General features: G+C 44.5%; 173 protein-coding genes and 1 other RNA gene (1 of these 174 only partly in view). 59 read left to right on the plus strand and 115 right to left on the minus strand.

What is annotated here, in order from left to right; genetic code table 11:
• From dnaE to rpsB, 16 genes are all read right to left on the minus strand, one after another.
• Window positions 1-3,206, minus strand: partial view of a DNA polymerase III subunit alpha gene (gene dnaE / locus D5I41_RS18670; protein ID WP_119011094.1) — the 5' portion only. Its footprint begins 274 nt before the window's first position; the window shows 3,206 of its 3,480 coding nt (coding positions 1-3,206); its start codon is at window positions 3,204-3,206; the stop codon falls past the left edge of the window.
• A gap of 85 nt (window positions 3,207-3,291) precedes the next feature.
• Window positions 3,292-3,909: a ribonuclease HII gene (gene rnhB, locus D5I41_RS18675; protein WP_119011095.1), complete on the minus strand. Its 618-nt coding sequence runs from the start codon at window positions 3,907-3,909 to the stop codon at window positions 3,292-3,294.
• A gap of 1 nt (window position 3,910) precedes the next feature.
• Window positions 3,911-5,053: a lipid-A-disaccharide synthase gene (gene lpxB / locus D5I41_RS18680; protein WP_119011096.1), complete on the minus strand. Its 1,143-nt coding sequence runs from the start codon at window positions 5,051-5,053 to the stop codon at window positions 3,911-3,913.
• A 90-nt stretch (window positions 5,054-5,143) separates the two neighbouring features.
• Window positions 5,144-5,935: an acyl-ACP--UDP-N-acetylglucosamine O-acyltransferase gene (gene lpxA, locus D5I41_RS18685; RefSeq protein WP_119011097.1), complete on the minus strand. Its 792-nt coding sequence runs from the start codon at window positions 5,933-5,935 to the stop codon at window positions 5,144-5,146.
• A 1-nt stretch (window position 5,936) separates the two neighbouring features.
• Window positions 5,937-6,368, minus strand: a complete 432-nt coding sequence (gene fabZ / locus D5I41_RS18690; protein WP_186811078.1) for a 3-hydroxyacyl-ACP dehydratase FabZ — start codon at window positions 6,366-6,368, stop codon at window positions 5,937-5,939.
• A 107-nt stretch (window positions 6,369-6,475) separates the two neighbouring features.
• Window positions 6,476-7,495: a UDP-3-O-(3-hydroxymyristoyl)glucosamine N-acyltransferase gene (gene lpxD / locus D5I41_RS18695; RefSeq protein WP_119011099.1), complete on the minus strand. Its 1,020-nt coding sequence runs from the start codon at window positions 7,493-7,495 to the stop codon at window positions 6,476-6,478.
• 6 nt (window positions 7,496-7,501) lie between these two features.
• Window positions 7,502-8,011, minus strand: coding sequence for an OmpH family outer membrane protein (locus D5I41_RS18700; RefSeq protein ID WP_119011100.1), 510 nt, complete (start codon window positions 8,009-8,011; stop codon window positions 7,502-7,504).
• Window positions 8,012-8,028: 17 nt separating this feature from the next.
• On the minus strand, window positions 8,029-10,467 hold the full coding sequence (gene bamA, locus D5I41_RS18705) for an outer membrane protein assembly factor BamA (RefSeq protein WP_119011101.1): 2,439 nt from the start codon (window positions 10,465-10,467) through the stop codon (window positions 8,029-8,031).
• Between the two features lie 46 nt (window positions 10,468-10,513).
• Entirely contained in the window at window positions 10,514-11,869 is a 1,356-nt protein-coding gene (rseP, locus tag D5I41_RS18710) for a sigma E protease regulator RseP (RefSeq protein ID WP_119011102.1), read from the minus strand.
• Window positions 11,870-11,880: 11 nt separating this feature from the next.
• Window positions 11,881-13,077 carry a 1-deoxy-D-xylulose-5-phosphate reductoisomerase gene (gene ispC / locus D5I41_RS18715; protein ID WP_119011103.1) on the minus strand — a complete coding sequence of 399 codons (1,197 nt, stop codon included), beginning with the start codon at window positions 13,075-13,077 and terminating at the stop codon, window positions 11,881-11,883.
• A gap of 24 nt (window positions 13,078-13,101) precedes the next feature.
• Window positions 13,102-13,947, minus strand: a complete 846-nt coding sequence (locus tag D5I41_RS18720; RefSeq protein ID WP_065599041.1) for a phosphatidate cytidylyltransferase — start codon at window positions 13,945-13,947, stop codon at window positions 13,102-13,104.
• 10 nt (window positions 13,948-13,957) lie between these two features.
• Window positions 13,958-14,713 (minus strand): undecaprenyl pyrophosphate synthase, encoded by a 756-nt coding sequence (gene uppS / locus D5I41_RS18725; RefSeq protein ID WP_119011104.1) that lies wholly within the window; start codon window positions 14,711-14,713, stop codon window positions 13,958-13,960.
• Window positions 14,714-14,812: 99 nt separating this feature from the next.
• Entirely contained in the window at window positions 14,813-15,370 is a 558-nt protein-coding gene (frr, locus tag D5I41_RS18730) for a ribosome recycling factor (protein WP_017032657.1), read from the minus strand.
• 57 nt (window positions 15,371-15,427) lie between these two features.
• Window positions 15,428-16,159: a UMP kinase gene (gene pyrH / locus D5I41_RS18735; RefSeq protein WP_017029203.1), complete on the minus strand. Its 732-nt coding sequence runs from the start codon at window positions 16,157-16,159 to the stop codon at window positions 15,428-15,430.
• 224 nt (window positions 16,160-16,383) lie between these two features.
• Entirely contained in the window at window positions 16,384-17,226 is an 843-nt protein-coding gene (gene tsf / locus D5I41_RS18740; protein WP_119011105.1) for a translation elongation factor Ts, read from the minus strand.
• Between the two features lie 131 nt (window positions 17,227-17,357).
• Window positions 17,358-18,089, minus strand: coding sequence for a 30S ribosomal protein S2 (gene rpsB / locus D5I41_RS18745; RefSeq protein WP_119011106.1), 732 nt, complete (start codon window positions 18,087-18,089; stop codon window positions 17,358-17,360).
• A gap of 348 nt (window positions 18,090-18,437) precedes the next feature.
• Between rpsB and map the strand changes: the two genes are divergently transcribed.
• Entirely contained in the window at window positions 18,438-19,316 is an 879-nt protein-coding gene (map, locus tag D5I41_RS18750; protein ID WP_119011548.1) for a type I methionyl aminopeptidase, read from the plus strand.
• A gap of 622 nt (window positions 19,317-19,938) precedes the next feature.
• Here map and D5I41_RS18755 read toward each other — a convergent pair.
• Window positions 19,939-23,070 (minus strand): HD domain-containing phosphohydrolase, encoded by a 3,132-nt coding sequence (locus D5I41_RS18755; RefSeq protein ID WP_119011107.1) that lies wholly within the window; start codon window positions 23,068-23,070, stop codon window positions 19,939-19,941.
• 192 nt (window positions 23,071-23,262) lie between these two features.
• On the opposite strand from D5I41_RS18755, the gene glnD reads away from it, so the two are divergent.
• Both glnD and D5I41_RS18765 read left to right on the plus strand, forming a co-directional pair.
• A complete protein-coding gene (gene glnD / locus D5I41_RS18760; protein ID WP_119011108.1) occupies window positions 23,263-25,896 on the plus strand; it encodes a bifunctional uridylyltransferase/uridylyl-removing protein GlnD in 2,634 nt (877 codons plus the stop codon).
• A 140-nt stretch (window positions 25,897-26,036) separates the two neighbouring features.
• Window positions 26,037-26,420 (plus strand): DUF3461 family protein, encoded by a 384-nt coding sequence (locus D5I41_RS18765; RefSeq protein ID WP_026012768.1) that lies wholly within the window; start codon window positions 26,037-26,039, stop codon window positions 26,418-26,420.
• A 66-nt stretch (window positions 26,421-26,486) separates the two neighbouring features.
• Here D5I41_RS18765 and truC read toward each other — a convergent pair whose 3' ends face one another.
• Entirely contained in the window at window positions 26,487-27,227 is a 741-nt protein-coding gene (truC, locus tag D5I41_RS18770) for a tRNA pseudouridine(65) synthase TruC (protein WP_186811076.1), read from the minus strand.
• Window positions 27,218-27,535 carry a YqcC family protein gene (locus D5I41_RS18775; protein WP_119011110.1) on the minus strand — a complete coding sequence of 106 codons (318 nt, stop codon included), beginning with the start codon at window positions 27,533-27,535 and terminating at the stop codon, window positions 27,218-27,220. The genes truC and D5I41_RS18775 overlap by 10 nt, the downstream gene beginning before the upstream one ends.
• Window positions 27,536-27,616: 81 nt before the next feature.
• Here D5I41_RS18775 and D5I41_RS18780 point away from each other — a divergent pair, with 81 nt between their 5' ends.
• Complete coding sequence (locus D5I41_RS18780) at window positions 27,617-28,660, plus strand: DUF3549 family protein (RefSeq protein ID WP_119011111.1); 1,044 nt, start codon at window positions 27,617-27,619, stop codon at window positions 28,658-28,660.
• A complete protein-coding gene (locus tag D5I41_RS18785) occupies window positions 28,661-28,957 on the plus strand; it encodes a DUF3301 domain-containing protein (RefSeq protein ID WP_119011112.1) in 297 nt (98 codons plus the stop codon).
• Here D5I41_RS18785 and D5I41_RS18790 read toward each other — a convergent pair.
• Window positions 28,954-29,406: a GNAT family N-acetyltransferase gene (locus D5I41_RS18790; protein ID WP_119011113.1), complete on the minus strand. Its 453-nt coding sequence runs from the start codon at window positions 29,404-29,406 to the stop codon at window positions 28,954-28,956. The two genes, D5I41_RS18785 and D5I41_RS18790, sit on opposite strands and share 4 nt — an antisense overlap.
• A gap of 88 nt (window positions 29,407-29,494) precedes the next feature.
• On the opposite strand from D5I41_RS18790, the gene D5I41_RS18795 reads away from it, so the two are divergent.
• Complete coding sequence (locus D5I41_RS18795) at window positions 29,495-29,773, plus strand: hypothetical protein (RefSeq protein WP_119011114.1); 279 nt, start codon at window positions 29,495-29,497, stop codon at window positions 29,771-29,773.
• Window positions 29,773-30,225: a YaiI/YqxD family protein gene (locus D5I41_RS18800; protein WP_119011115.1), complete on the plus strand. Its 453-nt coding sequence runs from the start codon at window positions 29,773-29,775 to the stop codon at window positions 30,223-30,225. The genes D5I41_RS18795 and D5I41_RS18800 overlap by 1 nt, the downstream gene beginning before the upstream one ends.
• Window positions 30,226-30,310: 85 nt before the next feature.
• On the opposite strand, the gene D5I41_RS18805 is transcribed toward D5I41_RS18800, so the two are convergent.
• The 3 genes from D5I41_RS18805 to D5I41_RS18815 all read right to left on the minus strand — a co-directional run bounded on the left by D5I41_RS18805 (window position 30,311) and on the right by D5I41_RS18815 (window position 33,786).
• The gene (locus D5I41_RS18805; protein ID WP_119011116.1) at window positions 30,311-31,123 is read right to left on the minus strand and encodes a HoxN/HupN/NixA family nickel/cobalt transporter; all 813 of its coding nucleotides are present in this window, start codon (window positions 31,121-31,123) and stop codon (window positions 30,311-30,313) included.
• A 2-nt stretch (window positions 31,124-31,125) separates the two neighbouring features.
• The gene (locus D5I41_RS18810) at window positions 31,126-31,821 is read right to left on the minus strand and encodes a DUF1007 family protein (protein ID WP_162892865.1); all 696 of its coding nucleotides are present in this window, start codon (window positions 31,819-31,821) and stop codon (window positions 31,126-31,128) included.
• Window positions 31,822-32,169: 348 nt separating this feature from the next.
• On the minus strand, window positions 32,170-33,786 hold the full coding sequence (locus D5I41_RS18815) for an NAD(P)/FAD-dependent oxidoreductase (RefSeq protein ID WP_119011117.1): 1,617 nt from the start codon (window positions 33,784-33,786) through the stop codon (window positions 32,170-32,172).
• A 302-nt stretch (window positions 33,787-34,088) separates the two neighbouring features.
• Between D5I41_RS18815 and fdxA the strand changes: the two genes are divergently transcribed.
• Window positions 34,089-34,412, plus strand: a complete 324-nt coding sequence (gene fdxA / locus D5I41_RS18820; RefSeq protein ID WP_119011118.1) for a ferredoxin FdxA — start codon at window positions 34,089-34,091, stop codon at window positions 34,410-34,412.
• Between the two features lie 17 nt (window positions 34,413-34,429).
• On the opposite strand, the gene D5I41_RS18825 is transcribed toward fdxA, so the two are convergent.
• From D5I41_RS18825 to syd, 3 genes are read right to left on the minus strand one after another with little or no spacing between them, the layout of a single operon-like run.
• Window positions 34,430-35,164 carry an RNA methyltransferase gene (locus D5I41_RS18825; protein ID WP_119011119.1) on the minus strand — a complete coding sequence of 245 codons (735 nt, stop codon included), beginning with the start codon at window positions 35,162-35,164 and terminating at the stop codon, window positions 34,430-34,432.
• Window positions 35,165-35,209: 45 nt separating this feature from the next.
• Window positions 35,210-35,986, minus strand: a complete 777-nt coding sequence (locus tag D5I41_RS18830) for a Zn-ribbon-containing protein (RefSeq protein WP_119011120.1) — start codon at window positions 35,984-35,986, stop codon at window positions 35,210-35,212.
• Between the two features lies 1 nt (window position 35,987).
• The gene (gene syd / locus D5I41_RS18835; RefSeq protein ID WP_119011550.1) at window positions 35,988-36,533 is read right to left on the minus strand and encodes a SecY-interacting protein; all 546 of its coding nucleotides are present in this window, start codon (window positions 36,531-36,533) and stop codon (window positions 35,988-35,990) included.
• An 86-nt stretch (window positions 36,534-36,619) separates the two neighbouring features.
• Here syd and queF point away from each other — a divergent pair, with 86 nt between their 5' ends.
• From queF to xni, 4 genes are all read left to right on the plus strand, one after another.
• On the plus strand, window positions 36,620-37,474 hold the full coding sequence (gene queF / locus D5I41_RS18840) for an NADPH-dependent 7-cyano-7-deazaguanine reductase QueF (RefSeq protein WP_119011121.1): 855 nt from the start codon (window positions 36,620-36,622) through the stop codon (window positions 37,472-37,474).
• A complete protein-coding gene (locus tag D5I41_RS18845) occupies window positions 37,475-39,787 on the plus strand; it encodes a tetratricopeptide repeat protein (RefSeq protein ID WP_119011122.1) in 2,313 nt (770 codons plus the stop codon).
• A 357-nt stretch (window positions 39,788-40,144) separates the two neighbouring features.
• Entirely contained in the window at window positions 40,145-41,506 is a 1,362-nt protein-coding gene (gene ppnN / locus D5I41_RS18850; protein WP_119011123.1) for a nucleotide 5'-monophosphate nucleosidase PpnN, read from the plus strand.
• A gap of 118 nt (window positions 41,507-41,624) precedes the next feature.
• Window positions 41,625-42,395, plus strand: a complete 771-nt coding sequence (gene xni, locus D5I41_RS18855; RefSeq protein ID WP_119011124.1) for a flap endonuclease Xni — start codon at window positions 41,625-41,627, stop codon at window positions 42,393-42,395.
• 55 nt (window positions 42,396-42,450) lie between these two features.
• On the opposite strand, the gene rlmM is transcribed toward xni, so the two are convergent.
• From rlmM to thiI, 3 genes are all read right to left on the minus strand, one after another.
• The gene (gene rlmM / locus D5I41_RS18860; protein ID WP_119011125.1) at window positions 42,451-43,539 is read right to left on the minus strand and encodes a 23S rRNA (cytidine(2498)-2'-O)-methyltransferase RlmM; all 1,089 of its coding nucleotides are present in this window, start codon (window positions 43,537-43,539) and stop codon (window positions 42,451-42,453) included.
• Between the two features lie 21 nt (window positions 43,540-43,560).
• Window positions 43,561-44,514 carry a transcriptional regulator GcvA gene (locus D5I41_RS18865; RefSeq protein WP_017028255.1) on the minus strand — a complete coding sequence of 318 codons (954 nt, stop codon included), beginning with the start codon at window positions 44,512-44,514 and terminating at the stop codon, window positions 43,561-43,563.
• 335 nt (window positions 44,515-44,849) lie between these two features.
• On the minus strand, window positions 44,850-46,298 hold the full coding sequence (gene thiI, locus D5I41_RS18870) for a tRNA uracil 4-sulfurtransferase ThiI (protein ID WP_119011126.1): 1,449 nt from the start codon (window positions 46,296-46,298) through the stop codon (window positions 44,850-44,852).
• A 261-nt stretch (window positions 46,299-46,559) separates the two neighbouring features.
• Here thiI and xseB point away from each other — a divergent pair, with 261 nt between their 5' ends.
• The 3 genes from xseB to dxs are packed head-to-tail and all read left to right on the plus strand — an operon-like array spanning window position 46,560 to window position 49,586.
• Entirely contained in the window at window positions 46,560-46,814 is a 255-nt protein-coding gene (gene xseB / locus D5I41_RS18875) for an exodeoxyribonuclease VII small subunit (RefSeq protein ID WP_119011127.1), read from the plus strand.
• Window positions 46,801-47,694, plus strand: a complete 894-nt coding sequence (gene ispA, locus D5I41_RS18880; protein WP_119011128.1) for a (2E,6E)-farnesyl diphosphate synthase — start codon at window positions 46,801-46,803, stop codon at window positions 47,692-47,694. Before xseB ends, ispA begins: the two co-directional genes overlap by 14 nt.
• 26 nt (window positions 47,695-47,720) lie before the next feature.
• Window positions 47,721-49,586 (plus strand): 1-deoxy-D-xylulose-5-phosphate synthase, encoded by a 1,866-nt coding sequence (gene dxs / locus D5I41_RS18885; protein ID WP_119011129.1) that lies wholly within the window; start codon window positions 47,721-47,723, stop codon window positions 49,584-49,586.
• A gap of 65 nt (window positions 49,587-49,651) precedes the next feature.
• Here the strand turns inward: dxs and pgpA are convergent, their stop codons facing one another.
• From pgpA to D5I41_RS18955, 14 genes are all read right to left on the minus strand, one after another.
• The gene (pgpA, locus tag D5I41_RS18890) at window positions 49,652-50,155 is read right to left on the minus strand and encodes a phosphatidylglycerophosphatase A (RefSeq protein ID WP_119011130.1); all 504 of its coding nucleotides are present in this window, start codon (window positions 50,153-50,155) and stop codon (window positions 49,652-49,654) included.
• A gap of 32 nt (window positions 50,156-50,187) precedes the next feature.
• Complete coding sequence (gene thiL, locus D5I41_RS18895; protein ID WP_119011131.1) at window positions 50,188-51,156, minus strand: thiamine-phosphate kinase; 969 nt, start codon at window positions 51,154-51,156, stop codon at window positions 50,188-50,190.
• A 97-nt stretch (window positions 51,157-51,253) separates the two neighbouring features.
• Window positions 51,254-51,724: a transcription antitermination factor NusB gene (gene nusB / locus D5I41_RS18900; protein ID WP_017028262.1), complete on the minus strand. Its 471-nt coding sequence runs from the start codon at window positions 51,722-51,724 to the stop codon at window positions 51,254-51,256.
• Entirely contained in the window at window positions 51,724-52,194 is a 471-nt protein-coding gene (gene ribH / locus D5I41_RS18905) for a 6,7-dimethyl-8-ribityllumazine synthase (RefSeq protein ID WP_017028263.1), read from the minus strand. Before ribH ends, nusB begins: the two co-directional genes overlap by 1 nt.
• A 138-nt stretch (window positions 52,195-52,332) precedes the next feature.
• On the minus strand, window positions 52,333-53,442 hold the full coding sequence (gene ribBA, locus D5I41_RS18910) for a bifunctional 3,4-dihydroxy-2-butanone-4-phosphate synthase/GTP cyclohydrolase II (RefSeq protein ID WP_017028264.1): 1,110 nt from the start codon (window positions 53,440-53,442) through the stop codon (window positions 52,333-52,335).
• Between the two features lie 45 nt (window positions 53,443-53,487).
• Entirely contained in the window at window positions 53,488-54,144 is a 657-nt protein-coding gene (locus tag D5I41_RS18915; RefSeq protein WP_119011132.1) for a riboflavin synthase, read from the minus strand.
• A 13-nt stretch (window positions 54,145-54,157) separates the two neighbouring features.
• Window positions 54,158-55,255, minus strand: coding sequence for a bifunctional diaminohydroxyphosphoribosylaminopyrimidine deaminase/5-amino-6-(5-phosphoribosylamino)uracil reductase RibD (gene ribD, locus D5I41_RS18920; RefSeq protein WP_119011133.1), 1,098 nt, complete (start codon window positions 55,253-55,255; stop codon window positions 54,158-54,160).
• Between the two features lie 36 nt (window positions 55,256-55,291).
• Window positions 55,292-55,741: a transcriptional regulator NrdR gene (gene nrdR, locus D5I41_RS18925; protein WP_017028267.1), complete on the minus strand. Its 450-nt coding sequence runs from the start codon at window positions 55,739-55,741 to the stop codon at window positions 55,292-55,294.
• A gap of 236 nt (window positions 55,742-55,977) precedes the next feature.
• Window positions 55,978-57,228, minus strand: coding sequence for a glutamate-5-semialdehyde dehydrogenase (locus D5I41_RS18930; protein ID WP_119011134.1), 1,251 nt, complete (start codon window positions 57,226-57,228; stop codon window positions 55,978-55,980).
• Window positions 57,229-57,256: 28 nt separating this feature from the next.
• Window positions 57,257-58,366 carry a glutamate 5-kinase gene (proB, locus tag D5I41_RS18935; RefSeq protein ID WP_119011135.1) on the minus strand — a complete coding sequence of 370 codons (1,110 nt, stop codon included), beginning with the start codon at window positions 58,364-58,366 and terminating at the stop codon, window positions 57,257-57,259.
• A 112-nt stretch (window positions 58,367-58,478) separates the two neighbouring features.
• Window positions 58,479-58,868 carry a sigma factor-binding protein Crl gene (crl, locus tag D5I41_RS18940; protein ID WP_119011136.1) on the minus strand — a complete coding sequence of 130 codons (390 nt, stop codon included), beginning with the start codon at window positions 58,866-58,868 and terminating at the stop codon, window positions 58,479-58,481.
• 110 nt (window positions 58,869-58,978) lie between these two features.
• Window positions 58,979-60,217, minus strand: coding sequence for an esterase FrsA (gene frsA, locus D5I41_RS18945; RefSeq protein ID WP_119011137.1), 1,239 nt, complete (start codon window positions 60,215-60,217; stop codon window positions 58,979-58,981).
• A gap of 116 nt (window positions 60,218-60,333) precedes the next feature.
• A complete protein-coding gene (gene gpt, locus D5I41_RS18950; RefSeq protein ID WP_017028272.1) occupies window positions 60,334-60,798 on the minus strand; it encodes a xanthine phosphoribosyltransferase in 465 nt (154 codons plus the stop codon).
• Between the two features lie 27 nt (window positions 60,799-60,825).
• Entirely contained in the window at window positions 60,826-62,118 is a 1,293-nt protein-coding gene (locus D5I41_RS18955; RefSeq protein WP_119011138.1) for an NCS2 family permease, read from the minus strand.
• Between the two features lie 944 nt (window positions 62,119-63,062).
• Between D5I41_RS18955 and D5I41_RS18960 the strand changes: the two genes are divergently transcribed.
• The gene (locus D5I41_RS18960) at window positions 63,063-64,535 is read left to right on the plus strand and encodes an aminoacyl-histidine dipeptidase (protein ID WP_119011139.1); all 1,473 of its coding nucleotides are present in this window, start codon (window positions 63,063-63,065) and stop codon (window positions 64,533-64,535) included.
• 66 nt (window positions 64,536-64,601) lie between these two features.
• On the opposite strand, the gene D5I41_RS18965 is transcribed toward D5I41_RS18960, so the two are convergent.
• Both D5I41_RS18965 and purL read right to left on the minus strand, forming a co-directional pair.
• Window positions 64,602-65,138 carry a DUF3332 family protein gene (locus tag D5I41_RS18965; protein ID WP_119011140.1) on the minus strand — a complete coding sequence of 179 codons (537 nt, stop codon included), beginning with the start codon at window positions 65,136-65,138 and terminating at the stop codon, window positions 64,602-64,604.
• Window positions 65,139-65,465: 327 nt separating this feature from the next.
• Window positions 65,466-69,359, minus strand: coding sequence for a phosphoribosylformylglycinamidine synthase (gene purL / locus D5I41_RS18970; RefSeq protein WP_119011141.1), 3,894 nt, complete (start codon window positions 69,357-69,359; stop codon window positions 65,466-65,468).
• Between the two features lie 328 nt (window positions 69,360-69,687).
• On the opposite strand from purL, the gene mltF reads away from it, so the two are divergent.
• Both mltF and D5I41_RS21535 read left to right on the plus strand, forming a co-directional pair.
• Window positions 69,688-71,181 (plus strand): membrane-bound lytic murein transglycosylase MltF, encoded by a 1,494-nt coding sequence (gene mltF / locus D5I41_RS18975; RefSeq protein WP_119011142.1) that lies wholly within the window; start codon window positions 69,688-69,690, stop codon window positions 71,179-71,181.
• Window positions 71,182-71,354: 173 nt separating this feature from the next.
• Entirely contained in the window at window positions 71,355-71,489 is a 135-nt protein-coding gene (locus D5I41_RS21535; RefSeq protein ID WP_257744107.1) for a hypothetical protein, read from the plus strand.
• Between the two features lie 45 nt (window positions 71,490-71,534).
• On the opposite strand, the gene tadA is transcribed toward D5I41_RS21535, so the two are convergent.
• Both tadA and D5I41_RS18985 read right to left on the minus strand, forming a co-directional pair.
• Complete coding sequence (tadA, locus tag D5I41_RS18980) at window positions 71,535-72,065, minus strand: tRNA adenosine(34) deaminase TadA (protein WP_119011143.1); 531 nt, start codon at window positions 72,063-72,065, stop codon at window positions 71,535-71,537.
• A 15-nt stretch (window positions 72,066-72,080) separates the two neighbouring features.
• Entirely contained in the window at window positions 72,081-72,971 is an 891-nt protein-coding gene (locus tag D5I41_RS18985; protein ID WP_119011144.1) for a LysR substrate-binding domain-containing protein, read from the minus strand.
• 118 nt (window positions 72,972-73,089) lie between these two features.
• On the opposite strand from D5I41_RS18985, the gene D5I41_RS18990 reads away from it, so the two are divergent.
• Window positions 73,090-74,220, plus strand: a complete 1,131-nt coding sequence (locus tag D5I41_RS18990) for an S-(hydroxymethyl)glutathione dehydrogenase/class III alcohol dehydrogenase (RefSeq protein WP_119011145.1) — start codon at window positions 73,090-73,092, stop codon at window positions 74,218-74,220.
• 63 nt (window positions 74,221-74,283) lie between these two features.
• Window positions 74,284-75,120, plus strand: coding sequence for an S-formylglutathione hydrolase (gene fghA / locus D5I41_RS18995; RefSeq protein ID WP_119011146.1), 837 nt, complete (start codon window positions 74,284-74,286; stop codon window positions 75,118-75,120).
• A gap of 65 nt (window positions 75,121-75,185) precedes the next feature.
• Here the strand turns inward: fghA and D5I41_RS19000 are convergent, their stop codons facing one another.
• From D5I41_RS19000 to grpE, 8 genes are all read right to left on the minus strand, one after another.
• Window positions 75,186-76,742: an AbgT family transporter gene (locus D5I41_RS19000; protein WP_119011147.1), complete on the minus strand. Its 1,557-nt coding sequence runs from the start codon at window positions 76,740-76,742 to the stop codon at window positions 75,186-75,188.
• Window positions 76,743-77,037: 295 nt separating this feature from the next.
• Window positions 77,038-77,388: a hypothetical protein gene (locus tag D5I41_RS19005; RefSeq protein WP_119011148.1), complete on the minus strand. Its 351-nt coding sequence runs from the start codon at window positions 77,386-77,388 to the stop codon at window positions 77,038-77,040.
• A gap of 28 nt (window positions 77,389-77,416) precedes the next feature.
• The gene (locus D5I41_RS19010) at window positions 77,417-78,316 is read right to left on the minus strand and encodes a hypothetical protein (protein ID WP_235868950.1); all 900 of its coding nucleotides are present in this window, start codon (window positions 78,314-78,316) and stop codon (window positions 77,417-77,419) included.
• Window positions 78,297-78,863 (minus strand): hypothetical protein, encoded by a 567-nt coding sequence (locus D5I41_RS19015; protein ID WP_119011149.1) that lies wholly within the window; start codon window positions 78,861-78,863, stop codon window positions 78,297-78,299. Before D5I41_RS19015 ends, D5I41_RS19010 begins: the two co-directional genes overlap by 20 nt.
• Window positions 78,857-79,363, minus strand: a complete 507-nt coding sequence (locus D5I41_RS19020; protein WP_119011150.1) for a hypothetical protein — start codon at window positions 79,361-79,363, stop codon at window positions 78,857-78,859. The genes D5I41_RS19015 and D5I41_RS19020 overlap by 7 nt, the downstream gene beginning before the upstream one ends.
• A 159-nt stretch (window positions 79,364-79,522) precedes the next feature.
• A complete protein-coding gene (dnaJ, locus tag D5I41_RS19025) occupies window positions 79,523-80,665 on the minus strand; it encodes a molecular chaperone DnaJ (protein ID WP_119011151.1) in 1,143 nt (380 codons plus the stop codon).
• A 266-nt stretch (window positions 80,666-80,931) separates the two neighbouring features.
• The gene (gene dnaK, locus D5I41_RS19030) at window positions 80,932-82,848 is read right to left on the minus strand and encodes a molecular chaperone DnaK (protein WP_119011152.1); all 1,917 of its coding nucleotides are present in this window, start codon (window positions 82,846-82,848) and stop codon (window positions 80,932-80,934) included.
• 229 nt (window positions 82,849-83,077) lie between these two features.
• A complete protein-coding gene (grpE, locus tag D5I41_RS19035; protein WP_119011153.1) occupies window positions 83,078-83,704 on the minus strand; it encodes a nucleotide exchange factor GrpE in 627 nt (208 codons plus the stop codon).
• A 150-nt stretch (window positions 83,705-83,854) separates the two neighbouring features.
• Here grpE and nadK point away from each other — a divergent pair, with 150 nt between their 5' ends.
• The 3 genes from nadK (at window position 83,855) to D5I41_RS19050 (ending at window position 87,035) form a co-directional block, all read left to right on the plus strand.
• Window positions 83,855-84,739, plus strand: coding sequence for an NAD(+) kinase (gene nadK, locus D5I41_RS19040; protein WP_119011154.1), 885 nt, complete (start codon window positions 83,855-83,857; stop codon window positions 84,737-84,739).
• Window positions 84,740-84,843: 104 nt separating this feature from the next.
• A complete protein-coding gene (gene recN / locus D5I41_RS19045) occupies window positions 84,844-86,505 on the plus strand; it encodes a DNA repair protein RecN (RefSeq protein WP_119011155.1) in 1,662 nt (553 codons plus the stop codon).
• Window positions 86,506-86,675: 170 nt separating this feature from the next.
• Window positions 86,676-87,035 carry an outer membrane protein assembly factor BamE gene (locus D5I41_RS19050; protein WP_119011156.1) on the plus strand — a complete coding sequence of 120 codons (360 nt, stop codon included), beginning with the start codon at window positions 86,676-86,678 and terminating at the stop codon, window positions 87,033-87,035.
• A 68-nt stretch (window positions 87,036-87,103) separates the two neighbouring features.
• Here D5I41_RS19050 and D5I41_RS19055 read toward each other — a convergent pair whose 3' ends face one another.
• Entirely contained in the window at window positions 87,104-87,412 is a 309-nt protein-coding gene (locus D5I41_RS19055) for an RnfH family protein (protein ID WP_119011157.1), read from the minus strand.
• Complete coding sequence (locus D5I41_RS19060) at window positions 87,402-87,845, minus strand: SRPBCC family protein (RefSeq protein ID WP_119011158.1); 444 nt, start codon at window positions 87,843-87,845, stop codon at window positions 87,402-87,404. The genes D5I41_RS19055 and D5I41_RS19060 overlap by 11 nt, the downstream gene beginning before the upstream one ends.
• Window positions 87,846-87,947: 102 nt before the next feature.
• Between D5I41_RS19060 and smpB the strand changes: the two genes are divergently transcribed.
• From smpB to D5I41_RS19090, 6 genes are all read left to right on the plus strand, one after another.
• The gene (smpB, locus tag D5I41_RS19065) at window positions 87,948-88,433 is read left to right on the plus strand and encodes an SsrA-binding protein SmpB (RefSeq protein WP_119011159.1); all 486 of its coding nucleotides are present in this window, start codon (window positions 87,948-87,950) and stop codon (window positions 88,431-88,433) included.
• Window positions 88,434-88,499: 66 nt separating this feature from the next.
• Window positions 88,500-88,866: a transfer-messenger RNA gene (gene ssrA / locus D5I41_RS19070) on the plus strand.
• A 96-nt stretch (window positions 88,867-88,962) separates the two neighbouring features.
• Window positions 88,963-90,246: a site-specific integrase gene (locus D5I41_RS19075; RefSeq protein ID WP_119011160.1), complete on the plus strand. Its 1,284-nt coding sequence runs from the start codon at window positions 88,963-88,965 to the stop codon at window positions 90,244-90,246.
• Window positions 90,247-90,510: 264 nt separating this feature from the next.
• Window positions 90,511-91,671, plus strand: a complete 1,161-nt coding sequence (locus D5I41_RS19080; RefSeq protein WP_119011161.1) for a site-specific integrase — start codon at window positions 90,511-90,513, stop codon at window positions 91,669-91,671.
• Window positions 91,672-91,737: 66 nt separating this feature from the next.
• Window positions 91,738-92,784, plus strand: a complete 1,047-nt coding sequence (locus tag D5I41_RS19085; RefSeq protein WP_119011162.1) for an AAA family ATPase — start codon at window positions 91,738-91,740, stop codon at window positions 92,782-92,784.
• Window positions 92,785-94,918: 2,134 nt separating this feature from the next.
• A complete protein-coding gene (locus D5I41_RS19090; protein WP_147094830.1) occupies window positions 94,919-96,286 on the plus strand; it encodes a ParB N-terminal domain-containing protein in 1,368 nt (455 codons plus the stop codon).
• 618 nt (window positions 96,287-96,904) lie between these two features.
• Here D5I41_RS19090 and D5I41_RS19095 read toward each other — a convergent pair.
• Both D5I41_RS19095 and D5I41_RS19100 read right to left on the minus strand, forming a co-directional pair.
• Complete coding sequence (locus D5I41_RS19095) at window positions 96,905-98,323, minus strand: hypothetical protein (RefSeq protein WP_147094831.1); 1,419 nt, start codon at window positions 98,321-98,323, stop codon at window positions 96,905-96,907.
• A gap of 332 nt (window positions 98,324-98,655) precedes the next feature.
• On the minus strand, window positions 98,656-99,402 hold the full coding sequence (locus D5I41_RS19100; protein ID WP_119011165.1) for a metallophosphoesterase: 747 nt from the start codon (window positions 99,400-99,402) through the stop codon (window positions 98,656-98,658).
• A 157-nt stretch (window positions 99,403-99,559) separates the two neighbouring features.
• On the opposite strand from D5I41_RS19100, the gene D5I41_RS19105 reads away from it, so the two are divergent.
• From D5I41_RS19105 to D5I41_RS19130, 6 genes are all read left to right on the plus strand, one after another.
• Window positions 99,560-99,898: a DUF2384 domain-containing protein gene (locus D5I41_RS19105; RefSeq protein ID WP_119011166.1), complete on the plus strand. Its 339-nt coding sequence runs from the start codon at window positions 99,560-99,562 to the stop codon at window positions 99,896-99,898.
• The gene (locus D5I41_RS19110) at window positions 99,895-100,716 is read left to right on the plus strand and encodes a hypothetical protein (RefSeq protein WP_119011167.1); all 822 of its coding nucleotides are present in this window, start codon (window positions 99,895-99,897) and stop codon (window positions 100,714-100,716) included. Before D5I41_RS19105 ends, D5I41_RS19110 begins: the two co-directional genes overlap by 4 nt.
• A 332-nt stretch (window positions 100,717-101,048) precedes the next feature.
• A complete protein-coding gene (locus D5I41_RS19115; RefSeq protein ID WP_119011168.1) occupies window positions 101,049-101,783 on the plus strand; it encodes a hypothetical protein in 735 nt (244 codons plus the stop codon).
• Window positions 101,784-102,332: 549 nt separating this feature from the next.
• The gene (locus D5I41_RS19120) at window positions 102,333-102,674 is read left to right on the plus strand and encodes a hypothetical protein (RefSeq protein WP_119011169.1); all 342 of its coding nucleotides are present in this window, start codon (window positions 102,333-102,335) and stop codon (window positions 102,672-102,674) included.
• Between the two features lie 170 nt (window positions 102,675-102,844).
• The gene (locus D5I41_RS19125; RefSeq protein ID WP_119011170.1) at window positions 102,845-103,786 is read left to right on the plus strand and encodes a hypothetical protein; all 942 of its coding nucleotides are present in this window, start codon (window positions 102,845-102,847) and stop codon (window positions 103,784-103,786) included.
• 536 nt (window positions 103,787-104,322) lie between these two features.
• Window positions 104,323-105,528 carry an integrase domain-containing protein gene (locus D5I41_RS19130; protein ID WP_119011171.1) on the plus strand — a complete coding sequence of 402 codons (1,206 nt, stop codon included), beginning with the start codon at window positions 104,323-104,325 and terminating at the stop codon, window positions 105,526-105,528.
• 142 nt (window positions 105,529-105,670) lie between these two features.
• Here the strand turns inward: D5I41_RS19130 and D5I41_RS19135 are convergent, their stop codons facing one another.
• From D5I41_RS19135 to D5I41_RS19155, 5 genes are read right to left on the minus strand one after another with little or no spacing between them, the layout of a single operon-like run.
• On the minus strand, window positions 105,671-106,957 hold the full coding sequence (locus D5I41_RS19135) for an LlaJI family restriction endonuclease (RefSeq protein WP_119011172.1): 1,287 nt from the start codon (window positions 106,955-106,957) through the stop codon (window positions 105,671-105,673).
• Window positions 106,944-108,899, minus strand: coding sequence for an AAA family ATPase (locus tag D5I41_RS19140; RefSeq protein ID WP_119011173.1), 1,956 nt, complete (start codon window positions 108,897-108,899; stop codon window positions 106,944-106,946). The genes D5I41_RS19135 and D5I41_RS19140 overlap by 14 nt, the downstream gene beginning before the upstream one ends.
• A gap of 54 nt (window positions 108,900-108,953) precedes the next feature.
• Window positions 108,954-109,877 (minus strand): helix-turn-helix domain-containing protein, encoded by a 924-nt coding sequence (locus tag D5I41_RS19145; protein WP_119011174.1) that lies wholly within the window; start codon window positions 109,875-109,877, stop codon window positions 108,954-108,956.
• On the minus strand, window positions 109,877-111,469 hold the full coding sequence (locus D5I41_RS19150; protein WP_119011175.1) for an ATP-binding protein: 1,593 nt from the start codon (window positions 111,467-111,469) through the stop codon (window positions 109,877-109,879). The genes D5I41_RS19145 and D5I41_RS19150 overlap by 1 nt, the downstream gene beginning before the upstream one ends.
• Entirely contained in the window at window positions 111,466-113,316 is a 1,851-nt protein-coding gene (locus D5I41_RS19155; RefSeq protein WP_119011176.1) for a DEAD/DEAH box helicase, read from the minus strand. The genes D5I41_RS19150 and D5I41_RS19155 overlap by 4 nt, the downstream gene beginning before the upstream one ends.
• Before the next feature lie 114 nt (window positions 113,317-113,430).
• Here D5I41_RS19155 and D5I41_RS19160 point away from each other — a divergent pair, with 114 nt between their 5' ends.
• Window positions 113,431-114,750 (plus strand): DNA cytosine methyltransferase, encoded by a 1,320-nt coding sequence (locus D5I41_RS19160; protein ID WP_235868952.1) that lies wholly within the window; start codon window positions 113,431-113,433, stop codon window positions 114,748-114,750.
• A 43-nt stretch (window positions 114,751-114,793) separates the two neighbouring features.
• On the opposite strand, the gene D5I41_RS19165 is transcribed toward D5I41_RS19160, so the two are convergent.
• Window positions 114,794-115,726, minus strand: a complete 933-nt coding sequence (locus D5I41_RS19165; RefSeq protein ID WP_235868953.1) for a hypothetical protein — start codon at window positions 115,724-115,726, stop codon at window positions 114,794-114,796.
• A 103-nt stretch (window positions 115,727-115,829) separates the two neighbouring features.
• On the minus strand, window positions 115,830-116,282 hold the full coding sequence (locus D5I41_RS19170) for a DNA-binding protein (RefSeq protein ID WP_119011178.1): 453 nt from the start codon (window positions 116,280-116,282) through the stop codon (window positions 115,830-115,832).
• A 260-nt stretch (window positions 116,283-116,542) separates the two neighbouring features.
• Here D5I41_RS19170 and D5I41_RS19175 point away from each other — a divergent pair, with 260 nt between their 5' ends.
• The 3 genes from D5I41_RS19175 to D5I41_RS19185 all read left to right on the plus strand — a co-directional run bounded on the left by D5I41_RS19175 (window position 116,543) and on the right by D5I41_RS19185 (window position 119,588).
• Window positions 116,543-116,791 carry a helix-turn-helix transcriptional regulator gene (locus D5I41_RS19175; RefSeq protein WP_119011179.1) on the plus strand — a complete coding sequence of 83 codons (249 nt, stop codon included), beginning with the start codon at window positions 116,543-116,545 and terminating at the stop codon, window positions 116,789-116,791.
• Window positions 116,792-116,795: 4 nt separating this feature from the next.
• A complete protein-coding gene (locus D5I41_RS19180) occupies window positions 116,796-118,004 on the plus strand; it encodes a tyrosine-type recombinase/integrase (RefSeq protein WP_162892866.1) in 1,209 nt (402 codons plus the stop codon).
• A 570-nt stretch (window positions 118,005-118,574) separates the two neighbouring features.
• On the plus strand, window positions 118,575-119,588 hold the full coding sequence (locus D5I41_RS19185) for an integrase domain-containing protein (RefSeq protein ID WP_119011181.1): 1,014 nt from the start codon (window positions 118,575-118,577) through the stop codon (window positions 119,586-119,588).
• Window positions 119,589-119,662: 74 nt separating this feature from the next.
• Here D5I41_RS19185 and D5I41_RS19190 read toward each other — a convergent pair whose 3' ends face one another.
• Window positions 119,663-119,992, minus strand: coding sequence for a hypothetical protein (locus D5I41_RS19190; RefSeq protein WP_119011182.1), 330 nt, complete (start codon window positions 119,990-119,992; stop codon window positions 119,663-119,665).
• Between the two features lie 301 nt (window positions 119,993-120,293).
• On the opposite strand from D5I41_RS19190, the gene D5I41_RS19195 reads away from it, so the two are divergent.
• The 7 genes from D5I41_RS19195 (at window position 120,294) to D5I41_RS19225 (ending at window position 128,996) form a co-directional block, all read left to right on the plus strand.
• A complete protein-coding gene (locus D5I41_RS19195; RefSeq protein ID WP_119011183.1) occupies window positions 120,294-120,584 on the plus strand; it encodes a hypothetical protein in 291 nt (96 codons plus the stop codon).
• Between the two features lie 451 nt (window positions 120,585-121,035).
• Window positions 121,036-121,872, plus strand: coding sequence for a hypothetical protein (locus D5I41_RS19200; protein WP_119011184.1), 837 nt, complete (start codon window positions 121,036-121,038; stop codon window positions 121,870-121,872).
• A gap of 703 nt (window positions 121,873-122,575) precedes the next feature.
• Complete coding sequence (locus D5I41_RS19205) at window positions 122,576-122,797, plus strand: hypothetical protein (RefSeq protein ID WP_119011185.1); 222 nt, start codon at window positions 122,576-122,578, stop codon at window positions 122,795-122,797.
• Window positions 122,798-123,162: 365 nt separating this feature from the next.
• A complete protein-coding gene (locus D5I41_RS19210; RefSeq protein ID WP_119011186.1) occupies window positions 123,163-124,206 on the plus strand; it encodes a polysaccharide lyase family 7 protein in 1,044 nt (347 codons plus the stop codon).
• 347 nt (window positions 124,207-124,553) lie between these two features.
• Window positions 124,554-125,315 (plus strand): 2-dehydro-3-deoxy-D-gluconate 5-dehydrogenase KduD, encoded by a 762-nt coding sequence (gene kduD / locus D5I41_RS19215; RefSeq protein ID WP_119011187.1) that lies wholly within the window; start codon window positions 124,554-124,556, stop codon window positions 125,313-125,315.
• Window positions 125,316-125,561: 246 nt separating this feature from the next.
• Window positions 125,562-126,977 (plus strand): glucuronate isomerase, encoded by a 1,416-nt coding sequence (gene uxaC, locus D5I41_RS19220; protein WP_119011188.1) that lies wholly within the window; start codon window positions 125,562-125,564, stop codon window positions 126,975-126,977.
• 18 nt (window positions 126,978-126,995) lie between these two features.
• Window positions 126,996-128,996, plus strand: coding sequence for a heparinase II/III domain-containing protein (locus tag D5I41_RS19225; RefSeq protein WP_119011189.1), 2,001 nt, complete (start codon window positions 126,996-126,998; stop codon window positions 128,994-128,996).
• Window positions 128,997-129,051: 55 nt separating this feature from the next.
• On the opposite strand, the gene D5I41_RS19230 is transcribed toward D5I41_RS19225, so the two are convergent.
• The 4 genes from D5I41_RS19230 to D5I41_RS19245 all read right to left on the minus strand — a co-directional run bounded on the left by D5I41_RS19230 (window position 129,052) and on the right by D5I41_RS19245 (window position 132,237).
• A complete protein-coding gene (locus D5I41_RS19230; RefSeq protein WP_119011190.1) occupies window positions 129,052-129,909 on the minus strand; it encodes an amino acid ABC transporter ATP-binding protein in 858 nt (285 codons plus the stop codon).
• Complete coding sequence (locus D5I41_RS19235; RefSeq protein WP_119011191.1) at window positions 129,902-130,567, minus strand: amino acid ABC transporter permease; 666 nt, start codon at window positions 130,565-130,567, stop codon at window positions 129,902-129,904. Before D5I41_RS19235 ends, D5I41_RS19230 begins: the two co-directional genes overlap by 8 nt.
• A gap of 23 nt (window positions 130,568-130,590) precedes the next feature.
• Entirely contained in the window at window positions 130,591-131,232 is a 642-nt protein-coding gene (locus tag D5I41_RS19240) for an amino acid ABC transporter permease (RefSeq protein WP_119011192.1), read from the minus strand.
• 141 nt (window positions 131,233-131,373) lie between these two features.
• A complete protein-coding gene (locus D5I41_RS19245; protein WP_119011193.1) occupies window positions 131,374-132,237 on the minus strand; it encodes a transporter substrate-binding domain-containing protein in 864 nt (287 codons plus the stop codon).
• Window positions 132,238-132,429: 192 nt separating this feature from the next.
• On the opposite strand from D5I41_RS19245, the gene pdxR reads away from it, so the two are divergent.
• Window positions 132,430-133,920: a MocR-like pyridoxine biosynthesis transcription factor PdxR gene (pdxR, locus tag D5I41_RS19250; protein WP_119011194.1), complete on the plus strand. Its 1,491-nt coding sequence runs from the start codon at window positions 132,430-132,432 to the stop codon at window positions 133,918-133,920.
• 80 nt (window positions 133,921-134,000) lie between these two features.
• Here pdxR and D5I41_RS19255 read toward each other — a convergent pair whose 3' ends face one another.
• Window positions 134,001-135,314, minus strand: a complete 1,314-nt coding sequence (locus D5I41_RS19255; RefSeq protein WP_119011195.1) for an aspartate aminotransferase family protein — start codon at window positions 135,312-135,314, stop codon at window positions 134,001-134,003.
• Window positions 135,315-135,533: 219 nt separating this feature from the next.
• Here D5I41_RS19255 and D5I41_RS19260 point away from each other — a divergent pair, with 219 nt between their 5' ends.
• Both D5I41_RS19260 and D5I41_RS19265 read left to right on the plus strand, forming a co-directional pair.
• Window positions 135,534-136,238 carry a TSUP family transporter gene (locus tag D5I41_RS19260; RefSeq protein ID WP_119011196.1) on the plus strand — a complete coding sequence of 235 codons (705 nt, stop codon included), beginning with the start codon at window positions 135,534-135,536 and terminating at the stop codon, window positions 136,236-136,238.
• A gap of 13 nt (window positions 136,239-136,251) precedes the next feature.
• Window positions 136,252-137,004, plus strand: coding sequence for an SDR family NAD(P)-dependent oxidoreductase (locus D5I41_RS19265; RefSeq protein ID WP_119011197.1), 753 nt, complete (start codon window positions 136,252-136,254; stop codon window positions 137,002-137,004).
• Window positions 137,005-137,297: 293 nt separating this feature from the next.
• Here D5I41_RS19265 and D5I41_RS19270 read toward each other — a convergent pair whose 3' ends face one another.
• Window positions 137,298-138,212, minus strand: coding sequence for a LysR family transcriptional regulator (locus tag D5I41_RS19270; RefSeq protein ID WP_119011198.1), 915 nt, complete (start codon window positions 138,210-138,212; stop codon window positions 137,298-137,300).
• Window positions 138,213-138,399: 187 nt separating this feature from the next.
• On the opposite strand from D5I41_RS19270, the gene D5I41_RS19275 reads away from it, so the two are divergent.
• From D5I41_RS19275 to D5I41_RS19285, 3 genes are read left to right on the plus strand one after another with little or no spacing between them, the layout of a single operon-like run.
• Entirely contained in the window at window positions 138,400-140,178 is a 1,779-nt protein-coding gene (locus D5I41_RS19275; RefSeq protein WP_119011199.1) for a sodium:solute symporter family transporter, read from the plus strand.
• A 56-nt stretch (window positions 140,179-140,234) separates the two neighbouring features.
• On the plus strand, window positions 140,235-140,786 hold the full coding sequence (locus D5I41_RS19280; protein ID WP_119011200.1) for an acyltransferase: 552 nt from the start codon (window positions 140,235-140,237) through the stop codon (window positions 140,784-140,786).
• A 1-nt stretch (window position 140,787) separates the two neighbouring features.
• Window positions 140,788-143,007 carry a heparinase II/III domain-containing protein gene (locus D5I41_RS19285; RefSeq protein WP_119011201.1) on the plus strand — a complete coding sequence of 740 codons (2,220 nt, stop codon included), beginning with the start codon at window positions 140,788-140,790 and terminating at the stop codon, window positions 143,005-143,007.
• A gap of 291 nt (window positions 143,008-143,298) precedes the next feature.
• Here D5I41_RS19285 and D5I41_RS19290 read toward each other — a convergent pair whose 3' ends face one another.
• The 7 genes from D5I41_RS19290 to D5I41_RS19320 all read right to left on the minus strand — a co-directional run bounded on the left by D5I41_RS19290 (window position 143,299) and on the right by D5I41_RS19320 (window position 149,894).
• Window positions 143,299-144,387 carry a polysaccharide lyase family 7 protein gene (locus D5I41_RS19290; protein WP_119011202.1) on the minus strand — a complete coding sequence of 363 codons (1,089 nt, stop codon included), beginning with the start codon at window positions 144,385-144,387 and terminating at the stop codon, window positions 143,299-143,301.
• Between the two features lie 239 nt (window positions 144,388-144,626).
• Complete coding sequence (locus D5I41_RS19295; RefSeq protein ID WP_119011203.1) at window positions 144,627-146,117, minus strand: tripartite tricarboxylate transporter permease; 1,491 nt, start codon at window positions 146,115-146,117, stop codon at window positions 144,627-144,629.
• Between the two features lie 9 nt (window positions 146,118-146,126).
• Complete coding sequence (locus D5I41_RS19300) at window positions 146,127-146,573, minus strand: tripartite tricarboxylate transporter TctB family protein (protein ID WP_119011204.1); 447 nt, start codon at window positions 146,571-146,573, stop codon at window positions 146,127-146,129.
• Between the two features lie 66 nt (window positions 146,574-146,639).
• Entirely contained in the window at window positions 146,640-147,566 is a 927-nt protein-coding gene (locus tag D5I41_RS19305; RefSeq protein WP_119011205.1) for a tripartite tricarboxylate transporter substrate binding protein, read from the minus strand.
• A gap of 26 nt (window positions 147,567-147,592) precedes the next feature.
• Window positions 147,593-148,066: a hypothetical protein gene (locus tag D5I41_RS19310; RefSeq protein WP_119011206.1), complete on the minus strand. Its 474-nt coding sequence runs from the start codon at window positions 148,064-148,066 to the stop codon at window positions 147,593-147,595.
• A gap of 346 nt (window positions 148,067-148,412) precedes the next feature.
• Window positions 148,413-149,474, minus strand: coding sequence for an ACR3 family arsenite efflux transporter (gene arsB, locus D5I41_RS19315; protein WP_119011207.1), 1,062 nt, complete (start codon window positions 149,472-149,474; stop codon window positions 148,413-148,415).
• An 84-nt stretch (window positions 149,475-149,558) separates the two neighbouring features.
• Entirely contained in the window at window positions 149,559-149,894 is a 336-nt protein-coding gene (locus D5I41_RS19320) for an ArsR/SmtB family transcription factor (RefSeq protein ID WP_119011208.1), read from the minus strand.
• Window positions 149,895-150,131: 237 nt separating this feature from the next.
• Between D5I41_RS19320 and D5I41_RS19325 the strand changes: the two genes are divergently transcribed.
• Window positions 150,132-151,061, plus strand: a complete 930-nt coding sequence (locus D5I41_RS19325) for a LysR family transcriptional regulator (protein WP_119011209.1) — start codon at window positions 150,132-150,134, stop codon at window positions 151,059-151,061.
• A gap of 64 nt (window positions 151,062-151,125) precedes the next feature.
• On the opposite strand, the gene focA is transcribed toward D5I41_RS19325, so the two are convergent.
• From focA to guaB, 8 genes are all read right to left on the minus strand, one after another.
• Window positions 151,126-152,601 (minus strand): formate transporter FocA, encoded by a 1,476-nt coding sequence (gene focA, locus D5I41_RS19330; protein WP_119011210.1) that lies wholly within the window; start codon window positions 152,599-152,601, stop codon window positions 151,126-151,128.
• A gap of 258 nt (window positions 152,602-152,859) precedes the next feature.
• On the minus strand, window positions 152,860-153,465 hold the full coding sequence (locus D5I41_RS19335; protein WP_119011211.1) for a CDP-alcohol phosphatidyltransferase family protein: 606 nt from the start codon (window positions 153,463-153,465) through the stop codon (window positions 152,860-152,862).
• Complete coding sequence (locus tag D5I41_RS19340; RefSeq protein ID WP_119011212.1) at window positions 153,458-154,105, minus strand: ATP-binding cassette domain-containing protein; 648 nt, start codon at window positions 154,103-154,105, stop codon at window positions 153,458-153,460. The genes D5I41_RS19335 and D5I41_RS19340 overlap by 8 nt, the downstream gene beginning before the upstream one ends.
• Entirely contained in the window at window positions 154,071-155,780 is a 1,710-nt protein-coding gene (locus D5I41_RS19345) for an ABC transporter permease (protein ID WP_119011213.1), read from the minus strand. The genes D5I41_RS19340 and D5I41_RS19345 overlap by 35 nt, the downstream gene beginning before the upstream one ends.
• A gap of 6 nt (window positions 155,781-155,786) precedes the next feature.
• Window positions 155,787-156,932: an ABC transporter substrate-binding protein gene (locus D5I41_RS19350; RefSeq protein ID WP_119011214.1), complete on the minus strand. Its 1,146-nt coding sequence runs from the start codon at window positions 156,930-156,932 to the stop codon at window positions 155,787-155,789.
• Between the two features lie 294 nt (window positions 156,933-157,226).
• Window positions 157,227-157,748, minus strand: a complete 522-nt coding sequence (locus D5I41_RS19355) for a DUF2058 domain-containing protein (RefSeq protein WP_119011215.1) — start codon at window positions 157,746-157,748, stop codon at window positions 157,227-157,229.
• Window positions 157,749-157,893: 145 nt separating this feature from the next.
• Entirely contained in the window at window positions 157,894-159,471 is a 1,578-nt protein-coding gene (guaA, locus tag D5I41_RS19360) for a glutamine-hydrolyzing GMP synthase (RefSeq protein ID WP_119011216.1), read from the minus strand.
• 202 nt (window positions 159,472-159,673) lie between these two features.
• Window positions 159,674-161,137: an IMP dehydrogenase gene (gene guaB, locus D5I41_RS19365; protein ID WP_119011217.1), complete on the minus strand. Its 1,464-nt coding sequence runs from the start codon at window positions 161,135-161,137 to the stop codon at window positions 159,674-159,676.
• Between the two features lie 207 nt (window positions 161,138-161,344).
• Between guaB and xseA the strand changes: the two genes are divergently transcribed.
• The gene (gene xseA, locus D5I41_RS19370; protein ID WP_162892867.1) at window positions 161,345-162,694 is read left to right on the plus strand and encodes an exodeoxyribonuclease VII large subunit; all 1,350 of its coding nucleotides are present in this window, start codon (window positions 161,345-161,347) and stop codon (window positions 162,692-162,694) included.
• Here the strand turns inward: xseA and D5I41_RS19375 are convergent.
• The 20 genes from D5I41_RS19375 to trmJ all read right to left on the minus strand — a co-directional run bounded on the left by D5I41_RS19375 (window position 162,691) and on the right by trmJ (window position 180,624).
• Window positions 162,691-162,918: a zinc ribbon domain-containing protein gene (locus D5I41_RS19375; RefSeq protein WP_119011218.1), complete on the minus strand. Its 228-nt coding sequence runs from the start codon at window positions 162,916-162,918 to the stop codon at window positions 162,691-162,693. The genes xseA and D5I41_RS19375 overlap by 4 nt on opposite strands.
• A 377-nt stretch (window positions 162,919-163,295) precedes the next feature.
• Entirely contained in the window at window positions 163,296-164,783 is a 1,488-nt protein-coding gene (gene der, locus D5I41_RS19380; RefSeq protein WP_119011219.1) for a ribosome biogenesis GTPase Der, read from the minus strand.
• A gap of 161 nt (window positions 164,784-164,944) precedes the next feature.
• Window positions 164,945-166,105 carry an outer membrane protein assembly factor BamB gene (bamB, locus tag D5I41_RS19385; protein WP_119011220.1) on the minus strand — a complete coding sequence of 387 codons (1,161 nt, stop codon included), beginning with the start codon at window positions 166,103-166,105 and terminating at the stop codon, window positions 164,945-164,947.
• Window positions 166,106-166,116: 11 nt separating this feature from the next.
• Window positions 166,117-166,731, minus strand: coding sequence for a YfgM family protein (locus tag D5I41_RS19390; RefSeq protein WP_119011221.1), 615 nt, complete (start codon window positions 166,729-166,731; stop codon window positions 166,117-166,119).
• An 11-nt stretch (window positions 166,732-166,742) separates the two neighbouring features.
• Window positions 166,743-168,011, minus strand: coding sequence for a histidine--tRNA ligase (hisS, locus tag D5I41_RS19395; RefSeq protein WP_119011222.1), 1,269 nt, complete (start codon window positions 168,009-168,011; stop codon window positions 166,743-166,745).
• 41 nt (window positions 168,012-168,052) lie between these two features.
• A complete protein-coding gene (gene ispG / locus D5I41_RS19400; protein ID WP_119011223.1) occupies window positions 168,053-169,174 on the minus strand; it encodes a flavodoxin-dependent (E)-4-hydroxy-3-methylbut-2-enyl-diphosphate synthase in 1,122 nt (373 codons plus the stop codon).
• Window positions 169,175-169,176: 2 nt separating this feature from the next.
• Window positions 169,177-170,106, minus strand: a complete 930-nt coding sequence (locus D5I41_RS19405) for a RodZ domain-containing protein (protein ID WP_119011224.1) — start codon at window positions 170,104-170,106, stop codon at window positions 169,177-169,179.
• 48 nt (window positions 170,107-170,154) lie between these two features.
• A complete protein-coding gene (pilW, locus tag D5I41_RS19410) occupies window positions 170,155-170,829 on the minus strand; it encodes a type IV pilus biogenesis/stability protein PilW (RefSeq protein WP_119011225.1) in 675 nt (224 codons plus the stop codon).
• A 62-nt stretch (window positions 170,830-170,891) separates the two neighbouring features.
• Entirely contained in the window at window positions 170,892-172,007 is a 1,116-nt protein-coding gene (gene rlmN, locus D5I41_RS19415) for a dual-specificity RNA methyltransferase RlmN (protein WP_119011226.1), read from the minus strand.
• Between the two features lie 158 nt (window positions 172,008-172,165).
• Window positions 172,166-172,594: a nucleoside-diphosphate kinase gene (gene ndk, locus D5I41_RS19420; RefSeq protein WP_119011227.1), complete on the minus strand. Its 429-nt coding sequence runs from the start codon at window positions 172,592-172,594 to the stop codon at window positions 172,166-172,168.
• A 91-nt stretch (window positions 172,595-172,685) separates the two neighbouring features.
• Window positions 172,686-173,972 carry an aminopeptidase PepB gene (gene pepB / locus D5I41_RS19425; protein WP_119011228.1) on the minus strand — a complete coding sequence of 429 codons (1,287 nt, stop codon included), beginning with the start codon at window positions 173,970-173,972 and terminating at the stop codon, window positions 172,686-172,688.
• A 248-nt stretch (window positions 173,973-174,220) separates the two neighbouring features.
• Complete coding sequence (iscX, locus tag D5I41_RS19430) at window positions 174,221-174,415, minus strand: Fe-S cluster assembly protein IscX (RefSeq protein WP_017028346.1); 195 nt, start codon at window positions 174,413-174,415, stop codon at window positions 174,221-174,223.
• A 26-nt stretch (window positions 174,416-174,441) separates the two neighbouring features.
• Window positions 174,442-174,780: an ISC system 2Fe-2S type ferredoxin gene (gene fdx / locus D5I41_RS19435; protein ID WP_119011229.1), complete on the minus strand. Its 339-nt coding sequence runs from the start codon at window positions 174,778-174,780 to the stop codon at window positions 174,442-174,444.
• Window positions 174,781-174,792: 12 nt separating this feature from the next.
• On the minus strand, window positions 174,793-176,643 hold the full coding sequence (gene hscA / locus D5I41_RS19440) for a Fe-S protein assembly chaperone HscA (protein WP_119011230.1): 1,851 nt from the start codon (window positions 176,641-176,643) through the stop codon (window positions 174,793-174,795).
• 22 nt (window positions 176,644-176,665) lie between these two features.
• Entirely contained in the window at window positions 176,666-177,181 is a 516-nt protein-coding gene (gene hscB, locus D5I41_RS19445) for a co-chaperone HscB (RefSeq protein ID WP_119011231.1), read from the minus strand.
• 68 nt (window positions 177,182-177,249) lie between these two features.
• Window positions 177,250-177,573, minus strand: coding sequence for an iron-sulfur cluster assembly protein IscA (iscA, locus tag D5I41_RS19450; protein ID WP_119011232.1), 324 nt, complete (start codon window positions 177,571-177,573; stop codon window positions 177,250-177,252).
• Between the two features lie 45 nt (window positions 177,574-177,618).
• Window positions 177,619-178,002, minus strand: coding sequence for a Fe-S cluster assembly scaffold IscU (iscU, locus tag D5I41_RS19455; RefSeq protein ID WP_017028351.1), 384 nt, complete (start codon window positions 178,000-178,002; stop codon window positions 177,619-177,621).
• A gap of 33 nt (window positions 178,003-178,035) precedes the next feature.
• Window positions 178,036-179,250 (minus strand): IscS subfamily cysteine desulfurase, encoded by a 1,215-nt coding sequence (locus tag D5I41_RS19460; RefSeq protein WP_119011233.1) that lies wholly within the window; start codon window positions 179,248-179,250, stop codon window positions 178,036-178,038.
• Window positions 179,251-179,277: 27 nt separating this feature from the next.
• Complete coding sequence (iscR, locus tag D5I41_RS19465; protein ID WP_017028353.1) at window positions 179,278-179,781, minus strand: Fe-S cluster assembly transcriptional regulator IscR; 504 nt, start codon at window positions 179,779-179,781, stop codon at window positions 179,278-179,280.
• Window positions 179,782-179,895: 114 nt separating this feature from the next.
• Window positions 179,896-180,624 carry a tRNA (cytosine(32)/uridine(32)-2'-O)-methyltransferase TrmJ gene (gene trmJ, locus D5I41_RS19470; RefSeq protein WP_119011234.1) on the minus strand — a complete coding sequence of 243 codons (729 nt, stop codon included), beginning with the start codon at window positions 180,622-180,624 and terminating at the stop codon, window positions 179,896-179,898.
• Between the two features lie 157 nt (window positions 180,625-180,781).
• On the opposite strand from trmJ, the gene suhB reads away from it, so the two are divergent.
• On the plus strand, window positions 180,782-181,585 hold the full coding sequence (gene suhB, locus D5I41_RS19475; protein WP_017028355.1) for an inositol-1-monophosphatase: 804 nt from the start codon (window positions 180,782-180,784) through the stop codon (window positions 181,583-181,585).
• A gap of 85 nt (window positions 181,586-181,670) precedes the next feature.
• Here the strand turns inward: suhB and glmM are convergent, their stop codons facing one another.
• From glmM to rlmE, 4 genes are all read right to left on the minus strand, one after another.
• The gene (gene glmM / locus D5I41_RS19480) at window positions 181,671-183,008 is read right to left on the minus strand and encodes a phosphoglucosamine mutase (protein ID WP_119011235.1); all 1,338 of its coding nucleotides are present in this window, start codon (window positions 183,006-183,008) and stop codon (window positions 181,671-181,673) included.
• A gap of 16 nt (window positions 183,009-183,024) precedes the next feature.
• Window positions 183,025-183,855 carry a dihydropteroate synthase gene (gene folP / locus D5I41_RS19485; RefSeq protein ID WP_119011236.1) on the minus strand — a complete coding sequence of 277 codons (831 nt, stop codon included), beginning with the start codon at window positions 183,853-183,855 and terminating at the stop codon, window positions 183,025-183,027.
• 94 nt (window positions 183,856-183,949) lie between these two features.
• Complete coding sequence (gene ftsH, locus D5I41_RS19490) at window positions 183,950-185,878, minus strand: ATP-dependent zinc metalloprotease FtsH (protein ID WP_119011237.1); 1,929 nt, start codon at window positions 185,876-185,878, stop codon at window positions 183,950-183,952.
• Between the two features lie 98 nt (window positions 185,879-185,976).
• Window positions 185,977-186,606, minus strand: coding sequence for a 23S rRNA (uridine(2552)-2'-O)-methyltransferase RlmE (gene rlmE / locus D5I41_RS19495; RefSeq protein WP_017028359.1), 630 nt, complete (start codon window positions 186,604-186,606; stop codon window positions 185,977-185,979).
• Window positions 186,607-186,737: 131 nt separating this feature from the next.
• Between rlmE and yhbY the strand changes: the two genes are divergently transcribed.
• Complete coding sequence (gene yhbY / locus D5I41_RS19500) at window positions 186,738-187,034, plus strand: ribosome assembly RNA-binding protein YhbY (RefSeq protein WP_119011238.1); 297 nt, start codon at window positions 186,738-186,740, stop codon at window positions 187,032-187,034.
• 72 nt (window positions 187,035-187,106) lie between these two features.
• Here the strand turns inward: yhbY and greA are convergent, their stop codons facing one another.
• Complete coding sequence (gene greA, locus D5I41_RS19505) at window positions 187,107-187,580, minus strand: transcription elongation factor GreA (RefSeq protein ID WP_119011239.1); 474 nt, start codon at window positions 187,578-187,580, stop codon at window positions 187,107-187,109.
• A 509-nt stretch (window positions 187,581-188,089) separates the two neighbouring features.
• On the opposite strand from greA, the gene D5I41_RS19510 reads away from it, so the two are divergent.
• Together D5I41_RS19510 and dacB are read left to right on the plus strand one after the other, a co-directional pair.
• On the plus strand, window positions 188,090-189,127 hold the full coding sequence (locus D5I41_RS19510) for a porin (RefSeq protein ID WP_119011240.1): 1,038 nt from the start codon (window positions 188,090-188,092) through the stop codon (window positions 189,125-189,127).
• Between the two features lie 100 nt (window positions 189,128-189,227).
• A complete protein-coding gene (dacB, locus tag D5I41_RS19515) occupies window positions 189,228-190,598 on the plus strand; it encodes a serine-type D-Ala-D-Ala carboxypeptidase (protein ID WP_119011241.1) in 1,371 nt (456 codons plus the stop codon).
• Window positions 190,599-190,663: 65 nt separating this feature from the next.
• On the opposite strand, the gene D5I41_RS19520 is transcribed toward dacB, so the two are convergent.
• A complete protein-coding gene (locus tag D5I41_RS19520) occupies window positions 190,664-191,509 on the minus strand; it encodes a magnesium transporter (RefSeq protein ID WP_017032744.1) in 846 nt (281 codons plus the stop codon).
• 399 nt (window positions 191,510-191,908) lie between these two features.
• Complete coding sequence (tyrS, locus tag D5I41_RS19525) at window positions 191,909-193,096, minus strand: tyrosine--tRNA ligase (RefSeq protein WP_119011242.1); 1,188 nt, start codon at window positions 193,094-193,096, stop codon at window positions 191,909-191,911.
• A 126-nt stretch (window positions 193,097-193,222) separates the two neighbouring features.
• Here tyrS and shyC point away from each other — a divergent pair, with 126 nt between their 5' ends.
• Complete coding sequence (shyC, locus tag D5I41_RS19530; RefSeq protein WP_119011243.1) at window positions 193,223-194,518, plus strand: peptidoglycan DD-endopeptidase ShyC; 1,296 nt, start codon at window positions 193,223-193,225, stop codon at window positions 194,516-194,518.
• Window positions 194,519-194,833: the final 315 nt, after the last annotated feature.

Here is a 194,833-nt window from a genome sequence, read left to right on the forward strand (position 1 = left end):
ACCTCGCGCGCCGTCATTTTAAGGCCACCATTGAAATCATCAAAGCTGACCTGTCCAGAAACCACTACAATTCTATCTTTTTCTACCAATTCTGCATACTTTTCTAACACATCTGAGAAAAGCATCACCTCCATTCGGCCAGAACGGTCATCAAGAGAAAGAATACCGATACGTGTTCCTCGCTTAGTCGTCATGACTTTAGCCGCAATAACAAGACCCGCTAGGGTAACCGATTGGTCTCGCCTTGTAGGAGTCGCATTGTTCAATCGACAACTGGTGTATTTAGCCAGTTCACGAAGGTACAGATTAATCGGGTGGCCCGTTAGGTACAAGCCAAGGGTTTCGCGCTCCCCTTCTAGCCATACCTTCTCTGGCCACTCAGGAACTTGAGCGTACGCCTGCTCTACATCTGAGTGGGTGTCAGTTAATACACCAAACATGTCACTCTGACCAAAGGCCTCAGCCTGATGGTATTGGCCTGCGGCTTTCACTGCGGCATCCACCGAAGCCATCATAGCGGCTCGGTGTGGGCCTAAGCGGTCAAGTGCACCAGCCTGTATCAGCTTTTCAATAACGCGCTTATTACACTTTTTAAGATCGATGCGAGCACAAAAGTCGAACAGGTCTTTAAAGTGCCCATCTTTATTTCGTGCTTCGATGATACTCTCAATAGGGCCTTCACCCACCCCTTTGATAGCACCGATACCATACACAATTGCACCAGTCTCATCGACATTGAAGCGATAAAGGCCTGAGTTCACATCTGGCGGAAGCAGCTTAAGCCCCATGCGAAGACATTCATCCACTAGTCCAACAACCTTTTCGGTGTTATCCATATCAGCGGTCATTACCGCGGCCATGAATTCTGCCGGATAATGCGTCTTCAGCCACAGAGTCTGATAAGAAACCAAAGCGTAAGCCGCTGAGTGCGATTTGTTGAAACCGTAGCCTGCAAACTTCTCTACCAAGTCGAAGATCTTCATCGACAACTCGCCATCGACGCCGTTGTTCTCCGCACCCTCTTTAAAGATGGAGCGTTGTTTTTCCATTTCCTCCGGTTTTTTCTTACCCATCGCACGGCGAAGCATATCAGCCCCACCTAGCGTATAGCCTGACAGGATCTGAGCGATCTGCATGACCTGCTCTTGATAGAGAATGATGCCGTAGGTCGGGTCTAGCGTCTCTTTCAGTGACTCATGCTGCCAAGTTTCATCTGGGTAAGAGATGGCCTCACGACCGTGCTTACGGTCGATAAAGTTATCTACCATACCCGATTGCAGCGGGCCAGGGCGGAACAAGGCTACCAATGCAATAATATCTTCGAAACAGTCCGGCTGAAGACGCTTGATAAGGTCTTTCATACCTCGGGATTCCAACTGGAATACTGCCGTAGTTTCAGAGTTCTGTAGTAGTCTAAACGAAGCTGGATCGTCTAGTGGAATGGACTCGATGCGAATGGGTTGTTGACCGCTTTTTTCCAAGCGCGGATTCACTAACCCCAAAGCCCAGTCGATGATGGTTAGCGTACGCAAGCCTAAGAAGTCAAATTTGACCAAGCCTGCGGTTTCTACATCGTTCTTATCAAACTGAGTAACAGGAAATTGTCCCTCAGCATCCGCGTAGATAGGCGCAAAATCTGTAATCGTGGTGGGAGAGATAACCACACCACCGGCGTGTTTACCTGCGTTACGTGTGCAGCCCTCAAGGATGCGACACATATCGATAAGGTCTTTAACCTCCTCATCCGCTTCGTACAATTCCCCCATTTGCGGCTCAGCATCAAATGCTTTCGCCAGAGTCATACCAGGGTCTGGCGGTACTAGCTTAGAAATTCGGTCGACAAAGCCGTATGGGTGACCCAATACACGACCTACATCGCGGATAACCGCTTTTGCTGCCATGGTACCAAAGGTGATAATCTGCGAAACCGCATCACGCCCATAGAGCTCCGCTACGTGGTCAATAACCTGGTCACGCTTATCCATGCAGAAGTCGATATCGAAGTCGGGCATAGAGACACGTTCAGGGTTCAAGAATCGCTCAAACAGCAGGTCATATTCTAGCGGGTCAAGGTCAGTGATCTTGAGTGCGTAAGCCACTAATGAGCCGGCACCTGAACCACGCCCTGGCCCCACTGGAATGTCATTATCCTTAGACCACTGGATAAACTCCATTACGATCAAGAAATAACCGGGGAAGCCCATCTGGTTAACAACTTCAAGCTCAATCTGCAAGCGCTCATCATATTCAGGTCGCTTTTGCTGCCTAATAGCAGGATCAGGGAATAGAAACTCTAGACGCTCTTCAAGGCCTTCTTGGGATTTGTGCACCAAGAAGTCTTCAATGGTCAAATCACCCGTTGGAAAGTTCGGTAGAAAATACTCTCCAAGGCGCACGGTAACATTACAGCGCTTAGCGATCTCAACACTGTTGTGCAACGCTTCTGGGATATCAGAGAAGAGCTCACACATCTCCTCTTCAGTACGCAGGTATTGCTGAGCACTGTAATTTTTAGGGCGACGAGGGTCTTCTAAGGTGTAACCGTCATGGATAGCCACACGTATTTCATGGGCATCAAACTGGTCTTGGTTCACAAAGACCACTTCATTGGTTGCCACGACAGGCAACTGAGTTTGCTCTGCACACTCAAGCGCAAAGTGGAGATAGCTCTCCTCATCAACGCGACCTGTTCGCGTCAATTCTAAATAAAATCGATCTGGAAAATGTTGCTGATAAAACGCGACACATTGCGCTGCAAGGTCATGATTGCCTTTGAGTAAGGCTTTACCTACCTCGCCACTCTTGCCACCAGAAAGGACGATTAAGCCTTCATTTAGCTCAGCAAGCCACGCCTTATCAATGACGGGCTGATGTTGAACGTGTCCTCTAAGGTACGCCTTTGAGATCAACAAGGTCAGGTTTTTGTAGCCTTGATTGTTGGCAGCAAGAACCGTTAGACGAGTCAGTTCATCACCAAACTCGTCCGATTGCATTGTGAAGTCAGCACCGATAATGGGCTTAACACCAGAGCCGTGAGCGGTGTTATAGAATTTCACCAAGCCACAAAGGTTAGTGAAATCGGTAAGCGCCATTGCAGGCATGCCTATCTCAGCTACCTTTTTTACCAAAGGTGGCACTTTAGACAAGCCATCCACCATGGAGTAGTCACTGTGGACGCGTAAATGTATAAACCTAGGCTCTGTCATAATTACTCTGTTGTTCCGTTAGTTCATTAATCTCTATTTGGGAGAAGGAATTCAAATTCTAGGATTAAGTTGTTTCGAGTTGGGATTATTCTAAGCCCAGCGCTCGTTTAACGGGTTTAAAACTCTTTCTATGCTCTGCAATCACGCCATGTTGTTCGATGGCTTCAAAGTGCGCTTTGGTTGGGTAGCCTTTGTGTTTTGCAAAACCAAATTCTGGGTGTTTTTTATCAAGCTCGATCATTTCTTCATCGCGCACCACCTTAGCAATGATAGAGGCGGCACTTATCTGTGCAACCCTCAAATCACCCTTAACTACCGCTAATCCAGGCATAGCCAAATCAGGCACTCTATTGCCATCAATCAAGGCGAAATCAGGCTGTACTGAAAGACCTTCAATGGCTCTGGTCATTGCTAACATAGTCGCATGTAGAATATTAAGTTGGTCTATTTCTTCTGGAGAGCAACGCCCCACAGACCAAGCCAATGCCTTTTCTTTGATCTCAGGAAAAAGCGCTTGTCGTTTCTTCTCTGATAATGCCTTTGAATCGGTTAACCCTTCGATGGGGTTATTGGGATCTAAGATCACTGCAGCGGTAACCACATCACCTACTAATGGACCACGTCCTACTTCATCCACGCCAGCAAATAAGGTATACCCTGCTGGGTATTCAAATGGGGGGAATTCTACTTTTGCTTTAGCCATATTACTTGCCTATCAAATTCAATACTGCGTTGGCTGCCTGCTTGTCGGCATCACGCTTGATCCAAGAGTGCATCTCTGAGAATTTATCTGTCATGTAAGTTGTATCGCCATCGATAATATTTTGCATGGCCTCGAAGATATTTTGAGGATGACACTCTTCCATGATCAACTCTTTGAGCAACTCTTCATCAGCAAGGAGGTTAGGCAAGCTGTAGTATTTATTCAGCATCATACGCTTGGCGATAAAGCCACTAAGCTTATTGACTTTATAAGCGGTGACCATTGGTCGATTGACCAACATACCCTCAAGTACCGCTGTACCACAAGCGAGCAAGATATAGTCGGCCGCGGCCATAATATTGCGCGCTGAATTCTCTTCTATGATTTGAAAGTCGAGTTCAGGTGCCGTTTGTTGCCAAGCCTCTTCAAATTGCGCTCGTCTTGCTGGGTTCACAGCAGAAACAATAAAGCCGATATCAGGGTACTTCTCTTGCAGCAATTTACAGCCGCCAATGAAGTCTTCTGCCATCAGTTTGATCTCGCCGCGACGACTGCCTGGTAATACCGCTATCCAGCGCTTGTCTTGCTCTAAACCAAAACGCTCGCGAGCCTCTGATTTACTCGAATGCAAAGGAATGGCGTCGGCAAGTGTATGCCCAACAAACTCACAAGCCACGTTGTATTTATCGTAGAAGGCCTTCTCAAAAGGTAAGAATGCTAAGACTAGGTCTGTCGCTGCATCGATCTTGAAGATACGCTTTGGTCGCCATGCCCATACCGATGGGCTGACGTAATGCACGGTTTTAAGGCCGGCATTTTTTAGCTCGAGCTCAAGACGCAGATTAAAATCAGGGGCGTCGATGCCGATAAATACATCCGGTTGCCATTCTTTAAAGAACTTAGCCACTTCTTTCTTAATGTGCAGAATGCGACGCAATCGACCTAATACCTCAACCAAGCCCATGACTGAAAGCTCTTCCATATCAAACAGAGAGCGACACCCCAAGGCTTGCATCTTAGGCCCAGCGATACCGACAAATTCTGCATCAGGGTAGCGTTGCTGGATCCCTTTAATAAGACCCTCGCCAAGAGTGTCTCCAGACAACTCTCCGACAACAACACCGATACGCAATGGTCGACTCATACTAGGCTCTCCTGAGGTATTTCCTGAAATATACAAACAAAAAGACCGCCCATTACAGCGATCTTTTAGAGGGTCAACTAAACACTGAAATCAGCGAATGATGCCACGATTAACATCATTATTTAGATAGTCCATAAACTGCTTAACCGCTGGGTATTCCTCAGCTGATTTGGCAATCTCTTCTTTGGCTTCATCTAAGGTTAGACCTGAGCGATACAGTGTTTTGAACGCACGACGCACAGCTAGAATATCTTGCTTCTCAAAGCCGCGACGCTTCATGCCCTCAGAGTTGATACCGATTGGGCTACAGTGGTTGCCCTGTGCCATTACAAATGGCGGGATATCTTGAGCTACGGTTGAGCCACCACCAACAAAGGCATGCGCACCTAGCGTACAGAACTGATGTACCGGAACCAAGGCGGTCAAGATAACATAATCTTGAACCTTCACGTGACCAGCAAGAGTCGCATTGTTACCCAAGATAACGTTGTCACCAATCACACAGTCATGTGCAATGTGTGCGTTGACACAAAATAGGTTATCACTACCTACTTGAGTAATGCCTTTATCCTGAATCGTGCCGCGATGCATTTGCACACTTTCACGAATCACATTGCGATCACCAACAATAAGTTGCGTGGCTTCGCCTTGATATTTCTTATCTTGGTTTTCTTCACCCAAAATAGCAAAAGAGAACACGCGGTTTCCATTACCAATCTTGGTCAAACCTTTAATTACGACATGAGACATAATCTCGTTGTCTTCACCAATCTCTACATCGCCACTGATGTATGTAAACGGGCCTACCGTTGTGTTGGCACCAATTTTTACATTACCTTCAATAACTGCAGTAGGGTGAATTTTTGCAGTAGGATCAATCATATTAGAATTCTCGACGAGCACATTTCAGTTCTGCAGAACAAACAACCTCACCATCGACTTTAGCAACACCGTTGAACATCGCGATACCACGACGATTTTTCAACAGTTCTACTTCGATGATCATTTGGTCACCAGGGCTAACAGGTTTACGGAACTTCGCTTGGTCAACACTAGCAAAGTAGTACAATTCATTTTCTTTTGGTTCACCAAAGGTCTTGAACGCAAGTAGGCCAGTTGCTTGAGCCATCGCTTCTAGGATAAGAACCCCTGGAAAAACAGGTAGTTGAGGAAAGTGACCTTGGAACTGAGGTTCGTTAAAGCTCACGTTTTTCAAACCAATCAGGTACTTACCTTCTTCAAAATCGGTTACTCGATCAAGCAGTAGAAACGGGTAACGGTGTGGAAGAAGTGATTGGATCTCCATTATATCCATGGTCTTTTTTTCAGAAGTCAAAGTTCAGTTCCTTTAATGTAACGCTTTAATTTATTTGAGAATTATAGACTAAAAAGACCTGCTTATTGCAGGCCTTAATGCTAACTTTATTCGCCAAGCCTTTTTTCAATCTCGCCGAGGCGATTCAGCATGTCTTCTAGCCTATTTAGGCGAGCAACAGATTTGCGCCACTCCCTATTAGGTTGTGCCGGCATACCAGAGGAGTATACCCCTTTCTCAGTGATACTCTTAAGGATCATAGCTCGACCTGAGATCATTGTCCCGTCTGCTATTTCCAAGTGTCCCGAGATGGCTGCACCGCCACCAATAATACAATATTTGCCGATATGGGTACTACCACCAACGACAGTACCGCCAGCAATGCAAGAACCGTAATCGATACGCACGTTGTGACCAATCTGAAGTTGGTTATCCAGAATCACATTACTTTCAATAATGGTGTCATCTAGGGCACCTCTATCAACGGTAGTGCTTGCACCAATTTCGACTCGATCGCCGATTTTTACCGAACCAACTTGTGGGATCTTAATCCACTCGCCACGTTCGTTTGCATAACCAAAGCCATCAGCACCAATTACAGAGCTTGAGTGGAACACACAACGCTCACCTACTTCAACGTGATGGTAGATAGTTGCGTTCGCCCACATCCAAGTGCCTGCGCCGATTTTAGCATTTTTGCCAACATAGGCGCCTGCGCCAATGCAGACGTTGTCACCAAGAACTGCACCCGATTCTACAGTAGCATTTGGGCCCACTGAAACGTTGCTTCCTAAGGTTACGTCATCTGCAATAAATGCCGACGCAGAAATCCCTACAGCAGGTACTTCAGCGTTATTCAATGCTTGAGCCACCTTGGCATACGCCACATAAGGGTCGGCAACAACAAGAACATTACCAGCGCAATGCTCTCGTTCGCTTTCTTTAACCATGACCACTGACGCTTTACACTCTGGCAGTTGCTTCTTGTAGCGAGGATTAGACAGGAAGGTCATTTGCCCCTCTACTGCTTTATCCATCGCTGCCACAGAAGAAATCGTAGCATCTGGGTCACCATACAGTGTGCCACCCGTGATTTGTTCAAGTTGTTTTAGCGTCAGTTTTGTCATAGTCGATTACTTAAGCTCGTCGATTACTTTTTGAGAAAGGTCCAGTTCAGGTTTAGCGTATTGTAGAGCTTGTGCATCTACAACCATATCAATACCTTCACGCTCGGCAACTACACCGATTGCATCTTGGATAACTTTAAATAGTTTTTGTTTCTCTTGAGCTTCACGACGCTTGCCGTCACGCTCTAGAGCTTGACCTTTAAGCTTGTATTCAGCCTCAAGACCAGCGATTTCGATTTGCAGCTTACGAACACCGTCATCACCAAGCAATTCGCCATCGCGACGTGCCTGATCCATTTTGCTCTTAATCTTTCCTTCAATTTCTTTTAGCTCAGCCGACTTGTCTTTGAACTCATCTTGAAGAGTTCTAAGAACAGCCTCACGCTGAGGAAGCTCTTGAAAGATCTGAGCGGTATTCACGTATGCAACCTTCTGCGCAGCTTCTGCCGCGTGCGCTGCCAAAGATGTAGTGAGTACTACAAGGCTCAGGCCTGCTGCTTTAATTAGTTTTTTCAAAGTTTTTTCCTCAAAGTTTAGAAGGTTCTACCAATTGTAAAGGTGAAGACCTCTTTATCGTCACCCTCATAAATTTCTATAGGTGTTGCCAACGAGAAGACCAATGGTCCCATCGGAGACATCCACTGCATTGCAGCACCAACGGAAGCACGGAATGCAAACGGGTCTGAGTAGTCGTAGTAGTATTTAGAGCCCGGTAGGTTCTCATCAATAGCTACATCAGTAAACTCGGTATCCCACACGCTTGCAATATCAAAGAAGACACTGGTACGAAGCTGGTTGCGGAACTCATCGCCCGCAAATGGCGTCGGTACAATCAACTCGATACTACCCAACATGGTTGCGTTACCACCCGCCGATTCATCTGTTGCTGAGTAACATGGGTTGTTACCACCACCATTGCCTGAACAACCTGTTGGGTCGTTGTACACGGCTTTTGGACCCGCTGAGTTGGAGCCAAAACCACGCAGCGTGGTAAAGCCGCCGGCATAGAAGTTCTCATAGAATGGGAACAGATTGTCGTTACCGTCAGTCTTGCCATAGCCATTACCATAACCTAAGCGGCCACGTAGCAGTAGTGCAAAGGTTTGCTTCTGGTTTAGTGGGAAGTACTGTCTCGCATCATACTGAACTTTAAAGTACTGGGCATCAGAACCAGGAACCGTCATCTTACCCGTCAGGCGTTGGTGGTTACCTGAAGTTGGGAAAATACCACGGTTTAGATTATTACGCGTCCATGTCAGAGAAACATCAAAATCGTCTGTATCTAACGTATTATTGAGTGGATCGTAGTTATCACCTTGAGATTGAAGGAATTTTTCAATCTGAACGTATGGGTCAAGGTTGGACAAACTGTTGTGCGTATAGCCAAGGCCTACCTCGAAGAAGTTCAATTCATCAAATGGGAAACCCCAAGTCAAAGAACCACCGTAACTTTCGTTGGTATAGTCGACGATACCTGCTTCCGAGGCTTCAAATTTGTTGTAGAAGATCTTACCACCCAGACTCACACCATCAAGGTTCCAGTATGGGTCACGGTACTCCAAGCTAATATTTTGTTGGTAGTCGTTCGTCATTGCGTTGATACCAACGCGGTTACCTGTACCTAAGAAGTTGTCTTGTTGAAGACCAAGCTGGAAGCTAATACCTGATTCAGTACCGTAGCCAACACCAAAGTTAACACTGCCTGAGTTCGCTTCTTTCACAGAGTACACCACGTCCACTTGGTCAGCAGTACCTGGTACTCGAACGGTCTGAACATCAACGGTTTCAAAGAAGCCCAAACGGTTCAAACGAGTCTTACCTGTTTCTAGGTTTCTCGAGTTCAGCCAGCTGCCTTCCATTTGACGCATCTCGCGACGTAGTACTTCGTCTTTGGTGATGTTGTTACCCACAAAACGAATGTCGCGAACATAAATACGGTTACCCGCTTCTACATTCACTACTAGAGATACGGTGTTATTCTCGTCATCAAATTCTGGGATGGTGCGCACGTTAGGATAAGCGTAACCAGCTTCACCTAGCACTCGCTTAATTGACTCTTCCATTCCAGTCACAGCGCCGCCACTATAGACATCGCCTTTCTCAAATGGGTTCATCACTTCAAATTCTTCGCGCTTACCGATCAGCTCACCACGGACCTCGACGTCTTCAACCTTGTACTGCTCACCCTCATCTAAGAATAGAGTGATGTATACCCCTTTCTTATCCGGCGAGATAGCAACCTGGCTAGAGTCGACCTTAAACTTCAGGTAGCCCTGATCCAGATAGTAAGATTTCAGCGCTTCCAGGTCACCGGCTAGCACTTGCTTCTGGTATTTATCGTCCGCCATGAAGTTCCACCATGGCACGTTAACATTTAGGTTAAAGCGCGATAAAAGATCACTGTCTGAATAGACGGTATTACCGATGAAGTTAATCTGTTGGATCTTGGCTGAAACGCCCTCAGAGAAGACAAATTTCAAGTCAGCACGGTTACGAGGAAGAGGCGTTACAACCGCTTGTACAGACGCGTTGTATTTACCCACGCTGTAGTAAAAATCCTCAAGCCCCTTCTCTATAGTACTCAATGCAGTGCGGTCTAACGCCTCACCCACTTGAACACCTGATGAATTTAGGTTTTGTTGTAGCTGCTCTTCTTCAATGGCCTTGTTGCCAGAGAATGAAACACTCGCAATAGTAGGGCGTTCTGTAACTCGAACCACCAACACATTGCCATCGCGCAACACCTTTACATCTTCATAGTTGCCAGAACGGTATAAAGATTTAATGATATCCGATACATCCTTTGAGCCGACATCATCGCCAACACGAACAGGCATCTCCAATAGTGCAGCACCTAATGCAACGCGCTGCAAACCTTCGATTCTTATATCTTCAACTACAAAATTTTCTGCACCGTGAACAGCACTACTTCCAAGTAGTAACGCGGTAAGCAGGATACGTTTTAGCGACATATCGATTTCTAACTTCCTATAAAAATACGCTGTTTGTCCCGTTGGACTACAGTCGCATAAAATCGTTTAAAATTGCGATAGACATCAGTGCAAACACAATTGCGCCACCGACGCGGTACCCCATTTCTTGAATTTTCTCTGGTACCGGGCGACGAATCACCGCTTCGACCGCAAAAAACAACAGATGCCCGCCATCCAATATAGGCAGTGGCACCAAGTTGATTATCCCTAGGTTAATACTTATTAAGGCTAAAAAGCCAAGAAAATAAGCTATACCATAATCTGCTGTCGCTCCAGCTCCCTTGGCTATAGATATTGGGCCACTCAGGTTGTTCAACCCTACGTCACCCACGACTAATTTTTTCAACATGCTTAGCGTTAGAGAGATCACCTGCTTAGTTTTCTCAATCGCTTTACCGACAGACTCTACAGGACCAAACCTCAGGTCAAATCGATACTCTTCAGGCCATTCACCCACTTCAGGTGATACGCCAGCGAAGCCCATATCTCCCTCTCGGGTTTCTCGTACACCTGGTGTAAGAGTGATGGGTACTGTCATACCATCGCGATTAACCTCTAACTGCAATGGTAGGCCGGGATTATCGCGGATCATAGAAGCAAAGTCTTGCCACTCGCTCACAGAGTTATCATTCACTGATAAAACCGTGTCCCCAACCTTAAGGCCCGCTTCCTCGGCTGCTCCGCCCTCTTGAACGTGAGCAAACGTTAGGAAAATCTCAGGAGAATACGGCCTAAAGCCTAACGTGCCCATGGCGGACTCTTTCTCTGGATTGAAGTTCCAACCGTTAAGGTCAACAACCAAAGTCTGTTCTTGGCCAACTTCCTCTGGCGAAGTCACTGTTACCGTCATTTGATCATCGCCAATGCGCGAAATCAAACGCATGTTAACTGATTCCCAGTCCGCGGTTTTGACGCCATCGATGGACTTAAGTTCCATGCCTTGCTGAATTCCAGCCTGAGCAACAATAGAATTGGGAGTTACCTCACCAATTACAGGCTTAACTGCTGGAATACCAATCAGGAATACTAGCCAATAGGCCAAGACAGCAAAAAGGAAATTAGCAACAGGTCCCGCTGCAACAATGGCGCTTCGCTGCCATAGCTTCTTTTTATCAAAGGCTTGATTTTGTTCATGCTCTGCAACGTCTTCTACGCGCCCATCAAGCATCTTGACGTAGCCACCGAGTGGAATCACAGAAATAGAATACTCGGTTCCCGTCTTACCTATCTTTTTCCAGATAGATTTACCAAAACCGATAGAAAATTTATGAACCTTAACCCCACATTTACGGGCAACCCAAAAATGGCCATATTCATGAACTGCGACCAAAATGCCCAGCGCAACAATAAATGAAGCAAAATTCCATAATATGGAGGTCATTACGTCTATCCTTAACCCAGTTGCTCGCGAGCGAGAATGCGCGCCATTCTATCTAGCTCTATCAAGCTTTCCAAGCTATCCAATTGGTTGGCTTGCTCAGTTGCACAAACCTTGTTCATTACAGCACTATTTACTCGCGCAATATCAGTAAATGCTATCTTGTGTTGCAAAAACGCGTCCACTGCGACTTCATTTGCCGCATTCAACGCCGTTGTCGCGTGTTGCCCACTATAACAAGCTTCAATTGCCAGTTCCAAGCACGGATATCTCGCAAAATCGGGTTTGATAAAGGTCAGCTCTCCCATCTCAGTGAAGTCTAGGGGCTTAACACCCGCTTCTACGCGCTGTGGATAAGAAAGCGTCAAGGCTATTGGCGTACACATATCAGGCTCGCCCATCTGTGCAAGTGTCGAGCCGTCGGTGTACTGCACCATTGAATGAATCACAGATTGAGGATGAATAACCACTTGCAGGTGATCTTTATTGGCATTAAACAACCAGCGAGCCTCTATATATTCTAGGCCTTTATTCATCATGCTGGCAGAATCTACAGAGATCTTTGGGCCCATAGACCAGTTAGGATGGGCTATAGCTTGCTCTGGAGTTACCGAGGATAAGCTATCTATATCACTGTAGCGAAATGGTCCACCCGATCCTGTTAATAAGATCTTATGCACACCGGCATCATCAAGAGCGCAGTGACCCAAGTTAGTTTGAATGCTCTGAGGTAGACATTGAAAGATAGCGTTGTGTTCACTGTCCACAGGCATAAGCTCAGCGCCATGCTCTTTCACCGCATCCACAAATAGCTGACCGGACATTACCAGCGCTTCTTTATTGGCCAATAGCACTCGCTTGCCTGCCTTCACTGCCGCCATTGTAGACAACAGGCCCGCAGCGCCCACAATTGCCGCCATAACCATATCAACTTCAGGTAGCGAGGCAATATGGCAAAGCCCTTCTTCTCCCGCTAGAACCTCGGTTTTACAGCCAGCTGCTGCTAACTCTTTTTGTAAGATTAAAGCGGCCGCTTTATCCGCCATTGCGACATATTTAGGCCGCCATTGTTGGCACAGGGTAAACATTTGAGCATGGTTACTACCCGCACCAAGAGCAAACACACGGTATCGCAATGGGTTCTGCGCGATAACCTTAAGGGTGCTGCTACCGATTGAACCTGTAGCACCTAGAATAGTGATGTTTTTCATGCTAATTGACCAAACAAGTGCCGTTTACTGCAACATGAAATAAAGAACGGTAAATACCGGAAATGCTGCGGTTAGGCTATCGATGCGATCTAATACGCCACCATGACCTGGAATGATATTACTGCTGTCTTTGATACCAGCGACACGCTTAAACATACTCTCAACAAGATCACCCAATACCGAAATAACGACAGTGACAAGGGTCAGTAGCATCATTAACCAAGGAGTAGAAAACTCTAGACCAAACCAAATCGTCAGTCCCCAGCCAATCAACATAGCAACGATAATGCCGCCAATCAGTCCCTCTATCGTCTTATTCGGGCTCACGCTTGGTGCCATTTTGTGCTTGCCAAACTTACGGCCAGCAAAGTAAGCACCGCTGTCTGCAGCCCATACCAGAGCACACACATACATAACCAGCTTAGCACCGTAGTAAAAATCGGTGTCAATATCGATGGCACGCAGTGCTGCGATACTCCAAAAGAAAGGCACTAAGGTCAGTACGCCAAACACGAAACGCAGTAAGTGGGAGTCCTTCCAAGAAGCGGTATATTTAGGATGAGTAATGGCCAGAACACTAGCGATAAGCCACCAAATAGCACCGCCCACTACGACAACAAGTAATGCACCGGTCAATTCGGATAGTTTGAGCACGCTCTCTGGGATAAACAGAAAAGGGATAAGAAAAGAGGCAAAAAGCAGTACCATTTTTTGAGCTCGAGTGCCCATTTCTACAAACTGGGTCCACTCCCACAATCCGAGTAGGGTGATAAAACCAAGCATGAGCATAAAGCCCGATAGCGGCAACATGAAAACCCCAAGGATGACTAGAGGGGCTAGAATCAGTGCCGTAATAATGCGTTGCTTCAAGGCGACTTCCTTATTTATTGTCCATTAGTGCTTTGATCTGATCTCCAGTACAGCCAAATCGACGCTCGCGATTGACATACCAAGAGATAGCTTCGGCTAGGCCGTCTTCGTCAAAGTCTGGCCAGTGCTTTTCGCAGAAGTAAAACTCTGCATAAGCCACTTGCCATAGTAAAAAGTTACTTAGGCGCGATTCACCGCTAGTACGAATCAAGAGATCGACCTCAGGTAAATCCGCTAGGCACACTTCTTGTGAAATCAGTTGCTCTGTAATATCCGCTGGCTGAATCTCACCGCGCAATGCCTTCTCAGCAATACGTTTGGTGGCCTGTGTGATATCCCATTTACCACCATAGTTGGCAGCAACGTTAATCACTAAACCTGCATTATCTTGCGTCAGCTCTTCAGCTTCCGCTATTTTTTTCTGTAAACGAGAGTTGAAGCCACTTTTGTCACCAATAATCCTCAGTTTAAGATCGTTTTTATGCAAACGCTTCACTTCAGTGGTTAACAAAGTAATAAACAGTTCCATTAGAAGACTGACTTCTTCTTCTGGACGGCGCCAATTCTCACTGCTAAATGCGAACAAGGTTATTGACTTAACGCCAAGCTTTGCAGCGGCAGTTATGGTTTTTCTAACTGCACTCACTCCTTTCTTGTGGCCATAAACTCTTGGCTTGCCACGTAATTTTGCCCAGCGTCCGTTACCATCCATGATGATAGCGATGTGCTGAGGAAGAGCACTTGATGTTACAGGTATGTCAGACATAAAAGGATTAGGTACATTTAACAGGAGGGAGATAATAGCAGAAAAAAACGCTGCACTGTAGGGTGCAGCGTTTGAGCAGTTAATCGATAACCAGTTTAATTAAACTTCCATCAATTCTTTTTCTTTTGATGCTAGAACATCATCAACGTTCTTAACGGCAACATCAGTTAGCTTTTGAATCTCGTCTTGAGCTTTACGATCTTCGTCTTCAGAGATCTCTTTGTCTTTTAGAAGAGATTTAAAGTCGCTGTTTGCGTCACGACGGATGTTACGAATAGCGACGCGAGCGCCTTCAGCTTCACCACGAACGATCTTAACTAGGTCTTTACGACGCTCTTCTGTCAACGGTGGAAGTGGCACACGAATAACCGTACCCGCAGACATTGGGTTTAGACCTAGGTCAGATTGCATGATTGCTTTCTCAACCTTAGGTGCAAGCTCTCTGTCAAATACAGTGATTGCTAGAGTACGCGCATCTTCAGCAACAACGTTTGCTACTTGGTTAAGAGGCGTTGGAGCACCGTAATACTCAACTGAAAGACCAGATAGAAGGCTTGGGTGAGCACGGCCTGTACGCACCTTTGAAAGAGTGTTCTTTAGCGCTTCAACGCTTTTTTCCATGCGCTGTTGCGCGTCTTGTTTGATTTCGTTAATCACGATTTCACCTTTGAAATTGTCGGGGTCTAATGACCTACCTAAGTTGTGCTTGGGCGATTACTCGGCGTTGCTGATAAGAGTGCCTTCAGCTTCACCCATCACCACGCGACGTAGTGCGCCTGGCTTGTTCATATTAAATACGCGAATTGGCATGTTGTGGTCGCGTGCCAATGTGAACGCAGCTAGATCCATAACCTTAAGCTCTTTATCTAGTACTTCATTGTACGATAACTTGCTGTAAAGTTCAGCGTCTGGGTTCGTTGCAGGGTCAGCATTGTATACGCCGTCAACTTTTGTTGCTTTTAGTACTAGATCCGCTTCGATCTCGATACCACGAAGACAAGCAGCAGAGTCCGTTGTGAAGAATGGGTTACCCGTTCCTGCAGAGAAGATCACTACGCGACCTTGACGAAGTTCGCGGATAGCGTCAGCCCAGTTGTAATCGTCACACACACCTTTTAGTTGAATCGCTGACATTACGCGAGCATTCACGTATGCACGGTGCAATGCATCACGCATTGCTAGGCCATTCATCACTGTTGCTAGCATACCCATATGGTCGCCTACAACGCGGTTCATGCCAGCTTCTGCAAGACCAGCACCGCGGAACAAGTTGCCACCGCCGATAACCACACCTACTTCTACACCTAGCTCAACCAACTCTTTTACTTCTTGAGCCATACGCTCAAGGATAGTTGGGTCGATACCAAAGCCTTCTTCGCCTTGAAGAGCCTCACCACTCAGTTTTAACAGGATACGCTGATATGCTGGTTTAGGGTTTGTAGTCATGAAGTATACCTTCTAAAGAGTTATCGATTAACAGTTGAGGATGGAGACTCAGCTATCAGCTATCAGCTATCAGCTATCAGCTATCAGCTATCAGCTATCAGCTATCAGCTATCAGCTATCAGCCAATTATAAGTCACTATTCTCAACGGCTAAACTTAAGTATTTATTCGTAAAAAGACCGTAGCAATTGCCACGGTCTTTTTGGTATTCACTAAGGCTAATGATTAACCTTTTTGAACTGCAGCTACTTCATCAGCAAAGCTCATTTCTGCCGCTTTTTCGATGCCTTCACCAACTTCTAGACGAACAAAGTCAGTTACTTCTGCGCCACGCTCTTTAAGAACTTCACCAACAGATTTCTTTGGTTCCATTACGAACGCTTGACCAGTTAGAGAGATTTCGCCAGTGAATTTCTTCATACGGCCAACAACCATCTTCTCTGCGATCTCAGCAGGTTTGCCTTCGTTCATAGCGATTTCAACTTGAACCGCTTTTTCTTTCTCAACTACTTCAGCAGGTACGTCTGAAGGGTTAAGGAAGTCTGGACGAGAAGCAGCAACGTGCATAGCAACGTGCTTAAGTACTTCTGCGTCGCCAGAACCAGCAACAACAACACCGATTTTCTCACCGTGACGGTAAGAAGCGATTTCAGCACCTTCAACGTACTGTACGCGACGGATGTTGATGTTTTCACCGATTTTAGCAACTAGTGCAATACGAACTTCTTCGAATTGTGCTTGTAGCTCTTCAACAGAAGCTTTTGATGCTAGAGCAGCGTCAGCTACTTCGTTAGCAAATGCAGTGAAGTTTGCATCTTTAGCAACGAAGTCAGTTTGGCAGTTAACTTCAAGAAGAACAGCAACGCCGTTTGCATCTTTAACAATGATCGCGCCTTCAGCAGCTACGTTGCCTGCTTTCTTAGCAGCTTTAGCAGCGCCAGATTTACGCATGTTTTCAATTGCTAGATCGATGTCACCGTCAGTAGCAGTAAGAGCTTTCTTACAGTCCATCATACCTGCGCCAGTGCGGTCGCGCAGTTCTTTTACTAGAGCAGCAGTTACAGCCATTCTCTAATCCTCAAGTTGATTCAAAAGGTAAAATTCAGGGGCCTAAATTGGGGCCCCTGATGCATACTAGCACTTAGTTTATCTGCTGTTCGGTTTCCCGGCAAACAACTAAGTGTGACTTGGAGCTGCTATTACTCAGCTTCTTCTACGAAACCGTCTTTGTCAGCAGCAGTAGCAACGTCTTTGTTACGACCTTCAGTCACAGATAGTGCTGCAGCGTTTAGGTAAAGTTGTACCGCGCGGATTGCATCGTCGTTACCAGGGATGATGTAATCAACACCGTCTGGGTCAGAGTTAGTATCTACAACAGCGTATACAGGGATACCTAGGTTGTTCGCTTCTTTAACTGCGATGTGCTCGTGATCAGCGTCGATTACGAATAGAGCGTCTGGTAGGCCGCCCATATCTTTGATACCACCAAGAGATTTCTCTAGCTTCTCCATTTCGCGAGTACGCATTAGAGCTTCTTTCTTAGTTAGTTTCTCAAAAGTACCGTCTTGAGCTTGAGATTCAAGTTCTTTTAGACGCTTGATAGACTGACGAACAGTTTTGTAGTTTGTTAGCATACCGCCTAACCAGCGGTTGTTAACGTAGAATTGGTTGCTTGCGATAGCAGCTTCTTTAACAGCTTCAGATGCAGCGCGTTTAGTACCAACGAAAAGAACTTTACCTTTTTTCTCGCCAACTTTAGCAAGCTCAGTTAGAGCTTCGTTGAACATAGGAACAGTTTTTTCTAGGTTGATGATATGAACTTTGTTACGAGCACCAAAGATGAATGGCTTCATTTTTGGGTTCCAGTAACGAGTCTGGTGACCGAAGTGAACACCAGCTTTAAGCATATCGCGCATTGATACAGTTGCCATTTTAAAATCCTCTAAATTGGGGTTAGGCCTCCACATTCCCCATGGTCTCGACTCCCTCTGTTTGCAATCGCAAACTGGAGCACCCCGAAACATGTGACGAAATGTGTGTGATTTAAGTAAATTAAGTTAGTGACATAGAAAACCACCTCGCCCTATACAAAATAGGAAGACAATGGAATCTATCTCGGCGCGGTTTATACCATATTTTCGGGCTCGATTACCAGAAATATCACGTTTATTTCACTTAAGAGACGAAACGCGTCCCTACTTGAGTTTTATTTTCATTTGCGAGTGTGGCCAGTGTTGTTAGAATAAAGGCAATTGAAGCAAGAGTTAACTGAGTACAGCATGTCGATAAAAATCAAAACTGAAGCAGAGATCGAAAAAATGCGCGTTGCCGGCAAATTAGCAGCCGACGTTTTAGAGATGATAGCCCCGCACGTAAAAGAAGGGGTATCTACTGAAGAACTGAACAAAATCTGTCACGAATTTACCCTAGAAAACGGTGCGTATTCTGCTCCGCTTGATTATCACGGGTTCCCTAAATCTATCTGTACTTCAATCAACCATATCGTATGTCATGGTATTCCAGCAGCAGAAGACGCGGTGGGCAGCAATGGCCAAAAGAAACCGGCTGTACTGAAAAGCGGAGACATTGTTAACATCGATATTACGGTGATTATTCCTGACGACGAAAACGCCGACCTTAGCACCCGTCCTCAAGGCTACCACGGTGATACCTCTAAGATGTTCTTGATTGGCGATGTAAGCCCAAATGACAAGCGTCTTTGTATGGTGGCTCAAGAAGCGCTTTATTTGGGTATGAAACAGGTTAAGCCTGGCGCAACGGTAGGCGAAATCGGTACGGTTATCGAAAAGTACATCAAAGAGAACAACAAAAAGAACCCTCGCAACAAGTTCTCTATTGTTAAAGATTTCTGTGGTCACGGTATTGGCAATGAGTTCCACGAAGAGCCACAGGTGGTGCACTACAAGAACTTCGACCGCCGCGTATTAAAAGAAGGTATGTGTTTTACCATCGAACCAATGATTAACGCTGGCAAGTTCGGCTGTACTATCGATGCTAATGATGATTGGACTGTGTATACGGGCGACGGAAAAAACTCAGCTCAGTGGGAACACACTATCGTGGTAACTAAAGATGGTTGTGAAGTGCTGACCCTTCGTAACGAAGAATCCATCCCTCGATTGATGGTGAACAGTTAAGAGAAATAAGCCAGCGTAACGCTGGCTTTTTTGTGCTTGGGGAAAACCCAAACCAACCTTTGCGAAAGAGATTATCCCTGCCCATCTGATGGCTTAAAGCCTGACTTTCATACACAAGTATTGATAGTCGATCTAAATGTGCTCTAACAGAGTGTATGCCTTATTAGATCACTACTTTGATGTTCATGGATGTTCATGGCTGTTCATGCGATTAATAGACGTCGTCCCCGTGGGCTTTTCCGGGCTGGCGTACCAGTCGAAACAGATGCCCGATAAAAGCACTCGGGCATGACAGATACCCTAAAGTCCGAATAGTGATCAAGAGACATGCTTAAAGCTATCAGGTTTCAGTTCAATTGCCGACTAACAGGCATTCCCGAGTTCTTTTCTGGGCCGGCATTCCGCTGGGCCGGCATTCCGCTGGGCCGGCATTCCGGTCGGGTATCTAAAACGCACAAGCCATAGATTGCCGATAAGAGACTTCGACAATGACGCGTTTTCCTAACCTAGCAGGATGATGCAAAGTGCTCGTTCCAAATCATCGAGTGCATTTATCTAGGCTTTCTCAGCGTGTGGGAATGTCACTTTGTACCCCACGCATTAACGCTGTCAGCCCTAACTCTTAAACCCAATACTCCTCAATATCAACATCATCAATCTGCTCAGGTTCTAGGTACTGCTTAGCGTACTCAAGATACGCTCCACTGCTCAAGAACAGTCGATATGTCTCTTTGTCTAGATGCTCATCTTGCACCATGAATTTCATAATTCTCAAAGACTCACTGAGGCTCTTAGCGCTCTTATAGGGTCTATCTGCGGCGGTCAGCGCTTCAAATACATCCGCCAACGCCATTATACGTTCTGGAATGCTCAACTCTTCTCCCTTCAATTGTCTTGGATAGCCTGTACCCTTCATGGTTTCATGGTGAGTTGAGGCGTATCGAGGCACCTTAGATAGATCATCAGGGAAAGGCATGCGTTCCAGCATTTTTATAGTACTGATAATATGCTCATTGATCTTAAATCGATCTTCTGCGGTTAACGTGCCTTTGCGAATGGTTAGATTGTATACCTCGCCCCTATTCGCTAGGTACTCAGGCACCTCCATCTTTATTTCAAAGCTCGGATCATACTCAATCTTCGATGGATGTTGGTAGAGATGTTCAGCTTTATCTGCCAGCAAGGACTCAAGGGCAGGAGTCACTGAGCTAATACCTCGAGACTCCAGACGTCGCTGCTCTTCTGGTGATAAACCTAACTGATCATCTAAATAGCGAGTCCAGGTGCGTTTCGCAATCTGTTCAATTCGCTCTACCGCCTCATCATCCATGAATTCGCCACCCACATTGGCATTGGCAACTTCAGCAAACTCTTGTTTTAACAACTCAATGTCCGCTTGTAGAGCGCTATCCCGCTCAGGGCGTAATGTTGGAGCCTGCTGCTGATAAAAAGCAATGATCTGATCTCTAATCATTACCTCAAATCGAGTGCGAACCTCATGGATACGATTGTAATTCGCCTCAAGCTTTGAGCCCTTATCAACAATATGCTCAGGGGTAGTGATCTTGCCACAATCATGCAGCCATGCGGCAATCCTAAACTCGCGCCTTTGCGCATCGCTTTCAAAACCGAACTCAGCAAAGGAACCCTCATTCGATTTTTCTGCCTGTTCAACCAGCATAATGGCTAGCTCTGGCACTCGATTACAGTGTCCGGCTGTATATGGAGATTTGTCATCGATGGCCTGAGCAATGAGCTTGATAAAGGAATCAACAAACTCCTGTTGTTGCTTTTCATAGACCGAAAGCTCATTCGCTGTAGTCTCAATCGATCGTGAGAGTTGATAGATCTCTTTTATCCTAGATGACACACCATTCACATCTGAATAGCGACGCTCTCGCACCTTTTTTGTCTCTTCAATTAAGGCATGAATAGGACTCACAATTGGCTTTGAGAATACTCGAGATAGTGGGATAAGTAGGGTTAACAGTGCTGCAGAGCCTAAAGTAGACGCAACAACATTTCTCAATGCAGCGTCCAATAAAGATTCAGATGGTACCGTAATGCTAAAATATTCAGTACCGCGTTCAAATAGGTCAATTTGTTCTATGTAAGTGAAATAACTCTCTCCATCCACATCGAACGTCAGTAACTGATCGCGCAGACTTTCATTCTTAGTGGCATCAATTAAGAATTCATACGGAACAACACCACTTGGGCTGTCTTTAGAAAACCACTTGGTCTCGAGAAAACGAATCTCTTCTGGTGTAAAGCTAGCGATAGCTTGATTTATGATGTCACCCACCTGGGGGTCAATATTCTCAATCGCCAAATGAAAGGTATTGGTTGAATGAAGATCTTGCTTCGCGTCGATAAGGTTGACCGTCAATTCGTTAAAGAAATGCTGCTCTATGGTGCTCTTAAGAATTACATTTAGATCCATAACCGCATCAAGATCGCCACTATAAAGCGACAGCAATCCAGCATAAAGATCATCTAGCTCAACGATTTGAACTTCAGGGTGGCTCGCCCTTATCTCTTCAATGATTGACCAGCCTTTCAAAATACCCAGTTTTTTCCCAAGCAGTTGATCAAGTCCGCCATAGCCGTTTCCTGAAGTGGCTAATCCAAAATCAAATCTAGCTAAGGGAACACTCAACGCCCCAAAAGATCTATTTGTGGCATTGTTCGCAACCGGATAAAGAATATCAATATCACCTTGCTTATACTCTTCAACAAGTTCAGCCCAACTAATACCATTGATAAACTTAAGGCGGATACCGGTTTTAAGACCAATAATTCGCATCTTATCAACGAAATATCCTGCGGGCTTTCCGCGCACCGCAAAATCTAGGGGAGGCCAATTGGTTTGGTTTGATACCTCAATGTTCCCAACAGAGGCGATCAGGCTTTGTTGGTCTTTTGTTAAACTCAAAGGAGTGACATCAGGTAGCGAACCAAGTTTATTGTCATTGGAAGACGCCTTGAGTTCACCCGTTTCACCGTAAACAAAAAATTCTGCGGGTAGCTTAGTTGCAGGATGTCCCAAGCGACCTATTATTTTATTCGATAGTGTCTCAGATATGACATCCATCCCAAGCACACTGCCAAATACTGAACCGTCGATTTTTGAAGCGTACGTTTGACCGCTAACTTGAACATTGTGGAATAAATAAGGCTCTGTTTTAAAAAGATTCGAATCTTGCGCACCCACAAACCAAGGTCTTTGAACTGCATTATATTTACTTTTTACCGAAACCTTATCTCGTAGTTGAAATGAGTGGTCAAAGAACGAGCTTGTCTTTATGTTTTCTTGCCCTTGTCTAATTATTTCAACCAATACCCACCGATCTGATGATTCAGCACCTAAATCTTCTCTGATTTCCTCTAAAGAATTCAAATTGATGAGTTGATAAAAGTGACCATCTGCCCTTGCTATATACAAACTATAAAATATCGGGTCTCCTCTCATCAATTGAGCAAAGGCCGTTCTCGCGAGCAAGTTTTCATCGAACTTTTCAAAATCTTGCCCAAGACCTGATAGTAATAAAGTCAAATTACTAAAAACCCTATCGACATTTTTCACTTCTCTGGTGATGATACTGGAGATATTCTGGTACTTCTGCAGTGCGCTTTGCAGTGCTTGCTGTTTACTAAAGTAGTATTGCAAACCAATCGCTACAGATGCTGTGAGACAAGTAGTGAGGATAAAGAGACTAATCACTGTCACTTTTATCGAATAACGCCTTTTCATTTTACCCTCTGGTACAAAAATCCTTTCCTCATAGATTAGAACAACATTCTCTAAAGTGTCTGAAAATATTGGTTTTTTCCTTAATCTCCTCAAGGCGTTAAGGCCCTATAAACTGAAGTTTGCCTTGCCATCAGCCGTAAAATCAGGAAGTATCAGAAGTAGTGACCTTAATGCATAAAAAGGATTTAGTGCGTGCCAAACCTAAATGCCCTCTCCCCTACCAAGTTGCCTCAAGAGCAACTTGATATACAGACTCTGCGAACGCTTCTTCAAGATTTTGGTGAGCAGCAAAAGCGCTTCTTCTTCGAACATCACCTTGTTGCTGATCTCGTTCAAGAGCGCAGTGACTTCATGGACTCCTTATTAGAACGATTATGGAAGCACTATGGCTTTAATCAAATCGAAGGCGTGTGTTTAGTCGCAGTAGGCGGGTATGGCCGTAGTGAATTACATCCGCTGTCGGATATCGACATTCTTATCCTTTCCAAGAGAACCCTCAAAGAAGAGTGGGTCCCTAAGATCAGTGAATTTGTTACCTTGCTGTGGGATTTAAAATTAGAGGTTGGGCATAGTGTACGAAGCGTCAAAGAATGTCTGCAGGTTGCAAAAGAAGACCTGACTGTTGCGACGAACCTTCAAGAGTCTCGCCTCATTTGTGGTAGCCAGGATTGCTTTCAAAGCCTAAGAAATATCATTGACTCTGATGATTTCTGGCCGAGTGAAATATTCTACAAAGCCAAACTAGAAGAGCAAAGAGAGCGACACGCTCGATACCACGACACAGGCTACAACTTGGAGCCGGACATTAAATCCAGCCCAGGTGGTTTGCGTGACATTCATACCCTGAGTTGGGTCGCACGACGTCATTTCGGTGCCACCTCATTATTAGAAATGAGCCACCATGGCTTTCTTACCGATGCCGAGTATCGTGAACTGCAAGAGTGTCAAAATTTTCTTTGGCAGATCCGATTCGCACTGCATATTGAACTAAAGCGTTATGACAACCGCCTCTCTTTTGCTTATCAGGCGAAAGTGGCAGAGAACCTTGGGTTTACGGGTGAAAGAAACCAGCCTGTTGAACGGATGATGAAAGAGTTTTATCGTACCCTTCGTCGCATCACTGAACTCAACAAAATGCTGCTCAAGCTATTTGATCAGGCGATATTGAATCAAGGTAAGTTAATCCCTGCTGAAATCATCAATGAAGATTTTCAGCGCAGAGGCCATCTTATTGAAGCGCGAAAGCCGGCCCTATTTCAGGCTCGTCCCGATACCATCTTAGATATGTTTATCCATATCGCCAACGACTCTACGATAACGGGTGTCGCGCCACCTACCTTACGCCAATTGCGTACCGCTCGACGACGCCTGAATCGATTTTTACATACCATTCCTGAAGCCCGTGAAAAATTCATGATATTGGTGAGGCACCCCAATGCACTCACTAAAGCATTCAGACTAATGCACCAATTAGGCGTACTGTCTGCTTACCTCCCACAATGGAGCCAGATTGTTGGGCAAATGCAGTTTGATTTGTTCCATGTCTACACCGTAGATGAACATAGTATGCGACTGCTAAAGCATATCCATAAGTTCAGCTTTGCAAAAAACAGGGACAAGCACCCTATTTGTTGTGAGGTACTGCCTAGAATACAGAAACCAGAACTGCTGACCATTGCCGCCATTTTCCACGATATAGGCAAAGGCAGAGGTGGCGATCACTCGGTGATTGGGGAAAAAGAAGCGTACGATTTCTGTATCGAGCACGATCTATCTAAACCTGAAGCTAAGCTGGTTGCGTGGTTGGTGAGAAACCACTTGTTGATGTCCGTAACTGCGCAGAAGCGCGATATTCAAGACCCTGACGTCATTGCCGAATTTGCCAAGAAGGTGAAGACAGAAGAGTACCTAGAATTTCTTGTTTGCCTAACCGTTGCGGATATTTGCGCCACCAACCCAGAGCTTTGGAACAGCTGGAAGCGCTCACTTTTAACTGAGTTATTCTACTCCACACAAAGAGCCCTGCGTCGCGGGCTAGAGCACCCAGTCGATGTCAGGGATAGAATTAGACACAATCAGCAACAAGCCTCTGCTGTGCTTCGTAGCCAAGGCTTTACGCCACGTGAAATCGAGGTGCTATGGCAACGCTTCAAGGCTGACTATTTCCTTCGTCACACACCACAGCAACTCGCGTGGCACGCTCAAGCTATCCTTGAGCAAGAAGACCCTGACTCACCATTAGTGCTGATCAACCCTCAACCCACTCGAGGAGGCTCTGAGCTGTTTGTATACACCAAAGACCAGCCAGTCCTATTTGCCAGTGTGGTAGCAGAGCTAGACCGACGAAACTTCAATGTACATGATGCTCAGGTTATGGTGAGCCGTGATGGATACATTCTAGATACCTTCATTGTGTTAGACCAAAACAACCAACCTCTTGAAGAGCGCAGACATGAAGCGGTTATCAAGCACCTGCAACATGTGATTAAAGATGGCCGATTGACCAAGATTAAAGTGCGACGCACGCCAAGAAACCTCGTTCACTTTAAGGTAAAAACGCGAACAGAATTTATCGAAACCAAAAACGCCAAGCAGACGCTGATGGAGCTAGTCGCATTAGATACCCCTGGCCTGTTAGCTGCAGTGGGAGCCACCTTCGCCAAAATGGATTTGCACCTGCACTCAGCCAAAATAACCACCATTGGGGAGCGAGCGGAGGATTTGTTTATCATCACCTCTCCGGAAGGTAAAAAGCTGGATGCAGCGCTTCAAGAAACCCTGCGTCAAAACCTAATTGAGAACTTATCGGAGCTGGCGCCAAACTAAAATGTGAATGAAAGCAGGGTTGAAGGGGAACTCGCTACCTAAGCACCTGATTCCCTGCTAGATTTACAATTAAGTATGAAAAACCATACTCGTTGAGCTATTCATTAGGAAGTTCACCAAATTTGATCGCAGAGGTGCCTATGTATCCACACCTAACCGGGTTGGGAATTCACGAAACAAAGCAAATTGACCGCTATTCATTGCGCCAAGAAGCTCATAAAGATGTTCTTAAGATCTACTTTAAAAAGCAAAAAGGTGAGTTATTCGCAAAGAGTGTAAAGTTTAAGTACCCAAGACAGGTAAAAAGTGTACTTATCGATGATGGTAGCGGGCAATACCGAAACAAAACAGAAATTAACCGCAACCTGACCTTGGTTATCGACGAGCTTAATACTCTGACTAAACCCGTCAAGTCTCAAGATGTCGACGTGAAACAAAAAATACTGTCAGATTTACGCCACTTAGAAAAAGTGGTTTCGGGCAAGATTGCAGAAATTGAAGCCGACCTAGAAAAGCTCAAATAATCGCCCTAATACAAAAAGCTCATACTTTGACCATTGCCAAGTATGAGCTTTTCTCTTTTGTTAGACTTATTCGCCGTCGAATGCTGCTTGCCATTCAAAGCGCTCAATGAGTTGTCGCCACGTTTCATCAAACCTTGCCTCAAGCACTAGTTGCACCCCAGTAAAGGGGTGTTCGAACTCAAGCCTTGATGCATGCAAAAGCAAGCGATCACTGGCTAAGTTTTCTTTGAACAAGCGATTGTGCTTACCGTCCCCATGCGTGGTGTCTCCAACAATAGGATGACGCAAGTGCTTCATGTGTCGGCGTAACTGATGCTTACGGCCCGTTAGGGGTTGAAGTTCCATCAAGCAATATCGAGAGGTAGGAAAGCGCCCTGTTGAGAACGGCACTTCAACCTTAGCCAAGGGACGGTAATCTGTTATCGCTTGCTGAGCTTCTTTCTCTTTATCAGCAAACTTGTCCGCAATCTTATCCAGCTCTACTTTCAAGGCGTAATCCAAGCGATCACCCTCTTCAATCCAGCCACGTACTATCGCATGGTAAGTTTTCTGCATTTGATGTTCAGCAAACATAGGCATCATCTGGGAGGCTACTTCACTAGATAGAGCAAACACAAGCACGCCAGAGGTAGGACGGTCAAGACGATGCAAAGGGAACACATGCTGACCTATCTGGTCACGCAGTGTCTGCATGACAAACTGGGTCTCATGCTTATCGAGCCAAGAACGATGCACTAACATCCCTGCAGGCTTATTAACGGCAACGATAAACTCGTCTTGGTAAATGATCTCCAACATTATGCACATACCTCATCAATCTCTTTCAGCACTTTAATTACCTTTGCCCACTCAGGCTTACTCTGACAAGTTTGCTCAAAGTACGGAGAAATAGCGAACCCAACAGGTAAGGCTTGCTGCGATCTTACAATCTGTTGCATTTTTGGAATGAAGATCCACTGCAGCCATTGCTCTGGATGAAGAGTATCCACAGCAAAGGGTTGTGTGCTCATCAGCGCCTCAGGTGACGGGTTATTTACTTCCCACAAGCCAGATTGCTTAAGGGTATATTCCACATCGATGAGCAGTTTTTGCATCTGTAGGTGAACTGTATTCAAGCTATTTCTCTTGTTACTCTTGAAATTCGGCGCAAGATTACCATGTTATAGGGAGAGTATGGGTTATTTAGATGTAGGCAAATGGAAAATATTTCGACACTGACACAGATATTACGAGACAGCGATTGTCACTTTAAGGTACACGACTTAGGTCGCCGTATCGAATTGATCCCCAACGATGAATTTGAAAGTATTGAGCTAGGCCGACAAGCCTATCCTTACCCTATTCAGCGCCAAGCGCAATTTGCCATCACCTACTGGAACGAACAAAAGCAGCCTTGGATTTGGTTCCTTAAATTCGACTTGGACGAGCGTGGTTTATTAAACTCAACCGACATTGGTAACTTCATAAAGTTTGTACTTGAGGCTATGGGTTCAAGACTGCAAAAAGAACTGAATGAAGAAGTGCAAGAGCAACTGGCTAGCAACCCATACACCTTCAAGCCAAAAGAAGACAAGCTAGCGGTATTTAACAGCCAAGTCAGTGCTGAGCTAGACCTATCTCCAAGCCAATATTATGCCCATGCTTTGACCTATTTTAAGGGCGAACTCGGCTGGAATAATTGGCAAACTGTCGGTCTGCAAGGGATCACAGATATCTGTGCACGTCTAAAAGAATCTAATAATGAGTTGATGGTGAAAAAAAGCCTTTCTCAACTGCCAACCCAGCCTCTTTATGCCCTGCTAGGAGCCCTAGAGCATTGTGAGATCAGCGACTCTCTAGCCACTCGATTGTATGACCTAGCGTTGGATCAGCTAAATCACCCAGAGGGTGACCTATTCCTATTATCGGCATTGGCTCGCGCACTATCAGGCAACAAAGGGAATAAACTCACCTCTCTTGTGACTGCTATTCTATCAGAGAGTAAATATTGCCATCAGGAAGTCTTGATCGCTATCGCAGGTCGCTGTTGGGAGCCACTGCAGCAAAGTACGCTTGCTGAACAATTCTTGATAAGACTGGCACAAACCAATAATCAAGGACTATTCAACCAGCTATTTGCAGACCTAGTGATGCAGCCAAAACTTCGTATGGTGATATTGCCAATGCTTCATCAAGCTCCCTCACAAGAACTGGCCCAAGCCTTAGTTGCCTTACAAAAAAATACTAAGGGGCAAAGCTAAATGGACAACCTGCTCGCCATACTCGGGTTAGCAATTTTTCTTACTCTATTCTGGCAACATAGACGCCAGGCAGAGTTGGCCAAGGTTGCCATCATTAGACATTGCAAAAAACTGGAACTGCAGGTTGTCAGCATCTCTTCTGGGGCGCACAGAATACGTCGCCCCGATGGTAAGCTGGGCTGGCATACGGTGTTTGCCTTTGAGTTTTCAGCCCTAGGTGATGACTGCTATCAAGGCGAGTTAACCATGGTCGGGCTGCGAGTCTCGCATTTTCGCACCGACCCTCATCGCATCTAATTTACTAAGCGATAGAGATAATAAACACCATACTCATCCTCATGCCGGGAAGCTTGTATAAAACCAAGCTTCTCTATGACTCGCTCTGACGCACTATGCCCTTCATCAATAGTCGCAAATAAACGCTGTGTTGAGAGGTTATCAGGCAGTTGCTCCATCAACATTTTCAGCGATCTAGTCGCATACCCCTGCCCCCAATAAGCATTATCAAAGATGAAGCCTAGCTCCCAACCTTCTTCTTGTTCACTGATAAATAGATGCCCAACATAATGACCATTAACCTCTACTGCTCGGGTTATCGTTGATTCCTCACCTTGCAACTTATCAAACAGCTTTGAAGCACTTTCATAAGAATGTGCACCATTCATGTGGGCGCGATTGATAGGGCACGTATTAAGACGAATAAAGTCTTGCCGATCTTGCTCATGATAGTCACGAATAATAAGCATGGTTAAGCCTGCGATTGATAAGTTGCTGTGTACTCATGATAGTGATTTCGATAGGATGACGATAAATCGTTAAACCAGAATTGATACTATGCTCACTAAAGAAGTTACCGACGAATTAAATCAGATTTTCCAAGCACTTGAATCTGAAGGTAAAGAACCTACCATGGCACTTGTCAAAGCGCGCCTTGGCAGTAAGGTTCCAATGCCAGCACTCATTGCCGCTATCAAGAACTGGAAGAGCACCAAGCGTGTTCCAAAAATTGAAGTCGCCGTTAATAGCGAGAGTTCTGACTCAAAGATTGAAGCACTAGAGAAAACGATCGCCGAGCTCACTCGTCGTATCGAAGCACTAGAAGGTAAGCAATAATGAAGATTTGGGTAGATGCCGATGCGTGTCCAAAGGTCATTAGAGAAACACTAGTACGCGCCTCAGAGAGGACAGGAATTGAATGTATCTTTGTTGCCAATCACCCTATCCCACTACCTAAGCGCAACACCATTCGCTTTGTGCAGGTCAGTCAAGGCTTTGATATTGCTGATGATGAGATAGCACTGCGTATTGAAGCCAATGATCTGGTCATTACCTCAGACATCCCCCTTGCTGACGAAATCATCACTAAGGGTGGACAGGCATTAAGTAGCCGTGGGGAATTGTTCACTAAGGAAAATATTAAGGCTCGCCTTAACGTGCGTGACTTTATGGACACTATGCGTTCATCAGGAGTACAAACTGGTGGCCCAAGTGCATTGTCACAAACCGAACGACGTGATTTCGCCAATGCACTCGATCGAATCCTAGCCCGCGTTCCTAAAAAATAGTCTTCCAAAGATTCGCACTTCATCTTGCGCCTTGATATTAAACAAGTAACATCAAGGCGCAACTGAAATGCCCACCTATGCTTGATCAATGAACAAGATTCAAAGTCGATACCTCGGCGAGTTTAAATAGTACTACCCCGGACAACAATAAAGACAAAGACAGCACAGTCATAGTGATACGAGACAAGGGACCTTGATCACCTTTTTCATGTGTCAGCCTTTTTGCAAGAAGCCCCTTATACACCAATATTGAATTCGTTAAGGCTGTGCCAAGTGCCATGGCATAAGTACTGACTATGCCCAGAGTAAAAAACTGAAAGGCATTGGCAAAGAACAAGACCAAAATGGCACCGGTACAGGGTCTCAACCCAACAAATAATAAAGGCTGCCAAGAACCAGAAGCGCTAGCATGCTTTTGCTGTCCAATGAACGAGCCTAGCAATAGCTTTAGGGATAACAATATAATGATGATGGCACTCATCTGTGTCAGCCACCTTACATTGTCAGCCAAGCTAACAGACAATAAAGAAGAAATATAGGTAGCACCAAACACTAGAATACAAGCAGAGGTTGCCTGCAGAACGGCCACCAGCAGAACCAACTTTAAGCTAGTTCTAATCGAATAACCATTGACTAGACTTATCGAGATGATCATGGTTTTGCCATGCCCAGGTGCGACAGAATGAATCAATCCGTACAAAAATGAACTAAACAGCATTGCGCCAATATAGATCAGTTGTCCTTGCCCTGCATAAAACAAATTATGACTGATCTCATCAACCAGATATTTTTGTATCTTGGATATTTGCAGCCAAATCTGCGGTAAGTACAGCCAAATAAAGTAAGCTAATACAATCAGGGTGGCACCTATCAGCCACTTCAAGAATCTTGATGACATGATTATTCTCCAGAGCAATCTATGGTGGCTTTTTGGGTAAACAGCTTACCGAGCTCGTTATCTGGGTCACTGTCTATCTGCAAGGACATGGCGTAAGCAACTTGCTCTGAAGTTGGGTTCGGGGCATGAGTGTGAAGCCTGCAGGATCCAACATCGCCATTAAATCCTATGGTTCCATAATCGTCCCAACTCATATCGATATAGTAGGTCGGGTCAAAGATATACAAACTCAGCTTAGGGGTATGCAGATCTATAGGTTTTGCCAGCTGCAATTGAAATTGAAGCCGTAGTTTAGGACCTACCATAGATATCTTTGCGCCCTCGACAGCTTGATATCGAATGGGGTTATCGCCTTGGTAGAAATAGGTGAAGTAATGCTTATAAAGTAGATTCTCTTGAATGTCTTTACTGAGCTTTTGAAACACCTGTTGCCGATTTTTTGGGGTTAACTTCGAACCAGAAAGTGTGTAGGCCGTGGTCATTGGATCAAACAACCAGTCCATACTCAGCGACTGAATATAGCCACCCTCAACATTCACCGTGGTTTTGGTAGAGATCCAAGAGTGTGGGTGAGCGAGAGCAGATGACGAAAATGAAAGAAACACTAGGGCAACGGACAGAGAAAACAGTTGGCCCAGGGCGAGATATCGAGAAAATAAAGGCATGCTTTGGATTGAAAAATAAGGGCTATTATCCACGTTTATCATATCGATATTAGGAAGTCATTGTTCTAAGATTCGTCTGTGCAATCCCTATTCGAAACTATGCAATGCCGTGTTTATGATTTCTATTATTTACTAGAAAACAGCTAAATTTCCCACTAATGGATTGCAACTCAAACAAAGCCCTCAAATGAACATGCAAAGCATAAATAGTCACGGTGTTTTCTTCCAATAACTCCCCCTAACAAGACGCCTCAAGAGAGGCCAGGGACTCATGGTTTCAGCATAGGTTTCTTCTCGCGAGAAGTGGCTATAATGGCGTGTGAGTAAAACAAAAAAAGGGCTCTAAATGAGCCCTCTAAACTATCGAGTATTTGTTCTACGCTATTGCGCTTCAGTTTCCGCTACAATCGACAGCGCCAACGCTTCTGCAACCTTGATACCATCGATGCCAGCAGACAAAATGCCACCAGCATAGCCCGCGCCTTCACCTGCAGGGAAGAACCCCTTTAGATTGATGCTTTGATAGTCTTTGCCACGCTTGATGCACAGTGGTGAAGAGGTACGAGTTTCTACACCAGTAAGCAAACCATCTTCCGTCGCAAAGCCCTTAATCTTCTTATCAAAGGCAGGAATTGCTTCACGTATGGCTTCGATTGCGTAATCCGGCAATGCTTTCGACACATCCGTTAACTTAATGCCTGGAGTAAATGAAGGCTCAACCTCACCCAATGCGCTTGGATCGCGACCTTTCAAGAAGTCTCCAATCTTTTGCGCTGGAGCGTCGTAGGTTTCGCCGCCCAGTTTAAATGCGCCAGACTCTAGCTCACGTTGCAGGCGAATACCCGCCAGTGGGTCACCTGGGTAATCTTGCTCTGGAGAAATACCCACTACAATCGCACTATTGGCATTACGCTCGGCGCGAGAATACTGACTCATGCCGTTAGTTACTACACGCCCCTCTTCAGAGGTAGCAGCAACTACTGTACCGCCAGGGCACATACAGAAGCTGTATACAGTACGACCGTTCTTACAATGGTGTACTAATTTGTAATCCGCAGCGCCAAGGATTGGGTTACCTGCATTTTTACCAAAACGTGCTTCATCAATCATTGATTGCTTATGCTCGATGCGGAAACCTACAGAGAATGGTTTTGCTTCCATGTAGACGCCACGTTCATGCAGCATCTCAAAGGTATCACGTGCGCTATGACCCACAGCCAATACAACGTGACGAGACTTGATGGTTTCACCATTAGACAGCGTCAGGCCAGTTAATTGGCCGTCTTCCATATGCAGATCATCAACACGTGTGCTAAAGCGAATCTCACCACCCAATGCGATGATTGTTGCACGCATTTTCTCAATCATGGTGACGAGTTTGAAGGTACCAATATGTGGCTTGCTCACATATTTGATCTCAGCAGGCGCGCCCGCATCAACAAACTCATTGATCACCTTGCGACTATAAAATTTAGGGTCTTTGATCTGGCTATACAGCTTACCGTCAGAGAAGGTTCCTGCTCCGCCTTCACCAAACTGCACATTTGATTCTGGATTTAAGTTACGCTTGCGCCAGAAGCCAAAGGTATCTTTAGTACGCTCGCGAACTTCTTTTCCTCGCTCAACCACGATAGGTTTAAAGCCCATTTGTGCCAGCACTAAGGCTGCGAATAAACCACATGGACCAAATCCAACAACAACTGGACGCTCGGTGTAGTTCTCTGGCGCTTGTGCAACGAACTTATACTCCATATCAGGAGTTTCACGGACGTGCGGATCGTCAGCAAACGCTTCAAGCAGTTGTGCTTGGTTTTCTACTTCGACATCTAGGGTGTAAATCAGCAGGATCTTTGATTTTTTACGAGCATCGTAGCCACGTTTAAACATATTAAAAGAAAGCACTTCCTCAGAAGTGATGCCCAGTTTTTTCACTATGGCAGCTTGAATAGCGTCTTCCTTATGATCTAAAGGAAGCTTTATTTCGGTCAAACGTATCATGCAGATGTCTCGTAGTCGGTGTCTTAGCTAAAGGGTAATGCGATTAAAGCCAATCATAAATTGGCGAATATTCACTCACACTTGCTCACAATGGCGGGGATTTTACGTTAACTTGAGAGGTCTGTCATATTAATTAACCGCATCTTGAGACAATTTACTTTGTAGTGGGAGTGCTAAACTAGGCGGTACGCATGACAAATAAAGGCACAAGCCCTTGAAGATTTTATTGGACAAATATTGTGTTTTTGTTTGGTATCCGTATCATCGCCCATCCGAAAATAGACTAATGAGAGTTCATCAGCATGGCGTTTGTCGTAACCGATAACTGTATAAAATGTAAATACACCGATTGTGTGGCGGTATGCCCTGCGGACGCATTTTATGAAGGGCCTAACTTTATGGTGATAAGCCCAATAGACTGCATTGATTGCGGCCTTTGTGTGCCGGAATGCGATGCCGCGGCCATCTTTCAAGAAGATGAACTTGCTCCAGACCAAGAAGTTTTTATTCAGCTGAACGAAGAACTCGCTGAAAAATGGCCAAACATCACTGAGGTTAAGCCCGCCTTACCCGATGCAGAAAAATGGAATGGCGTGCCTAACAAGTTAGATATGCTGGAGAGATAAACCCACCAGCTTCTTTGTTAACTGTGTTGACGGCGAAGGTTGTCCAAAATGATGCCTGTCGCCATCGCAACATTCAGCGACTCTGCACCACCAAAAGCGGGAATGGTTACCTTATCGGTCACAAACTTTGCTGCTTCTTCGCGAACACCATGAGACTCACTGCCCATTAGCAAGATACCGTCCGCAGAAAAAGCTTTTTTGTGAACGCTCTCTCCCTCTAGAAACGCCCCATATACTGGCAGGTCGGCTTGTTCTAGGTAGCTAGGTAGATCTAACTGACTCACAAACACTCGGCCAAAGCTTCCCATGGTCGCACTGATGGTCTTAGGGTTGTATGGGTCGGCGCAATCCACACTCGCAACGATATGCTTGATGCCATACCAATCTGCGACACGAATAATCGTACCTAGATTGCCAGGATCTGATACGCCATCTAAGGCAATCATCAGTCCTTCCGCCTTTGGTACATCAACGCTTGGGATCTCAACGATCGCAATGGCCGCATTATTACTGACCAAAGTGCTGGCTTTTGTCAGCTCATCAAGCGTCGCCTCTACGCAGTCAAAGCCTTTTAGTGACTGGCTATTCTCTACCAAGAAATCAGCGGTCGCAAAAACACTCTTGACTGTGAGCTGGCTATTACTTAATTCAAGGACATTTTTCTCTCCCTGAACAAGAAATAAACCATGAGCCTTGCGCTGTTTCTTCTGGCCTAGGGCGCGAATAAGTTTTAATTGGTTTTTAGAAATCATTCTTTTTCCAAAGGATTAGATTTTGGTTCACAACTTCAAAGCGCGTTACTTCAAGTGGTCCCAAGAGATATTTGACAACAGTCGGCACGAGTCGCATTTAAAATGGAACATGTCATGCAGTGGTTCATCTAATAACCAATGACCACCGCACTTCGGACATTTGCGTTGCTGCTCCTGCTTTAGGCTCTCGCCTCCCACTTGATACAGATAATAATAGGTCGGTATCTTAGTGATGTATTCAATACGCCCGCGCAAGTCCCAACCACGGCGGTAGATGTCACTGTCGACTGAATTTAATTCGCGTAAGGCCGCATGCTCAGCCTTACAGCCACCCGCCATCTGCAATTCATCACATGCCTGCCACTCTGTTTGCCATTTAATAATGGATTTATGATCACCATTGAGCGTGGGTGGATTGCGGTATAGAGGGATTGGCATAAATGAGTCACCACTTCGAAGTGGCGAGCAGGTATGCACATAGGTCGTATAGAGAATCTGCCAACTAGGGGCATCCTCTGTGCATGTTTCTTCTGAATTAAGATCCTGCCCCAAGACTCTCAATTTAGGCGCAAGCAATCCCGCCTCTGACAGCTTTGCCATAGAAAAGCGCACGAAGTCCGAGTGGTTTTTGGGGTGCAGGCTGTCTTTTTCAGGACACACACAACGCAAACTAAACGTCCCACCATCGATAGCGAGTGGAAACTCTCTACCTAATACCTGACCATTGAAACGCAGTGCCTCCATAAGGCCATTGATGGATTTCTCAACCGCGGTGAATGTGGTGTTATCATAGCATTCGAACTGCAATTCACAGACAAACATACTAGACCTCTACATCCAGTTGTTGTAGGAACTCCAGCAGATTTTCTGCAAGCACTTCACGCTTGTCGGTACCTAGCGATTCCAGCACCACATTCCCGCTAATGTTACATACAGAGATAACATCGAGGTCTGAATCAATGGCGGCGATAAATACCGTTGGCTTTAGCTTTAAACGGCGCTGTGTGACTAGGTGGCCCAGAATATTTTCTTGTAGGCGAACAAAGTCTTCATCGCTCCATACTTGCAACAGAGTAAGAGGCTTACCTTTCCAACTCATGGTCAAGTCAGCGCTATAGTGACTGCCGTAGAACTCTTTAATATCAGAGTGCAACAACAGCTCAATTCCCTGCTCTACATTGGTAAAGTCGGCATGCTCATCGCGTTGAAGAGGCTTCCAGAATACCTCTCCTGATTTGCTATCTTGAATACAGGGAGAAGCAACGCCCACCAGCTCTGAGCTGGTCGGTAGTGTGCCGTACTCTTGCTCAAAGGTTTTCAGGTATTGTTGATGAATTGAGTTAAGTGTATTGGCGATTGATTTGGACATAAATAACCCTACAGGCGTTCCGTTGATGACATCGAAGTATCTATTCAGTAAAATTCCTAACATTCTACTCTATAACGCAGTGTAAAATGAGCAAATATTCAGACGCAAAAGAGCTTGCCGGGCTAACCCTTGGCCAAAAAACGCAATACGCTTCTCTCTATGACCCCGAGTTGTTGCAGGCAGTACCAAGAAGCCTCAACCGAGATGATCTAGAGCTTGGTGATACATTGCCGTTTAAGGGGCAAGATATTTGGACGTTATACGAGTTGTCTTGGCTCAATGCTAATGGACTGCCACAAGTGGCAGTTGGCGAGGTCTCTATACCTGCGAGCTCCCCAAATTTAATTGAATCCAAATCCTTTAAGTTGTATCTAAACAGCTATAATCAAACGAAATTTAATGATTGGGATGCGGTTCAAGAGCAATTAGTTGTTGATTTATCCGCTTGTGCAGGAGGAAAGGTCTCGGTGACGTTGAGTCGAGTTCAAGACTTTAACCAGCAGCCTATTGTTGACATGCAAGGCGCTTGTATTGATGAGCAAGATATCTCAATTACAGCGTATGAGTTCAGCACTGACTACCTCAAGGGAAGCCTATCTGAAGAATCCGTAGATGAGGTATTACACAGCCACCTTTTAAAATCTAACTGCCTAATTACCAACCAACCAGATTGGGGAAGTGTAGAGATTCGATACAGCGGCAAGAAGATTAATCAAGAAGCTCTATTGCGCTATCTAGTGTCATTTAGAGAGCACAACGAATTTCACGAACAATGTGTGGAACGAATTTTCACGGACATCATGCATTTCTGCCAGCCGAAGTCTTTGTCGGTTTATGCCCGCTACACGCGCCGTGGTGGCCTGGATATCAATCCGTATCGCACCAGCTTGCACAGTGAGTCTAGCGCTCCAGATAGCACTTTGCGTTTAGCGAGACAATAAATGATGGGTTCTTTGTTCAGGTTATCCACCCTCCCCTTGCTTACCTTGCTGGTCATTGTTTTTTCACTGCCAACGACCGCGAGTGAGGCCACCAGTAGCCTGACAAAGGACCTAATTGACGCCAGACGATTAGTTCATGTTACGCCTTTACAATCAAGGAATAAGGCTAAGGTTTACCTTAATAATCAAGGCAATCTGAGAAACGAAGAAGATTTCTCGACCAATGCCGTTAAACGTAAAATGACGCCGATTGCAAAGGCCACCAATCAAATTCATGCGTATCAAACCATTGGTATCGCCGACTATATTCTTGGCAATTACCGTTCATCACTGTCTAGTCTAGAGCAAAGTATCTCAATCTCTGTGGCCAATCATTTGATCGTGCGAGAGATTGAGTCTCGCGTGCTAAAGACTAGCTTATTATGGAGAATGACTGAGGACCTTCGTAAGGTAGAAGCTCCCCTTGCAGAAATCGAAGAGAAGATGCAGTCGTCGCATATTGAAGGCTTAACCAAGAATAGACTTGAGTATGAGCTGAGCTTAGTGCATGCCAAGGTCTATTCAGATATTGGTGAAAACGAAAAAGCCGAAAAAAGCTTTCTACGTGCAAAAAAATACGCCGAAGGACTCCCTAGCTACCAGCAAGGCCTCGAAGCAAGCCTTCAGCTGGGTCAACACTACCTGAAGGTGCATCGATTAAACTCAGCATTAAAAGAGTTAATTGAAAGCTACTGGGTGGCCATAGGTAAAGACAATGCTCAATATATCGCTCGAGCCAATCACCTTTTGGCAGACCTCTATTTTGAGCGTCAAATCTACGCAAAAGCCCAAGAACACTTATCTCAAGCGGCAAGCTATTACGGAAACTACGACCAGTCACCTCTGTTTTCGACCGTTTTGCGTAAGCTCGCGGATGTCTACTTCATCCAAGGTCGCTACAACCTGGCACTGGTTCACTACTTTAACGTACTAGATCAAGAGCTGGCGGAGAAGGATCTGGAGAGCATTATCGACTTGAGGCTAAAGCTCACAGAAACCTATTTAAACTTGTTCAATTTCACTTTGGCTGAGCGCTATCTAAACCGAGCAACCGAGTTGCTCGACTATACCGACATCAAAGCACAAAGAGTGAAGTCGACACTGCTAACTGCAAAACTAGACTTCCTACAGAACCAGCCTAAACAAGCGGAGAAACTAGGTAAAGAAGCCCTAGAACAAGCGCAAAAGATGGGTGACCAGTCCATTCAATTAGAGGCCTTATCGCTACTGCATCGCGTGACTAAGTCCGCCAATAAAGACAAGGATTCGCTGACTTATCTTGAAGAGTACAACAGGCTTACTGCGATCAATCTTCAGCAAAAGGATGAACTGATAAGCCGAACCTTCCTCAATCAAGTCTCTTCTATTGAGCAGTCCTTACACTATAAGGATCAAGTAGACGAACTGAGTGACCTGAGTATTGATTACGACAAGTCCAAAACTCTAACCTTAGTGTTAGGAGTTACTACGACCATCCTATTCTTCTTGGTTGTACTGAATGCACGCCGTCTAGGGCGCAAGCACAAAATCATCGCAGAGCTTAGTCAGGAGCTCTACACACACCCTCGCTCCGGTCTAAGAAATATGAGGATGTTGAGTAGAAAGCTTCCTACCTCTCTAAACAAGTCAGTGACCAGTTATGAACAATGGCGATTTGGGCAACTCATTGATGAGCCGTTAAATGATCGCTTGAAGTTTGCCTTGATTAACGTGCCAATGATCTTCGATATCTATGCAAAGCATGGCTATAAAGCTGGGCGAGCCACAGAGAAAGCCTTTGGTGATCACATCAGAAATCACCTTAAAGAGGGGACTCGTCTTTATCATTTATCAGACAGTTCATTCTTGTATATCGAGCCGAACCCAGAGAAATTGCATCAACCTGAGCTTCTATTTGATCGATTCAAGGAGGTCATTGATAGCTTTGAAACCCAATATGAGGTCGATCGCATGTTCGGTGTGAGCATTGCCGATTACCCATTCTTACCGCGGGCCTATACGGCTATTAACGATGAAGACCTCATTGATCTTCTATTGTTAGCTGCTGATATTTGCGACTCTGTGGTGCAACTTGAACAGGAAAGTCAGTGGGTGTCCTTCACGGCTATTCCACTGGCACCCGCAGCGTGCTTTGCTCAAGATGATATGCGCCGTTCTATCTTAAATGCTATTCGAAACGGCTTAATCAAAGTCCATTCTTCATGCCTTGAAGAGAGTTTAACTCAAGCTCTAGAGCAGCTACCCAAACATGCAGACGCTCAGAATTTAACCTAACAACCTTTTTAAGCTACTAATTTTAGTCGAATTTTTATTGCAATTGTTAGTCTGGCATCTACTGTTAAGGTTAGACTGAACATACGGCTCATTACATCAATGTCCGTTTCACTGCGTATAAATTGTGGGCTTATACCAATCACACTAAGTAAGTGATCAGAGATAGCGTAGGAAAAAGCCTCGAGGACAAGGCAGAATTTTTCGATAAGTAGTTATTCTACAATCAAAAATTCTAACGCAGTCATCGAGTATTTTAACAAGCTAGGATGACCAGTTATTTAGTACGATTGGTATTATTCAACAGCCCACCGCTAAGCTCCTCTCATTTCTCTGAGCTTAGTCTAATAAGGAGCAGTTATGATTACGACAATCAATCCTGCGGGTAGCATGGATCTTCTCTCTCAACTTGAAGTTGAACGTCTCAAAAAGACCGCCTCAAGTGATATCTATAACCTCTATAGAAACTGCACTCTTGCGGTGCTCAACTCAGGCAGTCACACCGACGACAGTAAAAAACTGCTAGAGCAATATAAATCGTTCGACGTAAACGTGCTTAGACGAGAACGAGGAATCAAGCTAGAGCTTAGCAATGCACCAGAGCATGCCTTTGTCGACGGCACTATCATCAAGGGCATCCAAGAGCACCTGTTCGCCGTGCTGCGCGATATCGTGTTTGTGCACATGTCTATGGAACAAAACAAGCGATTGCAACTCGACAACTCGGTACATGTGACCAACCTAGTTTTTGGCATCCTACGTAACGCCAAAGTATTGATTCCAGGCATCGAGCCGAATCTTGTTGTGTGCTGGGGTGGCCATTCTATCAACGAGACAGAGTATCAATACACCCGCCTTGTGGGGCATGAACTGGGACTTCGCGAACTGAATATCTGTACCGGCTGTGGACCGGGTGCAATGGAGGGGCCAATGAAGGGCGCCGCTATCGGTCACGCAAAACAGCGACATAAACAGTCACGCTACATTGGCCTAACCGAACCCTCTATCATTGCAGCAGAGCCGCCTAATCCCATCGTGAATGAGCTGATCATCATGCCCGATATCGAAAAACGACTTGAGGCCTTTGTTCGTATCGCTCATGGCATTGTGATATTCCCTGGAGGCCCGGGTACGGCAGAAGAGCTGCTGTATGTACTGGGTATTATGATGCACCCGAAAAACCAAGATCAGCCACTGCCTATTGTTTTAACTGGGCCAAAAGAAAGTGAAGCCTACTTCCGCTCCATCGATAACTTCATTCGCGATACCCTTGGTGAACAAGCGCAGAAGTATTATCAAATAGTCATCGACGATCCGGCAAAAGCGGCTCGCATTGTCAAAGAAGCTATGCCTGCAGTCAGGCAAAAGCGCAAAGAAAATGAAGATGCCTACAGCTACAACTGGTCACTGCATATTGAGCCTGAATTCCAGATGCCCTTTGACCCTACCCATGAAAATATGCACAACCTAGATCTGCACATGGACCAGCCTCCTGAAATTCTCGCGGCGAACCTACGCAGAGCCTTCTCTGGCGTAGTAGCAGGCAATGTTAAGGCTGAGGGCATTGAAGAAATCGAAAAGAGAGGACCATTCATCATTGACGGTGACAAAGAGCTGATGAAGAAGATGGACATCCTATTGGGAGATTTCGTTAAACAGCAACGGATGAAACTCCCAGGTTCGGCATATACCCCTTGCTATAAAGTACAGACGTCAGACTAGGGTCTGTGACCTTTGAGGGTATTTAATTGCAAAAGGTCAACAGCCCCTAATATTAAGATTAAACTCTTGATCTAATTTTAGTTACAATGGGGCTACGGCCCCTTTTTAGTTTGTTGTTATGTCTATACACCTGGTTATCATTGATGCTTTAAACCTCATTCGTCGCGTACATTCAGCGCAGCCTGACGAAACTGATATCCAGCGCACTATAGACACCACTACTCGCACCCTAAAACGCATTCTCAGTGAAACCGAACCTAGCCATATCATTGCCGTATTCGATCACCACCAGCAAGTGCGTGGATGGCGAGAAGAGCGTTTCCCTGAGTACAAACAAAACCGTAAGCCTATGCCAGAGGCTCTTGCCTTAGGTTTAGATACGATTCAGCAAGCTTGGTGGCAACTCGGCATTGATTCACTGCTATCTGATGGGGATGAAGCGGATGATCTCGTGGCCACACTCGCGGTAAAACTGGCAAGCCAGCAGCACCAAGTCACTATCATTTCCACAGATAAAGGCTACTGCCAGCTACTTTCTCCTTCCTTACGCATCAGGGATTACTTCCAGCATCGCTGGCTAGATCAGGCCTTTGTCGAGAAAGAGTTTGCGGTAAAGGTCTCTCAATTGAGTGATTACTGGGGGCTCACGGGCATCAGTGGTACAGGCTTAAGTGGCATTCCGGGCATTGGGCCTAAAGCAGCTCGTGAGATATTGGCAGCCAATGAAAACCTTGAGCAAGCCTTTGCCGATGAAGGCTTGGCTGAAAAGTACAAAAAGAAGATTGCAGGAAATGAAGAACACGCCCTTCTGTGCCGGGAACTGGCCTCTTTAAAGACCGATTTAGAACTTGGGTTTAATCTTCAGGATTTACGCTGGGTTAAACCATAAAAAAACGGTCACCCTAACGTCGTCAGGATGACCGCTCACATCTAGTTAAAGCCGATTACCAACCTAGGTTAGTATGCGACTGTACATGTACCGTAATCTCTTCACGGTCATGGTAAAGGTGCTTTGCTTGCAAGGTAAACTTGATACCATTTTCTTTCAAAAAGATCTTCAAGTTCTCGATATCACCAAGCACCTCATCGTAGCGACCCTTCATAGGCAACTTGAGGTTAAAAATCGCCTCTTTACACCAGCCTTTGATGATCCACTCACCCATTAATTGAGCAACACGCGATGGCTTCTCAATCATGTCGCACACTAGCCAAGTGACATTCTTACGCGGTGGTTCAAACTTAAAGCCATCCACTTGTTGGTGCTTCACTTGCCCTGTATCCATTAGGCTTTGTGCCATCATACCGTTATCAATAGCGTGAACGAACATAGAGCGCTTCACCAACTGATATGTCCAACCGCCGGGACAAGCGCCCAGATCCACAGCCCACATACCTGATGCTAATCTTTCTTCCCACTCACTCTTTGGGATAAAGACATGAAATGCCTCTTCGAGCTTAAGCGTCGAACGACTTGGAGCATCTGAAGGGAACTTCAAGCGAGGAATGCCCATAAAGAACTGTGAGTTATTGTTGGCATAAGAGTACCCAACATAACACTTACCTGGTTCAACAAAGCACAGGTGCATTACAGGCTTTTTCAGGTTGTCTTTCTTGTACAACAACCCTTTGCCACGCATTGCTTGCCTTAATGGCACGGTAAACTTGCGGCAGAACTTCAATAGCTCTTTTGCTTCATTGGTATCGGGGGTCTCTACTCGTAGGTCACCGCAAGTTGGAACGCCCTCTTGCTCTGCTAACGCATCTAAGATAGGCGAAATGCGATCTGATTCTGGCAGTTCTTCCAAACTCGCTGCAACAGCAAACATTTGGCGAGCAAAAATAAGCGTTTTGAAGTCAATCTCACGCACCAAGCGTTCCGCATCCCCTTCGGTGTAACATTCAAACAGAACATAGCCACTGTTGCGCTTAACGCGGGGGAAACCAAACACCTCAAGGTTGTTTGCCTTGTCTTGAATCTCGCCAGCACAATCTTTCTCAAAGCCTGCACGGCAATATAAAATAACCTGTTTCAAGTTAAACCTCGTTTCAATGCGTTAAGAAGCTTCAACGCTCGACGCTATCGCGTCTAAAATATTCTCATCTTGGCTAATAGAAGGCACACCTTCGCTCGCCGCTATACTCAGCATCCAGTCTCTAAATGTAGCAATTCGTCCAACGTCTGCTTGTTTCTCATGACACACCACATAAAAGGCATTCTTACTCACCAGTACTTCATCAAAAGGACTGATTAATCTACCTGCCTCAATCTCGGGTTGAGCCAACACGTTATTGCCTAACGCAATACCTTGTCCGTGAACCGCCGCCTGCAACACCATGGTTGAGTGACTAAAGATTGGACCGTGATTTACATTGATCCCTTCTAGATGATGCTGACGAGCAAACTGCTTCCAGTCCTTACGCGAAGTATCATGTAACAAAGTGTGTTTCGACAGGTCACTTAATGAACCTAGCGGTTTCACACCGTCTAACAAACGTGGTGCACAAAGAGGGATCAAATACTCTTGATACAATTTGTCAGCACGTAATCCGTGCCAATTTCCGCGTCCATAGTAAATGGCCACATCAACGTCATCGGTTAATGAGCCATCGTCCATATCGACCGCTTTGATACGAACGTCAATATCGGGCTCTTGCTCATTAAAATCAGCAAGCCTAGGAACAAGCCATTGGATAGCAAAGCTAGGCTGTAGACTGATGGTCAAAGAGCCTTTTTCACTGCGCTCTAGCACCTTATCGGTGGCCTCTGACAGGGAAGTAAAGATATCCTTAATATCAAGGAAATAGCTCTGCCCTTCTTCAGTCAACAGCAAGGAGCGGTTGCGTCTCCTAAATAACTTTAAGCCTAAATATTCTTCAAGCGCTTTCACTTGATGGCTGACAGCAGCTTGAGTAACAAACAGCTCTTCAGCTGCCCGTGTAAAGCTCAGATGACGTGCAGCTGCTTCAAAAACCTTCAGTGATTTTAGTGGGGGTAATCTTCTTGCCATTCGCTCTTATCTAGCATTAGTTTTTTTTATCTGAAACATTATAAATTGTCCGTTGTTCAACAGCCAGAGAAAATCTATATTGCGTCCCACGCGACAGGGGTCTAAACGGCATGCCTTTGGCATGGATCCCTACTTGCGATGTTGTGTTTGTGAGCTCATTTTGAGCACGGTAGTTTCTACCACTGCTTGGTTTTAACCGAAGCATACTTCCAATTTAATGAACTTGTCTGTCATTTTCGCACCGCTCCATTGAGCGGTGTTTTTTTATGCCTGAAATAAAAAATAAAGCCGAGATCAGAGTGACTGACCTCGGCTAAAATTAGCTTATGTGATGACTAAGGGCGATACACTTTAATATTACTAAAGCCTTGCTCCTGCAAGTACAACGCCTGCAAGCGACTCATTACACCACGGTCACAGTACAGTAGGTACGTTTTAGACTGGTCAAGATCACCAAACTTAGTCGCCAGTTTGTAGAATGGAAGATGCTCAACCTCCACACCGTCGATCTCAAGAGGGTTATCGTCTTCTTCTTCTGGACTACGAATATCAAGCACAATAGCGTGCTCTTGAACCGCTGTTACTTGCTCGACTTCAGGCGCTTGTTCTAGGCTTTCCTTTTCGATATCGCGAATATCCATAACTCGACTCTCGCTAACTACTCGTTCTAAAACAGAAAAATCAAAGTTCTGCTCTTGAGCTTCAAGCTTACCTTTAACGGCTTTAACCGTAGGTTTGCGTGAAATAACGCCACAATACTCAGGCATTACCTTGGCAAAGTCTTCAGTGCCAATAATACGAGACAAGTCGATGATGTCTTCTTTGTCCCAGTTAATCAGCGGGCGAAGGATTAGCGTATCGGTTACGCCGTCGATATGACGTAGATTGGTTAGAGTCTGGCTAGATACCTGACCTAGTGCTTCACCCGTAACCAGAGCTTCAATCTTAAAGCGATCGGCAATCATGCCACCAGCACGCATAAACATACGCTTAAGCACTACGCCCATTTGGCCGTCTTCAACGTTCTCTAAGATCTCAGCAACCACAGGTTCAAAGTCTACAGAGATAAACTTCACCTTCGCAGAAGAGCCGTACTTCTTCCAAAGGTAGTGCGCGACTTGCTTAACGCCAATCTCATGCGCAGGTCCACCCAGGTTAAAGAAACAGTAATGGGTTTTTGAACCACGCTTAATATGCAAATAACTAGACACACCAGAATCGAAACCACCAGAAATCAGGCTCAATACATCCTCTTGCGTACCAAGAGGGAAGCCACCCAAACCTTTATGGCGAGCCAACACTTGGTTTAGTTTTTCACCCGTCACTTCAATGTTAACCGTAACATCTGGACGAGTAAGCTTAACCTTGGCGCTCTCAACCGCTTGATTCAAACCACCGCCTACATAACGTTCTAGCTCAATGGAGGAGAAGTCGTGTTTACCGCGGCGCTTAGCACGTAGGGCGAAGCTCTTGCCTTCGATACGATCACGGCTCAACTCAAGCACTTGCTCGAAGATGTCATGCATATCAGTGAACTCTGTTTGCTTGACCTCTAACGAGTGATGAATACCCGGAGTTTGCGTCAGAATTTCCAGCACTTCTTGGTAGTATTGATGACTATCAGAAGAAACCTCAATATGATCCCTACGATTGAATACTGCCACTGATTCTGTGCGACGCTGGATGATAATCCTGAGATTGCACTCCAGAATACGTATGAAGCGTTTTCTCACTGATTCGCTTTTTACAAAAATTTCTGGATGTGGTTTTACAATAAACTTCATAGGTAACTTCACTTCTGATTAGTCGATGACTTGAGTCTAGCCTAAATTATTCTGCTGATTGGAAATGCAGGGATAATTGAGGGCGACGAATTATATACCTATTTAAGGCAGAGTAAAAATAAAACAACTCACTTGTCTGTTCATTTAACTATCAGAAAATGAACTAAAGTTAGTGATATCGCAGGATTTTTAACTGCTAAAATTGACCATAACTCCTGCCTGAGTTACCTTTCCCAGATCCCAGCGTAGAAAAGAATGAACATGGCGACCAAAAAACCAGAGAATATGAGTTTTGAAGAGTCTCTCAAAGAGCTCGACAGCATAGTCAATCAGCTTGAACAAGGTGATCTCGAACTCGATTCTGCATTAAAGAATTTCGAACGTGGTATTGCACTGGCTCGCGCTGGTCAATCCAAGTTAGACCAAGCAGAACAACGTGTTTCAATCTTGATGGAAAATCAGGTTGAAGCGACTCCTCAAGATTTCAAATTTGAATCTGGCAATGACCCATTTTAAACAGCAACTTGAAAGCTACCAGAAGCGCAATAACCAACAACTAGAGACCTGGTTAGACTCTTTACACTCTCAAGACAATAACCTGATTCAGGCAATGCGCTATGGGCTATTATTGGGTGGTAAGCGTGCTCGGCCTTTTCTTGTTTACGCGACTGGTTCAGTGTTTGGTTTAAGCGATGACTCTTTAGATACGCCGGCTTCGGCCATCGAATGCATTCATGCTTATTCTCTAATTCATGATGACCTGCCTGCTATGGACGACGATGAATTACGTCGTGGTAAAGCGACATGCCATATTGAGTTTGATGAAGCGACCGCTATTTTAGCCGGTGATGCTTTGCAGACTTTAGCCTTTAGCATCTTGGCTGAGGGCAAACTTGCCCCTCAAGCGGAAAGCTACCGTATAAAGATGGTACAAAGCTTGGCAAGTGCCTCTGGAGCATCTGGGATGTGCCTTGGGCAATCCCTAGATTTAGAGGCAGAAAATCGTCAAGTCTCTCTAAACGAGCTAAAACTGATTCATCGCAATAAAACAGGCGCGCTGATAAAATCGGCCATTCAGTTGGGTGCATTAGCCGCCGGTGAGCAAGGTATTGAGCAATTGCCTCGTCTTAATGCCTTTGCAGAAACGATAGGTCTGGCTTTTCAAGTTCAGGATGACATTTTAGACATCACTAGCGATACACAAACGTTAGGCAAGCCTCAGGGCTCCGACCTAGCGTTAAACAAATCGACCTACCCTTCGCTTCTCGGACTTGAGGGAGCGCAGGCAAAAGCCACACAGTTGTTAGAAAAAGCCTTGCTAGAGCTGGAAGGCATTCCTTACAACACTGACCTCCTAGAGCAGTTTGCTCGCTATGTGGTCGAAAGAAAGAACTAATTACTCACTTATCAGCGCGAATACATATGACACTTGATATCTCGAAATACCCAACATTGGCATTGGCCAACACGCCTGATGAGTTGCGCTCTCTTCCTAAAGAGACGCTTCCAACACTTTGTGATGAACTGCGTACTTACCTTCTCAACAGCGTAAGTCAATCCAGTGGCCACTTAGCTTCAGGTTTGGGTACGGTCGAGCTTACCGTTGCCCTGCACTACGTCTATCAAACCCCTTATGATCAACTTTTGTGGGACGTGGGACATCAGGCTTATCCACATAAAATCTTAACCGGTCGTCGTGAGCAAATGCCAACCATTCGTCAAAAAGACGGTTTGCATCCTTTCCCTTGGCGAGGTGAGAGCGAATATGACGTACTTTCGGTAGGACACTCTTCCACTTCTATCAGCGCTGCTCTTGGTATCGCCATTGGTGCGGAAAAAGAAGGCAAGAATCGTAAGGTTGTTAGCGTTATCGGTGATGGCGCTATCACTGCAGGCATGGCGTTTGAGGCGATGAATCATGCAGGTGACATTCACCCAGACATGCTTGTAGTACTCAACGATAACGAGATGTCTATCTCTGAGAACGTGGGGGCACTGAACAACCACCTTGCTCAAGTGTTATCAGGCAGTCTGTATACCTCTATTCGCGAGGGCGGTAAGAAAGTCTTATCCGGCGTACCACCGATTAAAGAGTTAGTTCGTCGTACTGAAGAACACCTGAAAGGTATGGTTGTTCCTGGCACCATGTTTGAAGAGCTAGGGTTCAACTACATAGGCCCTGTTGATGGACACGATGTACTCGAGCTCGTTAAAACACTGAAGAACATGCGTCACCTTAAAGGGCCGCAGTTCCTGCACATCATGACCAAGAAGGGCAAGGGCTATGAGCCTGCTGAGAAAGACCCTATTGGCTATCATGGCGTTCCTAAGTTTGACCCGGCGACAAGCTCATTACCAAAGAGCAAGGGTGGCAAGCCAACCTTCTCTAAAGTCTTTGGCGACTTCCTTTGTGATATGGCAGCGCAAGACCCTAAGCTGATGGCAATCACGCCAGCTATGCGTGAAGGCTCTGGCATGGTGCGCTTCTCCAAAGAGTTTCCAAAGCAGTATTTTGATGTGGCAATAGCTGAACAGCACGCTGTGACTTTAGCGACCGGTTTAGCTATCTCAGGTAACAAGCCTATTGTGGCGATCTACTCCACCTTCTTACAGCGTGGCTACGATCAGCTTATACATGATGTCGCCATCATGAATCTGCCCGTGTTGTTCGCTATTGACCGTGCAGGACTTGTCGGCGCGGATGGTCAAACCCATCAGGGTGCCTTTGATCTCAGCTTTATGCGTTGCATCCCTAACATGATGATTATGGCACCAAGCGATGAAGACGAGTGTCGTCAGATGCTTTACACCGGCCATCAACATCAGGGGCCGGCCGCGGTTCGCTACCCAAGAGGCAGTGGCATTGGCGCTGAAATTCAGCAATCATTTACTGCCCTTGAGATTGGTAAAGGCCGAGTGGTTCGCAAGGGTAGCAAGGTTGCTATCTTGAGCTTTGGTACCTTCCTTGACAATGCACAGCAAGCTGCAGAGCAACTTGACACCACAGTGGCCGATATGCGCTTTGTTAAGCCTCTAGACGAAGCGTTAATACAGCAATTGGCCGCAGAGCACGATGTATTGGTGACGATCGAAGAGAACGTCATTGCGGGCGGTGCAGGTAGCGGTGTTGTGGAATACCTAATGTCGCAAAAAATCGCTAAACCCGTATTAAACCTAGGTCTTCCAGACCGATTTATTGCTCAAGGTACACAAGAAGAGATGCACGCTGAGCTAGAGCTCGATGCTAAAGGCATTCAGCGTCAGATTGAAGAGTATCTAGAAAAGTAGAGCGTTGCTATGGCTCTTTGGTCCTATGGAAATACCCACAGGGCCATAGGGCCACAGAACCACCGTTAAACCCAGCCCAAACCCCAGCCAAGTAACGCCAAGCACAATCCAGCCATCACACCGGCTAGGATGTCATCAATCATAATACCGAAGCCACCGTGGACATGTTTGTCTAGGTAGCTAATTGGCCATGGTTTTACCATGTCGAAGAAGCGGAATAATACAAAGCCAGCGATGAGCCAGCGCCACTCATTGGCCGGAATACTCAATAGTGGAACCACTAGCATGGTAATCCAAAATCCTGCAAATTCATCCCATACGATAGAGCCGTGATCATGAACGCCCATATCCTTGGAAGTCACATCACAAATCTTGATGCCGATAATGCAGCTGAGTAATACAACCACCGCATACGCCCCCAATGGCAACTGCACTAAGGCTAAGTAGAGCGGAATAGAGGCCAAGGTGCCCATAGTGCCAGGGATGATCGGTGAGAGCCCACTACCAAAACCTGTTGCTAATAGATGCCATGGGTTGTCTAACGAAATCTTATCAAGGGGATTGCTCATTGAGTGTCTCTAAGTCGTTATAGTCAATAGATTCAAGCACGAAAGTGGTCAAAACCGGCCACATTCTCTTGTAAGGCTTTGTTATTACGAAACAGTTTCAAGGTTTGAGAATCAGTGATCTCTCCAACCTCAGTGACCTGAACGCCTTCATTTTTCGCAGCCAGACGCACTGACTCTATCAGATGTTGTGGCACGGTAAAACAAAGCTCGTACTCTTCACCGCTTTTTAATGCATAGCTCTGAGCAGTTTGCTTACTCTCGCAAAACTTAACCAGTTCTTGAGAGACAGGGAGCTTATCGCAATGTAAATCAGCACCGACATTAGAGCGCTCCATGATGTGCTTTATATCCGAAATCAAGCCATCTGAGATATCGATGCAGCTACTCGCTTTACCCCTTAGGAGCATACCCAAGCTCGCTCTAGAGCTTGCGCAGTAATGGCGTCGTTCAAGCTCCGAGGCATTGGGGAGAAGGCGTTTGTCTTCATCAAGTATCACCTCAAGGCCAGCATGACTATCACCAAGAGATCCGCTGACAAAGACCTTATCGCCAACCTTCGCACCTGAGCGCAAAAGCGCCTGCTTATCAGGAACAAAACCATGAATGGTGAGCGTAATACTCAGTGGACCCCGCGTGGTATCTCCACCAATCAATTGAAGATTATGGCTATCCGCAAGACTGAAGAATCCTTCACAAAACCCTTCAAGCCATTGTTCATCAGGCTCAGGCAGTGAGATTGCCATGGAGACCCAAGCAGGCTCTGCCCCCATAGCAGCCAAATCGCTGATGTTGGAGGCGAGCGCCTTATGCCCTACCCACTTAGGATTGGCATTTTCAAGAAAGTGAGTACCAGCAACTAAGGAGTCAGTACTGACAGCAATCTGAGTATCAGGAGGGGAAACCAGCAGTGCGCAGTCATCGCCTTGAGATAATTCAACATCACTTCGTTTTAGCTTCTGTTTAGCAAAGTACTTGCTAATCAGCTCAAACTCTCCTGCCACACTCACTCCCTTTCATTCACTTAATCAACACATACAAAAAAGGTCAGCAGATGCTGACCTTTATAACTATATGATTTTCAACAATCGGTTTCGACTATTATTTGTTTTTACGAAGTGATGGTGCTGCTTTATCAAGCACACCGTTAACGAACTTGTAGCTGTCTTCTGCAGCAAACACTTTCGCTAATTCAATCGCCTCGTTGATAACAACTTTATGAGGAACGTCTTCACGACGCGTCATCTCATAAATCGCTAGACGAAGTAGAGCCAGTTCCATCATGTCTAAGTCCTGCATAGGACGAGAAAGGAATGGACGTAGCTTGCTGTCGAGCTCTTGGTGAGACAGTGCAACACCAGTCAACAGGTCACGGAAGTATGCTACATCTGTCTCTTGTTCATTTAACGCTGGCTCGTCAGCATGGGTGTCTTCTTCACCATACTTTCCAGCGGACAAAAACTGTTCTTCTACAGTTGCGATATTCTCTTTAGTGATCTGCCAAGAATATATAGCTTGTAGAGCAAATTGACGTGCATTACGACGTGCGGCTGGTTTCACACTGGCCCCCATTAGGAATCGATTTCAGAAAGAACGTTGATCATCTCTAGCGCGCTCAGTGCAGCCTCTGCACCTTTGTTACCAGCCTTGGTTCCAGCGCGCTCGATAGCTTGATCTATGGTATCAACAGTCAAAACACCAAATGCTACTGGTAAGCTGTACTCCAGTGACACTTGTGCTAGACCTTTATTACACTCACTACAAACATAGTCGAAGTGTGGCGTTCCGCCACGAATTACCGTACCTAGAGAAACGATAGCATCGTATTTCTCTGTACGAGCAACACGTTGAGCAACAAGTGGTAATTCTACCGCACCTGGACAACGCACTACTGTAATATTCTCTTCTGCAACCTGTCCATGTCGCTTCAAGGTATCGATAGCACCAGACAACAAGCTTTCATTAATGAAGCTGTTAAAACGCGAAATTACTATAGCAATTTTTGCATTGGGTGCTGGAAATCCACCTTCGATGACTTTCATAAGTTTTCCTTCAACTATCTCATGAGCGAGAATCGCCGGATTCTAGCACAATAATGTGACTAGGATCTAATATCATTTCAGCTAATTCTCGAGTTATTGGTTAAACGGGTCAAAACAGCGACCCATCCATATTCATTGTTATTCACACACGTATTCTACAACGTCCAGACCAAAGCCTGACAGAGAGTGGTAACGTTTGTTACTTGATGACATCAGCTTCATCTTGCTTACGCCCATATCAGCCAAGATTTGTGAGCCTACACCTACGCGACGTGATGTGCCCTGTTTCTTAGCCATAGTAGGCGCTTCACCTTTGTCTTGCTGTTCAAATGCTTTCAGCTTGTGGATGAGCTGCTCATTTGTTTCCTCGTGACCAAGAACAACAAGAACACCGCCCTCTTCTCCAATGCGTTTCATCGCTTTGTCGAGAGACCAACTGCGATCAGAATCGCGGTTAGAGTGCAGTAAATCCGTAAAGGTGTCTTGTAAGTGAACACGCACTAGACAGGGTTCTTCAGAAACCTCGCCTTTGCGAAGCGCGTAGTGAACTTGATTGTCAATGGTGTCACGGAACGTCACCATATCAAAGTCACCGAACTCAGTTGGCATTTTGCATTCCGCTACGCGCTCAATCGTTGTTTCGGTATTGTTGCGGTACTCAATCAGATCAGCAATCGTACCTAGTTTAACGTCATGCTTTTCAGCGAAGATCTCAAGATCAGGGCGACGTGCCATCTCACCGTCGTCTTTTAGTATCTCGACGATAACCGATGCAGGCTCACAACCCGCTAGGCGTGCTAAATCACAGCCAGCCTCAGTGTGTCCAGCACGTGTTAGTACACCACCATCTTGCGCAGATAGAGGGAAAATGTGTCCTGGTTGTACTAAGTCAGCAGCCTTTGCATCAGCCGCGACTGCCGCTTGTACCGTCACAGCGCGGTCAGCAGCAGAAATACCTGTAGTCACACCTTCAGCAGCTTCAATTGAAACGGTAAACGCCGTTGAGTACTGAGCATTGTTATCTTGCACCATAGGAGGAAGACCAAGACGCGCACAGCGCTCTTGAGTCATGGTCAGACAGATAAGACCGCGTCCGTAGGTTGCCATGAAGTTGATGGCTTCAGGAGTAATATGTTCCGCAGCCATGATAAGATCGCCTTCGTTTTCGCGGTCTTCATCATCCATTAGGATAACCATCTTACCTAAGCGAATATCTTCAATAATTTCTTGCGGTGAGCTGATAGGCATTTTTTCTTTCCTAGTTAAGTGTCTGTCGCACGCGTATAGAAACGACTATGCAAAGCCGTTTTGTTGTAAAAATTCCATCGTTATAGTAGAGGAACCTTGTTGCTGATTCGAGCCCATACCAAGCAATCGCTCCATATAGCGAGCAAGGACATCGACCTCAAGATTGACTCTTCTGCCAACCTCAAATTCATCAATAATGGTTTGTTCTGACGTGTGTGGCACGATAGTAAGTTTAAAACCATTCTTACGTAAATCATTCACCGTTAGGCTAATACCATCGACGGTAATAGAGCCTTTCTGAGCGACATAGCGCTCAAGACCTGAAGGCATTTCAACCCAGTATTCTACTGCGCGACCCACAGGAATGCGTTCAACTATAGTACCCACGCCATCCACGTGCCCTGAGACAATGTGGCCACCAAAGCGAGTGGTAGGTAGCATGGCTTTTTCTAGGTTTACTCTGTCGCCCACCTGATATTGACTAAAGCCTGTTTTCGTCAACGTTTCTACAGATAAGTCTGCGGTGAACGAACGATTATCAAATCGTACAACCGTCAAACAAATACCATTGGTGGCAATACTGTCACCCAATTTGACATCAGACATGTCCAGGTTTCCGGTTTCCACCGTGATTGAGATGTCTTCGCCCTGATTTGTAATGCTAGAGAGCGTGCCAACGGCTTCAACAATACCGGTAAACATAGTAATTCCTACTCTATTTTGATGTTTTGAACGTAGCAACCAATTTAATATCCGGCCCTACTTGGGTGAGTTGTTCAATGTTCAGATCAATGGTTTGGTCCATGCTGGTTAAACCCAATAGGTTAATCAAGCCACGACCATCGGTTCCCATGATCTTTGGTGCCAAATAGACAACAAGCTCATCGACTAGCTGCTGTTCTATGAAACTAGCAGCGAGTGTCGCTCCAGCTTCCACCCAGATGTGGTTTATATTGTGCTCACGAGCAAGCTTTGCAAGTAGCTCGGGTAAATCAATGTGCTTTTGTTGGCTATTTTTTTGCTCAGAAATCACCAACACATTGCCTTCTGTATGAAACAGGCGCAGTTCTTGAGTGAGTTCTGGGGTCATGTTTTGCTGACGATCTAAGATAACACGCAGCGGCTGTCTAACCTCACCCTCTGGATACAAGGACTGGATTTCATCTGGCAGTTCGGCAAAGCGCACGTTCAAAGAGGCATTATCATCAATCACTGTTTTTGAGCTAGAGAGAATCGCGCCCGATTGTGCGCGATAAAGCTGAACGTCTGCACGCGCTTGGCTACTGGTTATCCACTGGCTTTGACCATTACTAAGAGCTGTTTTGCCGTCTAGGCTAGCTGCCATTTTGAGTTGAACCCACGGCAAACCTGTGCGCATTTTTTTCAAAAATGGACGGTTGATTCGTTCCGCTTCAGATTCCAGTAGACCTACCTGAACCTCTATACCCGCCTCTTGTAGCATGGCGATACCATTGCCAGAGACTTGCGGATTCGGGTCTTGCATCGCGCAGATAACACGGGAAACCCCCGCCTTAATCAGTCCTTCAGCACAAGGGGGCGTGCGCCCATAATGAGAGCAAGGCTCCAGTGTTACATAGGCTGTTGCACCTATGGCCTTTTCACCTGCCATACGCAACGCATGCACTTCCGCATGCGGGCCACCCGCACGAATATGATAGCCGTGGCCAACAATAGTTTCGCCTTGAGTAATGACACACCCAACATTGGGGTTTGGGTGTGTGGTAAAGCGGCCTTTTTCAGCCAACTTTATCGCTTTCGCCATCATCTGATGGTCAAATACAGAAAAACTCATTTATGACTCTTTGAGGTTGAAAATCTATTCTAAGAGTTAGTCTTCTAGTCTGGCGATCTCTTCACCAAACTCGCGGATATCTTCGAAGCTACGATAAACAGACGCAAAACGAATGTAGGCAACCTTATCTAATTCTTTCAATTGCTCCATCACAAGGTTTCCAATCATATCGCTGGAAACCTCTCTCTCACCAGTCGCTCGAAGCTTAGATTTGATAACACTCATAGAAAGCTCTACCGCATCAGCACTTACTGGGCGTTTTTCAAGTGCACGATGCAAACCGTTAGATAATTTATCTTCATTGAAGGGTTCACGGTTTCCATTGGACTTAATCACCTTTGGCATCACCAACTCCGCGGTCTCAAAGGTGGTAAAGCGTTCACTACATGCTAGGCATTGGCGACGACGGCGTACTTGATGCCCGTCAGCAACCAATCGGGAATCGATTACTTTCGTCTCATTCTCTGAACAAAATGGGCAGTGCATACAAGCTCCATAGTTTTACGATGAAAGGGGACACTATGCTGATATTACTAGTGAGTATTATTAACAATGCAATTTGATCTGGTTAGTGTAACGGATTTAGTGATTTGATTCGAGGGTGAAGCCCTATCCCTAAGCATCAAAAAAGGGCTCTGTGATAGAGCCCTCATTACTTTTTATGTCAAAATCTTAATAACCTGAATCATCTTGGTTTTCAGACCGTTACCCACAGGGGTTAATTATGGTCTTGGTAAGTAGTTACCCTTTCCAACCCATTTATAACTGGTGAGTTCTTCTAAACCCATAGGGCCGCGAGCGTGCAGTTTTTGCGTCGAAACCGCCACCTCAGCTCCTAGACCAAACTGAGCACCATCAGTAAAGCGCGTAGACGCATTCACATAAACCGCAGCCGAACCTGCCGCGTTAATAAAGCGCTCTGCGTTGTAGAGGTCATTGGTCATGATCGCATCGGAGTGGCTCGCATTGTGCTCACGCATATGCTCGATTGCTTCATCCACATCTTTAACTACCTTTACGCCCAAAATAAAGGCAAGCCATTCAGTGTCAAAGTCTCCATCCGTCGCTTCACGAAGCTTTGCGGCATTGGTTAAATACGGCAATGCAGAAGCATCAGCCACAAACTCCACCTTGTCGCTCAATTGGTTAGCAAGCTTGCCTAGAAACTTTTCGGCGATAGCTTGGTGAACCAGCAAGGTATCCAAAGAATTACACGCAGAAGGACGCTGCACCTTAGAGTTTTCTACTACTGTTAACGAGCGCTCAATATCCGCACTCTCATCAACATACACATGCGAAATACCAAAGCCACCAATGATCACTGGGATAGTACTGTTCTCTTTACACATTTTATGTAAACCAGCACCACCACGAGGGATGATCATGTCAACGTAGTCATCTAGCTTCAATAGTTGAGAAACAAGCTCGCGATCTGGCTTTTCAATGTATTGAACCGAAGCGGCAGGCAACCCTGCTTGCTCTAGTGCCGTTTGAATAACCTTGACCAACGCCATGTTTGAATGGAAGGTCTCTCTGCCGCCACGCAAAATACTGGCGTTACCGGTTTTAAGGCACAAAGAAGCAATATCAATGGTCACATTTGGACGAGCTTCGTATATCACACCGACTACACCTAAAGGCACTCGTCTGCGAGATAGCGATAAGCCGTTTTCCAACACGCGGCTGTCTAGTTCACTGCCAATAGGGTCATTTAACTTGATGACATTACGAACGTCATCAGCAATTGCCGATAATCGAGCTTCATTTAACAACAAGCGGTCAAGAAGCGCCTCGCTCATGCCAGCTTCACGACCGTTTTGAATATCAATGGCATTCGCTTCTAGAATAATTTTCGACTGCTTCTCAAGCTCATCAGCCATAATCGCTAGGGCTTGGTTTTTCGTTGCTGTGGTCGTCGTTGCTAGGGCAAAAGACGCTTGTTTTGCGCGCTGGCCAAGTTGAATTAGATCCACTGTGTCATCCTCTATAATTTCTAAGCTCTTAATCTTGCATCATAACTAAATCGTCACGGTGTACTACTTCGGAGCCATAGTCATAGCCCAAAGCTTCACCTATTTGTTTGCTGTGCATGCCCTTTATCTGGCGCGTATCGTCACAGGAATAGCTAACTAGGCCTTTAGCAATCAAGATTCCAGATTGACTGATAACTCGCGCAACTTCACCGCGAGCAAAGTTACCATTAACGCCAATAACACCTTTAGCGAGAAGGCTGCTGCCTTTGGTTTGTAGTGCTTTCACAGCGCCTTCATCGATAACAATCTCACCCGTTGCCGCAGGGCCTGCCAATATCCAGCGCTTACGATTTTCAAGGGCTTCAGGAAGCGCTACGAAGCGCGTACCACTAGGCGAAGAGGAAACACTCTCAAGCACCACATCTTGCGCACTTCCGGCAGCAATGATCACCTCAATACCAGCACGACGAGCAATGTCAGCGGCTTGCAGTTTAGTCGCCATGCCACCGGTACCTAACGTCGTGCCACTGCCACCGGCGATTTTACGCAAGGTTTCGTCAATAGTGGTCACTTCTCGAATCAACTCAGCTTCAGGGTTGTTTCTTGGATCGGCGGTAAATAAACCGGGCTGATCGGTCAGTAGCAATAGCGTGTCCGCTCCGCACAGGATCCCTACCAACGCCGATAGATTATCGTTATCGCCTACCTTGATCTCGGTAGTCGCCACCGCATCGTTCTCATTCACTATAGGGATAATGTCATGCTCAACTAAGGCATTAATCGTATCTCTAGCGTTTAGGAAGCGTTCTCTGTCTTCCAGATCAGCACGAGTCAGCAACATCTGGCCAATCTTTAGGCCATAGATAGAAAATAACGACTCCCACACCTGGATAAGGTGTGATTGACCGACCGCAGCTAAGAGTTGCTTGCTTGCCATTGAGTTGGGGAGTTTGGGGTGTCCTAGATGCTCTCGCCCGGCGGCAATCGCGCCAGAGGATACTAGTACTAGGTTATAGCCACGCTGTTTCAATTCTGCGCATTGGCGCACGAGATCAACCATGTGGGCGCGGTTTAGGAACTGAGAGCCCCCAGTTAGCACACTTGTGCCAAGTTTCACCACAACTGTCTTAGCTTGCATTTGTTACTCAATGATACTGATAAAAGAGTCTCATTTTTAGCAAGCTGAGACCCGATGCACAAGTAAAAAAACAAAAAGGCGCCCTAAGGCGCCTTGAATAACGGTTTTTTCACTAAGCGATAGCTTCTGAGTCTTCATGCAGAGCGAATTCTAGCGCGAATTGCTCACTCAGCTGTTTCTGCACTTTGGCTTGAAAAACACTTTGAGTGCGCTGAACTTCGGCTTCTGCGGCAGCTGGAAGCTTTTCATCTATCCATGCGCCTGACGCGTTGTACATGCCGTGATGAAAGCGAGCGGTACAGATATTTTCATCATCTTGCTTTTCTAGTTCCATCCACCAGCCCCAAAACTCTCGGCACTCTGGTGATTTAGTGTCGTCGACACAAACAGACAAACAATCGAACAAGAATAGATTGGGTTTACATTCCGCTTCACGTAGATAAGGACCAATCGCTTTGAGCTTTGCGATCATGCGATGATAAGTAGGTTGGTTACCTGGCATAATAACTCCATTTATTTATGCTTCGCCATGCACAACAACGCACAGCGAATTTTATGTTGCTCATCAGTTACATAAGCAACACTTATAGTGCCATTAAATTAACATCTTTGTCACGATTTTAATTCTTCAAGAAGCCAGTCTATCGCCAAGTTTAATGATTTTTGGTATCCAGAGCTCAAATTTTTGGAAGGGATCTTCACCGCTTTTCCTACCTTACTCGACATTGCGATCAATTTATTATCGCTATGCGGCGCTACCGGGTCGCCTTCCAAAGAGATAGCGAGCAATGGCACATTGGTGCGACGAGCCGCGAGCAAGCCTTGAGTGCGAAGAGACCATGCTGACATCTGCCCTGCCAAGCTTTGAATATCAATGGGCGATTTACCTAAACGAGACCCAAGAACATCGAGATACATCTTCGACATGTTCGCCAGCTTGTCTGGATTAGCAAAGATATCGTGTACAGGAGAACCTATTGCAACGCATGCCTTAATTCTGTCTTGCTCCAGAAAACTTAAGCGAACCAAAGCATTGCCTCCAAAGCGGAAGCCAAGCAGTCCTACCTTCCAATGATCCACAAAAGGAACTTCAGGTAGATAATCTAGCAACGCCTTATGCAGGCAGCTTGTATCTTCTGAAAGCGTCCATTGACTGCTCTTACCCACCGATGGCATATCAATGGTAAGCATTGCAAATTCATTAGGAGCCAAGTGATCTAGGAACAACTTCCACATATCGGTTTGTACGCTATCTAGCCCAGCACAAACAATCACTACAGGTAACGGGCGTTCAGTATGCGGCAAATGCAAATTCGCCTGCACCGTTTTGCCTTTATATGGCACATTCAGTTGCTTGAACACATACTTGCTCGCATGGGATGCTTCTTCGTACGCCTTGTTCGCCAATACTTGAGCTTGTAGGGATAGATTATCGCCTTTGATATGTGGGTATGCTGCAATGCTGAAATAAAGGCTCGCTTTATAGAGAGCCTCGGCGGCGTCATCACCCTTTAAATCGGCTGCGCGTTTTTGATGAATCATCCCTGCGTGAGTCCATTCATAGGCCCAGTTTCCCGAACGAAAGCCCATGACAGTATCTAGCCATTCGTCGTTGCTTCGAGAATGTTCAGATGAGGAGATACGCGCAAGCACTTGATCTTGTTCAATGGGGTCTGCCCCCTGCCAAATCCATTGCAATCGGCGCAGATTACGATACCAAGAGTGCTGTGGCTTATTCTCTAAGATGCTCAGGCTACTTGGCATGTACTGCGTTAAGCCAGAGGTTTCCTTGGCTTGTAAATGCTTTGAAAAGAGCTGTTCGGAAAGATTTTTTTTGTGTTCTTCAGTCATATGAGAGGCATCTTCGAATTGAACTTATGCTTAAGCATAAACAAAAAATGCCTCTAAATAGAGGCATTTAATATAAAAATTATTTTGCGATACTTTGCGAGCATCGGAAGAGCGAATTACTTGCGTTTGCGATTAATTGGCTCAACGAACTGCAGCTGCATGTCCCAAGGTTGCTCAATCCAAGTCTCTTGAGCGATATCGACAACGTAATCGTCCAGTAGCTCAGCGCCAGAAGGCTTTGCACATACCGCGATCAATTTCGCTTTAGGGTACATTTCACGTAGCTTACGTGCAGTGTCACCACTATCCACTAAATCTTCAACGATTAGGAAACCTTCGCCATCACCTTCAGGAGCTTTAAGTACGCTCATGTCACGTTGATGATCATGGTCGTAGCTTGAGATGCAAATAGTATCAACGTAGCGGATACCTAATTCACGAGCAAGAATCGCAGCAGGTACTAGGCCACCACGGCTCACACCCCAGATACCTTTCCACTGTTCAGCAGGCATTTGGCGAGCAGCAAGCTCACGACAGTTTGTCTGCATTTCATCCCAGGTGATGATGTATTTTTTTGGCATAACTTGAAAACCTATTTAATGACGCGTTTAAGCGGTCAAAACATATTTTAGGATAAAGACAGCAGACATAACCCAAACACTCATGGAAACGTCGCGTCCCTTACCGCTCAACAATTTGATTGCAGCGTAAGAGATGAAGCCTAGAGAGATACCCTCTGCGATAGAGAACGTTAGAGGCATTAGCAAGCAAGTTACTACTACAGGAGCAGCTTCTGTAATGTCACTCCAGTCAATGTTCACTAGACCAGAAAGCATCAGGATAGCTACATAAAATAGCGCTCCTGCTGTCGCATAGGGCGGAATCATACCCGCTAATGGAGAAAACAGCAAAGCCAATAGGAAAAGTACACCTACGGTTACTGCAGTCAAACCAGTACGACCACCAGCAGCAACACCAGCGGTTGATTCTACGTATGATGTGGTGTTAGAAGTACCAAGCAAAGCACCTACAGAAGTGGCTGTAGAGTCAGCTAGTAGTGCTTTATTAAGACGAGGTAGCTTGCCATCTTCTTTGATTAGGTTTGCTTTAGTTGCAACACCAACCAACGTGCCCGCTGTATCAAAAAGGTCAACAAATAAGAATGCGAAAATAACTGAGATCATGCCAACTTCAAATACACCAGCAAAATCCAGTTGCATGAATGTTGGAGCAAGACTCGGTGGAGTTGACATTAGGCCGTTGTATTGCACATCGCCAAAAATCAGACCGAAAACGGTAACGCAAAGGATAGCGATCATAACCGCACCACGAACGCCGCGGTGAACAAGAGCGATAGTAATAAAGAAGCCAACAGCTGCCAGAACCGCATTCAAACTCGTGATATCACCAAGAGAAACAAATGTTGCTGGGTTATCTACTACGATGCCGGCGTTCTTAAGGCCGATAAACGCAAGGAATAAACCAATACCCGCAGAGATACCTGTACGCAGAGACATAGGGATTGAATTAATAATCCACTCGCGAATACGGAACAAGCTAAGCAAGATGAACAAGATGCCCGACACAAATACCGCTGCCAGTGCAACCTGCCACTCATAACCCATGCCAAGAACAACGCCATAAGTAAAGAAGGCGTTAAGACCCATACCTGGGGCTTGAGCAATTGGGTAGTTAGCGTAAAGACCCATGATGAAACAACCAATAGCCGCAGCTAAACAGGTTGCTACAAATACAGCACCGTGATCCATGCCAGTTGCAGACAACATCGACGGGTTAACAAAGATGATGTACGCCATTGTCAGGAAGGTAGTCATACCTGCAATGATTTCCGTGCGAACCGTGGTACCGTGTTCACGTAGTTTGAATAGCTTCTCGAGCATAATCAATTCCTAAAAGTTTCTAAAAGTAATCGTTTGCGTATCTAAATTGGCGTGAATTATAGTGAGTAACATCACGAAATACCATACTGTTTTGGCTATAAATTCATTTGGATCACTTTATGTGTAGGTCACTAATGTACACGCTTACATTAACTCATTGATATATATAACTATGAAAGACTTAATTCCCTCGGAAAAACGAGGCTAATATTTCATCTTGTCTTAAAGTTACAACTCAAAAACTACAGATCAGCACTTATGTAGCACATAGAAATAAGCCTCTTACCCAGTAATCATCAGAAGAGCACTCAAACTAACATCATCCCCACTCGTTCATCACCATTGATTGCCTTCAAATGAGAAATTCAGGCGAAAAAAAAGCCGCTCCAAACTGGGCGGCTTATGAAATCAGTAATAAATTTCCAATATATCAGGGGTGAACCGAAGTTCAATCACATGCTTAAAAACCCTATAAATAGGGTTGAAACTCTATATGAAATACATCTTTAGCTGACAAGCCATCGACGTACCCATCTAAAATCCCAAGACTAATTAGTTAAAAATCAACAAATTAGTACTTTAATTCAGCATAGATACAGACAAAATGATGAGCGGGGTGGCTCATAGAAGGGTAGTCTGTATCGACAGGGTTAATATTACCGATCCTGTAATTTAATTACAAGTATTTTTCTTGGGTGAGGGCGTAAAAATCCAAAACAGGCTATTTTACGACCTGTTTTGGTAATTTAATTTCACACGTAAAATAAATAACTTAACCTCAATTGCTTCACTATCGCGTCACAAATGATAATAAAACTTACTCAACAGTTACGAGTTTGCCTGTCCAACCCTACTTCACAGTGATATCCTGCCCACAATTCGTCGGCCTACTCGAGGCCGAATTGAGTACTTAGTTGCTATCTGTATGCATGAAGGAGTATTACATGTCCCAATTTCTCAGCGAGATCACTCAACAAACTCAAAATCCAATCTGGCCATTCTTCGATAAGATCTGTTCTATCCCTCATCCATCTAAGCATGAACAAGCGTTGGCCGATCACATTGTTGCCTGGGCTAAAGAGCAAGAATTAGAAGTTAAAGAAGATGCTGTAGGCAACCTTTTCATCAAAAAGCCTGCAACTCCTGGTATGGAAAATAAGAAAGGTGTTGTGTTACAAGCGCACATCGACATGGTTCCTCAGAAGAATGAAGATACCATTCATGACTTTACTACCGACCCGATCCTTCCGTATATCGATGGCGAATGGGTAACGGCAACGGGCACGACACTAGGTGCAGATAATGGTATTGGTATGGCGTCATGCCTTGCTGTTCTTGCATCAAACGATATTGCTCATGGCCCAATTGAAGTACTGCTGACCATTGATGAAGAAGCGGGCATGACCGGTGCTTTCGGTTTACAGCAGGGTTGGCTTGAAGGAGACATCCTTCTTAATACGGACTCTGAGCAAGAAGGCGAAGTGTACATGGGTTGTGCCGGTGGCATCGACTCTAGCCTTGAGTTCGCTATCGAGCGTGAAGATGCTCCGCAAGACTCTGTGGCTAAAAAACTGATCTTGAAGGGCTTGAAAGGCGGCCATTCTGGCTGTGATATTCACACTGGTCGTGGCAATGCAAACAAGTTGCTGGCTCGTTTTCTTGCCGGCCATGCCGAAGAGCTAGAACTGAGACTGATTGATTTTACCGGTGGTAGCCTGCGCAATGCCATCCCTCGTGAAGGCTCAGTTACCCTTGCCCTGCCACAAGCAAATGTAGCTAAACTTGAAGATATGTACGCAGCTTACACTGACATGCTTAAAGCCGAGTTAGGCGCTGTTGAAACGAATCTGGTGACCTTTGTGGAAGATGCACAAGCTCAATTCGGTGTTTTCTCAACTCAAAGCCAGCAATCATTCATTGCTGCACTTAACGCATGCCCAAATGGCGTGATTCGAATGAGTGATGCCATTGAAGGCGTAGTGGAGACCTCTCTTAACCTTGGTGTGATTACTACAGAGCAAGATAAAGTGACGGCGCTTTGCTTGATTCGCTCTCTTATCGACTCTGGTCGTAGCCAAGTGGAAAGCATGCTGACGTCAGTTGCTACACTGTCCGGTGCTAAGATCGCATTTTCTGGTGCGTACCCTGGTTGGAAGCCTGATGCAGATTCAGAAATCATGGCTATCTTCCGAGACATGTACCAAGAAGTGTATGGTCACAAACCCAACATTATGGTGATTCATGCCGGTCTTGAGTGTGGTTTATTTAAGAAGCCTTATCCAAACATGGATATGGTGTCGTTTGGCCCAACCATTAAATTCCCTCACTCTCCTGATGAGAAAGTGAAAATCGACACTGTGGATTTGTTCTGGGAACAGATGGTGAACCTACTTAAGCATATCCCTGAGAAAGCATAAGTTTTCTGTTTCAAGTACTAAAAAGCCGAGCATTTAGCTCGGCTTTCTTATGTCTCGAACAAAGCGTTATGCTTTAGTTGCTGCTAGTTCTTCAAGTTGAGAAAGCGTAGTTTCAGACATTAGCTCACCGTTGTAGTAGTAGCTAACTTTTTCGCCGTCACGTACACCCATGATCAATGCCTTGTCGCCATTGTTGTAGGTTACGTTCATTTGAATCGTATTTGCATCAATTGCTTCGAATGTAGATGATTCAACCTGACGCATGGAAATTGGGTCTAGAGGAGCTTCCGTCAGAGAAGGGTCTAAATCTTCGTTCATGTTGTACATAGTCTTCGTTTTTGTATCGAAGATGTGTGGCTTACCATTGATTGGGTTTTTACCTGCCCAGAATTCGATGGAGTTAAAGATCAAGGCATCCACCGCAACAGTCAGCGCGTACACAGGCGCAAGAAGCATGTTCACGCCACCACGAGCATAACGGTTATCAACTACTTCAAGGTTGAACTTCATTACGTAGCCAGTAACAGCATTCGAACCAATACAACCACTTAACGAAGCAGCAACAACTGCTAACCCCACTGCCTTTAAGCCAAATTTTTTCATGCTATGAATCCTTCAAGTTTTTATAATGAAAAAGGTGATCTGCTTATTTAAAATAGCCGATTTTCAATTGTTTACAATAAATAAATTGAACTTGATTGTAACTTTAGTGTCAATTCTGCCTTCCTGACATAAGAATCATAGTTATCACCAATATTTACAATCAACATCAAAAGGTTAGATGAATACATTTAAAGATTCAATAGAAACAACAACAAGATTAAAACAAATGCAACAAATCACTCAAGAAGTGCTAACCCTATAAATTCAAACATAAAAAAAGCGACCTCAAAGGGTCGCTTCTGTACATAAATAAGACTAATTAGTGTTTTAGCCGATATTCTTACGAACGTTGCGGAACATGCGCATCCAAGCCGAATCTTCGCCCCAAGACTCTGGAGCCCAAGAATTAGCTACAGTTCTAAATACACGCTCTGGGTGAGGCATCATAATAGTCACACGACCATCTGCTGTAGTTAGACCTGTAATGGCATTTGGTGAACCGTTCGGGTTGTTCGGGTACTGCTGAGTCGCATTACCGTTATTGTCTACGTAACGCAGTGCAACCGTGCCTGAGTTCTCAATCGCATTCAGGTGAGCTGAATCTTTCACTTCAACTCGACCTTCACCGTGAGATACGGCGATAGGCATACGAGAGCCAGCCATACCATCAAAGAATACAGAGTCAGACTTTTGAACCTCAACCAGGCTAAAGCGAGCCTCAAAGCGCTCAGATTCATTGCGTACGAATCGAGGCCAAAGGTCAGCGCCAGGGATCAGTTCTTTAAGGTTAGACAGCATCTGACACCCATTGCACACACCTAGGGAGAAGGTATCTTCGCGGTTGAAGAAACCTTCAAATTGGTCGCGTGCTGCTGAGTTAAACAGTACTGACTTAGCCCAACCTTCACCAGCGCCTAGAACATCACCGTAAGAGAAGCCACCACAAGCCACAAGACCTTGGTACTCTTCTAGTACCGCTTGGCCTGTTAAGATATCGCTCATATGGATATCAACAGAATCGAAGCCTGCACGATCAAATGCCGCAGCCATTTCTACATGAGAGTTGACACCTTGCTCACGTAAGATAGCCATCTTAGGCTTCACACCTGTTGCAATGTATGGTGCTGCTACGTCTTCACGTACATCGAAGGTTAGGTCTACGTTTAGACCTGGGTCAGAGTTGTCTTTCTTCGCTTCAAACTCTTGGTCTGCACAAGCAGGGTTATCACGTAGCGCTTGCATCTTATGCGTCGTTTCAGCCCAGATAGTACGTAGTTCGATACGAGAGCGCTCTATGATTGCACTGCCGTTAGCAAAGATTTCAAAGCTGTCGCTCGCTTCGACACTGCCGATAACATGTGAACATGCTTCTAGATCATTTGCTGCCAATACTGCACGCACTTGCTCAAGGTCTTCGTTCTTAACCTGAACAACCGCACCTAATTCTTCGTTGAAGAGTGTCGCTAGTGTGTCTTCGCCTAGCTCAGAGATGTCAGCCTTCACGCCACAGTGACCAGCAAACGCCATCTCAGCAAGGGTAACAAATAGACCGCCATCGCCTTTATCGTGGTAAGCAACCAGTTTGTCATCGCGCACTAGGGTTTGCATCGCGTCAAAGAAGCCTTTTAGCTGCTCTGCGTTATCCACATCAGCAGGCTTATCACCCAACTGCTTGTAAACCTGTGCCAGTGCTGTTGCACCCATGCGGTTCTTGCCATTACCAAGGTCAACAAGGACAAGGCTAGACTCGCCTTTATCAGTGCGAAGCTGCGGAGTGACCGTCTTGCGCACATCTTCTACGCGACCAAATGCCGTAATAACCAGTGAAAGTGGAGAAGTCACTTCTTTGTCTTCGCCGTTCTCGTTCCACTTAGTCTTCATCGACATAGAGTCTTTACCCACAGGGATAGTCAGGCCTAGTGCCGGACATAACTCTTCACCCACAGCCTTCACTGCTTCATAAAGGCCAGCATCTTCACCAGGATGACCCGCTGGAGACATCCAGTTTGCAGAAAGCTTAATACGTTTGATATCGCCAATGTCAGTACCCGCGATGTTAGTGAGAGACTCACCAACCGCTAAACGAGCTGAAGCGCCAAAGTCTAGCAATGCTACTGGAGTACGCTCACCCATCGACATAGACTCGCCGTGGTAAGTGTCGTAGCTCGCTGCAGTCACAGCACAGTTCGCAACGGGTACCTGCCAAGGGCCAACCATTTGGTCGCGAGCGACTAGGCCCGTTACACTGCGGTCACCAATGGTGATTAGGAAAGTTTTCTCAGCCACCGTTGGTAGGCGAAGTACGCGATCAACCGCTTCGTTTAGTTCGATACCATCGCGATTGATTGCTGGACTTTCAACCTTCAGCGTTTGCGCGTCACGGTGCATCTTAGGTGTTTTACCTAACAAGATGTCCATTGGCATATCGATCGGCGTGTTATCGAAGTGAGAATCTTCTAGTGTTAGCTGGCGCTCTTCAGTAGCAATACCGACAACCGCATACGGTGCACGTTCACGCTTACAGATGGCGTCAAACGCTGCCATGTTCTCATCCGCAACTGCCATTACATAGCGCTCTTGAGATTCGTTACACCAGATCTCTAGTGGGCTCATGCCCGGCTCATCGTTTGGCACGTCACGCAGTTGGAATTTACCACCACGCTCGCCATCGTCGACTAGTTCAGGTAGTGCGTTCGAGATACCGCCAGCACCCACATCGTGGATAAAGGCAATAGGGTTGTCATCGCCAAGCTGCCAACAACGGTCGATCACTTCTTGACAGCGACGCTCCATTTCAGGGTTTTCACGCTGAACAGAGGCAAAATCTAGGTCTTCTGCAGACTGACCAGACGCCATTGAAGAAGCTGCACCGCCACCAAGGCCGATGTTCATCGCAGGGCCGCCAAGTACGATTAGCTTAGCGCCTACAGGGATTTCTTTCTTTTGAACGTGCTCGTCACGAATATTACCCATACCACCAGCAATCATAATTGGCTTGTGGTAACCGCGGATTTCTTCACCCGCGTGAGAGGTTACTTTTTCTTCGTAAGTACGGAAGTAACCCAATAGGTTTGGACGACCAAATTCGTTGTTGAATGCTGCGCCACCTAGTGGTCCTTCAGTCATGATGTCTAAAGCAGTAACGATACGGCCTGGCTTACCAAAGTCCGTTTCCCATGGCTGCTCGAAACCTGGAATACGTAGGTTTGAGGTTGTGAAGCCCACTAGACCCGCTTTTGGCTTACCACCAATACCGGTCGCGCCTTCATCACGAATCTCACCACCCGAACCGGTTGAAGCACCGGGCCAAGGAGAGATTGCTGTTGGGTGGTTATGGGTTTCAACCTTCATCAAGATGTGTGCATCTTCATGATTATAAGAGTACTGACGTGTCTCTGGGTTCGGGAAGAAACGACCGACTTTAGAGCCTTCCATAACCGCTGCGTTGTCTTTATATGCAGACAGTACGTGGTCAGGAGTCACTTCCATGGTGTTCTTGATCATCTTGAACAGCGACTTGTCTTGAGCCACGCCGTCAATTGTCCAATCTGCATTGAAGATCTTATGACGACAGTGCTCAGAGTTTGCTTGAGCAAACATCATCAGTTCAATGTCGTTAGGGTTACGACCTAGTGTATTAAAGCTATCGACTAGATAATCAATTTCATCTTCCGCTAGCGCAAGACCCAAGTTTACATTGGCGTCTTCTAGGGCTTTACGGCCGCCGGCTAGTACATCGACAACGGTATGCGGCGCCGGCTCTGCAACAGTGAATAGTGCCGCAGCTTGTTCCATCTCACCAAAGACCACTTCCATCATGCGGTCATGTACCAATGCCTTTACAGCCTTGGTTTGTGCTTCATCCAAAGCAACAGATGTTTCAACATAGTAAGCAGTACCACGCTCTAGACGCTTAACCTTGCCCAAGCCACAGTTATGAGCAATATCTGTCGACTTAGATGACCAAGGAGAGATAGTGCCTGGGCGAGGAGTCACAAGCACTAAAGTGCCTTGTGGTTCATGCTCTTCGATCGTTGGACCATAAGTAAGCAGCTTTTCAAGCTTCTCTGCCTCTGACGCGTCAAGTTCTGCACTCACGTCTGCAAAATGCATAAACTCAGCATAAATACCTGTTACTGGCAGGTCTTGTTCACGGCAAAGTTCTAGTAGTTTTTGTACACGAAACTCAGAAAGAGCTGGGGAGCCACGCAAAATTCTCATGTGCTTAGGTCTCTTTGATGATGGATTAAAGATAATATTCAAATAAAAACAATAACTTAATTAAATTATCTATCTTTATTTCAATATTACCTAGGTTGTTTCGGGCGTATTATAAAGCAAATCTTTTTGTGAAGTAACACAAAAAGCAACCGTTTGCGCAAATTTTTGCGTCAAGGTAACTCTAACGTATACATCGTGAGGTAAAAGCCTCAGATGCGAACACTGTTTGCTCATGATTCTAGTTTCACTTCCCCGGTGATAAGGGGTTTGATATAAAGGACGAAGCGTTAAAAAAAATCCCCCTTATTATTCGGAGTTGTCCCGTACAATGCGCACGTCAGTGTTAACTAAATTCTCCCTGCTAATGGCCTCGTTCATAGCCTTACTTTTTGTCACTGGTTGTCAGTACGAAACCGATACTAAGAACGAACTGCAACAGATCAAAGACCGAGGTGTACTGCGCGTTGGAACGCTAAACAATCAACTTTCCTATTATATCGGCCCTGATGGCCCCACCGGCTTAGAGTATGAGTTGGCGTCAGAGTTTGCTAAGCAACTGGGCGTTCGTCTGGAAATCAAACCAGCCTATCGCCTCTCTGAGCTATTCCCTGCATTAAAAAATGGCGAGGTCGACATTGTTGCCGCTGGCCTTACTCAAGCTCCTAACCGAGTTAAAGCCTTTAGAGCGGGACCTGCTTACTACTATGTGAGCCAGCAAGTTGTCTATAAAAAGGGGACTTGGCGCCCAAGGAATCTCGAACAGCTGGTCGATAGCAATGAGTCCATCACTGTAGTGAAAGGCTCACACTTTGAGCAAACCTTACAAGACATCGCCAAGGAAAACCCTGAACTTAAGTATGATGTCACCAATAGCTATGACCTCAATGACTTACTCAAGCAGGTCTCTAAGGGCGAGCGCTTATTTACTGTCGCCGACTCTATCGAGCTTTCGATTACTCAACGTATCTACCCTAATATCGCACTCGCATTTGAATTGACAGAAGACCAGCCTACGTCTTGGTTCTTGCGCAGGGGCGCAGACGAAAGCCTTTATGCTCTGGTTTTAGAGTTCTTTGGTGACATTCAACAAAATGGTCAATTACAGCTAATAGAGGAGAAGTACTTTGGGCATATCGAAGACTTTGATTATGTCGATACTCGCGCGTTTGTACGCGCCTTAGACAGTAAACTACCTAAATGGGAACCTCTATTTCAAAAGTATGCCGGCGAGTTTGATTGGCGATTAATCGCCGCCCTTGCTTATCAAGAGTCGCATTGGAATCCAGATGCAAAATCCCCGACAGGCGTGCGTGGCATGATGATGTTGACCCTACCCACCGCAAAAAGTGTAGGTGTCACCGATCGCCTTGACCCTGAACAATCGATACGAGGCGGTGCTGATTACTTGAGAAAGATCGTTAATCGCATTCCCGACAGTATCAATCAACACGAAAAGATCTGGTTTGCTTTAGCCTCTTACAATGTTGGCTATGGGCACGTAATGGATGCAAGACGCATAACCAAAGCGCAAGGTGCCGATCCTGACCTGTGGAGCGATGTGAAAACGCGCCTACCCCTACTTCGCAAAAAGGGTTACTACGAGTACACACGCTACGGCTATGCCCGTGGTGATGAGGCTCTCAATTATGTGGAAAATATTCGTCGTTACTATCAAAGCATCATTGGGCATATTGATCAGCGTGACAACGCCAATGTAGAAACAGACACCGATGACTTGATGGTGATAGAAGCCCTAGAGCCTGCAAGGTCTGAGGCTTCAGAAACACTCAGCGATGAAAGCGAACCCGCCACCGAGGAATAGGGAGAGATGGCTCACAAATTAAATTCAACTGAACAATCGTTTGCGTTTATTTGCGATCTAGATCCTATGTTTAGTTTCATATTATAGTAACAATCATGTTCTATATATGTGTAGTGCAAACAACGAAACGACAGTGATTGTTTGCTTACATGAAGTTCATAGGAGATTGTTCGTTGAAACTTAAAAGAAAGCTATCTAAAAAATTATCGAATAGCACTGTTTCAGCTAACCGTCGTAAGCGTATGCTAGCCAATAACAAGAAGAAGCTTCTTTGGCGAAACCGTTCTTACGTAACGTTAGCGTTGTAGTAAAACTGAAAGCAAACATTTGGCGCAACAAAGTTGAATGTTTGCCTAATTCCCCTTCTGCTCAGCCTCTCTTCTCAAACGCTTTAATTCTTTCTGCTCTTTCCTGCGCCTTTTAAAGAACGCCTGCAATTGCTCTCTGCATTCTACTTCCATCAAGCCCGATTCAACCGTGGCATAGTGATAAGCCGCTTGGCTTTCAAATAAGTCAAGCACCGTACCTGCGGCCCCAGCCTTGAGATCCTGCGCACCAAACACAATACGCTTTACCCGACTGTGTAATAAGGCACCTGCACACATAGGGCAAGGCTCGAGAGTGACGTACAAGGTCGTATCAAGCAGTCGATAATTTTGCAAAGCCTCACCAGCCTTTCGCAGTACCTGAATCTCAGCATGAGCGGTTGCATCGTGAGCACCGATACAACGGTTCCAACCTTCAGCAATGATTTCATTATCTCTAACCAAAACCGCCCCTACCGGAACCTCGCCTTCATCTTCTGCATTTTGTGCAAGCTCTATAGCACGCTGCATATAATGATGGTCTTGCTCAGAAAAGGATGGAGTGTTTGTTTCGCTCATATCAAGGCCTACGAATTAATTTGAGGGCAATGTACCCTGAGCCAGTTTCACGCTCAAGAATTCAATTGCCATTTTTACTTTAGGTGAAAGATGACGGTTTTGCGGATACAGCGCCCAGATAGGCTCTCGCTCGCAGCGATAATCAGGGAGCAGTTCTATTAAATAGTTATTTTCTATATGCGATGCCACATAGAAGTCAGGAAGCTGAACTACACCTTTCCCTTGCAAAGCAGCCGCAGTAAGGACATTTCCGCTATTGCATCGAAAGCTCCCTCTCATCGTAAGGTTGAGCTTTTTGTTATTTTCCAGAAAACGCCAGGTAGATGAGGAGCTCAACAGGCAATCACAGTCAGCTAACTGAGAAGGATGCAGCACTTCTCCTTGTTCAGCAATATAGCCAGGGCTTGCGCACACATATTGCTGACGCTCTGAGAGCTTCCTTGCAATGAGACTCGAGTCTGGCAGCTCGCCAATACGAATCGCTATATCAAATTTGTCAGCGATGAGGTCTAGCCTATCGTTACTCAACTGCAAATCCAGCTCGAGCTGAGGATAAAGCGCAATAAACTCCATCAGCAAGGGGGCTATCACCGATTCACCATAAGTAGTAGGTGCCGTGATTCGCAAACGGCCGATAGGCAAAGAGTGAGATTCAGTGACCTCTCTCTCTGCTTCTGCAAGCCCATCGAGTAGCATACGGCAATGCTCAGCATACCCTAGCCCAACATCAGTCACCGACACTCTGCGTGTTGTTCTATGCACCAACTTAACACCTAATCGAGCTTCTAAAGCGGATAATCGTCGGCTGATCTGAGCAACAGAGGTATCAAGCGCGAGAGCCGCCTTAGTGAAGCTTTCACTATCCGCCACAGCAACGAACTCTTCAATGCCTTCCCACTGACTCATTATTACACCTGCGTAAAAGTGATTTTCAAAAAGCCTAGTTTATCATCATAAAAGAAACAATATAATCGTTCTCATAGTCTAAAGTTTTAACTAACTCTTTCGCCAATAGGAAATCACTATGACCGACCAATTTATCAAATCACGCGCAGCTGTTGCTTGGGGACCAAACCAACCACTGACTATGGAAGAAGTGGATGTAATGTTGCCTAGAAAAGGCGAGGTTCTGGTAAAGATCATCGCAACCGGCGTATGTCATACCGATGCATTTACTTTATCGGGCGAAGATCCAGAGGGTATCTTCCCGTCGATTCTCGGTCATGAGGGTGGCGGTGTTGTAGAAATGGTCGGCGAAGGCGTCACCAGTGTATCAGTAGGTGATCATGTAATTCCTCTTTATACCGCAGAATGTGGCGAGTGTAAGTTCTGTAAATCAGGTAAGACGAACCTATGCCAAGCGGTACGCGAAACCCAAGGTAAGGGTTTGATGCCAGATGGCACAACGCGCTTCTACAAAGATGGTCAGCCTATCTATCACTATATGGGTTGTTCTACCTTCTCTGAGTACACAGTACTGCCTGAGATATCTTTGGCAAAAGTGAACAAAGATGCCCCTCTTGAAGAGGTTTGCTTGCTAGGCTGTGGGGTTACCACAGGTATGGGTGCGGTATTGAATACAGCCAAGGTAGAAGAAGGCGATAACGTGGCTATCTTTGGTCTTGGCGGTATCGGTCTTTCGGCGATTATTGGCGCAAAAATGGCTGGAGCGAATCGCATCATCGGCGTTGATATCAACGAAAGTAAGTTTGAGCTAGCGAAGCAACTAGGCGCTACCGACTGCATTAACCCTAAAGATTACGATAAGCCAATCCAAGAAGTGATCGTTGAGATGACTGATGGCGGTGTTGAGTATTCATTTGAGTGTATTGGTAATGTCGATGTAATGCGTTCTGCCCTTGAGTGTTGTCACAAGGGTTGGGGCGAATCCGTTATCATTGGTGTTGCAGGTGCAGGGCAAGAGATCTCAACTCGTCCGTTCCAGTTAGTCACTGGGCGCGTATGGCGCGGCAGTGCATTTGGTGGTGTTAAAGGCCGTTCTGAACTGCCTGAGATTGTAAATCGCTATATGGCTGGCGAGTTTGGCCTGCAAGAGTTCATCACCCACACCATGGGCCTTAAGGACATCAACGAAGCCTTTGACCTAATGCACCGAGGTGAAAGCATTCGAACGGTTATCCATTTCGATAAATAACAGCAGTAACAGCGACGCTATATCCAAGATGTAGCGTCGCTTTTTTATTTTTGGGAATCCTTTATGAGCATCAACAAAATCAGTGAAACTAAAGTCTTTGGTGGGTTACATCAACGATTTACTCATCAATCCAGCTCTACACAATGTGAAATGACCTTTGCCATCTTCTTACCCCCTCAGGTTAATCAACACCCCGTACCTGTGCTCTACTGGCTATCAGGACTCACCTGCACCGATGAAAATTTCATGCAAAAAGCTGGTGCCTTTCGCAAGGCAGCTGAGTTGGGTATCGCTATCGTCGCTCCCGACACTAGCCCTAGAGGTGACTCAGTGCCTGATGATAGTGATAAAGCCTATGACTTCGGACTAGGAGCAGGGTTTTACTTAAACGCCACCGAGGCGCCTTGGAAAGCACACTATCAGATGTACTCCTATGTGGTTGATGAACTGCCAGCCTTAATTGAGTCGCAGTTTTCAGTCACCCATAAAAAAGCAATTTCAGGACACAGCATGGGCGGTCATGGCGCCTTGACTATAGGGCTGAAAAACCAAGACAAATACCAATCAATCTCAGCGTTTAGTCCTATTACTAACCCGACAGAGTGCCCTTGGGGCATCAAAGCGCTCTCAAACTATCTCGGTAATGATCAAACGCAATGGCAAGACTATGATGCGTGTAAGTTGCTGGCAAAGCACGGCTGTCAGTTACCAATTCTTGTTGACCAAGGTGATGCTGATGGTTTCTTAGAAGAGCAGCTGAAGCCTAACCACCTTATTGATGTGGCCGCTCAACAGAAACTGGACTTTGAGCTTCGTATGCAAGCAGGCTATGACCATAGCTATTTCTTTATCTCGAGCTTTATCGACGATCATCTAGCCTTCCACGCTAAACACCTATAAATCAAACTCGCAAAAACAACAAAGCCCGCCTAAATAGGCGGGCTTTTCTTTTATCTATAAGTCACTTACATAGTGTAAGTGTAAGGTGCTTGGATACCAAGTGGGATACCAAGAGCCCAGTAAGCTAGCAAGAAGATAGTCCAACCAATCAGCATTGCGATTGAGAATGGCATCATTAGAGAAGCTAGAGTACCGATACCTGTGTTCTTAACATAGCGTTGGCAGTAAACCACAACTAGAGGGAAGAACACCATTAGTGGAGATATGATGTTAGATACAGAATCACCCACACGGTATGCAGCCTGAGATAGCTCAGGAGAGATACCCACCGCCATCAACATTGGAACTAGGATAGGACCAATCAGTGCCCACTTAGCCGATGCAGAACCTACAAGAAGGTTCACAAATGCTGTTAGTAGAATCATGCCCACTACTGTCGCTTCACCAGGAAGGTTCATCGCCTTCAGACCTTCAGCACCGTATAGCGCTAGCATAGTACCGATGTTTGATTGGCCAAACGCCACTAGGAACTGAGCACAGAAGAATGACATTACCATGTACGCACCCATAGTGTTCATGGTGTCAGACATAGATTTGATAACGTCATTGCTGCTCTTGAACTTACCTACCACTCGGCCATATACGATGCCAGGGATGATAAATAAGATGAAGATCAATGGAACGATAGACTGCATGATAGGTGCAGAGAACGCTGTGATCTCGCCTTCAGGAGAACGTAGTGCAGAGTTCTCAGGCATGACTGCAGCGACAAGCAAAGCAATACCAGCAATCATTGACCAACCAGCATATTTGAATGCTTTGGCTTCTAGTTCAGTCATTGAGCCTAGGTCAGGTGCTTCTTCAGCATCTTCATCTACTTTAGTAGTTGCGTTTAGGCGTGGTTCAATGATGCGTTCAGTAACAAACCAACCGATAGCAACAATCAACACTGAAGATAGGCCAGTGAAGTAGATGTTTGCTAGTGGGTTAACAATGTACTCAGGGTCTAGAACGTTTGCCGCAGTCTGAGTAAAGCCAGCTAGAAGCGGGTCAATACCAGAAGGGATAAAGTTCGCAGAGAAACCACCAGATACACCAGCAAACGCAGCTGCAATACCCGCAAGTGGGTGACGCCCAGCAGCGTGGAAGATGATACCACCTAGTGGGATAACCAATACGTAGCCAGCATCAGCAGCCGTGTGAGACACGATAGCAACCAAGATAAGCATTGGAGTAAGAAGTTTCGCTGGCGTAAAGCTCAACATCTTCTTTAGACCAGTGGTGATGAAGCCAGAAGAATCTGCTACACCAACACCTAGCATTGCAACTAGAACGATACCTAAAGGAGCAAAGCCTGTGAAGGTCGTTACCATGTTAGCAAGGAAGTGAGCCAACGCTTCACCGGTTAATAGGTTTGTAATCTCAAGAGGATCACCGGTGCGTGGGTTGATTAGGTCAAACGAGACATTAGAAAGTAGGGCTGAAAATACCCAAACTATGATTAATGCCCAAAAGAATAAGATAGCTGGATCTGGGATCTTATTACCTGCTTTTTCTATCAGGTTTAAGAAGCGATCCATGCCACCTTGTTTAGGTGCTGTGTTTGCTGCTTGGTTGCTCATTAGATTACCGCTCTGTGACTTTTACAAAAATGTAAAATGCTAAAAAATTGGTATTATTTTTATTAGGGCGCACATTTTACCCAAACTAATGCGAAAAAACAGAATCTAAGTTTGCAAAATGAGGTATCTGGCGCTTATTTTGCACTCAGTTAACAAGTGCAAAATAACCCCATTACACGCAAATCTACAATTAACCCACAAACGCAACTGTGCGGTTACCTAGACGATACTTTATGTATTCATATTGTTGATTATTACTCTCTGCAACATTTGATGGCAGTCAGTTAATGGTGAGTTAATAAAATGCTACCCAAGTGGATATAACAACAGATTCAAGCTGACCCCATGGGTTTACCCAACTAGCAGCAACCTCTAGCTTAGTGCCCGATACCCCCAGAGATGATGTTTGTTTACTACTAGAGAGCGTCATATCAATAGTGGGCTCTTCTAACCCTTGCCACTGAGGTTCAATCTCAGTGCCTGTGATGGTCATAATGCGGGCGTACTCCAAATAGTTTTCCATATGATGCAGTACGAGTAAGGATTGCTCTGCATGCTTCGACTCTCTTTGCAAGTACACACCACCTTGAATCAAATTCAGCGACAGCAATGACACCAAGGTGACTGATAGCAACACCTCAAGCATGGAAGCTCCCCGCTCCCTGAAAGAACACTTAGAAATCACGCCAACTGCCTTTGAGCCATTCTCGCTTAGCAAACCTAAATCTAGACGCCATAAGATGAGCTTCATTTTCCACAACCTCTAAGCCGCCTTGCTCAAGCAAAATCGGCGCTGAAAGCTTTAACAGTAATCCCCCTTCAATCTTTGGATTTGCAACAATACTCACCTCATAGCTTTCCTCCTCAGAGTGCCAGATTGTAATGATTCCCTGTAGCGTTTGACTGCCTGAAAAGGCCAAGTCGCCGTCAACAAACAATAGAGAAAAAGGCTCATTTGAGGATAAAACGGTTAATTGATCCCAGTGATAAGCGCTAATAGAGCAATGGCCACTAATGACAAAACTGCGACCACCATTCGCACTTTTCAGTAAAAGGTAATCACCGCAGGCCTGCTTTGTAGTCACTTCAATTTCTTCCCCCCAACGCGGTTTTAAGAAGTTGAGATCTGTATATCCAAAGAAATGCGAAACCACCGATGGTTCAACAAGTATCGAAGACCCGAATACGCCCTGGGGTAAAGCGTGGTTTGAGGCAATTGCCACATCATGTTCCATCTCCCCAAGCTTCATTAAAGCGCTACTCGCTATGCTCCCTTGGTCTGCTTGAAGCTTAAATTGGTTCTTCGTCTCTTGGGCTTCAACCAACAAGTTAGTGTTGTCGTCTTGCACGCATTGCGCAGTTGGAAGAGTGTGTAGCGAGACGGTATGTATAGCCAAGCAATTGATGGCTGACTCGAGTTGCCAATCGAGGTCCAGCCGCTTGTGGTGCAGGTGTGCTTGCCACTTAATTGAATCTGTCAAATAGCGAGAATTATCTAAAGCAATAAACCCCATTACAAATAGAATAACTAGCACCACAAATAGTGCATACCCTCTACTGTGATGCATCGCCATCGACTTCCACTGGCAGGTTACGTGATGCCACATAGATAAAATTGGCTTTAGGAGACTCTCCTTTTAGCCCTATGGCATAGTCAATGCGCAGCAAACTTACTCCATCGGAAGCCTTGCTAACCTCAAAACCCCTCATAGATAAAAGCTTGTCGTTCAACATCGAAAAGTTGATGGTGTTGGAACAGGTATCGAGCAAGGGCAATTCGGATGCGTGAGAGTCAGCGCAATACTTGAGTTTGTACTGTAAAGCATCTCGCCAAATTGATACTCGGCGATACTCTCCTGTGTCATCTTTGTAACCCAAAGCAATTTTTGATTCTTGTATCTCAATGCCAGAGGATTGTGCGTACCCTGCCCTTCTGATTTCACCTCTTAGGTAAGTGGCTAGATGATGGCTGGCGATGAGCAGTTGCGTGCGCTTAATTTGCTGTGACAACAACTGTTGCTGATGCACAAATAAGCTAGAAGAAGAGAGCAATAACAAACTGGACAGGCCAAGCCCGAGGAGCAACTCAAGCAGTGATAAACCGCTTTGCGCCCTCAGCATGAGCTATAGCCATAAGTACGTTCACCGGCAGCGCAAATCCTGATTCTTCCAGTAATGTCATGGTAAATCACTTTAACCTTGCTCTCAGCTTCTAGCCAAACACTGATATTGCCATTGCCCGATGGCCTGCCGGTTATGCCTGAAAATCGCAGTACTGTTGTGGTCGAGCTTAGAAAAACATCGGAGAGGATCTGAGGGTTAATCGCCTTACTGAATATCGAAGATGCGGTGCGCGCATCGGCGTCTGCATGGAGGGCGATATAGCTATTGCTTGGTGTTGATTGAATATGAAGCCATAAGTCCTTTTTCATCCCATAGGCGCCATCTCGCCCAGCAATAAAAGCGGTATGAACTTGAGCTACCGCGCGCTTCATCTTGAGATTATCAAGTTGCTGTTTAACTGGGCTAACTATCCACTGGCCTGTTATCCCGAGTAACAAACAACACACCAATACCTCGATAAGAGAGTAACCCTTAATGCTCTTGATTGTCGTGTTCATTACCGAACACTAGTTGCCTCTACAACGAAGGTAAATCTGGCAAAAAAACCTTAGGGGATAAGACGCAAAAACTCATACTTGTCCTGGTACTGGTACTGGTGCTGGTACAAAAAAGGCCAACACTAGGTTGGCCTTTACAAATCAAACGCTAATCAACACTTAGCTGGTTAGGTCATCAAAGAATTTTTTAACGCCGTCGAAGAAGCCTTCAGACTTTGGCTTATGCTTGTTAGCTGCTTCGCCGCCACAAGACTCTTCAAACTCTTTAAGCAATTCTTTCTGACGAGAGTTCAGCTTAACTGGCGTCTCAACAACTAGCTTCACGATCAAGTCACCTTGTGGACCGCCACGAACGCCTTTCACACCCTTGCTACGCATACGGAACATACGGCCCGTTTGCGTTTCAGCAGGAACCTTCAGGCTTACACGTCCGTCTAGAGTTGGAACTTCTACTTCGCCACCCAGAGCGGCCATAGTGAAGCTAACCGGTACTTCACAATATAAGTTGCTGCCATCACGTTCAAAGATATGGTGCTCTTTAACGTGCACTTGAACATACAGATCGCCCGCAGGAGCGCCGTGTTCACCAGCCTCACCCTCGCCTGATAGACGGATGCGATCGCCCGTATCTACGCCAGCTGGGATCTTAACGTTAAGTGATTTAGTTTTGTGTATACGACCTTCACCATGACACGAGTCACAAGGGTCTTTAATGATCTTGCCTTTACCGTGACAAGTAGGACAAGCTTGCTGAACAGCAAAGAAGCCCTGGCGCATTTGAACCTGACCATGACCATGACAGGTGCCACACGTCTGAGCAGAAGAACCTTTCTTCGCGCCCGAACCATCACACACTTCACAGCCTACTAGCGTAGGAACTTCGATCTCTTTTGAGCAACCACGAACCGCTTCTTCAAGGGTCAGTTCCATGTTGTATCGTAGGTCAGCACCACGTTGTGCGCGCTGTTGACCACCGCCACGACGGCCGCCACCAAAGATATCACCAAACACATCACCGAAGATGTCGCCAAAATCAGCACCGCCGCCACCAAAGCCACCGCCGCCCATGCCACCTTGTTCAAAGGCTGCATGACCATACTGATCGTAGGCAGCACGTTTTTGAGAGTCAGTAAGGACCTCGTACGCCTCTTTAACCTCTTTAAACTTCTCAGCTGCGCCATCGTCACCTTGGTTGCGATCCGGATGGAATTTCATCGCAAGGCGTTTGTATGCTTTCTTGATATCACGCTCAGAAGCGTCTCGGCTTACGCCCAGTACTTCGTAAAGATCACGTTTAGACATGTGTTTCGTCACCAAATTATTTACTGCAAGCGGCAAAACCGCTTAATGGTTTATATCGATATAGATGGAGGTTCTAGCTTCTAGCTTCTAGCTTCTAAAAATATCATCTATAGCGACAGCTATTATTACAAACAGAAGGGCGTTAAGGTTTCCCTAAACGCCCATAAGCTACTGTTAGAATAGAAAAAGTTATTTTCTAAACTAAAGCGAGTTATCCATAGAACGCATAACATTCATCGTGAATTCACTCGCTATAGTGTCGAGAATTACTTCTTCTCGTCTTTCACTTCTTCAAACTCAGCATCAACAACATCGTCATCTTGAGACTGTTGTTGGTCAGCGTCAGCACCTTGTGCTTGCTGTGCTTGAGCTTGCTGTTGAGCAATTTCCATTAGCTTTTGAGCCGCAGTCATTAGCGCTTGAACTTTAGCGTCGATAGCTTCTTTGTCATCACCAGACTTAACTTCTTCTAGCTCAGTGATAGCTGCTTCGATCTTAGTTTTCTCTTCAGCAGGAAGTGCGTCGCCCGCTTCTTCGATTTGCTTACGAGTACCGTGGATCATTTGGTCAGCTTGGTTACGAGTAGTCACTAACTCTTCGAACTTTTTGTCCGCTTCTTTGTTAGCTTCTGCTTCTTGTACCATTTTCTCGATATCGTCGTCGCTTAGACCGCCAGACGCTTGGATAGTGATCTTCTGCTCTTTGTTAGTCTGCTTGTCTTTCGCAGAAACGTGCAGGATACCATCCGCATCAAGGTCGAAGGTTACTTCGATTTGAGGCATACCACGTGGTGCAGCTTGGATACCTTCTAGGTTAAATTGACCTAGAGATTTGTTGTAAGACGCTTGCTTACGCTCACCTTGAAGAACGTGGATAGTTACCGCGTTCTGGTTGTCTTCTGCTGTAGAGAAAACTTGGTTCGCTTTAGTTGGAATAGTCGTGTTCTTCTCAACTAGCTTAGTCATTACGCCACCCATAGTCTCGATACCTAGAGACAGTGGAGTTACGTCAAGTAGAAGTACGTCAGTTACGTCGCCCGCAAGTACACCACCTTGAACTGCAGCACCCATTGCTACTGCTTCGTCAGGGTTAACGTCTTTACGTGGCTCTTTGCCGAAGAACTCAGTTACCTTAGCTTGAACCATAGGCATACGAGTCTGACCACCTACTAGGATTACGTCAGTGATTTCGCCTACAGATAAGTCAGCATCCGCTAGAGCAACTTTAAGTGGCTCAAGAGAACGTTGAACTAGGTCTTCAACTAGAGCTTCTAGCTTCGCACGCGTTACTTTAACGTTCATGTGCTTAGGACCAGTTGCATCAGCAGTAACGTAAGGTAGGTTTACGTCAGTTTGGGTAGTAGAAGAAAGCTCGATTTTCGCTTTTTCTGCTGCTTCTTTAACACGTTGCATTGCTAGAGGATCAGCTTTAAGGTCGATGCCTTGTTCTTTTTTGAACTCGTCAACCAAGTAGTTGATCATGCGGTTATCGAAGTCTTCACCACCAAGGTGAGTGTCACCGTTAGTTGCTAGAACTTCAAAGGTCTTCTCGCCTTCAACTTCATCGATTTCGATGATAGAGATATCGAATGTACCACCACCAAGGTCGTAAACTGCGATAGTGCGATCGCCACCAGACTTGTCTAGACCGTATGCTAGAGCAGCAGCTGTTGGTTCGTTGATGATACGCTTAACTTCAAGACCTGCGATACGACCCGCATCTTTAGTTGCTTGACGCTGTGCATCGTTAAAGTAAGCAGGAACTGTGATTACAGCACCAGTTACTTCTTCACCAAGGAAGTCTTCTGCAGTCTTCTTCATTTTCTTAAGAACTTCAGCAGATACTTGAGGAGCAGCCATTTTTTGGCCTTTCGCTTCTACCCATGCATCGCCGTTGTCAGCCTTAACAATTTTGTAAGGCATGATTTCGATGTCACGCTGAACTTCTTCGTCTTCAAAACGACGACCAATTAGACGCTTGATTGCAAATAGCGTGTTTTCTGGGTTGGTTACTGCTTGACGTTTAGCAGGCTGACCAACCAAAGTCTCGCCGTCTGTGTATGCGATTACAGATGCGGTTGTGCGCTCACCTTCCGCGTTCTCGATTACGCGTGGTTTTTCACCGTCTAGAACTGAAACGCATGAATTAGTTGTACCTAAGTCAATACCAATGATTTTACCCATCAGGCTATCTCCAAAAATTTGATTATTTGTTTCTTTACTACCCCATAAGTGGGGATGCTTAGCTTGGTTTCAACCCCAAGCTACAAATTAGTTAGTAGCAGTTAGCTTATGTTTAATTGCTCTGCACCATAGATAGGGTCTGGATTCTTTGTTTCAAGACTTGGGCAGAAAAAAAAACAAAAAAAGAGGCTGAAAACAGCCTCTTTTTAAAACTTGATGCTTTGGACGCTTATTTAGCAACCATTACCATCGCTGGGCGAACGACACGACCGTTAAGCTCATAACCCTTCTGCAATACGATAGTTACGGTATTGCTTTCGTGATCTGGGCTTTCAACCATAGATACTGCGTTGTGCAGTTCAGGGTTGAATGCTTCGCCAACAGGGTTAATTTCTACTAGGCCGTTTTTAGAAACAACATCAGTAAATGATTTATGTGTCATTTCGATGCCTTCAAGGAATGGCTTAACCACTTCGTTCTCAGAGTCTGCCGCTTCCATTGCACGTTCTAGGTTATCAATAACCGGTAGCAATTCTTCAGCAAACTTGTTGATCGCAAATTTACGAGCTTTAGATATCTCTTGCTCTGTGCGGCGACGCATGTTCTCAACTTCTGCTTTAGCGCGAATAACGCTGTCTTGCTGTTCTTTAAGGCGCATCTCTGTTTGAAGCAATGCGGCTTCTAGTTGAGCAACCTTAGACTCTTCCACTTCTGCGTCAGTTTCTTCGTTCCATTCGATGTCACCTTCACCGCCGATCACTTCAGCTTCTTCAGTCACTTCTTCTGCAACTTGTTCAGCTTCATGTGCCGCTTGTGCTAGTTCTTCTTCGTTAATCTTGTTTTCTTTATCGCTCATGATCTCTCCGACGCGGATACGCATATTCCTGAAAGTGCTATTATTTTGACAGAAATGCATCCACAAAAAATTAGCATCTGAATTCAACTTGCCTTTATTATGGGGATCATCGTTTCTGAATCAAGCCTAACCATTTATTTTGGGACTAAAATGAGCAAGCATTTCTCTACAATCGCTATTTTGGGTAAACCTCGCGACATCAGTGCCATCCAGACTCACCATGAGATCTATCATTGGCTTGCTGAAAAAGACTATCGCATTCTTATTGATGACCGACTACAAGAGTTGTTGCCCGAATTAGACGATAAGGTCTTCAGCAACCTAATGCAAATAGGCAAAGAGGCCGACTTAGCTATTGTAGTCGGCGGTGACGGAAACATGCTAGGCGCTGCTCGTGTCCTGTCTAGGTTTGATATTTCGGTCATTGGTGTCAACAAGGGGAATCTCGGATTTCTGACCGATTTAGATCCCGATAACTTCAAAGCGCCCTTAGAAGAAGTGCTAGAAGGCCATTACCTCACAGAGCAGCGCTTTCTTTTAGAAGCTGAGATACATCGTCACGGTTTGGTAAAAAGCCAAAATGCAGCGCTCAACGAAGCAGTGCTCCACCCTGGTAAAGTAGCCAATATGATTGAGTTCGAGGTCTATATCGACAACTCTTTTGCCTTCTCGCAGCGTTCTGACGGCTTGATAATCTCAACGCCAACCGGATCTACTGCCTACTCACTTTCTGGCGGTGGTCCAATCCTATCCCCAAGCCTAAATACCATTTCCTTGGTGCCTATGTTTCCTCATACGTTATCAAGCCGTCCGCTGGTAGTTGATGGAAATCGTCGTATTAAGTTAGTGTTAGCTCCAGATAACCGCGGCACCCAAGAGGTGAGTTGCGATGGGCAGATTTCATTACCCGTAGAGCCTGGTGATGAAATACACATTTATCGTAGTGATAATGTACTGCAACTTATCCATCCAAAAGACTACAGCTACTACCATGTACTGCGAGAGAAATTGGGCTGGTCGAGCAAACTTTTTTAAGCCAGCACACAAAAAACAACAAAAATCTATTTGAGTGACTTTACTGTATGTAAAACCAGTATATACTGTTTTCATATACAGTGTTTCATTCTATGGATTTTTGTATGTTAGCTCATCTTAGTGTTAATAATTTCGCCATTGTAAAATCGCTACAAATTGAACTTCAGCCAGGCATGACCACCATTACGGGTGAGACAGGTGCTGGTAAATCTATTGCTATCGACGCCTTAGGTCTGTGCTTGGGAAGCCGCTCTGATTCGGGCATGGTACGCCAAGGTGAAGACAAGGTAGACCTTTGCGCCAGCTTTATGATTGAGAGCAATCTCACTGCACAGCGTTGGCTAGAAGACAACGAGCTTACCGATGGTGAGGAGTGCATTTTACGTCGAGTTATTGGCAAAGATGGCCGCTCTCGCGCCTTCATTAATGGCAATCCGGTACCAGTTTCTCAGCTTAAGAGCTTAGGCCAGACACTGGTGAGCATCCATGGGCAACATGCCCATCATCAATTGCTTAAGAAAGAGTATCAACTTACCTTGCTCGATCAGTATGCGGGGCATCAAAGCTTACTGAATAATGTTCAAAAGCATTACCAAGCCTGGCGCCAAGCCGATAACACGCTCAAGCAAACCATTCAAAACGGTCAGCAGAATCTTGCCCAAAAGCAGCTACTTGAATACCAAATTAAAGAGTTAGATGAATTGGCCCTTCTAGAGAATGAGTTCTGCGAGCTAGAAGACGAGCACAAGAAACTTTCCAATAGCGGTGAGCTTCTGTCATTAACTCAACAAAGCCTTGATGTGATTAACGACAATGACGATATTAATGCCATTGCCCTTCTGCACAATGTCATACATCAAACCCAGCAATTAGGTGAACTAGACAGCACCCTTTCAGGCATCAGCGAAATGCTCAATGAAGCCTTGATCCAGATGGAAGAGGCGAGCAGTGAACTGCGTAATTATCTTGATTCCATCGATATGGACCCAATGCGTATGCAGATGGTAGAGGAGCGCTATTCTCGCGTAATGTCACTGGCTAAAAAGCACTTAGTTTTGCCTGAAGACCTGTATCAGCATCATCAAGATCTGGCAAAGCAAATCGAAGCCCTTGATTGCTCCGATGAACGTATTGAGCAACTTAAGGCCGAAGTAGAGCAAGCCCTAGACAAGTACTTAAAAAGCTCAGAAAAACTGAGCAAGTCACGTAAGCGCTATGCAAAAGAGCTCAATAAACTGATCTCTGAAAGTATGCACCAGTTAAGTATGGAGAAGGCACGCTTTGATATCAGTATTAATAACGACCCTAAATATGCATCGCCACTGGGCACGGATGATGTCGAGTATTTAGTCTCGGCTAACCCTGGACAACCTTTGCAGCCACTAGGCAAGGTCGCCTCTGGTGGTGAGTTGTCACGAATCTCTTTGGCGATTCAAGTTATCACCGCACAAAAAGTAGAAACCCCTAGCCTAATCTTCGATGAAGTGGATGTGGGGATCAGCGGTCCAACCGCGGCTGTGGTTGGACAAATGCTGCGCAAACTGGGTGAAAGTACGCAAATCCTTTGTGTGACTCACTTGCCGCAAGTAGCCGGTAGTGGTCATCAACAGATGTTTGTCGCCAAGAAGGCCAAGGGCGGCACCACTGAAACAAGAATGTTTACCCTCAATACAGAACAGCGAGTAGAGGAACTGGCAAGGCTACTAGGCGGAAGTGAGATCACCTCCTCAACACTGGCCAATGCCAAAGAGTTAATGGCAGCCTAAAGGAACTCAAGCTAGATCCGACTGTCTACAGCCATGAAAACATGGGAAATGTCATATTTTGCACAGTCAATAACAGGCAATCCTCACTCTCATGGCTGTTTCTCTATACAAGCTGGCTCAGCTTGTTTATTATCTGCCGAGTTTTATTTAGAAGTTAAAGACCTGATCATATGCAGCTTACAAAATGGTTAATCGCAGTCCCACTAGCACTAACAATGTTATCTGGCTGTGCTTTCTTAGAAAAATTGGTTTATCGAATTGATATTAGCCAAGGCAATTTTGTCGAACAATCTGCAGTAGATCAGCTTCGTATTGGCATGTCGAAAGAACAGGTACGCTATGTTCTAGGCTCACCTATGCTGGTAGAAAACGGTAAACCAAACAAATGGTATTACATCTACCATTTCACAAAAGGTCATAACGACCCAGAGCAAAAGAACCTTTTCGTGTTCTTTGGCAATGACGAACGTCTAGAACGCGTCGAAGGTGACTTTAGTGTAGGCCCAGCTTTCAACCAAGCTATTCAGTAACGGCATCGCAACACCAAACAAAAAAAAGGGGAGCACATGTGCTCCCCTTTTTATTTCTATCTAGTTAATTATTGAGCGGCTTTTTTCGCTGCTTGTTCGGCTCGTTTACGTCGAATCTCTTTTGGATCGGCCAATAACGGTCGATAGATCTCAATGCGGTCATTATCTCTAACCGTTGCATCAAGTTTTACGTTACGACTAAACACGCCGACCTTATTCTGTTTAAGGTCTATCTCAGGAAATAAGGCTAACAACCCTGACTGCTCAATGATCTGCTCAACGGTCAGTTCTTTATTTACGACCAGTGCCACTACTCGTTGATCATGAGGCAGTGCATACACCACTTCCACATGAATCATATCGGAATCAATACTCATAACACGGGTACACCTGTTTTGCTCGCAGGGTAAAGGCGTTGACCATGTTAGAGGTCAGCTCGTTGAATACCTTGCCAAAGGCCATCTCTATCATTCGACTGGAGAATTCAAACTCAAGCTTCAACTCCACTTTACATGCTCCCTCATCAAGGGGCGTAAAAAACCAGCCGCCCTTGAGGTGCTTAAATGGGCCATCAACCAGATTCATTTCAATAGCACGACCGATATGCAATACATTCTTAGTGGTAAAGGTTTTACTGATACCCGCTTTTGAAACATCCACAGAGGCTGTCATCTTTGAATCATCAAAATCATGCACCTGAGAGCCAGAGCATCCAGGTAAAAACTCAGGATATCGCGCGACATCGTTGACCAAATGGAACATTTGTTCAGCGCTAAACGATACCAATGCTGAACGGGTCACCTGCGGCATAACTACTCCTCAACTACTAAATCGCTAATTTTACTGACCTTTACCCTAAACCGAGTAAAAAGAATTTCCCTATAATAAGGCAATCCGTATAATGAGGCCACTATGGTAAAGAAAAAATCAAAAACCAAAGCGACTAGTAATACTATTGCGCTAAACAAAAAAGCCCGTCACGAGTATTTTATCGAGGACGAGCTTGAAGCTGGCTTAGAGCTCCAAGGTTGGGAGGTAAAATCTCTACGTCAGGGTAAGGCGAACATCGCTGAGAGCTACGTATATCTTAAAGATGGCGAGGCTTTCATTAGTGGTATGAGCATTATACCACTTAACCAAGCGTCTACTCATATTGTAGCTAACCCTACTCGTATCCGTAAGCTTCTGCTTTCGCGCCGTGAGCTAGACAATCTTTTCGGTAGCATTAACCGTGATGGCATGACACTTACAGCATTGTCCCTGTACTGGTCGCGTTCATGGGTTAAAATTAAGATAGGTGTCGCTAAGGGTAAGAAATTACACGATAAACGTACCGATCTTAGAGATAAAGACTGGGCGCGCGATAAAGCACGGGTTATGAAGAGTAAACTGCGCTAATATTGAGCAACCAGTTGGCATGGTGCTAGACAGGCTAGTCTTTTCTGGTACTATGCAAGAACACTAGGGGCTGATCTAGGATTCGACGGGAATTCTGAAGTCTGAGGTGCATGTCGTGGGGCGGTTGGCCACGTAAAAAGCCGCAAAAAAATAGTCGCAAACGACGAAAACTACGCACTAGCAGCTTAATAACCTGCTGAGAGCCTCTTTGCCCTAGCTTCCGCTTGTAAGACGGGGAATAACAAAGAGTCAAACCCAAACTAGCTAGATCGGATTCTCCCGCCTGAGAGATGAAGTTCGAAATATAATTCAGGATAGTCATTTACTAGCGTGTCGGTTCGCAGGTACTTGGTGAATTTAAAGATCGACTAAGCATGTAGTACCAATGATGAACGGTTTTCGGACGCGGGTTCAACTCCCGCCAGCTCCACCAATCGATTGGAAAAGGCGGTAAGTCATTGATTTACCGCCTTTTTTATATCTGGCATTTAAACAAATACGTAGTTTGTACTAAAGAAAGGTACTAAACATGCGATATTTAACCCTCTCTAAATCTGGAATTTGGCACTTCCGATATCAACTACCCAAACACCTAAGAAAACAATTCAATGATCGCCACGAGATCAAACGCTCGCTTCATACCACCTCAAAGACCAAAGCACGAATACAGGCCTTGAAGCTGGAACTAGAAATTCTCGAAACAATTAGTGTCCATTCAAAAGAAGACCCAGACATAAACCTTTCCTCCCCCACAAGTACCTACTCCCCAGCGGCAAAGACCAATAACAATACAAAGTACAATCCATACCAAGCTCTCGATAGCTTTTACAGTTACAAGCTCGATCACGTAGCAAAAAAAACCGCTGATAGCTTGTATGCGCAATGTAAATGCATTTTGGATATTGTTGGGAAAACGTCTTTAAGAAAGATTCGTAGGGCTGATGCTGAAGGAGTGAAGAAAAGCCTGCAACACTACCCTCGAAATTTAAAAAAGATCCCTGAGTTTAAAAACCTTTGTGTCAAAGAGGCTATAAAGCTAAATAAGACTCTAGAGAAACCAACGCTAAGCGAAGAAAGTATTAAAGACTACATTCACAAGTGTTCCTCTTTTTTCGAATGGTGTGTGCTCAATGAATTAACAGATATAAATCCGTTTAAAGGTATTCGCTTTAAAAAGACTAAGCGAGATAATGAAGGTAAGTTTAGCTACAGCACTGATGAGCAAAAACTTATCTTTTCAGACCCTATTTTTACTAAACACCAGTATATCCACTCTCACTATTTCTGGCTTCCTATCTTGGCTAAACTGACAGGAGCAAGACTGAATGAGCTATGTCAGCTATACATTACCGACATAGTCAAAGTTGACTCCATATGGTGCATATCCATTTCTGACGATCAACCCGACCAAAAACTGAAAAACCTACAAAGTAAGCGCCTCATACCAATACATAGCTTTATTCTTGATATGGGATTCATTGATTATATTCACGCTCTGCAGTCGAAGAGGCTATTTCCTGAATTGAAAGCAGGGCGAGATGGGTATGGATCTGCGCCATCGAAATGGTTTGGCCGATTTAAGACTAAACTAGGTTTTGACAAGAAGCATGACTTTCATTCTTTTCGCCATACTGTTGCAACTGAACTCAAAAATTCTCTAATCTCTTCAGAGGTTGCCGCTTCCATATTAGGCCATTTATTAAACAATATAACTTATGACCGTTATGGAAAAGGTTATGAGCTGACAATCTTGAAAGAAGCTATTGAACGCATCCCTACTGATGCTTTGTCTAAAATTAAACCATTCACCTAAGTTGAACTGTTTGAATTTTAATCGAATAAAAAAAAGTTCTTTTTTTTTTTCAACTCGGACAGAAAAAATTTCAAAAATACCTCTTTGAAGGGGGCATTTGTAGGGTTCTAAGCCCTACTCCCCTCTTCGGTAGACTTTGTTGCCAGATCAACTAATACCCTAGCCTTAACGCCTTCATTTGCCCCTACTGTTTGATTTGCAACCACTTTCACGCCCAAAGCTTTGTCGCTAGCATAAAAGCATACTATTAATGGAGGATATATTTTGAACTTCTCAACGTTTCCACACGCTTCGCAACTTCAACAGAATGGGCTACTTGCAGCTGCTTGTCTTGAACCTGATTTTGACGATACTTGCATACGCAAGTTACCTCTTCCTAAAAGCCAAAAGTTACAAACTAAACTCTCTTCTCTTGAACTTCTAGAGCAATATACCCAATCGAGAAAACAGTTCAAACGTAGTAGCATGAAGTGCATCTTGCAGGATCAGCAAGTTATTTCAACGGCATTGAAGCTACTTCCATTTGATGACCTGAACGAAATTGATCGTGAAGCAGCAGAATGGATTCGAAATATGCTTCATCACTACCCTAAAAATGCTCGTAAGCATCAAATCTTTAATGGTCTTGACGGTCTAGATATCGTTTCAAAAAACAGCCGATACAATTACCCAACACTTTCCAATAGCTCAGTAAAAGGCATCATTGAGAAGGTATCTACGTTTTGCAATTGGGCTGTATCTCATGGCCACATTGAAACTAATTACTTTTATTGCTTACCTACACACCCGCCAAAGCATGAAGATAAGCGTCAAGCATTTTCAAACGATCACCTCAACGCTATTTTTCACATGGATAGTTACTTAGATCACCAATATCTACATTCCTATTATTACTGGCTTCCTTTACTCCTTCGCTTCACTGGCTGTCGACTAAATGAGCTTTGCCAATTGCATAAAGTTGATATTACGACAAAGGGCAAGATTCCCTGTATTTCAGTTCATGATTCCTTTGATGGGCAAAGGATTAAAAACTCTTCTTCCAAACGCTCCATCCCATTACATAGCGAATTGGTGCGACTTGGCTTTCTTAGCTTCGTAGCAACCTTGCAAACTGAACGAGTATTTCCCGAACTAAAACTAGTAAACGGCTACTACTCTCACAATGCATCAAAATGGTTTGCAAGGCGTCGAGATAAACTGGGTTTGACCAAAGGGTTGGATGCCCATTCTTTTCGTCATACGTTTGTCAATGAACTAAAACAGAACCTAGTTCCAAGGGAAGTGATTGAAGGTATTGTAGGACACGAACAGCAATCTGATTCATTCAACGTTTATAGCAAGCATTACGAAGTAGACGTTCTTCAAAGCTTCATTGAGCAAATTAGCCCAGAACATACTAAACACATCAAACCGTACTTTTCCTAACTTTTCTCTTTCTAAAAGCTACTTTCAAACAAAGTAGCTTTTGACAAAAACTTTAAGATTACAAAAATGAAGAATGAACAATCAAACACTCCAGCAGAACATGGCAACTTACTCTTTTCCCGAGGATCTGATGGATTCGACATTAAACAAAACTGGCTTACAACAGACTTTATTCCTTCTGATTCATTTGGAGTAATGTATGGGAAGTCTAGTTCACTCAAGACATTTTTAGCTCTGGAGATGTCCTGCTCTATCGCAACAGGCACAGACTGGAATGGAAAGAAAGTTGATGCTGGTATTGTTATTTACATTGCAGGGGAAGGCGAACGTGGCGTATCACGCCGTGTTAAAGCTTGGGAGTTAGCGAACAATTCTGTTGCTCGAAACTTGTATGTACTAGGCCGAAAAAAAGAAGTGTCACAGGCTAATGTTCAGGATGAAATTATAGCTTCAATACAGGACATAGAAGCTCAATCGGGACTAAAAGCTAAGCTTATTGTACTAGATACAGTTGCACGTCACTTTACTGGCAACGAAAACTGCCCTAGCGCTATGGGAGACTTCATTCAAGGATGCGACAGGATTCGCCATATAACCCAAACTACTATTCTCTGCATACACCACACGGGTAAGGACGCATCAAAAGGTGCTAGAGGAAGTGGTGCGCTGTTAGGTGCATGTGATTTTGAATTTCTAATCAATCGCTCTAGTAAAACCCTTAAAGCCACTCTGATCAATACCAAGCAAAAAGATTGTGAAGAGGCTCCAACACTTGAATTGGAGTATGACATTATTGATTTAGGGATTACTTGTGAATCAAACAACCCCGTAACTTCTCTAGCTCGAACCAAAAAAATGAAGTTGAAAACTGAGGGGGAACAACTTCTGCTAGATCCTATAGTTAAAGCATTAAAGACGGATTTTGAGGGTAGTAGCACTAGAGATGATATCAGACACAAAATCTACTCTAAGGAAGTAGTAGATAGCTGGACCAACTCAAATACAAAGGATTTTTATCGCCAATTTGAAAAGCTTGAAACTGCGGGAATTGTTCTAGCCACTCTAAAAGGGAAGCGACGCTCCATGGCTGATGTTATAGCGTTAGCAGCCTAAGGTGACTAATGACACAGTGACGCACTCTATGAGTGCGTCACTGTGTCATTACTACCTAGGTGTTATTCAACTAGCTAGCAATCTAAATAACCCTAGCTCAGTATGTGCTTCCTCTCACCAAAAAAACAGCTTGTATCTCATCAAGCAACCTGAACTAAAACCAAAATATAAGAAGCAGAATAGATATTCCCATCGCATAACTTACACATTTTGAGCTAAGTGATAATGGCTAACGCACTTCTTTGGATAGGTAGTATCTAACATCATTCATCCCGTTCAATAAATGTGGTATCAACGGCCATCCTTCAGGTACTTTTATCAGACTATAAACAATGAAAAAGCTGTTTTTGGTGGAATAAACACGACCATTTGACCAATCAATCCACAAAGTACAAAACCCTTGCCTGTATTGATAATGTAGTGACGCAAAACTTCTCGTCCAAAATGAACATTAATAAAGCAACGTGTAAGGTGTAGTAACTCATACTCGATCTTACACATCCGTTGGTTAGTCACGACTAGGTCGTAAAGTCGGTCTGCTGTTATCGTAACTCACAATTGTACAACTCAATTCACCACGGCATACCACGTGACATAACGTGTTCTGCCACTTGTCGTGCTTCCATTGGATGCTGTGCTAGGTATGCTAATGGTGTAGTGCCGTAGGGATGGGAGCCGTCCATATCCCCCTGTCATTGACCTGAGTCTTATGACGGTCAACTTACCTCTGGCTTAGTTTCAAACAATAAAATCAGACAGAATAGGTTAATCTTCGTCGAGCATCGTATCCAACTCATATCAGTCAGGTAGCTCCCCCACTGGCTACCGTTGTTTAGTTCCGCCCTATGGATCTATTTTTCGGGAAAACGCATGCGTTTTCGTTGAAATGGGCCGTTATACCATTGGATATCAGCTTGATAACTTTCTTGATTAGCAGTTCATGAATAACTGTATGGAAAAGGATTTGCCTAACTTGGTGTTCGATATTGATAGTGATTTTTACAATATTGAGAGCTACTTACGCTAAACCTCTCGGCATAAGCGCAATTTTACCTAGCAAAAAAGAGAACCGATGCTCTTCTTTATCATTGCGTTGTTCTTCGGGGACTTGGTATCTAAAGATTCTACCAAGTCCGAACTATTATCAGGAACTAGTGCTGCATACAAAAGCAAGACCTCATAGCTGTGGGGGCAAAAACTGGTCTTCTATTTAAAAATAAGCTGAGGTGAACGATAGCTCGACAGATACGAAGAAAATGTACTAACCCAAAAGAACAAAACCAATTTAGAAAGTACTACATTGGCTATTCCATAGTGACTCCAACATTTACAGATTGAATCCAGACTAGCATTCCAGTTCGGGAAAACGCATGCGTTTTCCCGAAAAATTAACTCATAGCGCTTCACTAAATTGCAGTGGCCCATACTCGTTCCAAGCATCCGCTGGTAAGTTATGACTAGATCGTACAGTCAACTTACCCGTGTCGTAATTCACTATGGGACAATTTAATTTTCAAGAAATTGCTAAGCTAACGAGCGTTAGCTTAGTGAAGCAGACGTTTGATTCTACGACTTAGGCATTCAGACACGTTTTTGGACAGAGGCTTGTTACGATTTGAATGCTTTGGCGAATTCTCGGATAAGATCAGATAAAGGAAAAGATAAACCTGACCCAGTTTCCCTTCTCCCCATATAAAGCTCTAAGCACTGCCGTGCCATAGCCACTAGTTTGTCGGACTAGCAACGCTCGCTCAAGTCTAACTATGAAGCTTATGAAACTTTTAACCAAACACAAAATCTAATGTTTTTGCTAGATTTAAGTGCAAATCTAGCAAAAATATTAGATCTTTCCATTAAACCGCACTAATCTAGAGGTAATTCTAGATTTATGCTTCAATCTAGCATTATCCCTAGATTTTATATTGTTATAGCAAGAATGAGAATACCCATGCTTCTACCAAAAAATGACGTGCAGTTAATACCAACTAGCGGTATAAAAAAGAATTCAAGACTCTCAAACATTCGGTTTATCGACTTTGAGAATAGTGAGGAGGCGAGAGATAACTTCAACAATGAGAGATATGCGTTCCAGTATCCATCGTCGGAAATGGTATGCCTAACTGGGATGTTGTGTTTGCGTGGAAATGCGAAATACGCTACGCATCAAAACCTTACATTCAATACAACACTAAATATGAGAGAGTTTCTACACGCAGTTCGCTACGACCCTTCTAGCGACCCCAGAGATCCAGATTTTAAATTCTCAACAATGGCGGAGTTTCACAAAAAATCTCAGGCGGAGTTCAAAACAGCAAAACTAGCAAATAGAAACCTGTATAAAGACTATTTACTGGAGGGCTTAAGAGGAGAAAGAGGAATTCATATACCACCAGTTAACGCATGGATGGATGAGTACTCCTTTATCGATACTGTATTTGTGAACTATCACAATTCACAAGACGGCGTTTACTATGGAAAACTGTATGTTCCCTTGACATATATGATGCAGTCCGATGGTCAAACTCAAACTGCCGCAGTTTTTTTATTAGGCAAAGATGAAGAAGCTGTAAACGAACTTGGCGCTCTCGAAAATCTTCGCCTATCTATCGAAATAGAATTGAATTGCGACCTAAACGTAGCAAGACAATCATTTGCTGATCGAAATGGCCGAGGAGTGAAAAAGAACAAAAATCTAGTAATTGAAATGGACGTTTCTGCGCCATTGAACATTCTTCGTTTAGAAGCAAGCAAAGGTACTATTTTTGAAAATAGAATTATTGGTTCAGGAGCTGGTAGTATCTCAGATAGCAGTACAAGTGGTATTATGAACCTGTCGACTGCAGAGCAGGTCTTGATTCACATGCTTTACGCTACCCAAGACAAAGGTCTTAGTATAAAGCATCATCACATCGATGCTATTTTGCCTCATGCCAATAAGTTTTTTAAAATAATGGAACACTGTTTTAAGGACCATTTCCCGAAGCATACCGCTCTCAATGATGATCCGTTCAGAAAAAAATACCTTACGGGGTGGGCCCATGTTCAAAAAGCAATTGCCAATGCATTTCATTATGCAAATCTCGAGGAACTTGGGCCATTGGTAGACGCAATAAAAGCTGATAAACCTAGCTTTAATTTCGAAGATCTTGGCTTGTCAGATACTCAGCTAAAAGCATTAAACCCACAAGAACGATTCCAACTGATTGTTAAGCACTATCGTTGCACTCGAGAATACAAGAATGTCATAACTCAAGATGAACTTATTTTCCGCTTAAAATCTATTAACTGGTACAGACATGCTACGCATTGGATTGATCTCCTAGGAGCTACTGTAGATAAGAAAACGAATAAACCGAGGACATGGAAACTGCGCTACTTGAATGATCGAGCTGTAGTAAAAGGCGCTAGACCTCACAACCTGCAGAAGATCGGTTCTATCAGTAATAAGATTCTAGGTGAAGATTGGGAACAGTTCACAAGCGATGAAATTTCAAACTACTAGAGTTTCATGCAGGGTAGCATTGCTGCCCTGCATGCCTAGGAAAGTAACCCACCAGAACGCTAAGGATCGCTAAGCAGCTGTAATACAGTATTGGCAGCGTTATTCAGAGCTGTCAGGGTTAGAACATTTTAAGGGCATTGTTAACTAGCTTTCTGCCACAGTACCAAAATAAACTGTAAAACAAGCACGTATGAAGCACGGTATGAGATAATGGCATTTCGGGGCATAGACGTGTCAAACAAAGTTTCTCCGAGGTGCAGCATACTTCGAACTGTAAATTTTTCCGACAACCCCTTTGAGGTGTACCCCGATCACCTGCCATTCAAATCTCATCAGGAAAAGCATGGAAACCTCTGAAAAATCCCTACGATGAACTTGCGGCTCGAAACACGGAAAGGGGCAGAACCGATTTAGGGCAACCTGCCAGATCTGGTCACATCATGAAGACGAAACTGACAGATTACATTGAGACTAATTCATGTAAGGTCATAGGAATGTGGCACATCATAGTGAATAATTACCTTAAAATTCATATAACCCCATAAATGCTCTTGTTCAACAGCTGGCGTAGTTCAAGTATAACTACCCAACTATTGATTTTATCTATCCCTTAAAATTTCAAATCCTCATCTTTGGAAGGCTTTTTTTATACTCTATTTGATTGTGAAAGTTGGTACTTGATTCCATCTGATTTTTGACATTGTTAAATACATCTTTTATGTCTTTAGCCACACAAAGTTCATTGATAGCTTCGACGTCTGCTTTAACTGTCTCTAGAATTACATTCTTACCTTCAGGACTAGCTATATAATGGTGCTGTAGGCACTCATTTGCGCTATTGACAGTATTAGGCTTATCGTTCGCTACAATAGCCTCTATTAGCTTCTTATAGGGAGTTAAGAAAGAAGATAAAATGCCCTTAACTCGCTTAACACACTTCTCCAATGAATTTAGTTCAGTTTCTTTCTCTTCAATCCTAAGTTTTACGCTAGTAAAATAGATTTCTTCAGTACGGACATTTTTCTCAATTTCCGATAGCTCAGCCCTTTTGACTTGAGTTACGTCCTTCAAGTTTTGACACTCACTTTTGAGTTGTGCAGCTCTCTGTTCAAGCAGGTTGTGTAGATTATATAGTCTGTCAGACTTCGGCTTTTTTGCATCTTCATATTGCTTGTGAAACGCCATAACTTTTCTTTTCCTAGACGTTCGCCATCGTATGTCCAGCTCTTGAAAATTGTCCCTGACGTGCTCCATAAACATATCTTGAAGTACAATGCCTTGAAGCTTTGCGGTTGCCCGTCCTCCTACCATTTTTTCTTCAATGTTAGAAATGGTATGAGTTTCATGCCGACGAGTTTCTGGGTTCCATAGCTTTACTTCCGTTGGATGTGCAGCCAGATAACGATTTACCGATTGTCGTAGTTTGGAACAGAGATCTCGCTTGCCCGTTTTTCGATTTCTGGTACTAACAAATATATGTGGATGTGCTCCAGTTTCCATCTCTGAGCTGCGCTCATCGTTATGTACGACTATGAAGTGGATTGGATAATCAGGCAGATGTTGTTCATAAAATTTCCTGATGCAATTTGCCATGCGTTTAGGTTCAGGAACAACACCATGTTGGTGCGGAAACTTAAAGAATGCTTCGTGAACTTTAGATACTCTCTCATCAACAGTACCTTCAACTTGCTGTGATAACGCCATATATTTATCTAGCATTTGAAGAAGCTGATTTCGACGTTTAACACCTTCTATTGCTTCGATCTTTTCTCTATAGTTTTCTGGCTTTTTATCCCTGATGATTTGTAGTTCTTGAGCTAGAAATTTATGCCCAATAGCTAAGGATGAGGAGATTTTTTTATTCAGTTTATATTCATACTTTTTGTAATCAGCTTTTACACTCGCCAATACTGTCGTACTTGAGAATTCTCTAGTTAAAACATTAGAAATATATCTTTCACGCTTATCTTCTGAAAGCGAATTTAGTCTAAATCCATGTGGGTTATTTGTTGTATAAATCCAGTTCTGTTCCGCCAAACAATCGACCCATTCATTGTGTTTAAACGAGTCAGTTTTAATGCGTAAAGAATGCTTCAGAGTCTTGCGAAAAGCGTCTCGCTTACGAAAGTTTACGTGACGGTAAATCATCGTAGTCTTGGTCATATTTTTGTATTTGATTTTGATCTTAGTTCGAGGTGAAACCTCGCCAGCAGCATATTTCTCATCTTTTTCGGAGAAAAAGTGTGAATATGCGTAGCTGGTTACCTAAAGGTTAATATTTCCTTTAGATTAGAGCAAATAATGACTCCGACTAGTCAGCAACATCGATGAAAGCTCTCAAGACTTATGTTTTCTGAAAGCTCAAAGAATCAAATTTCGAACGTTCTATAAGCATCAAAACCGGGTATAAATTCATGGCCAATGTACCCCCTTTGATTCGTACGAAACTGAATACCTTTTTGCTCGAAATAATTACAGTCATGGTTATGGCCATAAATCCAAGTCGTAATTTTTGAACTAAATAGCCAAGAACAATCAGAGGCAAATGCTGGATTTAGACAACTGCCACTATAGCGAGAATGGATGGCATTAGGTGTCGGAAGATGATGAGTAACAACTATATTCTTAGCTGTTTTAGATGATGTTATTGCGCTTTGAAGCCACTGTACAGATTCAGAGTGTAACTCTGCCGATAAAGCTGGTGTAAAGATCAATGCATGATCAAAATGTATACGTTTAAAATCGCTAATACTGTTCTTTGCATAATAAAACGATACTTCAGGGCTTCCATCTAGCTCAAAATCAGTCCACAAAGTGCACCCATGAAACGTGACCCCGTTAAGAACAACCGAATCATTACTAAGCACATGCAGTTTAGGGTATTGCGCTGCATAAGCTTTTGTCTTGCTGATCGATTCAGAAATTGAATTACAACCATAGAATTCATGATTACCCAACACATATATAACGTCTTGAGGAAAGCCTCCCGCCCAGTCAATTGCTCGCTGACCATCTAGATGGACATCACCAGCTAGAATCACTACATCAGCATCAGTTATAGGCAGTTCCATAGCGCCAAACTCTAAATGTAAATCGGATAGGTATTGAATTTTCATTAGATGCTCACAGCTAACCACACCCCGTAAAACTAGTCGCTACAACAAGCAAAGTCAATAATGAATACTGTGGTAATATAATGATTTTAAAGGATTTTTTGATCGCCACGCATTTTAAAGCTACAGTAATAATAAGCACTCAACTGAAGAATATTTCATGACCAATATTGATCCTAGTAAAGCAATAAAAGGCCTAAAAGCCGCACTAAAAACCCTTGAGTTGTGGGGATGCAGTGATAGCCAAAAAGAAGTTATTTTAGGTGGTCTTACTGGAGGCGAGGTTAGCTCAGAACAACTTGTTAGAATAAGCTACATTCTGAACATCCACTGCTGCCTTAAAACTATTTTCAAAAATCCCCAGAATATTTACGGCTTCATGAGCATGAAAAACAATAATTCTTTCTTTGAAGGGCGAACCGCTTTGAATGTTATAGAATCTGGACGGGTGGAGGATTTAGAGCGAGTCGCTAAACATTTGGATGGGATGACATTATGAATACACATAACGGTACTATGATGATTCAAGCAAAATATCTCTTGGAGTGTTTGCCTGCGATCTCTCTATTAGCAGAATCCATTGAAACAAATACTACAAATCACCCATCCTCAACTAGAGGCCTAATTTTATACAACGTGAAGCTTCTAACTGATTTTCTACAATGCAGAACTTTATCGGATGCAGTTATGTTTCTTGATATAGAGGGAAATAATTATTTCCACGACTTAGTCAAAACATGTCTTGAAGGTAGCTTAGAACCCCCTAGTGTTCGCTCAGAGTTTAAATTTCGCCAAAATTTTGAACTCGACATTGTTAAACGCCTGAGGAACCAACGTGCACTACTGAAGTATACAGATTGCCCTCAAAGAGAAAAGCGCCACTTCTATCAAGTGTACGAAGAACAGCTTTTCGTATATGCGAGCATGCATAAAGACGATGATTTGTACTCTACAATCGACGTTCCTGATTCTGATTCTAATTTTGATACAAATGATCAAACAGAACTGATGATTTGGGAAATATCAAATACTAGTACAGAACCAACCGCTTCCTCAAAAGACCACATGTACAACGATGAACCGGAAAAATGGATTCGGTGTATCTTGCGCTTAATTGAGTATTGCAAGGAGTCAAATATTACAGTGCTTAGCCTAGATAAATCTATTGCTAGAAAACTATCTAGAGATTTGTTGAATGTTGAAATTCTGGCTTTTGAAAAGGGATCTTGCTGTTATTACATCAAAACTAAGAAGAGTTTGCCTAGTTTAATAATAGATCCACGCACCTTGTTGTTCCACTCCAATCCATTGGAGTGATTATTTGTATAATTACTGACACCAAGATGGCCTAAAGTTAGTATGCGTGAGGTAGATTCTGAACGACAGCACCACTGTTTGACTTATATTTCCTCACGCTTCCTGTTCGTAAATTTAGCTAAAATTGTTATAGCAGTACTAGTCTTCAGTTAGCTGATCGAAAATAAATATAATGAACTTTTTGTAACACAGAAGCAAAATATATAACCAGCATCAATCAATTTCAACCACTACATTTTCAGCTTCAATCATTTATTTTACTGCTTGAATAATATTCGTGATGAAGCTCTATTATTAAACGTGAATTACATATTATGCACTTAGTGGCATGTATGATTCAGACGTTTCAATTATGGATGATTAAGCAGAATAAAAATATGAAGCATAAACTAATACCTAGCATTTTGGCTCTAACTCTTGTGGGATGTGGCGGGTCTTCTTCTAGTTCCAGTACCTCTAACCCGGAAACTCCCGATGTTGAACCAGCACCACCAGTTGAGGAAAGCCCTAAATGGGTAATATTAGAAGATACTGTCACTCGCTATGAAGCGGAATTGCAAGTCGACGGAAAGCTTTATGAAAACATGCCTATTCCTAACTTGGATGAGGAGTTCAATATCAATAAGTCTAACCAAATCGTAGGCTCAGACTTTGGTGTAGAAGGTAAATGGCACACTTATGCTAGAGTGAAGACAGCTTCAGAAGATCAATATCGAGAGATCAAATTTTCTACTAACTGGTCAGCCCAAGGTAACTACAAGGTCTACGTTACAAATGAACATCTGTCAATTGAGACTTCTAGAAGCTCAGAATCTCTAATGATCGACCATGTAACATACATGGGTGACTGGTACAGTGCTTATAAAATTAATTCAAATTTCCAAGATATATATGATCGTGTGAATTGCATTACTACAGATATTCATAATACAGCAGGTATCCCTTGTGATGACGGCACGCTAATACCTTTAGATTTCGTATTAGAATTACATGAAAAGTCAAAAACGATGACCCATCAGGAAATGATGGAAATAGACTGGATAAACTCTTTAAAGAAAAGAGAATAATACTCATCAATGAAAGTTTTGGGGTCAGGTCTTTTCGTTATCCGGTAAGTTGGAATAACGAGATGGATAAAAAAGTAACAGGTCGATTTCTACTGATTAAATATGCAGTGCGGGAGTGCTTGGCTACATTATAATCAGCACTAAAGTTCAGAGGCATGATGCAATCTGAAGAGAAAAAAGAAAGATTTCTCTGACTAGATTTCGGGACGAGCAAAGTTTTTTCTAGTTAAGAAAGACTGGTGGTAGTGAAGCTAAAAAGGTTGTTATCAGACCTGAGTTGGACTGAATGCAATTATACATATGCACACTTAATATTCTTAGCAATAGCTCTTTTTGCACAGGCATTCACAACCTACACAGAAGAGCATTCGGCAGTAGCAGTCAGGCAAAACCCGAAACATAGAGATGCTTATAAGCCATGGTCGAGCCATGATGATCAATTAATAATGACAATGCATAGTGAGGGAACTTGTATCCCAGATACTATGTGAGGACTTTGGTCACCAGCGTGGTGGAATTACATTGAGATTGGAAAGTTAGGTAATATGTATGGGAAAGTATTGGTTTCTTTATTTAGTCCTGTCGTTTGGTGCAAGTGCTAATACGATATTTGTAGAGGGTGTTGGTGACGTTGATTTAACTATTCCAGCCCGCAGTGCAGCGATGATAAAAAATTGTATCATCGTACTCAATGATAGAGGAGAAAAAGAAAAAGCAAGTTACTTTGCAAAATCATTCGGTAGACGCTTGGGTTTCTTTGATACCCTCTCAGAAAAGGATAAGCAGTTTGCATATAGAAGCGTTCTGGATACGGAAGAAATGTTACAGCAAATTGATGATAATATTCGTTATAAAAACTGTTTACACATATATTCTATGCGCAATAGCTAACAAAAAATTAAGAGTAATACCTAACGCTTGGATTTATATTTCTAAATTTTAAAGTATTTACGGTGGCATGGTTAAGTTTGGTGAAAGCAATGCTCATGCCTTAATTGGATGTTAGCTTAAAAACTCAACCTATATGGTATAATGTTCAAGATTTATGTGGAGATTTAGATGTGTTAAGAAAATTTGTCTTATTGCTTGGGTGTTTATGCGTACCTACTGGCTATAGTGCAACGCTTCCTTTTGGATTTGAGATTGGTGATTCATTAGAAGATGCGAACGTAGGACGTTTAGATAATGTTCAAAAGCGCATATATTGTCCATATGAGAAAAAGTTTCCAACTAAAGCTATTGTAAGGCTATCTGATAACTTTATGGGTTTTAGTAGTTTAGACTTTATCAAGTTATCTGATTCGAAGAACCTAGAAACATTTTTGGAGTTCCCTGCACATTTCTACTCATATCAAGTTAATTCTGTCAAAAATAGGTACAAGAAGACTTCAGAATATAAAGAGCATGTTTATATTGCAAAAAAATTAGTTAGTGATCCTATGTTTAAAGAAGCATTGGGCAAGCTTCCTGATACATTAGATTCAGAACAGCATGTATTTAAAGTGGAAGGTGGTTATGTATGTGCTGATTATGCTGACAATAAGCTATGGCGCTTATCAATCAACGCCGAAGGCATGAATGCTCGTTTTCATGAAATATCAGGTGCAATAACCTCTAAATATAATCAAAAAGCAAATATAGCTTATAGTGTATCTGATTGTTATAAATTTTATAGAAGGTACAATTCAACGTCCGAAGATAATCAGTGCACGATTTTAAATGCTAGACTGACACGTAATGATAACGTAACAATAGAGTACCAACTTTCAGCTAATCATTATAAGAAAGGATCATTTGAAAAATTACCTGAAGCAAAAGAATTAGGTAGGGAGAAAGGCGGGTATGTTCATTATCTTGATGAGTCTTTTTATAATGAGTTGCTTGTTAAAAATAATGAATCTTGGGATGTTTTTGAGAGTAACTATCATCTGGCTTTTAAACGTTTATACGAAAATATGTTAGATGAATATAAAGGCAAAGACAATTATCTTGAACAGTTTTAAGCATACAAAGCATTTAAGGTTTCAAGATACTTTTTCTAATCAGATAGAGGTCTGTTAGAACGACAGTTCTATTACACTTTTGTCCAAGTACGGTTTAGCACAAGATTTCATGCTCTAATTATATAGTGGGAAGGAGGGTTTACCTTATAGATCCTCTCTAACCCATACCAATTCAACTCCGTATCAGGGAGTTGAATCGAAGCAAAACAACCACCTACCTACTACGGTGAAAAAAACGCAAAAAAGCCCTTGTTAGTCCGTGAAAGTTGGTGCTAACATTCGGTACTAAGAGCTACTTAAACCACAACCAAAACAAACTTAAGTATTTGTTTATAAAGGGATTGATAGACACTCCCGCCAGCTCCACCAAATCGTATAAAAAGGCACCCAAATGGGTGCTTTTTTATTGCCTTCAGACAAGTAAATCAATAACTTAGCACCTCACTAAGCGCCAAGAGACCTCACTGTGACTTAGACTTTTTGTTCCCCAAAAACTACCTTTGGGGAACAAACAAGAAATTTTGGGGGGCTAAAACATGCCGAGACCCGCTACCAGACTGAGCCACACTAAGATCCTTGCCCTCTCTTGCAAGAACAAAGAACAACTACTTACAGACGGCAATGGTTTAACCCTGAGGGTTCGCCCCAATGGTTCGAAGGTTTTCTACTTTCAGTACTCACACCCACTGACTAAAAAGAGAACGAAGCTTCAGATAGGAAAGTTTCCTCACTGTTCATTAAAGCAAGCTCGAAAAACAGTACTTGAGTACAGGGACTTACTGGATCGGAAGATAGACCCAAAGAGCCACTTAGCACAGCAACAAGAGGAAGAGCTCAATAAAGAGAAAAACCTTTTAGCCAACGTGGCAGAGGAATGGCTTGAGGTGAAAAAACACAGTGTTACCAAAGACTATGCCCATGATATCTTGCGTTCTCTCGAGCTACACGTTTTCCCTTCTCTTGGTACAGTTCCAATTTCCAAGATTACCGCCCCTGAAGTCATCAAAGTTCTCAAAGTTGTTGAATCGAAAGGAAATCTAGAAACGGTAAAAAGACTATGTCAAAGACTCAATGAGGTAATAGATTTCGCAGTGAATACTGGGAAGGTCTTCTCAAATCCGATCTCAAAGGTTCACGTCGCTTTCAAAAAGCCTAAAGCTCAGAATATGAAATCTATTCCACCATCTGAGCTACCAGAACTACTTCAAACAATATCAAGGGCATCTCTTAATAGAGTCACAAGGTGCTTAATTGAGTTCCAACTACACACGATGACAAGGCCTAGTGAAGCCTCAAACACTCTCTGGGAAGAGATAGACCTAGAACAGAAGATATGGACCATACCAGCCAGTAAAATGAAGCGAAGACGTGAACACGTTGTCCCGCTCAGTGAATACTGCATAGAGTTACTGTGCTATACAAAAAGTATTAGGAGAGGCAGTCCCTATGTATTCCCCTCACCTACTGATAATTTCAAACCTTTGAATAGCCAGACCGTCAATGCCGCCTTAAAGCGGATGGGCTATCAAGGAAAGTTGGTCAGTCATGGTTTCAGGTCGATAGCCTCTACCGCTCTCAATGAAGAAGGTTTCGATTTTAACCTCATAGAGTCAGCTCTAGCCCATGTTGACCCAAACCAAACCCGAGCGGCATACAACCGAGCCACATATATAGAACGTCGAAGAAAAATGATGAACTGGTGGAGTCAGCGTATCCTAGGTGCCAAAAGCACTCACTTATAAAAGTGGTTCGGTCCCTTAAAGGGGAACACTTGAAGGCTGATTCCACACAAAAAGTCGGCCAAACCAGAAAGAGACAACATGGTTGTAGGTAAGTCCTTGCGTGGTGGCACGCTTACAAATAGAACAGATTACTTCGAAGGAGCTATTTTGCCAGAACATCAAAAATTTCATTAGTCAACTGAGTGAGATGTTCTCCGCAGACATAAGCTTTTAATAGCTCTATCGGATCTTGATAATGACAATGGATTGTTCCGTACTCTAACAAGCAATCGTCTGAAGACTTTACATCTATTCCTCGGCTAGCAACATGTGCAGATTTAAGCTTTGCATTTGAACCCGGAAATATAAAATGGTTGGATACAGGAGTACCTTCGCCTTCCAATTGTGATACCGCCTGTTGATAGTAGAACTGCTTAACTAGATCTGGCCAACCAGGCGCTGTGTATGGTGAACTTGCTTCATAGTATTTAGCATCAACTACGGCAAACCGATTTTCATCAAAATGTTTAAGAACCGTATCCGTTCTCTGACCTTTCTGAGCGATAGAAATGAATTGCCCTTCGCTCGTTTGATAGACAGGAACAGGTAGCTTGCTGTTGACTGGGTACTTACCTAGTAAGCATTCATCCAGCATAGATTCCCAAAGATTATGGAACTTACGTACCCCTATCAAAGTACTGCTACTTAATCTTCCTTTTTTTAATTCGAGATACTGGATCAAGCTATTGATCAAAAATATATCACGCTCTGAATAACTCAGTTGCAGTTCACGTCTAAGATAAGTGAGATTGACCTCAAGACTATCGGAAGGTTTTTTTATGTGCTCTAAGCGCTCATCGAAATAGCTTGAGATGCCTAACCACAACATACCGTAGTCAGAAAATAGCTCTTTCATCACTGCGGCATGAATTTCAGCTATTTCACAATTGGCAATGTAACGAGAGCGAGAAGTTTGTAGGTCCATGTATATCGGACCACTTACAGATGGATAAGCGGGGCTACGGGAGACGGTTCTAGACCAGTTCACTTTGCCAGAGTTAAATGTGCGTTCTTTAACTCGACGTACATATAGTCCATTGGCTTGATAGTCATTGATGAGTGAGATCGCCAAAGACAAGGCTCGACCGCCGATCAGTTCTTCACCGTTTTCGAGAGCATCAATGCCACTATCTTTATCTTGGTAATATTTTAGTAGAGCTTGGATAAGGTAGTGGCCAGCACTGCCACCATCTTCTGTAGAAGCTTGATGGTTACGCGGCAAAAATATCGCGACACCATCAGTATAAGGAACAACACCACTAAAGTGTATCCTCTTCATATCAGGAGCAATAAGCCCCTGACTTTTTAACACATCAATAACCGAGTTAGGTATAGAGGCATCCGAAAGAGAAATGCGATCTGATAAGTAGATAATTTTATTCTGTGGCATCTTTTGTAGTCTCAGCCACCTCAATTTTACGACCTTTCTCAGCAACTCTCTCTTCTACCAGTGAGTTAAAGACTGCATTATCTTTTCTAAAAGCACTCGATAACTTCCCGAAGGTTTTGAATTGAGGTGAGAAAATTTTCTTTGGACCTATATGACGTAGTACATCATCCCATAAGTATACAAATAACTTTCCACTCAGGCTCTCTTTTGCTATTGAGTCATCATTCATTTCCTTTTCAGTTAAGAAAAATGGGCCAATAAGTCGGTCTTCAGCAACGTTACAGTCAACTAGTAGATCATTAATAATCTGGGCTAACTCTATCCAAGAAATATCATACTCACCGCCACTGGTAACAATCTTAAAGTTATGGTTTGGAACATCAGGGTTAGTAAAGTCTATGTCTGTATACTGAAAACTCCACCGACGTTTAAATGCAGCATCCATAGGCATTACCGCTTGATCACTGCTGTTCATTGTGGCGAGCAGAGATAGATTTGATGGTATTTCTAGCTGAGATAACTCAGAAGCCCCGACCAAACGAAGTTGTTCATTAATGTACGTCAGCATATCTGGATCAGTAGCATCGATTTTGTAAGTGCTTTGACCATTATTGCCTCTGTCTAGAAGCTGAAATAGTTCACCAAAGACTGCCGCAGCTGGAGCACGGTTTATCTCTTCAATGACTAAGCAAACATGCTTAACTGGATAAGACTTTGCTTTTACTAAAGCATTAGTAAATGGGCCTGGGCGATACTGATAGGTTACAACGGGCTGACCATCACTACTTGACTCCATTTGGGGCTTCAACGAGCCAACAAAATCATTGTACTGCGTATCAGGGTGGAAAACGGTAACGATCTTTTCTGCCCCATTACACTCTATAGTGTGAACCTTATGACTTTTACCTGTACCCGGTGCACCATAAAAGATTTTATTGGCAGCGCCTTTAAATACTGGAGATTTAGAGTCAAAGCAGAGGGAGGATTTAAAGAAAAAAGCATCATCATCTTTCTGAATTGACATGTTATCCCACAAATTTGAGATAAGAGCAGATACACTTTCTCTTAGCTCATCAGTATCAAGTAAGCCTTTTTTAATATGCACATACTGATGTGAAGGGAAATGATAGTGAATCGGCTCTTCAATATATCCTGAGTTACCTGATACTGGTGTCGGACTAAACAAGAATGCTTTATCTAAGGCCCTCCAATCGGCAAACCTTGATGAAGTAGAGCTTAGTTCCGCATCCAACTTACCTTGCCATCCGAGGGTAGACAAGATCATAAAGAGCAATTCATCACCACTTTCACCCCGAAAAACATGAGGAAGGTAAGCATTGTACTTATCAACTAAGACATTGTAAGCCGACTTATTTTTAGCAAATGCGGATGTCAGTGCCCCTAACATACCTGAGCTATTGTTCGGGATAGGTAAAGCTTTTAAAAGTATCGATTTGAAGAAGTCTTCGTTAGAGCGAAGTTTGGTAGTTGCTGTTTTACCATAGCCATTAATGATTTCCTTCGCTTTTAGGCGATTATCAGCTGTTGTTACATCAAATACATCATAAAAATTGGTTAAACTATATGGGTCAATATTTGATATTTTTGATTGACTTGCAGCTCTAGCACTAATGAATTGTGCGATATCATCAGGCTTTATCATTGCTTGAACAACTTGGTCGAACCTTTCTAGATATTTATTAATCAAATACGAGAGCGGAGCTAGCTTAATGACATATAAAAAGTATTGGCTAGATATATATGCGTGATTATCACTGCCAGCTATGCGAATCCTTGCTGACGAATCAGATACTGTAATATCGAGCTCAAGCGATTCAAAAGCGGATTTAGCTTCATTATCAAAATTTAACTCGGGAAGCTCCCAACTAGTGTCAGGCTCATTTGTATACCATTCACCAACAGTGTTTATTTTTGAAAGCATTACGTCCTTACCCCTAAATAAAAACACAGCCACTTAAAGGTGGCTGTATAGAGTTTAATCGTTCTTTATCCAAAGACTACGTGAGACTTCTTGGCGTAGATTTTCTATGAGCTTCTTGTTGATATCTGAAAATTGACTATTCTCAAACTCACCCATAAAAAATAGAAATTCGGCTAGCGGCCTTGATTGCTCTTCAGACAGATTGCGCATAAGAGGATGTTCATTGTTAAGCGTGATGTAATGGTCGTCTTCATATCCAGGCTCCCATAGTGAGCCATCACTTGTTTTAGCCAAACGAACATCAATATCTTCGATCAGAGGTACGACTATTCTGTAATTACTCAAATGCTCTCCTCGACCAGAGCAAAGGATACGAAACTCTAATAAAGCATTGAAAATAATAGCAAGCGCATCACTAAAACCAGAGCGGTAAATGTTATAGCGGTCCGCAATAATATTACCGAACATATCCGTGTTATCCGCTCCAACACCATCACAACTAGGAATCAACACGTATTTTTCCTTTACAGACTCAGGCAAAAAAATACGAGCGTATTTTTTACCTTGGTGCTGCAGTGCGTCCGCAACTTTTTCAATAGAAAAGGTGAATGAATCAAGCCCTAAAATATCAGCAACCTCGTAAGCCATGCGAGTAATTTCGGAGCGTTCTGGTAACTGCTCATGGAGCCAATCTAGCAGAGCGACATGCTTTTTCTTTAAGTCGCCCTTGGGAAGCTCGGTCACTGAAACCTCAAAGGTGCTTTCAAATAACTCTCGATTGCTAAATGCAACAGCACTTGCCGCTAGTTGATAGACGTAATCAGCAACGATGTGATCTGATTCATTAAAAATTTTATTAAACAAATCAACTGGTAATGGGATTCTGTTCTGCCAAAAAGTCAGGCCATCCACTCGGTACTTTGGATTTTTATCATTCAAGTATCGTTTAAAGTCGGATAAATCATATTGGTAACTCATTAGTCTTCCTCCACATCAGGCAACTCGATACTCAAATGACGAAGTGTTTGGCTTACTTTTTGACGAAATCCATTCAACGTATGCTTGTTTGTATCCGAGAACTCACCGTGCTCAGCATTTGATAAACTCCACAGCAGCATATCCAGAGCTTTCATGGCCTCGGCATTATCCTTGCAGACGTTATACATTTTGTGGAAGTAAGGATGCGACTTACCAAGGGTGACGCATGTATTTCCCTCTTCATCACACGAAGGCTCCCATAAACAATCACCAAGTAATGACTCTTCCTCATGTACGCGCACAGCTTTGTCATCATATACACGGATGCCTTCAATTACAGTCGGTTTCATCTGATTTTGATTGCGTATTGTTACTGTGTCACCATCAACTTTAATTTCAGAGTTCTTAGTGTGCTTTTTATGTTTATCAATCGCTTTATCTGCAGGTCCGTGCGCACGCTCAGTGTTAGCAGAAGTTAAACGCTCTTGCCCCTTCAGCAGTTCTTGACGCCAAGGTGCAATGAGACGCTTGAGTTCTTCTCTCACTTCGACAGGAATAATGACTCGACTCTTGCGAAAATCGATACTGAATACATCATCTAATTCGTGGCTGAAATTTAGCTCAACTCGAAGTCGAGTGATCTTACTTTCTTTTTTATACATACGATGTGGCCAGCCATCGTGCCAGATAAGGCGACCTTCACGGTAGATGTAAAGCCCTTGATTATCTAGGCTATAACGGACGTATTCTCGCTCATCGGCGTCAAGTTCGTTTTGAGAGGGGATAACACCACCTTTAACAGTAAACGAAAGTTGTTTATTGCTAACTTCAATAGGTACGGGTCTCTCTTTCAATATACGAGAGCGTGCACCGTCAGTGTTGCGATTCAAATCAGCACAGAGAGGATCCCACCCTTTTAAATTGACGGCAGGGTTGTCTCCAACTTTCATTGAGATTGTTACTTCACCAGACTCTAAGAACTTAAAGAATACAGCGCTTAACTCTAAAGAAAGCTCTTTACCAAGAGACTGAATTTGAGCCTGTACTTGTTTCTCACTGCCGGCTCTTACTAAACGGTCGATATTTTCCCAAATGATCATGGTACCGCTAGCTTCTGAGAAAGCATTCAGAGCATCAAAGTAATCGTAATACTCATCTTCATCTGGAGTTTCTAGCTCCCAACGGTCTGATTTAATGATGTTATCAATGTCCCATGCTCGACCAACATTGTTGTCATTTTGGTGAGATAACACGACAAGGCGACGACAGAACGCAGTAGAGGCAGTTTTAAGGCCCATGCCGAATTTACCCAGTGATTTAGGGTTATCACGGCGGGGCGAGCCATAACGCATAGCATTACGAAGCTGCTCTTCTGACATGCCATCACCATTATCACTAATGATGACTCTAAGTTCTCCAAACATGTATTGGAGCTCAACCTCTATGTGAGTTGCATTAGCGGCAATAGAGTTATCAATGATGTCGGCAAATGCAGCCTCTTTGCTATAACCGGTATCTCGTAAACTCTCGACGAGTCGGGCCGCTGAAGGACGAAAGTCATCTTCTTCTGGTAGTTCTATTGTTTTATTCATGAGCCTAGCGTTTCCAAATATTCAAGCATGATCTGCTTATCTGTTTCTTTATCATCAGTGACCGAAACGACACGGTCACTTAGCTGCTGCTTCAAACGTATACGTTCATCTATTTTTTCTTCGATAGTATCGGCATAGTACATATAGTAGACATTCACTACGGACTTCTGGCCATTACGCCAAGCCCTTGCCGTCGCTTGCTCTTCAAGGGCTGGATTCCACTGACGGCAGTAATGAATTACATTGGTAGCTGCTGTAATATTTAGCCCCATTCCTGCCGTTCTAGGGTGAAGCAATAATACATTGAAGCCTTTTGATTCGGAGAAAGTATCAATCAAGGCTTGGCGTTCATCGTTAGGTGTTCGCCCATCGATAACCCCAGACAATATGCCATGTCTTTCATTTATAGCGCCTTGTATTAAATCAATGGCTTTTTGGAAAGTGGCAAAAATAATCACCTTCTCATCAGCTTGTGCAATTTTATCCAACTGCATCATAAGTAACTCAAACTTTGCGCTAGTCTTGATAAGAGAGTGAACATCATGAGGGATGGCAGGTTCAACTAATGCAGGGTGAGCCGTAAACTGCTGAAGCTTATTTATTAGAGGGAGGATTCCACCGCCACCATTCTGGCTATCATTCTGCATTTCATCGATTAGTGCTTCGTACTTTGTTTTTTCAGCTTCACCTAAAGAGACTGCAGTGTGTATATCAAGCTTTTCCGGTAATTGCTCTAATACATCTTTTTTCATTCTTCGCAACGTAATTTGACGTAAGCTGCTCTCAAGCTCTTCCAAGTTTTTATTCAATGTTTCAGACAAATCAGAATGTACGTAGCGGCTCTTAAAGCTATCTTGCCTCTCCAAAAAGCCTTCAAATACCAGATCCGTTAAGGCCCATGCATCCATCAAACTATTTTCTACAGGCGTTCCAGACATGGCAACAGTGACACCGACATCTAAACGGCGAGCGGAAAGGGAGCGAGTGGATTTAGGGTTTTTTAACATACTCGCCTCATCGAACAGAGCAAGGTCAAAGTAGACGTCTTCAAGCATCGTAATGTCTGAAGACATTGTAGTGTAAGGGGTTATAACAACATTGTGCTTGTCGAAAGCAGAGGCAACACCACGACGATTCTTTCCGTAATGCAGATAAGGCATAATGCTTGGTGCAAAAAAGTTAAATTCCCGTACCCAGTTATCAAGCAAAGGGTTGGGAACTACGATCAATACTTTGCTGTTTGGGTTCTTTTCCAAAACATCACAACATAGTGCGATCACTTGAGCCGTTTTACCTAGGCCCATATCATCAGCAAGTATTGTCCCAACGCCATTTTCTGCGCAAAAACTCAACCAGTTAACCCCTTCTTCTTGATAGGGATACAGTGATTGCACAAAGAGCTTGTCATGATGGGCTTGCTTTTGTTGATTGCCTCTAAGCACTTCAATTAAGTCAGAAGGAAACTCATCAAGAAACCCTTCTAAATGTAGAGTGCGTAGAAGCTTCATTAACTTAGGAAGGGGAAGATCTTCAAAAGCGCTAACCAATAAGCCGCAGACATGGGAGCTAACGAAATGTATCCTCTTACCATCAGATATAAAGTAGCCATACTTTGCTAAAGAATTCGTTTGCTCCGAATCTAATTTTTGACCTCGAAAGAACACCGAAAAATAAGGTGTTGGCTCTGCCTCGAATTCAAAATAGATTCGAGCAGGGCGCTTGGAAATAATTAGCTCAACCTCGCTATTGTCCGAATAAGCAGAAATTCGCCCGAGACTAAATAGTTGCTCAGCCTCTAGCAAAACCTCGTCTTTTTGAACCAGTCCATTTTTAATTGTGTAAGCCACTCTCACTTCCTGTTCACCGGGTTAAAAACCGGATAATTGCTTGCAATTATGCATGTTCAAATATACAGTGCACACTATCACCGGGGCAAAAACCGGATATAAATATGGAAAATGGTGCATAAATTGAATACCTCCCACTATATCAAAGAGTTAAGAGATAAACTTGGCTTAGGACAGCGTGAGCTAGCAAATTTGATAGGTCTAGGAAAAGACGGTGAACGAACAATTCGTGGTTGGGAAGCTGGAGAGCATAAACCTTCCCCTCTAAAGTGGGCAAAGATTGTCGATTTAGAAAATGAAATGAAGGAGTTCTACGACAATGCTCCCCTAAAACAGGGTGAAATAGGAAATTCTAGCTTTCGTTTTATTGATCTCTTTGCTGGCATTGGTGGCATCCGTTATCCATTTCAGCAACTAGGTGGCAACTGTGTGTTCACTTCTGAGTGGGATAAATTTGCTCAAAGAACTTACTTAGCAAACTATGGCGACATGCCTAACGGTGATATTACTAAAATTTCTGCAGATATGATTCCTGATCACGAGATCCTTTTAGGTGGCTTTCCTTGCCAAGCCTTTTCACAAGCAGGGCTAAAACAGGGCTTTAGTGACACCCGTGGGACGATGTTCTTTGAAGTTCAGCGAATTTTAGCAGCTAAAAAACCTAAATCCTTTCTCCTTGAAAATGTAAAACAGCTTAGAGGGCATGACAAAGGCCGTACTCTAAAAACCATCATGGATATCTTACAAGGAAAGCATGAGCAACAGATTCCTGAAGATGTACCTATGAGCGAAGAGGCACGCCATGCTTTGCAAGACAAGTTGAATTACTGGGTTGATGTTCGCGTTTTACGAGCAGGTGACTTTGGTGCACCTCAAAATAGAGAGAGGGTCTTCATTATTGGTTTTGATAAGGACCAGTTCCCAGGCGTAAACTTCGATAACATATTCAATTGGCCTGAACCGCCTAAGACACCAACACGTGTCGGGGACATCCTACAAACACGTGAAGAATTAGCGGCTGATCATAAAGAGTATAATAAAGACCGTTTTACTATCTCAGACAAGTTGTGGGAAGGACATCAAAAACGTAAAGCTGGGCATAAGACTAAAGGCAATGGATTTGGTTATTCACTTTTCAATGAAGATAGTGAGTACACAAATACAATCAGTGCTCGATACTATAAAGATGGTTCAGAGATATTAATTGACCAAGCCCAGCTCAATAAAAACCCACGTAAGCTAACACCACGCGAGTGCGCTAGGTTACAAGGTTTTCCAGAAACCTTTAAGGTTGATGCTGTTTCACAAAACCAAGTGTATCAACAGTTTGGTAACTCAGTTTGTATGAATGTAATACATGCTGTAGCTGAGCAAATGGTCAATACACTAGCGACAGCTGATCAATTGGTAAGTGAGCAACGCCAAGCTAGCTAAAGGATTTAAAGGTAAGCCCCAATATGATGGGGCTTACGGTTTACTAGAAGTTTAAGGTACTTCTTCTCTGAAGATCTTGCTCTAATAACGCTTTAATATCATCACCTAACTCTGACAATGGTCTAAAGAATTGCGTCCCATTGATATTCAAAGGTGCAACTCGTTCCGCATGATTATAAAACTCCTGAACCTCAGCATAAGTAGATGTATCTCCATCATATTGCTGTTCTGTCACTGCGACGTCAGGTAGATAAATAGCTAGAAACCCTGCTTTTTTTAAGTTTCTAACCTTGTGCTGAGATGTAAACTCTCCAGGCTCTTCAAAAAAGCCCACACCGACCAAGTCATTAGAGAAACCAGACGCTAGAAGCCGTTCTCTAGAAAAACCTGACTTTACAGAAAACCACAGATTATTAGGCAAAGACATTAATACGAAGTCCCCATAAGACTTGGTATCATCCTGAGTGGTTTGGAAAATATCTGGGCTTGTTGAGACGGTCTCTATTGCTCGTTTGAGTAGTTCTTCAGATAGTGAGCCGAGCACAGACACCCCACCTTGAGTCTCATTATTCCCCTTTTCTTCTTTTTGCTGTCTAGTCCAACGCGCCTCATGTCTCGCTCTGAGGTCCCTTTTAAAATCAGATATATTAGAAAAATCTACAGTTTGCTTGCGGAGAACGGAAAGCGCCTCAACTTGATGGGCTGCTCCTGGGTGGATGTTCTTTAAGAAAAAAGCGAGTTGAGGAGCCTTGCTCAGAATTTTATCTTTTATGCGCTTGCGCGAAACGTTGGGTTCAGCGTGGCAGTTGCATTCATCACAGTCAAAAAAATAGTCTTGGGATACTTTTTCAACAATTTCTGTATACAAATCCGAAAGCTCTGCGCTATCCCTCATTCGTTCGACTAATTCATCGAACTCTGCATTTGTAGGAAAAGGCCTTAGCCTAGTTATGTCGTTATACTGATCTAGGTTCATGTTCACTCGTTCTGTTGTAAAACAAAACACTCTCTCATAAGAAACTAGATTAATTAAGAATAAACTAGCGATAGAGCTCAATAATGAGCTCCGTTTCCCAACATCACGAAAGCACAATAGCCAGCCCCTTTTGCACCGCCAAGCGCAAACGTATTTCCAGCTCTGCTTTTTCCTCGAAAGCTGTTTCTACAGCTTTTTGCAAGGCTGCAATCCGATCTTCTGCTTCTTTAAGGTCAGCCGTGAGGCTATCAATATGTCTTGAATGTTCCTGGTTCACTGACTCATAAACACTAACTTGCTCTGACACAATGCGATCTATATTCTCTTGAATGGCCTTCGCAACCGCATCAGAGATAGGTATCATTTTGACGCGCTCAACCGCCTTGAACTCTCGTTGCTCCCTCCATTCCTTAAAGTATTTGTGGCAAGTTGATGTACTGTTTACCTCCTCAACTCCAGCCTGAATATCCCTTACCGTAGGATAGGTTTGTTTCTCCTCTAAAAATTGCTCACAGAAACCTTTGACTGCATTACGTTTCACTTCAGATTCATTCATGACTGCCTCTCATTAGGTCATTGCTCAAACCTGTGGTAATCACTTGTTCTGCATATCAATTGTCATGTTGAAGCAATAATAAAACCTAAGTTCTAGAGCGATAGATAGATGACATGTACCTGATATAGGTTTCTGTGAATGCTGTCCCATAACAGTTTGCGATTTTTGCTGGTTTAAAGTTTTATCTTCCCTTCTTTCACTTCTCCCCCTCTTTTTTTGCTTCAATCGGCTCAATGTTCAAGCAAATAGGTTGTTGCACTATGAACCAAGACACTAAAGCTTTTATCAAGATGGAAACACTTTGTAAGCAAATTGACACTTCTAAGAAAACCATTGAGAACTGGATTCGTGAAGGTCTTTTTGTACCTGCAGTCGCTTTCTGTGGGCGTTCTAAACGTTTCAACGTCCAAGAACTAGAAATCTACTACGCGGGAGTCATAGCTCAACAAGATCGCAAGGAGCTTGTGAAAGAGATAGTTGATGCACGCTCTACAGGTTCAAAGGTGTAACAGCATGACAAAACCTTTAAATAGCTTGTGCGATCTTCAAATCAAAAATGCGAAACCAGAAGGAAACGATACGCTCCTCTGTGATGGAGGGGGACTTTACGTTCGAATCAGAGGGAAAAAATCTAAGTCTTTTATATATATCTACACCGACTCTGTCACTAAAAATCGCTCTAAAAAAACTCTGGGGAAATATCCGGACTTGAGCTTGCGCGACGCTAGGGCTTTGCGTGAAACACTAACTAATACTAATAATGTCATTTCGACTATCCCGTGCCATATAAGTAATGCTATTGCTAATAAGAGCCTAAAGTTTGAAGACGTAGCTCGAGATTACATTGAGAAAAAAGATATTCTACAAAACTCAAAATCGGATGAACTGAACAGGCTGGAAAAATACGTCTTCCCATCCCTAGGGGGCGTTAATATCGATGAGTTCACATCGGCACTTGCTTCTCATGTGTTAGAGCAAGTGATAGCTCTAGGCTATAAAGAAACGGCTAGTCGCATTGCAAGCTCTATCGTCAGCATTTTTAATGACGCGACTTGCCGCGGTTTAATCGAAATGAATACGTTGACGCCGCTCAAGAGTGCCTACCCATCACCCAAAAGCCAATCTTTGCTTGCGATTGAATGGCGAGAACTTCGTACCTTCTTTCAAACTCTAGGAAGTGCAGATGTTCTTCCAATAACTCGTTGTTTGATTGAGTTTCAATTTCACACTATCACTCGGCCAATAGAGGCAGCTTCTGCTCGTTGGGCCGATATCGATCTAGGACTGCGTATTTGGACCATCCCCTCTAAATCACAAAATGAGCTAGAACATAAGATAATGCTCAGCCAAGAAAGCGTAAATATTCTACAGACCATAAAGGGCTTAATCGGGGATAAACATGAGTTTGTTTTTCCAAATCAGGGCCGTAATCGCAATGGCCATATGAGTTCACAAACAGTAAATGCCGTTTTCAAGCGCATTGGGTATCAAGGCAGGTTTCACGGTCATGGTACGCGATCACTGGCTAGCACCACACTGAACGAATTTGGTGTCAATTATGATCACATAGAAAAAAGCTTGGGGCACATTGAACAGAATGACGCTCGAAAAGCATATAACCGTGCACAGTACATTCATCAGAGAAGAAAGCTAATGGGTTTTTGGAGTCAATTTTTGGTGCATCAGGCCGGAGCTACCTTGCCATGCTGGGAACGCTATTAGTCTCGACAATTTTAAACCTCGACTCCCCATTTAGCAGGGTGATTTCAGCATACCAACTAGCAAAGACGTTAAATCGTTCAAACACGCGGCAATCGCGGCCCTAGTCGAGAGACATATCAGGAAAAGCCATAGTGGGATGCTCGTCCCCATTTGGAGCGCAGCGGCACAAGTGCGTAGCACTCAGACCACTCGAAAGAGTGTGCACTGAGTGCTACAACGACGAGTACCTATGCTCTCACTCGCTTGGCACCGGACAGAAGCAACTTCACAGTTTGGCGTTCTGTCTCTATCGCAATCCAAGTCGCTGTCATCAAGCCAATCCATACATAGCAACTAGATAGAGGAGTTAACATCCCGCGCTGATGCCAACAGCCTATCTAGAACCAGACAGAGGATGCAATAAGCCCATTGCTCTCAAACGCTGAGAGAACTGTTTGTAAAGTGACTGAGGATGCAACAATCCCGCGCTTCTCATGGAGAAGAGCAGTCACAAATTGGCGTAATCATTAATCGGCAAGAGGTGAAATCCCTCTGTGCATTCAACGCTATGTCAAATTACAAAGGTTCAATATGAAAATAAAATACAGTGGTCATTTGCCGCCTACAAACCGTAATTTTTCCTCTCCTAACTTCGGGCTAGGTGCGCGACAAATAGATAAGGCTCTCATTAATGCAAGTTTGGAAAATCTTGGAGGGGTCAAGAACAACACTCACAAAGCCCGATCAGCGGCTTGTCGTGATTTTGCACTCTTCCTTAAGCAAGAAACAGATGCGAAGAGACTGAATGCCATATCTAAACAAGAAGTGACGGGCTATGCCGAATATCTCAGAGAACGCTACGAATGTAATGGTCAATTTAGTGCGAGGGCAGCACGCGATTACCTCAGCCATATCAACGTTTGCCTACGTCAAGCAAGGGGTGACAGTAAACTCACTGTACTCGCAACTAAAGAAATGGACTTTCCACCCAAGAATGAGATTGAAACCATAGACCGCTCGGTCTCTGAGGATCTACATAACCAGATAGTGACTCAAGCGAGCGAACCTGTCGCTGTCATCAGCCAACTCCAGAGAGCATTTGGATTGCGATTTAGGGAAGCTAGTCTAACGGACTGTGAGAAAGCACTAAAAGAGTATCATTCTACTGGCTTTATCACTGTGTCTAGAGGGACCAAGGGGGGACAAAATCGTACTATCGAAATTGAAAACTTCAATCAAGTATCTGCACTTGAACGCGGTGCAAACCTGCAAGCACACACTGGACATGTCAATGCCACTCCCGTTGATTCTTCTTTAAAAGCATTCCAGAGTAAGGCATGGCGTGAAGTCAAAAGCATCAACTCAAACTATCATTCACATGGAGAGCGCAAGTTTTTTGCATGCCAATATTATACCGAAAAGATGGGTGTAGCACCGCCTGTCATCGCTGAAGTTTCCCATGGTAAAGCACACTTTGTATTTGCCGCAGAACGTCTTGGCATTACTGTTTCAGAAGCCAAAACAGAAGATGAGAAAGTTCGCTTACAGTTATCCCAACTGTTGGGGCATCATCGACCAGGAATCACCAACGCCTACATAGGGTAATGCCAATAATAAAACGAGAAACGTATCAAGACACGCTTCTCGTTATTAGGCTCATTAAGCAGAAATGCACAACGTTAGCACGTTGTCTTGCCGTGGGATGGTCGCTCAATATCCAGCAGCTTCAACAAGCAAAACTGACGATTTTTAGCATCTGTGCAAACGGCAAATAACAGCCAGTGCTCAATGAAACCATTGTTAGAAAAGGACAAACGATAATTTTTAATGTCCAATGCCTTCAATACTTTTGAGGTACCAAATGCACAATGGGTCATCAATGTAGTGGCATCATTGCCGTGTTTTTTACTGCTAGTGCGGACAGGCACTAGAGCAATAGGCGTATCACCCATTTGCGTAAGGTCGATATCGACCAATGGAGTGACGAGGAGATTGTTGAATGTAGCCATCATTGGCTCCTTAGTTGCAATTAGGTACTCACGTCGAGTACAAAACCACACTATCAAATCAAAATGCGCCGGAAAGTCGCTATGGAAGGATGTTTTTTAAGAAAGCCTTTTTCCCTTTTATTTACTGACCGCTAAATCAGCATCCTTCTTGTTTCGCTTTGAGAGCCCATCACTCAGAAGTGGTACCCCTCCCCCTTTTGATTTTAAAAGGGCTGAATAGTTGTCACCTAAAAAGAGCCATTCATCCTAATCATTTATCATTGCATTCCCTACATCTCCTAAACAGTGCAGGAGAGAACACATGAACCCAAATACTTTCAAGCAGATCCACACCACCATGGCGCCCTACCTAAAACGAGGGATCCCATTCCGACGCAAACAGGTCAAACGATTGGTGGCTATATTTGAGGACATTTTTACGCATGAACCATATTTGAATGAGCATTTGGATAGAGTTGGGAAACGACAAATCATTGGTTATTGGCGTCGTACAGAGCATGAGGGAGAAAATGTGAGAAAAGAGAAGCACGCAATCTTACTCAGATTCTTCACTGCGGCACGTCTAAAAGGCAAAGTCCCAAAACCGAAGTAGGACTCTATTTGCTAAATGAACCACCAGCACAAGCGAATGCGTTTTCCTATTTCTTTAAACTAGCAAACTCATTTAAACGCCTTAATGTATAGTCACTCGAGACTCATTGAGGCGTTTTGCTGGGGTTGATATATGCTCTACAACGTTTGCATCGGCGTGAAACTGCAACACATCATTGAACATAAATGAGTTGCATCTTTATGTTGATTAGACAGTAACGGATAAATTCTAGTTAGAGAAGTAACCCTCTATTCGGGTGTTAGCAGCGCAAAAGCGATGCCACTGCTACCGCATAGCACCTTAGACATTAGACATTTGACTCGACACATTGTGACACAACCTAGACAGATATCGCCATATAAAAATTCCTTATATAATAATAACTTATATTTCGTTCTAAGCTATCGATTGTGATATTCTCCCACTTTTACTCATAACCAGGAGTTATACATTGAGTGTTGATACACAGTCTGTAGAAAATATCACACCGGAGGTGGTGGTGAATTCACCAAGTTTGGTGTCTTTGCTAATTGTTTTAGCTATTTTGACGGCACTTTTTACTTTTTTGGCCTTCAAACGTAAATGGGAAGATGTGGAATTAAAAAAAATTGACATATGGTGGTTATCTTTCGCTGCTCTTGCTCTCATTTCACAGGCATCTGGTCTCCGAGTTCTTAACAGTGAACTTGATTTGAAATTGGCAGAATCGAATAAGAAACATGCTGTTATGTCATATAAACGCACTGTTAGATCAACTGAAAACTTGTCATGTCATAGTATCGATGAAAAGGATAAACCACTTTGCACACGTATAGCCTCGCTTGCGCCACTTGCAGACCAGTCAAACTTCCCTGACGATATCAAATTAACAATACTTTTGAGGGACCTCGACACTAATCCTCCAACGATCAAAAACTCAAATCTAAAAGCCAAAGTAGAAAAGATTCGATCAGCATACAAACGACTCGGTGACCGTAATAAAGAGTTGAAAGAGTGGCAAGAAATAAGGAAACTTACCGCCACTGAGTTTATGTACGTAAATCTTACACCATGGCTATTCATTGTTGCCCTTTCTTTACGCCTAGCTAAAGCTTTCAAAGAAGTATCTCTTGCAAAGTCCAAGCGTAATAACAAAACAGAGGCAGACAATAGTGAAGGGGAAGATAGCTATATACAGAATCCAACTCAAACAACATACAGAGCACAAACTTTTCTTGGCAATCAACTGCCAAAAGGGTCGCTGAATATATCTATTACTATCAATGATTTGCCTACCAAATACACCTGAGAAAGGTCATATATCACAACTATTGATACATATGATTACAAATATGGGATCACACAGTTTGGGGCATAAAGTTTGCCAACACTCCATGTTTGCAAATAAAAAGTACGAACTTTTTGCCTAAGGCGCATGAAAAAGGATCTCTAAAGAGCCCCCTTCTGGATTAGCACCACCAAAGCGCAATGCCACACCACCAGCACTCTTTTTTAAACTGAATGTAGGAGTAGAGGAGACAAGCCACAGCAATTGTGACGCTAATCACAATTTAAAAGATCTATTACTTATTTTCATGACGGGAAGAATTTTTGTTCCCCAACATTGTTCCCCAGAAAGACAGATAGCGCAATTAAACCCTTTAAAATTAAGCACTTAAAAAGACAGCGTGAAGACCGCCAGCCCACCAATCGATTGGAAAGGGACACCTTAGGGTGTCCCTTTTTGTATCTAGATACGAGCTAAGCACTACGGTGAACTCTTCAATGTAACATTTGACTCAGAGGGATATGAGCAAAAGTGAGTTGCTGAGCAGTAGTAAAGGTTTAGCACCCATCAAGATCGACATTCTAGATAACAGCAATACTTTTAGCTATAAACACTCATTTCCCTTTCTCAACCGTTGTTCCGTATTTTTATTACCGTCATCTAAACCAAAATAAGCATCGCTACGTAGACAGTCTTGGCTATAACCCAAATCATCGAGGAAAATATGAAAAGCATAGCGATACTTTCTCTGCTGTTCTCCGGTTCAGTGCTAGCAAACTCTGATATTTGTATGGAAATTGGTAAGGCTCAAGCCGTTAACGATCACGATCGCGTGATAGAACTGGCAGCAGGATTAAACTCAACCGACATTGAGCAATGCAAAATGGTCGCAGATGATGCCCGTGCTGACACCAATCTTGAGGTCAATTCGTTGATGGACGACTAACCTTGTTTTAGAGCTACTTCTCAATGGAAAGAGCACGCAATCGGAGTGCTCTTTCCACTCCCTAAAAAACATTATATTTCATAAAGTTAATAGAAGCATTTCCACGATGTTTCCCGTCAAAAAATCATCATCGACTCCAAGCGTTACCCCTGCCCCATTACAGGAAACGCACCATCTCAACACAAAAAATGCCTTCACCTAATGACCGCAGCTTCATAGTCGTCATCGTCAACTCAATTTTTTGAACTAGATCTAATGATTGTATTTCAAAATGTGATCAAACATCCACATCACGCCTTATGTTCTTTTCTTCATATTCGCCCTATTTATTATGTATGACAATAATACATACAAGGAATTACAAAATGAAACAAGTTCTGGTTCTTGCTGGTTCACTTTTACTCGCTCTACCTGCGGCTGCCGACGTAGCTAACAACGGAGTTTCTTACCCTGTTCCTGCAGATAAATTTGATATGCGTAACTGGAAGATCACCATCCCTTCAGACATCAATGAAGATGGTAAAGTGGATGAAATTGAAGGTGTGGCTATGATGAGCTACTCCCATTCTGATTTCTTCTTCTTAGATAAAGACGGTAACCTTGTTTTTGAAGTACAAAACAAAGCGATCACAACTAAGAACTCAAAGAATGCACGTTCTGAGCTACGCCAAATGCCGCGCGGAGCTAACTTTGATAACATTCTTACCGACGGTAAACTGAATCAATGGGCACTTTCTAGCCATCCTGAAGCAGATCAATACAGCGCTGTTGGTGGAACATTAGAGGCAGCTCTAAAGGTTAACCATGTTTCTTTGCATGCTAAATTCCCTGAGAAATACCCAGCACACTCTGTTGTTGTTGGTCAGATCCACGCCAAGAAGCACAATGCTTTGATTGAAGCCAAAACAGGCTACGGGCATGGCAACGAACCTATTAAGATTTTCTACAAAAAATTCCCAGATCAAGAGTACGGTTCAGTATTCTGGAACTACGAACGTAACCTAGCTAAAAAAGATCCAAACCGCCAAGACATCGCCTACCCAGTTTGGGGTAACACTTGGGAAAACCCAGCAGAACCAGGAAAAGCGGGCATCGCTTTGGGTGAAGAGTTTAGCTACCGCATAGAAGTTAAGGGCACCATGATGCACCTAACCTTCGAAACGGCGAGACATGACAAAGTGACTTATGACATTGACCTAAGCAAAGGTATCGACGACAAAGATCACCCAACGGGTTACGCAGAAGATGATTTCTACTTCAAAGCTGGCGCATACGGACAATGTAGTGTTCAAGAGTCGCACCCTGTATGGGGCCCTGGCTGTGAAGGTACAGGTGACTTCGCTACTGATAAGAAGAATGGCGATTACAACAGCGTTACCTTCTCTATGCTAAAGCTTAACGGTAAATAAATACCACTTTTAACTCCTAGTCCAACTAGTCTCCACGTTTGGCCTTTCACTTAGTATTTGTGAAAGGCCTTTTTTGTTTCTAGTCACCCTCCTAACACTAACAAAACTCTTCAGCGCTCCACAGTAATCATCAAGGCTACATCTTCCCAGTCCCATATCAGAGATCAACCAAATCAACGAGGCAACCAACATCGAGCCTAGTAACAAGCACAATAAAAATCACACTTTAAAATATTTTTTTAAAACGATATTTCATTTTACTTGATAGATCGATTTGTTTTGTTTAATGTAATTCCATAAACAACACAAGGTTGTACCCAACACGTGATTACAATTAGGACTTAAAAATGATTCTCAACTCATTCGATCTAAAAAACAAAGTAGCAATAGTGACTGGCTGTGATACTGGTCTTGGACAAGGTATGGCACTTGGTCTTGCAAGCGCTGGTTGTGACATCGTAGGCGTCAACATTGTTGAACCAACAGAAACCATCGAAAAGATGAAAGAAACAGGGCGCAAGTTCATCGATATTCGTGCAAATCTAATGAAGCTTGACGACATCCCTTCAATCGTTGATCAAGCCGTTACAGAGCTGGGTCGTATCGATATCCTAGTAAACAACGCAGGAATTATTCGTCGTAACGATGCGATTGATTTCACAGAGCAAGACTGGGATGACGTAATGGATATCAACGTTAAGTCACTCTTCTTTATGTCTCAAGCTGTAGCTAAACAATTTATCTCTCAGGGTGAAGGCGGCAAGATCATCAATATCGCCTCTATGCTGTCTTTCCAGGGCGGTATCCGCGTGCCTTCTTACACAGCTTCCAAGAGTGGTGTAATGGGCGTGACTCGTCTAATGGCAAACGAGTGGGCAAGTCACAATATCAATGTCAATGCTATTGCACCGGGCTATATGGCGACTAATAACACAGCAGCTCTGCGTGCTGACGAATCTCGTAACGCCGAAATCGTAGGTCGAATCCCTGCTGCTCGCTGGGGTACACCAGAGGATCTAGCTGGCCCATGTGTGTTCCTTGCTTCTAGTGCATCTGATTACATCAATGGTTACACCATTGCCGTGGATGGCGGTTGGTTGTCTCGCTAAAAGAAAAAGCGATCGCTTGTGAATAGAGCAGTGTGTTGTACATGGCTTTAAAGGCTATATAAACGGATTAACTACCTACTACAACACACTCATTTATAAGCCATTGAGGATGGAGCTTTCATTCAAGGTGGCTTTTTGCTTCGTCGCTAAGTTCTTAAGCAACCTCAATTACTCAAGGAAGAGCTGAATCGAATTAAGACAAAACGCTGTCATAGGTACCCATCTTTTAGCGTTAAAGGCCCTTATATGTACGAAAAATACATTCACGACAATGTGCTTCTCACCTCATCTCTGGCTCAACACCTGTACCACAGCTATGCGTCACAGATGCCCATCATCGATTACCATAACCACTTAGATGCAAAAGATATTTGGTTTGATACCAAGTATAAAAACCTAGCAGAGGCATGGCTACACAGTGATCATTATGTTTGGCGAGCGATGAGAAGTAACGGAATCTCAGAGCATTACATTACCGGTAATGCATCAGATATAGAGAAGTTTCAGAAATGGTGTGAAGCTATGCCTTTTCTACTCGGAAACCCTTTATATCAATGGTCTCACCTAGAGCTAAAGCGCTTTTTTAATTGCGAACTACTACTGAATCCAAGCAATAGTAATGCCATCTGGGCTCACTGTAATAATGAGTTAAAAAACAGCGAAATGGGTACACAAAGTGTATTGAGAAAGCTAAATGTTGACACCTTATGCACTACAGACTCCCCGTTATCAGATCTCAAGTATCATCAAAGGCTAAAATGCTCAGATTTTCATACCAAGGTTCTCCCCACCTTCAGAGCTGATCCATTAATTTCCTTTGCTGATGTGCAAGGTTTTTTAAACACCCTGGAACAGCTTAGCCAACTAACCAGCATCAAGATCTGCTCGCTTCGAGATTACATAGATGCGATAGGAAGCCGCGTTGATTTCTTCCATGAAGTAGGATGCCGCCTATCCGATATTGGCTTACCTAGGGTGAACTTTTACTCAGCAAGCATTGGGCAATGTGAGGGCGCATTTCTTAAGTTACTCACCGAGCAGGCATTATCAGACAAAGAGATAGCCCAGCTGACAACCTATGTCCTCAATCAACTCGGAAAGCTATACCACCAATATCAATGGACTCAGCAATTGCATATTGGTGTGCTTGCAAATGTGAATCAAAGACGCAAGCTAGAACTTGGCCCTGGGACAGGGTTCACAGCGATCCAAAATGAGCTCGATATTGAGGCATTAGCACAACAGCTTAACGCACTGGATCAAGAACACATGCTACCCAAAACGGTTCTCTATAACCTAAATGCCAATCACAACCAATTACTCAGTTGCTTGGCTGGAGCATTTCAGAGCGATGATGCCGCAGGCAAGATTCAGTTTGGTGCCGCCTGGTGGTTTAACGATCATAAAGACGGTATGGAAGCACAGTTAACCACCCTCAAAAACCTTGGTGCCCTAGGTCGATTCGTTGGCATGTTGACTGACTCTCGCAATCTATTTTCATTCAGTCGTCATGAATATTTTAGACGGGTGCTATGTAATCAACTAGCTCGCTGGGTGGAGGATGGTGAAATTCCCTACGACCTCAGTTTATTAAAGCAGACCATTGAAAACATCTGCTATCACAACGCAAATAACTATTTTAATTTCAAAGATATAGCCTAGCTATTAAGGGTATTTGTCATGCTGCAGTTTTCTGATACCGAGATAGAAACAATCAAACAACGCGCTAATGTTTCAATTATTGAAACACTTAAAAACAACAATAATGTGGTACTCAATCACAACACCTTGGTGCCAGAAACCGGTATCGCAACATGGAATCTCTACTATTTCTGTCCTGAGCACGGTGTTCGCCTCACTTGGGATCGCTACAAGCCTAAATCTCATTGTTGTCCTGTTGATGGAAAAGAATTCACAGGTCAGCCGTATGACGGGGCCTGGTGGCGCTGGCTCAATGGCCTAAATGCGAAAGCCTGTTACGACCTTGGCCTACTATGGCGGTTAACTGGCGATAACCTATACCTTGATAAAGTAACGGGGATTCTTTTAGAGTACGCAAAATACTATCCAGATTATGAAGAACATGGAGGTATCCCTTACAACGGCCCAGGCAAAGCTAACGCACAAACCCTTTGTGAGGCTAACTGCCACCTAGACTTTGCACGCGGATATGACTTCGTCAAAGACCAACTATCTGCAGAGCAGCAGCGCTATGTTGAAAATAGGTTACTGCGTGAGGGTGCCGAATTCTTGATGAAGCATCGCACGGCTCAGCTGCATAATCATGAGATGAAAATCAACGCGACGGTTGGCGTCATTGGCCTTATCTTAGATGAACAAAGCTACATCGACTTTGCTCTCAATACCGAGTATGGCATTCACTACCAATTGAATCATGGCTGTACCAATGAAGGCATGTGGTTTGAAGGTTCAATTCACTACCATTACTACGCACTACAGGCGCTACTCAATTTCGAGAAAATGGCCTGCAATACGCCTTACTCGGTCAGCAGTAATACTAACTTCTTAAAGATGCTGAAATTTCCATTGAGCCTAGTCCTGAATAATGGTGAGTTTCCTCGCCTCAATGACAGTATTGATGGACAACAAAAGCTAACTCACGCTCACTTATTTGAGTTTGCGCAAAGACAAAACCCATGTGAGTTATTTGCAAGAACTCTTGCAAGTATCTATCAAAACATCACCCGCGATAATATAGAAGCATTACTGTACGGTGTGGATGAACTGCCAACCGCAGAACCTTTGGTGTGTCAGACGATTCATGCTAAAGAAGCTGGGATTACTCTAGAGTTTGATGCCAAGAATGACAATGCATTGCTATACAAGCACGCCCCTTATGGCGGTGAGCATGATCATTATGATCGTCTTGGTATCATAGTGACTCGTCAAGGCAAAGAGATCCTGCCTGATCTTGGTACTACCGGCTACGGCGCTGAGCTTCATTACGGCTATTACAAGAATACAGCTACCCATAACACGCTTGTGGTAAACCAGAAAAACCAGTCACCCATCAACCCTGTGCTGAATCACTACCTACAAGGTGGTACGGCTACGGTAATCGATGCAGAGGTGGATTGGACACAAGAAGAAGCGAGCGTTGATAGTCATACTATTGTGCAGTGGGACTCTTCGAGCTATCAAGATGTGAAGTACCGTAGAGTATTGATTTGGCTGGATAACCTTTTGATCGAACTACACAAGATAGATAACCCGCATCAGCAGCAGCTGGATCTTACCTATCATGTGCGTGGCACTCATAAGCTCGCTCGGCCAATGTCAGCGATTGAGAATCCGTTGCAGGGTCCGCTAGCGCGCATGACAGAGACTCGTTTATCGGGGCACGCTCTGTCTCATACACTGACTTATGAAATAGAAGAACAAGCAGATTACAGTCAGCACATCTGGAGTAATCAGGCCTGCCAAATTCTCACTGGGTATGCACCTGACAACCCCGCAGTTAGTGATTTGGCTTACTCACTTGTTCGAAGCACTGCAGCGCAATTGAACGCGGTGGTTTTACACGATTTGTCTGATGAGCAGACCGTGTCTATTGAGATGGTCGAATGGAAAGATGAGCATATTAGCTGCATTTTAGTAAAAGACGGACAGCAGAGAACAGTGAGCTACGACTTAGCGTCATGTGCTTTTGACCTATCATAGTAAAAGTACTCCAGTAGGCCAAAAGGCTAGCAGATGAACCGCTAGCCTTTTCAACTTAATCCAGTTTCAAGAACTGTCTAACCCTTGGTGAGTCAGGGTCAGTAAAGAATTTCTCGGGCGGATTCTTTTCTATCAAGATGCCCTTTTCAAGAAACACTACTTGGCTTGAAACATTTCTGGCAAATTCCATTTCATGGGTCACCACTACCATGGTATAGCCCTCTTTAGACAGCTTTTGCATCACCAATAGAACCTCATCCACCAGCTCAGGGTCAAGAGCAGACGTCGGTTCATCAAACAATAACACCTCAGGCTCCATTGCAAGAGCACGAGCTATGGCAACACGCTGTTTCTGACCACCAGAGAGCATACTTGGGTAGCTGTCGAGCTTGTGTGACATCCCCACCTTTTCTAGCTGCACTTTGGCAATGTCTTCAGCCTCTGCTTTCGACATTTTCTTAACGTGCAATAAGGCTTCCATCACGTTCTTAAGCACCGTAAGATGCGGCCAAAGGTTGAACCCTTGAAAGACCATACCAATTCGCTCACGCATCTTTGCTAGATCACGATACTTAAGAGGCTTATCCGTTTGTGGATTTATGCCAATGCGTTCATCCCCAAGGTGAATGGTGCCGCGTTCAGGTTGCTCAAGCCAGTTCATACAGCGCAGAAGTGTTGACTTACCTGATCCAGAGGAACCAAGGATACTCACCACCTCCCCTTTTTTGATGGTCAGGTTGATATCTCTTAACACCTCAATGCCATCAAATTGCTTGGACAGATTCACTACCTTCACGATATCTTCAGCATCACTCGCAACAGCTGGCTCTGAGTGTTTGATGGGCAGCTCAACCACGGCCGCAACCTCTTCATATGATTCAACGGTCTTTGTTTCTAACGTTTGATTAAGCATGGCTTAGCCCTCTTTCTTGAACTTTATTGAGCATAGTTTTCGTGATCTGTTCTATGACGATACTGATCAGCCAGTACAGTGCGATAGCGACAATAAACGCATTTAGTGGGATGAAATAAGTTGATTGAATGCTGTTGGCCGCTGCGGTGATCTCTCCTACCGTGATGATGCACAAGAACGCAGTATCTTTGAGACAGATGATCAGTTGATTAGCAATCAAAGGCACTGATTTAAACAGCACATTGGGTACGACAACGCGACTGAAGATCTTAAATTTTGAAAAGCCACAGGCTTGAGCTGCCTCTATAAAACCAGAATCTAGCCCCTTTCTAATGCCACGAAAAATTTCACAAAAATAGGTGCCGTGATACAAGCTCAATGAAACCAACCCTGCGGTAAAGGCATCCATGCGGATACCCACCTGTGGCAGTCCGTAATACAACAGGTATGCCAGAATCAAAAAAGGCAAGGTACGCATCATATTGATCATCAGGATGACGCTGCCTTTTAGCCATTTCACCCCATTTTCCAAGGTATACAAGAGTGCAATACCCAATATAAAACTGATTACAGATGCAATGGCAAACAGTAGAAAGGTATTACCAAATCCCGAGACAAAAATATCTTTTTGCTGCCAGATGATTTCCCATTCAGCCATAATTACTCCTTAATATGATGGTATTAGCTCGCTAGGTAGTCAGCTTTACGTTCGGCTATTCCCTGTAACTTAATCAGCACACCTATGATAAACATGTACAACACACCTGCGCACAAGATCGGAACTAAAGGCTCATAAGTTACAGCTGCAATGCGATTGGTGACGCGAGTAAGATCAACAACACCGATCACCGCAATGGCTGGACTCCCCTTAATCAAAAATGACATCTCATTCACAAGAGCGGGAAGACTCATGATCACCATCTGTGGAAACATGATGCGTCTAAAATAAGTGAGGCGTTGCATTCCAAGTGCTTCCGCCGCCTCTTTTTGCCCGTTAGAGAAATTAATAAAGGCATTTCTCCATATCTCTGCATTAAACGCTGAGGTATTTAGGGTTAAGCACAAGATGGCTGAAAAGTGTTTGTCGAGGTTGATACCGAAAGAGGGAAATGACAGAAAGATAAACAGAGCTAAGGTCACCAAAGGAGTGGCTCGCGCCCAACTCACATAAATCCCTAACGCTTGGTCAATGACTGGTAGCTTAGCCATTCGAACAAGGGCAATCACAAGCCCAATAACAACCCCTAAGGCAATCGACACCATTGATATCCATGCAGTTGTCCACGCCCCTTGCAGCAATTGTATCCACGCGTAGTAATCCATATACACCTACTTGTCTGCTTGAATAATTGAATAATTGAATAATTGAATAATTGAAATAATTGAAATAATTTAGAAAAGTAGGACCAAGGCAATGGCATTATGTGCTCTACTTTGGCCTTGGTCGCTACTGATTTATTTGGATTACTGCACTGCTGTCAGTTTGTGATATTGCTCTACAGAGACAATGGCTTCCGCTGGTAAGTCGTCAAATGACTCTCCGAACCATTTCTCTTGAAGCTCAGCCAATCGGCCGGTCTGTTTAAGGTGTGCAAAGAACTCGGTTAAGTATGCAAGAAGCTCAGGGTTGTCCTTAGGTACAGGCCAGCTCACAAAGCCAGGTCCAGATACCGCCTCACCTTTCTTAAAGACTTTTGATTTGGTTTTCACTACCTCATTGACCGATACAACGCTGTTGATGACATAATCAACTCGGCCATTAGCAAGATCAGCGTAGGCTTCGGGATAAGACTGGTATTCGACAACCTTACCTAGTTGTTTGCCTTGTGACTCAAGCATCTCTTTCAGCTCTGGTAGCCTCTCTAGCAAGGCACTACCTGCTTGCAAACCGACCGTTTTACCATCGAGATCGCCAATGGTATTGGTACTGTCATCTTTTGCTCTGGCAACAAAGTAATGTTGTGCTGAGGCAATAGGTGGGGTGAAATCAAAGACCTTGAGGCGGGCATCGGTAACAATTGCCCCCGTTAATGCCAAATCATATTGCCCTGCTGAAACAGAAGCCAACAGACCGGTCCAAGGCAGAATGTCTTGCTTCACCTCAAACTCGGAATAAGCTCGAAGTTCATCCAGTAAGTCTTTATTAATGCCCGTCGCCTTACCTTGAGCAATGAAGTTGAATGGAGAATAGTTATCCTCTGTTGCCACCTTTAAACCATTACTGGCAAACGATGGCATCTCATCGGCTAATGCCAAACTAGACATACCTAGGGTCATTGTTGCTGCCGCGACTGCTACCCATTTTTTCAGTTTCATACCCTGTCTCATAATTCATTCCTTGCTGTATTTGTGGACACCTTCACTTTAGAGATAGGACAAGGCTGTGAGTTAGAGCCAATTTTATAGACGGATTGGGACAGCCTTGGAAAACAGCAAGATAATACTAAATAGGTAGACTGGCTTACTTCTTGCACAATTCAATGAAAAACAGTGAATAATAACCACAAAGAGGCTGACTCAATGGCAATCAATTACAGCTGTTTCATTGAATTCGATTCGAAGAGAAGCTTACAAGAACAGGTACGAGAGTACTTAGTCAAGGCGATACTCGAGGGGGTGTTCTCTGCTGATGAGGCTTTGCCCTCTTGCCGTAAGCTCTCTACTCAGTTAAAGGTATCGCGTAATACGGTATCGCTGGTTTATGAAGGGCTGTCTGATGATGGCTACCTGATCAGCAAGCCAAGAAGTGGTTACTATCTGTCTGAAAAATATCGCTTAAGACTGCAAGAGGTTGAGGATGAGCTGGATCATTTTGAGGCAGACAATCCCGCCAGTGCACCAAACTGGGCTAGCCGGTTAAAGGTCTCTACTGAGCGCTTTCCCCGCATTGTTAAACCGTCCCATTGGAGTTGTTACCAGTATCCCTTCATTTACGGCCAGCCGAGTATCAATGATTTCCCACTGGCTCAATGGCGAGAATCGGCGCGCAAGGTTATTGCAGATCCACACGATCACGGCTGGCTTTGTGACAAGGTCGATAAAGACGTTGAACTGCTAGTAGAACAAATACGCACACGAGTGCTTCCTCAGCGGGGTATACACGCCAAAAGCGATGAAATACTGATAACCATTGGTTCTCAAAACGCCTTGTATCTCGTGTCTCAGTTGCTAATGGATAAAGGGACTCGTGTAGGGGTTGAAAACCCGGGCTATAAAGAGGCAAACAACATCTTTGGCTTGGCTGGCGCGCGGTTACACCCGCACACAGTGGATGAAGATGGCCTGAAGCTTAACGAGCTATCTTCCATGTGTGATTACTTTTATGTCACCCCAAGTCATCAAGCCCCAACAGGGGTCACCATGAGTAAAGCAAGGCGAGATGAACTGCTGCTACAAGCGCGAGCCAATGACGCCATCATTATCGAAGATGATTATGACTCTGATAGTAACTCTGAGTGGGCGCCTCTGCCTGCGCTTAAGGCATTAGATAAGGATAATCGGGTTATCTACGTCAGTAGCTTCTCTAAAATACTAGCCCCAGGGCTACGCCTGGGCTATATCGTTGCACCAGAAGAGTTAATCTACGAGCTTCGTACATTGCGCCGTCTAATGTATCGCCACCCGCCAAGCCGCGTGCAAATGGAAATGGCACACTTTATCTCACAAGGGTACTACGACAGCTTCCTTCGTCGCTTTAAAGATAATACCCGTCAGCGCTGGCAAACCATTAATGATGCCGTTGAGCACTATCTTCCGGATTGTGCGCGACTAGCAAAAGACAATTACAGCAACGCGTTGTGGCTCGAAACTCCCGATAAAATGAGCAGTCAACGACTGGCCTCTCGCGCCTCATCTCATGGTGTGCTTATAGAAACCGGCTACTCACACTTTATGGATAAACAGCAGTCTCACCCCGAAACCAACACCTACTTTAGACTCGGTTTTCATGCAATAGATAAGGCGCTAATTACTCCCGGAATCGAACAACTCGCAAGAGTGATACAAGGTTAACCTCGACCGACTATCGCGTTTTATTCAATGCGCCAACGCCAAGACAGCTGTCTTGGCGTTTTTTTTGCTCTTCCGATAAGCTAATCAAACTCAGCCAGTACTTGGCTGATGATCGCCACACCTTGTGCAATCTCATTAGGTTTGATGATCAAAGGTGGTGTCACATGAATACGATTATTCACAATAAAGGTCAGCAGCCCTTTCGCAGTTAACTTAGACTTGAGTAACGCTATTTTGCTATTACTCAATGGCTCACGAGTTACTCGGTCTTCCACTAGTTCTAGCGCCCAAAACATGCCTTTTCCGCGAATATCCCCTATGGTCTCATGCTTTTCCATAAGTTCGAGTAGCGCAGGACCAAGAACGTTATTTCCCACTTCATCGGCATAACGAACAATGCCTTCCTCTTCCATTGCATCTAAAGTGGCGACAATGGCTGACATTGCTAGCGGATGACCAGAATAGGTTAGGCCTCCCATAAAGAAATTACTCTTGAAGTACTCTGAGATAGCCTCACTGACCACAACACCACCCGCAGGCACATACCCTGAGTTTACGCCCTTAGCAAAGGTAATGAGATCAGGCACTACATTGAAATGCTCAAACGCAAACCAACGACCGGTGCGTCCAAAACCCACCATTACCTCATCAAAAATAAGCTGTATACCATGCTCTGTAGCTAGCTCTCGAACACCTTGCAGATAGCCTTCTGGCGGCAACAAGAAGCCCGCGGTTCCTGGAATGGTTTCAAGAAGAATCGCAGCAATGGCGCCGGGTCCTTCACACTCAATAACACGTTTAAGGTGCTGCAGCGCACGCTCGCACTCTTGCTCCTCGGTTTGTGCATTAAACTCGGTGCGATACAGATAAGGATTAAAAAAGTGCACATGCCCACGGCTATATTCATTAGGTACGCGACGAAAATCCCCCGTAGCGGCAATTGCCGAGCCAGTATTGCCATGATAAGAACGATAAGCTGAGAGCACTTTATCTCGCCCCGTAAACTGTCTAGCCATTCGGATCGCATTTTCGTTAGCATCCGCGCCCGCATTGGTAAAAAACACCTTTTTGAAGCTTTCTGGTGCTCTGTCCAATATGCGCTTTGCAGCTTCACCTCGAGTAAGGTTCGCCGTTGCAGGTGCGATAGTCACTAACGACTCAGCCTGTGTCTTGATGGCATCGATCACCTTAGGGTGCTGATAGCCAATATTGGCATTTACCAACTGGCTACTGAAATCGAGATACTGCTTTCCTTCAAAATCCCACAAGTTACATCCCTGAGCTCCCGCGATAGCAATTGGCGGAGTCGCTTCCTGCACTGACCAAGAGTGAAAGACATGTTTATCTAGCTCTAGGACGTACTGATTTGATACCTCTGTTCCAAATCCATTCATTTTTATTCTCCTGTGCGATATCTAGGCTGTGCCGTTGTACTGTTGTTTGCAGATATCTTGGCGACAAACGCTGATAAGGACGTAGGGTCAGTTTAAAAAAAGCCTTGGGTCAGACACTGTCCTTCCCCCTGCCTCAAACAATCTTAAAAACTGGCTCTATAGCTTAATCCAATGGCTGATTACATTGATGTCATTGACGATTAAGTGATGGGACTGAAGATGGGGCTAGCGGCGGTATTTGTGTTCTTTGCCGGAATGGTGAGAGGCTACAGTGGCTTTGGTTTTGCCATTATTGCCGCCTTGTGTCTCAGCTTTATTTACTCGCCTTTTGAGTCTATTGCTATTGCGCTAACTTTGGATCTACTGAGTAGCCTTTGCTTACTCAGAGGGATCACACGAGAACTGAATAAACGACTACTGGCTCTGCTCACACTAGGAATGCTAGGGGCAATTCCTGTTTCTTTGATGTTCATCTCTCAGGTTTCAGCTCATCAACTAAAGATGATGATTGCAGGTGCATCTCTAATTGCTGGCACTTTGATTATGCTTAATCTAAAGATACGTTGGCTGAATCAGCGTTATGCATTGCTTGCGGGCGCCGTATCAGGATTTAGTATGACGACCGCCTCTGCGGGAGGGCCACCACTGGTCTTATACCTCTTGAATCTGTCACTTAATGCTAGCGAATTAAGAGCGACAGCCATCGTATTTTTTATCTTCAGCTCATTAGCATCGTTAATCGGACTGCTGTATGTAGATGCCATTTCTACACAGTCTATCCAATTTAGCTTATTACTCTTTCCCGCCGCAGTCTTTGGCAACATGGTGGGCAAAAAGCTGTTTAGCAAGTATCCAGATCCATCACCAAGAAAAACAATTGCACCCATTCTCGTAATGTTGGCACTACTCATAATCCTATTTTAAGAAGGAACTTAGCATGAAGAAAATCGCATTTATCACTGGCGCTACCTCTGGTTTTGGCAAGGCCGCCGCACACAGATTTGCCAAAGAGGGATGGTCATTAGTGTTGTCTGGTCGTCGTATTGAGCGATTATTAGACCTGAAAGAAGAGTTGTCTGTGCCGGTACACATCATGCAATTGGACGTTCGTGATGCTGACGCGGTTAAACAGGCTGTAGAGACTCTGCCAGATGAATTTTCAGCAGTTGTCGTTCTGGTCAACAATGCCGGCCTAGCCCTTGCGCCTCAAGGTGCACCTGAAGTAGAGCTATCCGATTGGCATACCATGATCGATACCAACGTGACCGGCCTAGTCAATGTTACCCATGCTCTTTTGCCTACTCTAATCAAAACCAGTGCAGGCGCGACTATCATCAATGTAGGCTCAATTGCCGGTCAATGGCCCTACCCTGGAAGCCATGTTTATGGCGCGAGTAAAGCCTTCGTTAAGCAATTCAGTTATAACCTAAGATGTGACTTACAAGGTACGGGAGTGCGCGTTACTGACCTGTCCCCAGGTATCGCAGAAACTGAATTTACCTTAGTACGCACTAAGGGGAACCAAAGCGCTTCAGACAATTTATATCAAGGCACCACACCACTTAGCGCAGAAGATATTGCAGAGCAGATGTTCTACATTGCTTCACTACCAGAGCACATCAATATCAACCGCGTAGAGGTCATGCCAACACGTCAGGCGTGGTCACCGTTTGCCATTGAAAGAGACTAACCTCGTTACGATCAACGACCATTGCTTGCACGACTTTGGTGTTCGTAATAGTAATAACCGTCGTCCCCGAGGTGTTCTCCGGGTTGGCGTACCAGTTGGGGACCTTTTATAGAAACAGATGCCCGACCGGAATGCCGGCCCAGCGGAATGCCGGCCCAGCGGAATGCCGGCCCAGCGGAATGCCGGCCCAGAAAAGCACTCAGGAATGACCAATACCCTAAAGTCCGACTTGTGATCAAGAGACTGGCTATCAGCTATCAAGAAACCAGTCTAACCATTTGATATTAAAACAATCAAGATGCCGTCAGCATCCGCTGAATATCTTGAGCATGAGAAACACAATTATTCACCAGGTGCCCTAGGGGCTCACTCATCCCTTTTTTCTTGTAATAGATATACAGCGGGAGCACCAGACTGATTTCTTTAATCGGGATACATACGCAATTTTTGTCAGCGATGAACTTGATGCATTGTGGTGCTATGGATATCCCTAGTCCTGACGAAACTGAGGTGACCAGATGTCGCATATTTTCAGGGTGAAAACTCACGTCTAGCGAGAAGCCTCTCTCCTGACAGAGCAATGAGATGTGCTCAAACATTTCACTCCACTCAGAACGGCGAAACAGAATGAACTTTTCACTGCGAAGCTCAGTTAAACTCACTTCTGTATTATTCGCTAAAGGGTGATTGGCCGGCAAGATTGCCACCAGCTTATCGGTATAGATCTTTTCTACATTGAACACGCTGCCATCTAGTTGTGGCTGTCGTCTTGAGAAAGCGATATCAATCTTGTTTTCCACCAATCCATCTTGTTGTTCTTGAGCTGTCATCTCAAAAAGGTTGGTGGTTACCTTAGCGTTGCTACTGGAAAACTCCCCCAGAATTTTTGGCAGAAAAAATGAGCAAGCAGTAGCCAGATACCCAATATTAAGCACTGACTCTTTGGACTCCAACGCCTTACCTACCAACGCCTTTACTCGCTTATCATTTGCAATAATGGCCAAGGCTTCTGGTAATAACACCTCTCCGGCTGCGGTCAATTCTACCTGATGAGTGGTACGCAAAAACAGCTTGGTTCCAAGCTCATTTTCCAAATCGGAAATATGACGAGAAACCGTAGGCTGAACGGTATTAAGCTCTCTAGCGGCCGCTGAAAAGTTCTTCAACTTAGCTACAGAAAGAAAGGTTTTAAGCGTCTTAATGTCCATGGGGGTTGGTCATTCGTTGATTGTATTATTGTTATACAATAATAATATTTCCACTCCATGATAAGTCTCCTTATGATGAAACGTGTGTTAGGTCTCAGACCACAATAAAAATGTGTCTACTCCATAAACAAGAAAAAAAAGGATGTAGCTATGCCTCTCTACCCTATTACTACAGGAACCATTAAGCATGGATATTGATATTATTGTTGTACTCGTTTACTTCATTTTTCTCATCGGTCTCGGGTGGGTTTTCCGCTCTGCAGCCTCAAATACTAGTGAGTATTTTAGAGGAGGTGGCCGAATGCTATGGTGGATGGTCGGTTCCAGTGCGTTCATGATGGCATTGAGTGCAATGACCTTTACTGGCCTTATGGGCAAAGCCCTTACCAGCGGTATGTCAGTCGCCGTTGTATTTTTCGCTAATGCTCTAGGTTACTTCTGTAACTACCTTTTCTTTGCAGCCAAAGCACGTCAAATGCGAGTAATTAGCCCTCTGCAAGGCATCAGACTTAGACTTGGCGCGGTGAATGAACAAGTATTTACTTGGGCAAACGTTCCTCTCAGTGTATTGCAGGCAGCCATTTGGCTGAACGGCCTTGCTGTGTTCACTAGTGCTGTTATCGGTGTACCTCTAGAGCAAACCATTATCGGTGCAGGCTTAGTGGTATTGTTCATGTCACTTGTTGGTGGCAGTTGGGCCGTTATTGCTTCCGACTTTATGCAGATGATCATCATCACGGTAATGACCTTCATTGCGGCTATGGTTGCTATCTGGAAGTCAGGTGGTGTAGGTAACCTACTTGAGGTCGGTCTACCAACAGAACAGTTAATTGGTGATGGTTACAGCTACACTTATTTATTCGTGGGCTGGTTTATCTGTATCTTTGTTAAGCAGTTCTTTAGCACCAATAACATGGTCGATTCTTATCGTTTTATTGCCTCTAAAGATACAAAGAATGCACGAAAAGCTGCTCTACTCGCTTGTTCACTAATGATCCTTGGTCCACTTGTTTGGTTCCTACCGGCTTGGTACGTAGCGGGCAATTACCCTGATGTGACTACATGGGGTCTAGAAGGCTTAGGCGACAAGGTTGCAGATGCGACCTACTACATGTTTGTTAAGAGTGAAATGCCTGTGGGTATGGTTGGCCTAATGCTAGCAGCTATGTTTGCAGCCACTATGTCTTCAATGGACTCAGCGCTAAACCGTAATGCAGGCATCATTCTTAAGAGTGTTTACGAACCATACTTCTGTAAAGACTTCTCTGAGAAAAACCTAATGAGAGCAAGTAAGGTACTTACTGCGGTATTCGGCATCGTAATCATCCTTACCGGTTTGTTCTTAACGTCTCTAAAAGAATTCGGCCTGTTCGACCTCATGATGCTAGTCGGCACTCTTGTTGGCTTCCCAGTGCTTATTCCATCAATCATGTGTTTCTTTGTGCGTAAAACGCCTGATTGGGCGGGCTGGGGAACTATCCTTGTCGGTATGTGTGTGTCAGCTGTCATCGCTTTTGTAATCACGCCAAACACAGTTGAAACAATCCTTGGCCTTGATACGCAGCTTACCGCTCGCGAATTCTCTGAAATGAAGTCAGTAACTCTGGGCGTAATTGGTCATATGTCGATTACTCTGCCGTTCTTTGTTTTATCTCGTTTCTTCTACAAAGAGCCATCGGCTGAGCGTGCAGCTGAAATCAACCTGTTCTTTAACAATGTTGATACTGAAGTGGTTATTGAAGAGTCAGAGCAAAGCATTCTTATGGATAACAAGCAGCACATCATGCTTGGCAAGATGCTGCTAACTGCATCAGTATTCTTAGCTATGTTAACGCTTGTTCCTAATCCACTTTGGGGTAAAGCACTGTTTGCCATCATTGCGGGCATCATAGGCTTTATTGGATTCATTCTATTGCGGACGATAAAAAAACCTGCTGATCTTCAAGTTAAGCAAAGCTGCGCATAAAAAATAACATTAAAACAGTAAGATAGGAGGTTTACCTCCTATCTATTGAGGTAAAAATGTCAGTACAACAAAAATTCGGTGGGGAACTTACCGATGAAGAATTTCGCAAGTTCACCCTTTATACCACCCAAAGCAATAACGCCGCTGATGACAACACCCGAGCTCAGATAATGGGCTTTACAAACAAAGGTGTAAGAGTTGCTCCGGGAGCTATCGTTCGAATTGGTGATAAGCAGATCGGCGCAAATTCTTATATTGGACTGTACAGCTATATCAATGGTGATGTCACCATTGGTCAAAACATACTCATTGGTCCCCATGTTTCTATCGTTGCGTCAAATCACTTGTATGATCCAACAACGGATCATTTTAGTGCTCGCAGTAGCCTTGAAGAGGGCAAAGTAGAGATCAAAGACGGCGTTTGGCTTACTACAGGCGTTGTCATCACTCCTGGAGTCACCATTGGTAGGTGCGCTCTAGTATGCGCCAACTCTGTAGTGACTCAATCGGTGGAAGACTACCAAATTGTTGCAGGCTCTCCGGCAAAAGCGATTGGGGAAATCAATCCTGAAACGGGCGAATATATTTGGTTTAAGAAGGAGCAATAGAATGTTGTCATTGCAAAGAAACCATGACTTTCAAGTGTTTATGTCTCCAGGACATGAACAAGAGGTGCTTGTAAACCCACCAAGCTTTAACTGGCCTCAACCTAATTATAATGACAGCTTTAGTATTGAATTAGAGCACACCAATAAACCTCTGCAGTGGTGTTGGGAGAACGTATCCTCTCCTTTCCAGTTACCTTTTACGCTTCCACAAGGTGAATATCGCTGGCGCTTGGTTAATGCAGAGAATCAGGCGACACCGTGGTTTTCTTTTAACGTGACTGAAAAGTCCGAAGACTACCTAGCGCCTACCGCCAAAGAGTTATTTGAACGTTGCCAACCTCACGAGCAATTCTTGATGTACTTCGATGAGGATATCAACCACGTCCGTATCTCTTCATGGATGGCCTATGACAAGCTCAAGAAAACAGCTGAGCTTGCCGACATTGAAGCGATTACCTACCCGACTCATTACCGAAGAGGCGAGGAAGAAGGCAAGCGCACAGCCATTGCGAATGTCAGAAAATGGATAGATAGAGACCTTATCTCTTTAAGCTTGCTGTACAAGATTTGGGGGGATAAGCAAAGCGGTGAAACCGCAGTGTCTTTGTTACTCAAACTGGCAGAGTGGAGCCCAGAAGGTCCAGCATCACTGCTTCGTCCATGCACTTGGGGAGACGAAGTTGGTCTTTCTTTAGCTCGCAACCTTTACTTGGCATACCACTGGCTTGCGCCACTTTTAACCGAAAGCGAAAAAAGCTTTGTGAGGTCTATGCTGGTTCGTATTGCGTATCAGATGGAAGAGCGATTAGAGCAAGATCAATTCAAGCAGTTCCCAGGGCACTCTCATACATCTCGTCTTCCAGCGTATCTTGGGGTAGCGGCTCTTGCTCTGCACAAAGAGTTCGATCAAAGCGTCTGTGAACGCTGGCTTAACTACTCACTAATGATCTATCGCGGTGTGTTGCCATTTTATGGTGGCGAAGATGGAAGCTGGGCAGAAGGTCCATTTTATTCATCATCTTACAGTAAGTGGTTCCATCCGTTCTTCCTATCCGTTGAGCGAATCAGTGGTTTTTCTTTCTACAACCATCCTTTCTACAAGAACTACAGCAATTTTGCCATGGATTTTGTGGCAACCCAAGATGACATACACCCATTTGGTGATGGTTTCTGGTGCAAGCGAGATGGCGACGAATGGCCGGGGTTCTTTGCTCAAAACCCATTGCGAATCTACGCTGAACGCTTCGGCGATCGCGCAACTCGAGAGATGAGTTTAGAGCTTGAACAACAGATTCCATCTTATGATTTACACCTGCTCGATGTGGTGCCAACGATTTCACAAATTAAGCACTCAGAGCGGCCTTTATTGAACCTAGATGAGAGCCAAGAAAGTGAAGGCATCTACAGCAAGTATTATGATTTTGCAGGACTGGGTGCCATCAAGAGCAAGCGTAGTTCTGTATTCTTTAGAGCGAGCCAATTCGGCAATAGCTCTCACCGCCACGCAGATCAAGGTAATATAGCCTTAATCGATTCACACACTAGCGTCCTGACTCCAAGTGGAAGTTATGGCTATCGTTTTGGCAGCGCCCATCACAGCGAATGGACCAGAACCACCAAAGCACATAACCTGCCATTAATTGCTGGGAAAGGACAAATACTGGACGATGAGTCTGCAACCGCATCCGTTATCACCCATAAGAAAGGCGCTAACTGGAGTGTTGTACAAATGGACTTAAGCCGAACTTACTGTGATGCAAAACGCTTTATTCGAACCTTAGTCACCGTCGCAGATAAAGGCGTTCTCATCGTTGATAATATGAGTTTAGCTTCGGCGCAACCCGTGCAGTGGCGACTTCACTCACCGCTGAATGTAGATAAAAAAGGGCAACACGTTCTTCTGGGTAATGACGAGTTAGCATACACAGTAAAACTTTTAGCCGATGAGTTGTCTGAGCCCCGTGTAGAAATAGGCTATCAGGAAGAAACCTCTCTTCATGAATCTGTTGTATCTGATGCAAACCAAGATATAAGACATATCGAATGGCAAGCGCCGCCTGCTGCTCAGCATACATTTGTGGCTTGTTGTGAAAACAGTCCTATCTATCACGATATGGATAATGCTGGTCTTTTGAAGGTTGATATTGGCGAAGGCATTATTGTCATAGATATTGATGGTGAACGTGTACAAAAGCAGGCTAAGCAAGTTGAATTAGCTTAGAACTCACTGCCTAATTCCGACGATTAGAAAGCCAAGTGCGAACAGATGCACTTGGCTTTTTTGCCTCTATGGTAACAGTACCTTCCTTAAGGAAAGGTGTAATTCAATGGATAAAAAAAGAGCCTGCAAAAGCAGGCTCTAAAAAACGTGAGGAAACATTGAAGTGAATCATAGGTAAATTCCCATTGAAGACAGCTCAATCCCCGATCCCCTCACCGCTTATCGAGACTCTAGCCCCCACCAGAAATCTCGACATGCTCTTTGACATTCGATGAATGTCAGTTAACCGTATTATTGGTCTAGGCTGAACTTGAAGAAGCTAACTTTAGAGTAATCACCCGCTTCGATACCGTTGTTTGCACAACCGCTTGAGCCAGTATTACATTGGTTGTAAGTGCCTGCTTTGAAGTACATCCAGTCGTTTGCGTAACCTTGGTCGTATTTGTCGCCTTGGTACTCACCTTTTGCTAGGTCAATATCAAACGTCTTAACTTCTTGGTTTGGTTTTCCTGGGTTCTTAGTGAACGTTAGGTGCATGATATCACCTTCTACATTTACGTCGTACGAGAAGATCTCGCCCAGTTTAATACCCGTTACAGGATCTTCTGAACCTTGACGCAGGCCACTTTGACCAAACACTTCGTGGCGAATATCACGACGTTTGCTGTAGTCATCACCTAGAGCATTGGTTTCGTAGTTCCAGTAAATAGAACCGTATTCGTGTTCTGGCAGTTTACGGTACATGATTTTTAGAGGCTCGTTCTTCGAACCGTGAATTTGACCAATTACGGTAGCAAACGCACCATTTTTCTTGTAATCACCGCTGGTACTTACCCAGTCAACAGACATAGTTGCGCTCATGTGACCGCCAATCGCACCGTATGCTTCAGCATTATCTGTAGAAGCAATAGTGAAGTTGTTCTTTGGAGATGAGTAGTCATCAGAAAGCATTGCACGCAGTTCACTACGAGCATTCTTAGAGTTTGGTGTTGTCATTGCTTTGTTTGGAGAAGCAAACACCATGGCGCCAGTTACAGAATCAGTGTAGAACCACTCAGCATCAGAGAATGGATTCGCCTTGTCATTCAACATAGGCTTATAGATTTCCATTACCTTACCAGCACGCTCTGGCTTGTTATCGTCTCTTGGCGTATTTAGCTTGAACTTAGATAAATCGAAGTTTTCAGCTGGAACCTTGTTCACGTCTAAGTTGTACTGCACAGCCAGCTGCGGATCATTATTCGCTGACGGAGCTTGTGTTGCAGACGGAGCTTGTTGTGTCGCAGATGCAGTTTCGGGGGAAGAAGCTGTTGAGCAGCCTGCTAGGCCAGCAACGAGTGCTGAAACAACAACAGCAGCAATCTTGTTCTTTGTATGCATATTAACCTCTAGGTATTTATTTTAGTGCCAAGAGAAACAGGAACAATACCCATCCCTTCTCTTAACGAGCGAGGGTCATAATGCACTAATATAATAATACAAGATATGAACAGGATCACGATCAGTAACATTTGCTGTCGAGATAACCTCAATCTTAATTTTCAATTATTGAGAACGAAAAAAGAGCCAGTGATTGCCTCACTAGCTCTTAATATTACCACTCTATTTTCGTTTACCGCTTAGGAATCTAACTGCATCTGCTTTTTCTTCTTCATCTTCATTGTCGAGTACACAGAGAAGACAGCCAACACAATAAAGGCCAAAGCAATCGGTCTTTCATACAAGAACGACCAAGAGTTATCGTACATCAGCAAGGCTTTACGCAGGTTGGTCTCCGCCATTGGACCAAGGATGATGGCCAATAATATTGGTGAAGATGGAATATCCAGTTTACCCAGTACAAAACCCAAGATACCAAAGGCAATCGCAATGCCCACATCAAACATTGAGTTGTTAATCGCGTATGCACCGACCACTGACAAAAAGATGATGATAGGGATCATCAGCATCTTCGGCACCTCAATGATGCGACAGAAGAAGCGAATACCAACTAGGCCAACGATTAACATCACAATGTTAGCCACCAGCATTGAACTGAATACGCCGTAAACCACCTCTGGATTCTGAGCGAACAACAGCGGACCCGGAGTGAGACCCTGAACAATCAGAGCGCCCAATAGTACTGCCGCTACTGCGTCACCCGGAACACCTAGTGTAAGCAAAGGAACAAGAGAGCCACCCGTTACGCCGTTGTTACCCGCCTCTGCTGCTGCAAGGCCTCGTACAGAACCTTTACCAAATTCATCAGGATTCTTCGAAGAACGCTTCGCTTCGTTGTAACAAACAAATGCAGAGATGTCCGCGCCAGCGCCAGGAACAGAACCAATGGATGTCCCCATAAGTCCACTTTTTATTGCTGTTGGCATCATCTCTTTAAGATCTTGTTTACTTAGCAGCTTGTGATCAAACTTAGCCACTTTGGCTTGCTTCTCTTTTAAGATCTTTTCAATCTGGTTAATCGCTTCAGACAGTGCAAATAGGCCAATCAGAACAGGAATCACGTTGATCCCGCTATACAGATCCATCACGCCAAAGGTAAAGCGAGGCACACTACTAATTGGGTCTAAACCCACTGTTGAGATCAACAGACCAATGGTACCCGCCAATAGACCCTTTAAAATGTTCTGCGCTGAAACACTGGCAATGATGGTTAGACCAAATAGAGCCAATGCAAAGTATTCTGGTGCGTTAAATCGCAAAGCGAAGTTTGCTAGCAATGGAGCTATAGCGATCAGGACGATAGTACTGATCAACCCGCCCACAAACGAAGCGATTGCCGAGATACTCAGTGCTCTCGCCGCTTGACCTTTGGCAGCCAGCGTATGCCCATCAAGCACCGTTGCGGCAGAGGCCGGAGTGCCTGGTGTTTTCAGCAAGATAGCGGCAATAGAGCCACCATAGATACCACCGATGTAGACACCGATTAGCATAACCAGAGCGGCTGTTGGCTCCATGCCAAAGGTAAATGGCAGAAGAATTGCTACACCCATGGTGGCAGTCAGACCCGGCAATGCACCGAGTACGATTCCGCCTACAACACCAAAGATTAGAATAGGTAAAACAGCTGGACTGAACGCGGTCAGTAAGCCATTCAATAGATGCTCAATCATACCGCCTCCTTAATAAAATAGACCTTCAGGAAGTGCTATGTAGAACACCTCACCGAATAGGTAATAAACGCCAAATACAAAGGCCCATGCCACAACGTAATACAGTGGCTTCTTAACCTTGAACAACACTAGATAAACCGTGAATGCAACAAGACTCGCTAACAAGTAGCCAATCACGCTGATTAATAATGCGTATCCAATCAGGAATATGACACCAAATACGGCCATTTTTGAGAAAATAGCAGGCTGAGCTTGGGTACTGATGGATTTAAGTTTGTGTTGCACTAACAAGGCAATACAAATAATGATTTGAGCAACCGCAATGGCTGTTGGAAAAAATTTCGCATCTACGCTCGCGTCTTGAAAACGAGGTTCTGCAAACTGTCCAATAAGAACCAAAATAACTGCGCTTAGGGCAATGATTAGGGATGGGAAGACAACATTTCTATTAATCATAATGCTACCCTTTAAAGCTAAACTTCAAAGAAGGAGGGAGCCCTAGCAAGAGCTCCCTGGTGGAAATTAGTTGATTAGTACACCAAGGTTTTTAGTGTCTTGCTCAACAAAAGTAGTGAACTCTTCTGCATTCATGTTGTGGATAGTCATCGCACCTTTCTCCATGAATTCTTTAAATTCAGCCGATGCCATAGCTTCGTCGAATGCTTTGCCTAGAGTTTCGATAACTTCATCTGGAGTGTTTTTCGGAGCACCGATACCACGCCATGTACCTGTAACAACGTCAATGCCTTGCTCTTTTAGAGTCGGTACATCTGGGATGAACGAAATACGCTCTTCAGACATAACACCTAGTGCTTTAAGTTGACCAGAACGTAGCTGAGCAATGGCTTCACCTGGAGTAACCATAGTTACGTCAGTGTGCTTACCCAGTACCGCAGGGATTGCTTCCGATGCACCGTTGTATGGGATAGCGTTTAGCTTGATACCTTGGTCTTTTTCAAGAGCCATTAGGTAGAAGTTTGGCGCTGCTGTAGAAGCAAATTTAACCACACCGTCGCCTTTCTTCGCTTCTGCGATAAGGTCGTTGATTGTGTTGTATGGGCTGTCTGCAGAAACCAGTACTACTGCTGGATCAAGGTTAACCATGCGAATGAGTTTAAAGTCGCTAGCATCGTGCTGCATTAGACCCATTTGAGGTAGAGATGCAATTTCACGAGTTACTACTGTTAGTGTGTAGCCATCAGCACGTTGCTGAGCACCAAAGCTCATACCTACTGCACCAGCACCACCTGTGCGGTTCATTACCGCAATGTTTTGACCAAGAATATCTTTTGCAGAGTTAGCCAGAGTACGGCCAACTGCATCAGTACCACCACCCGCACCAAAAGGTACAACTAAACGGATATTTTTGCTTGGGTAGTCCGCTGCAACTGCCGTTGCTGATACCATGATGCCTGCGGCAACAAGAAGGGATTTAAGAAGTTTGTTCATGTTAATTCCTTTTGTGTCAGTTTTAACTAGTTTCTAGTTGTTTGTGTAGGGTTACTTACTTTGTTGTTCTGGTATTCGGCCATGCACAACTGTTCAATTGCTACTGCAATCCAGCCACTGATTAGCATGTCGTACCATTGTTCAACACCACTACAGCCAACCACTACGTCTCCATAAACAAATGAGCCATAGAAAAGCAGATCATCTTCGTTTAGTGACGCTGTATGTAGTGTTTGATTGGTGATGTTTGCACGTGTATTTCGCCATGCTTGCTTGGCTTTTTTACGTGCAAACTCATCAAAAGGGATAGTCCATTGTTCTGGGTTGCCTAGAGAGCTTTCAAGCAAAATCGCTTCTTCGAATGTTGTTTCCCAAGGCTTAACGCGTGGGTCCATGACAACGATATGAAGCTCTTTGCGATTGGTTCTTTCAAACAATCTTTCGATTGCGGGTGTTACTAGTTCGATAGCATCCTTTGCTATTTCTGCATGACTTTTCATTGCCTAACCTCTGCTATAGACATTCACCTCATCGATGTATTTAACTATATTGTATGACATGAAGAACTTGCATGAGCGACGCGGTCAAATGATAACTAGATCACTTACCCCTCTCTAAAAGGGTCTAAGAGATCGAGTTTTTGAGGGGTCTTGCGATTTTTTATATGACACTGGTCACACAGGGGATTTTTGGAAAAGTGTGATGGGTCAGACGTTTACAGAGCTTGAGTGAGCAGAGGAAAGTGTCTTTTTGTCGGTATCGGATCGAAAATGGAGTGCTAAATGACTAAAAGTGGAAGGGTATGTGCTTAAAAGCCAGTCAGTGACTGGCTTAATCTATATACAACTATGCAGTTTTCACTTTGTACTTGGCCTTCATTCTCAATGCCACATTAACCAAAGCGATCAATACAGGTACTTCAATCAGTGGCCCAATCACACCAGCAAACGCTTGATCTGAGTTGATACCAAATACTGCAATTGAAACCGCAATCGCCAATTCAAAGTTATTGCCTGTGGCTGTGTAGGCAATAGAGGCATTCTTATCATACGGAATCCCCAATCGTTTTCCGACAAAGAAACTCACAAAGAACATCAATACAAAGTAGATAGCCAAAGGTATAGCAACGCGCACTACGTCCATTGGAAGCTCTAGAATCATTTCACCTTTAAGGCTAAACATCAGTACTATCGTAGCCAGCAGCGCGATAAGCGTTATCGGCGAGATACGAGGAATATAAACCTCGTTATACCATTGCTCTCCCTTTGCTGAAATCAACAGTTTACGGCCTAGAAAACCAGCTAAAAATGGAATACCAAGATAGATGAATACGCTTTGTGCAATATCAGCCATAGAGATATCCACGACCATTCCCGTATAACCAAATAGTGGTGGTAACACGGTAATAAATAGCCAAGCCATGAAGCTATAAGTCACGATTTGGAAGGCGCTATTTAAGGCGACCAACGCCGCTCCGTATTCTTTGTTACCGCCACCAATATCATTCCACACTAGAACCATTGCAATACAACGAGCCAAACCGATAAGAATAATACCGACCATGTAGCCAGGGTGATCCCCCAAGAATGTCAAAGCCAGTACAAACATCAAGATCGGACCGACAATCCAGTTCATGATCAAAGAAAGCTTAATCGCTTGCTTGTCTTGCGCTACTTTTCCTAGCAGGCTGTAATCTACCTTAGCTAAAGGCGGATACATCATTAAGATCAGACCTATAGCCAAGGGGATGTTGGTGCTACCCACTGACATTGCTTCATTAAGATCAGCCACCCCTGGATATAGGGCGCCAATGGCAACCCCAACCGCCATGGCCAAGAATATCCAGAGGGTTAGGTATCTATCGAGAAAGCTCATCTTTGGTGAGGCACTCACTGCTGCTGTTGTCATTTGTGTATCTCTTTCGTTTATCGTCGAATGACGATTATTGTAATAAAAAATAGTTTCTACTGAATCATTAGCCGCTTTATTTCGCTAAAACAAGCTATCAAAAAGTTCTTTCACTCTATGCATGGCTTGCGTCTCTATTCGATAGCAAACCTTAGGTGGCTTAGGCTCACTTCGAACCAACCCTGCCTGACGCAAAATTCGCAAATGCTCTGATACTGTAGATTGAGCTAAACCTAATTGCCCAACTAAATCCCCATTAAGGCAGCCGCCCTTTGTTTCGAGCTCGAACAGTACCTTTAGGATTCGAATTCGAGCAGGATGAGCAATAGCCTTTGCTAAAGTCGCGAGTTCTTGTTCTCGCTTTGCATCCTCGTTTGAGATAACAGGTGCGATGCACTCTTGAGTCTGGCAACTAGTCATAGGTTATATTTCGATAATCGTAGAATGACGATTAATATACAGCTCATGATTACATTTCGCAACTGAATATTTTTGATACATATAGAAAGAGAAATCGCCGCTATTAGATAAAAAAACAAGCAAATATTTACATTTATTCATGTTTCCGCAGTGAATACTTATTGAACTAAGTCATTTTAAGGAGCAAAATCAAAGTATCAAAAAAACTGATACTTATTTTTCATTTATGAAGGTTGCATGTTCAAGTTTTCTCTAAAGCAAATCGCTGTATTCGATGCCGTTGCAAGCCATGAAAGTGTCAGTGCGGCCGCCAAAAAGCTCTCTATGACCCAATCAGCGGTCAGTATGTCTCTGTCTCAACTAGAGTCGGTCTTAGACCGCCCACTGTTCAACCGTCAGGGTAATAGATTAGTGCTAAGTCATTGGGGACATTGGTTAAGACCAAGAGCAAAGCGCTTACTTCAAGACGCGAGACAAATTGAATTTGGTCTTCATGAGCAGCACCTTATTAGTGGTGATTTGACTCTTTGCACTAGCCAAACTGCGGCGAAACATTTAGTTCCTGCTCTTATCAGCAAAATTGATAACGATTTCCCTGAAATGCGCATTGATCTGATGATCGAAAATACAGAAAACGTTATAGAAGCACTACTCAACTATGACTGTGACTTAGGTATTATCGAAGGAAGAAACACGGATAGCCGTCTACAGCAGGAGCATTGGCTTGATGACGATTTAGTGGTTATCGCCTCACCAAATCATCCGTTTGCTCAATATAAGCAAGTAACTCTTGCTCAGTTAGAACAAGCGAAATGGGTATTACGAGAGCCTGGCGCCGGAACTCGCCGCATCTTCGATGGCGCTATTCATGGCCTTATCGATAATATTAAGGTGTGGAAAGAGTACGAGAGTATTCGAGTGATTAAATCACTGGTTGCTAACGGCAGTTACTTAGGTTGTGTACCTTATCTAGATATATTGCCTGAGCTTGAAAGCAATCAATTGGTAGTACTACCAACACCACAACTTAACATGCAGCGTGAGATATCGTTTATTTGGCGTAATGACAGTGGCGAATCACCACTTAGAGAATGTTTACTGTCTGAGGCGAGAAGATTGACGAGAGGAAGATCTTTCAAGCCACGCAAGGATGGAACCCCTGCGTGACCCAAAAACTTAGTTGTGCTTTTTTAGAAAGGGCTACACCTGCCCTACTTGCTGTCGCTTAGCATTAAGCGACAGACAGGTCCTTCTCTTTTTGCTGCTGTGGCTGATTAAAGTTAGCCACCCACTGTGCAATCGCATCGCGATTCAAAAGACCTACATACTGACCATTGAATACTACAGGGTAAGCACTTGGCATTTTGCTTGCCGCTTTCGCTAGACGTTCGCTGAATGACAATGCCTCACCACCCATGAAGAAACCGCCTTGATTGACTGGATATAGAGTGTCTTGGTCAACAATCATTGGCTCAAGTGCAGTCAGAATGCTTTGCTCTGGAGTAAGAGTGCATACTGGAGTCTGCATGAAGTCTTTTACTACCATGACCGCATCCACGTCAAAGTCCTGACCCCACATCGCTCGAAGAAGATCCTGCTGAGAGATAAAGCCTTGAACTTGATGATCGTCGCTTAATACTGCAGCGCCTGCTTGATTGTTATCAATCAATAGCTTGAGTGCTGAGTGACAGTTCAAATCTTCTGAGAAAGTGATTTGATTGTCTGAGGCTAGGTCTGCAACTCGTAAACGTTTCATTTGTTCTAACATGGCATGCTCCAATGAATTTAATGATGAAAATTGAATATCTGAATTTTTGATTGGGTAGATTGATGGTGATGCGCTCTGTTTTGGTTCAATGCTCCAATAAGCAAGCCCCACCAATACCGCGCCGCCAAAAATGTTTCCAAGGGTCACTGGAATAAGGTTCGCAGTGATAAATTGTTTAATATTAAGTAGCTCTAGATGAATACCAGCTTCTGCTGCTGCACTTAGCATATGGGCATCGGCGCTCGCCTTAATGGCGATACCTAGAGGCACCATAAACATGTTTGCAATGCTGTGTTCGAAGCCTGAGCTAACAAACATCGCCACTGGTAGCAGTACTAAAAAAGCCTTACTAGCACTTTCTTTACTGCTAAAACTCATCCAAATACCTAGACAAACCAACAGGTTACACATAACACCTAGAGAGAATGCCTGCCACCATGAGTGCTCTAGCTTATGCGCAGAGATACTCAAGGCGTTTAGCCCCCAATTGCCATGGTCAAGAATGTGCATCTTTGCCATCATAATGAAAGCAAGGGTCAGCATGGCTCCAGCAAAGTTACCTGCATACACACGAGCCCAACATCCCAGTAACTGCTTAGTAGTGACTCGTTTTTGAGCCCAAGCAACCGAGCTAAGCACGGTACTCGTAAACAGTTCCCCTCCACATACAACCACCAGCATTAAGCCAAGGCTAAAAGCGAGACCACCAATAAAGCGGGTCACACCCCAACCGTTTTCGTATGAGCCTGTAGTCACAGTGATATAGAAGACAAAGGCAAGAGCTATAAAAGCACCAGCAAACATCGCCAATACAAATGACTGTTTAAAAGGCTTCAATACTTTCTTGTGCCCATAGTCTGCCGCTTGCATGGTTAGACTTGGCTTCGCCTTTGACGAGCTGCTATCTACCAATTCAGGGCGTGGGCGTTTTAACGGCATGATTTCCTCCTTATCTGAGAATGACCTCAGTAGTCATCCGTTGTTATTAACTGCTTTCCGTTGAAAGCCCATTCAGATTAAGAGAAGTGTGGAAGGAATAATATCTAGTAGTTTTGAAGCTGATAGTGAGGAATATTGATGATTGTAATCAGATGCAGATCAACCTCTTGCTCACTGCCACTATGAGCAAAAGATTGAATAACAATATAAGGATAAGTGGGGGATAGAAGCTACAAGCCACAAGCTACGAGCTAGAGGTTATTTCAATGTATGGAAACCAGAGTAGATACGGGTTGCGGTAGTGAACCAGCACATGGCGCCAAATACATACGCAAGCTCTGCAAAGTAGTTGGGCAACAGGCACATCAGAATAAAACAGCCTATGGTCTCAGTGCCCTCGGTTAAACCACTCATGTAGTAAAGAGACTTGTGCTTATACACCGGATTATCTATGCCTCGTTTACCTGCCATTACAGCAAACGCCAGAAAGCTACTTCCCGTACCGATGAAAGAGAAGATCAAGAATGCACCTGCAATGGCATTCGCTTCTGGATTGGCGAGTACAAAGGCAAACGGCACCATAGAGTAGAATAAAAAGTCGAGGCTAATATCCAGAAAGCCACCGGCATCAGTGATCCCCTGCCTTCTGGCAAGTGCGCCATCTAGGCCATCACAAATCCTGTTTAACAGTATCAACAGCAGTGCGGCGGTATATTGCTCTAATGCCAATAATGGCAAAGCAAAACAACCGATAATAAAACCAAATAGGGTCGTTTGATTGGCAGTGATACCTAGGCTGTCTAAAGCCCTCGCTCCTTGCGCTAAGGGCCAACGGATAACCTTGATGCTAAAACTATCAAGCATGGCTCGTCTCCCAAGGCCAATTTAACACGCGGCTATTATCAGGGATGTCCTGTTCATCATGAGTCACCATAAGCGCAGGAACATTGGCGACCTTTAGTTGCTCGAATACCCAGTCACGAAACTGTGAGCGTAGTTGCTTATCAAGTTTACTGAAGGGTTCATCCAATAACGCTACCTCTGGCTGTGCCAATAGCATTCTGGTTAGGCTCACCCTCGCCCTCTGCCCTCCTGATATCTGCTCAGGATAGGAATATGCCAGTTGACTCAAGGAGATTTGCTCGAGCGCCTCAATAGCCTGTTGTTTTCTTTGCTCGCCTTTCACTGTGTTAGGTAGCGCAAAGGCTAAGTTCTCCCAGATATTAAGGTGTGGAAACAACAAGTCGTCTTGAAACAGTATCCCTACCTTGCGTTGATGTGCAGGTACTGAGTCCAACGGGCGTTCGTTGAGTACCACCTCTCCCTGATAAGAAAACTCTTCTGATAGATGGCCTGCGATAACATCCAATAAGGTCGATTTTCCACATCCGCTAGGTCCCATCAAAGACACGACTTCACCAGAATCAATAGTCATATTCAAACTATCAAACAACACACTGCCATCTAGTTTACGAACTGTGAGATTTTTTAGACACAGACTCATTCGACTGCAACCCCTTGAATTTGCTACGACGATATCGAGCTTGCATACGACTGCCCAATATCGCGATAAAGAAAAAGATTAATGGTAACAGCGCTTGCCACAAAGCATAGATGGCCGTTACTCGGCGATCAAAGCCACTGGATAAAGCCACTGCTTCAGTCGTCAGTGTTGAGATACGCCCCGCCCCTAAGATTAAGGTGGGTAAGTATTGAGATAGACTGACACTGATGCCAATCGCCCACGCAAACAAGATGGCAGGAAATACCTGAGGTAATTTCACCTTTAGGAACACCGATAATGGCGTTTTTCCTAGGCTCAGTGCGACGCGAGTCATCGCTTCATTGTAACTGCGCCACGGGCCATCAAGAGAAAGGTAGACAAACGGGAACGCAAAGAACATATGCGCCCAGCACACCCACAACCAATGCGCATTTCCACCGATAAACAGGGTCGTTATCTGCAATCCAAACAAGATAGAGAGCTGTGGGATTAACATAGGAATAGCGATGACATAACCGGGAACCTGCCAGCGATGTCGAATTCGGTATTCGTGTGCTATTAACGCTAGAACAACCGCAACCGTTCCAGAGACCAACGCCAAGCTTAGACTCTGCTCAATAGTGCTGACTATACCTGACCATTCATACTCCCAAAATCGAGCAGAATAACGGCTAGGAACAATATCTGGAAAGCGCCAGCGCTGGGCAAAGCTCCACACTAGCATCAGGGGAAGCATGGCTCCGGTAAGTAGAATAATTCCACTAAATAGCCCTCTCCCCGGAAGCATGACGCCACGTCGCCCAGAGATTTGCCAACCTCGAAAGCCCTTAGTAATCAACCATTCAATTGTTCGAGCAAAGGCAATGGTCAGCGTCGCTATGATAAATAGCACAATAGCGCCAGCCGATGCTCTTGGCAGTAACGTAAGATCAGGGTCGTTAAACCACTGCCATACCAGTACTGCAAAGGTCGGCGGGTTGGTAGGCCCCACAATCAATGCCACATCCACCACCGATAAGCTATAAGCCAATACCGCCAACATAGGAAAGCGCAGTTTTACCAACCATTGTACAAACAAAGATTTCCACCAAGCATGTGCTCGGCTGTAGCCCATAGAGGCGGTGATCTTTTCAGTCTTATCAATGTTCAATTGTTTAAGGATGGGAATACTCATCAATAGCAAAAAAGGCACTTCCTTAATCGCTAGCATGATGATTAACCCTAACGCGTAGGGATCATGAATGAGCAAGGCAAGCTCATGTCCTGTGGACTGATTAAGATCGTAGCCAAACAGAGCATGAATAAGGCGAACACCTAAGCCTGTCGGGTCGAACAAAAAGGCAAAGCCAATGGCAAACGCCACATGAGGAATAGAAAGCAGAGGTGATAGGGAAAGCTCAATCTTCTGCCACCAGCGAGTATTCCAACAACGCTGCAAAATGGCAAAGGCCAATACGCAGGCTAGGTAACTACTGACAATGGCAGAGAATAGGGTTAAGCCGATAGATTGCCAAACACCATTCCAAGCAAATACCTGCTTGAAACCGGTGAAAGAGAGTGAGCTCATTCCCAGTGGGGGAATGTAGCTAAGTGAAGACGAAACAACACCTAGCACTCCCGGAACTGTTGGCAATACGCACAACACAACAACCAGTGCGTAGAGAAGACGAAGCATATGCCGTTATTGCCCGTAACGCTTAAGCCATTCTTTCTCAATCAGTACTTGCCAGCTTGGATGAGGCTCATCGATGGCTTCAAATTGCTCAGAGGCTTGCGCACTTCCCTTCAGGTATTTATGTTCAAGAACAGAAGGGTCTCCCCACACGGCTAAGTCGCCTTTTTGAGATTGAGCTTCAGGGCTAAGTAAAAAGTTGATAGCGACGAGCGCTCCCTCTTTCGCTGTGGCATTCCAAGGAATAGCGAGGAAGTGAATATTTGATAGAGCACCGGCATTCATTGCATAGGGTTTAGTGCTGTATTCTAGATTTCCAGCCGCTTGCGCAGAATAAACCGCATTAGGATTAAACGTCACAGCAAGATCCAGTTGTCCGTCATCAAGCAAGCGAATCATCTCAGCAGTGCCCGCAGGGAACTGTTTACCGCTTCTCCAGGCCACACTATGAAACTCGTCTAGATAAGCCCAAAGCAATGAGCTGAGTCGAGAAAAATCTTCTTCCGTTACAGGTTTAGATAATGCAGGATCATTATTTGAAAGCTCTATAAGCAGCGCTTTTAGGAAGCTAGTGCCATGAAACTCAGGTGGTTTAGGATAGCTCAAGCGGTTTGGATTCTGTTTAGCGTAGCGGAGCATTTCGGCAAATGAAGCGGGAGGTACCGCAAGCAACTCTTCATCGTAGATAAAGACCAACTGCCCTACTCCCCACGGCGCTTCCAACCCTTCTGTTGGCTCTGAAAAATCCACCGCTACAGGCAAGGTTTTATCAACATATTGCCAATTAGGTAACGATTCGGTGAAAGGGCCAAACAACAGCTGGTTCTCTTTCATAGATTTGAAGTTTTCACCGTTAATCCACACCAGATCAATACTTCCGCCCTCACTTTTACCAACGGCTTTTTCTGCAATCAGACGAGGGGTGCTTTCTGCGATATCGGTGACCTTAACGTGCTGCAGGGTGACATCATATTGCTGCTGCAACTGCTTATTCGCCCATTGGATATAGCGGTTAATTTCTTGACTGCCGCCCCAAGCATGAAAATAGACGGTTTGTCCCTCTGCCTTTTTTTCCACTTCTTTCCAATCAAGCTCTTTCGCACCCACCCCAAACGCGGTGCAAAGCGTTAGGACTGCCGTGAGTATTTTCTTCATAATATTGTCCGTTATTTTCCGTGGCTGATGCCTTAAACGAGTGATTCCATGTAACACCTAGTTTTATGCCTAGGGCTTAATAGTAATACGTCAGCGCGGCCAAACGTAAACAATTGTTGCATCCTATAACAAAGGCTGTGAATCTAAACGTTAAAGTAACATTTATCCCCCACAAAGACCTGACATCAACCGAATTTCTTTCATTGTTTCACTACAGATAAATCTAAACGCTTATTTTTCAGACAGGCATAAAAAAGGGCAGCGAGTGCTACCCTATCAAACCTAGGTTACCGATTACCACATAAGGTCATCAGGCACGACGAAGTCCTTATAAGGATCATCTTCATCAGGCGTTTCTTCTTCAGGTTTCTGAGTTTCAACAATTGCGTCTGGTACTCGAGTCGCAATCTTCTCTGCCACAATGGTAGGAATAACCGCATAGCTCTCACCATCGCGAGCAATACTCAAGATACCTTTGATAAGCTGAGTACGAGAAAGTTCGTCAACATAAACAGACTTCACCAATGTACCATCGGTAAAGTTGTATTTGATCTCGCCCTTAGAGGTATCGATACGGTTCATATCGATAAGTTGTTTTACTTGTGCCTTAAGCTCTTTAGCTAATCGTTGCTGTTCACGCTCTTGGTTGATTTGTTTGTCACGCTCTTGTTGCGCTGCGCGGTTTTCTTCTGCAGCCGCTTTTGCTTCACGTGCTTGCACGCGAGATTTCTTAGCGCCTTTCTTTGCTTTCTTTAGCTTCTTTTCGTTTACCAAGCCAGCTTTCAGCATTTGCTCTTGAAGGGTCAGTTTTGCCATCTGTAATTCTTCTATCTATCAATTAATCTGATTAGGACTATTTTCGCATGCCTCGGGCAATTTTTCCTAATTTTTGGGTCACATAAAAAAAGCCCGCAAGCTAAGCTTACGGGCTCAAGTAACTCTAATTCATGCTAGCGAGGAATTATTCCCACTCGATAGTCGCAGGTGGCTTACCTGAGATATCGTAAACTACGCGAGAAATACCATCGATTTCGTTGATAATACGGTTTGAAACCTTACCTAAGAAGTCGTATGGCAGATGTGCCCAATGTGCGGTCATGAAGTCGATAGTTTCTACTGCACGCAGAGAAACAACCCAGTCGTATTTACGACCATCGCCCATTACGCCTACAGAGCGAACTGGCAAGAATACCGTAAACGCTTGAGATACCTTATGGTAAAGGTCTGCATTGTGCAGCTCTTCAATAAAGATAGCGTCAGCACGGCGTAGCAAGTCACAGTACTCTTTCTTCACTTCACCAAGAACACGAACACCTAGACCAGGTCCTGGGAACGGGTGACGATAAAGCATGTTATATGGAAGACCAAGCTCTAAGCCAATCTTGCGTACTTCATCTTTAAACAGCTCACGTAGTGGCTCAACCAAGCCCATTTCCATGTCATCTGGAAGACCACCCACATTGTGGTGAGATTTGATGACGTGTGCTTTACCTGTTTTAGAGGCCGCAGACTCGATAACATCAGGGTAGATAGTACCTTGCGCCAGCCATCTTGCATTCTCAAGTTTCTTAGACTCTTCATCGAATACATCAACAAAAACGTGACCAATGGTCTTACGTTTCTCTTCAGGATCAGACTTGCCTTCAAGTGCACTCAGGAAGCGCTCTTCTGCTTCTACCTTGATAATGTTTAGCCCGAAGTGGTCACCAAACATGTCCATCACTTGCTCGCCTTCATTAAGACGTAACAGGCCGTTATCTACGAATACACACGTTAGCTTGTCACCAATTGCGCGGTGAACCAGCATAGCCACAACTGATGAATCAACACCACCAGATAGGCCAAGGATCACTTCGTCATCACCTACCTGCTCTTTAATACGAGCAATAGCGTCGTCGATGATAGATTGAGATGTCCAAAGTTTTTCACAACCACAGATGTTGATCACGAAGTTTTCTAGCATACGTGCGCCTTGGCGAGTGTGCGTTACTTCTGGGTGAAATTGAACACCGTAGTATTTCTTCTCTTCGTTCGCCATAGCCGCGTACGGACAAGTATCTGTTTCAGCGATCTTAGTGAAGTCAGATGGGATTTCGACAACCTTGTCACCGTGACTCATCCATACATCTAGAAGTGCATTGCCATCTTCAGCGATTGCATCTTCGATGTTATTAAATAGAGCTGACTTTTCTACCACTTCTACTTGAGCGTAACCAAATTCACGCTCATCAGAACCGGCAACTTTACCACCCAGTTGTTCAGCCATAGTCTGCATGCCGTAACACACACCTAGAACTGGAACACCTGAGTCAAAAACGTATTGTGGAGCACGCGGAGAATTTTCTTCTGTCACACTCTCTGGGCCACCAGAAAGAATGATGCCGTCAGGGTTGAATTCACGGATATCCGATTCTTCTACATCCCAGCTCCAAAGCTCACAGTAAACACCAATTTCACGAACGCGACGGGCAACAAGTTGAGTGTACTGAGAACCAAAATCAAGGATCAAAATACGCTGGTCATGGATATTCTTAGTCATTTAGAAATCTCAATAGTATTAGATGGATGGAGGCAAATGGCCTCCAAAACTTTAAATAATGTAAACGTCTCTTTCTGTCAAAAGAGTTTCTAGGGTGATAGTTGCTAAGCTGAATGCCTTGAAATCAAGGAGAAGGCGCACAGCTTACACAAGTAAATGAGCACCTTCGACGAAGAGTTCGAAGCAGTCAGCGACGCAAATATTAACCTAGACGGTAGTTTGGAGCCTCTTTGGTGATCTGAACATCATGAACGTGAGATTCATTTAGACCAGCACCAGAAATACGAACAAACTCAGCTTTAGTACGCATGTCTTCAATCGTTGCTGAGCCAGTTAGGCCCATGCTCGAACGTAGACCGCCCATTTGCTGATGAACGATCTCTTTTAGACGACCTTTATAAGGTGTGCGACCTTCGATACCTTCTGGTACCAACTTGTCTGCTGCGTTATCCGTTTGGAAGTAACGGTCTGAAGAGCCTTGAGACATAGCGCCAAGTGAACCCATGCCGCGGTATGACTTATAAGAGCGACCTTGATAAAGGATAACCTCACCCGGAGCTTCTTCTGTACCTGCAAACATAGAGCCAACCATCACACATGATGCACCAGCTACAATTGCCTTACAGATGTCACCAGAGAAGCGGATACCGCCGTCTGCAATAACTGGAATATCGAACTCAGCAGCAACTTCAGCTGCATCAGCAACTGCTGTTACTTGAGGAACACCAACACCGGTAACAATACGAGTAGTACAAATTGAACCTGGGCCGATACCTACTTTCACTGCGCTTACGCCAGCTTCAATAAGAGCGCGGGCACCAGCACCCGTAGCAACGTTACCACCAATGATCTCAAGATCTGGGTGTGCTGCGCGAGTTTCACGGATGCGGCTTAATACGCCTTCAGAGTGACCGTGTGAAGAGTCAATAAGTAGAACATCAACGCCAGCTTCAACAAGAGCAGCAACGCGCTCTTCGTTACCAGCGCCTGCGCCAACCGCAGCACCAACACGTAGACGACCACGTTCGTCTTTACATGCATTAGGCTTGCGCTCAGCTTTATGGAAATCTTTTGCTGTGATCATGCCACGCAGTTTGAAGTCGTTATTTACAACAAGAACTTTTTCAACGCGAGCTTCATGCATCTTCTCTTGAACTTCTTCAGGAGATGCACCTTCTTTAACAGCGGCTAGGTTTTCTTTTGGCGTCATTACTGCTGAAACAATTTTGCTCATATCAGTAACAAAACGAATATCACGGCCAGTGATGATACCCACTAACTCTTGATTATCAGCAACAACAGGGAAACCGGCAAAGCCATGCTTTTCAGTTAGCTTAAGTACTTCTTCGATGGTTTGCTCTGGACGAACCGTCACAGGGTCAGAAACGATACCAGCTTCGTAGATCTTAACCTGACGAACCATCTCAGCTTGCTGCTCGATAGACATGTTCTTGTGAATAAAACCAATGCCGCCTTCTTGAGCTAATGCGATAGCCAAGCGAGCTTCTGTAACTGTATCCATAGATGCAGAAATCATTGGTATATTAAGGTTAATATTCTTCGTCAAGCGGGTGCGAAGATCCGCTGTATTTGGGAGAACGGTGGAGTGTGCTGGAACCAGTAGGACGTCGTCGAAGGTCAGCGCTTCTTTGGCAATACGTAACATTTGCAATATCTCACAACAATAGATGTTTAAGGTAGAGGACCCAACTGTTTACATGATTTGTAAATCGGTTGGATTGATATTGCGGAGGGAGTATACACAGAGCGCAATCGTTTGGCCACACATATCTTGAAATTAAATTTGCGCTTTACCCCTTGCTGTGTATTATATTGGCGCTATCCTCCATACTCACGTCTGACGAGTGTCATTTTGCCTTCCCCGCAATCTAGCAACATCTTTACTGTTTCACGCCTTAATGCCGAAGTCCGCTTACTCCTTGAGAACGAAATGGGTGTAGTTTGGTTAATTGGCGAAGTCTCAAATTTCTCAGCTCCTGTATCCGGTCATTGGTACCTGACACTCAAAGATTCACGTGCCCAAGTCAAATGCGCAATGTTCAGAGGCAATAATCGCCGAGTGACCTTCCGCCCTGAAAACGGCAAGCAAGTGCTGGTAAAAGCTAGGCTCTCTCTGTACGAACCTCGTGGCGATTATCAGTTGATCATTGAATCAATGCAGCCAGAAGGCGATGGACGACTACAGCAGCAGTTCGAACAGTTAAAGATGCAACTTGCGGCCGAAGGATTGTTTGCCCAATCAAACAAGCTAACCATACCTGAGCACCCAAAGCACGTTGGTGTAATTACCTCTGCAACGGGCGCCGCCCTACATGACATTCTGCAAGTACTGAAGCGACGCGACCCTAGCCTTCCTGTCATCATCTACCCGACTATGGTACAAGGTGATGCGGCAGCGATTAGCATTGCTCAAGCGATTGGGCTCGCCAACGAACGCGACGAATGTGATGTATTGATTGTTGGACGCGGGGGCGGTTCACTAGAAGATCTTTGGTGTTTCAATAATGAAATCGTGGCACGAACCATTGCCTCAAGTCAGATCCCTATTATTAGTGCGGTAGGGCATGAAGTGGATGTCACTATAGCCGATTTCGTGGCTGATCTGCGTGCTGCCACGCCATCAGCTGCAGCCGAATTAGTGAGCCGAGATCAAAGCTTTAAACTGCAAGGCATTCTAGCGAAGCAAAAACAGCTCATGAATGCGATAAATCGCTATATTAGCCAACAGCAGCAGCAAGTCTTGATCCAACAACATCGGCTGGAAAAGCTTCATCCAAAGCATCAACTGCAAAAGCAAAGCCAGCAGTTAGATGAAAAAGAAGCCCAGTTAAAGCGAGCCATGCTTGATCAAATAAGCACGGCTAAGCAACGCCTTACTCGCTTGCAGATGCAACTAGAGATGCATGCTCCTGCAAATAAGATAGCGAAAAAGCAACAAACTCTTAGCCATTTAGAGCAAAGGCTAAACAAGGCCATCGAAACACAAGTGCGACAAGAAAGGCATCAGTTTGAGCTGCTTACCGAAAAGCTGGATGCGGTAAGCCCGCTAGCGACTATGCGCCGAGGTTATTCGATTTCGACTAAGCAAGGTAAAGTGGTCACTCAATCTCAGCAATTGAAAACAGGTGACACCTTAGTCACACGCTTTGCCGATGGTGAGGTGACCTCTAGCGTACAATCCGTCACGCCTTCTGAAGATTAATCGATGTTCTTAAATTCAAACCGAGCTCGAGACTTGCTCTTGAGCTCATTGCAACTTGCGTTACAAAAATAGCTTTCCGCACCACAGGCTTGTAGCTTTTCCAACTCAGCATCACAATCAGGGCAAAAGGCCAGTTTCTTATAGTGTGACTGGCAATCAGCGCAATAATATTGACCATCCCAATCCAATTCTTTACTACACTCAGGGCAGATATTCTGTGACATAGAGAACCTCTCAACTCTCAAACATTAACTGATGCTAATGTATCATGAGATAGGGAGATGTTTCTATTATGAGCCTGTTTTATCAAAAGCATCTTCTTACAGCGTTTATGTGATCTTTGTTTGATCTTCTACTTTATTGGTCGTGATCAGCGATCTACCTAAAAAAGAACATTTATATAACCACACACCGAAAGCATAAGTTACATATGCTGTTTATGGATTTAAAACAGGATATAACACCACTCAGTCAAGTTAAAAGCCCAATATCAGAGAATCATAAAAAGATCATCTAAACAGAGAAATCCAAAAACAGCCAGATTACGGGTATAAAAAAACCGCTTCAGTAACTGAAGCGGTTCTATTAAATGCTTGGTCGATTACTTCTTGCTACGGCCTCGAAGCATCTCAGAAAGGCGTTTCTTCTTACGCTCTTGTGAGATAGTCATCTTGCTAGTCTTACCTTCAAACGGGTTTTCACTGCTTTGGAACTGGATACGAATTGGCGTACCCATGATCTCCAACGAACGACGGTAGTAGTTCATTAGGTAGCGCTTGTAAGAAGCCGGTAGATCATTCACCTGGTTACCGTGAATAACCACGATTGGTGGGTTATAACCACCTGCGTGCGCGTACTTAAGCTTAACGCGGCGACCACGCACCATAGGTGGTTGGTGATCATCCGTTGCCATCTTCATGATACGGGTCAGAACTGATGTACCTACACGAGTCGTCGCAGACTTATAGGCTTCTTGTACTGATTCAAATAAGTTACCCACGCCAGTGCCGTGTAAGGCAGAGATGAAGTGAATGCGTGCAAAGTCAACAAAGCCTAGGCGACGATCCAGTTCTTTCTTAACGTGCTCTTTAACGTCAGTATCCAGTCCGTCCCACTTGTTAACGGCAATAACAATAGAGCGACCTGCGTTTAGCGCAAAGCCTAGTAGGCTTAGATCTTGATCCGAGATGTTCTCACGAGCATCAATCACTAATAGTACAACGTTGGCATCTTCTACCGCTTTTAGCGTCTTGACCACTGAGAATTTCTCAACGGTTTCATTGATACGCCTACGACGACGAACACCTGCAGTATCAATCAATACATACTCACGCTCATCACGCTGCATTGGAATGTAGATAGAGTCACGAGTTGTGCCAGGCATGTCATACACGACCACACGTTCTTCACCCAAAATGCGGTTAGTCAGTGTCGATTTACCTACGTTAGGACGACCAATAATCGCCAGTTTAATTGGCTGATCTTGTAGGCGCTTAAATTCTTGTTCCGCTTCTTCTTCGGTGTACTCAAGCTTCTCTTCTTCTTCGTCTTCGAAGCCAGTGAGATCTTCAATTTCACCTTGTTCTTTTAATAGAGCTTCAGCGAAAGGATTCAAAGCACGGTCGATCAATGCACTCACACCACGGCCATGAGCGGCTGCAATTTGATACATGTCATCAACGCCTAACTGCCAAAATTCAGCACTTGCCGCATCAGCATCAATACCATCAACTTTGTTGACCACCAGCATAGCTGGCTTCTCAATACGACGTAAATGTTGAGCAATCGCCTCATCAGATGCTGTTAAGCCAGCACGGCCATCAACCATGAACAGTACAACGTCAGCTTCATCAATCGCTGCTAGCGACTGCTCGGCCATTTTGGTTTCCACACCTTCTTCAGTACCATCAATACCGCCGGTATCGATAACGATAAACTCATGCTCACCAAGCTTAGCTCGGCCGTATTTTCTATCACGCGTCAGACCAGGAAAGTCTGCCACTAGTGCATCGCGAGTACGAGTTAGGCGGTTGAATAGTGTGGATTTTCCTACGTTAGGACGCCCTACAAGCGCAACAACTGGAACCATAATGACCTCAAAATAAAAAGCGTTATGTAGCTATAGGTAAGAAGAGCGGTTAATCCCTGCTTACCTATAACTACACTAAAATTAATAACAAAACGGCTCTTAACTGTTTCCAGTCAAGAGCCAATTGTGAATTATATCACGTTATTCGAACGTCGGGAGATCTAATTGATCTTCAGCATCTTGACGTCGCCATTACGCGTTGTGATAACAAAGCCGTCTTCAACCTCAATAGGAGCGACAGCAAAGCCACTATCATGCTCTAACTGCTGGGAGATAAACTCACCGGTATTGCGATCTAACCAATACAAATAGCCTTCGCTATCACCCAATACGATCTTACGATCTATGATGCTAGGTGCAGTAAGCAAGCGATATTCAAGCTCACGGTTTTGCCAAAGCTCAGTACCACTTCGTGCATCAACAGCAACCACATAGTCTTTGTCTGTAATCAAGTAGATATTGCGACCGTCTGTCGTCATATCTTGCGCAGAAGAGTAATTACGCTTCCATGCAGGAGAACCAGAACGAAGATCGATTGCTACCAGCTGTCCATTGATACCAATGGTGTACAACATACCGCCGACAATTAGTGGCTTGGCATCAGAATCAACTAGGCGATCAATCTCTGTCGCGCCTTTTGGCGTTCCTACCGGTTGCTGCCAAATCATCTGGCCACGCTCTACGATAGCAGCAGCGAGACGACCATTAGCCGTACCCCAGAAAACACCACCAGAAACGGCAACAGGAGCACTGGTTCCACGTAGTGTTAAGTTTGGCACTTCGGTGCTCACTGTCCACATTTCGTTGCCTGTTTCTTCCTCTAGGGCTACGAGAGCACCGCGAGTAGTGTGAACAAGCACTAGGTTGGCGTCAGTTTCAGGTACAGATAGCACCTCACCATCCACTTCCACACGCCACTTCTCTTCACCCGTTTCAGCATCAAGCGAGATCATCTCGCCATTTTCAGTACCGATGAACAGTTGTCCGTATGAAGCCTTGATTCCACCAGATAGACGAGCGGGTACGTCTTTCTCAAGATCCACAGTCCAAATTTTATCGCCAGACTCAGGATCCAATGCCATTACCTCGCCATCACGGCTGGCAACAAACACTTTATTGTAGGCGTAAGCCGGAGTGAGCTTTGAGAAGTACTGCCCTACACCATCACCCACAGAGGTTGACCATACAACGTCCGGTGTAAATTGACTCTCTACTACAGGCACAGGGGCCATGATAATAGTGTCTTCTTCACTAGCACAGCCGACAATAGCAGTTGCAACAACTGCAATAAGTGTTCGACGAAGCCACTTGTTAGTTAGCATGCAATGCAGTCCTATTTCGCTAGGTCATCAAGTTTGAACTGGATAGTTTGGCTCGCATCTGTCGCTTGTTGTGCTTCAGAGTAAGCCGTTAAAGCGCCTTCGCTATCGCCATTGCGTAGCAGTAAATCGCCTTTCAGTTCAGCAACGCGACCTTCCCAACCTGCAACTTGCATTGCTGAAAGGTCTGCAATTGCGCCATCAATATCGCCAGTTTCCGCTTTAACACGTGCCACACGCAGTGTAATGACAGGTACAATTGCATCATCTTTGGTATTGGCTTTCGCCCACTCTAGCTGTGCTAATGCTTCTTTATATTCTGCTGCAGCAACTTGAGCTTGTGACAACTGCAGGGCAGCAAGCACTGCATACTCACGATCCGCGTTATCATTGATAAAGGTTTGCACTTGCTCAGTGGCATCAAGACCTTGAGCTTGCAACGCTTGAATGGATTTACCATAAGCATCTGATGCAGCCTCTTGGCCAGAAACCACTGAATCTTGGTAGTAACGCCAGCCAAATAGGCCACCAAGACCAATCACAGCACCCAAGATGACTGCTTTACCGTTCTCTTTCCACCAATCCTTGATGGCTTCAACTTGTTGTTCTTCGCTATCGTACAATTCCACGACCGATCCTCTTAAATTAATTCTTTTAGTTTGTTCACAAGATCTGCTTGCGCGATAGTGATTTGCTCGCCGCCGATAAGATCCTTAACCACAACGTTGTTTTCTGATACTTCGTTTTCACCCAAGACTAGGGCTACAGCTGCACCGACTTTGTCAGCACGCTTAAATTGTTTCTTGAAATTGCCACCACCAAAGTGGTTCATTACACGAAGCTCAGGCATTTGCTCACGCAGATTTTCTGCCAGCTTCATTCCCGCCATCAAAGTACCTTCGCCTGCAGTAACAACATAAGCATCTACAGAGCGTCGAACCTCGTTTAGTTCTAGGGTTTCTAGCATAAGTACCAGACGCTCTAGACCCATAGCGAAGCCTACTGCTTTGGTTGGCTTGCCACCTAGCTGTTCAACAAGACCATCGTAACGACCACCACCACAAACGGTACCTTGTGAGCCTAGGCTCTCAGTAATCCACTCGAATACAGTGCGGTTGTAGTAGTCCAAGCCACGAACTAGACGCTCATTAACTTGATATTCGATTCCCGCGGCATCAAGAAGTTCACACAAACCCGCAAAGTGTTCTTTAGACTCTGTATCTAAATAGTCAGAAAGACGCGGAGCATCACCTAAAATAGCCTGAACATCAGGGTTTTTAGTGTCAAGTACACGCAATGGGTTGGTATGCATGCGGCGCTTACAATCGTCATCCAAAATGTCGATATGTTGCTCAAGATAAGCCACAAGTGCAGTACGGTAGTTTGCACGAGCTTCCAGTGAACCAATAGAGTTCAGCTCAAGGCGAACGTGTTTATCAATACCTAGCTCACGCCATAAACGCGCGGTCATCATGATTAGTTCGGCATCAACATCAGGGCCTTCAATACCAAATACCTCAACGCCACACTGATGGAATTGACGGTAGCGACCTTTCTGAGGACGCTCATGACGGAACATTGGACCCATGTACCATAAGCGCTGCTCTTGGTTGTACAGCAGACCATTTTCAATTCCTGCACGTACACAACCAGCAGTACCTTCAGGGCGAAGAGTTAGGCTATCGCCATTGCGGTCTTCAAAGGTATACATTTCTTTTTCAACAACATCGGTGACTTCACCGATAGCGCGACTAAATAGATTAGTCATCTCAACGATTGGCATGCGCACTTCGTTGTAGCCGTAAGCACTGACTACACGCTGAACGGTTGACTCAAGTTTCTGCCACAAAGGAGATTGAGTGGGTAGGCAGTCATTCATGCCTCGGATTGCTTGGATTGTTTTTGCCACAATTAAATACCGTGTATTGTCAGGGCCTACGCCCTGAGCATTTATTCTTGAATATCGTTAACGTCGATGCGGTTTGCTGGGTCAAGTTGACTCGCTTTTGCACGAATCTTTGCCTCTAGCTGCTCAATGATCTTGTCATTATCGAAGCGCTCTTTTTGACGTTTTCCGTCTAGGTAGTAAGCACTCTTTCTATTACCACCAGCAAGACCTAAGTGTGAGACTTCAGCCTCACCAGGACCATTTACGACACAACCAATGATAGATACATCCATCGGCGTAATAATGTCTTCTAGGCGTTGCTCGAGCTCATTAACTGTATTAATTACATCAAACTCTTGGCGTGAACAGGTTGGGCAAGCGATAAAGTTGATGCCACGAGAGCGAATGCGAAGTGATTTCAGGATATCAAACCCTACCTTCACCTCTTCAACTGGATCAGCCGCCAAAGAAACGCGTAGCGTATCACCGATGCCCTCAGACAATAACATGCCTAGACCTACCGCCGACTTCACAGAGCCTGCCCTAGCGCCACCAGCTTCAGTGATACCTAAGTGCAAGGGTTGGTCGATCTGTTTTGCCAATAGTCGATAAGAATCCACCGCCAAAAATACATCTGACGCTTTAACACTTACCTTGAATTGATCAAAGTTGAGACGATCTAGAATATCCACATGACGCATAGCTGATTCTACCAAGGCTGCAGCCGTTGGTTCGCCATACTTTTCTTGGATCTCTTTTTCAAGAGAGCCGCCATTAACGCCAATACGAATTGGAATATTCATATCACGAGCACAATCAACCACAGAGCGAATACGGCTTTCGTTACCAATATTACCAGGGTTAATGCGCAAGCAATCAACGCCGTACTCTGCGACTTTTAGCGCAATTCGGTAGTCGAAATGAATATCAGCAATCAAAGGAACATTGACTTGCTGTTTAATCGCTTTGAACGCTTCAGCCGCATCCATCGTTGGTACAGAAACGCGTACCAAGTCAGCGCCTACTTTTTCAAGGGAGCGAATTTGTGCGACCGTGGCTTCTACATCTGTAGTGCGGGTGTTCGTCATTGACTGAACGGCAATAGGTGCGCCGTCGCCAACGGCTACGTCGCCTACATAGATGCGCGTCGAAGAACGACGCTTAATTGGAGATTCGTGATGCATAGTTACTCTGCAGTGAAACGTGCTACTTTGCCCGCAGTATACCTAGAAAGGTCGACAGGTTCACCCGAAATTGAGAGTGAAACCGCCTCAGGTGCACCAAGAACAAATTTGAATGGACCTTGTCCTTCTAACTCAAGTTGTTGACCCGCATTTTTTACGCCAGTCCACAAAGTTTTACCGTTCACATCTTGAACCTGAATCCAGCAGTCCGCTTTGAAGTTCATTGCAATAGTTGGGACGGGAGTTTCATCTATTTCTGGTAGTTGTACAGGTTTTGGTGCGTCGACTGCTGCAGTCTCTTCACCTTCAGCAACCGGCGTAGGCTCTAGGCCTAATTCTGCGTCATCTAACGCAGCTTCGTCGGCTACAGCGAGCTCTTCTCTATTCGGAGACTGTGGCTCAGCTAGTAATTGAGCGTCTAATGCAGGATCGTAGTTTTCGTCTACTACTGACTCATTCACTTCAATCGGCTCGCTTACTACCGTGTCTGAGTTTTGCTCACTCTGCCACCACCAAACTGCTGAAATCCCCACTATGATAGCGAAAATGCCCCAAGTCAGTTTCATGATGTTGTTATCGTGTTTGGTTTTCTTAGTTTGTTGAGAGAAGCTTTGCATGCTCTCTTCGGTAGGCTTGGCAAACTCTGAACTATCAAACAGTTCCAGCAACACTTTCTCGTCCGCACCCACAGCGCGAGCATAAGAACGAATGTACCCTCGAGTAAAGGTGTGTACTTGGCCTAATTGGAAGTCATTGCTATCAATACTTTGTATGATGGCGACTCTAAGACGCAGGCGATCTGCGATCTCTTTTTGACTAATACCCAAAGATTCACGTTTTGCTCTTAGGATGTCACCCACCATAGGTGATGTTGCATGACCCTCTTTAGGGTCAAGGTGCTGTGTATCTGTATTGTTTGATTCTTTGCTCATTCTTTATAGTACTTCAATCTTTGAGGAAGCTTGGATGGGGATTCGCCACTATTGCGTTACCGATGATTTACGGTCTAACTCATCTTGTAACTGTTGCGTCTCTACCCTAGGTCCAAACCTCGTGTGAATATGTTTTAATCGTTGCTGAGCTTCGCTAAAGGCGCCGAAGTGAACAGATAACTTAGCCAGTTCAATACTGCTTCGGAAGCGAGAAGGCTCATGCTCTAGAGACTTAAGAAAATAGGTCTCAGCTAGTCGCAGATTACCTTGCATTGTGGCGCACAGGCCGGCATTTTCATAACTTGCGGAGACATAGTCGTAATCGGACTGTTGAATTGCTCGCTCAAACTGTCTTTGAGCCAAGGTATATTCTTGTCGCCGACATAAGAACACACCATAGTCATTCAACACGTCACCGCTTGTTGGTGATTCAGCCAATGCTTTTTTATACCAAATATCAGCAAGTTCAGGCTCTGCTACCTGCTGGTAATAATAGGCTATTGCGGAGGAAGCGCGTACATAATTAGGCGCATAACGGCGTGCCAGCTCAAGATTTTGCTTTGCTCTGACATTATGCCCAAGCGCTAGGTAGTTTATACCGAGCTCTATTCTGGCATCCGCTGCTTTGAAAGGATTGAATTGCGCGTTTCCAGCCTCACTATCAACTGTAACACAACCGACTAACAGACAGAGTAAAAAAAGTGTGACCAATCCTTTAAACATAAGGTTCCCCGATAGTTAAACCGGGGAACCTTAGTCAAATTAGTCAACGAGTTTACTATCCGTTAAAGCGATTTAACTGGAATGGCTTCCCCTGTGTTCTTCTGGGTACGCTTGGTTCGGTCGATAACGTCACCAACCAATTGACCACAAGCGGCATCAATATCGTCACCACGAGTCTTGCGCACCGTTACCGTGTAGTCGTATTGCATCAACGTTTTTTGGAAACGGTCAATACGCGAATTACTCGGTTTCTTATAAGGTGAACCAGGATACGGATTAAAGGGTATTAAATTGATCTTCGCTGGGGTGTCTTTAAGCAATTCTGCGAGCTGTCTCGCATGGTCCATATCATCATTAACATGATCAAGAAGAACATACTCTACCGTCACCCTGCCGCGGTTTGCATTTGAAGATGCGATATAACGACGAACAGACTCTAAGAAATCTTGAATGTCCCAACGGTCATTGATCGGCATGATTTGGCTGCGCAATTCATCTGTCGGTGCATGCAATGAGATCGCCAGTGCCACGTCAATGTTGCCCGTCATTTGGTCAAGGCCTGACACCACACCAGAAGTAGAGACTGTGACTCGACGCTTAGACAAGCCAAAACCTAAATCATCTAGCATGATGTTTAGAGACGGCATTAGGTTCTTCATGTTGAGCAGAGGCTCGCCCATACCCATCATTACAACGTTAGTAATTGGGCGGCGACCTGTCTCTTTTTCCAGACCGATCTCGCGAGCTGCACGCCAAATCTGACCGACAATTTCAGAGACACGAAGATTACGGTTAAAGCCTTGCTGCGCCGTTGAGCAGAATGTACATGCAAGCGCACAGCCTACTTGTGAAGACACACACAGTGTCGCTCTGTCACCATCAGGAATATAGACAGTTTCAACGTCTTGATCACCAACGCGCATTGCCCATTTAATGGTGCCATCGCTAGAGTGCTGAGCTTCTGAAACGTAAGGTGAACGAATCTCAGTAAGACGCTGCAATTTTTCGCGTAGCTTCTTGTTTAGGTTGGTCATTTTTTCAAAGTCATCACAACCAAAGTGGTATATCCACTTCATAATCTGATCTGCGCGGAATGCTTTTTCACCCAGCTCATCAGCAAAGTACTGACGTAGGCCTTGGCGATCAAAATCAAGCAGATTTACTTTTGCTTTAGTCATGGTGCCTCTCAACGACGAACAACAAATCTAGGGGCGCAGATTGTACAGGGTTTGTGCAACAGCAACAAGAAATATGTGATTTAGGTCAATTTAAAAAAAGACCTAAGCGTGCGCTTAGGTCTTTTTTAACTATCAGCTTTCAGCCAAGAGCCTTCAATTTAGCTTCTTGGGTGGATTTCTGAAGCAGGGAAGAAGAATTCTATTTCACGAGCAGCAGAGGCCGGACTATCTGAACCGTGCACAGAGTTGTGACGCATGCTAAGGGCGTAGTCAGCGCGGATAGTGCCACAGGCAGCTTGCTCAGGGTTGGTCTTACCCATCAGCTCACGGTAACGAGAGATAGCATCCTCGCCTTCTAGCACTTGGACCATGATAGGGCCAGAGGTCATGAACTCTTTTAGTGCAGGGAAAAATTCTTTGCCTTCATGCTCAGCATAAAAGCCACTTGCTTGTTCTTCTGTAAGATGCAGCATTTTTGCCGCTACGATGCGTAAGCCCGCTTGCTCCATACGCTGATAAATAGCGCCAATTAGGTTACGTTTTACAGCATCAGGCTTCACGATAGAAAATGTTCTTTCAATGGCCATTTAATTTCCTTATAGCTCTTGGGTCGTTAAAGACGTTTGTTAAAGACGTTTGTTCTCTTATGGTAAAAAAGGCCCTATAGGGCCTCAATTATTATTGGTTGTTCAGTAGGTTTGCGAGAGTGCGCACACCCATACCTGTACCACCAGCAGCCCACTTATCAGTCGCTGACTTACGGTAAGCGCCAGCACAGTCAATGTGCAGCCAGCCCGTTTTATAGTCGTCTACAAAGTAGGATAGGAAACCTGCTGCTGTAGATGCACCTGGTGAGAAGTCACCGCTACTGATATTGGATAGATCAGCAAAGTTAGACGGCAACATACCTCGGTGGAAATCTGCTAGAGGCAGCGGCCATAGGCCTTCTTTTTCTTCTGCCGCGCATGCAAGCGCTTGTTCAGAGAATGCAGAATCAAAGCTAAACAGAGCATGGAAATCATTGCCCAGTGCATTTTTAGCTGCGCCAGTTAAGGTTGCACAGTCAATGATCACCTCTGGGTTTTGCTCGCTCGCATAGATAAGGCCATCAGCCAATACCAAGCGTCCTTCAGCGTCGGTATTCATAACTTCTACTGTCTTGCCATTTTTATAGGTAATCACATCACCTAACTTGATGGCACGCCCAGAGATCATGTTCTCTGCACAACATAGGATAAGTTTAACGCGCTTATTCAAGCCGCGAAGAATCGCTAATGCCAAACCGCCAGTAATGATCGCAGCGCCGCCCATGTCCGCTTTCATCGCGGTCATGCCTTGAGATGGTTTAATGCTATAGCCGCCTGAGTCAAAGGTGATCCCTTTACCCACTAGACATGCCATCACAGGTGCTTCAGGGTCGCCTGTTGGGTTAAAGTCTAACTGCAGCATAGCCGAAGTACGCGCAGAACCGCGACCCACAGCGTAGATGCCCTCCCAGCCTTCCGTTAAAAGATCTTTGTCTTTTACGATGCGGTATTTCACTAGACCTGGTGCAACTGATTTGATGAACTCACCCGCCATGGTTGCCAATTGGCGTGGCGCGACTTCTTCTGCACTCTTGTTAATAATATCGCGAGTCCAGTTAGCCACCTTAATACGGTCTTGAAGTTCTTTTTCATCCGCTTCAGCCAATGGTTGCCATTCCAGTGCGTTGTCGCGTCTTGGATTACGGAAACCCTGAGCAAAAGACCAGATACTTTCTAGATCCCACTCATCTCCGATTAAACTAATGCTTTTGATGCCTTGAGCGTCTAATTTACGAGCCGCTTTTTGAATCGCGCCGTAGTCATGGCCCTGGCCAATGTGCACAGAACAACCTTGCTCTGTATGAGAAAGAATGGCGTTTTCGCCCCATTGAGGTGCTGCTTTATCTGTAGATAGTGATACTTGCATTGCTGTAGACATGACCTCTCCTTGCCCTCTACTTGTCTTATTATGTTTGTTACTTTTATGTTCTCAAGATACAGGAATCCCGTTTCCTCCGACAGAGGAAACTCAGTTATTAATGGAAAGTAAGATATCCCTTTCCTAACAAGGCGTTTCTAGTAGCTTGTTACTGATTTTATGCGCCTATTATGCCTAGGCTAAGTGTCAAAAACATAAAAATCGGGCTCTAAGGCCCGATTTTTATTAAATAAATGTTAAGTGGACCGTTAATCCGCTTCGTCCATCCAACATAGAATAATAGCTTCTAAGATTTTCTCATTAGAGTGCTTCGGATCATCATCAAAATCTTCCAGCTCTAATATCCATTGATGCAAGTCAGTAAAACGCACTGTCTGCGGATCTACTTCTGGAAACTTTTCCACTAACTCAATGGCAATATCTCTCGTGTCTATCCATTTCATGCAAACCTCCTTGTTAGCTAAATTGATTAATGATCTTCTGATGCGTGGTTCAGCGTGTAGCGAGGGATTTCAACTACAAGGTCTTCATCTGCAACTACCGCTTGGCAACCTAAACGAGACTCAGGCTCTAGGCCCCATGCCTTGTCTAACATATCGTCTTCAAGTTCCTCGCTCTCTTCTAGAGAGTCGAAGCCTTCACGCACAATAACGTGGCAGGTAGTACAAGCACACGACTTCTCACACGCATGTTCAATGCCGATGCCATTCTTTAGAGCCACATCGAGTACGGTTTCACCCGTATTGGCTTCTAATACAGCACCTTCAGGGCAAAGATCATCATGGGGTAAAACTACAATCTTAGGCATAACCGCTTATCTCTATATATCATCTACTGATTGGCCAGACAAAGCCTGACGAATCGATTTATCCATACGACGGGAAGCAAAGTCTTGGCTCGCTTTATCCGTCTGCTTAATTCCGTCTTCAATTGCATCAGCATCATCGCCGTTACGCAGCGCAATGAGGTCTTCAATGACTTGAAGTAGCGCAGTGCGCTCTTGTTCGCTGAGCAGCTCATCGCCGTCGGCTTGCAACGCCGCAATCAAGCCTTCAATAACACGATCGGCTTCTACGCGTTGCTCTGCTAGCGCTCTTGCTTGCATGTCTTCTTTAGCAAAAGTCATCGAGTCTTTCAGCATATTCGCGACTTCATTATCACTTAAACCGTATGAAGGCTTAACCTGAATCTCAGCTTGTATACCTGTGCTCTTTTCCATCGCAGTCACTGAAAGCAAACCATCTGCATCAACCTGATAGGTCACACGAATGTGTGCAGCACCAGCCGCCATTGGTGGAATGCCCTTCAATGCAAATTTGGCTAGGGAGCGACAGTCATCAACCATCTCACGCTCACCTTGTACCGTGTGCACTGTCATAGCGGTTTGACCGTCTTTAAAGGTTGTGAACTCTTGTGCTCTTGCTACAGGTATCGTGGTGTTGCGAGGAATGATTTTCTCGACTAACCCCCCCATAGTTTCGATACCTAGAGACAGTGGAATAACATCCAATAGCAGCATATCTGAATCAGGCTTATTGCCTGCTAGGATATCAGCCTGAATCGCAGCGCCTAGTGCAACTACTTCATCAGGGTTGATGCTGGTTAACGGCTCTTTATCAAAGAAATCACCCACCATAGAACGAACCAAAGGTGTGCGCGTAGAACCGCCTACCATCACAACCTGAAGTACATCATCCTTATCAACCTGTGCATCTTTCAGAGCACGGCGACATGACATGAGAGTCTTTTTCACTAGAGAGCGAATAAGATCATCAAAGGTTTCGCGAGTGATCTCCCCTTGCCAATCCAATACAGAGACTTGAGTTGTCTCGTTGTCAGACAGAGCAATCTTGGTCTTTGCCGCGGCATTGAGCAAGATACGGTTCTGTTCATCCGTTAACGAGTCTAGGCCCATTTCTTGTTGAATGTGTTCTGCAAGAAGATGGTCAAAATCATCACCACCCAACGCCGAATCGCCACCCGTTGATAGCACTTCAAATACACCTTTAGACAGGCGTAAGATTGAGATATCAAAGGTACCACCACCCAAATCATAAACCGCAATCACGCCTTCTTGACCCGAATCTAGACCATAAGCGATCGCGGCTGCCGTTGGCTCATTGAGCAAGCGAAGTACATTCAAACCGGCAAGCTTGGCGGCATCTTTGGTTCCAGCACGCTGTGCATCGTCAAAGTAAGCCGGTACGGTGATAACCACACCAGTAAGCTCTCCACCTAGGGTAGATTCAGCGCGCTGACCTAAGGCTCTTAAGATATCCGCTGAGACTTCAACTGGGTTCTTATTGCCAAGTGTGGTTTGTAAAATCGGCAGGCCATTGTCACTGTTCAATAGCGAATATGGCAGCTTTGGATAGCGCTGTTTTATATCTTCAACCGAACGGCCAAGAAGTCGCTTCACTGAGATAACGGTATTTTGAGGATCGCTCTCGGCAGCATCTAGGGCAGAATAACCCACATTAAAACCATCTGATTTGTAGTGCACCGCTGACGGTAAGATAGCACGGCCTTCAGAATCAAGGAGTGGGCTCGCTTGCCCACTGCGCACTGAGGCAACCAGTGAGTTCGTGGTACCTAGGTCAATACCTGCTGCTAGCTTATGTTCATGAGGTGCAGAACTTTGGCCTGGTTCTGCTATCTGTAGTAATGGCATGACATTCCTATTGTATATACGACTAGTTAAGTAACTTGTCTTCTAGTCGTTCGATTTCTACTAATAACTTGGCAATAAATTTCAGCTTTCTAACGCTATCGGCCGCTTCAGCCCAACATTGTTCATTGATCTGTTGTTCGACTTGTTGCAACTGCTGCTTGTGCATTTTGGCGACTTTAGATTCAAAATCAAACAGTAAATCATCCGCGTCAGTGCTATCGCCAATTTCCTCAAGCTCTTCACGAAGTTCCATCTGTTGCATTAAAAATAGAGGATCTTGCAACGTTTGCTGCTCAGAACGAATATCGTGCTCATTCTCAGCCAACATATATTCGGCGCGAGCGATGGGATTCTTGAGAGTTTGGTATGCATCATTAATGCTTGCGGCTTTTTGCACAGCCATCAAACGGTCGCGCTCAGAGGCAGTAGCAAACTTATCGGGATGAAAACGACGCTGCAATTCTCTGAATTGAGAAGAAAGAAGGCTACCATCCACATTAAATTGTGCTGGTAGCCCGAATAGTTCGAAGTGGTTCATAATGAGACTCTCGATATCTAAAGAGAGAGGGCCCACCCTTATGATGAACCCTAGCCTTAACTCGCTCGTTAAACGTTGAAGCTTTCGCCGCAGCCGCATTCACCCTTAGCGTTCGGGTTGTTGAATTCAAACCCTTCGTTAAGACCTTCTTTAACGTAATCTAGCTCTGTACCATCAAGATAAACAAGGCTCTTGGCATCGATCACCACTTTAACGCCTTTGTGCTCGAAGATGCTGTCTTCTTCATTTACGTCATCTACGAATTCAAGCACATACGCCATACCTGAACAGCCCGTTGTTTTAACACCCAGTCTTAAGCCGACGCCTTTGCCTCGACTGTCTAGGAATGCTCTAACGCGGTCTGCCGCGGTTTCTGTCATTGTGATGGCCATACTACAACCTTTATTGCCGATGAGGGGAAGCCTCCCCTCTAATTATTACTCTTGATGTTTTTTCTTATAGTCTGAAACAGCAGCTTTAATCGCATCTTCCGCTAGGATAGAGCAGTGCACCTTAACCGGTGGTAACTCTAGCTCTTCAGCTATTTCAGAGTTTTTGATTGAAGCGGCTTCATCAACGGTTTTACCCTTGACCCACTCTGTAACCAGCGAGCTTGATGCAATAGCACTACCACAACCGTAAGTTTTAAACTTAGCATCTTCGATGATGCCCTCAGGTGTCACCTTGATTTGCAGCTTCATTACGTCGCCACAAGCCGGTGCGCCGACCATTCCGCTACCTACGCTTGGATCTTCTTTATCAAAAGAACCAACGTTGCGTGGGTTCTCGTAGTGGTCAATTACTTTTTCGCTGTAAGCCATAATATAGTCCTCTAATCCTCTACTTCCTTGGAACTAGTGATGTGCCCACTCTACGGTGTCCAGATCAATACCTTCCTTGTACATATCCCAAAGTGGAGACATGTCGCGTAATTTTGTTACCGCAGTGCGAATTTGCTCTACCGCGTAGTCGATTTCTTCTTCCGTTGTGTAACGACCGAAAGAGAAGCGAACTGAGCTGTGGGCAAGTTCATCATTGAGGCCTAGTGCTCGCAGTACATACGAAGGCTCAAGGCTTGCTGATGTACATGCTGAGCCAGATGAAACGGCTAAGTCTTTCAGTGACATAAGCAGAGACTCACCCTCAACAAACGCAAAGCTCACGTTTAGGTTGTGCGGTACACGCTGCTCAAAATCACCATTGACGGTGACTGCTTCCAAATCTTTAACCGCATTAAACAGGCGGTTACGTAGGTTCAGAGCATGTTGGTAATCTTTTTCCATATCCAATTTAGCTACACGGAATGCTTCACCCATACCTACAATCTGGTGAGTTGGAAGTGTGCCAGAGCGGAAACCGCGCTCATGACCACCACCGTGCATTTGTGCTTCTAGGCGGATACGTGGTTTACGACGAACGTACAAAGCGCCGATGCCTTTAGGCCCGTATGCTTTATGTGCTGATAGCGATAGCAAATCAACTTTAGTCTCTTGAACATCAATCGGTAGTTTACCTGCTGATTGAGCGGCATCCACGTGGAATACAATCTTGCGTTCGCGACATAGCTCGCCAATTGAAGTGATGTCTTGAATCACGCCAATTTCATTGTTTACGTGCATGATAGAAACCAAAACAGTGTCTTCACGCATTGCGTCTTGAAGCTTGTTCAGGTCAATAATGCCATTTGCTTCAGGCGCTAAGTAAGTCACTTCAAAGCCTTCACGCTCAAGCTGACGACATGGGTCTAATACCGCTTTGTGTTCAGTCTTGCAGGTGATGATGTGCTTGCCTTTCTTTGAGTAGAAACGAGCTGCACCCTTGATAGCAAGGTTGTCTGATTCTGTCGCGCCAGAGGTAAATACGATTTCGCGAGGATCCGCATTTAAAAGATCAGCAATCTGTTCACGAGCAGTATCCACAGCCTCTTCAGCTTGCCAACCATAGCGGTGTGAGCGAGACGCAGGGTTGCCGAAGGTACCATCCATAGTCATATACTGGACCATTTTCTCAGCAACGCGTTCATCTACTGGGCAAGTTGCTGAATAGTCTAAATAAATTGGCAGTTTCATTATTTACTCCAAGTAAAACTGTTTGCTCTATGAGCGGACATTGACGCCGATTGCTTCGGCTATCGATTTAGAGCTAAAACCATGATTAGAGGCTAACTCTAAATCTTGGCGTCCTGAAATCTCTAAAACTTCATTGTCCAACATCAACTCACCTAAGGTGATGTTGTTTAAAAAATCACTAATTCGAGAACTCAAATCTCGCCAAAGCGTGTGGGTAAGGCAACGAGCGCCCCCCTGACAATTGGCTTTCCCATTACAACGCGTCGCTTCAACTGATTCATCAACCGCTGAAATAATGGTACCAATAGCAATAAGTTGCGCGTCTTTTCCTAGGTTATAACCACCACCTGGACCTCGAACACTAGCAACTAATCCCGCTTTGCGTAGCTTTGAAAATAATTGCTCTAGATAAGAAAGAGATATACCCTGACGTTCCGATATGTCAGCCAGTGGTACTGGGCCTGACTGAGAATGCAATGCTACATCAAGCATGGCTGTTACGGCATATCTTCCTTTCGATGTAAGCTTCATATCACACTCTTTCCAATTACTTCGTTGCGGAAAGTCTCCCATACCCGACTAAAACGGTCAAGTATTTATTTGACCAATTTACTCAAGTATTTAACCCTATACGGATTATGGCTATTATTTGTGCGAAATTTTCTTTTGTATCGCCGTAAGGACACCTCGCAAGATGTTGATCTCTTGTGCTTCAGGACGAGCGCGACTGAATAGCCTTCTCAGTTTGTTCATCACCTGGTTCGGCTTATCCTTCTCAATAAACTGGGTATCAATAAGTACGTTTTCAAGGTGCTGATAAAACATTTCTAATTCGTTATGACGTGAATAGACCACTGGATCGTCTTGTGGGTATTGCGCCTTATCACTTTCTAGAAATGCCATTCTCACTTCGTAGCTAAGGGTTTGCACCGCCATCGCTAGATTCAGTGAGCTGTATTCTGGGTTAGCGGGTATGGCGACATGATACTGGCACAGTTGCAGTTCATCATTGGTTAGGCCGGTGCGTTCACGACCAAACACCAGTGCCACGGAAGCATGTGTTCCTTCTTCGACAAACTTAACGCCACATTCGCGTGGCTCTAGCATTGGCCAATTAAGGGTACGAGAGCGTGCACTCGATCCGACCACAAGGGCGCAATCGGCCACCGCTTCTTGCATGGTCGAAAATCTTTGTGCGTTATTCACTACATCGTCAGCGCCCGCCGCTAATGCCATGGTTTGTTCATCGATTTCACACTGCGGGTCAACCAAGACTAACTGAGTCAATCCCATCACTTTCATTGCTCGTGCAGCTGAACCAATATTTCCTGGGTGAGAGGTTCCCACCAATACCACTTTGACGTTTTGTAACATCAAGCCTACCTCTATAATTCACAACCGACGCATACTAACACATCCCAAAAGCGGAATAAAAAAAACACTCGTGCAAAAAATAACCACTTCCCTTTTGCCACAATCTTGCTTATACTCCGCCCCGCTTTCCGTTCTTTAACATCCGTTGGGTATAATTATGCATCCTATGCTAAATATCGCTATTCGCGCTGCGCGAAAAGCAGGCAATCATATTGCGAAATCTCTAGAAACTGCTGACAAGATTGAAATCTCGCTGAAAGGCGAAAATGACTTTGTGACTAACATCAACAAAGACGCAGAACATGTGATTATCGATACAATCAAGTCTTCTTACCCTGACCACAGCATCATTGCTGAAGAGTCTGGTTTAACTGTAGGTAAAGATGACGCAGTTCAATGGATCATTGACCCACTGGATGGCACCAATAACTTCGTTAAGGGTATCCCACACTTTGCTGTATCTATCGCTGTTCGTATCAACGGTAAAACAGAAGTAGCGTGTGTTTATGACCCAATGCTTAACGAACTTTTCACTGCACAACGTGGTTCTGGCGCACAGCTAAACAACGCTCGTATCCGTGTTAAGCAATTAAAAGACCTTCAAGGTACTGTTCTTGCAACTAGTTTCCCAACTAAGCAAAAGCAACACTCTGAATCTTACTTCAAAATCATGAGCTCTCTATTTGTTGAAGTTGCTGACTTCCGCAGCACTGGTTCTCCGGCTCTTGATCTATGTTACCTAGCTTCTAACCGTGTTGACGGTTACTTTGAGCTTGGCCTTAAGCCTTGGGACATCGCTGCTGGTGAGCTTATCGCTCGTGAAGCTGGCGCAATCCTAACGGACTTTGCTGGCGGTACTGACTACATCAAGTCAGGTAACCTTGTAGGCTCAAGCGCTCGCGGTGTTAAGAATATTCTTCGCCACGTACGTGAGCACGCAAATGAAGGCATGCTGAAGTAATCGCATCCCTTTGTAAAAACAGTATTAAAAAAACGGCCATCATCTGATGGCCGTTTTTGTATCTAGCTTTTGGCTATCTAGCCACTTAGCAATGTTCACGAACTGTATCGGCGATACGGTTAGCCAGCTTAAGCACTAACTCTCCATCTTCACCCTCTACCATGACGCGAATTAAAGGCTCAGTACCTGACTTACGCAGAAGTACACGTCCCTTATCACCCAGCTCTTGTTCCGCTTGCACAACTGATTGTTGAACAACATCCAATTGCATTGGGTCAGTGTCACCAGAGAAGCGAACATTGATCAGCTCTTGCGGGTATAACGTCATACCTTGAGAAAGGTCGAATAGGCTCATGCCACTATCAACGATCGATGATAAAACTTGAAGCGCTGCAACAATAGCATCACCCGTGGTCACCTTGTCTAGCAAGATTACGTGGCCTGAATTTTCAGCGCCAATGCTCCAGCCTTTTTCTTTTAGCTGTTCCATGACATAGCGGTCGCCTACTTTAGCACGTGAAAACGGAATGCCCAGTTGCTTAAGACCATTTTCCATACCTAGGTTTGTCATCAGGGTACCGACAACACCACCCTTTAGTTCACCACGGCGCAGTGCGTCGCGGGCAATGATGTAAGCGATTTGGTCACCATCCACTTTGTTGCCTTTATGGTCAACCATGATGATGCGGTCACCATCACCATCAAAGCCAAGACCTAGGTCAGCTTTCTCTTCAACTACTTTTGCTTGCAGCGCACGCACATCAGTTGCACCCACCTCAGCATTAATGTTCAAGCCATCGGGTTCACAGCCCATAAGCACCAATTGTGCACCTAGCTCTTTAAATACGTTTGGAGCAATGTGGTAAGTAGCACCATGAGCACAATCGACCACAATTTTCAGTGAGCTTAGGTTAGCGTTGCTTGGGAAGGTGCTTTTACAAAATTCAATATAACGACCGGCAGCATCGTTCATACGAGAGGCTTTACCAAGTAGAGCTGATTCTACACATTCAATGTCTTTATCTAGCTCAGCTTCAATAGCTAATTCAATGTCATCAGGAAGCTTTGTGCCTTCAGAGGAGAAGAACTTGATGCCGTTATCGTAATACGGGTTATGTGATGCCGAAATCACAATACCCGCTTCTGCGCGGAACGTTTGTGTTAAGTACGCAACTGCAGGTGTTGGCATTGGACCGGTAAAGGTTGCCTTTAGACCAGCAGCAGCAAGACCAGCTTCTAACGCAGACTCAAGCATGTAGCCAGAGATACGAGTATCTTTACCAATAATGACCTTCTTGGTGCCTTGTTTAGCCAAAACACGACCCGCAGCCCAGCCTAGCTTTAGTACAAAGTCAGGAGTGATTGGGTATTGGCCTACTTTTCCGCGGATACCGTCGGTACCAAAATAACGTCGTTGAGACATTTGTAATTCCTAATTATTATTTTATTGATTCCATAAAGTTCACTACTCGCACGGCATCAGCCGTTTCAGCAACGTCGTGAACTCGAATAATCTGTGCGCCTTTTTGAGCCGCCACAACCGCACATGCCACACTACCTGAAACGCAGTCTGCGGGTGCTTTATCTAGCAGTTTGAACACCATCGACTTTCGAGACATGCCTGCTAACAGAGGCATTTCAAAACGATGAAATTGTTCCAAGTGTTGCAATAGATGGTAGTTATGTTCAAGTGTTTTACCAAATCCAAAGCCAGGATCCAGTATTAATTTATCTTTGCTTATTCCCACAGCCTCGCACGCCTTGATGCGTTCTGCTAAGAACTGCTCAACCTCAGAGATAAGATCATCATAGTGCGGGTTAGCCTGCATTGTTCTAGGTTGCCCTTGCATGTGCATAAGGCAGATGGGCACTCCAGAGTCAGCGGCAGCTTGCAATGCTCCTGGATCTTGCAGTGCTCGCACATCATTAATCAGGTCAGCTCCAGCTTCCGTCGCTTGGCGCATCACCTCAGCTTTACTGGTATCGATAGATATCCACACATCGGACTCAGCACGAACTGCTTTGATTACAGGAATGACGCGTTCTAGCTCTTGCTGCAACTCTACCTCTGGTGCGCCCGGTCTTGTTGACTCACCACCGATATCAATAATCGTCGCTCCCGCCGCAATCATCTTGCGCGATTGAGCTAAAGCATCATCAATTCGGTTGTATTGGCCACCATCAGAGAATGAATCAGGGGTTACATTGAGTATACCCATGATCTGCGGTGAAGATAGATCGAGCTGTTTTTTGCCACTGTTTAAGATCATAACACTAACGAGTTTCAAAAAGGTTAAAGCGAAAATTTGGGAAGGGTAGATACAGAAAAACCCCGAGAACTCTCGGGGTTTGCTTATTTAGCTATTATTCTGAATCTTTTTCAGCAGGTTCTGTTTTAGATTCTTCTGCCGTTTCGGTTTCAGCTTTCGCTTCAGCCTTTGGCTCTTCAACAGGTTTTGATTGCTCACCCCAACCGGCTGGTTCACGAATATCACTGCGACGTTCCATTAGGTCATCAATCTGACCTGCATCAATGGTTTCGTACTTCATCAGCGCATCTTTCATTGTGTGCATGATGTCCATATTCTCTTCCAGAATTTGGCGAGCACGGGCATAGTTGCGGTCGATGATTTGACGAATCTCATCATCAATCAACTTGGCAGTATCGTCAGACATGTGTTTAGTCTGAGTTACGCTACGACCTAAGAATACTTCGCCTTCTTCTTCAGCATAAAGAAGAGGACCTAGCTTCTCAGAGAAGCCCCACTGAGTCACCATCTTACGAGCGATATCAGTCGCGCGTTCGATATCGTTTGATGCACCAGTAGATACACGCTCTTTACCGTAGATAAGCTCTTCAGCTAGACGACCACCGTAAAGGCTTGAGATCATCGACTCAAGATGACGACGGTTCATGCTCACCCTATCTTGCTCAGGTAAGTACATAGTCACACCTAGCGCACGGCCACGTGGAATAATCGATACCTTGTACACAGGATCATGCTCAGGAACCAAGCGACCAATGATTGCGTGACCTGCTTCGTGGTATGCCGTTGACTCTTTAATGTCATCAGTCATCACCATAGAGCGGCGTTCTGCACCCATCATGATCTTGTCTTTCGCTTGCTCAAACTCAGCCATAGCAACGTTGCGCTTGTTACCACGAGCAGCGAATAGTGCCGCTTCGTTTACAAGGTTAGCAAGGTCTGCACCGGAGAAACCAGGAGTACCGCGAGCAATCAAAGATGGCTCTACATCGCTAGCAAGAGGTACCTTGCGCATGTGTACTTTCAGGATCTGCTCACGGCCACGTACGTCTGGAAGACCTACTACTACCTGACGGTCAAAACGACCAGGACGAAGTAATGCAGGGTCCAATACGTCTGGACGGTTAGTTGCAGCGATAACGATAATACCTTCGTTACCCTCAAAGCCATCCATCTCGACCAGCATTTGGTTCAACGTTTGCTCACGCTCATCGTGACCACCACCAACACCTGCGCCACGCTGACGACCTACGGCATCGATCTCATCGATGAAGATGATACAAGGCGCTGCTTTCTTCGCTTGTTCGAACATGTCACGCACACGAGATGCACCAACACCTACGAACATTTCTACGAAATCAGAACCAGAGATAGTAAAGAACGGAACTTTAGCTTCACCAGCAATCGCCTTCGCAAGTAGAGTTTTACCTGTACCTGGAGGACCGACTAGCAAGACACCGGTTGGGATCTTACCGCCCAATTTCTGGAATCGGCTTGGATCACGCAAGTAATCCACTAGTTCTTTAACATCTTCTTTTGCTTCATCACAACCCGCAACGTCAGAGAAGAGAGTTTTGATTTGTTCTTCGCTCATCATACGAGCTTTTGATTTACCGAAGGACATGGCGCCTTTACCGCCACCGCCTTGCATTTGACGCATGAAGAAAATCCACACACCAATCAGTAGAATCATTGGGAACCATGAGATGAAGATAGTACCTAGAAGGCTTTGCTCTTCTGGTGGTGTACCTGTCACCTTCACGTTTTGATTGATCAAGTCATCAAGAAGCTTTGTGTCGTACACAGGCATATAAGTCACGTTACGTGAATTATCGCTGCGATAAAAAACGATTTCTTTATCGTTAATCTTGGCTTCGCGAATCTGGCCTTGGCCAACTTCCTGTATAAAAGTGGTGTAATCCACTGATTTTCCGTTGCTGTCTCCAGGGCCAAAGCTCTGGAAAACGGACATTAGCACTACAGCTATCACTAGCCACAGAATTAGATTTTTTGCCATGTCACTCAAGGTGTAAGCCTCTCGATAACTAATTGTAATTAAAAGTAGATTACTACAGTTTGGATGCTGTAGCCAGAATGTAAAGCTTTCTCAAGCTTGTTGAGCAGTTAGCCTTTGTAACCTGTTGCTACAATGAAGACTTCACGAGAGCGAGCTCGGGAAGAATCGGGTTTCCGGACTTTAACAGTCTTAAACATTTCACGTACATCTTTGACGAATTGATCAAAACCTTCGCCCTGAAATACCTTAACAACAAAGCTACCATTTGTAGCTAGAACTTGTCGACACATATCAAGGGCTAATTCGACCAAATACATAGCCCTTGGCTGGTCTACAGAGTTATTACCTGCAATATTGGGAGCCATGTCAGACATTACGACGTCCACCATACTCGGTTGAATGCGGTCTAACAGCGCTTCAAGAACGCTCTCTTCACGAAAATCACCTTGTAGAAAGCTTACACCAGCAATAGGGTCCATTGGCAACAAATCACACGCAATAATTTGTCCGTTGTCACCCACTATCTTTGCAGCATACTGCGACCAACCACCAGGAGCCGCCCCTAAATCTACTACGGTCATTCCAGCAGAAAAGAGCTTATCTTTGGTGTGTATTTCTTCCATTTTGAAGTAAGCGCGTGAACGATAGCCTTTTTTTCTGGCTTCGTTGGCGTATTTATCATCAAAATGTTCTTTTAACCATCGACCCGAACTGGCCGAATGCTTTTGTTTACTCATTCAATTTCCAACGTGTTTGGAGTAGGCAATTAGCCTAATATTCCCGTTTCATGGATAAAGTATAGTCTTGAGACCTATATGACGTTAAAATAGGATTTTTCAACCCTTATATAAAAGAAATTGGCCGCGATATGAACTTAAGCACCAAACAAAAGCAGCATCTAAAAGGCTTAGCACACGACCTAAAACCGGTTGTGTTGATGGGCGCAAATGGACTTACTGAGGCTGTTCTAGCGGAGATTGAACTTGCATTGGGTCATCACGAATTGATCAAGGTTAAAGTAGCATCGGAAGATCGCGAAACAAGAAGCCTAATCATTGACGCTATCGTTCGTGAATCTGGTGCAGAGAAAGTACAAACTATTGGTAAAACGCTAGTACTGTACCGCCAATCAGAACAACGTAAAATTGAACTGCCACGCAAATAGGCTGTAACGATTAATCGTGTTCACAAAAAAAGGCTGCTGATGCAGCCTTTTTGATATCACAAGCCAAATAGCTTACAGATATTCTACACGTTCAATTTCGTAATCTTTCACGCCGCCAGGAGTTGTGATAGTCACTTCATCACCTTCCATCTTACCAATCAGGCCACGCGCAATAGGTGAGCTAACAGAAATACGGCCTAGCTTAATTTCGGCTTCATCTTCACCCACGATCTGATACTTGAATTCTTCTTCTGTATCTACATCGATTAGAGTTACTGTCGTACCGAAGATAACCTTGCCTGAGTTGTCCATTTTAGTTACGTCAATAACCTGAGCAACAGAGAGCTTATATTCGATGTCACGGATTTGTGCTTCACAGATGCCCTGTTCTTCACGAGCAGCATGATATTCAGCATTTTCTTTAAGGTCGCCTAACTCACGAGCTTCTGCAATGGCAGTAGAGATCAGTGGACGCAGTTTAAGCAGTCTTTCTAATTCTGTTTTTAGTTGCTGTTCGCCACGAACAGTCATTGGTACTTTTTCCATATTTAACCTCATTTGCCCAGCAAATATTGGGCAACAAAAAACCTATCAAGCGAAGGCTCAATAGGTAACTAACTGATAGTGATACATCAATTGTACCGAAAACTCTGCTTTTTTTCACCAAAATTCGACACACTAGCCCATGATAGAATCGTGACATAAATCACAGTTAGCCGAGCGTAAAACAAACAAAATCAAGAACCTAAAGATAAATAAATATAAAACAAGAACATGTCATACCAATTGCAGTGCAACGCTAACCTATTGTTTTTATTGTATTGCAGTAACATTGACATCTTTTTGATACAAAAAGTTCCCCTTCTTTACAACATTTTACTATCGCCTACTTAATCATCTAGGTCAGAATCCTAACCGAGAACAAATCTTATTAAGCGTAAAACACTGCGTATTACAATAACTTAGTGCAGTGCTTAACCAAGATTTGTTTTAAGGGAGTTTGGGTTTATGAAGCCCACTTTATTTATCGGACAAATACATTCTAGGACTTGGAAATGAACAAAAAGATTATTGCTCTAGCAGTAGCAGCTGCAGCTTTCGGTACTCAGGCGTCTGCTGTTGAACTATACAACAACGATGGTTCTACTTTCTCTATTGGCGGTCACGTATCAATCAGTGCTAAAGGCAACTCAGACGTTGGTAGTAATACTGATTTGATCTCTAACTCTCCACGTATCAACTTCAACGCAACTCAAGACCTAGGCAATGGCTTCACAGCTGACGCTAAAGGCGAATACTCAATTAACTACCTAAACGGTGGTGAGGAGTCATTCACTACTCGTCTTGGCTACATTGGTGTTTCTCACGACACATTTGGTCGCGCTGTTGGTGGTACTCAATGGTCTCCGTACTACGACGTAGCTGGTATCGCTGATATGCCAATCGCATTTGCGAACGATTTCCTATACGACAACCATGGCGCTCTAGGTACTGGCCGTGCAGAAGGCATGGTTTCTTACCGTAACGGTATTGAGCTAGGTGAGAACATGGCTCTTAACGGTGGTATTGCTATCCAAGATAGCCAAACTGGTTTTGATACCCGTGGCCAAGTGACTCTAGCGCTAGATATTTCTGACTTCATGGTTGGTTACGCATACAACACCGGTGATCGTGATGTAGGTCTAACTTCTAAAGAAGAAGCTGTATCTCACGTAATTTCTGCTAAATACGGTTCTTACGGTAACGGTCTATACGTTGCTGGTGTTTACTCTATGAACGAGTACATGCACACAACAGCAAACTACAACATCGACAAGTTCTCTGGTCCTGTTCTTGATGACTCTAACGGCATCGAGTTCATCGCAGCTTACGCATTTGCAAACAGCCTAAACCTATCGATCAACTACGAAGCAGTTGAAAGTAATGACAAAGCTGTTGTAGATGGCACTGTATACAGCCAAATGGCTTTCCAAGCTGAATACAACATCACTCCATCTTTTGTTACTTTCGCAGGCTACCAGCTTGACCTTGGCAACGACCAAAACGAAACAGAAAACGACATGTGGAACGTTGGTGTTCGTTACTACCTATAATGGTATAACAGCCTAAAATCCTAATAAAACACCTGCCTTATGGCGGGTGTTTTTGTTTATACTGTTCTCTAAATTGCCTCTTGCCTTGATTAGGGACGTTATGCGCACTCTCACCCTTTTGCTGACCTGTGTTTCAACAGTTGCAGTTGCTTCAATCTCTACCCCTTACGAGGTTTTGCCTCCTGGGCAGCTATCCAGCGTTATTGTAACTAAAGATGCCACTGTAGAGTCCTCAGTTAATGCCGAGCAACTTCTTCCCCCAGCGAGTACCCTAAAGTTGGTCACCGCCCTTGCCGCTAAGCTTCACTGGAAAGAAGGCTATCAGTTTTCCACGCAGCTCCTTGAGCAAGGCGATGATTATGCCCTTCGCTTTTCAGGCGATCCGAGTTTAAGCCGCCAAGACCTTGAATCTCTTCTTCAGAATCTAAAAGGTAAAACTCTCTCTGGTGACTTGTATCTTGATGGCACCATATTCAGCGGTTATGACCGGGGTGTTGGCTGGCCGTGGGATGTGTTGGGTGTTTGCTATGCAGCTCCAGCTTCAGCGTTAAGCCTAGAGGGAAACTGCGTCCAAGCATCACTAAAGACACTGGATAACGGCGCTACATCGGCATTTGTGCCGAAGCACCAACCGATAAAGGTAATCACCAATGTAAAAGCTGTGAGCTTAGAGGAGAAAAAGAACAGTTACTGTGACCTTAACCTGACCACTGCGCCCAATAACAGCTATACACTCAGCGGTTGTCTGGTCAATAGAGACAAGCCGTTGCCCCTTAAGTTTGCGGTGCAGTCTCCTAGCTTGTTTGTGAAGAAAACTATCTCTGAGATCCTTGAACAAAATAACATTACGCTCAATGGCAAGATTAAACTTGGCAAAGCAAAATACAAAGCGACACTGGTGGCAGAGCACAAGTCAGACTCTCTTGATGAAATGCTAGAGTTTATGCTGCATAAATCGAACAACCTATATGCAGACAATATCACTAAGCAACTTGGCGCTGACTTCTACGGGGCACAGGGCAGTTTCAATAGCGGTACCTCTGCGATTAGAGAAATACTGCTAAAGCAAACAGGCATCGATCTTGGTAATGCGGTTCTAGAGGATGGCTCCGGGTTATCACGCAATAACCGAGTTTCGCCTCAAGTCATGATGCAGATAATGCAGTACATCAAGAGTAACGAAGAGAAGGTACACCTCATTGCCCTGCTACCAACATCAGGCTTGGATGGCACATTAAAATACCGTCCAAGCATGCGAAATACACCGATCAAGGGCAAGATCAAAGGGAAAAGCGGCTCGCTGTTTGGCAGCCACAATATGGTGGGTTATAGCTATGATGCACAAGGCAACATCAAATATACCTTTGTGCAGTTTGTTAGTAACTACCACCCAGAACCTAAGGTCAAAGGTGTTGAGCCAGCCATTACTCGGTTTGAAAAGGCTTTTTACCAATCTTTAGTGACTCAGTAAGCTAAGGTCAGACAAAAACGGGCTCTGTAATGCAAATTTACAAAGCCCGTTTTTAGTTGTTTTGTTTAGGTTAAGCCTAAGAAGTAATTCACCACGCTAAAGTAAATCCACATCCCGGTAATATCTACGATAGACGCCAATACTGGGCTAACCAGTACCGCAGGGTCTAACTTAAACGCTCGCGCTATGATAGGGAGTACGCCACCTAAAGTAGTTGAGATCGAGATCTGAATAAACAAGGCGACTGCAATCGCCAAAGCAATGATATTAAGATCATGCCCGCCGGTTGAGACGCCATCACTAAACAGTAAAATGCGTCCGACAATGACTATGGCTATTACAAAACCGATACATAGAGCCACTCGACTCTCTTTCCAGAGTACCGACAGCCACTGCCTTTTTTTAAGCTCTCCCGTTGCCAACGCCCTAATCACTAGCGTTGCCGACTGAGTCCCTGTATTACCACCCGCAGCTGCAATAACCGGCATATAGATAGCAAGCAGCACCAGTTGGCTTAAGGTATCCTCATAGCTTGCGATAATAAGGCCCGAAACAATCCCCATCAAAGCTAACCCAATGATCCACCCAATGCGCTGTTGCACATGGGCTAGCACACCCGTCGAAAGGTACCCTTTATGTGGCTCAGCTTCAGAGCGAATAAATCCCAATTGATGAGCAAAATGACGCGCTCTTACATCTTCTCCAACCACCTCTAATTCAGCAATAATATGCTGAACATAAGCGACTGAGCACTGATTAAGAATCGCCACTGCCTCTTCAATAGGCATCACTTGCAGCAATTTAACCTGCTGTTTTTCATCATATTTTAAAAATGCGCTTGTTGCCGCGCAGATTTCCTCACGAGAAAAGTTCGATACATCGTGAGCTAAAGTTGTGTTCATTACCGTCATGGCGAATCTCCCGATTAGCTGTGTCGACACCAGCAAAAAAGCTGATATAAATGGGGTAACGACCATCGAAATAACACGTAAGCTTCGCATCAGAAAAGCGAGACAGTTCCGTGATTATTTATGACTAGAATGTGAGGAGAAAAATCGAGAAAGTATCAGAAAAGATTTGATAAAAGTTCTCTACCACTGAGGTAGAGACGAAGAACGTGCACACCGACAGCAGACTATTTTTCTCCCTTCATACTAGGAGGATGGTCGGTAGTGTTCATAGTGTTCTCCAAAGGTTACTGGGATGTCCCAGCGGCGCGTAATATATCAAAAACACAACGCAGTTCACAAGTTTACAGATGTAAAAAAGGCGCCAAACAGGCGCCTATTAATCAACGGTTACAACTTAGCCTATTTAAAGGTAAGTCGAGCAAACTTACGCTTACCTACTTGGAACACATACGTGCCCGCTTGAGGTACAAATTTGCTGTCAGTGATCTTCTCACCGTCAATTTTTGCTGCGCCCTGTTTTACCATGCGCATTGCTTCAGAAGAAGATGAACACAGTCCCGCTTCTTTCAACAGGTTACTTACTGGGCGACCCACTTCAAATTCAAACTCAGGCATCTCATCTGGGATCTGGCCTTTTTGAAAACGATTAATGAATTCTTGCTCAGCAGCTTCAGCATCGGCTTCAGAGTGGAAGCGAGCAATGATTTCTTTCGCTAGCAGAATCTTAACATCACGTGGGTTTGCACCCTTCTCTACGTCTGCTTTGAACTGCTCAATCTCAGCCAAAGGACGGAAAGAAAGTAACTCGTAGTAGCTCCACATTAAGACATCAGAGATAGACATGATCTTACCAAACATATCGCTTGGTGCGTCGCTAACGCCAATGTAGTTGTGAGCCGACTTTGACATCTTCTTCTCACCATCAAGGCCAACAAGAAGAGGCATAGTCAATACAGCTTGAGGCTTTTGACCGTGAGATTTTTGCAGCTCACGCCCCATGAGTAGATTGAATTTCTGGTCAGTACCACCAAGTTCAACGTCTGTTTCCATTGCTACTGAATCGTAACCTTGTAGCAGTGGGTACATAAACTCATGGATAGCAATTGGCTGGCCGCCAGCATAACGCTTTTTAAAGTCATCACGCTCTAGCATGCGCGCTACAGTTTGATTGGCAGCAAGACGCAGCATACCTTCAGCGCCTAGCTCACCTAGCCATTCAGAGTTGAAGGCAATCTTGGTTTTAGCTGGGTCTAGAATCTTGAACACCTGCTCTTTATAGGTTTCTGCATTACGCAGAACGTCTTCACGAGTCAGAGGTGGACGAGTTGTGTTTTTACCCGTTGGATCACCCACCATACCGGTGAAGTCACCGATTAAGAAGGTTACATCATGTCCAAGGTCTTGGAATGTACGCAGTTTATTTAGAATTACTGTGTGACCAAGGTGGATATCCGGTGCCGTTGGATCTGCGCCTAGTTTAATGCGTAGAGGACGGTCTTCTTTCAGCTTGGCGATCAGCTCTTCTTCTGGAATCAGCTCTTCAACGCCGCGCTTGATCTCAGCTAAGGCAGCTTCAAAACTTGCCATATTAGTGTGCTCCCACAAAATCAGGAAAAAATATATCCCGACAGTGTACTTGAATAGCGATTAGTTTTGAAAGCAGTTAGACTAATCAAATACCAATTTTTCACTGATTATTTAACGAATCGGGATATGTTAACCATTTTTCAACGTCTACCTCTTTTACACCGCGCGTTAATTTGCTGTTTTAGTGCACTTATTGTGGTCGCTCTATTTCTGCTTCCCGATCCTAGAACCCTGCATCAAGAAGAAAACAACTATAAAGTGGGCCGCATTTACCCTCTAGAAATTAACGCTAAAGCCTTATCTCCCACAGAACAAAAACTACCTATGGCGGTTATGCGCTGGGATACTCATAAGGTGCGCTCGGGGGAAAGTGCCTCTGTATTGTTTGACCGAATTGGTTTGTCTCCTCGCTTATTACATACACTGGTCACCAGTGATGATCAGATTAATAAGCAGTTGTCTCGTTTACGTCCTAATGATGAATTAATTTTTGGGTATGACGCTCAAAACAACCTCATTCAATTGCAGCGAAAAATCAGCCCTTACGAGACCTTTAAAGCAGTAAAAAGCGGCGATAAATTTAAGGCTGTGATAGACAAGAAAAAGGTCTACACCCAGCTAAATTATGCGCAAGCGAACATTTCCTCCAGCTTTTGGAACGCCGCGATTGGCGCGAAATTAACGCCTAATCAGATCATGAGTGTTGCCGGGATCTTTGGTTGGGATATCGACTTTGCCTTGGATATTCGCCCAAATGATAGCTTTAAGGTGTTATTTGAAGAGAACATTGTGGAAGGTGAGTTTGTGGGTAGAGGCAAAATCCTCGCCGCGCAATTTACTAACCAAGGCGATACCTTCAAAGCCGTTTTAGATGAAGAAAGTGGCAATTATTACGACGAAAAAGGCCGAGCAATGAAAAAAGCCTTCTTGCGCTCTCCGGTTGATTTTCGCCGCGTAACCTCTAACTTCAACCCCAATCGTCGTCACCCAGTAACTGGCAAGATAAGGGCTCACAGAGGTACTGATTACGCAGCACCCGTTGGCACCCCAATCTACGCAGCGGGTGATGGCGTAGTACTTAAATCCGGCTACAACCAATTCAACGGCAACTATGTGTTTATTAAACACAGCAATATCTACATCACCAAATACCTACACCTTCAAAAGCGTAGGGTAAAAGGTGGCCAAAGGGTTAAGCAGGGACAAACCATAGGTACTCTAGGCGGAACAGGCCGAGTTACCGGCCCTCACCTTCACTACGAGTTCTTGGTTAATGGCGTTCATAAGAATGCACGCACGGTTAAGCTGCCAGAGGCTAAATCCCTTACTGGCAACAAGAAGAAAGAGTTTATGAAGGTAGCGAATAAGCGTTTAGGCGAATTAGAACGTTATCAGCATTTACTGACAGCTTCTGCAAAATAAAAGTTTTAGCTGACAGCTACAAGCCTGTCTTTCATACAAAAGTTTGATAGTCGATCTAAATGTGATCTAACAAAGTGTATGCCTTATTATACCAATCGTACTAAATAACTGGTCATCCTAGCTTGTTAAAATACTCGATGACTGCGTTAGAATTTTTGATTGTAGAATAACTACTTATCGAAAAATTCTGCCTTGTCCTCGAGAATTTTTCCTACGCTATTTCTGATCACTTACTTAGTGTGATTGGTATTAGATCATTACTTTGAGTAAACGTCGTCCCCGAGTGCCTCTATCGGGGATCTAATTGATTGGTAG

Source organism: Vibrio superstes (assembly GCF_003569005.1).
GTDB classification, from domain to species: Bacteria; Pseudomonadota; Gammaproteobacteria; order Enterobacterales; family Vibrionaceae; genus Vibrio; species Vibrio superstes.

Bases quoted from the DNA above. Each gene is read 5' to 3' on its own strand.
- rnhB (WP_119011095.1), bottom strand. From the start codon at position 3,909: ATGGCTAAAGCAAAAGTAGAATTCCCCCCATTTGAATACCCAGCAGGG.
- lpxB (WP_119011096.1), bottom strand. From the start codon at position 5,053: ATGAGTCGACCATTGCGTATCGGTGTTGTTGTCGGAGAGTTGTCTGGA.
- lpxA (WP_119011097.1), bottom strand. From the start codon at position 5,935: ATGATTGATCCTACTGCAAAAATTCACCCTACTGCAGTTATTGAAGGT.
- fabZ (WP_186811078.1), bottom strand. From the start codon at position 6,368: ATGGATATAATGGAGATCCAATCACTTCTTCCACACCGTTACCCGTTT.
- lpxD (WP_119011099.1), bottom strand. From the start codon at position 7,495: ATGACAAAACTGACGCTAAAACAACTTGAACAAATCACGGGTGGCACA.
- bamA (WP_119011101.1), bottom strand. From the start codon at position 10,467: ATGTCGCTAAAACGTATCCTGCTTACCGCGTTACTACTTGGAAGTAGT.
- rseP (WP_119011102.1), bottom strand. From the start codon at position 11,869: ATGACCTCCATATTATGGAATTTTGCTTCATTTATTGTTGCGCTGGGC.
- ispC (WP_119011103.1), bottom strand. From the start codon at position 13,077: ATGAAAAACATCACTATTCTAGGTGCTACAGGTTCAATCGGTAGCAGC.
- uppS (WP_119011104.1), bottom strand. From the start codon at position 14,713: ATGTCTGACATACCTGTAACATCAAGTGCTCTTCCTCAGCACATCGCT.
- pyrH (WP_017029203.1), bottom strand. From the start codon at position 16,159: ATGACTACAAACCCTAAACCAGCATATCAGCGTATCCTGTTAAAACTG.
- tsf (WP_119011105.1), bottom strand. From the start codon at position 17,226: ATGGCTGTAACTGCTGCTCTAGTAAAAGAACTGCGCGACCGCACTGGC.
- rpsB (WP_119011106.1), bottom strand. From the start codon at position 18,089: ATGGCAACTGTATCAATGCGCGATATGCTTAAAGCTGGTGTTCACTTC.
- map (WP_119011548.1), top strand. From the start codon at position 18,438: ATGTCGATAAAAATCAAAACTGAAGCAGAGATCGAAAAAATGCGCGTT.
- D5I41_RS18755 (WP_119011107.1), bottom strand. From the start codon at position 23,070: ATGAAAAGGCGTTATTCGATAAAAGTGACAGTGATTAGTCTCTTTATC.
- D5I41_RS18765 (WP_026012768.1), top strand. From the start codon at position 26,037: ATGTATCCACACCTAACCGGGTTGGGAATTCACGAAACAAAGCAAATT.
- truC (WP_186811076.1), bottom strand. From the start codon at position 27,227: ATGTGCATAATGTTGGAGATCATTTACCAAGACGAGTTTATCGTTGCC.
- D5I41_RS18780 (WP_119011111.1), top strand. From the start codon at position 27,617: ATGGAAAATATTTCGACACTGACACAGATATTACGAGACAGCGATTGT.
- D5I41_RS18785 (WP_119011112.1), top strand. From the start codon at position 28,661: ATGGACAACCTGCTCGCCATACTCGGGTTAGCAATTTTTCTTACTCTA.
- D5I41_RS18790 (WP_119011113.1), bottom strand. From the start codon at position 29,406: ATGCTTATTATTCGTGACTATCATGAGCAAGATCGGCAAGACTTTATT.
- D5I41_RS18795 (WP_119011114.1), top strand. From the start codon at position 29,495: ATGCTCACTAAAGAAGTTACCGACGAATTAAATCAGATTTTCCAAGCA.
- D5I41_RS18800 (WP_119011115.1), top strand. From the start codon at position 29,773: ATGAAGATTTGGGTAGATGCCGATGCGTGTCCAAAGGTCATTAGAGAA.
- D5I41_RS18805 (WP_119011116.1), bottom strand. From the start codon at position 31,123: ATGTCATCAAGATTCTTGAAGTGGCTGATAGGTGCCACCCTGATTGTA.
- D5I41_RS18815 (WP_119011117.1), bottom strand. From the start codon at position 33,786: ATGATACGTTTGACCGAAATAAAGCTTCCTTTAGATCATAAGGAAGAC.
- fdxA (WP_119011118.1), top strand. From the start codon at position 34,089: ATGGCGTTTGTCGTAACCGATAACTGTATAAAATGTAAATACACCGAT.
- D5I41_RS18825 (WP_119011119.1), bottom strand. From the start codon at position 35,164: ATGATTTCTAAAAACCAATTAAAACTTATTCGCGCCCTAGGCCAGAAG.
- D5I41_RS18830 (WP_119011120.1), bottom strand. From the start codon at position 35,986: ATGTTTGTCTGTGAATTGCAGTTCGAATGCTATGATAACACCACATTC.
- syd (WP_119011550.1), bottom strand. From the start codon at position 36,533: ATGTCCAAATCAATCGCCAATACACTTAACTCAATTCATCAACAATAC.
- queF (WP_119011121.1), top strand. From the start codon at position 36,620: ATGAGCAAATATTCAGACGCAAAAGAGCTTGCCGGGCTAACCCTTGGC.
- D5I41_RS18845 (WP_119011122.1), top strand. From the start codon at position 37,475: ATGATGGGTTCTTTGTTCAGGTTATCCACCCTCCCCTTGCTTACCTTG.
- ppnN (WP_119011123.1), top strand. From the start codon at position 40,145: ATGATTACGACAATCAATCCTGCGGGTAGCATGGATCTTCTCTCTCAA.
- xni (WP_119011124.1), top strand. From the start codon at position 41,625: ATGTCTATACACCTGGTTATCATTGATGCTTTAAACCTCATTCGTCGC.
- D5I41_RS18865 (WP_017028255.1), bottom strand. From the start codon at position 44,514: ATGGCAAGAAGATTACCCCCACTAAAATCACTGAAGGTTTTTGAAGCA.
- thiI (WP_119011126.1), bottom strand. From the start codon at position 46,298: ATGAAGTTTATTGTAAAACCACATCCAGAAATTTTTGTAAAAAGCGAA.
- xseB (WP_119011127.1), top strand. From the start codon at position 46,560: ATGGCGACCAAAAAACCAGAGAATATGAGTTTTGAAGAGTCTCTCAAA.
- ispA (WP_119011128.1), top strand. From the start codon at position 46,801: ATGACCCATTTTAAACAGCAACTTGAAAGCTACCAGAAGCGCAATAAC.
- dxs (WP_119011129.1), top strand. From the start codon at position 47,721: ATGACACTTGATATCTCGAAATACCCAACATTGGCATTGGCCAACACG.
- pgpA (WP_119011130.1), bottom strand. From the start codon at position 50,155: ATGAGCAATCCCCTTGATAAGATTTCGTTAGACAACCCATGGCATCTA.
- nusB (WP_017028262.1), bottom strand. From the start codon at position 51,724: ATGGGGGCCAGTGTGAAACCAGCCGCACGTCGTAATGCACGTCAATTT.
- ribH (WP_017028263.1), bottom strand. From the start codon at position 52,194: ATGAAAGTCATCGAAGGTGGATTTCCAGCACCCAATGCAAAAATTGCT.
- ribBA (WP_017028264.1), bottom strand. From the start codon at position 53,442: ATGCCTATCAGCTCACCGCAAGAAATTATTGAAGATATTCGCTTAGGT.
- D5I41_RS18915 (WP_119011132.1), bottom strand. From the start codon at position 54,144: ATGTTTACCGGTATTGTTGAAGCCGTTGGCACGCTCTCTAGCATTACA.
- ribD (WP_119011133.1), bottom strand. From the start codon at position 55,255: ATGAGTTTTTCTGTATTTGACCATCAGATGATGGCGAAAGCGATAAAG.
- nrdR (WP_017028267.1), bottom strand. From the start codon at position 55,741: ATGCACTGCCCATTTTGTTCAGAGAATGAGACGAAAGTAATCGATTCC.
- proB (WP_119011135.1), bottom strand. From the start codon at position 58,366: ATGCAAGCTAAGACAGTTGTGGTGAAACTTGGCACAAGTGTGCTAACT.
- crl (WP_119011136.1), bottom strand. From the start codon at position 58,868: ATGCCAGGTAACCAACCTACTTATCATCGCATGATCGCAAAGCTCAAA.
- frsA (WP_119011137.1), bottom strand. From the start codon at position 60,217: ATGACTGAAGAACACAAAAAAAATCTTTCCGAACAGCTCTTTTCAAAG.
- gpt (WP_017028272.1), bottom strand. From the start codon at position 60,798: ATGCCAAAAAAATACATCATCACCTGGGATGAAATGCAGACAAACTGT.
- D5I41_RS18955 (WP_119011138.1), bottom strand. From the start codon at position 62,118: ATGCTCGAGAAGCTATTCAAACTACGTGAACACGGTACCACGGTTCGC.
- D5I41_RS18960 (WP_119011139.1), top strand. From the start codon at position 63,063: ATGTCCCAATTTCTCAGCGAGATCACTCAACAAACTCAAAATCCAATC.
- D5I41_RS18965 (WP_119011140.1), bottom strand. From the start codon at position 65,138: ATGAAAAAATTTGGCTTAAAGGCAGTGGGGTTAGCAGTTGTTGCTGCT.
- purL (WP_119011141.1), bottom strand. From the start codon at position 69,359: ATGAGAATTTTGCGTGGCTCCCCAGCTCTTTCTGAGTTTCGTGTACAA.
- mltF (WP_119011142.1), top strand. From the start codon at position 69,688: ATGCGCACGTCAGTGTTAACTAAATTCTCCCTGCTAATGGCCTCGTTC.
- tadA (WP_119011143.1), bottom strand. From the start codon at position 72,065: ATGAGCGAAACAAACACTCCATCCTTTTCTGAGCAAGACCATCATTAT.
- D5I41_RS18985 (WP_119011144.1), bottom strand. From the start codon at position 72,971: ATGAGTCAGTGGGAAGGCATTGAAGAGTTCGTTGCTGTGGCGGATAGT.
- D5I41_RS18990 (WP_119011145.1), top strand. From the start codon at position 73,090: ATGACCGACCAATTTATCAAATCACGCGCAGCTGTTGCTTGGGGACCA.
- fghA (WP_119011146.1), top strand. From the start codon at position 74,284: ATGAGCATCAACAAAATCAGTGAAACTAAAGTCTTTGGTGGGTTACAT.
- D5I41_RS19000 (WP_119011147.1), bottom strand. From the start codon at position 76,742: ATGAGCAACCAAGCAGCAAACACAGCACCTAAACAAGGTGGCATGGAT.
- D5I41_RS19005 (WP_119011148.1), bottom strand. From the start codon at position 77,388: ATGCTTGAGGTGTTGCTATCAGTCACCTTGGTGTCATTGCTGTCGCTG.
- D5I41_RS19010 (WP_235868950.1), bottom strand. From the start codon at position 78,316: ATGGCGATGCATCACAGTAGAGGGTATGCACTATTTGTGGTGCTAGTT.
- D5I41_RS19015 (WP_119011149.1), bottom strand. From the start codon at position 78,863: ATGCTGAGGGCGCAAAGCGGTTTATCACTGCTTGAGTTGCTCCTCGGG.
- D5I41_RS19020 (WP_119011150.1), bottom strand. From the start codon at position 79,363: ATGAACACGACAATCAAGAGCATTAAGGGTTACTCTCTTATCGAGGTA.
- dnaJ (WP_119011151.1), bottom strand. From the start codon at position 80,665: ATGTCTAAACGTGATCTTTACGAAGTACTGGGCGTAAGCCGAGACGCT.
- dnaK (WP_119011152.1), bottom strand. From the start codon at position 82,848: ATGGGTAAAATCATTGGTATTGACTTAGGTACAACTAATTCATGCGTT.
- grpE (WP_119011153.1), bottom strand. From the start codon at position 83,704: ATGAGCGATAAAGAAAACAAGATTAACGAAGAAGAACTAGCACAAGCG.
- nadK (WP_119011154.1), top strand. From the start codon at position 83,855: ATGAGCAAGCATTTCTCTACAATCGCTATTTTGGGTAAACCTCGCGAC.
- recN (WP_119011155.1), top strand. From the start codon at position 84,844: ATGTTAGCTCATCTTAGTGTTAATAATTTCGCCATTGTAAAATCGCTA.
- D5I41_RS19050 (WP_119011156.1), top strand. From the start codon at position 86,676: ATGCAGCTTACAAAATGGTTAATCGCAGTCCCACTAGCACTAACAATG.
- D5I41_RS19055 (WP_119011157.1), bottom strand. From the start codon at position 87,412: ATGAGTATTGATTCCGATATGATTCATGTGGAAGTGGTGTATGCACTG.
- D5I41_RS19060 (WP_119011158.1), bottom strand. From the start codon at position 87,845: ATGCCGCAGGTGACCCGTTCAGCATTGGTATCGTTTAGCGCTGAACAA.
- smpB (WP_119011159.1), top strand. From the start codon at position 87,948: ATGGTAAAGAAAAAATCAAAAACCAAAGCGACTAGTAATACTATTGCG.
- D5I41_RS19075 (WP_119011160.1), top strand. From the start codon at position 88,963: ATGCGATATTTAACCCTCTCTAAATCTGGAATTTGGCACTTCCGATAT.
- D5I41_RS19085 (WP_119011162.1), top strand. From the start codon at position 91,738: ATGAAGAATGAACAATCAAACACTCCAGCAGAACATGGCAACTTACTC.
- D5I41_RS19100 (WP_119011165.1), bottom strand. From the start codon at position 99,402: ATGAAAATTCAATACCTATCCGATTTACATTTAGAGTTTGGCGCTATG.
- D5I41_RS19105 (WP_119011166.1), top strand. From the start codon at position 99,560: ATGACCAATATTGATCCTAGTAAAGCAATAAAAGGCCTAAAAGCCGCA.
- D5I41_RS19110 (WP_119011167.1), top strand. From the start codon at position 99,895: ATGAATACACATAACGGTACTATGATGATTCAAGCAAAATATCTCTTG.
- D5I41_RS19115 (WP_119011168.1), top strand. From the start codon at position 101,049: ATGATTCAGACGTTTCAATTATGGATGATTAAGCAGAATAAAAATATG.
- D5I41_RS19120 (WP_119011169.1), top strand. From the start codon at position 102,333: ATGGGAAAGTATTGGTTTCTTTATTTAGTCCTGTCGTTTGGTGCAAGT.
- D5I41_RS19130 (WP_119011171.1), top strand. From the start codon at position 104,323: ATGCCGAGACCCGCTACCAGACTGAGCCACACTAAGATCCTTGCCCTC.
- D5I41_RS19135 (WP_119011172.1), bottom strand. From the start codon at position 106,957: ATGCCACAGAATAAAATTATCTACTTATCAGATCGCATTTCTCTTTCG.
- D5I41_RS19140 (WP_119011173.1), bottom strand. From the start codon at position 108,899: ATGCTTTCAAAAATAAACACTGTTGGTGAATGGTATACAAATGAGCCT.
- D5I41_RS19145 (WP_119011174.1), bottom strand. From the start codon at position 109,877: ATGAGTTACCAATATGATTTATCCGACTTTAAACGATACTTGAATGAT.
- D5I41_RS19150 (WP_119011175.1), bottom strand. From the start codon at position 111,469: ATGAATAAAACAATAGAACTACCAGAAGAAGATGACTTTCGTCCTTCA.
- D5I41_RS19165 (WP_235868953.1), bottom strand. From the start codon at position 115,726: ATGAACCTAGATCAGTATAACGACATAACTAGGCTAAGGCCTTTTCCT.
- D5I41_RS19170 (WP_119011178.1), bottom strand. From the start codon at position 116,282: ATGAATGAATCTGAAGTGAAACGTAATGCAGTCAAAGGTTTCTGTGAG.
- D5I41_RS19175 (WP_119011179.1), top strand. From the start codon at position 116,543: ATGAACCAAGACACTAAAGCTTTTATCAAGATGGAAACACTTTGTAAG.
- D5I41_RS19180 (WP_162892866.1), top strand. From the start codon at position 116,796: ATGACAAAACCTTTAAATAGCTTGTGCGATCTTCAAATCAAAAATGCG.
- D5I41_RS19185 (WP_119011181.1), top strand. From the start codon at position 118,575: ATGAAAATAAAATACAGTGGTCATTTGCCGCCTACAAACCGTAATTTT.
- D5I41_RS19190 (WP_119011182.1), bottom strand. From the start codon at position 119,992: ATGGCTACATTCAACAATCTCCTCGTCACTCCATTGGTCGATATCGAC.
- D5I41_RS19195 (WP_119011183.1), top strand. From the start codon at position 120,294: ATGAACCCAAATACTTTCAAGCAGATCCACACCACCATGGCGCCCTAC.
- D5I41_RS19205 (WP_119011185.1), top strand. From the start codon at position 122,576: ATGAAAAGCATAGCGATACTTTCTCTGCTGTTCTCCGGTTCAGTGCTA.
- D5I41_RS19210 (WP_119011186.1), top strand. From the start codon at position 123,163: ATGAAACAAGTTCTGGTTCTTGCTGGTTCACTTTTACTCGCTCTACCT.
- kduD (WP_119011187.1), top strand. From the start codon at position 124,554: ATGATTCTCAACTCATTCGATCTAAAAAACAAAGTAGCAATAGTGACT.
- uxaC (WP_119011188.1), top strand. From the start codon at position 125,562: ATGTACGAAAAATACATTCACGACAATGTGCTTCTCACCTCATCTCTG.
- D5I41_RS19225 (WP_119011189.1), top strand. From the start codon at position 126,996: ATGCTGCAGTTTTCTGATACCGAGATAGAAACAATCAAACAACGCGCT.
- D5I41_RS19230 (WP_119011190.1), bottom strand. From the start codon at position 129,909: ATGCTTAATCAAACGTTAGAAACAAAGACCGTTGAATCATATGAAGAG.
- D5I41_RS19235 (WP_119011191.1), bottom strand. From the start codon at position 130,567: ATGGCTGAATGGGAAATCATCTGGCAGCAAAAAGATATTTTTGTCTCG.
- D5I41_RS19240 (WP_119011192.1), bottom strand. From the start codon at position 131,232: ATGGATTACTACGCGTGGATACAATTGCTGCAAGGGGCGTGGACAACT.
- D5I41_RS19245 (WP_119011193.1), bottom strand. From the start codon at position 132,237: ATGAGACAGGGTATGAAACTGAAAAAATGGGTAGCAGTCGCGGCAGCA.
- pdxR (WP_119011194.1), top strand. From the start codon at position 132,430: ATGGCAATCAATTACAGCTGTTTCATTGAATTCGATTCGAAGAGAAGC.
- D5I41_RS19255 (WP_119011195.1), bottom strand. From the start codon at position 135,314: ATGAATGGATTTGGAACAGAGGTATCAAATCAGTACGTCCTAGAGCTA.
- D5I41_RS19260 (WP_119011196.1), top strand. From the start codon at position 135,534: ATGGGGCTAGCGGCGGTATTTGTGTTCTTTGCCGGAATGGTGAGAGGC.
- D5I41_RS19265 (WP_119011197.1), top strand. From the start codon at position 136,252: ATGAAGAAAATCGCATTTATCACTGGCGCTACCTCTGGTTTTGGCAAG.
- D5I41_RS19270 (WP_119011198.1), bottom strand. From the start codon at position 138,212: ATGGACATTAAGACGCTTAAAACCTTTCTTTCTGTAGCTAAGTTGAAG.
- D5I41_RS19275 (WP_119011199.1), top strand. From the start codon at position 138,400: ATGGATATTGATATTATTGTTGTACTCGTTTACTTCATTTTTCTCATC.
- D5I41_RS19280 (WP_119011200.1), top strand. From the start codon at position 140,235: ATGTCAGTACAACAAAAATTCGGTGGGGAACTTACCGATGAAGAATTT.
- D5I41_RS19285 (WP_119011201.1), top strand. From the start codon at position 140,788: ATGTTGTCATTGCAAAGAAACCATGACTTTCAAGTGTTTATGTCTCCA.
- D5I41_RS19290 (WP_119011202.1), bottom strand. From the start codon at position 144,387: ATGCATACAAAGAACAAGATTGCTGCTGTTGTTGTTTCAGCACTCGTT.
- D5I41_RS19295 (WP_119011203.1), bottom strand. From the start codon at position 146,117: ATGATTGAGCATCTATTGAATGGCTTACTGACCGCGTTCAGTCCAGCT.
- D5I41_RS19300 (WP_119011204.1), bottom strand. From the start codon at position 146,573: ATGATTAATAGAAATGTTGTCTTCCCATCCCTAATCATTGCCCTAAGC.
- D5I41_RS19305 (WP_119011205.1), bottom strand. From the start codon at position 147,566: ATGAACAAACTTCTTAAATCCCTTCTTGTTGCCGCAGGCATCATGGTA.
- D5I41_RS19310 (WP_119011206.1), bottom strand. From the start codon at position 148,066: ATGAAAAGTCATGCAGAAATAGCAAAGGATGCTATCGAACTAGTAACA.
- arsB (WP_119011207.1), bottom strand. From the start codon at position 149,474: ATGACAACAGCAGCAGTGAGTGCCTCACCAAAGATGAGCTTTCTCGAT.
- D5I41_RS19320 (WP_119011208.1), bottom strand. From the start codon at position 149,894: ATGACTAGTTGCCAGACTCAAGAGTGCATCGCACCTGTTATCTCAAAC.
- D5I41_RS19325 (WP_119011209.1), top strand. From the start codon at position 150,132: ATGTTCAAGTTTTCTCTAAAGCAAATCGCTGTATTCGATGCCGTTGCA.
- focA (WP_119011210.1), bottom strand. From the start codon at position 152,601: ATGCCGTTAAAACGCCCACGCCCTGAATTGGTAGATAGCAGCTCGTCA.
- D5I41_RS19335 (WP_119011211.1), bottom strand. From the start codon at position 153,465: ATGCTTGATAGTTTTAGCATCAAGGTTATCCGTTGGCCCTTAGCGCAA.
- D5I41_RS19340 (WP_119011212.1), bottom strand. From the start codon at position 154,105: ATGAGTCTGTGTCTAAAAAATCTCACAGTTCGTAAACTAGATGGCAGT.
- D5I41_RS19345 (WP_119011213.1), bottom strand. From the start codon at position 155,780: ATGCTTCGTCTTCTCTACGCACTGGTTGTTGTGTTGTGCGTATTGCCA.
- D5I41_RS19350 (WP_119011214.1), bottom strand. From the start codon at position 156,932: ATGAAGAAAATACTCACGGCAGTCCTAACGCTTTGCACCGCGTTTGGG.
- D5I41_RS19355 (WP_119011215.1), bottom strand. From the start codon at position 157,748: ATGGCAAAACTGACCCTTCAAGAGCAAATGCTGAAAGCTGGCTTGGTA.
- guaA (WP_119011216.1), bottom strand. From the start codon at position 159,471: ATGACTAAGAATATCCATGACCAGCGTATTTTGATCCTTGATTTTGGT.
- guaB (WP_119011217.1), bottom strand. From the start codon at position 161,137: ATGTTACGTATTGCCAAAGAAGCGCTGACCTTCGACGACGTCCTACTG.
- D5I41_RS19375 (WP_119011218.1), bottom strand. From the start codon at position 162,918: ATGTCACAGAATATCTGCCCTGAGTGTAGTAAAGAATTGGATTGGGAT.
- der (WP_119011219.1), bottom strand. From the start codon at position 164,783: ATGGTTCCAGTTGTTGCGCTTGTAGGGCGTCCTAACGTAGGAAAATCC.
- bamB (WP_119011220.1), bottom strand. From the start codon at position 166,105: ATGCTAACTAACAAGTGGCTTCGTCGAACACTTATTGCAGTTGTTGCA.
- ispG (WP_119011223.1), bottom strand. From the start codon at position 169,174: ATGCATCACGAATCTCCAATTAAGCGTCGTTCTTCGACGCGCATCTAT.
- D5I41_RS19405 (WP_119011224.1), bottom strand. From the start codon at position 170,106: ATGAGCAAAGAATCAAACAATACAGATACACAGCACCTTGACCCTAAA.
- pilW (WP_119011225.1), bottom strand. From the start codon at position 170,829: ATGTTTAAAGGATTGGTCACACTTTTTTTACTCTGTCTGTTAGTCGGT.
- rlmN (WP_119011226.1), bottom strand. From the start codon at position 172,007: ATGACTAAAGCAAAAGTAAATCTGCTTGATTTTGATCGCCAAGGCCTA.
- ndk (WP_119011227.1), bottom strand. From the start codon at position 172,594: ATGGCCATTGAAAGAACATTTTCTATCGTGAAGCCTGATGCTGTAAAA.
- pepB (WP_119011228.1), bottom strand. From the start codon at position 173,972: ATGTCTACAGCAATGCAAGTATCACTATCTACAGATAAAGCAGCACCT.
- iscX (WP_017028346.1), bottom strand. From the start codon at position 174,415: ATGAAATGGATAGACACGAGAGATATTGCCATTGAGTTAGTGGAAAAG.
- fdx (WP_119011229.1), bottom strand. From the start codon at position 174,780: ATGCCTAAGATTGTAGTTTTACCCCATGATGATCTTTGCCCTGAAGGT.
- hscA (WP_119011230.1), bottom strand. From the start codon at position 176,643: ATGCCATTACTACAGATAGCAGAACCAGGCCAAAGTTCTGCACCTCAT.
- hscB (WP_119011231.1), bottom strand. From the start codon at position 177,181: ATGAACCACTTCGAACTATTCGGGCTACCAGCACAATTTAATGTGGAT.
- iscA (WP_119011232.1), bottom strand. From the start codon at position 177,573: ATGGCCATCACAATGACAGAAACCGCGGCAGACCGCGTTAGAGCATTC.
- iscU (WP_017028351.1), bottom strand. From the start codon at position 178,002: ATGGCTTACAGCGAAAAAGTAATTGACCACTACGAGAACCCACGCAAC.
- D5I41_RS19460 (WP_119011233.1), bottom strand. From the start codon at position 179,250: ATGAAACTGCCAATTTATTTAGACTATTCAGCAACTTGCCCAGTAGAT.
- iscR (WP_017028353.1), bottom strand. From the start codon at position 179,781: ATGAAGCTTACATCGAAAGGAAGATATGCCGTAACAGCCATGCTTGAT.
- trmJ (WP_119011234.1), bottom strand. From the start codon at position 180,624: ATGTTACAAAACGTCAAAGTGGTATTGGTGGGAACCTCTCACCCAGGA.
- suhB (WP_017028355.1), top strand. From the start codon at position 180,782: ATGCATCCTATGCTAAATATCGCTATTCGCGCTGCGCGAAAAGCAGGC.
- glmM (WP_119011235.1), bottom strand. From the start codon at position 183,008: ATGTCTCAACGACGTTATTTTGGTACCGACGGTATCCGCGGAAAAGTA.
- folP (WP_119011236.1), bottom strand. From the start codon at position 183,855: ATGATCTTAAACAGTGGCAAAAAACAGCTCGATCTATCTTCACCGCAG.
- rlmE (WP_017028359.1), bottom strand. From the start codon at position 186,606: ATGAGTAAACAAAAGCATTCGGCCAGTTCGGGTCGATGGTTAAAAGAA.
- yhbY (WP_119011238.1), top strand. From the start codon at position 186,738: ATGAACTTAAGCACCAAACAAAAGCAGCATCTAAAAGGCTTAGCACAC.
- greA (WP_119011239.1), bottom strand. From the start codon at position 187,580: ATGGAAAAAGTACCAATGACTGTTCGTGGCGAACAGCAACTAAAAACA.
- D5I41_RS19510 (WP_119011240.1), top strand. From the start codon at position 188,090: ATGAACAAAAAGATTATTGCTCTAGCAGTAGCAGCTGCAGCTTTCGGT.
- dacB (WP_119011241.1), top strand. From the start codon at position 189,228: ATGCGCACTCTCACCCTTTTGCTGACCTGTGTTTCAACAGTTGCAGTT.
- D5I41_RS19520 (WP_017032744.1), bottom strand. From the start codon at position 191,509: ATGACGGTAATGAACACAACTTTAGCTCACGATGTATCGAACTTTTCT.
- tyrS (WP_119011242.1), bottom strand. From the start codon at position 193,096: ATGGCAAGTTTTGAAGCTGCCTTAGCTGAGATCAAGCGCGGCGTTGAA.
- shyC (WP_119011243.1), top strand. From the start codon at position 193,223: ATGTTAACCATTTTTCAACGTCTACCTCTTTTACACCGCGCGTTAATT.